The 230,686-nt window shown below is 60.8% G+C and carries 202 protein-coding genes, 1 tRNA gene, 1 pseudogene and 1 riboswitch (2 of these 205 cut by a window edge); of the genes and pseudogenes, 108 read left to right on the top strand and 96 right to left on the bottom strand.

Translation table 11 applies throughout. The features are described 5' to 3' along the window. On the bottom strand, positions 1-243 hold the 5' end (the start) of the coding sequence (locus tag G442_RS25505) for a glycoside hydrolase family 73 protein (RefSeq protein ID WP_161628311.1). It extends 282 nt beyond the left edge of the window; the window shows 243 of its 525 coding nt (coding positions 1-243); its start codon is at positions 241-243; the stop codon falls past the left edge of the window. A 30-nt stretch (positions 244-273) separates the two neighbouring features. Between G442_RS25505 and G442_RS25500 the strand changes: the two genes are divergently transcribed. After that, the gene (locus G442_RS25500) at positions 274-522 is read left to right on the top strand and encodes a hypothetical protein (RefSeq protein WP_161628310.1); all 249 of its coding nucleotides are present in this window, start codon (positions 274-276) and stop codon (positions 520-522) included. A 236-nt stretch (positions 523-758) separates the two neighbouring features. Beyond that, positions 759-1,000 (top strand): annotated as a pseudogene (locus tag G442_RS0101585) (transposase); the annotation flags it as partial. Positions 1,001-1,164: 164 nt separating this feature from the next. Here the strand turns inward: G442_RS0101585 and G442_RS0101580 are convergent. Together G442_RS0101580 and G442_RS0101575 are read right to left on the bottom strand one after the other, a co-directional pair. After that, positions 1,165-2,313 (bottom strand): pyridoxal phosphate-dependent aminotransferase, encoded by a 1,149-nt coding sequence (locus tag G442_RS0101580; RefSeq protein ID WP_084440319.1) that lies wholly within the window; start codon positions 2,311-2,313, stop codon positions 1,165-1,167. Between the two features lie 86 nt (positions 2,314-2,399). Beyond that, positions 2,400-3,602 carry a pyridoxal phosphate-dependent aminotransferase gene (locus G442_RS0101575; protein ID WP_026396572.1) on the bottom strand — a complete coding sequence of 401 codons (1,203 nt, stop codon included), beginning with the start codon at positions 3,600-3,602 and terminating at the stop codon, positions 2,400-2,402. Positions 3,603-4,025: 423 nt separating this feature from the next. On the opposite strand from G442_RS0101575, the gene G442_RS20385 reads away from it, so the two are divergent. The 4 genes from G442_RS20385 to G442_RS0101555 all read left to right on the top strand — a co-directional run bounded on the left by G442_RS20385 (position 4,026) and on the right by G442_RS0101555 (position 10,834). Then, complete coding sequence (locus G442_RS20385; RefSeq protein WP_051291858.1) at positions 4,026-5,306, top strand: TolC family protein; 1,281 nt, start codon at positions 4,026-4,028, stop codon at positions 5,304-5,306. Continuing rightward, positions 5,303-6,490, top strand: coding sequence for an efflux RND transporter periplasmic adaptor subunit (locus G442_RS20380; protein WP_051291800.1), 1,188 nt, complete (start codon positions 5,303-5,305; stop codon positions 6,488-6,490). Before G442_RS20385 ends, G442_RS20380 begins: the two co-directional genes overlap by 4 nt. Next, positions 6,487-9,612, top strand: a complete 3,126-nt coding sequence (locus tag G442_RS0101560) for an efflux RND transporter permease subunit (RefSeq protein ID WP_026396571.1) — start codon at positions 6,487-6,489, stop codon at positions 9,610-9,612. Before G442_RS20380 ends, G442_RS0101560 begins: the two co-directional genes overlap by 4 nt. Before the next feature lie 181 nt (positions 9,613-9,793). Next, a complete protein-coding gene (locus G442_RS0101555; RefSeq protein ID WP_146882083.1) occupies positions 9,794-10,834 on the top strand; it encodes a hypothetical protein in 1,041 nt (346 codons plus the stop codon). Between the two features lie 139 nt (positions 10,835-10,973). Here G442_RS0101555 and G442_RS20375 read toward each other — a convergent pair whose 3' ends face one another. The 4 genes from G442_RS20375 to G442_RS0101535 are packed head-to-tail and all read right to left on the bottom strand — an operon-like array spanning position 10,974 to position 14,006. Next, on the bottom strand, positions 10,974-12,152 hold the full coding sequence (locus G442_RS20375) for a major royal jelly family protein (protein ID WP_246789287.1): 1,179 nt from the start codon (positions 12,150-12,152) through the stop codon (positions 10,974-10,976). Positions 12,153-12,156: 4 nt separating this feature from the next. Next, entirely contained in the window at positions 12,157-12,591 is a 435-nt protein-coding gene (locus G442_RS0101545; RefSeq protein WP_051291799.1) for a cupin domain-containing protein, read from the bottom strand. After that, positions 12,588-12,974 (bottom strand): nuclear transport factor 2 family protein, encoded by a 387-nt coding sequence (locus G442_RS0101540; RefSeq protein ID WP_026396568.1) that lies wholly within the window; start codon positions 12,972-12,974, stop codon positions 12,588-12,590. Before G442_RS0101540 ends, G442_RS0101545 begins: the two co-directional genes overlap by 4 nt. Positions 12,975-12,986: 12 nt before the next feature. Continuing rightward, on the bottom strand, positions 12,987-14,006 hold the full coding sequence (locus G442_RS0101535) for a zinc-binding alcohol dehydrogenase family protein (protein ID WP_026396567.1): 1,020 nt from the start codon (positions 14,004-14,006) through the stop codon (positions 12,987-12,989). Positions 14,007-14,106: 100 nt separating this feature from the next. Here G442_RS0101535 and G442_RS20370 point away from each other — a divergent pair, with 100 nt between their 5' ends. Then, positions 14,107-14,487, top strand: coding sequence for a winged helix-turn-helix transcriptional regulator (locus tag G442_RS20370; RefSeq protein WP_174766877.1), 381 nt, complete (start codon positions 14,107-14,109; stop codon positions 14,485-14,487). A gap of 47 nt (positions 14,488-14,534) precedes the next feature. Here G442_RS20370 and G442_RS0101525 read toward each other — a convergent pair whose 3' ends face one another. Both G442_RS0101525 and G442_RS0101520 read right to left on the bottom strand, forming a co-directional pair. Next, a complete protein-coding gene (locus G442_RS0101525; protein WP_026396566.1) occupies positions 14,535-14,990 on the bottom strand; it encodes an Ivy family c-type lysozyme inhibitor in 456 nt (151 codons plus the stop codon). Positions 14,991-15,083: 93 nt separating this feature from the next. After that, complete coding sequence (locus tag G442_RS0101520; protein WP_246789286.1) at positions 15,084-15,548, bottom strand: hypothetical protein; 465 nt, start codon at positions 15,546-15,548, stop codon at positions 15,084-15,086. A 42-nt stretch (positions 15,549-15,590) separates the two neighbouring features. Here G442_RS0101520 and parC point away from each other — a divergent pair, with 42 nt between their 5' ends. The 7 genes from parC to G442_RS0101485 all read left to right on the top strand — a co-directional run bounded on the left by parC (position 15,591) and on the right by G442_RS0101485 (position 25,011). After that, positions 15,591-17,798: a DNA topoisomerase IV subunit A gene (gene parC / locus G442_RS0101515; protein WP_026396564.1), complete on the top strand. Its 2,208-nt coding sequence runs from the start codon at positions 15,591-15,593 to the stop codon at positions 17,796-17,798. A gap of 465 nt (positions 17,799-18,263) precedes the next feature. After that, positions 18,264-20,006 carry a hypothetical protein gene (locus G442_RS0101510; protein ID WP_026396563.1) on the top strand — a complete coding sequence of 581 codons (1,743 nt, stop codon included), beginning with the start codon at positions 18,264-18,266 and terminating at the stop codon, positions 20,004-20,006. Beyond that, positions 20,003-20,995, top strand: a complete 993-nt coding sequence (locus G442_RS20365; protein WP_051291798.1) for a hypothetical protein — start codon at positions 20,003-20,005, stop codon at positions 20,993-20,995. Before G442_RS0101510 ends, G442_RS20365 begins: the two co-directional genes overlap by 4 nt. Then, a complete protein-coding gene (locus G442_RS0101500) occupies positions 20,992-21,594 on the top strand; it encodes a hypothetical protein (RefSeq protein ID WP_026396562.1) in 603 nt (200 codons plus the stop codon). The genes G442_RS20365 and G442_RS0101500 overlap by 4 nt, the downstream gene beginning before the upstream one ends. Then, entirely contained in the window at positions 21,591-22,856 is a 1,266-nt protein-coding gene (locus G442_RS24810) for a hypothetical protein (RefSeq protein WP_026396561.1), read from the top strand. Before G442_RS0101500 ends, G442_RS24810 begins: the two co-directional genes overlap by 4 nt. Next, a complete protein-coding gene (locus G442_RS20360) occupies positions 22,853-24,472 on the top strand; it encodes an NADH-quinone oxidoreductase subunit D-related protein (protein ID WP_051291797.1) in 1,620 nt (539 codons plus the stop codon). The genes G442_RS24810 and G442_RS20360 overlap by 4 nt, the downstream gene beginning before the upstream one ends. A 41-nt stretch (positions 24,473-24,513) precedes the next feature. Beyond that, positions 24,514-25,011: an NADH-quinone oxidoreductase subunit B family protein gene (locus tag G442_RS0101485; protein WP_026396560.1), complete on the top strand. Its 498-nt coding sequence runs from the start codon at positions 24,514-24,516 to the stop codon at positions 25,009-25,011. A 112-nt stretch (positions 25,012-25,123) separates the two neighbouring features. Here G442_RS0101485 and G442_RS0101480 read toward each other — a convergent pair whose 3' ends face one another. Together G442_RS0101480 and G442_RS0101475 are read right to left on the bottom strand one after the other, a co-directional pair. Further along, positions 25,124-26,005 (bottom strand): CDP-alcohol phosphatidyltransferase family protein, encoded by an 882-nt coding sequence (locus G442_RS0101480; protein ID WP_026396559.1) that lies wholly within the window; start codon positions 26,003-26,005, stop codon positions 25,124-25,126. A 124-nt stretch (positions 26,006-26,129) separates the two neighbouring features. After that, positions 26,130-26,978, bottom strand: coding sequence for a phosphatidylserine decarboxylase (locus tag G442_RS0101475; protein ID WP_264801516.1), 849 nt, complete (start codon positions 26,976-26,978; stop codon positions 26,130-26,132). 134 nt (positions 26,979-27,112) lie between these two features. On the opposite strand from G442_RS0101475, the gene G442_RS20355 reads away from it, so the two are divergent. Beyond that, positions 27,113-27,856: a lysophospholipid acyltransferase family protein gene (locus G442_RS20355; RefSeq protein ID WP_051291796.1), complete on the top strand. Its 744-nt coding sequence runs from the start codon at positions 27,113-27,115 to the stop codon at positions 27,854-27,856. A gap of 87 nt (positions 27,857-27,943) precedes the next feature. On the opposite strand, the gene G442_RS0101465 is transcribed toward G442_RS20355, so the two are convergent. Beyond that, positions 27,944-28,123 (bottom strand): hypothetical protein, encoded by a 180-nt coding sequence (locus G442_RS0101465; protein ID WP_026396557.1) that lies wholly within the window; start codon positions 28,121-28,123, stop codon positions 27,944-27,946. A 96-nt stretch (positions 28,124-28,219) separates the two neighbouring features. On the opposite strand from G442_RS0101465, the gene G442_RS0101460 reads away from it, so the two are divergent. Together G442_RS0101460 and G442_RS0101455 are read left to right on the top strand one after the other, a co-directional pair. Then, positions 28,220-28,405 (top strand): hypothetical protein, encoded by a 186-nt coding sequence (locus tag G442_RS0101460; RefSeq protein WP_154660334.1) that lies wholly within the window; start codon positions 28,220-28,222, stop codon positions 28,403-28,405. A 14-nt stretch (positions 28,406-28,419) separates the two neighbouring features. After that, complete coding sequence (locus G442_RS0101455; RefSeq protein WP_035376003.1) at positions 28,420-29,493, top strand: hypothetical protein; 1,074 nt, start codon at positions 28,420-28,422, stop codon at positions 29,491-29,493. 32 nt (positions 29,494-29,525) lie between these two features. Here the strand turns inward: G442_RS0101455 and gloB are convergent, their stop codons facing one another. Next, positions 29,526-30,254: a hydroxyacylglutathione hydrolase gene (gloB, locus tag G442_RS0101450; RefSeq protein ID WP_026396554.1), complete on the bottom strand. Its 729-nt coding sequence runs from the start codon at positions 30,252-30,254 to the stop codon at positions 29,526-29,528. Positions 30,255-30,309: 55 nt separating this feature from the next. On the opposite strand from gloB, the gene G442_RS20350 reads away from it, so the two are divergent. The 3 genes from G442_RS20350 (at position 30,310) to G442_RS20345 (ending at position 32,749) form a co-directional block, all read left to right on the top strand. Further along, positions 30,310-31,029, top strand: coding sequence for a methyltransferase domain-containing protein (locus G442_RS20350; protein WP_456303698.1), 720 nt, complete (start codon positions 30,310-30,312; stop codon positions 31,027-31,029). A gap of 10 nt (positions 31,030-31,039) precedes the next feature. After that, on the top strand, positions 31,040-31,642 hold the full coding sequence (locus G442_RS0101440; RefSeq protein WP_026396553.1) for a hypothetical protein: 603 nt from the start codon (positions 31,040-31,042) through the stop codon (positions 31,640-31,642). A gap of 126 nt (positions 31,643-31,768) precedes the next feature. Further along, positions 31,769-32,749, top strand: a complete 981-nt coding sequence (locus G442_RS20345; protein WP_051291795.1) for a DMT family transporter — start codon at positions 31,769-31,771, stop codon at positions 32,747-32,749. Between the two features lie 26 nt (positions 32,750-32,775). Here the strand turns inward: G442_RS20345 and G442_RS0101430 are convergent, their stop codons facing one another. The 3 genes from G442_RS0101430 to G442_RS0101420 are packed head-to-tail and all read right to left on the bottom strand — an operon-like array spanning position 32,776 to position 35,232. Continuing rightward, a complete protein-coding gene (locus tag G442_RS0101430; protein ID WP_026396552.1) occupies positions 32,776-33,402 on the bottom strand; it encodes a YdcF family protein in 627 nt (208 codons plus the stop codon). Beyond that, positions 33,381-34,463, bottom strand: a complete 1,083-nt coding sequence (locus G442_RS0101425; RefSeq protein WP_026396551.1) for a cell division protein FtsX — start codon at positions 34,461-34,463, stop codon at positions 33,381-33,383. The genes G442_RS0101430 and G442_RS0101425 overlap by 22 nt, the downstream gene beginning before the upstream one ends. A 58-nt stretch (positions 34,464-34,521) precedes the next feature. Then, complete coding sequence (locus G442_RS0101420) at positions 34,522-35,232, bottom strand: cell division ATP-binding protein FtsE (protein WP_026396550.1); 711 nt, start codon at positions 35,230-35,232, stop codon at positions 34,522-34,524. Positions 35,233-35,445: 213 nt separating this feature from the next. Here G442_RS0101420 and G442_RS0101415 point away from each other — a divergent pair, with 213 nt between their 5' ends. Continuing rightward, on the top strand, positions 35,446-37,770 hold the full coding sequence (locus tag G442_RS0101415) for a zinc-ribbon domain-containing protein (protein ID WP_026396549.1): 2,325 nt from the start codon (positions 35,446-35,448) through the stop codon (positions 37,768-37,770). Between the two features lie 1,244 nt (positions 37,771-39,014). Here the strand turns inward: G442_RS0101415 and G442_RS0101410 are convergent. From G442_RS0101410 to G442_RS20340, 3 genes are all read right to left on the bottom strand, one after another. Then, entirely contained in the window at positions 39,015-40,238 is a 1,224-nt protein-coding gene (locus G442_RS0101410; protein ID WP_026396548.1) for a phosphoglycerate kinase, read from the bottom strand. A 149-nt stretch (positions 40,239-40,387) separates the two neighbouring features. Then, positions 40,388-41,410 carry a type I glyceraldehyde-3-phosphate dehydrogenase gene (gene gap / locus G442_RS0101405; RefSeq protein ID WP_026396547.1) on the bottom strand — a complete coding sequence of 341 codons (1,023 nt, stop codon included), beginning with the start codon at positions 41,408-41,410 and terminating at the stop codon, positions 40,388-40,390. After that, positions 41,400-43,601, bottom strand: coding sequence for a transketolase-like TK C-terminal-containing protein (locus G442_RS20340; RefSeq protein WP_161628309.1), 2,202 nt, complete (start codon positions 43,599-43,601; stop codon positions 41,400-41,402). The genes gap and G442_RS20340 overlap by 11 nt, the downstream gene beginning before the upstream one ends. A 117-nt stretch (positions 43,602-43,718) precedes the next feature. On the opposite strand from G442_RS20340, the gene G442_RS0101395 reads away from it, so the two are divergent. From G442_RS0101395 to G442_RS0101385, 3 genes are all read left to right on the top strand, one after another. Continuing rightward, the gene (locus tag G442_RS0101395; protein WP_051291793.1) at positions 43,719-44,342 is read left to right on the top strand and encodes a hypothetical protein; all 624 of its coding nucleotides are present in this window, start codon (positions 43,719-43,721) and stop codon (positions 44,340-44,342) included. Between the two features lie 154 nt (positions 44,343-44,496). After that, positions 44,497-45,771: a 5-aminolevulinate synthase gene (gene hemA, locus G442_RS0101390; protein ID WP_035376001.1), complete on the top strand. Its 1,275-nt coding sequence runs from the start codon at positions 44,497-44,499 to the stop codon at positions 45,769-45,771. An 83-nt stretch (positions 45,772-45,854) separates the two neighbouring features. After that, positions 45,855-46,763, top strand: coding sequence for a bifunctional helix-turn-helix transcriptional regulator/GNAT family N-acetyltransferase (locus G442_RS0101385; protein WP_026396544.1), 909 nt, complete (start codon positions 45,855-45,857; stop codon positions 46,761-46,763). Positions 46,764-46,871: 108 nt separating this feature from the next. Here the strand turns inward: G442_RS0101385 and G442_RS0101380 are convergent, their stop codons facing one another. Together G442_RS0101380 and G442_RS0101375 are read right to left on the bottom strand one after the other, a co-directional pair. Next, on the bottom strand, positions 46,872-47,228 hold the full coding sequence (locus G442_RS0101380) for a hypothetical protein (protein WP_035376000.1): 357 nt from the start codon (positions 47,226-47,228) through the stop codon (positions 46,872-46,874). Positions 47,229-47,463: 235 nt separating this feature from the next. Then, the gene (locus G442_RS0101375) at positions 47,464-48,756 is read right to left on the bottom strand and encodes a DUF445 domain-containing protein (RefSeq protein WP_026396542.1); all 1,293 of its coding nucleotides are present in this window, start codon (positions 48,754-48,756) and stop codon (positions 47,464-47,466) included. 190 nt (positions 48,757-48,946) lie between these two features. On the opposite strand from G442_RS0101375, the gene G442_RS0101370 reads away from it, so the two are divergent. From G442_RS0101370 to G442_RS0101300, 17 genes are all read left to right on the top strand, one after another. Beyond that, positions 48,947-51,745 carry a phosphoenolpyruvate carboxylase gene (locus G442_RS0101370; RefSeq protein WP_026396541.1) on the top strand — a complete coding sequence of 933 codons (2,799 nt, stop codon included), beginning with the start codon at positions 48,947-48,949 and terminating at the stop codon, positions 51,743-51,745. A gap of 143 nt (positions 51,746-51,888) precedes the next feature. After that, positions 51,889-52,389 (top strand): RrF2 family transcriptional regulator, encoded by a 501-nt coding sequence (locus G442_RS20335; RefSeq protein WP_051291853.1) that lies wholly within the window; start codon positions 51,889-51,891, stop codon positions 52,387-52,389. 5 nt (positions 52,390-52,394) lie between these two features. Continuing rightward, entirely contained in the window at positions 52,395-53,885 is a 1,491-nt protein-coding gene (sufB, locus tag G442_RS0101360) for a Fe-S cluster assembly protein SufB (protein WP_026396540.1), read from the top strand. 98 nt (positions 53,886-53,983) lie between these two features. Then, the gene (gene sufC / locus G442_RS0101355) at positions 53,984-54,754 is read left to right on the top strand and encodes a Fe-S cluster assembly ATPase SufC (protein ID WP_026396539.1); all 771 of its coding nucleotides are present in this window, start codon (positions 53,984-53,986) and stop codon (positions 54,752-54,754) included. After that, positions 54,751-56,100, top strand: a complete 1,350-nt coding sequence (gene sufD / locus G442_RS20330; RefSeq protein WP_051291792.1) for a Fe-S cluster assembly protein SufD — start codon at positions 54,751-54,753, stop codon at positions 56,098-56,100. Before sufC ends, sufD begins: the two co-directional genes overlap by 4 nt. After that, on the top strand, positions 56,097-57,347 hold the full coding sequence (locus G442_RS0101345) for an aminotransferase class V-fold PLP-dependent enzyme (RefSeq protein ID WP_051291791.1): 1,251 nt from the start codon (positions 56,097-56,099) through the stop codon (positions 57,345-57,347). The genes sufD and G442_RS0101345 overlap by 4 nt, the downstream gene beginning before the upstream one ends. 9 nt (positions 57,348-57,356) lie before the next feature. After that, the gene (sufU, locus tag G442_RS0101340; protein ID WP_026396537.1) at positions 57,357-57,782 is read left to right on the top strand and encodes a Fe-S cluster assembly sulfur transfer protein SufU; all 426 of its coding nucleotides are present in this window, start codon (positions 57,357-57,359) and stop codon (positions 57,780-57,782) included. 22 nt (positions 57,783-57,804) lie between these two features. After that, positions 57,805-58,209 carry an SUF system Fe-S cluster assembly protein gene (locus G442_RS0101335; protein WP_051291852.1) on the top strand — a complete coding sequence of 135 codons (405 nt, stop codon included), beginning with the start codon at positions 57,805-57,807 and terminating at the stop codon, positions 58,207-58,209. Between the two features lie 14 nt (positions 58,210-58,223). Then, entirely contained in the window at positions 58,224-58,616 is a 393-nt protein-coding gene (locus G442_RS0101330; RefSeq protein ID WP_051291851.1) for a HesB/IscA family protein, read from the top strand. 285 nt (positions 58,617-58,901) lie between these two features. Then, positions 58,902-60,566 (top strand): flagellar basal-body MS-ring/collar protein FliF, encoded by a 1,665-nt coding sequence (fliF, locus tag G442_RS0101325; protein WP_026396534.1) that lies wholly within the window; start codon positions 58,902-58,904, stop codon positions 60,564-60,566. A 4-nt stretch (positions 60,567-60,570) separates the two neighbouring features. After that, on the top strand, positions 60,571-61,578 hold the full coding sequence (gene fliG, locus G442_RS0101320; protein WP_026396533.1) for a flagellar motor switch protein FliG: 1,008 nt from the start codon (positions 60,571-60,573) through the stop codon (positions 61,576-61,578). Then, a complete protein-coding gene (locus tag G442_RS0101315; RefSeq protein WP_026396532.1) occupies positions 61,575-61,871 on the top strand; it encodes a hypothetical protein in 297 nt (98 codons plus the stop codon). Before fliG ends, G442_RS0101315 begins: the two co-directional genes overlap by 4 nt. An 11-nt stretch (positions 61,872-61,882) precedes the next feature. Then, on the top strand, positions 61,883-62,251 hold the full coding sequence (locus G442_RS24800; RefSeq protein ID WP_146882079.1) for a hypothetical protein: 369 nt from the start codon (positions 61,883-61,885) through the stop codon (positions 62,249-62,251). A 37-nt stretch (positions 62,252-62,288) separates the two neighbouring features. Then, positions 62,289-62,597 (top strand): flagellar motor switch protein FliN, encoded by a 309-nt coding sequence (fliN, locus tag G442_RS0101310; RefSeq protein WP_035376069.1) that lies wholly within the window; start codon positions 62,289-62,291, stop codon positions 62,595-62,597. 9 nt (positions 62,598-62,606) lie between these two features. Then, positions 62,607-63,941, top strand: a complete 1,335-nt coding sequence (locus G442_RS24200) for a sigma-54 interaction domain-containing protein (RefSeq protein ID WP_084440281.1) — start codon at positions 62,607-62,609, stop codon at positions 63,939-63,941. Positions 63,942-63,982: 41 nt separating this feature from the next. After that, on the top strand, positions 63,983-66,091 hold the full coding sequence (gene flhA / locus G442_RS0101305) for a flagellar biosynthesis protein FlhA (RefSeq protein WP_084440280.1): 2,109 nt from the start codon (positions 63,983-63,985) through the stop codon (positions 66,089-66,091). 449 nt (positions 66,092-66,540) lie between these two features. Further along, the gene (locus G442_RS0101300) at positions 66,541-67,314 is read left to right on the top strand and encodes a P-loop NTPase family protein (protein WP_084440279.1); all 774 of its coding nucleotides are present in this window, start codon (positions 66,541-66,543) and stop codon (positions 67,312-67,314) included. Between the two features lie 181 nt (positions 67,315-67,495). Here G442_RS0101300 and G442_RS25685 read toward each other — a convergent pair whose 3' ends face one another. Next, on the bottom strand, positions 67,496-69,607 hold the full coding sequence (locus tag G442_RS25685; protein ID WP_146882075.1) for a hypothetical protein: 2,112 nt from the start codon (positions 69,605-69,607) through the stop codon (positions 67,496-67,498). 342 nt (positions 69,608-69,949) lie between these two features. On the opposite strand from G442_RS25685, the gene pheS reads away from it, so the two are divergent. The 6 genes from pheS to G442_RS20320 all read left to right on the top strand — a co-directional run bounded on the left by pheS (position 69,950) and on the right by G442_RS20320 (position 78,699). Continuing rightward, positions 69,950-71,023 carry a phenylalanine--tRNA ligase subunit alpha gene (pheS, locus tag G442_RS0101290; RefSeq protein ID WP_026396528.1) on the top strand — a complete coding sequence of 358 codons (1,074 nt, stop codon included), beginning with the start codon at positions 69,950-69,952 and terminating at the stop codon, positions 71,021-71,023. A 3-nt stretch (positions 71,024-71,026) separates the two neighbouring features. Continuing rightward, on the top strand, positions 71,027-73,489 hold the full coding sequence (pheT, locus tag G442_RS0101285) for a phenylalanine--tRNA ligase subunit beta (RefSeq protein ID WP_026396527.1): 2,463 nt from the start codon (positions 71,027-71,029) through the stop codon (positions 73,487-73,489). Between the two features lie 89 nt (positions 73,490-73,578). Continuing rightward, positions 73,579-74,727, top strand: coding sequence for an ATP phosphoribosyltransferase regulatory subunit (locus tag G442_RS0101280; RefSeq protein WP_026396526.1), 1,149 nt, complete (start codon positions 73,579-73,581; stop codon positions 74,725-74,727). Between the two features lie 113 nt (positions 74,728-74,840). After that, a complete protein-coding gene (locus G442_RS0101270) occupies positions 74,841-76,130 on the top strand; it encodes an adenylosuccinate synthase (protein WP_026396525.1) in 1,290 nt (429 codons plus the stop codon). Positions 76,131-76,234: 104 nt separating this feature from the next. Continuing rightward, positions 76,235-78,223, top strand: coding sequence for a serine/threonine-protein kinase (locus G442_RS0101265; protein ID WP_026396524.1), 1,989 nt, complete (start codon positions 76,235-76,237; stop codon positions 78,221-78,223). Continuing rightward, entirely contained in the window at positions 78,220-78,699 is a 480-nt protein-coding gene (locus G442_RS20320; RefSeq protein ID WP_146882073.1) for a hypothetical protein, read from the top strand. Before G442_RS0101265 ends, G442_RS20320 begins: the two co-directional genes overlap by 4 nt. 397 nt (positions 78,700-79,096) lie before the next feature. Here the strand turns inward: G442_RS20320 and G442_RS0101255 are convergent, their stop codons facing one another. The 9 genes from G442_RS0101255 to G442_RS0101215 form a co-directional block, all read right to left on the bottom strand. After that, positions 79,097-79,945, bottom strand: a complete 849-nt coding sequence (locus tag G442_RS0101255) for a Tim44 domain-containing protein (protein ID WP_051291788.1) — start codon at positions 79,943-79,945, stop codon at positions 79,097-79,099. Positions 79,946-80,134: 189 nt separating this feature from the next. After that, positions 80,135-81,478, bottom strand: a complete 1,344-nt coding sequence (locus G442_RS0101250) for a TldD/PmbA family protein (RefSeq protein WP_026396522.1) — start codon at positions 81,476-81,478, stop codon at positions 80,135-80,137. After that, a complete protein-coding gene (locus G442_RS0101245) occupies positions 81,475-82,740 on the bottom strand; it encodes a M16 family metallopeptidase (protein ID WP_026396521.1) in 1,266 nt (421 codons plus the stop codon). The genes G442_RS0101250 and G442_RS0101245 overlap by 4 nt, the downstream gene beginning before the upstream one ends. A gap of 38 nt (positions 82,741-82,778) precedes the next feature. Continuing rightward, positions 82,779-84,179: a threonine synthase gene (gene thrC / locus G442_RS0101240; RefSeq protein WP_026396520.1), complete on the bottom strand. Its 1,401-nt coding sequence runs from the start codon at positions 84,177-84,179 to the stop codon at positions 82,779-82,781. A gap of 49 nt (positions 84,180-84,228) precedes the next feature. After that, complete coding sequence (locus G442_RS20315) at positions 84,229-85,632, bottom strand: L-dopachrome tautomerase-related protein (protein ID WP_246789283.1); 1,404 nt, start codon at positions 85,630-85,632, stop codon at positions 84,229-84,231. Between the two features lie 88 nt (positions 85,633-85,720). Next, positions 85,721-87,007 (bottom strand): Hsp70 family protein, encoded by a 1,287-nt coding sequence (locus G442_RS0101230; protein ID WP_026396519.1) that lies wholly within the window; start codon positions 87,005-87,007, stop codon positions 85,721-85,723. A gap of 54 nt (positions 87,008-87,061) precedes the next feature. Then, a complete protein-coding gene (locus G442_RS20310; RefSeq protein ID WP_051291787.1) occupies positions 87,062-87,853 on the bottom strand; it encodes an EAL domain-containing protein in 792 nt (263 codons plus the stop codon). A 191-nt stretch (positions 87,854-88,044) separates the two neighbouring features. Continuing rightward, entirely contained in the window at positions 88,045-89,073 is a 1,029-nt protein-coding gene (locus G442_RS0101220; RefSeq protein WP_026396518.1) for an isocitrate/isopropylmalate dehydrogenase family protein, read from the bottom strand. 74 nt (positions 89,074-89,147) lie between these two features. Next, positions 89,148-90,953, bottom strand: a complete 1,806-nt coding sequence (locus tag G442_RS0101215; protein ID WP_035375999.1) for an aminopeptidase P family protein — start codon at positions 90,951-90,953, stop codon at positions 89,148-89,150. Between the two features lie 246 nt (positions 90,954-91,199). Here G442_RS0101215 and pqqA point away from each other — a divergent pair, with 246 nt between their 5' ends. The 7 genes from pqqA to G442_RS23765 all read left to right on the top strand — a co-directional run bounded on the left by pqqA (position 91,200) and on the right by G442_RS23765 (position 96,459). After that, on the top strand, positions 91,200-91,280 hold the full coding sequence (gene pqqA / locus G442_RS20305) for a pyrroloquinoline quinone precursor peptide PqqA (RefSeq protein WP_010666882.1): 81 nt from the start codon (positions 91,200-91,202) through the stop codon (positions 91,278-91,280). 78 nt (positions 91,281-91,358) lie between these two features. Beyond that, the gene (gene pqqB / locus G442_RS0101205; protein ID WP_026396516.1) at positions 91,359-92,261 is read left to right on the top strand and encodes a pyrroloquinoline quinone biosynthesis protein PqqB; all 903 of its coding nucleotides are present in this window, start codon (positions 91,359-91,361) and stop codon (positions 92,259-92,261) included. Next, positions 92,258-92,995 carry a pyrroloquinoline-quinone synthase PqqC gene (gene pqqC / locus G442_RS0101200; protein ID WP_026396515.1) on the top strand — a complete coding sequence of 246 codons (738 nt, stop codon included), beginning with the start codon at positions 92,258-92,260 and terminating at the stop codon, positions 92,993-92,995. The genes pqqB and pqqC overlap by 4 nt, the downstream gene beginning before the upstream one ends. 9 nt (positions 92,996-93,004) lie before the next feature. Continuing rightward, the gene (gene pqqD, locus G442_RS0101195) at positions 93,005-93,289 is read left to right on the top strand and encodes a pyrroloquinoline quinone biosynthesis peptide chaperone PqqD (protein WP_408734931.1); all 285 of its coding nucleotides are present in this window, start codon (positions 93,005-93,007) and stop codon (positions 93,287-93,289) included. Between the two features lie 14 nt (positions 93,290-93,303). After that, positions 93,304-94,374: a pyrroloquinoline quinone biosynthesis protein PqqE gene (pqqE, locus tag G442_RS0101190; protein ID WP_026396513.1), complete on the top strand. Its 1,071-nt coding sequence runs from the start codon at positions 93,304-93,306 to the stop codon at positions 94,372-94,374. A 372-nt stretch (positions 94,375-94,746) separates the two neighbouring features. Beyond that, positions 94,747-94,947 (top strand): helix-turn-helix domain-containing protein, encoded by a 201-nt coding sequence (locus G442_RS0101185; protein WP_035375998.1) that lies wholly within the window; start codon positions 94,747-94,749, stop codon positions 94,945-94,947. Positions 94,948-95,040: 93 nt separating this feature from the next. Beyond that, positions 95,041-96,459 (top strand): glycine-rich domain-containing protein, encoded by a 1,419-nt coding sequence (locus G442_RS23765; RefSeq protein ID WP_146882069.1) that lies wholly within the window; start codon positions 95,041-95,043, stop codon positions 96,457-96,459. 163 nt (positions 96,460-96,622) lie between these two features. Here G442_RS23765 and G442_RS0101175 read toward each other — a convergent pair whose 3' ends face one another. From G442_RS0101175 to G442_RS0101160, 4 genes are read right to left on the bottom strand one after another with little or no spacing between them, the layout of a single operon-like run. Beyond that, entirely contained in the window at positions 96,623-97,201 is a 579-nt protein-coding gene (locus G442_RS0101175) for a DNA-3-methyladenine glycosylase I (RefSeq protein WP_051291786.1), read from the bottom strand. Continuing rightward, a complete protein-coding gene (locus tag G442_RS0101170) occupies positions 97,198-97,701 on the bottom strand; it encodes a GNAT family N-acetyltransferase (RefSeq protein WP_026396509.1) in 504 nt (167 codons plus the stop codon). The genes G442_RS0101175 and G442_RS0101170 overlap by 4 nt, the downstream gene beginning before the upstream one ends. After that, positions 97,701-98,612 carry a 50S ribosomal protein L11 methyltransferase gene (locus G442_RS0101165; protein WP_026396508.1) on the bottom strand — a complete coding sequence of 304 codons (912 nt, stop codon included), beginning with the start codon at positions 98,610-98,612 and terminating at the stop codon, positions 97,701-97,703. The genes G442_RS0101170 and G442_RS0101165 overlap by 1 nt, the downstream gene beginning before the upstream one ends. A 59-nt stretch (positions 98,613-98,671) precedes the next feature. Then, the gene (locus G442_RS0101160; protein ID WP_026396507.1) at positions 98,672-100,891 is read right to left on the bottom strand and encodes an ATP-dependent helicase; all 2,220 of its coding nucleotides are present in this window, start codon (positions 100,889-100,891) and stop codon (positions 98,672-98,674) included. Positions 100,892-101,135: 244 nt separating this feature from the next. Between G442_RS0101160 and lipA the strand changes: the two genes are divergently transcribed. The 3 genes from lipA to G442_RS0101145 all read left to right on the top strand — a co-directional run bounded on the left by lipA (position 101,136) and on the right by G442_RS0101145 (position 104,074). Next, positions 101,136-102,131: a lipoyl synthase gene (gene lipA, locus G442_RS0101155; RefSeq protein ID WP_026396506.1), complete on the top strand. Its 996-nt coding sequence runs from the start codon at positions 101,136-101,138 to the stop codon at positions 102,129-102,131. After that, positions 102,131-102,607, top strand: coding sequence for a type II toxin-antitoxin system RatA family toxin (locus G442_RS20295; protein WP_051291785.1), 477 nt, complete (start codon positions 102,131-102,133; stop codon positions 102,605-102,607). Before lipA ends, G442_RS20295 begins: the two co-directional genes overlap by 1 nt. 120 nt (positions 102,608-102,727) lie before the next feature. After that, complete coding sequence (locus G442_RS0101145; protein WP_026396505.1) at positions 102,728-104,074, top strand: hypothetical protein; 1,347 nt, start codon at positions 102,728-102,730, stop codon at positions 104,072-104,074. A gap of 186 nt (positions 104,075-104,260) precedes the next feature. Here the strand turns inward: G442_RS0101145 and G442_RS0101140 are convergent, their stop codons facing one another. The 11 genes from G442_RS0101140 to G442_RS0101090 all read right to left on the bottom strand — a co-directional run bounded on the left by G442_RS0101140 (position 104,261) and on the right by G442_RS0101090 (position 118,383). Next, complete coding sequence (locus tag G442_RS0101140) at positions 104,261-105,529, bottom strand: MFS transporter (protein ID WP_035375997.1); 1,269 nt, start codon at positions 105,527-105,529, stop codon at positions 104,261-104,263. Positions 105,530-105,755: 226 nt separating this feature from the next. Then, positions 105,756-108,092 (bottom strand): TonB-dependent receptor, encoded by a 2,337-nt coding sequence (locus G442_RS0101135; protein WP_026396503.1) that lies wholly within the window; start codon positions 108,090-108,092, stop codon positions 105,756-105,758. Positions 108,093-108,430: 338 nt separating this feature from the next. Beyond that, entirely contained in the window at positions 108,431-108,964 is a 534-nt protein-coding gene (locus G442_RS0101130; RefSeq protein WP_035375996.1) for a CinA family protein, read from the bottom strand. Between the two features lie 65 nt (positions 108,965-109,029). Further along, on the bottom strand, positions 109,030-110,010 hold the full coding sequence (locus G442_RS0101125) for an ABC transporter ATP-binding protein (protein ID WP_026396501.1): 981 nt from the start codon (positions 110,008-110,010) through the stop codon (positions 109,030-109,032). Next, on the bottom strand, positions 110,007-111,017 hold the full coding sequence (locus tag G442_RS0101120) for an ABC transporter ATP-binding protein (RefSeq protein ID WP_026396500.1): 1,011 nt from the start codon (positions 111,015-111,017) through the stop codon (positions 110,007-110,009). The genes G442_RS0101125 and G442_RS0101120 overlap by 4 nt, the downstream gene beginning before the upstream one ends. Next, entirely contained in the window at positions 111,007-111,981 is a 975-nt protein-coding gene (locus G442_RS0101115) for an ABC transporter permease (protein ID WP_026396499.1), read from the bottom strand. Before G442_RS0101115 ends, G442_RS0101120 begins: the two co-directional genes overlap by 11 nt. Beyond that, positions 111,981-113,012 (bottom strand): ABC transporter permease, encoded by a 1,032-nt coding sequence (locus G442_RS0101110; protein ID WP_026396498.1) that lies wholly within the window; start codon positions 113,010-113,012, stop codon positions 111,981-111,983. Before G442_RS0101110 ends, G442_RS0101115 begins: the two co-directional genes overlap by 1 nt. Positions 113,013-113,023: 11 nt before the next feature. Beyond that, the gene (locus G442_RS0101105) at positions 113,024-114,721 is read right to left on the bottom strand and encodes an ABC transporter substrate-binding protein (RefSeq protein WP_026396497.1); all 1,698 of its coding nucleotides are present in this window, start codon (positions 114,719-114,721) and stop codon (positions 113,024-113,026) included. Then, positions 114,722-115,357, bottom strand: coding sequence for an SCO family protein (locus G442_RS0101100; protein ID WP_051291784.1), 636 nt, complete (start codon positions 115,355-115,357; stop codon positions 114,722-114,724). Then, on the bottom strand, positions 115,357-118,116 hold the full coding sequence (polA, locus tag G442_RS0101095; RefSeq protein WP_026396495.1) for a DNA polymerase I: 2,760 nt from the start codon (positions 118,114-118,116) through the stop codon (positions 115,357-115,359). The genes G442_RS0101100 and polA overlap by 1 nt, the downstream gene beginning before the upstream one ends. Positions 118,117-118,167: 51 nt before the next feature. Next, the gene (locus tag G442_RS0101090) at positions 118,168-118,383 is read right to left on the bottom strand and encodes a zinc-finger domain-containing protein (RefSeq protein WP_026396494.1); all 216 of its coding nucleotides are present in this window, start codon (positions 118,381-118,383) and stop codon (positions 118,168-118,170) included. A 75-nt stretch (positions 118,384-118,458) separates the two neighbouring features. On the opposite strand from G442_RS0101090, the gene G442_RS20290 reads away from it, so the two are divergent. Then, positions 118,459-119,535, top strand: coding sequence for an alpha/beta fold hydrolase (locus G442_RS20290; RefSeq protein WP_161628308.1), 1,077 nt, complete (start codon positions 118,459-118,461; stop codon positions 119,533-119,535). A 115-nt stretch (positions 119,536-119,650) separates the two neighbouring features. Beyond that, positions 119,651-119,727, top strand: a tRNA-Arg gene (locus G442_RS0101080). A gap of 346 nt (positions 119,728-120,073) precedes the next feature. Here G442_RS0101080 and G442_RS20285 read toward each other — a convergent pair. Both G442_RS20285 and G442_RS0101070 read right to left on the bottom strand, forming a co-directional pair. Beyond that, complete coding sequence (locus G442_RS20285) at positions 120,074-120,373, bottom strand: hypothetical protein (RefSeq protein WP_146882067.1); 300 nt, start codon at positions 120,371-120,373, stop codon at positions 120,074-120,076. Between the two features lie 3 nt (positions 120,374-120,376). After that, on the bottom strand, positions 120,377-120,943 hold the full coding sequence (locus G442_RS0101070) for a hypothetical protein (protein ID WP_026396493.1): 567 nt from the start codon (positions 120,941-120,943) through the stop codon (positions 120,377-120,379). Positions 120,944-121,121: 178 nt separating this feature from the next. Here G442_RS0101070 and G442_RS0101065 point away from each other — a divergent pair, with 178 nt between their 5' ends. Continuing rightward, a complete protein-coding gene (locus G442_RS0101065; RefSeq protein ID WP_026396492.1) occupies positions 121,122-121,397 on the top strand; it encodes a hypothetical protein in 276 nt (91 codons plus the stop codon). A gap of 192 nt (positions 121,398-121,589) precedes the next feature. Here the strand turns inward: G442_RS0101065 and G442_RS24795 are convergent, their stop codons facing one another. From G442_RS24795 to mdcA, 9 genes are all read right to left on the bottom strand, one after another. After that, positions 121,590-121,787 (bottom strand): hypothetical protein, encoded by a 198-nt coding sequence (locus tag G442_RS24795; RefSeq protein WP_154660331.1) that lies wholly within the window; start codon positions 121,785-121,787, stop codon positions 121,590-121,592. 449 nt (positions 121,788-122,236) lie between these two features. Continuing rightward, positions 122,237-123,163 (bottom strand): malonate decarboxylase subunit epsilon, encoded by a 927-nt coding sequence (locus G442_RS0101060; protein WP_246789282.1) that lies wholly within the window; start codon positions 123,161-123,163, stop codon positions 122,237-122,239. A 69-nt stretch (positions 123,164-123,232) separates the two neighbouring features. After that, entirely contained in the window at positions 123,233-124,192 is a 960-nt protein-coding gene (locus tag G442_RS20280; RefSeq protein WP_035375995.1) for an AEC family transporter, read from the bottom strand. A gap of 34 nt (positions 124,193-124,226) precedes the next feature. Continuing rightward, on the bottom strand, positions 124,227-125,090 hold the full coding sequence (mdcB, locus tag G442_RS0101050; RefSeq protein ID WP_026396490.1) for a triphosphoribosyl-dephospho-CoA synthase MdcB: 864 nt from the start codon (positions 125,088-125,090) through the stop codon (positions 124,227-124,229). Beyond that, positions 125,087-125,776, bottom strand: a complete 690-nt coding sequence (gene mdcG / locus G442_RS20275; RefSeq protein ID WP_051291779.1) for a malonate decarboxylase holo-[acyl-carrier-protein] synthase — start codon at positions 125,774-125,776, stop codon at positions 125,087-125,089. The genes mdcB and mdcG overlap by 4 nt, the downstream gene beginning before the upstream one ends. After that, the gene (locus G442_RS0101040) at positions 125,777-126,505 is read right to left on the bottom strand and encodes a biotin-independent malonate decarboxylase subunit gamma (protein ID WP_026396489.1); all 729 of its coding nucleotides are present in this window, start codon (positions 126,503-126,505) and stop codon (positions 125,777-125,779) included. After that, positions 126,492-127,421, bottom strand: coding sequence for a biotin-independent malonate decarboxylase subunit beta (locus tag G442_RS0101035; protein WP_026396488.1), 930 nt, complete (start codon positions 127,419-127,421; stop codon positions 126,492-126,494). The genes G442_RS0101040 and G442_RS0101035 overlap by 14 nt, the downstream gene beginning before the upstream one ends. After that, positions 127,418-127,732: a malonate decarboxylase acyl carrier protein gene (gene mdcC, locus G442_RS0101030; protein WP_026396487.1), complete on the bottom strand. Its 315-nt coding sequence runs from the start codon at positions 127,730-127,732 to the stop codon at positions 127,418-127,420. Before mdcC ends, G442_RS0101035 begins: the two co-directional genes overlap by 4 nt. A gap of 5 nt (positions 127,733-127,737) precedes the next feature. Further along, positions 127,738-129,381, bottom strand: coding sequence for a malonate decarboxylase subunit alpha (gene mdcA, locus G442_RS0101025; protein ID WP_026396486.1), 1,644 nt, complete (start codon positions 129,379-129,381; stop codon positions 127,738-127,740). Positions 129,382-129,492: 111 nt separating this feature from the next. Between mdcA and G442_RS0101020 the strand changes: the two genes are divergently transcribed. Beyond that, positions 129,493-130,368 carry a LysR family transcriptional regulator gene (locus G442_RS0101020; protein WP_026396485.1) on the top strand — a complete coding sequence of 292 codons (876 nt, stop codon included), beginning with the start codon at positions 129,493-129,495 and terminating at the stop codon, positions 130,366-130,368. Positions 130,369-130,648: 280 nt separating this feature from the next. On the opposite strand, the gene gatB is transcribed toward G442_RS0101020, so the two are convergent. The 3 genes from gatB to gatC are packed head-to-tail and all read right to left on the bottom strand — an operon-like array spanning position 130,649 to position 133,871. Next, positions 130,649-132,103: an Asp-tRNA(Asn)/Glu-tRNA(Gln) amidotransferase subunit GatB gene (gatB, locus tag G442_RS0101015; RefSeq protein WP_026396484.1), complete on the bottom strand. Its 1,455-nt coding sequence runs from the start codon at positions 132,101-132,103 to the stop codon at positions 130,649-130,651. Continuing rightward, positions 132,100-133,581 carry an Asp-tRNA(Asn)/Glu-tRNA(Gln) amidotransferase subunit GatA gene (gene gatA / locus G442_RS0101010; RefSeq protein ID WP_026396483.1) on the bottom strand — a complete coding sequence of 494 codons (1,482 nt, stop codon included), beginning with the start codon at positions 133,579-133,581 and terminating at the stop codon, positions 132,100-132,102. The genes gatB and gatA overlap by 4 nt, the downstream gene beginning before the upstream one ends. Continuing rightward, the gene (gatC, locus tag G442_RS0101005) at positions 133,581-133,871 is read right to left on the bottom strand and encodes an Asp-tRNA(Asn)/Glu-tRNA(Gln) amidotransferase subunit GatC (RefSeq protein WP_026396482.1); all 291 of its coding nucleotides are present in this window, start codon (positions 133,869-133,871) and stop codon (positions 133,581-133,583) included. Before gatC ends, gatA begins: the two co-directional genes overlap by 1 nt. Positions 133,872-133,942: 71 nt before the next feature. Between gatC and ruvX the strand changes: the two genes are divergently transcribed. The 4 genes from ruvX (at position 133,943) to trmB (ending at position 137,771) form a co-directional block, all read left to right on the top strand. Beyond that, positions 133,943-134,428, top strand: coding sequence for a Holliday junction resolvase RuvX (gene ruvX / locus G442_RS20270; protein WP_051291778.1), 486 nt, complete (start codon positions 133,943-133,945; stop codon positions 134,426-134,428). 267 nt (positions 134,429-134,695) lie between these two features. Beyond that, positions 134,696-135,472, top strand: a complete 777-nt coding sequence (gene dapB / locus G442_RS0100990) for a 4-hydroxy-tetrahydrodipicolinate reductase (protein WP_035375994.1) — start codon at positions 134,696-134,698, stop codon at positions 135,470-135,472. Positions 135,473-135,810: 338 nt separating this feature from the next. After that, on the top strand, positions 135,811-136,998 hold the full coding sequence (gene metK / locus G442_RS0100985) for a methionine adenosyltransferase (protein WP_026396480.1): 1,188 nt from the start codon (positions 135,811-135,813) through the stop codon (positions 136,996-136,998). Positions 136,999-137,042: 44 nt separating this feature from the next. Continuing rightward, positions 137,043-137,771: a tRNA (guanine(46)-N(7))-methyltransferase TrmB gene (gene trmB, locus G442_RS0100980; protein WP_026396479.1), complete on the top strand. Its 729-nt coding sequence runs from the start codon at positions 137,043-137,045 to the stop codon at positions 137,769-137,771. Positions 137,772-138,031: 260 nt separating this feature from the next. On the opposite strand, the gene G442_RS0100975 is transcribed toward trmB, so the two are convergent. Both G442_RS0100975 and purH read right to left on the bottom strand, forming a co-directional pair. Next, entirely contained in the window at positions 138,032-138,760 is a 729-nt protein-coding gene (locus G442_RS0100975) for a hypothetical protein (RefSeq protein WP_026396478.1), read from the bottom strand. Positions 138,761-138,985: 225 nt separating this feature from the next. Then, positions 138,986-140,566 (bottom strand): bifunctional phosphoribosylaminoimidazolecarboxamide formyltransferase/IMP cyclohydrolase, encoded by a 1,581-nt coding sequence (purH, locus tag G442_RS0100970; protein ID WP_026396477.1) that lies wholly within the window; start codon positions 140,564-140,566, stop codon positions 138,986-138,988. Positions 140,567-140,788: 222 nt separating this feature from the next. On the opposite strand from purH, the gene G442_RS20265 reads away from it, so the two are divergent. Continuing rightward, a complete protein-coding gene (locus tag G442_RS20265) occupies positions 140,789-141,727 on the top strand; it encodes an alpha/beta fold hydrolase (protein ID WP_211229107.1) in 939 nt (312 codons plus the stop codon). Positions 141,728-141,747: 20 nt separating this feature from the next. Here the strand turns inward: G442_RS20265 and accC are convergent, their stop codons facing one another. The 3 genes from accC to aroQ are packed head-to-tail and all read right to left on the bottom strand — an operon-like array spanning position 141,748 to position 144,007. Next, positions 141,748-143,091 carry an acetyl-CoA carboxylase biotin carboxylase subunit gene (gene accC, locus G442_RS0100960; RefSeq protein ID WP_026396476.1) on the bottom strand — a complete coding sequence of 448 codons (1,344 nt, stop codon included), beginning with the start codon at positions 143,089-143,091 and terminating at the stop codon, positions 141,748-141,750. Further along, the gene (gene accB / locus G442_RS0100955) at positions 143,091-143,555 is read right to left on the bottom strand and encodes an acetyl-CoA carboxylase biotin carboxyl carrier protein (RefSeq protein ID WP_026396475.1); all 465 of its coding nucleotides are present in this window, start codon (positions 143,553-143,555) and stop codon (positions 143,091-143,093) included. The genes accC and accB overlap by 1 nt, the downstream gene beginning before the upstream one ends. Next, the gene (aroQ, locus tag G442_RS0100950; protein WP_026396474.1) at positions 143,552-144,007 is read right to left on the bottom strand and encodes a type II 3-dehydroquinate dehydratase; all 456 of its coding nucleotides are present in this window, start codon (positions 144,005-144,007) and stop codon (positions 143,552-143,554) included. Before aroQ ends, accB begins: the two co-directional genes overlap by 4 nt. Positions 144,008-144,224: 217 nt before the next feature. Here aroQ and G442_RS0100945 point away from each other — a divergent pair, with 217 nt between their 5' ends. Beyond that, entirely contained in the window at positions 144,225-144,752 is a 528-nt protein-coding gene (locus G442_RS0100945; protein ID WP_026396473.1) for a septal ring lytic transglycosylase RlpA family protein, read from the top strand. Positions 144,753-145,039: 287 nt separating this feature from the next. Here the strand turns inward: G442_RS0100945 and G442_RS20260 are convergent, their stop codons facing one another. Continuing rightward, positions 145,040-146,104, bottom strand: coding sequence for a YihY/virulence factor BrkB family protein (locus G442_RS20260; protein ID WP_246789280.1), 1,065 nt, complete (start codon positions 146,102-146,104; stop codon positions 145,040-145,042). A 337-nt stretch (positions 146,105-146,441) separates the two neighbouring features. On the opposite strand from G442_RS20260, the gene G442_RS0100935 reads away from it, so the two are divergent. Then, entirely contained in the window at positions 146,442-147,572 is a 1,131-nt protein-coding gene (locus tag G442_RS0100935; RefSeq protein WP_026396472.1) for a type III PLP-dependent enzyme, read from the top strand. A 285-nt stretch (positions 147,573-147,857) separates the two neighbouring features. Here G442_RS0100935 and G442_RS20255 read toward each other — a convergent pair whose 3' ends face one another. Further along, positions 147,858-149,156 (bottom strand): carbohydrate porin, encoded by a 1,299-nt coding sequence (locus G442_RS20255; RefSeq protein ID WP_084440315.1) that lies wholly within the window; start codon positions 149,154-149,156, stop codon positions 147,858-147,860. A gap of 512 nt (positions 149,157-149,668) precedes the next feature. Between G442_RS20255 and moaB the strand changes: the two genes are divergently transcribed. The 3 genes from moaB (at position 149,669) to G442_RS0100915 (ending at position 151,663) form a co-directional block, all read left to right on the top strand. Further along, the gene (moaB, locus tag G442_RS0100925; protein WP_026396471.1) at positions 149,669-150,199 is read left to right on the top strand and encodes a molybdenum cofactor biosynthesis protein B; all 531 of its coding nucleotides are present in this window, start codon (positions 149,669-149,671) and stop codon (positions 150,197-150,199) included. A gap of 43 nt (positions 150,200-150,242) precedes the next feature. Then, entirely contained in the window at positions 150,243-150,821 is a 579-nt protein-coding gene (locus G442_RS0100920; RefSeq protein WP_026396470.1) for a DJ-1/PfpI family protein, read from the top strand. 137 nt (positions 150,822-150,958) lie between these two features. Further along, the gene (locus G442_RS0100915) at positions 150,959-151,663 is read left to right on the top strand and encodes an HAD family hydrolase (protein WP_026396469.1); all 705 of its coding nucleotides are present in this window, start codon (positions 150,959-150,961) and stop codon (positions 151,661-151,663) included. 27 nt (positions 151,664-151,690) lie between these two features. On the opposite strand, the gene G442_RS0100910 is transcribed toward G442_RS0100915, so the two are convergent. The 12 genes from G442_RS0100910 to ubiG all read right to left on the bottom strand — a co-directional run bounded on the left by G442_RS0100910 (position 151,691) and on the right by ubiG (position 163,348). Next, complete coding sequence (locus G442_RS0100910; protein WP_026396468.1) at positions 151,691-153,175, bottom strand: mannitol dehydrogenase family protein; 1,485 nt, start codon at positions 153,173-153,175, stop codon at positions 151,691-151,693. Between the two features lie 269 nt (positions 153,176-153,444). Continuing rightward, positions 153,445-154,167 carry an SIMPL domain-containing protein gene (locus tag G442_RS0100905; protein WP_051291776.1) on the bottom strand — a complete coding sequence of 241 codons (723 nt, stop codon included), beginning with the start codon at positions 154,165-154,167 and terminating at the stop codon, positions 153,445-153,447. After that, positions 154,164-154,574, bottom strand: coding sequence for a hypothetical protein (locus tag G442_RS23760; RefSeq protein WP_051291775.1), 411 nt, complete (start codon positions 154,572-154,574; stop codon positions 154,164-154,166). The genes G442_RS0100905 and G442_RS23760 overlap by 4 nt, the downstream gene beginning before the upstream one ends. After that, positions 154,571-156,118, bottom strand: coding sequence for a sensor histidine kinase (locus G442_RS20245; protein ID WP_051291774.1), 1,548 nt, complete (start codon positions 156,116-156,118; stop codon positions 154,571-154,573). Before G442_RS20245 ends, G442_RS23760 begins: the two co-directional genes overlap by 4 nt. Positions 156,119-156,237: 119 nt before the next feature. After that, complete coding sequence (locus tag G442_RS0100890) at positions 156,238-156,918, bottom strand: winged helix-turn-helix domain-containing protein (protein ID WP_026396466.1); 681 nt, start codon at positions 156,916-156,918, stop codon at positions 156,238-156,240. Between the two features lie 216 nt (positions 156,919-157,134). Beyond that, entirely contained in the window at positions 157,135-157,695 is a 561-nt protein-coding gene (locus tag G442_RS20240) for a HutD/Ves family protein (RefSeq protein WP_051291773.1), read from the bottom strand. A 220-nt stretch (positions 157,696-157,915) separates the two neighbouring features. Further along, a complete protein-coding gene (locus G442_RS20235) occupies positions 157,916-158,650 on the bottom strand; it encodes an arginyltransferase (protein WP_035375992.1) in 735 nt (244 codons plus the stop codon). A gap of 122 nt (positions 158,651-158,772) precedes the next feature. Further along, positions 158,773-159,768, bottom strand: coding sequence for a porphobilinogen synthase (hemB, locus tag G442_RS0100875; RefSeq protein WP_026396465.1), 996 nt, complete (start codon positions 159,766-159,768; stop codon positions 158,773-158,775). A 372-nt stretch (positions 159,769-160,140) separates the two neighbouring features. Next, positions 160,141-160,881: a hypothetical protein gene (locus G442_RS0100865; RefSeq protein WP_146882065.1), complete on the bottom strand. Its 741-nt coding sequence runs from the start codon at positions 160,879-160,881 to the stop codon at positions 160,141-160,143. A 741-nt stretch (positions 160,882-161,622) separates the two neighbouring features. After that, a complete protein-coding gene (locus G442_RS20230; RefSeq protein ID WP_084440277.1) occupies positions 161,623-162,036 on the bottom strand; it encodes a PAAR domain-containing protein in 414 nt (137 codons plus the stop codon). Positions 162,037-162,105: 69 nt separating this feature from the next. Next, on the bottom strand, positions 162,106-162,531 hold the full coding sequence (locus tag G442_RS0100855) for a DcrB-related protein (protein WP_026396462.1): 426 nt from the start codon (positions 162,529-162,531) through the stop codon (positions 162,106-162,108). A gap of 67 nt (positions 162,532-162,598) precedes the next feature. Next, on the bottom strand, positions 162,599-163,348 hold the full coding sequence (gene ubiG, locus G442_RS0100850) for a bifunctional 2-polyprenyl-6-hydroxyphenol methylase/3-demethylubiquinol 3-O-methyltransferase UbiG (protein WP_026396461.1): 750 nt from the start codon (positions 163,346-163,348) through the stop codon (positions 162,599-162,601). 331 nt (positions 163,349-163,679) lie between these two features. Here ubiG and G442_RS0100845 point away from each other — a divergent pair, with 331 nt between their 5' ends. From G442_RS0100845 to G442_RS0100805, 8 genes are all read left to right on the top strand, one after another. After that, the gene (locus tag G442_RS0100845; RefSeq protein ID WP_026396460.1) at positions 163,680-164,933 is read left to right on the top strand and encodes an aspartate kinase; all 1,254 of its coding nucleotides are present in this window, start codon (positions 163,680-163,682) and stop codon (positions 164,931-164,933) included. A gap of 7 nt (positions 164,934-164,940) precedes the next feature. Further along, the gene (locus tag G442_RS0100840; protein ID WP_026396459.1) at positions 164,941-166,011 is read left to right on the top strand and encodes an NAD(P)H-dependent flavin oxidoreductase; all 1,071 of its coding nucleotides are present in this window, start codon (positions 164,941-164,943) and stop codon (positions 166,009-166,011) included. Continuing rightward, entirely contained in the window at positions 166,012-167,403 is a 1,392-nt protein-coding gene (locus G442_RS20225) for a helix-turn-helix domain-containing protein (RefSeq protein ID WP_051291772.1), read from the top strand. It abuts the gene before it with no gap. A gap of 201 nt (positions 167,404-167,604) precedes the next feature. Beyond that, positions 167,605-168,765 carry a flavodoxin-dependent (E)-4-hydroxy-3-methylbut-2-enyl-diphosphate synthase gene (ispG, locus tag G442_RS0100830; protein ID WP_026396458.1) on the top strand — a complete coding sequence of 387 codons (1,161 nt, stop codon included), beginning with the start codon at positions 167,605-167,607 and terminating at the stop codon, positions 168,763-168,765. A 106-nt stretch (positions 168,766-168,871) separates the two neighbouring features. Then, positions 168,872-170,185, top strand: coding sequence for a histidine--tRNA ligase (gene hisS / locus G442_RS20220; RefSeq protein ID WP_084440276.1), 1,314 nt, complete (start codon positions 168,872-168,874; stop codon positions 170,183-170,185). After that, on the top strand, positions 170,182-171,240 hold the full coding sequence (prfA, locus tag G442_RS0100815) for a peptide chain release factor 1 (RefSeq protein ID WP_026396457.1): 1,059 nt from the start codon (positions 170,182-170,184) through the stop codon (positions 171,238-171,240). The genes hisS and prfA overlap by 4 nt, the downstream gene beginning before the upstream one ends. A 74-nt stretch (positions 171,241-171,314) precedes the next feature. Further along, positions 171,315-174,302 carry a ligand-binding sensor domain-containing diguanylate cyclase gene (locus G442_RS0100810; protein ID WP_026396456.1) on the top strand — a complete coding sequence of 996 codons (2,988 nt, stop codon included), beginning with the start codon at positions 171,315-171,317 and terminating at the stop codon, positions 174,300-174,302. Between the two features lie 570 nt (positions 174,303-174,872). Further along, entirely contained in the window at positions 174,873-175,526 is a 654-nt protein-coding gene (locus tag G442_RS0100805; RefSeq protein WP_026396455.1) for a hypothetical protein, read from the top strand. A gap of 97 nt (positions 175,527-175,623) precedes the next feature. On the opposite strand, the gene G442_RS0100800 is transcribed toward G442_RS0100805, so the two are convergent. Then, positions 175,624-175,986, bottom strand: coding sequence for a hypothetical protein (locus G442_RS0100800; RefSeq protein ID WP_246789279.1), 363 nt, complete (start codon positions 175,984-175,986; stop codon positions 175,624-175,626). A 296-nt stretch (positions 175,987-176,282) separates the two neighbouring features. Between G442_RS0100800 and prmC the strand changes: the two genes are divergently transcribed. Both prmC and G442_RS20215 read left to right on the top strand, forming a co-directional pair. Next, positions 176,283-177,191 carry a peptide chain release factor N(5)-glutamine methyltransferase gene (gene prmC / locus G442_RS0100795; protein ID WP_246789278.1) on the top strand — a complete coding sequence of 303 codons (909 nt, stop codon included), beginning with the start codon at positions 176,283-176,285 and terminating at the stop codon, positions 177,189-177,191. 1,011 nt (positions 177,192-178,202) lie between these two features. Next, positions 178,203-178,634: a DUF4167 domain-containing protein gene (locus G442_RS20215; protein WP_051291771.1), complete on the top strand. Its 432-nt coding sequence runs from the start codon at positions 178,203-178,205 to the stop codon at positions 178,632-178,634. Between the two features lie 86 nt (positions 178,635-178,720). On the opposite strand, the gene G442_RS0100780 is transcribed toward G442_RS20215, so the two are convergent. After that, complete coding sequence (locus G442_RS0100780; RefSeq protein WP_026396451.1) at positions 178,721-179,794, bottom strand: alkene reductase; 1,074 nt, start codon at positions 179,792-179,794, stop codon at positions 178,721-178,723. Between the two features lie 215 nt (positions 179,795-180,009). Here G442_RS0100780 and G442_RS0100775 point away from each other — a divergent pair, with 215 nt between their 5' ends. The 5 genes from G442_RS0100775 (at position 180,010) to G442_RS0100755 (ending at position 184,884) form a co-directional block, all read left to right on the top strand. After that, complete coding sequence (locus tag G442_RS0100775; protein ID WP_026396450.1) at positions 180,010-180,348, top strand: ArsR/SmtB family transcription factor; 339 nt, start codon at positions 180,010-180,012, stop codon at positions 180,346-180,348. A 204-nt stretch (positions 180,349-180,552) separates the two neighbouring features. Continuing rightward, entirely contained in the window at positions 180,553-181,170 is a 618-nt protein-coding gene (gene rpsD / locus G442_RS0100770) for a 30S ribosomal protein S4 (RefSeq protein ID WP_026396449.1), read from the top strand. Between the two features lie 143 nt (positions 181,171-181,313). Next, positions 181,314-182,900: a peptide chain release factor 3 gene (locus tag G442_RS0100765; RefSeq protein WP_084440312.1), complete on the top strand. Its 1,587-nt coding sequence runs from the start codon at positions 181,314-181,316 to the stop codon at positions 182,898-182,900. A gap of 210 nt (positions 182,901-183,110) precedes the next feature. After that, complete coding sequence (locus G442_RS0100760) at positions 183,111-183,935, top strand: IclR family transcriptional regulator (RefSeq protein ID WP_026396447.1); 825 nt, start codon at positions 183,111-183,113, stop codon at positions 183,933-183,935. Between the two features lie 55 nt (positions 183,936-183,990). Continuing rightward, positions 183,991-184,884, top strand: a complete 894-nt coding sequence (locus G442_RS0100755) for a DUF3108 domain-containing protein (protein WP_051291770.1) — start codon at positions 183,991-183,993, stop codon at positions 184,882-184,884. A 141-nt stretch (positions 184,885-185,025) separates the two neighbouring features. Here G442_RS0100755 and G442_RS0100750 read toward each other — a convergent pair whose 3' ends face one another. Next, positions 185,026-185,724: an HAD-IA family hydrolase gene (locus G442_RS0100750; protein WP_026396445.1), complete on the bottom strand. Its 699-nt coding sequence runs from the start codon at positions 185,722-185,724 to the stop codon at positions 185,026-185,028. Between the two features lie 126 nt (positions 185,725-185,850). Here G442_RS0100750 and glmU point away from each other — a divergent pair, with 126 nt between their 5' ends. The 8 genes from glmU to G442_RS0100710 all read left to right on the top strand — a co-directional run bounded on the left by glmU (position 185,851) and on the right by G442_RS0100710 (position 197,330). Further along, positions 185,851-187,200: a bifunctional UDP-N-acetylglucosamine diphosphorylase/glucosamine-1-phosphate N-acetyltransferase GlmU gene (gene glmU / locus G442_RS0100745; protein WP_035375991.1), complete on the top strand. Its 1,350-nt coding sequence runs from the start codon at positions 185,851-185,853 to the stop codon at positions 187,198-187,200. Beyond that, on the top strand, positions 187,200-189,023 hold the full coding sequence (gene glmS / locus G442_RS0100740) for a glutamine--fructose-6-phosphate transaminase (isomerizing) (protein WP_026396443.1): 1,824 nt from the start codon (positions 187,200-187,202) through the stop codon (positions 189,021-189,023). The genes glmU and glmS overlap by 1 nt, the downstream gene beginning before the upstream one ends. Positions 189,024-189,127: 104 nt before the next feature. Further along, positions 189,128-190,471 carry a GntT/GntP/DsdX family permease gene (locus tag G442_RS0100735; protein WP_026396442.1) on the top strand — a complete coding sequence of 448 codons (1,344 nt, stop codon included), beginning with the start codon at positions 189,128-189,130 and terminating at the stop codon, positions 190,469-190,471. 479 nt (positions 190,472-190,950) lie between these two features. Next, the gene (locus tag G442_RS23755; protein ID WP_084440275.1) at positions 190,951-192,765 is read left to right on the top strand and encodes a glycosyltransferase; all 1,815 of its coding nucleotides are present in this window, start codon (positions 190,951-190,953) and stop codon (positions 192,763-192,765) included. After that, positions 192,762-194,060 carry a glycosyltransferase gene (locus G442_RS0100725; protein WP_026396440.1) on the top strand — a complete coding sequence of 433 codons (1,299 nt, stop codon included), beginning with the start codon at positions 192,762-192,764 and terminating at the stop codon, positions 194,058-194,060. Before G442_RS23755 ends, G442_RS0100725 begins: the two co-directional genes overlap by 4 nt. Beyond that, on the top strand, positions 194,057-195,244 hold the full coding sequence (locus G442_RS0100720; RefSeq protein WP_084440274.1) for an acyltransferase family protein: 1,188 nt from the start codon (positions 194,057-194,059) through the stop codon (positions 195,242-195,244). The genes G442_RS0100725 and G442_RS0100720 overlap by 4 nt, the downstream gene beginning before the upstream one ends. Before the next feature lie 158 nt (positions 195,245-195,402). Next, positions 195,403-196,134, top strand: coding sequence for a class I SAM-dependent methyltransferase (locus G442_RS0100715; RefSeq protein ID WP_161628305.1), 732 nt, complete (start codon positions 195,403-195,405; stop codon positions 196,132-196,134). A gap of 425 nt (positions 196,135-196,559) precedes the next feature. Continuing rightward, positions 196,560-197,330 carry an SDR family oxidoreductase gene (locus G442_RS0100710; RefSeq protein ID WP_026396437.1) on the top strand — a complete coding sequence of 257 codons (771 nt, stop codon included), beginning with the start codon at positions 196,560-196,562 and terminating at the stop codon, positions 197,328-197,330. 219 nt (positions 197,331-197,549) lie between these two features. Here the strand turns inward: G442_RS0100710 and G442_RS20205 are convergent, their stop codons facing one another. From G442_RS20205 to G442_RS0100680, 5 genes are all read right to left on the bottom strand, one after another. Then, the gene (locus G442_RS20205) at positions 197,550-198,539 is read right to left on the bottom strand and encodes a retropepsin-like aspartic protease (protein WP_051291768.1); all 990 of its coding nucleotides are present in this window, start codon (positions 198,537-198,539) and stop codon (positions 197,550-197,552) included. Positions 198,540-198,982: 443 nt separating this feature from the next. Beyond that, positions 198,983-199,978 carry a tryptophan--tRNA ligase gene (trpS, locus tag G442_RS0100700; protein ID WP_026396436.1) on the bottom strand — a complete coding sequence of 332 codons (996 nt, stop codon included), beginning with the start codon at positions 199,976-199,978 and terminating at the stop codon, positions 198,983-198,985. Positions 199,979-200,047: 69 nt separating this feature from the next. Continuing rightward, positions 200,048-200,503: a c-type cytochrome gene (locus tag G442_RS0100695; protein WP_084440311.1), complete on the bottom strand. Its 456-nt coding sequence runs from the start codon at positions 200,501-200,503 to the stop codon at positions 200,048-200,050. A gap of 71 nt (positions 200,504-200,574) precedes the next feature. Then, positions 200,575-201,081, bottom strand: coding sequence for an FKBP-type peptidyl-prolyl cis-trans isomerase (locus G442_RS0100690; RefSeq protein WP_026396434.1), 507 nt, complete (start codon positions 201,079-201,081; stop codon positions 200,575-200,577). 219 nt (positions 201,082-201,300) lie between these two features. Further along, the gene (locus G442_RS0100680) at positions 201,301-202,542 is read right to left on the bottom strand and encodes an argininosuccinate synthase (protein WP_026396433.1); all 1,242 of its coding nucleotides are present in this window, start codon (positions 202,540-202,542) and stop codon (positions 201,301-201,303) included. A 166-nt stretch (positions 202,543-202,708) separates the two neighbouring features. Here G442_RS0100680 and G442_RS0100675 point away from each other — a divergent pair, with 166 nt between their 5' ends. The 7 genes from G442_RS0100675 to G442_RS0100645 all read left to right on the top strand — a co-directional run bounded on the left by G442_RS0100675 (position 202,709) and on the right by G442_RS0100645 (position 210,490). Further along, on the top strand, positions 202,709-203,605 hold the full coding sequence (locus G442_RS0100675) for a glycosyltransferase family 9 protein (RefSeq protein ID WP_026396432.1): 897 nt from the start codon (positions 202,709-202,711) through the stop codon (positions 203,603-203,605). Beyond that, on the top strand, positions 203,602-204,684 hold the full coding sequence (locus G442_RS0100670) for a glycosyltransferase (RefSeq protein ID WP_026396431.1): 1,083 nt from the start codon (positions 203,602-203,604) through the stop codon (positions 204,682-204,684). The genes G442_RS0100675 and G442_RS0100670 overlap by 4 nt, the downstream gene beginning before the upstream one ends. Next, entirely contained in the window at positions 204,685-206,457 is a 1,773-nt protein-coding gene (gene asnB, locus G442_RS0100665) for an asparagine synthase (glutamine-hydrolyzing) (RefSeq protein WP_026396430.1), read from the top strand. 43 nt (positions 206,458-206,500) lie between these two features. Continuing rightward, a complete protein-coding gene (locus G442_RS0100660) occupies positions 206,501-207,820 on the top strand; it encodes a dihydroorotase (protein ID WP_026396429.1) in 1,320 nt (439 codons plus the stop codon). A 91-nt stretch (positions 207,821-207,911) separates the two neighbouring features. After that, positions 207,912-208,289, top strand: a complete 378-nt coding sequence (locus tag G442_RS0100655) for a hypothetical protein (RefSeq protein ID WP_026396428.1) — start codon at positions 207,912-207,914, stop codon at positions 208,287-208,289. A 284-nt stretch (positions 208,290-208,573) separates the two neighbouring features. After that, positions 208,574-209,356, top strand: coding sequence for a hypothetical protein (locus tag G442_RS0100650; protein WP_146882063.1), 783 nt, complete (start codon positions 208,574-208,576; stop codon positions 209,354-209,356). Between the two features lie 222 nt (positions 209,357-209,578). Then, a complete protein-coding gene (locus G442_RS0100645) occupies positions 209,579-210,490 on the top strand; it encodes an SPFH domain-containing protein (RefSeq protein ID WP_146882061.1) in 912 nt (303 codons plus the stop codon). Positions 210,491-210,538: 48 nt separating this feature from the next. Here the strand turns inward: G442_RS0100645 and G442_RS0100640 are convergent, their stop codons facing one another. Next, complete coding sequence (locus G442_RS0100640; RefSeq protein WP_026396425.1) at positions 210,539-210,883, bottom strand: hypothetical protein; 345 nt, start codon at positions 210,881-210,883, stop codon at positions 210,539-210,541. A gap of 23 nt (positions 210,884-210,906) precedes the next feature. On the opposite strand from G442_RS0100640, the gene G442_RS0100635 reads away from it, so the two are divergent. The 3 genes from G442_RS0100635 (at position 210,907) to der (ending at position 214,915) form a co-directional block, all read left to right on the top strand. Continuing rightward, positions 210,907-211,836: a hypothetical protein gene (locus G442_RS0100635; RefSeq protein ID WP_246789275.1), complete on the top strand. Its 930-nt coding sequence runs from the start codon at positions 210,907-210,909 to the stop codon at positions 211,834-211,836. 72 nt (positions 211,837-211,908) lie between these two features. Further along, positions 211,909-213,312, top strand: a complete 1,404-nt coding sequence (locus G442_RS0100630; RefSeq protein WP_026396423.1) for an outer membrane protein assembly factor BamB family protein — start codon at positions 211,909-211,911, stop codon at positions 213,310-213,312. Beyond that, complete coding sequence (gene der / locus G442_RS0100625; protein WP_026396422.1) at positions 213,305-214,915, top strand: ribosome biogenesis GTPase Der; 1,611 nt, start codon at positions 213,305-213,307, stop codon at positions 214,913-214,915. Before G442_RS0100630 ends, der begins: the two co-directional genes overlap by 8 nt. Positions 214,916-215,138: 223 nt before the next feature. Here the strand turns inward: der and G442_RS20200 are convergent, their stop codons facing one another. Beyond that, the gene (locus tag G442_RS20200; protein WP_211229106.1) at positions 215,139-216,449 is read right to left on the bottom strand and encodes a serine hydrolase domain-containing protein; all 1,311 of its coding nucleotides are present in this window, start codon (positions 216,447-216,449) and stop codon (positions 215,139-215,141) included. A 2-nt stretch (positions 216,450-216,451) separates the two neighbouring features. After that, entirely contained in the window at positions 216,452-218,878 is a 2,427-nt protein-coding gene (locus G442_RS0100615; RefSeq protein ID WP_026396421.1) for a TonB-dependent receptor, read from the bottom strand. A gap of 360 nt (positions 218,879-219,238) precedes the next feature. Between G442_RS0100615 and G442_RS0100610 the strand changes: the two genes are divergently transcribed. From G442_RS0100610 to G442_RS0100600, 3 genes are read left to right on the top strand one after another with little or no spacing between them, the layout of a single operon-like run. After that, the gene (locus tag G442_RS0100610; protein WP_026396420.1) at positions 219,239-220,171 is read left to right on the top strand and encodes an N-acetylmuramic acid 6-phosphate etherase; all 933 of its coding nucleotides are present in this window, start codon (positions 219,239-219,241) and stop codon (positions 220,169-220,171) included. A gap of 18 nt (positions 220,172-220,189) precedes the next feature. Further along, complete coding sequence (locus tag G442_RS0100605; RefSeq protein WP_051291847.1) at positions 220,190-220,936, top strand: GntR family transcriptional regulator; 747 nt, start codon at positions 220,190-220,192, stop codon at positions 220,934-220,936. Beyond that, positions 220,933-222,078 (top strand): anhydro-N-acetylmuramic acid kinase, encoded by a 1,146-nt coding sequence (locus G442_RS0100600; RefSeq protein ID WP_026396418.1) that lies wholly within the window; start codon positions 220,933-220,935, stop codon positions 222,076-222,078. Before G442_RS0100605 ends, G442_RS0100600 begins: the two co-directional genes overlap by 4 nt. Before the next feature lie 376 nt (positions 222,079-222,454). On the opposite strand, the gene G442_RS0100595 is transcribed toward G442_RS0100600, so the two are convergent. The 3 genes from G442_RS0100595 to G442_RS0100585 are packed head-to-tail and all read right to left on the bottom strand — an operon-like array spanning position 222,455 to position 226,386. Then, positions 222,455-223,720 carry a cytosine permease gene (locus tag G442_RS0100595; protein WP_246789274.1) on the bottom strand — a complete coding sequence of 422 codons (1,266 nt, stop codon included), beginning with the start codon at positions 223,718-223,720 and terminating at the stop codon, positions 222,455-222,457. 19 nt (positions 223,721-223,739) lie between these two features. Further along, entirely contained in the window at positions 223,740-224,846 is a 1,107-nt protein-coding gene (locus G442_RS0100590; RefSeq protein WP_035376037.1) for a DUF917 domain-containing protein, read from the bottom strand. Then, entirely contained in the window at positions 224,833-226,386 is a 1,554-nt protein-coding gene (locus G442_RS0100585) for a hydantoinase/oxoprolinase N-terminal domain-containing protein (protein ID WP_026396415.1), read from the bottom strand. The genes G442_RS0100590 and G442_RS0100585 overlap by 14 nt, the downstream gene beginning before the upstream one ends. A gap of 238 nt (positions 226,387-226,624) precedes the next feature. Continuing rightward, positions 226,625-226,701: riboswitch (Fluoride riboswitch) on the top strand. A gap of 230 nt (positions 226,702-226,931) precedes the next feature. On the opposite strand from G442_RS0100585, the gene crcB reads away from it, so the two are divergent. Then, positions 226,932-227,339: a fluoride efflux transporter CrcB gene (crcB, locus tag G442_RS0100575; RefSeq protein WP_146882108.1), complete on the top strand. Its 408-nt coding sequence runs from the start codon at positions 226,932-226,934 to the stop codon at positions 227,337-227,339. Positions 227,340-228,149: 810 nt separating this feature from the next. On the opposite strand, the gene rsmA is transcribed toward crcB, so the two are convergent. The 3 genes from rsmA to G442_RS0100560 form a co-directional block, all read right to left on the bottom strand. Continuing rightward, positions 228,150-228,974, bottom strand: a complete 825-nt coding sequence (rsmA, locus tag G442_RS0100570; RefSeq protein WP_026396412.1) for a 16S rRNA (adenine(1518)-N(6)/adenine(1519)-N(6))-dimethyltransferase RsmA — start codon at positions 228,972-228,974, stop codon at positions 228,150-228,152. Positions 228,975-229,026: 52 nt separating this feature from the next. Next, on the bottom strand, positions 229,027-230,454 hold the full coding sequence (locus G442_RS0100565; RefSeq protein WP_026396411.1) for a peptidylprolyl isomerase: 1,428 nt from the start codon (positions 230,452-230,454) through the stop codon (positions 229,027-229,029). Between the two features lie 164 nt (positions 230,455-230,618). Continuing rightward, positions 230,619-230,686 carry the end of an LPS-assembly protein LptD gene (locus tag G442_RS0100560; RefSeq protein WP_371863391.1) on the bottom strand. 2,233 nt of this gene lie beyond the right edge of the window, so 68 of the gene's 2,301 nt are visible here — the last part of the coding sequence; its start codon lies off the right edge, out of view — the gene reads right to left on this strand; the stop codon is at positions 230,619-230,621.

Genomic DNA, 230,686 nt, shown 5'->3' with positions numbered 1-230,686 from the left:
GGCGGCGGCCTTGATGCCAAAGGGATTATTCGACCCTGGAGGCATATGCTTCCCAGACCCGCTCTCCAGAACCCATTGCGCAATGCTGATCGACGCAGGCACTCCCCAGCAGGCCTGCGCCTTTTGCGCCGCCTGAACGATGTCCGCCCGAATGCCGTCGGCTGACGACGGCCCTGCTGACGTCAAAACTCTGGGGCTCGGACGATAGGCCGGAAGATGCGCCGAATGCGTATTTTGCCGCACGACCGATTGATGCGGAGCAGAATGCTCCTGATGGCGATGATGCAGAATTTTTCGACCGAAATTAATCGCCCGCAATGTGCGGCCACCCGGATCAAGCCGGCCGTCGGGGGCGGCTATTCCGCCAATTTTACGTTCAACTTCACTGATAGCGTTGATTGTCAGCGGACCGCACGCTCCATCGACAGTCAATTTCGAAAGGCCAATAGGCAAGTGCGCATTAATCAATTGCTGTATTGCGACAACATCACGGCGATGATTCATCCCACCCTTTCCAACTGATGCTGTAATCGCCGTATAATGGAAGCCAGTCATAAGAATTCCTGATGCATTTCAAATCTTGATGTCGAAATACCACGGTCCCACTACGGCGTCCAATATGATACGAAAATGAAAACTTTACGTAATTCAGACGGTTATAGGCGAATCACCCATGTTCGTACTGTCTGGCCGGAGATGAGTTGAGTGATTTCAGCAGGTTATAATTCATGGGTTTGCGAGAACCCGATGAGATCAAAATGGCTTGGACTGAAACCACCCAAGCGCAGTATCGCCGGGAGGGCTTGGAGTATGCAAGCGACCTGCGTGATGCCGAATGGGCGCTGATTGCGTCATTGACATCAGAGAGGAAATGACCGGGAAGGCGAGTGTATGCTGGGTCATGGAGGCGATCTTCTATTTCGTCACTACGGGCTGCCAGCGGCGGCAATTGCCATGCCGCTTTCCTGTCTTCACGATCGTGCAAGGCGCCAAGTATAAGCAAGATGTAATTTCACTTTATACTCCGGAAATAGCTTTATAATAAGCTATAATAGGGGATTTTTACTGTAATCTGATCGTTTTTCAACCGAACGGAGACGAACGAGCGAATAACATCACTCCTGCGTCAGCCCTCGTCCGAAACCGATGTAAATGCGCAAACCGTTACCTCAACGAAGCAACAAACCCGGCAATACGCCTGCATGCCTCTTCAAGCTCAGCATCGCCGGTCGCACAGGAAAGCCTCAGATACGGTGACAGACCGAACGCGGAGCCCGGTACCGTCGCGACATGCGCGCGATCAAGCAACGCCAGCGCGAAATCGGCGTCGGTTGCGATCACCTGTCCATCGGGCGTGGTCTTGCCGAGGCACCCCTCCACGCCGGGATAGGCGTAGAAAGCGCCGGACGGCATCGCGCAGGTAATGCCGGGAATGGCGCGCAACGCCTCTACGACGGCCTGACGCCTTTTGGCGTAGGTCGCACGCATGACGCCGATCAGGTCTTCAGGACCGTCGAGCGCCGCCGCTGCTGCGGCCTGCGCCACGGTGCAGACGCCCGAGGTCGCGTTACCCTGCACCGTGCGCATGGCGGCGATCAGATCGCGCGGGCCGCCCGCGTAGCCGACCCGCCATCCGGTCATGGCGTAGGCCTTGGCGACGCCGTTCATCGTCAGGATGCGATCGCGCAGGTCGGGGGCTACTGACGCGAAGGACGTGAAGCGTCTGTTGTCGAAGACGAGATGCTCATAGATCTCGTCAGATAGAATCCAGACATTCGGGAAGTCGCGCAGGGCCGAGGCGATGGCGCGCAGTTCTTCTTCAGTGCAGACGCCGCCGCTGGGGTTGTTCGGGAAGTTCAGCACCAGCCATTTGGTGCGCGGCGTAAGCGCCTGCGCCAGTCGATCGGCGCGCAGGCTGAAACCGTCGCTCTCGTCGCAGACCGGATGCACCGGCACGCCGCCGAACATGCGCGCAATCAGCGGATAGCTGACCCAGTAGGGCGCGGGGACGACGACCTCATCTCCCGGATCGATGGTCGCCATGAAGGCGTTGAAGATGATCTGCTTGCCGCCGTTGCTGACGATCAACTCGTCTGGGGCGTAGTCCAGACCGTTCTCGCGCGCGAACTTGCGCGCCACGGCGGCTTTAAGGGCCGGGGTTCCGTCGACGGGCGGGTATTTGGTGTCGCCCGCGAGTGCGGCTGCATGTGCCGCTTCGATTGCGGCGGGAGGCGTCGGAAAATCCGGTTCGCCGAGGGCGAGGGAGATCACCTTATGTCCGGCGGCGAGCAGTTCTCGCGCGCGTCGGGCCATCTCGATTGTCGCCGATGCTGGCAGCCCGTCCAGACGCGCCGCCAGGCCGGGGCGTGGCTGCGCCCCGTTTGTCCCGCCGCTCACCGTCACCGAAGTCCGGCGCAGAAACGCTGGATGCGCTCGCACGCGTCGCGCAGGCTCTCTGTGTCGGTTGCATAGGAGACGCGGAAATAGCCGGGATACATGAACGCGGAGCCGTGGACGGCGGCCACGCCTTCCTCATCCAGAAGCGCCGTTACGAATGCCTCGTCCGTGTCGATCAGCTTTCCCGATTCCGTGCGCTTGCCGATGCATCCGGACATCGACGGAAATACATAGAACGCGCCTTCGGGGCGGCTGCATGTCAGGCCAGCCGCCTGATTGAGCATCGAGACGACCAAATCGCGCCGTTCCCGATAGGTCTCACGCATTCCCTCGATGAAATCCTGCGGTCCCGTCAGCGCTTCGAGCGCCGCCGCCTGCGCGATGGAGCAGGGGTTGGAGGTCGACTGCCCCTGAAGCTTGTTCATGGCGCGGGTCATTTCGAGCGGCGCGCCGGAGAAGCCGATGCGCCATCCGGTCATGGCGTAGGCCTTCGAGACGCCGTTCATCGTCACCGTCCGATTGCGAAGCTTAGGTTCCACCTGAACGACGGTGGCGGGCTTGAAGCCATCGTATACAAGCTTGTCATAGATATCGTCGGTAAGAACCCAGACATTTGGGTGACGAAGCAGCACGTCGCAGAGCGGGCGCAGATCTTCGGCCGCATAGGCGGCGCCTGACGGGTTGCAGGGGGAGTTAAGGATGAACCACTTGGTCTTCGGCGTGATCGCCGCTTCAAGCTCCTCCGCGGTCAGCTTGAAGCCGTTCTTTTCCTGACAGGGAACGATGACCGGCTTGCCGTCCGCCAGCGCCACGATATCCGGGTAGGACACCCATCCCGGCGCAGGGATGATCACTTCGTCGCCGGGATTCAGGGTCGCGACCATCGCGTTGTAAATGACCTGCTTGCCGCCGGTCGAGACGATGATCTCCTCCGGCGTGTAGTCTAGGCCGGAGTCCAGTCGGAAACGTTCGGCGACGGCGGCGCGAAGGGCATGGGTTCCGGGGACGGCCGTATATCTGGTCTGGCCGGTTTCGATGGCCCGGATCGCTGCGGCGCGAATGTTCTCCGGCGTGTCGAAATCCGGCTCGCCTGCCGACAGGCTGATGACGTCGCGGCCTTCGGCCTTGAGCGCCTGCGCCTTGGCCGTGATGGCGATGGTCTGACTGGGGCTTACCTTGTTCAGACGGTCGGCGATGAACGACATTGCGATGAGATCCTGACCTTATGAAAACGCGCCGCTGGGAGCGATTGGCCTACGAAGCCGGGGCTACAACGATAGAATGTTTCCAATTCGGACGGAACTCTTCCTGAGCGGGTTTTCCTGTCATGTCAGGGGGCGCAATAACGCATGCTTTGGACGGCGGGTTGGGTGATGAAAAATAAAATCTGAGACCTTTGGTGACTTATTTTGTCTTTATTTAAAAAATTTGAAAACAGAAGAATTTTACTTTAATATTTTCAGCAAGAAAAAATATCAAAATTCGAAATTGAAAACGAAAATTTGCATACCGCTCGCATGCTCGATGTGTTTCGCGATTTCAATTGTCATTTTATTTTTATTGAAAATATTTTAATGTTAAAACATACTTTGTAATTCACGATCCTACCGGGTATGCAAAAAGAAGGCATGAGATCGAAAGAGCGCTTGCCCGCCCTTGCGGCGGCACATGGTCGCGCCCTTGCGCTTGTCCCCCGCATTCTTGGCGCTGCGACATCCATCGTCGCGCTTGCTTTCGCGACGCCAGTTGGCAGGGCGGAAAGCCTGCACGAGGCGATCATCGCGGCCTGGAGCGCCGATCCGGAGGCGCGGTCCAGCCAGACGGACGCAAACGCCGCACATAAATCCGCCAGCGCGCTTGACGCGTGGTTTCCTTCCGGCCCGGTTCTCAGCGGCGAATACCTCGATGACCATTTCATAGGCAGCAAGGTCGGATACACGACGTATCAGGGCAGCGTAAGCATGCCGCTCTGGTTGCCGGGGCAAGGTTCGGCAAGCGTGCGCAATGCGCAGGCGGACGAGTCCGTCGCGCGTTCGCGCCTGAAGGTCCAGCGTCTTCTGATGGCTGTCCGGGTGCTTGACCTTACCAGCGCCGCTGTTGCGCTCCGGCGGGAAATCGCCAATCTCCGGTCGACTCAGGGTTTGCTCGACCAGACCCTGTCCGCGTCGCAGAAGGCGCTGAGAACAGGAGAGATCGCCGCCTCCGATCACGAGGCGATCGTGGCTGAGCGGGAAGACGTAGCGGGCCAAATTCCTGACAGGGAGCAACGGATAGAGACCGCGCGTGCGGAATTGCTGACTCTGACGGGAACGGACGAAATTCCGGACCTGATGGCGCTGGACGGCCGCCTTCTGGCTGCACGCGTGCAGAAACTCGACCCCCGCAATGATCCCCGGATCGAACTGGCGGATGCGCTGGTGGGCAGCGCGAAGGCGTCTTACGATCTTGCGAAGCGGTCATACATGCCCAATCCGGAAATCGGCGTGTCTCTGTCCCGGCAGGAGCAGTACGGAAGTCCGTGGGACACGCAGTTCGGCGTGCAGTTTCAGACCGCACTGCCAAGCTCCGCGCGAAACGTGCCAATGCTGATGAAGGGCGTGAGCGCCATGGGCGCTGCGAACCGGGACGCGGAGCTGGCGCGCCGGAAGGTCGCCGTCGAATATCGGCAGGCTGAAGCGCGAATGTCCTCTGCTCTCGTGGTTCTGGGCCATGCGCGGGCCACGCAACAGGCGTTGAGCGCGCGGGCCTCCCAACTGGGCAAGGCATGGAGCGTCGGAGAGACGCCGGTTATCGAATATCTTCGCGCCAGACGTGCGGAACTGGACGCGAACCAGCGTGCGACGCAGGCCGATGTATTGTGGAGATCCGCTCTTGTAAGAATACTCCTCATGACCGGACAGACGCCATGAGAACTGCATCGTTCCTGTGCGTAGCGTTTCTCTGCGCTCTGGGCGCGATATTCGGCGTCGCATCTCCGGAGCCTGCTCTGGCGCAGGCGGATTGGCCGACAACGCCCATGATGATCGCCCCGGAGGCGCTGAAGACCCTTGGGATCAACACGGCGGCGGCGCGTCCGGGCGCAATCGCGCCGCACATCGACGCGCAGGCCTATATCGCAGCGGACGAAAGGCGCATCAGCAGGATTCACCCCGTCGGCGCCGGGCGCGTCCGGGAAGTGCTGGTGAGTCCGGGGCAGATCGTTCGTCGTGGCGATGCGTTGCTGACCTACGATGATTTCAGCCTGAGCGACGAGAAGCAGAAGCTGCTCGGCGCGCAGGCGGCGCTGCAGCAGGCGGAGGCGCTCGAACAGGATGCGGCGCTCGCCTGGAAACGCGCCAGCGCACTGCGCGGCGGAGTCGTGTCTGCGGGGGAGGCTGAACGGCGTAAGGCCCGGCTGGCCGACGCTCGGGCGATGGTCGCTCAGCGGCGGTCGATGGTGCAGAACGAGACTGAACGGATGGCCCGTTTTTCCTCGCCGACGCAAAGGGCGCAGGGGATCGTGTCCAGTGTCATATCGCCTGTCGACGGCGTGGTGCTGCGTATCAATGTCACCGTTGGCGGCGACGTGTCGAACGCTACGGTGGCGCCTGTGGAGGTCGATGACCTCAGCGCCGTCTGGATTGTCTCCCAGGTGTCGGAAGCCGACGCAGCCCGGCTGTCGGTCGGCGACCGGCAGGAGACGCGCGTCGCGACGGAGCGGAAGGCGATTGAGTCCAAAGTCGATCTGATCGAGGGGGGCGTCGATCCGGGGACGCGTCGCGTGCTGGTGCGCAGTCTCGTGAAGAACGCGGACCGCTCCCTGCGGGCGGGCATGCTGGTGCGCACGCGTCTGTTCTTCGCCGGAACGGTAAGCGGCCAGATAGTGCCGGCGAGCGCCCTTCAGACGATCGGGGCGTTGCCGTGCGTCTTCGTGCAGATCGCGCCAGACCGCTACGAAGCGCGTCATGTCGAGGTTGGTCCGTCTCTGAACGGGGAGGTGGTGATCGCCAGCGGTCTGAAGGTCGGAGACATCGTGGTTACGGATGGCAGCTTCGTGCTGAAATCGCAGGCGTTGCTCAACCCGCCTGCCGACGCTGCGGCGTCGTCGCAATGAAATTCGTTCTGGGGCTGTTAAGTCGCCGCCGCGCGGTTCTCGGCGCGGCGGTTCTGCTGATGATCGTCGGCGTGTTCGACCTGCGCTCGCTGGCCGTGGAGCCGGTACCGGACATATCGCCGCGTCAGGTGCTGGTCTCCGTCAGCGCGCCCGGATTGCCGACGCAGGAGGTCGAGCGGCTGGTCACCCTGCCGGTGGAGACCGTGCTTTCGGGCGTGGTCGGGCTTGATACGATGAGGTCGGTGTCGCGCACTGGCGTATCGGTGCTCTATCTGCAATTCGGCGACAACACCAATATCTATCGTGACCGTGAACTCGTCTCCCAGCGACTGGCGGAAGCGCGGGACGCCGTTCCGATCCACCACGTCTCGATCTCGATGGGGCCCATGACGACGGGCATGGGCGAGATCATGCATTTGCAGATCCTCGGTCCAGGCCGTTCTCTTGCCGAACTCAACAGGATCATGACGTGGAGCGTCGTGCCGAAGCTCCGGCTGGTTCCCGGCGTCGTGGACGTTAACGTCAACGGCGGCGCGGCCGAGACTTATGAGGTGGAACTCGATCCTCAGACGCTGCGGCGGTATGGCGTGTCGGCGGAAGATGTGTTCGACGCGGTCGATACAGGCAATGAGGCGGCCGGCGGCGCATGGATCGAGCATAATGACGAGCAGCGCGTCATCGTCGGCCGGTCGCTGATCGACAGCCTCGACGAACTGGGAGCGATCGAGGTCCGTAGTGGTCCGAACGGCGAGGCGATCCATGTGCGCGATCTCGGGGCCGTTCATGAGGGAAGGCTGCCCAGGCTTGGCGCGGTGACGCGGGACGGAGAAGGCGAAATCGTCAACGCCGTGGTTTTGCTGCGCGAAGGCGCGAACGCGCGTCAGGCGTTGGCGCGAATCAAGAAGGCCCTGCCGGAACTTAACCGTTCGCTGCCGCAGGGCGTAAGGCTGGTCCCTTATTACAGCCGCTCCACGCTGACCAACGTCACCATCATGACCGTGCGCGACAACCTGTTGATGGGCGCGGCGCTGGTTTTCGTCGTGCTGATGGCGGTGATCGGTGACTGGCGCGCGGCGCTGGTCATCATTTCGGTCATTCCATTTTCGCTGCTGGTCGCAATGGTCGGGATGAATCATCTCGGCATCTCGGCGAACCTGCTCAGCCTTGGCGCCATCGATTTCGGGATGATCGTCGACAGCGCTCTGGTCATCGTGGAGACGGTGCTCAGCCGCAGGCCCACGCCCGGGATGTCGTTCGCTGAAGGCATCGCGGCGACTGTGAGCCTCATCGCCCGCCCTGTGACGTTCGCCATTCTGATCATCATCCTCGTCTACCTGCCGATCCTTACTCTGGAGGGGATCGAAGGACGGATGTTCAGGCCCATGGCGGAGACGGTCATTCTCGGACTTCTGGCGTCGCTGGCTTTCGCGCTGGTCTGCGTGCCGCCGCTGTGCCTGATGCTGATGAAACCTCCTGCGATGCACGAAAACCACGCAGAGGCGGATCACGAGGACGCGGAGCATGACGACGAAACCGGACATGACACGCGCCTGATTGCGTTTCTTCGTCGCGGTTTTCTGCCGGCTTCGCGGTATTGCGTCGCGAACACCGGTCGCGTGACGCTCGTGGCGCTGGCGATCTTCGCTGTTTCCGCGCTGCTGGCCACGCGGTTGGGTGGAGAGTTTATCCCGCAGCTTCAGGAGGGTGATCTGATCGTCACCTCCACCCGCCTGCCAGGCATATCGCTGGAGGCGTCGGTTCGCGCGGTCAATGCGATTGAAAACACGCTGAAACGCTTCCCGGAAATAAGGACTCTCGTCAGTAACACCGGAACTTCGGCAATTCCGACCGACCCGCAGGGCGGAGAGCAGACCGATACCTACATCCTGCTCAAGTCGCGATCAGAATGGCGGACGGCGGACACGCAGGAGGGACTTGTCCGTGCGTTCGACGAGGCGCTGCGGAAGTATAACCCTGGATCGCTCTACAACTGGAGCCAGCCGATCCAGATGCGGATGGACGACCTGCAATCCGGCGTGCGCTCGCAGATCGCGGTCGGGGTCTATGGCCCAGATCTCAAAGTTTTGACGGCCTTGACAGCGAAGATCGCACAGGTGATCGCAGCGGTTCCCGGCGCCGCCGATGTCGCCCCGCAGGACGTGGGGACGATCCCGTACCTGCATATCGACGTCGATCGTCAGGCCGTGGCTCGATTGAATGTGCCGACGTCCGAGGTTCTGGATGTCGTGGAGTCCATCGGTGGCCACGTCGGGCCACCCGTGTCTCTGGACGCCGCTCTTATTCCGACGGAGGTCCGTATCGAACCGTCTTCGCGCGACACACTGGAGAAGATCCGGTTATTGCCGGTCGTGACAAGGGACGATCATGTCGTTGATCTGTCGCAGGTTGCGCATATCACGCTCGACGATGGGCCTGCCGCAATACGTCGCATTCAGGGCGAACGGCGGATGATGGTGCAGGCGAACGTGCGTGGCCGCGATCTGGCGTCGTTCGTCAGCGCGGCGCAGGCCGCCGTTGCGAAGGACGCGGCTCTTCCGCCCGGCTACAGGGTCGAATGGAGCGGACAGTTCAAAAATCTCCAGACAGCATCAGCGCGTCTCGCGGTCGTTGTGCCCATAACGCTGGGGCTGATTTTCCTGCTGCTGATCCTCGCCCTGGGCGATCCCTGGTTGGCTGGCCTCGTTTTCGTCAATCTGCCTTTCGCTGCGACTGGCGGCGTCATCGCGATCTGGCTGCGTGGAATGCCGTTCAGCATCTCGGCGGGCATAGGGTTTATTGCCCTGTTTGGCGTGGCGACGCTTAACGGTGTGGTGTTGATTTCGTGGGTCAAGGAAAAGCGCCGTAACGGCATGGACGCTTTTTCCGCCGCGACCACTGCGGCGCGCGAACGGTTTCGGCCGGTCATGGCGACGGCCTCGGTCGCGTGCCTGGGCTTCTTTCCCATGGCGTTTTCCATGAGCGAGGGGGCGGAGGTTGAAAAACCGTTGGCGACCGTCGTGATCGGCGGCCTCGTGTCGTGTACGGCGCTGACGTTGCTGGTGCTGCCTTCGCTATATATCAAGCTGAGTCACTGGAGAGAACGACGCGCGCCGGGACGGTGATTGGAGCGCGAGCGCTTCTATCCGGGCGAGAGACATACGGCGTTGATCTTGCGGCGCCTCACGCGGCGTTATCGAGAAAGTACTTCCATATTTCCTGCCGTAAGGAGCAGTCTGAGTTCCTCTATGACGTGATCGGCATGACGCCTGATTGAGAGATGGTCGCCAGCGGAGGTAATGCGTAGTGCTGAAAAGACTGTTTTTATGCGACTCCGATTCCACTATGGGCCATGTAAAGCTCGCGCAATACGCGGAGCGTTCGATCAATCTTCTGCACGACACTGACGGTTCTGAAAAATCCGCATTCTCGCTCTTCGGCCCTTTGCCAACACAAGCGGACACGGCGTCCTATTTTGAGGTCTGGAGTCCTCTTAGGCGTCCTAACTTCATTCTTCTGACCGGCCTTGAACAGCCCGATTCACAGTTTTTTAAACATGAGGGCAATCTCTCTAGATATATGGAACAGTTTGATGCGGTAGAGTGCTGGTTCGACCCAACGGTGCGTGGACAGATCACGCTGGTTCATTTTCTTGTTTATCTCGGTAGCTTCGACGTCGTGCCGGGTAATGTCAGTTTGATTCATTCCGGTGACGCAGTCGGGAGCATCAGTGCGGATGCCCTTCTGCGGCTCAGGCCCAAAAAAATAGGGCTCGCTCAAGATCATATTCAGGCCGCCCGGCGGTTCTGGTCGGCGTTTGGTCAGCCAGATCCGCGAAAGTTTTCTCAATTGACGCCAAACGCTGTGGGGGCTCTTCCATTCCTGTATCAAGCGGGCCGTAAAATGCTCACCGAGCTTCCAGCGCACGACACAGGCCTGAGCGCGACACAGGCGGCGCTTGTCACGCAGGCGCTTAACCCGGACGCCAACTGGGCGTCTGTGGTAAATGGCGCCTATGCGGAGCTCGGCGGCCCCCGGTTCGATAGCTGCTATATTGAGGAGAGCCTGCAACAATTGGCGGCGGGGCCAACGCCTGTGATCCGTGGGACTTTGCCAAATCCGCTAAGGCGGGCTCCGGTTGCGGGTCAGGCCTTTCCACAGGCGGCTTATGACGCCCACCGGAACAGCCGGTTGAGTTTGACGGACATTGGTCTGCGTCTGGCGGCGGGGCAGGCCGATATGGCTGACTATGTCCCGATTCATCGGTGGTGGGGCAACACTGAACTTACAAACGACACGCTCTGGCGCTGGAACGCGCAAAAGCAGTGCGTGTTGGAGCCTCAATGAGCAATGTCATTTACGCTCTGAAGGCCCAAAAAGCGATTTGCCCTTCGCCCGACCGTAGCTGATACGACCATGGGTCAGGCGCAAATTGCCCATGTTGATGGAACTTCGATTTTCGGCGCGCTCGTGCGGGTGCGGCTCACTAACCGCCTGAACGGATGCCTCGTTCGGTAGTTGGCGCTGCCCGGCCATATCGGCCGGGACGTACTTTCATGGACAGCAGCAGAAATGGGAGAGCTACGCGCGACCGGCCCTGCTGAAACTGCGGCAGCCTGTTGAGTTGCGCGACCGGAAGCCACAGTTGTCCATCATGAGTAAGAAATGGCGCATCCGCCCAGTTCAGACGATCATCAGAGACAAGCGGCGTTATCCGCCCGTCCGGATCACGCCGATAGACAGTCTTGTCCTTCAGGACCGTAAAGTAGAGAGCGCCCTGTTCGTCCATCGCGCTGCCGCCAATCGGAGGCAAATCCGCCCAGGGTTCGACGGATGCGGCAAGCGTTGCGGCGGGGGTCGCCGGGTTGTCCAGCAACGCGGTAGGAACTTTCGACCACGGCCCCTCGAGGGGACCGAAATAGAGGAAGCGCCCGTCAGGGCTGACTTCCAGAGGGTCGGCGTTGACCAGAAGGGGCGCACCATTGCTGGTTCTTACGACATCGCCCTCCATGACGATTGGCCGTCCGGGACGCGCCTGTGTCGCTGGAACGCCGTCGAGAACACGTCGACAGACGCCCGTTGCGATATCAAGCACCAAAATCGCGCCTTTTCCCGCATCGGTCAGATAAGCGTGCGGACCGTTGAAGCGGATATCGTCGATATAGCTTCCCCGCGGCGCCACGTCTGGACCCAGAGCGTAAATTCGGAGAACGTTTCCCGTCTGCGGATCGAGCCTGACCAGTTTCGGGCCGTTTACGAGCGTTGGTCCGCCAAATTGCGGCGTTCCGGTGTCGACAACCCAGAGCGCTCCTTCCGGATCGATATGCAGGGCGTTCACATTGACGAAATGCTTTGTGGCGTCGAGACCCGGTTTCCAGCTATTCCATTCAACAGTCGGAAATGCTTGCAGAGCGCCTTGCTTTGTCAGAATTGCAACGGAGGGACCGTGAGAACCGGTCCAGCGTGGCCCGGCGACGATTACGCGATCCGCAGAGATGGCCACGGCATTCCAGTCCAGCTCCGAACTCGACGCCTGCACGTCCAGAATGGATGTCCGGGCATTGCCGGAATGCAGAGCCCAAAAACCGTAAAGGAAGAACCCGGCCGCCATGGCGGCGTATCGAATGCGTCGCCGTGAGGAACTCGCGGAGTTGGTTTTTCTCACGACGTCATATCCCCGCGATAAACTGTTTTGACGCTCCGTCTTCCTGATTGACGAATGTGACGTCGTCCTGTTCCCGACGGGGCGTGTCGATCGCCAGGAACACGACGGGGGAGCGCAGTATGCGCGGCAAGGCGTGCACCGCCCGCCGGGGGAAGACGAGAAGATGTCCGGGCGCGAAAGCAGCCTCTGTCGCCGGGTCGTCGATCCAGAATGTTCCCTCGCCAGAAAGGACATGCAGGATTTCGTCGCATTGAGTGTGATAATGCGCAGGGACGCCGCGGTAGACGCGAAAAACCCGGATGCTGCGTGACGGCGTGTCAGTCAGGTAGGTGTCCAGCAGCATCGTGTCGGCCGCATCCGGAAACGATGACGCGATGGCGTTGAGGTCGAAGCGATCACCTTTCACGCCTTTGAGGGACGAGTGTTGGTCGGTGGTCACGAGCCCGCCTCCTCACTGCGTAGAAGATCCTGCAGGCGTGCAGTGTCCGCGACTTGATGAAGCGCGACGATCTGGCCATTTCGAACGGTCCAGAAATGCGCAAAAGCGACAGTTCCTGCTTGTCCGCGCTTCGTGCGCACCTGATAAAATCCCGACGTCGCGACGTTTTCCCCGCAAACCACGAATGTCTCGGGTTGCGCGGCGTATTCTGTGAAATGGCTTTTGACGGCGGGGAAAAAACGTTCGGTCACTGCCCGCCGTCCGACATGGCGTCCCCCTTCGGGGAACGTGTCAAGAACGGTCCAGACGATATCATCCGCCAGCAGCGATGCATCGCCGGTCGCATACCAAAGACGCACGATATCCGTTGGTTCTGTACTCATGATTGACGCCTTTCACACGCCGAAGCCTGAGAGAACGATTTTTCCCTTCGCCTGACCGCTTTCGATAAGAGCGTGAGCCCGACGCAAATTGCTTGCGTTGATCGGGCCAAAATTCTCGCCCAGCGTCGTGCGGATGCGGCCGCTGTCCACCAGAGCAGAGACCTCGTTCAGAAGCTTGCCCTGCTCGGCCATATCGGCTGTGCCGTACATGGGGCGGGTGAACATCAGTTCCCAGTGGAGCGACAAACTCTTGCGCTTGAACGGCATTGCGTCGAGCGTCTGCGGATCGTCGATCAATCCGAAATGCCCCTGCGGCGCCAGCAGTTCCACGATATCGGCATAGTGTTGGTCCGTTTGGGTCGTAGAGAACACGAACCCTGGAGCGCCAGTCGGAAGGCTTGCGATCTGCGCGGCGAGGGGCGAACGATGGTCGACCACATGATGCGCGCCAAGGCTACGGACCCATTCCTGTGTTTCCGGACGTGAGGCGGTGGCTATGACGGTCACGTCCGTCAGGGCGCGCGCCAGCTGGATCGCGATCGAGCCGACGCCGCCCGCGCCGCCGATGATCAGCAGGGTTGGCGTCGTTCCGGGCACGTTCCGCCTAATATCGAGGCGATCAAACAGCATTTCCCAGGCCGTGATCGCAGTCAGCGGGAGGGCCGCGGCCTGCGCCCAGTCCAGTGATTTTGGTTTGCGCCCGACAATGCGTTCATCGACCAGATGAAACTCGGCGTTCGTGCCCGGTCGCGGCAGCGACCCAGCGTAGAAGACCTCATCTCCTACCGCGAAATCACGCACCTCTGGGCCTATCGCCGTGACGACACCGGCGGCGTCCCAGCCGAGAACACGCCACTGGCCCGGTGCGGGCGCGGCGCTTTTTCGTACCTTGGCGTCGACGGGATTGACAGAAATTGCACGGATTTCGACCAGAAGGTCGCGCCCGGTCGGGGTGGGCGTGGGAAGTTCGATGTCCTCCAGTGCGCTGGGGGCGTCGATTGGGAGGGAAGACTGATAACCAACGGCACGCATGATTTCTGCTCCATCATTGTATGAAATGAAGATGGGGCGCTATCATCACTCTCTGCAAGAACGCACATATAACGCCCATAGTATCGGAAATGATACCGTCATGCCCCGTATCCGCCATAAACAACTGGACTGCAGCCCGGGTTGCGCTGTGGAGGCGACGCTCGAACTGATCGACGGAAAGTGGAAGGGCGTCATTCTCTTTCACCTTCTGCAAGGAACGTTGCGCTTCAACGCAATTCGCAAGCTTTTGCCGAACGTCACGCAGCGTATGCTGACAGCACAGCTACGTGAACTGGAGCAGGACGGCTTCGTGCTGCGGACGGTTTATGCGGAAGTGCCTCCCAAAGTGGAGTACAGCCTGACTGAGCGCGGACGATCTCTGGAGCCCGTCATCATGGCGTTGAAACATTGGGGGGACGCGCATGCGTATTTCGAAAAGAAAACGGCATCCCACGAGGCTTTTGCGGCCGCCGCTGAATAAAGCCGTTCGCTCTCGGGTTTTAGGCCTTGGCTCGGAGAGTGAGGCGTCTATTTTTCTGCCGGAAAGGCGAACGCCTCAGGGTGATTGAAAAGACTGCCGGTGATCGCCGCGTAAAGGATCGTTTTCCCGTCGATGCTCTCTGGTCCGCCGCCGATATTGAACCACGTCAGCGTTTCTTTGGGGACGCCGTTCGTAGCCTCAAAGCGCAAGCCATAAATCGTCGCATTGTCGAAGAGAATGGCGAGTTGATGATTGCCGCAATCATGTCGTTTGCATGCAAGCAGCACCGTATATGGCTTGCCGTCCATCGTGACAGACACGGCTTCGGATGACGTGGCGTTTTTCAGCCAGTCTGGTTTGGACGTCTTTCCAAACATTGCGTTCAGTCGCGCGGACCAGTGTGGGTCCGTTGAATAGGTATTGAACGTCGCGGGGTCTGCCTGAGCGGAGGAAACTGTGACGCCGACAGCGAGCATGACTCCCAGCAATGCGCCCAATTTCATGAAATTCTCCCGTAACTGTTTTTTGTTTTTTCTTTAGACGGTCTGTTTTCAATCTACCGGCAAGGAGGCGATTGTGAAAGCTCTGGCACGTCCTCACCACTCTGCGCCGATGACATGCCGTGGCTGAGACGGTCCCGGATCGGCGTTGCCTGACCATACGCTCCAGTCCCATCCCGGATGCTGGTTGAGTTCCGCGGTCATGGCGGCGTAGGCGGGCGCCTGATGCCCGCGTGAATACTCGGCGAACGCGGAGCGTCCGCCCATATAGACGCAACCGCACCCGAGCCGGTCAGCATAGAGATAAACCGGCCCTGTCGCAGTCGGTCGGTATGTCAGCATGCCCGCAGGCAACAGGTTCATCATGGCGTAGCGTTCGGTCGTGTCGGCGTAATGGGCGGTGAAACCGCTATGCGCGAGTTCATCTCCAGTCTTCAGAAATGGCGCGGCCGGGGAGCACGCGCTCAGCGTGACGAGCGTCGCCAGCGGCAACGCCGTTTGCAGCGACAGGGCGTGGATGCGTTCTGATCGCGTTGTGCGGCGACAGGGCGTGTTGGCCAAAACGTGGCTCTCCGTTATGTGTGGCGCCCATGGAGGACCGGTATGAGTGACACGTTCGAAGGCCATATTGAGGATACGAAGCTCGCCGACGCGCTGAGCGAGCGGTACCTGGCCTACGCCATGTCCACCATCATGTCCCGGTCGCTTCCCGACGTGCGCGACGGGCTGAAGCCGGTGCATCGGCGTCTCGTGTACGCGATGCATCAGCTTCGCCTCGATCCCACATCCGGGTTTAAAAAGTGTGCACGCGTCGTCGGCGACGTAATCGGTAAATACCACCCGCATGGCGACGCTTCGGTCTACGAGGCGCTGGTGCGTCTTGCGCAGGATTTCGCCGTGCGTTTCCCGCTCGTCGAAGGGCAGGGAAATTTCGGTTCGGTCGACGGCGATAACGCGGCGGCCATGCGATACACCGAAGCGCGCCTGACGAAGGTGGCGCAGGCGCTGCTGGAAGGCATCGCCGACGACGCCGTCGATTTTCGCCCGACCTATGACGGGGAAGAAAGCGAACCCGTCGTGCTTCCGGCAGCCTTTCCGAACCTGCTAGCCAACGGCGCAGCGGGCATCGCCGTCGGCATGGCCACCAGCATCCCGCCGCACAACGCAGGAGAAATCTGCGCCGCCGCCGCGCTGCTGATCCGCAAGCCGGACGCGACGACCGCCGAGTTGCTGCAGCACATGCCCGGCCCGGATTTCCCGACGGGCGGTCTGATCGTCGAAGAACCTGCGGCGATCCTGCAGGCGTATGAAACCGGCCGTGGCGGCTTTCGCATCCGCGCGCGCTGGGCGGTCGAGCAGGGACGCTTCGGAACCTGGCAGATCGTGGTCACCGAAATTCCGTATCAGGTGCAGAAGTCGCGCCTGATCGAGCAGATCGCGGATCTGATCGAGCAAAAGAAACTGCCGCTGCTCGGCGACGTGCGCGACGAAAGCGCCGAGGACATCCGCCTGATCCTCGAGCCCAAGACCCGCGCCGTGGATGCCGAGGTCCTGATGGAGACGATGTTCCGCGCCACCGCGCTGGAAAGCCGTTTCCCGCTGAACATGAACGTGCTCGGTCCCGACCGCGCGCCCGGCGTGCTTGGCCTGCGGCAGGTCCTGCGCGCATGGCTCGATCACCGGCATGAGGTTCTGGAGCGCCGCAGCCGCCATCGCCTGGCCGCAGTTGAGCGCCGGATCGAGATTCTGGAGGGTTTCCTCGCCGTCTACGCGAACCTCGACGAGGTGATCCGCATCATCCGCGAGGAAGACGACGCCCGCGCCGGTCTGATGGCGGCGTTCAGCCTGACAGAGGTTCAGGCGGAAGCGATCCTGAACATGCGCCTGCGCAGCCTGCGCAAGCTCGAAGAGATCGAGATCCGCAAGGAGCATGGGTCTCTAAGCGCTGAACGAGATTCTCTGAAGGCGCTGCTCGGCGACGTCACGCTGCGCTGGGCGAACATCGCCAACGAGGTGAAGGCGATCGGCAAGGCGTTTGGCTCCGGCGCGCTCGGCGCCCGGCGCAGCACGCTGGCTGCGGCGCCGGAGAAAATCGACATCTCCGCAGCCACCATGATCGAGCGCGAGCCGCTGACCCTGATCCTGTCCGAAAAAGGGTGGGTCCGGGCGGTCAAGGGGCATGGAATCGACGCTGCGGCGCAGAAGTTCAAGGAGGGCGATTCGCTGCGTCTGGCCCTGCCGTGCCAGAGCACGGACCGGATCTGCTTCTTTGCGACGGATGGGCGCGCCTACACGGTCAACGCCGCCGACCTGCCGCGTGGCCGCGGCGACGGGCAGCCAGTTCGTTTGATGATGGATCTTTCGAACGACGAGGACATCCTCGCCGTCTTCCCGCTGGGCGTTCATGAAAAATGGCTGGTGGCCTCCAGCGCCGGACGCGGCATGCTGGTTGCGGACGCTGATCTCGCAGCAGAAAAGCGTAGCGGGCGACAGGTGCTGAACCTCAAGGGCGACGAAAGCGCCGCTGTCTGCTCCGCAGTCGAGGGCGATCACGTCGCGGTGCTGGGAACCAACCGTCGCTTCCTGATTTTCCCGCTCGACCAGATGCCGGTCATGGCCCGTGGCCTCGGCGTCGCGCTGCAGAAATATGCGGATGGCGGATTGAAGCAGGCGGCGACCTTCTCCGCTGAAACGGGACTGCTCTGGGCGGGCGCCGCACGGCCGCGCGGCTTCGAGGACCTGAAGCAATGGCTCGGCAAGCGTGGCGCTCCTGGCAAACCCGCCGCCCCGTGGGCGCTGCGCAAGGGCTGAGACGCCCCACTAGTCTGTGCGCAACTGCGTTTCGGAGCGTTTCCAGAAAGGTTTTTCCAGACGGCAGCCACGGACGCGCGGCCTCGGCATGCTCTGGAGATTTTTTGGCGAGCCTCCGCAGGGTGAGGCCACGTCGGAGCCCGAGGGTAGGGGGGCGCTGCTTCTTTTGAGAAGGCGGGCCGCGCCTCAACACGTCGGATCCGTAATCTGAGGTCAACCCAACGGACATCGAAAGGCGTTGTTAGGAAACCAGGCGTATCGTCGCGGGCTTGAGGCGCGGGTCCGGGCGCCAACTTCTTTGGCTGCGCGATCAGTTTCTCGTCCCGACAGATTCCGTCCGGCTCGACGATGCTCTAGGATCACGCCGAACACGTCACGCGCTTTTCGACCGGACCACCACCAATACTCACTTTCCTTCCCTTCGCGTTTGCGGTCGCAGCCTGCATCCTCGCCGATAATCGTGCGGTGCACGCCCGGCTCGTAACGATCTCCGTCGCCCTGTGGGTCGCGGCGCCATTATGTGGCGTCTGTTGTGCGGCGTTTCCCGCCGTTGCGGTCTGGCCGTTTCCTTCGGGCGCCGCTTTTGCGCGGCCTGACGCAATTGGCGCGTTGTTTCTCTTTCCTCTGGCGCTCGTTCCCTTGGCTCTGGCCGGAGCGTCTCATGCCGCCGCAACTTCGGCCGGAGCGCGAGACCGTACTGATTGGGGTTACGCTCTGGCGTGCCTGGCCACGTTTTGCGTTGATCCCGTTTTGCTCGCTTTCGTCGTGTCGGGTGCGGTTCTGGTCGCCGCCAGGCCGTCCCGCGGCGGTGGCGACGTCGCCGCGCCCGCGTTGCTGCTGGGCGCCGCCTGCCTGTGGCGGTCGGACTGGCTGATTTGCGGCGCCCTCTTGCTGTGCGTGTCAGGGGGCGGGACGAAGCGGGTCGACCGGTCGCATCTGCTCGTCATGAGCCTTGCCCTCCTTGTGGCGTCACGTAGCGTATTGCAGCACGCTGAGCCGCTCGCAGCAGGCCCGACTGCGCTTCTGATGGCCGGCGCGCTTGTGGTCGGCGCATGGAGGGCCGTGCGTGCGTTGGCCTGCCGAACGCTAAGCGAGGCTCTTTTGTCTCTGGCGTCGATTGTTTTCGCTTTCATGCTCGTTGCCGCCGCATTGGCCGCTCAGGCGAGAGCGGCGGACATGGCGCTGTCCGCCAGCACGGCGGAGAAGGCTTTCGTGCTCGGGCTTGTGACCGTGTGGCCTGCCGCCGCCGTGTTGTTGGCGCTGGGGGATGCGGTCACCGCACGCGCCGGGTCTGATCACCTGGATCGGCTCGGGGGTCTGCCGCTTTTCGCGCCTCGCCTCGCCAGTCTGTTCGCGGGCGCGCTGTTTCTTGTCTCCTTCCTGCCGCCTTCGGGGGCGTTTTCCCTCCTTTGGCTGGAGACTGAAATCGTTCTCGAATCGCCGGCTGGCGATTCCCTTGCTGCAAAGACGCCATTCCTGCTGACGCTGGCCTGTTTCGGGGCGCTCGTCGGGTTGGCTGGACTCGCCTCCGCCCGTGTTGCGACACAGACCCTGTTGGGCGGCGCGCGGACGCCACGCATGGCGGCGACGCAGGACGTTGCGTGGCCCGAGGCTACGCCTGTTCTTTGTGGCCTGGGCCTCACCATGGCGGCGGCGCTCGCGCCGGGCGTTCTTTTCTTCGCGGCCCGGCCGGTTCTGCGCGCATTTTCAGGCGGCGCCGGGTTCACCGATCAGACGCAGTTGCTGAGCCTGATCGCGCCGGACGGCCTTTCGCGGTTTACGCCGCTGGCGCTGTTCGTCTGCGTGGTCTTCGCGGCCAGCCTGGCGCGCATCGCCAAGGTCCGGCCTGCCAGACAAAGCCCGATGGAAGATGCGTCCGGATCACGCTTCGGCGCCGCCTTTCTGGCTGAACGGGGATCGTCGCAATCGGCGCCGTGGGCCGGCGGCATGAAGACCCGCGCTTCCTGGTTGCCTTTTGGCGAGCCGCGTATATGGCCTTCCCTCTCCATGCAGGGCGATCTGGCCCGCGTGCTGCTCTGGCCGGGCTGCGGCGCGACATGGCGCAGAGGCCTCCGTCGGCAGGCGCGGCTGCTGATCACAGGCGTCCGCATATTGTCCGTTCGTGTATCGCGCGTCGAGGATCAGGGGCTCGCCATCGCTCTCGCGCTGGCGGGATTGGGCCTGATCATAGGGGCGCTCTGGGGATGACGGCGATGCATCTGTTTCTCTCCCTGATCGTGCTGGCGGCGCAACTGGCTGCGGTGGTTCTCACCGCGCCGCTGATCGCCGGAGTGCGCGATCATTTCGCCGCGCGTCTGACCGGCGGGGGGGCTCCGTCGTCGCTTCTGCGCTGGCGGCGGATTGTGTCTGCGTGGCGCACGCCCTCGGTTGATTTTTCAGACATCATTCCCTCGAACCCACTTCTTGTCGCTGCTGCTCCGTTGGCTTGCGGGGCGGCGATAACGGCGGCTTGTCTGGCTCCGGCCTTCTCGGTTCATCTGACGCCCGCCGGTTCTGCCGATATCCTGATGATCGGCGGCCTTCTGGCGGCCGCACGGTTTCTTGTCCAACTGCCCGCCTTGAACGACCCGGCGGAGATTTCAGGAGGCGCCATGCTGCGTCTCGCGGCTGGAGCGACAGCGGCGCCTGCGTTGCTGCTGATCGTGGCGCTTCTTTTCGCCACTGGCGTTACGACGGATCTGGATGCGGTTCTGGCAGGGCTGCGTGAGGATGAAACTGCTCCACGGGGAGCGTTCCTGCTCGCCGGGGTCGCGTTGCTCGCCATAGGGCCGACGTGGGGAGTGTCAGAGCCTCTTGAAGCTCAGGGGAGCGAACGTGCGATGCTGATGCTTGCGAGCGATGTGCTCGACCTCACGTGGATCACACTTGCGGGCGATCTCGCGTGGCCGCGCGCGCTTGCCGCGCCGCCAGTCTCGGGGGCGAGCGTTTCAGCGCAGTTCGTCTGGTTTGGCGATTGTGGTCTGACGGCGGCGTTCTGGCTGGCGCGGGCGGCGGTCGTCGCCTGTGTGCTGGCGTCGGCCCGCGCGATCGCTTTCGGTCCGGTGGCGACTGCGCGACTGCGTGGCGGTCTGGCGCTCGTGCTCGCGGTGTTGGCCCTGCAACTGGCGGCTACGCCGTCAGAACCGTCTTCGGAAACGTGGGCCGCCCCCGACGCTGCAGGAAGCGCCTCTCGATGAGCATCGTGCTCGCCCTCCTTGAACTGGCCTCTCTGGCTCTCGTACTGGTCGGTTTCGCCGCCGCGCCCGTTCTGGCCGTGGCGACGGCGTTGCTGGTTATCGACGCTTCGTTCGATTTCCGCTCTCCGGACGTCTTTGCGCTGTGGTTCGCCGCCGCTGCGGCGCTGCTTGCGGGCGGCGTTCCGGCGTGGCGTCTGCGTGGCTACGCCTCCGTTTCGTCTGTCGTGACAGGCCGTTCGGTTGCGACGTTCGGATTGGCGCTGCTGCTGGTCGTCGGAGCGGGGTTAAGCTTTTCTGACCCGGTCGCCACCGCAATCGGAGCGACGAGCGCCAGCGTCATCAGAGGCGGCGCCGGGGTGGCGCTCCCGGTTACGCTGGTCGGCGTGACGGTGGCGGCGCTTGGCGCGGGACCATTGCGGCAGTTCGCCGGCGTGCTTGCGGCGTGCGATGGCGCGCTCTTGCTGGCCGTCTGTCGTGGAGAGATCCCGCCGATCTGGGCGGTGAGCGCGGTCATGCTGGCGTTGTCGGGCGCCGGGTTGCGTTTTGTCGAGCGCCTGTCACTGCGTCGTGTCGGGGACGAGCCCGAGGCCCCGTCATGACTGAAGTGGTCGATCTGTTGGTTCTGGCTGCTCTCGCCTGGCCTTTTCTGGCCGGGATTGCGCTCGGCGCGATCGGGCAGGGGCGTAGCGTTTCGGTTGCAGTTCCCGTCGCCGCAGTCGGTCTGCTTTTGTCTGTAATGGCCGGGATAATCGCTGCGACCGGGCATGGTCGTCCGTCGATGTCGTGGGTGGACACCGGATCGGTTGCGATATGGGGACGCGTGCTGGTCTCGGTCGGGCTGGTCATGGAGCTGCTGGCTGCGGCGCCCCGGGCTCTGTCTTCTCAAGCTGCCGCTTTTCAGGCAGGCGCGCTTCACGAAGAGGCGGTCGCGTCGGGAGACGAGCGTGGCGAGCACTTCTCCCGGTCAGACCGGGAGAAGCTGGGACCTGCGCTTTCGTTTTGGGGCGCGGGATTCACGGCCCTCGCGCTTTCTCTGGCTCTGACGCCGGTAGCATTGGCCATGCTGCTTACGGGCTCGGCGTTGCTGACCGTCTTTCACGACGGAAGAAGAGGAGCGGCGCTCTCCGGATGGGACGCTCTTCGCCGGAATGCCGTAGGCGCGCTGACCGCGATTGCAGGGGCGGCGCATCCGGTAGCGGCTTCTGGCGCCGTCCTGTTGGGCGCCGGTTTCGTTATACTGGGCGGCCTGTTCCCCGTCGCGCCGTTCGTGGTGGAGCAATATCTTCGTAACGGGGGTCGAGAAACGCTGTCGTCGGCGCGTGTCCTGAGCGTGTTCAGGTTCTGCATGGCGGCGATCCTGCTGGCCACGGTCCAGGTGGGCTCGGAACCCGTGTCGTTGTTCGCGCCACTGTCGTTCGCTCTGATCGTGACTGGATTCCTTTCCGTCGTTGTATCGGCGGCGCGACTGGTGAGCGGATCGGCAGCCGGGCGACCGATGCTCGTCGTGTCGGGATGTCTCGGGCTTGCGGCGATCGCGGCGTCCGCAGGTTGCCCGAGCGCCGCGCTGCTGGCTCTCATGGGACCGACGTTGGCGGCGCCCTGGCTGTTGGAGAATGGCGTTCCAGGTCGTGGCGACCCGGTCTCGGCGTTCTTGCAACGGCAGGCGGGAGTCCTGCTTGTGCTTCCTGCGTTCGGCGCGGTGCTTCTCCTTACGCAGGCGCTTCAGGCTCATTCAATCTTGCTGGCGGCCCTGGTCGTCGTGGCGCCGTTTCCGGCTATGGCGCGACGACGTGGAGCGGGCGCCGATCAAGCCGTGGCTCGGTCGGGTGTCAGCGGCTTTGCAGACGGGGTGGAGAGATGAATGGCGGTCTCATCCCCTTCGGCGCGCCACCGAAAGAAGACGCGGAGGGGCTCCGTGACAGCGCTGCGCTGATACGATCCGGGCGCGCGGTCGGCGCGTCGTGGCGCTTCGAACTTGACGAGATGGAATGGCGAGGCTTGCAGGAGAGCTTGTCCGCCGACCCCTTGTCCTTCATCGGATTGTGGTGCGACGGAGACACAGTGCAGGCGCTGTTCGCCGATCCGCGTCAGGGCGGAGACCGGCCACTGATGGCCGTCCTGAAGCTGGATGGGGCACGTTATCCCGGTCTGTCGGGGCCGCGCCCGGCCGCCGCGTCGTTCGAGCGGCGAATCAATGATCTATGGGGCGTCGAGGCGATGGACGCGCGCGATACGCGCCCGCTTGTCGATCATGCCGCATGGACCGCGAGCGCGCCTCTGTCCGCCCGGCCGGGGGCTGCGACATACGCGCCCGAGATTCCGGAATTCGGACAACTTCCGGATGCGGTGGTTCGATCCGGGACTATCGCCACACGCGGCCCCGCGAATGGCGGGTTCGCTGCCCCTGCGCATTTGCTGCTTGGCGTCGCGCCCGGCCCGACCGGACCAGCTGTGGCTTCTGTCGAAAGTCGCGTCGGCTACACCCACCGCGGGGTCGCTTCGCGCATGTGCGGCGGCACTGCTTTGGCGGCGGCGGATCTGGCGGGGCGTATTTCGGTAAGCATGGCGGCGGCCCATCAATGGGCGTTTTGCATGGCGGCGGAGCGGGCGGCAGGCGTTGCCACGCCTCTAATCGCCGAGGTCGCGCGGGCGGCGTTATGCGAGATCGAACGTGTTTCCGCGCATCTGACCGCGCTCGCGCGCCTGGCGCAGGTGGCGGACGCTGCGCTTGTAAGCGCACGCCTGTTCGCGGCACGGGAAACGCTCATGAGGTTCTGTGGCAAGGCGCTGGGCAAGCGCACGCTGATGGATTGCATATGTCCGGGTGGGGTCGCCATTGGCGGCGCCGCGTCCGGCGGGGACGCGCGCTCGGAAACGCAGGTTCTGGCGTGGGTGTGTCAGGAACTGGCGGCGTTCGGCCGCAGTGAGGTCGCCGCGTTGCGTGGCGTGTGGCGCACGACGCCGGGACTGCTCGCGCGCCTTGCCGGTCTGGGGATGACACGACGTGCGGAAATGGACGCATTGGGACTGGGCGGCGTCGTCGGACGGGCTTGTGGGCGCGGTGGCGATCTCAGGCTGGGGCAGGCGGCCTATGGCGCCGTGCAGTTGCGGCCTTGCGCCCGTACCGGCGGCGACGCCCGTGCGCGCGCCGACCTTCGGATTGACGAGATTCTGGAGAGTCTGGAGCTTCTCGATTCACTGGGCGCGACATTGCTGGCTGAGGAGGCAGACGCTCTGTGCGCCGCCTTCCCCACGCCGGTTGACCCGTGTTGGGGGTTCGGCGCTGTGGAGGCGGCTCATGGCGCTGTCTGGTATGTCGTAGGGTTGGGTAAGGGGCGTGTGGAACAGGTCTTTATCGCCGACCCTTCTCCCTCCATCTTGATGGCGCAGGAAGCGGCGCTTGTTGGCGCAAGGGCTTTGGATGTGGATGTCGTGACGGCGTCTTTCGGCGTCTCGGCGGCGGCGGTGGATCAATGAAGTCTTTGACGGATGTTGATAAGCTGGGGCGGAGGCGACCTATGTCTTCATCAATGGTACGGGCGCTCTTCACAGCGCTGGTCGCGCCCGCCGGCCCGGCCCTGCCCCCGGTCGTTTCCCGATCCCCGCTGGTCCTGTTTCATGTCGACAGTGGCGGGTGTGAGGCTTGTGGTCTTGAAGTCGAGGCTTTGAAGACGGGTGGATATGGTCTCGCCGAGGCGGGGGTCGAGTTCTCCGCTTCGCCGCGTCTGGCGGATATGCTGCTGGTGACAGGCGGCTGCTCGCGCATGATGGCGCCCGTGATACGGGCGGCATGGGAGGCGATGCCACGCCCGAAAGGCTTGATCGCAGTCGGGGCCTGCGCGCGCGACGGAGGGCTTTTCCCGCAAAACTACGCCACGTTGGGCGGTCTGGAGAATCACGCGTCGGTCGATCTGTTCGTGCCCGGTTGTCCGCCCACGCCTTCGGAAATTCTTGGGGCGGTGATCGCAGTGACGGCGCGAGCGCGCAGTGGCTCGACCAGAGACACGGCGGCCTGATCGCACACAGACGCCCCCGTGAGGACCGTCGGTCGCGTCGAGAAATGGAAGCGAAGCCAGGGCTTCCGGGCGCTCAGGCGCCGGAAGCGTGGAGATGTCCCGTGGTCGGAAGTCAGCGTGCGGCGAGGCGCGCTTCTTCCTCAGCCTCGGGGTCTTCCTGCAGTTCTTCCGCTGCCTTGCGCAAGCGTTGGAAGCTCAGGCGACTGAGCGGCAACAGCGCGACGTAAATGACTCCGGCCGCGGCGAGCGCTCCCCATGGATCGGCCACAAGAACGACGGCGTAGGCGCAGGCGCTTAGCATGACCGGCAGTACGAATTTTGCAGGAATCTTGAAGTTCTTGAACGACCATACCGGCAGGGTGGAGACCAGCAAGAACGCAGTGCTGATCAACGTCACGATGGGCAGGAACGGCAATCGCGTAAGATCGTAGACGTCGTTATAACCCAGCTTGTTCGCCTCGAGCCCGAGGAACAGCGGAAACAGCGCAAGTCCTGCGCCCGCTGGCGCGGGAACGCCGGTGAAGAAGTTGCTGGCGTATTTCGGCTTGTCGTCCTCTCCATCGAGGCTGGCATTGAAGCGGGCGAGGCGTAGCGCCATGCAGACAGTGAACATGATGCACGGCAGGAAGGCGTATCGCCCTGCATCCTTCAGCGCCCAGAGATAAAGCACGAAAGACGGCGCGACGCCGAAGCAGAGGAAGTCGGAAAGGCTGTCGAATTCAGCGCCGAAGCGCGTCGCGCCGCGCAGCAGGCGCGCGATTCGTCCGTCCAGCCCATCAATGACGGCGGAGATCAGAAGCGCGATCGCTGCGTCATGAAACCGTCCATCCAGTGCGAAACGCATGCCCATCAGACCGCCGCAGAGGCCGAGCATGGTCAGCAGGTTGGGTATCAGGCGATTGAATGAAAGCCCCCGAACCCGCGCGCGCCGGGCCCGGACCCGCCGAAGACGGCGCCGGCGTCGAAGCCGGGCTTGCTGCGTCAGTTCCGACATGACGATGCTCTCGCCGTGCGAGCCCGGTGCGCCTGTCGGGCCAGCGTCATGCAAGGCCGTCTTCCGAGGTGACGAGGATCATGGCCCGATGCGCCGGCTGCGGTCGGCAGGCCATGGGACGAGATCATCCGTCAAGCTGCGCCATGACGGTCTCGCCCCCGATCATCGTCTGACCGGCCGAGACCAGCGGGGTGACGCCGGGGGGAAGATAGAGGTCCGTCCGCGAGCCAAAGCGGATCAGGCCGAAACGCTCGCCCGCTTCCAGCGCGTCGCCCGGCTTCACCGAGCAGACGATGCGGCGCGCGATGAGGCCCGCGATCTGCACCACGGCGACCATGCGGCCGTCGGGAAGCACGATGCTGATGGCGTTGCGCTCATTTTCGGTGGACGCCTTGTCCAGGCTGGCGTTCAGAAACTTGCCGGGGTGGTAGGCGACGCGCGCGACCGAACCGGCGACGGGCGAGCGGTTCACGTGCACGTCGAGGACCGACAGGAACGTGGCGATGCGCCAGACCGGCGTGTCGCCCATAGCCAGTTCCACGGGCGGCGCCACCTTTTCGACCGACACGACGCGGCCGTCAGCCGGCGCCACGGCCAGTCCTTCGCGCGGCGGCGGCGTGCGCTGGGGGTCACGGAAGAAATAGAGGCAGAACGCGAAGAACAGGCCGCTCGCTGTCCCTGCGCCACGGAGGACGGGGCAGTTCAGCCGTCGCCCGAGGTACCGACCGAGCGCGGTCGCCGCGCCGGAGGCCAGCAAAAACCGATAGCTCTCCGGGTGAGGGCGAGCCATTACGAGCTTGATTGAGGAAATGAGCGACATGATCGCGTTCTTGGCGGTTCGCGCTGCGAGAATCAAGTCTCGCCGTGCGTCGGGGGTGTTCGTTCGTGGCTGACGTCGAGCCGCCCCGCTTGCGACGCTCGCGATTTTCTGGTCTGCATCCGCTATTTCTCCGAGGCCGCGCATGGTTTTCATGTGTTTCTGCGGCTTTGATCCTGAGCAGATTCTCCCTTGGGCCGAAGGCTGCGAAGGGCAGGGCGCGCTCTGTAACAAAAAGCCGGGACACCCGTCCGAACCCGTGTCGGGATCCGGTTTCAGTCAGGTGCCGTATGATCCTGCTTCGCTCCACGGCTTATAGCCTCTATCTGGTCGCGCTTACGATTGTCATGGGCGTCCTGGCGTTCCCCATCAGGCTTTTCGCCGCTCGCCTGGCGCTCCCCTATGCGAAGCTCTGGTGCAGATTGCTGATCGGCGGCTTGCGCGTGCTGTGCGGGACGACCTTCAGGGTGGAAGGACTGCAGAGGCTGCCTGCCGATGGCGCGTTTCTGATCGCGTCCCAGCATCAATCCGCCTTCGATACGCTGGTCTGGATGACGCTGCTGCCGAAACCTGCCTATGTGATGAAGCAGGAACTAACCCGCATTCCGCTCGTCGGACCGATGCTGCTGCTGACCGGTATGGTCCCGGTCGAGAGAGGCGCGCGCTCCAAGGCCATGCGCAGCTTGTTGAAGGAAACGGCGAAGGCTGCTGCGAACGGGCGTCAGATCATTATCTTCCCCGAAGGGACGCGCGTCGCGCCCGGCGAGATCGTCTCGCTGAAACCGGGCGTCGCCGCCGTGGCGCGGCATGCGTCGCTTCCGGTTTATCCCGTCGCGACCGATTCGGGCCGTTACTGGGGGCGGAAAGGATTTCTCAAGCGTCCGGGCGTCATCTCCATTGTAATTGGCAAGAAACTGGAGGTGGAGAAGCGTGGAGACCTGCTCGGCGAGATCAGGACGGCCTGGCGCGCGGGAGAGCGTCGCTTCGATGGCGAAACATCTGGGGAAGTGACTGGTCCGAATGCAGGGGACTGATTTCGCTTAAAAGACGCCGTTGGTTGTCAGGTTGCGAGGAGGCCGACGGTAGTGGCGTCGGAAGCCTCGCACGACGACTGCTACGGATCAGGCGAGTTGGGTCAGGGCAGTGAAGCCGGGGAGCGCCAAGCCCAATGCGTTCGCAATCTCCTGCCGTGAGCTATGCACGTCTTCTAGGCTGGAAAGATCAAGAGCGTTCTGTGGATAACTCTGTGGGAGAAAAGCGGCGAACGACGCCTTTCTGTCGAGGTTTGCAGCTTGGAGCATTGAAAAACCGGATCGAATGTGACCGGCGAATGATGTCTTCGAGCTTAAAAAACCCTCGAGAGCCGCTTGGGCCCGCGTTTTTTGGCTGGCGTTCCCTTGCGTCGGAATAGCCAGACGTCACATCAGGACGGCGTCGGCGTTTTCACCGGCATTGGGGACGAGCGTGTGGACGGGCTGTGGATAAAATCTGGTAAGTGGATTCCGGTCCGGCGCGAATTGCGGCCAGAAAATGTAACAACGCCGGTGCATTGGCCGCTGAAGATGCGGCGGCATGTGAAGTGAGAATCCGCTGGCCCTTGGTGGTCCTGTCTACGTTGGCGTTGTCTGTCGTCGCGGTGACGCCGATGCCCGGCGGCGAGCGGGCGGCGCTTTCAACGCTCGACGCGCGACGGCAGGATATGGCGCGCCATGGCTGGGTTGTCAGCTGGTCTCGTGCCTCTGCGTGGGGGGGGCTTATCATCCGCCGTGCGACACTGCGCAATGTAAGGATAAGCGGCGTTCTGGATGGAAAGCGCGTGCTCTATGCCGCCGAGCGCCTCGACATAAGCACTGATTTGCTGCGCTCGCACAGAGTTTCGGTCGCTCCTGAAGGCGCGCAAGCTGTGGCGTTGTTCGCTCGGCCGTCGCCCGGTGATGCGGAGGGCGTGTTATTCGCAGCGCGCATCACGTCTGATGGCGCTCAGCTTGTTTTGCACAGGGCCGCCAGCGCCGATGGCGTGGGCGCGGCCGTCACTGCGTCGAATCTGGCGTTGGAAATCGAGCGAAGCCCCGTGTCGTCAAAGCTTATTGCCTTCGGACTGCGTGGTTTGGACGCGAGACTCGCCTGGGGAAATGCGAACGGGGGGCTGGCCGGGGACATCTCGGTGAAGAGGCTGAATCTGCCCGTAGCGCTGCCCGGGCTGGGTAAGCAGGTCGATGGGCTACGTGTGGCTGCGTCCATCGGCGGAAATGAGTCCAGTCAGGTGGTTCTGCTGCATCTCGCGCGGGGGACCGTTGGCCCGGTTAATATGCGGCTTTCGGGTCGCCTTGTGCGCGGGCTGGACTGGACGGGCGATTTCGATCTCGTTGGCGTCGGCCTTGCGGCTGCGGTGCGCAGGGCTGCGGCGGGCGGAGCGGCGTCGCCCGCTCTTGCGAGGGTCGTGAGTTTGCTGGATCGGGAATTGGCGGACTTCCAGGGAAGCGACGCGACCGCTCCGCCTGTCACGGTCGCTGCCGCAGGCGACGGGGGACGACGCGCCGCGCCGTCCGAATCCGGTGAAAGCGGGGCGTTGATATCCGTGCCGCTACGCTTGCGGGGCGGCATGTGGATGCTTGGCGCAGTTCCTCTGGCGGATCTGTCTGCAGCGTTCGACGCCACGCCCCCGCACTAAAAAACAGACGTTCGAAAAGCTGATCTTGAGGCCTATTTTGCGTGGTCTTTTTCGCGTCGCAGATGCGCCAGCGTGTCGACGTCGGGCGCCCGCAGGAAGGGGTTGCAGGCGCGCTCGCTCTCCATGGTGGATGGCACAGTCGGTTCGTTGTGCGAACGAAGCTCGCGCACGTCCTCGGCCCGGTGGGTGAGCGCCAAGTTGTCGGGATCGACGCGTAGGGCGAAGCGCGCGTTCGACTCCGTGTATTCATGGCCGCAGTAGATGAGCGTGGCGCCGGGCAGCGCGTCGAAACGGCGGAGGCTTGCGAACATGTCGGCTGCCGTGCCTTCGAAAAGACGTCCGCAGCCGAGGCTGAACAGCGTATCGCCGCAGAAAAGTGAAGCCGGAGAGTCGAAATAGTAGGCGATGTGCCCGGCGGTATGTCCCGGCGTCGCGATAACGCGCGCCTCGCAAGCGCCGAACGCGACAAAATCGCCGTCCTGAACCGCGAGATCGAGAGGCGGCAGGCGCGCTGCTTCGTAGGCTGGACCGATCATTCTTGCGCCATACCGGTCGCGCAGGGCTGTCGCGCCGCCCGTATGGTCCGCGTGATGGTGCGTGAGCAGGATAAGGTCGAGCCGCCCGCCGTGGGCTTCGATCGCAGCGCGGACGGGCGCTGCGTCTCCAGGATCGACCACGGCGATCTGGCCGGTCTCATCGTCCCGTAGCAACCAGACGTAATTGTCGCTCAAGACTGGGACAGGAAACGTAACGATCGGCATGGGACGTGTCTCCGGCGTTGCGGCGGGGTTCGGCCTTCATGGTAGGGTACGCCGCATGCAGCAAGAAGTTCGTACGGCGTCAGAGTTTTATGCGGGTTCGGCAGGGGGCGCCGCTGCGGAGGTGTTGGGAGGGCGGCTCCTCGAACTGTGGCCCGACCTGAGCGGGCTTCGTTTGCTGGGACTCGGCTTCGCCTCACCGTTCCTGCCGCTATGGCGTGAACGGGTGGGGGTGTCCATATCCGCGCGCCTCAACACGCCGTTGACGGCCCGCGCTCCCGTGGAGGGCGGTGATCACGACTGCGTGGTTGATCCGGCGCAACTTCCCTTTGACGACCTGTCGTTCGATCGCGTCTTGCTCATTCATGCGCTGGAGACCACCGACGCCGCATCGACGCTCTTGCGCGCCGTCTGGAAGTTGCTGCGCGACGACGGAAAGTTGCTGCTGATCGTTCCCAACCGGCGCGGAGTCTGGGCGCTCAACGATGCGACCCCGTTCGGGCAGGGGACGCCATTCTCGCAGCGGCAGATCGCGCGGAGGCTTTCGCAGGCGCTGTTTCATGTCGAACGCCGACAAACCGGCCTGTATCCACCGCCTTTCGGGCGCCTTGCTCGCGGTCGCCCGGGCGTCATCGTTGAGCGTGCCGGCCGAACGTTGCTACCGACCATGGGCGGCGTCGTGATTATGGAAGCGGTGAAGGACCAATGGAGCGGCACGCCATTGCTTGCCACTCCGGGACGGGTCGAACTCCGGCGTCAGGTGCTGGAGCCAGGGTGAGCGGCGCCGAATGACAGCCTTCGCACAAGACGTCCTGCGGGACACCGCGGCTGACAGGGCCATGATCCGACGTCGGCTGGAGGCCTTCGACTGCGCGCTTCTGGCGGAAGACAGTGCGACACGCGCACTTGAACGATGGTGCGAAGGTCACGGCGTGACGCCTCCCGCGCGGCTTGTCGCCGAAAAAACCGATGAGATGTTCTGCGCGCAGCCTGATGACGCGTTGCTTTTTCTCAAGCCGCCTGAAGGGGAGCGGATGCGCTGCCGACGTGTTCGCCTGCTTTGCGCCGGGTTGGTGCTGTCGAGTGCGGAGAACTGGTACGTCGCATCCCGCCTGACCGATGGGATGAATGAAAGTCTGGATACGTCCGACGAGCCGTTCGGCCGGGTGGTCGCGGCGCTTGCGTTCACCCGCGTCACGGCTCGCCGGGAATGGCTCTGGTCCTGGCCATTCTCCGATGCGCCGCCGACCGGACGGCAGATCGTTGCGCCTGCTGAAATTCTTCGCCATGTGGCCACGTTATTTCGTTCCGATGGTGAGCCGTTCAGCCTCGTCCGCGAAACCTACACATGCGAAATTCCCGGAGTATGTGCGTCGGTCAGAGATGCGTGACAGACGGAATTTGTGCGTCTTGCGTGGTCGTTATCGCTCATCCATGATCGTCCGGCGTCGCGGATGTGCGGAGAGACGTCGTTTCTCTCTGTTTCGCGGTTTCGCGCGGGAAGGCGGAAGCGTTTTATGAACAGGGAAACGTCGCGCGCGACCGCCGTCTCTTCTCGAGCGGCCACAGGCGGCGAAATGGGTCATCAGGTCGGGCAGAACTGGATCACTCTGGGATTTCTCTCGATTCTGTGGGGCGGATCGTTCTTCTTCTACAAGGTATTGGCCCCGTCTCTGCCACCCCTGACGCTCGTGTTCGGGCGTGTTGGCTTCGCGGCGGTGGCGCTGCTGGCGGTTCTTGTCGTCGGACGGCGGGAATTTCCTCTTGGCGCCTCAAAAATTGGCTGGTTTCTGGTTCTGGGCGCGTTCAACTGCGCGATCCCGTTCTCCCTCTACGCGTGGAGCGAGCGGTTCGTGACCAGTGGCGTGGCCGCGACGCTGAACGCCACCACGCCGATTTTTACAGGGATCGCGATGCATCTGTCGTCGCGCGACGACAGACTGACCCGCCGGAAAATCGTCGGCATCGCCTGCGCCTTCTGTGGGGTCGCCGTACTGATCGGGCGAGATCTTCTCAGTGGATTGTCCCTGTCTGTGCTGCCGGGGGAACTGGCCTGTCTCGGCGCGACGACCTCTTACGCCATTGGCGCTGTCCTGACGCGCAAGCTGCACGGAGTGGCGCCGCTGCAATTGACGACCGGGCAACTTGCGGGCGCAGCACTAGTGATTTTGCCGCTTGCGCTGCTGCATGACGGCCTCTCCGCATGGAGGGGGCTTGGCGCGGAAACATGGGCGGCGTGGCTGGGAATAGCGTTGCTGAGCACGGCCCTCGCGTATCTGATCTTTTTCAGAATCCTGACGGTCCACGGCGCCAATCAGGCCGTGCTGGTGACCTTCCTCGTGCCGGTAAGCGCTCTGGCGATGGGCGCGCTTCTGCTTGGTGAGACCCTGAAGTGGAACACTCTGGCAGGAGCGGTGCTGATCGGCTGCGGTCTCGCTGTTATTGATGGACGGCTGCTGCGTCGTCTATGGCGACGGGAAGTGCCGTGCCCAGGTTAAGCGACGCCGTCGCTCGTGTGGGAGGTCTATGGTGAATCAGCGTCCGCAGCGTGACGGAAGAAACGCACCGGCGCCACGAAGGCCAAGAGCAGTTTGTTATATTCCAGTAAAAGCAGATGCAGGGTCGAAGGCCTGAACGGCTGACGTAACGCCGGGGACTGCACGGGAAAGGGATGCAGCTCCAGATCCGGCATGGTTCGCGACAACTCCAGCAGGGCGCGCCGCATATGATAGCCTGCCGTAACGACAATAAGGCTGTTGATATGGTGATCGGCCACCCATGTCGCGGTCTCGAATGCGTTTCCGGCGGTGGACGATGCGCGCCATCCGAGTGTGATCCGCGCGGCGAGATTCGGTTGCAAGGACGCCGCCACGTCCTTCAGCCGCACCTGCTGATCGACGCCGGAAATCAGCAGACGTTTGCCAAATCCTTCGCGCAGGAGGTCGATCGAGGCGTCCACCCGTCCCGTGCCGCCGGTGAGGGCTACGATCCCGTCGCAAACTGGCGGAGGCGCGGCAGGTCTCAGAGCGTCGAACGCGAACCATACGAACCCCCCGACCCAGACGAGTAGCCCGACGCAGAGCGTGGACAGCAGTCGGAATAGTGGTCCGCGCCGTCGGGACGGCGCGGTCAGGGAAGACGACGAAGCCATACGCGGACCATCACCTGGGCGGTGATCCAGCCGATGAAGGCGGCGGCGAAGGGCACGACGCCGAGCCCCCACAAAAGCGCCGGTGGCGTCTCCCCCCATAACGTTGTGAGCGCGGTCATCGTTTCGGCTATGCTGAAGCCCGTTTCTCCGCTTCCAAAATTTAGGGCTCCGCCGCCCGAGAGCGGCGCCATAAGGCGTGCGATCCCGGCCAGGGGCGGAAGCGCGAGCAAGGTTCCGGCCATGCCGCCTGCAAGAGAAAGTCCGGCTACGCGGCGGGCGAAGCGGCTCGCCACATAGCCGTCAACCGCGCCCAGGCCGTGCAGGATTTCGATGCTTTCCCGACGCGCGCCAAGACCGAGACGTGTCGCCATGGCAATGACGGCCGCCCCGATTGCGCCGACGAGAAGAATGGCCAGTGCAGCACAGGCCAGAAGGCTGCGTGCGATGTCGAGAAGGCGCACACGCCAAGCGTCATTGCGTTCGATCAATGAGCCTGGCGCGATTTTGGCGATGGAGGCGATCGTGTCGGCGGACAGCTTCGCGCTGTGAAAGAGATGAACCTCTATGACGGCCGGTAGCGGCAGTGCGGACGCTCCGGCTGCGCCGAGCCATGGGGCGAGCAGCTTGTCGATTTCGCTGGCGTTCAGGCGATGGACCAGCTGCGTGTCGGGCGACGCCTGCAAGACGGCCTCAATCGCGGCTGCGCGGGTCATGTCCGGCTTCGCCGCATTCTGCCCGCCGCTCTGTTTCTCCACCTGAGAGGCCGGGAGCGCAGATGAGGCGCTGGAGGCTCCGTCGCCGTGCGCCGTGGCTTTGCTTACGCTCGCCGCCGACCCGGAAACTGTGTCGGCGGGCAGTTTTTCGGGGTCCGGCACCTGCACAGTCACCAGATTGGCTGCGCCTGCAGCCCAGCGGGACGACAAGGCGCGCGCGCCTACGGCGCCTGCGTAGGTCAGGCTGGCGAGAAGACTCATCGCCGCGACCATAGCCAGAAGACTTCGGTCGGGCAGGGCGCGTGACAATGCAAGACCGTCTCTACGGCGTCCCCGCGCTTCGCTCATCGGCCGTCCCGTCCTGTGCTTGTCCAGGACGCCTTTCGCGGACACCTCTCCTGCCGCGTCATGGCGTGCTCGATTCATCGGTGGTCAGGCGGCCACGCTCAAGACGCAGCGCAGGGGCGGGGAAGCGTCGTACCAGAGCATCGTTATGGGTGGCGACGATTACGGTGGCGCCGAGAGCGGACACTTCTCGCAACATGCCGACGATGCGGCTGGACTGGGATTCTTCCAGCGCGTTGGTCGGTTCGTCGGCGAGAACCACGCCGGGACGTGCGATGACCGCGCGTGCAATCGCCGCCCGCTGCTGCTCGCCGCCCGACAGCTCCGCAGGTAAGGCGCCGCTGCGTTCCGAAAGACCGACCCAACGCAAAATGGCGGCGACTTCGTCTGCAACTGCGGCTTCGTCTCGCCGTTCCAGACGCAGCGGAAGGGCGACGTTATCGCTGATTGAGAGCGTGGGCATCAGGCGAAAGTCCTGATGGACCATACCCACACGTTGACGCAGCCGTGCAAGCGTCGCCCGTTTCACATCGACGCCCACATGGGTTCCGAGGATTTCAAGCTCTCCGGATTGCGGCAGGGCTTCAAGATGGAGAAGGCGCAGCAGAGATGATTTTCCCGCACCGGACGGCCCTAAAAGCCAACGGAAACCACCCTGTGGAACCGAAAACGTCACGCCGGAGAGTGCTGTGGCCGGATCCGCACTTCGTCCGCCCGCAACGCGTCGCGTGGGCGATCCATATCGCCAGGTGACGTTGCTCAGGCGGATCATCTAGGTATACGTCTCAGAATGGTGTTAACTGATATTTTATAAGACGGCACAGTAGAGCATAACGCGGAGAAACGAAGCCTGTCGATGGGAAGCCTCCCCGAGCCCGATGATGGCGACGTCGTTTAGAAATTAGGAACAGGTTCTGGTCATAGTAGTGATGCGAATTACGGCGACGCGGGGAAGGTTCGTCCGTAGCGCCAGAGAGGAAGCCGGATGCTGATCGTATGCCCGTCCTGCGGCATCAAGTACAATGTGCCCGCGTCATTTTTGCGGAAAGATCGGACTCTCAAATGCTCCGGCTGCGGCACGGATTGGGTCGTCCCGGCCGTCCCGAGGGAGAAAACCGACGTTGAAGAGGCGCGCCCGGAAAGTTCAGCCAGCCCGACAGTCGAGAATGCGGTCGAAACGGGCGTTGAGCCGACAAGTGAGGCTGGCGAAAATACAGGCGAAGCGGCTGCCGTAGAGACGCCCCCCGTCGACGGCGCCTTAAATAAAGATGTTGAGGATGTGCCGCCGGTAGGTCAGGCAGAGGCTCCGACCGCTGAAGTTGTTACGTCCGCTCAGCCAGAGGCAAACGCGGATGAGGTCGCATCCGACGTCCAGAATGACCACGGGAGCGCCGAGCTTTCCTCTGGAGATCACGGCGCTGCTGATCATGTCTCCACCAGGGAGCAGTCGGGTTCGGATGTCGCTTCAGGCGAAGATCACACCCTCGACATTGGCGGCGTCTCATCGCTGCAAATGCATGAGCAGGTAGGGTCGGAGCCAGCCCCCCTGGAAGAAGCGCCCGAGGCGGCCGTCGAGCCGACCGTTTCGGCGGGGATTGATGGCGGCGCCTCGGATGAGAGCGGCGACGCTGCCCCGGCCACCGAAGTGCTGGCTGACCATTTCTCGTCATCAGTTCATGATGCCGAGGCTGATGACTCTGCATTGTCTGAGGCTGAGGCGGTTGAAGATGCGACCAGCACGGACGATGGTTCACGGGAAGAAACGACGAGATCGGAGGCCGTGCCGGTTGAGGATGAGGCGGTTGCTGAAGAAGTAGCCTCGGATCTCGAGCCCGCTCCGGTCGATCAGGTCGCAGATGCCGCTGAGGGGGTAGGAGAGCCGGTCGCTGAACGGTCGGGCGACGGCGACCATGATGCACAGTTCGAAGCGCTCCAGGGTGAAGACGCGCAGGTCTCCGAATATCAGGAACAGCCCGGGCATCAGGCTCTGCTCGATGCGCCTCAAGCAGAGCCTGAAGCGGGCCAACCTGAGTCGGCGTCTCATGGAATGGATGAACTTCCGGACGAAAGCCCGGAATATGCCGATACTCATTATGATGAGAATCTGGCTGCCGAGGCTTGGTCCGACGAGCAGGTCGTAGAGGCCTCTGCTGCTGCGGCTCCAGTAACAGACGAAAGCTTCGGCTCGGCCACTTCCGGTGACGATGGTGAAGCGTTGGCGGAACCGCTGACCGCCGATCTGCCGCACGACATTCATGGCGCTTCGGGCTCAGAAGATGAGCAACGGCCGTTTGCGTCAGAACACAACGACGTCGCTGAGGCGGTTCATAACGAGTTCCACGAAGCTCGTGACGGCGAAGTGTTGGTCGAGGGCGTCGATTCGGCCACGCTCGACGAACGCCAGGTTGAGAATCATGAGGCCCCCGCTGACGGTGAGGCGCAGCCAGAACAAGATGTCCTCCACGATAACGCTGATATTCATCGTGATAATCACGACGCCGCGTTAGCGGTGACGGATGAGCGGGCAAGTGAGCCTTTGGATCATTTGTCCGGCGGAATGTCCCATCTGGACGAAGCGGCGTTGGACGACTGGGAGTCGAAACAGGCGCACCGGGAGCCTGAGCGAGCCGAACTTTCCGACCCGGAAAGCGCCGTGTCGGGCTTTGCGGGTGCGCCCGAACCTTCGACGCATCCCGAAGCCCCTGCGCCTGCAACCAACGAACGGCCAGCGCACGGGGCGTTCGATGATGTGGTCACGCGTCTGCGCGCGGCGCGAATGGGCCGTGCGGCGGTTGAATCGGCATATGCGGAAGGGTTGGAGGCTCAATCTCGTGCGGCGGAGCCTCAACCGCACGTCGAGAAGGAAGTCGACGCTCCGGCGGCTGTGCCGTGGATTCCGTCATGGAGTCGCACTCTCGATGAATCTTCAGTGGAGCATACCGAAGAACATTACACGGCGCCGGAAACGGAACACGGGGACGAACTGGAGGCGGATAGGCCTGTATGGGCCGCGTTCGATACATATGAACAAGATGGCGAGGATGAGTTTTTTACGTCCTCCGATCATGAGCCGTTCAATCTTCACGCCACCCGCGAGCCGCCTCCCGGTCCGACGGAAGACATTGCCGCCAAGCTTCGAACAGATATTCTTAGCCGCGGGGGCACGGTCAAGCGTCCTGCTATCGAACGTCCGGAATTTTGGCGAAACGCATGGGTCGTCAGCGGTGTTTGCGCTGCCGCGAGTGTGATAGCCGCCTGGCGGTGGTTCGGTCCTCTTAGCCATATGTTACCGGGATTGCGTCTGTTTTGATGTTTGACCTCAAAACAGACGGTGTAAGTCACAGATTGTTTGCGGTATGCCGCACGGCTGCGCAGAAATATTGGAAACTGCTGGCATAGCGGTAATTTCCGCCGTCCTCCCTGTCGAAAGCCTATCTGGAGTGTGGCGTTCGCGCTGACGACTTCAGCGGTTTTGGTTGTCAGTTATCGACCTCGCCCGCAAGGTTGCGCTGTGTAAAATTGAGCGGGATTACAAAACACTTTTTTATAAGAGGATATTTTTCAATATTATTTCGCGAAAGTTGGTGTCCGCGGCGGGATTCGAACCCACGGCCCCAGGATTCATACCACTTCGGCTTTCGCCGCCGCGTGGCGCAGGCCCCGCGTTCGTGGTCTGGACTGTCCCTTCGCCGTAGACCGTGAAGCCTTTAGGCGTCGCCCGTCCAGTCTCTACACCTTCCCGTCTCAGAGAGTCGGGCTTGGCTCGGGATCGGCACAACCCGAGAGGGTCAAGCGTTCCCCGAATTTGAGCGATTCCGCCGCGTGGTTTCCCCTCGCGACGCCCAATTCAATAGGAATCCTGTGCTCTATCCTGCTGAGCTACGCGGACGACACGCGCCTTTGTATCGAGAGCGTCAGCAGATCACAAGTCGTATTCAGTGTTGTCAAAACGGATACGTCGGTCACGTTTTCAGCATATGCGGCGACTGCTGTTTTGGCGTGTAGCTCAGGCGGCCAAATGGCGCAGTCGCAGTTTCGGCCGCCTGTCAGAAGCGCGGCAGTGGGCACCCGACGTCTATACAAGGATATCGAGAAGCGCGCCTCGTCTTCGGAAAGGGGGAGGGGCGCCGGTAGGTGCGACGGTGAGCGCGTTTCCGGTGGCCCGTGATTGGGTTTCATCGGACATTGTGTTGGGTGTGATCGCCGACGTGGACGACCTTGCTGCCGTCCGTCTGGCGCCTGTATCGGCGGGCGATGAAAGCAGGCTTAAAAGGTTGGTCGAAAGCATCAGAACAGTAAAGCCAAAACGTAGAAACCCGCCCATTGTGGTAGTGGTAAATCGTTAAGGCTGAGATAACCGCGCAGTCACTCCAGGGCTTCACGTATAGAGCTGTTGTTTACGTGGGAGGACGTCGAGGCGCGCCACGACCGATCATCGGGGAAACAATCTCTTGCGTATGCCAAACCGTATCAGGAGCTAAGGCCGCGCAGGCAAGCCCTGCATGGGCCGCCTGCGCGGTTTGTCTCCTGTCAGCAAAAGAGATTGAATGCTTGTCAGAGAGGCACTGCTTCCTGCCCGATTGCGCGGAGCATCTGAATGCCGGGAAGAATCTTGCCCTCGAGCCATTCGAGGAACGCGCCGCCCGCAGTAGAAACATAGGACATGTCGTGCAGGACGTGCGCGTGGCGTAGCGCGGAGACGGTGTCTCCGCCGCCAGCGACGGTCTTGAGCTTGCCTTCCTTCGTCAGGCGGGCGGCTTCCTGCGCTACGGCGTTGGTTCCTTCATCAAATGGAGGCAATTCGAACACGCCGAGGGGGCCGTTCCATACAAGCGTCTTCAGCGAGGCCAGCTTCGATTTCAGCAGGGCGACCGTCTCCGGTCCGACGTCGAGCGCCATCCATCCTTCGGGAATGGCGGTGACGGGGACGATCTTGGTGGGCGCGCCAGCCATGAATTCTGCTGCGACGACGACGTCGACAGGCAACACCAGATCGCAACCACGCTCGCGCGCCTTGGCCAGGATGGCCTTCGCGGTATCGAGCATCTCCTCTTCTTTCAGCGACGTGCCGACCGAAAGCCCGTTCGCGGCGAGGAACGTGTTCGCCATGGCGCCGCCGACCGCCAGAACGTCGACCTTCTCAATCATGTTGTTAAGCAGGTCGAGCTTGGTCGAGACCTTCGCCCCGCCGATGATCGCGCCAACAGGGCGCTCCGGCGCTTCGAGCGCGGTTTCGAGGGCGCCGAGTTCGATTTCCATCAGGCGGCCGGCGAAAGACGGAAGGTGGTGCGCGACGCCTTCGGTCGAGGCGTGGGCGCGGTGCGCCGCCGAGAAGGCGTCATTGACGTAGACATCGGCTAGAGAAGCCAGCTCCTTCGACATGTCCGGGTCGTTTTTCTCTTCGCCGGGATAGAAGCGGGTGTTTTCCAGCACGACGACATCGCCGTCAGCCATCGTGGCGACCGCTTTCGCTGCGACATCGCCCAGGCAATCCGGCACGAACGTTACGCTGTGGCCGAGAGTCTTGGCGAGGGCATCAGAAATCGGGGCCAGAGACATTTCCGGCACGGGCTTGCCCTTGGGGCGGTCGAAATGGCTGACCACGATCACGCGGCCACCCTTGTCGGCCAGTTCCCGGATCGTGGGCGCCAGACGCTCGATGCGGGTCAGGTCGGTAATGGCGCCGTCACGCACCGGCACGTTCAGGTCGGCGCGGAGCAGGATCTTTTTTCCGCGCGGATCAAGCGAATCCAGTGTCTTGAAAGAAAGCGTCGTCATGGAAAAATCCTTCCTGCCCCGCCGGAGCGTCATGGTGGCGTCTGCGCGCCCGTGCCTAAATTCACAGACGACCCGTAGGGCAGGGTCGTCGCCCCGCGCGGCGCTCCGTCACCGGAGAGCGTCGCGCGGGAACTGCGTCATCGGACGGGTCAGAGGTTCCCGAACACCGCCGCAGTGTCGGACATGCGGTTGGAGAAGCCCCATTCGTTGTCGTACCATGTGCAGATACGGACGAGCTTGCCACCGTCGACCAGTGAGGTCTGCGTGGCGTCGAACGTCGACGACGCGATGGCGTGGTTGAAATCCGAGCTGACGAGCGGCGCGGTGTTGTACGCCAGAACGCCCTTCAGGGGGCCTTCTTCGGACGCCTTCTTGACGACCTCGTTAACAGCTTCCACCGACGCGGGAATGGTCTTCGGCACGAAGTCGAGCGAGACGAGGGAAACGTTGGCGGTCGGTACGCGGATGGCGGTGCCGTCCAGCTTGCCTTTCAGGTGCGGCAGGACGAGCCCGACCGCGCGTGCGGCGCCAGTGGAGGTCGGGATCATGTTCAGGGCGGCGGCGCGGGCGCGACGCAGGTCCTTGTGTAGCGTGTCGACCGTGCGCTGGTCGCCCGTGTACGAGTGGATCGTGACCATGTAGCCGCGCTCGATGCCGAATGCGTCGTCGAGGACTTTCGCCACGGGCGCGAGGCAGTTGGTGGTGCAGGAGGCGTTGGAGATCACCGTCATGTCCGAGGTCAGCGTGTTCTGGTTCACGCCGTAGACGATGGTCGCGTCCACGCTGTCGGCGGGGGCGGAGATGATGACCTTGCGCGCGCCGGCGGCGAGCAGCGGGGCGGCTTTTTCCTTGGTGGTGAAAATGCCGGTGCATTCCATGGCGACGTCTACGCCCTGAAGCGGAACCTTTGACGGATCGCGCTCCGCAGACACGACGATCGGATCCCAGGTCCGGCCGTTGGCCGAGATGATCAGGCTGTTGCCCTCGACGCGGACATCGGCGGGGAATCGGCCGTGCACGCTGTCATAGCTCAGCAGATGCGCGTTGTCGGTGACGCTGCCGAGGTCGTTGATGACGGTCGGGATGACGTCCGTCCGCCCGCTTTCGATGATTCCGCGCAGCACGAGGCGGCCGATACGGCCAAATCCGTTGATCGCGATCTTAATTGCCATCTGAACTGTCTCCGTCTTTTTCTGATTGCCCCGTGACAATGCGTCGTGGCGAGGCGTCGCGTTTGACCGTATGGCGGGGGTCGGTCCGGTGGTTGGAGGTTCCGGCCCTGTGCGCGCCGGACGTGCGTTCCGTCATGGCGGCGCCGTCGCTCTGCAAGCCCGGAATCCGGGATTCCGAAACTCGTGAACCCAGAAGTTGGCGCACCCGATCGCGTACTCCCTCGGGAGTGATCCCGAAATTGCCGTAGAGCGTTTTCTGGCCGGGGGACGACACGAAGTCGTTCCGTCCGATGAACACGCCCTCAAACCCAAGCCATCGTTCCCAGCCGAAGCCGGACGCCGCCTCGATCGCGACGCGCGGCGCTGAACCGAGCACGGCAGCACGATAGGCGCTATCTTGTCGCGCGAATAGCTCCCAGCATGGAAGTGACACGACGGCGACGCGGACGTCGTCACGCATCAAAAGGACCTGCGCCTCTCGGGCGATCGCCAGTTCCGGGCCGGATGCGATGATGGTGGCTTGCCGGGCCATCGGGCCACCGGGCGCTTCGGCGCGCACATAACCGCCATGCGCCGCCGCAAATGTCATCAGGCTCGCTGGCGGCGGCGCGTCCCCATGCGGATCGTCCGTCATACTGCCCTCGCTGTCGCCTTTCGTCGCAGGACTTAACCCCAGAACGATAACGGCTGGGCCGTCGCGCCATTCCAGGGCCATCTCCCAGGCGGCGATCACTTCCTGACGGTCGCCGGGCCGAAAAAGAGCCAGATTCGGCATCGCTCGCAGACTCGCGAGTTCTTCGACCGTCGGCCACAAATCGGCGGCGGTCTGAGGATCGTCCTCGACCAGCAGGCATAGCATCCGTCGTCCCGCCAGCGCGGCGAAACGGAGCGCCGGGCGTATGCGATCGACCATCGATAGCGTCGCCACGCCGCAAGCGAGCGCACCGCCATGCTGCGACAATCCGTTCATCAACCCGACCATCGCGGGTTCGCGGGCTCCGAAGAACAGAGGCTCGCCGGGGACGACGAGAGGCGTTGTAGAAATGTCAGAATTCGTATGCGCCGCCTTGCTTCGACGCCGCCCTGAAGACGTCGTCGAAGCTGCCGGGGAGCGCGAATCCTTGCCAACGTGGCGTGAAGAATCGCCACCTGCCGACATTGAAACGAATTCGGGCAGAAGCATCGTCAGAATGTCGCGTCCACGAAGCCCGTCGCGTACAATCGACCGGGCCGCTCGCTCGTCCTCGACGTGGTAAGCTTCGACTGACGGAGTATGCTCAACCGTAGCCCATGCCCGGCGCCAATCGTCTATCAGGCGTGGCATTGCGCGCGATTCGGTGGTGCGCTCGAACTCCGCTCGCAACCTGTGGCGCGCGAGACGACGCAGCCATGTATGCCGCGCCACGCGACCGCGCCGCGCGGTCACGCTCCACGGACCGACCAGTTCGTATTCGCCGTCGTCCACGATGGAAACCTGCGTTCCATCGTCATCGCCGTCGCAAACCAGAAGACTCGGCCGTCGGCTCCGTTGACACGATGCGAGCGCGGCGCCCAGGGCGTTCGCATCGTTCGCCGCGACGCGTCGGACCGCCCAGCCAGACGCCTCGATCCGGTCGATCGCAAGGTTTAGATCGTGGGTAGAGGAACGCGTGAACGCGTCGCCGACGATCACGGTGAGCCGGTCGAGGCGAAAGCGTCCGGCAATTGCGGACGCTTCAAGCGCAACGCCTGCGTCAAGATCGGCGGGGGTGGCGAGGAGCCAAGTGCGGTGATCGACGAGGGACTGCCCGAAACGTGCGGCGAGCATCTTTTCTGTCAGGCTCATGCCGACAGCCGCCGCAACGCCCTGTCCGGCCAGGCCGGCTGTCATGCCGATCGCGTAACCATTTCCATGGTGAGCGGCAACGTTGTGTTCCGGCGCTCCTGTCAGACGCAGAAAGGCATGAAGCAGGGGAGAAAGCCGCATGGAGGAGACGAAGAATCGATCGCTGTCCGCCCATGCGGGGGCAGATGGATCAAAGCGGAGAAACCGCTCCCATAGTATGGCGACGACGAGATAGAGCGCGTTCACGCCTGAATGCCCGAAGGATATGCCGGTTTCGCCGGAGCTCTGCGCGCGTGCAGCGCGCGCGAAGCGTATGGCCGAGCGAAAATCGCGTCCTGCGCCGGAAGAAAAATCGGCGCTAATCATCTCGCGGTCGGGCCGCCTGCTTTTAGGAGCCCTTTTTTCCGGGAGATCCGGCGCGCTCATAAACGGATCGTCAGACATTCACGCGGGGACGTCGCGCCGGAACGGGAAAATCGCTTCATGATCGTCACCTCATGCACTCTTGCTCCTTGGCGCGGTTCCTGCAACCGTCCCGCCATGCCGTTCCGAGCCCTATTCCGTCGTTCCGCCGCCATAAAGACCACAGCGTCATCGGCTGTTGCAACATCCGTTCAGGCGAAGCCCGTAATCTCCGGGAAAGCAGGCGACGGGCTGCCTCGCCGGTCGTTCGCCGGACTGTCGCTGACGGCTGCAGCCCTGTCGCTCCCCGGATGCAAGCTGGTGGACCAGCGGACCTTCGATCATACGGCAAGCCGCCCCCCAAAAGTCATCGTGCCGCCGCCGCCGCCCGGTCCGCCGCCTGTCCCGCCGCTGGTGGAGGTCATCGCGGGAACGCCTGTCGCAGATTGGCAGGGGCCGCTGGAGGCCATCGTGAAGCGTGCTCTGGCGCGCAAGCCCAATATTCTCTTCCGTGTGCAGGCTCTCGCCCCGCCGGGGGCTGACGCGGACGCTGATCGCGCCACGCTTGCGCGTTTGACGACGAACGACGGACAGGCGGTGGCGAACGCGATTGTCGCGGGCGGCGCCTCCCCGGCACAGATAGAGATGACGGCTATGCCCAATTCCGGTGTGGCAAGCCCGCGTATCCGGGTGTATGTGCGCTGAACGACTAATCCTCGCCGCTGCGTCAGCCGATCTGGCGTAGTGTCGCCGCCGCAGGGCGTAATGCGCTGCGGCCCCTGTGGCTCGATAGACGCCATCCGCGTTTCGGCGGTTATGCATCGTCGTCGGCCCACCGATGAAGACAGGAGTAGACTGGGTGACTATCCGGAACGCGCGACACCCGTTTTACGATTTCTGCGACGAAGCTCTTGAAGACATACGACGACAGGGCCGCTACCGCAGCTTCACGCCGCTGGCTCGTCAGGCTCCTCGTTATCCGGTTTACGAGGAAGAGATGGATCCGGCTCCCGGCGAGACGCCCGAGGGGCGGGAAGTCGTCGTGTGGTCCTCTAACGATTATCTTGGGATGGGCGTCGAGCCGGAAGTTTGCGAAGCTGCGATCGCCGCCATTCGCGAGCACGGCGCAGGCGCGGGCGGAACGCGGAATATCGCAGGCACCAGCCCCCTGCATAAACGTCTAGAGGCCGAACTCGCCGCGCTGCACGGCAAGGAGGCGGGCCTGTTGTTCGTCTCCGGCTACGTGTCGAATCAGGCCAGTCTGCAAACCATCCTTACGTCAATGCCTGGCTGGATCTGCTTTTCCGACCGGTGCAACCACGCCTCGATGATCGCTGGCATCAAGGGCGCTCGCGGATCGACGACCGTCATTTTCGAACATAACGACCTTGCCGATCTTGAGGCCAGGCTCGCCGCAGCTCCGATTGATGCGCCCAAGCTGATCGCGTTCGAGAGCGTCTATTCGATGGACGGCGACGTTTCGGACATCGCCGGGATCTGCGCTCTCGCCCGGAAATACGGCGCGATGACCTACCTCGACGAAGTGCATGCCGTCGGTCTTTACGGCGACGAAGGCGGCGGCGTTTCCCAGCGTGACGGCGTCGCCGATCAGGTCGACATCATCGAGGGCACGCTGGCCAAAGGGTTCGGCGTTCACGGCGGGTACATCACGGCTTCGGCTCAGATCGTCGATTATCTCCGTTCATCCGCGTCGGGTTTCATTTTCACCACGTCGTTGCCGCCCTCGATCGCCGCCGCGGCGTTAGCCAGCGTGAAACTGGTGCGCGCCCAGAACTGGCGTCGCGAGAAAATGTTTGAGAGGGTGAACGAATTCCGCCGTCGCATGCGCGCTGCGGGCGTGCCGTTCATGATGACGGCGAGCCATATCGTGCCGGTTCCGGTAGGGGACGCGGAATTGTGCAAGAAGATCAGCCGTCGCCTGCTCGATGAGTATGGTCTTTATGCGACGCCAATCAATTACCCGACGGTGCCCAAGGGAACGGAGCGTCTGCGTCTGACGCCGGGGCCGTACCACACTGATGAAATGATGGATCAGATGGTTACGGCACTCTTGCGTCTGCTGACAGAAGAGGGGTTGCGGCCCGGGGCCGAGGGAACTGCGCGAGCTGCATGATTAACGCAGGCGCATTATCTTTTGTTGACTGAGTCATATATTGATATTGACTCAGTCAACTAATTTGATCCATGCTCTGCCGCATGGAAGATTTTGTCACATCTGTAAGAACCTTCAACCGGTTCTACACCCGCGCGGTCGGCGCTCTTAACGCACGATTTCTCGGTGCCGACATGACGCTGGGCGAGGCGCGACTGTTGCATGAGATTGCGCGCGCGGACGCCGCGCAGGCCAGCGAACTGAAGCGGCGGCTCGATATGGACGCGGCGCAGATGAGCCGAATGCTCGCGCGCTTCGAAGCCAAGGGCTGGATTGTTCGATGGCAGGAAAGTGACGACGCCCGCGCCAAAACTGTTACGCTGACGTCGGAAGGCTCGGCGGCTTTTCAGGAACTGGACCGCCGCCAGATCGAGGCGACGACGGCCATGCTTGCCGATCTTGACGGCTGGGGCGCTGGCGACGTGACAGCGGGTCTCACGATGGCGCGGCTCAGGCTCGACCCGTCATCGGGCGAAGTCCTGAATGTGCGACCGTTTCGAAGCGGTGACGTCGGGATGATCGCTGCACGGCAATCGCTGCTCTACGCTCAGGAGAATGGCTGGGGCGCGCCGCTGGAGGTGCTTGTCACGACGACGGCCGCCAGTTTCCTGCGTGATTACCGGCCCGGACGGGATGCGTGCTGGGTCGCCGAACTCGACGGCGTTATGGCCGGTTCCGTGATGGTCACGGATGAAGGCGGGGGGCAGGCGCGCCTGCGCTTGCTGTACGTCGAACCGTTTGCGCGAAACAGGGGCGTCGGAGCCGAATTGATCGGTCGGTGTGTGAGTTTCGCGAAAGAGGCGGGGTATGAGAGCCTGATTCTCTGGACGCATACCGTTCTGGAGGGCGCCCGTCGGTTATATTCCAGATACGCGTTCGTCCTTACGGAAGTCGAGACCCACACCAAATTTGGCGAACCCGTACAGGGGGAGACCTGGTTGCGGACGTTGTAGCGTTGAGCGTCGCAGCAATCATCTGACGGGGTAAAGTCGCTGCCGTCTGATGCAGGCGGCGAAGTAAAACGCCGCCTGCATTTTCCTACTCTGGGGATACGGATCGGGTTAGTTGCCGGAGGCGCTCGCGGGTGTCGAAACGTCAGGCGTTGCAGGAGCTGCCGGGGCGACCGTTCCGGTTCCAGCGGCGACTGAAGGGACCGTCGGAGCGACTGGAGCCGTTGTGGGGGCAGTTGCGCCGATCGACGGAACCTTGTCTTGCTGAGCAGCGGCCAGGCTACGGGCGTTCAGGTCTTCGGTTGCGTTCGTCGGGGTCTTTTTGCTCTTCGACATCTCGCCATCATGGTGATGATGGTGGTGATGGTGCTCTTCGGCCGAAGCGAAAGAAGCCCCGGATATGGCGATAGCAGGCGCCGCGATGGCGAGCGTAGCGGTCAGGACGACCTTCGACAGAACTGCTTTCATAATTCCACTCCTTACAATTGCCACGCGCCGTCCGACCCAAACCTTGGCTCGGCGCCTGTGGGCGTCGGCACGTTCTGGCGCGCAAGCATAACCTTCGAGGGGTCGTTCCCAAAATTCGGCCGAACGACAACAACCGGCGCATTCGCGAATCCTTGAAACGCTCAACGCCCGTTCTTGGTCGATTAAGCGTCTGGAACGCGGAGGAGTTTCTTTTTCCGAGGACGAAACTGACTGGCTATTGTCCGACCACACCGAAAACCATCCGCAACCCGAGCGACAGCACGGCGCCGACGCCGAACCCCACCAGCGTGCCGTTCATGCGGATATATTGCAGATCCTGCCCGACCCGCAGTTCCAGCCTGTCGGCGATCGCCGCCGCGTCCCAGTTTCCGACCACGCCTGCGATAAAGTCGCCGAGGCGATCGCGCAGCGTGGGAAGGGCGCGCCAGACCGTCTTGCGGACGCTGTCCTCGATACGGCGGCGCATTAACGGGTCTTGCTCCGCCTGCACCGCCAGACGCGCCAGCGTTTCGCGGACGATAGTGGCGATCCAGCCGTCGTTGCGCTCCGTATCTTCGATGATCATGCGACGCAAACGCGCCCAGAGATCTCCCCCCCAGGTCACCATGGAATCGTGGTGGAAGACATCGCGCAGTGAGCGTGACAGTTCGTCGGCGCGCTCGGGATCGTTTTCGATCCGGTCGATTTCGGCCCGGACCCAGGCGGTGAATCCTTCGCGAAGGGCGGAATCCCGCGGGTTGATGCGGTCGAGTTCCTCTGCGGCCGCCACGAGCACTTTCGTGGCGATCGATCCGCCGATCGCCCAGCTGAGAAGCCGTCCGCCCTGTTCGCGCACCCGATCTTCGATCGTTACACGAAGGGCGGCTTCCTTCGATTGCAACATCGACTTCAGTTGCCCGACGAGGAAAGACAGAACCTCCTGATGGTGTTCGCTCTCCACCAATGCGCGCAGGGCGCGCGCGATGACTGGAGCGAGGTTGGCTCCCCCGAGCAATACCGGCAGGCTGCGCCCCAGGGCCGCTCCGGCGCGACCGTCCTCCAGCCGTTCCAGCGCGTTCGGAACCATGCCGATCGCTCCCCGCGTGAGCGATTCGGCTGTCGTCGGGTCGGCAAGCAGTCGGGCGACGATGCCGGGAAGATCGGCGTTCAACAGAACCCGATCAACCTCAGCCTCCGTGAGCACCTGCGTCGTGACGAAGCGTCCCAGCGCGCGCCCGAGACGTTCTTTCTGGGCCGGAATGATCGCCGTGTGCGGAATGGGCAGGCCCAGAGGCTGTCGAAACAGGGCAGTCACGGCGAACCAGTCGGCCAGCCCGCCGACAATTCCCGCCCTGCCGCCAGCTCGAAGCGTGTCTATCCAGAGCGATTCGGAGAGCCACCCGCGCGCAGGGAGAATGTACCCCGCCAGCGTCACGACGGCCATTCCGCCGAGCATTCCGGTAGCCATACGTTTTTGCCGGATGAGCGCCCGGCGTGCGTCGTCGTCTGGTGAGGTCTGTGCGTTCATGGCCTCGCCTGATAGCATCCCCGTGAACGGCGCCCCAAACGCCGTTTCGCATGTCGCTCTGGCATTGCGCCGAATGTGTGGCCGTGAAACCCTCGGCCCCCACTTCCTGCGTGTGAGATTTTTTATGGCCGATACGTCGCCCGCCGACTCCCGGACTCCGTCTGCCCAGAACCTGTCGGGGCATAGCGGCATGACGGACGCTGCGCGTGCGGCGCTCTTCCTGCTGGCGGGGGAGACCCAAATTGCTGGCGATGACGCTTCTGGCGCGAAATCGGGGCCAAGCCTCCATACGCTGGTAAGTCGCCTTGAATGGATGCTTGATCGCGAGCGTCTCTCGGTGGACGATTTGCGCGAAGTCGTGCGGCTCCTGCGCGACGAGGCGTTCCTGCGGCGCGCCACCCGGCTGCACCGTTATCCGGGTGGCGCGGCGGCGGCGGATACGGCGGAACGGCTGGCTGGGGTTGCCGCCCATATCGTAGAGGAGGCGGCCTCCGCGCCGGACGGCGGCGGGCTGGACGCATTTCGCGCGGCGGTCGAGCGCACAAGATTCGCGGCGGTTTTCACGGCTCACCCGACATTTGCCGTGGCGAACCCGGTCTATGCGGCGCTCGCAGAGTGCGCCTCCCTGCCGACGCCGCCGGGTGCGGCTCCAGCGTTCGAGACCCACCGGCGTTCAGGTCCGCCGACGCTTGAGGAAGAGTTCGGTCTGGCGTCCGACGCGATCCTGCGGGGGCGGGATGCGATCGACACGTTCGTGACGGATCTGCTGCGAGAGGCGCGCGAACGCTGGCCCGATAACTGGACGACGCTCACGCCGAAGCCGCTGATCCTGACGAGTTGGGTGGGTTACGACACAGACGGCCGCACCGACATTGGCTGGTGGGACACGATGCGGCTGCGTTTGCGGATGAAGCTGTTCCAGCTTCAGCGTCTACGCGCGCAGGTGCAGCAGAGCGGCGTCGACGCTGCGGCGCTGATCAGCAGGGTTTCGCGTGCGATCTACACGGTCGAGGCGCAGATCGCCGCGACGCCGAAAAGCGCCGATCCGGCGGCGGCGCTTGAATTTGCGGCGCTGATTGTCGACCGGGCGGCTGACGCCATCTCGGACCCGCAGGCTCTGGCGGACGCGCTGCAGGACGCTATCGACATTGCGCCGGACGATGCGAAACTGGGACTCGCAGTGGCGCGGTCAGGGTTTTTGGCGCACGGCATGGCGGCGGCGCAAACCCATACGCGGCTCAACGCCACCCAAATTCATAATGTGCTGCGTCAGCGTCTGCGGCTGACCGACGATCCGGCCAACCCGACCCATCGCCGCGCGCTTCTGTCGCGCATCAACGAAGCGCTGGACACGGTGACGGCGACGCCGGTCGATTTTGGGGCGCTGCTGGTCGAGCAGGCTTCCGCGGCGCGGCTGATGATGACCATCGCGCAGATCGTCAAGCACGTGGACACTGCTACGCCGGTGCGTTTCCTCGTGGCGGAGACGGAGAGCGGCTACACGCTGTTGGCGGCGCTGTGGCTTGCGCGGCATTTCGGCATTGCCGACAAGGTGGAGATATCGCCGCTTTTCGAAACGCGAGAGGCCCTGATGGGCGGAGCGCAGATCGTCGAGGAGGCATTGCGTTCGCCGCACTGGCGCGACTACCTGCGCCAGACAGGGAAGATGAGCCTTCAGTTCGGATATTCCGATTCAGGCCGTTATGTCGGGCAGCTTGCCGCCACGTATCTGATCGAACGTCTTCGTTTGAAGATCGCGGATCTGTTGCAGAAATGGGATCTGCATGACGTCGAGGTCATCCTGTTCGACACCCACGGCGAAAGCATCGGGCGTGGCGCGCATCCGTTCAGGCTGTCGGACAGGCTCGATTATCTCTCGCCGCCGCATGTTCGCGCACGTTTCGCGGAGCTGGGGCTGCGATATCGGGAGGAGAGCGCTTTTCAGGGCGGCGACGGCTATCTGCTGTTCGGCACGCCTGAACTGGCGGGGGCCTGCATCGCGACCATCGCGGAGCATGTGTTTACGCCGCCGCGTCGGGAGCGGGATCCTGTCTATGACGAGCCTGATTTCTCGGCCGATTTTTTCTCCACCATCGCCGAGGGGATGACGTCTCTGGTGGACGATCCGGGCTACGCTGATCTGCTCGGGGCGTTTGGTCCGTCGTTGATCGACAAGACAGGCTCGCGTCCGGCGGCCCGACAGAGCGAGGGCGGCGGGGCGACCCCGCGCATCACGCATCCGAGCCAGTTGCGCGCTATCCCCAACAACGCGATTCTTCAGCAGCTTGGCTGGTGCGCCAACACCATTCAGGGGCTGGGGTCGGCGGCGCACCGGCATCCGGAGACGTTCGACTCCTTCCGCGACGGCAGTCCGCGTTTTCACCGTGCGCTGGATTTCGCGGCGCACGCGCTGGCGCATTCGGACGATCAGGTGCTGCGCAGCGTGATCTCTCTGCTTGATCCGGGGTACTGGCTGGATCGTGCGACAGCAGAGGATGAGGCTGCGCGCCGCGGCCCCTATCTCGCGGTGATGCATGATCTGGAGAAGCTCGATTTCTGGGCCGACACGCAGTCGATGTTTCGACGTATTCAGGCCGATCATCTTGCGTTACGCGCGGCGTGGCCCGACGCGCCGTCCATGAGCGCGACCGAACGCGGGTTGCATGCGATCCGGATCGCGATGATCGAGCGCATCTGGCTTCTGGCGACGCAGATCCCGTTCTTCATGCCGCGTGGCGCTTTCACGCGCGACGTTATGATGCGGCGGATACTCTGCCTTGAAATTCCGTCGGTGCTTCGCGAACTGGATGCCGTGTTTCCTCGGGGAGATCGTGCTCCGGAATTCGATTTCCACGAACCGGCCGGGCCGCAGGTGGAAAACGCTTACACCTATGAGCACGACTACATTTTCCGCCCCATGCGCGCGATGTTCGATATTGTGCGTGAGGTCAGCATCGCCATCGCGCACAATATAGGCGCGTTCGGCTGATCACTGGTTTGCGGCAGGTGAGGGCGCGTCACGTAATGGTGTGCCCCCTTGACGGATCGAGGTCGGCGAAGCATCTGTCTCGTTGAAACAGGACTGATTTGGTCCTTAATGGCAGCGACGCCGTTTCAGCAGGTGACCTTCGTATGTTCAGGCTGTCGAAACTAACCGATTACGCCGTCAGGACACTCGTCGAACTGGGACGACTGGATGGCGTCGTGACGTCGTCCACGCTGTCGGCGGAAACCGGCGTGCCGGAGCCGACCGTAGCGAAAGTCCTCAAGACGCTGGCGGGCGACGGTCTTCTGGCGTCCCAGAGGGGTGCTCGCGGTGGGTACCGTCTGGCGGCGCCGCTTGAGGAGATTTCCGTCGCGCGCGTTATTGCGGCGATCGACGGCCCGATCTCCCTGACTGCTTGCGTCAGCGGTGGAGCAGGGTGCGAGGTCGGACCGGATTGCGCGCTTTATGGCTGCTGGGATCCGGTGAATGACGCGATTCATGAAGCCTTGTCCGGCATCTCCCTCGCCCGTATGGCGGAGACCAGCGGACGGACGCGCGGCACGCGGGTGAAGTCAGACGAAGCATGTGCAGATATGGCCGCGACGCGCGGCAGAGTGGCCGATTTTACCGGCGCGGTGGGAGGATAGGATAGATGCCAGCTGTTACAGAGACCCGCGAACAGGTCGAGAAGCTCGGGCAATCCTCCTATAAATGGGGGTTTGAGACCGACATCGAGATGGACTTCGCGCCCAAGGGGCTTAACGAAGACACCATCCGCCTGATCTCTTCGCGCAAGGAGGAGCCGCAATGGCTGCTCGACTGGCGTCTGGCTGCGTTCGCCGCCTGGCAGACGATGGAAGAGCCGACCTGGGCCAAGGTCTCGCATCCGCCGATCGATTATCAGGACGCATACTATTACGCCGCGCCGAAGAAGAAGGCCGGCCCGAAGTCTCTGGACGAAGTCGACCCCGAGCTTCTGCGGACTTATGAAAAGCTGGGCATTCCGCTCCATGAGCAGGCGTTGCTTGCGGGCGTCGAGGTTCCGGAGGGCGAGGAAGCCCGGATGCCGATCGCGGTCGATGCGGTGTTCGACAGCGTGTCCGTCGCCACGACTTTCCGCAAGACGCTGGCCGAGGCTGGCGTGATCTTCTGCCCGATTTCGGAGGCCGTTCGGGACTACCCCGACCTGGTGCGCCAGTATCTCGGCAGCGTCGTGCCGGTCGGCGACAATTTCTTCGCGGCGCTTAATTCCGCCGTCTTTACGGACGGGTCGTTCGTCTACGTTCCGAAGGGCGTGCGTTGCCCGATGGAACTGTCGACGTATTTCCGCATCAACGCCCGCAACACGGGGCAGTTCGAGCGCACGCTGATCATCGTCGAGGACAAGGCTTCGGTCTCGTATCTGGAAGGATGCACCGCGCCGATGCGCGATGAGAATCAGCTTCACGCGGCGGTCGTCGAGCTTGTTGCGATGGAGGACGCCTCCATCAAATACAGCACCGTGCAGAACTGGTATCCGGGCGACGAGAATGGTCTCGGCGGCATCTACAACTTCGTCACGAAACGCGGCGCCTGTCGCGGTGCGCGGTCAAAGATATCGTGGACGCAGGTCGAGACGGGTTCGGCGATCACATGGAAATATCCGTCCTGCATTCTGCAGGGCGAAGGGGCCGTGGGTGAGTTCTACTCTGTCGCCGTCACCAACAATCGCCAGCAGGCCGACACCGGCACGAAGATGATTCATATCGGGCGTAACACGCGCTCGACGATCATCGCCAAGACGATCAGCGCCGGTCATTCCGACAGCACGTATCGCGGTCTGGTCCGTATTCTGCCGAAAGCGTCCGGCGCGCGGAACTTCACGCAGTGCGACAGCCTGTTGATTGGCGATCAGTGCGGCGCGCACACGGTTCCGTATATCGAGAACCGGAATATGGCGGCGCGCGTGGAACATGAAGCGACAACCTCGAAAATTTCCGAGGATCAGATGTTCTACTGCCGTCAGCGCGGACTTTCGGAAGAAGATGCTGTTGGTCTGATCGTCAACGGGTTCTGCAAGGACGTGCTCAAGGAACTGCCGATGGAGTTCGCTGTCGAGGCGCAGAAACTTCTTCAGATCAGCCTTGAAGGCAGCGTCGGGTAAAATATCGGGCGACCGCTCCGGGCGGTCGCGAAGCAACGTAGTAGGAATAGGTTATCGTCATGGCGTCTTGGCCAGACGATCACTCCGGGAGCCATGGTATGAGTGATTTTCTGAATATTTCCGGTCTGCACGCCAGAATCGACGCCGACGGCGCGCCGAAGGAAATTCTCCGTGGCGTGGATCTGATCATTGCTCCGGGTGAAGTCCATGCGATCATGGGGCCGAACGGATCGGGCAAGTCGACGCTGTCCTATGTCCTCGCCGGGCGTGAGGACTACGAGGTGACGTCCGGCTCTGTGTCCTTCAAGGGGCAGGACCTGCTGGCGATGGAGCCGGAAGAGCGCGCGGCTGCTGGCGTGTTTCTCGCCTTTCAGGCGCCGATCGAGCTACCCGGCGTCAACAACGCCAATTTTCTCCGCACGGCGGTGAATGCCGTGCGTCGCGCGCGGGGCGATGCGGAGCTGGATGCCGTAGCATTTCTGAAAACCGTTCGCGCGGCGACAAAGAAGCTCTCGATGTCTGACGAGATGCTGAAGCGCAACGTCAATGTCGGTTTCTCCGGCGGAGAGAAGAAGCGCAACGAGGTGCTGCAGATGACAATGCTGCAGCCCAGCCTCGCCATTCTTGACGAGACGGACAGCGGCCTGGACGTCGACGCCCTGCGTATCGTTGCCGACGGCGTGAATGCGCTCCGGTCTCCGACATTCTCGGCGCTGGTCATCACGCATCATCAGCGCCTGCTGGATTATCTGAACCCTGACCGCGTTCACGTGATGGCGCGTGGCCGCATCGTTCACAGCGGCGGCGCAGAACTGGCGAAGGAAATCGACGTGCAGGGTTATGCGTCGTTCCTGGCGGAGGCGGCATGAACGCGATAGCGCCTGTTGGCCGCAGTCTGGCGCCATTCGAGGCGCGACTGGACGGCATTGAGGATCCGATCCGCCACGCGGCGGTTGGAGAACTGCGACGCGTGGGCCTTCCGGGGCCGCGTGTGGAGGCTTGGCGCTACACGCATCTGCGGCCGCTCGCAGGGCATGAATTTCGGGAGGCCGCGGCGTCTTTTGACGCGGACCTAGTCGGGCGCGCGCTCGACGAGTCCTTGCCGCGCGATGGATTGCTGGCGTCCACGCCGCGTCTTGTTCTGGTCAACGGAAGGTTTGCGCCAGAACTGTCGTCACCAGCGAATGGCGTGGCCCTGCCAGAGGGCGTGACGTTCGAACGCTTCTTGGCGTCGCCGGAATTCGACGCGCTTGCGACGCCGGAGCGCGAGCCTCTCGTGGCGCTGAACACGGCGTTGGCGGTGGATGGCGTGTGTCTGTCGGTGGCGGAGGGCGTAGCCGCAGGGCGGATCGTCCTCGTATCGGTCGCATTTGCGGGCGATGAGGCCGCTTCTTTCCATCCTCGACATAGTGTTTCTCTTGGGGCTGGCGCGTCGCTGGAACTGATCGAACTCGCCGTTTCGAGCGGAAGTGGCGCAGGCGCGGCGACGTATTTTCACAACCCTGTCCTGACCTGCGATGTCGGGGAGGGCGCGAAGCTCACGCACGTGAAGGTGCAGAAGGAGGCGGCCGGGGCGACGCACCTCGCCACGGTTTACGCCAATATTGCGACGCGCGGCGCCTATGACAGCTTCACGCTGGGCCTTGGCGCAGATCTTGCACGGCATGAGGTCCATGCGCGCCTTTCCGGTGCGAAGGCGGCTGTTCATGTGAACGGTGCACAGTTGCTGGGCGAAAAACAAGTCGGCGACATCACGAGCGTCATCACGCACGCGGCGCCGGACTGCATCTCTAGGCAGACAATCCGCAATGTGCTGACCGATCACGCGCGCGGCGTGTTTCAGGGCAAGGTGCACGTTCATCAGATTGCTCAGAAAACTGACGGTTATCAGATGAATCAGGCGCTGCTGCTGTCGCCGCACGCCGAGATTGACGCCAAGCCGGAACTTGAGATTTACGCCGACGACGTCAAGTGCAGTCATGGCGCTACGGTTGGCGCGTTGGACGACGAGCAGTTGTTCTACCTGCGCAGTCGCGGCGTTCCTGAAGCGCAGGCGCGACGCATTCTGGTCGAGGCGTTTCTGCTCGAAGTGCTTGACCTGCATGAAGACGAAGCCGGGCGAGCGCTTCTGGACACGGCGTTAGGCGCGGCGCTTTCGCTACGGATCGGGCGCCTGCAGGGTGCGGGACAAGATGCGGGGGAGGCGTCGGAATGATTGGCGACACGACGCTCGAGACGAAGAACGTGGCTGATCTTTCTCATTTGCGTGCACAATTTCCGATCCTTTCGGAAACGGTGCATGGAAAGCCGCTGGTGTTTCTCGACAGCGCGGCTTCAGCCCAGAAACCTGACGCCGTCATCGACGCGATGTCGACGATGATGCGGACGCAATACGCCAACATCCATCGCGGCCTGCACTGGATGAGCGAGCGGGCCACCGAGGCGTACGAGGTCGCGCGCAGTCGGGTGGCGACGCTGCTCGGCGCCAATGCGCGAGAGGAAATTGTCTTCACGCGCAACAGCACGGAAGCGATCAATCTGGTCGCCTATTCGTTTGGCTCACTGTTGAAACCCGGACAGGCCGTCCTGATCTCCGAGATGGAGCATCATTCGAACATTGTCCCGTGGCAGTTGCTACGTGATCGTGTGGGCGTTGAACTGCGCGTTGCGCCTGTCACCGATGACGGCGATCTCGATATTGAGGCGTATGGGGACCAGCTGTCCGACGGAAAGGTGGCTCTCGTAGCAATAACGCACATGTCGAACGTGCTCGGGACCGTGACGCCTGCGCGACGTCTGGCGGATATGGCGCATGCGGCGGGCGCGAAAATCCTGTTCGACGGCAGTCAGGCCGTAGTTCATCGGCGCGTTGACGTTCGTGCGCTCGATGCGGATTTCTATGTGTTTACCGGGCATAAGCTGTACGGTCCGAGCGGGATCGGGGCGCTCTGGGCGCGCAGGGAGTTGCTGGAGGAAATGCCGCCGTTCATGGGCGGCGGCGACATGATTTCCACTGTCACGTTCGAGCATTCAACCTGGGCGCCGCCGCCGGCGAAGTTCGAAGCCGGCACGCCCGCGATCGTCGAGGCGGTCGGGTTGGGTGCTGCGATTGACTGGGTCGAGGGAGTGGGTTTCGACGCCATCTCTGCGCATGAGGCGGCGCTGACGGCACACGCCTTGCGGGTGTTGCCGGAGGTTCCGGGGCTCAAGATCGTCGGTCGACCGGCGGATCGTGGGGGCGTGGTTTCGTTTACGATGGAAGACGTTCATCCGCACGACATTGCGACCCTGCTTGATCGGAACGGCATCGCCGTGCGCGCGGGACACCACTGCGCGGAGCCGCTGATGCGGCGTCTCGGCCTGAATGCAACGGCGCGCGCCAGTTTTGGCGTGTATACGACCGAGGCGGAAATCACCGTGCTGGCGGAGACGCTAGCGCGCATCCGCAGCTTTTTCGTCTAAGGGCGGGCCGTGGACGGAGATTCGCTGTACGACACATTGATCGTTCGCCGTGCGCGCGAACCGCGTCATGCGGGAGAACTCGCCGACGCAACGGTTAAGGCGGCAGGGAACAACCCGCTCTGCGGCGACAGGATTGCTTTGGGCGTGCGTGTGGACGGCGATCGTATCGCCGCCGCCCGGCATGTCACGAAGGGTTGCGCTATTTGCGCTGCTTCGGCCGATCTGATGGCCGGGTCGATAGAAGGCCGCACGTTGTCCGAGGCTCTTGATATGGCAGGGAGGTTTCACCACATGCTCGGTAATGGTTCACCTGTGGAACTGGACGATCTGCCTGAGTCCATGGCTGCGTTTTTGCCTTTGAAGACCCATCGGTCGCGCCTGCGATGTGCGACGTTGCCCTGGACTGCGCTGGAGGAGGCGCTCGGCCATGACTGATCTGGATCAGACGCCTGCGGCGATGGACGCCACGAAGCCCGAAGATCGTCTCGAGGTGGAGAGTTCGTCGCAACTGAGACATTGGACGCCGGATGGCGAAGCGCCAGCGCCAGAGAGTTTCGGCGCGCCATCGGAAGATGCGGTGATCGAGGCGATCGCGACCGTGCATGACCCGGAAATTCCGGTGAATATCTATGAACTGGGGCTGATCTACGCCATCGATCTTCATGATGATGGTAAGGTGAAGGTGGAAATGACCCTGACTGCGCCGAATTGCCCAAGTGCGCAGGAGCTTCCTTTGCAGGTGAAGGACGCCGTCGAGAAAGTGCGGGGCGTGGCCTCGGCGGACGTCGAAGTCGTGTGGGATCCGCCGTGGGACATGTCGCGCATGAGCGACGAGGCCCGTCTGATGCTGAACATGTTTTGAGCGGGAGTATGGACATGAGCGCCGAACAGAACTCCGTAATAGCCACTGAAACGAAGCAGACCGCGCGGCGTGCGTTACCGCCATTGATGACGGTTTCAGACGCCGCTGCGGATCGGTTGAAGACCCTTTACGCCAATGCGCACGCTGGACAGTTGCTGCGGATATCGGTGACGACGAAGGGTTGTTCGGGCAAAGCGTACGACATGACGTTCGTACCCGAGGAAGGGGAGAGTGGGGACGAGCGGATAGTGGACAAGGGCGTCACGGTCCTTGTTGACCGCAAGGCTACGCTTTTCCTGATCGGGTCGGAGATGGATTACCACAGCGGGGAAATGGAGTCGGGCTTCGTGTTTGCCAACCCCAATGAGAAGGGCCGGTGTGGCTGCGGTCAGAGTTTTCACGTCTGACAGTCGATATCTAGAGTTAACCCCTCCTGGGTGGAGGGACGTCGAATTTTTGCGGACGCGGATTGCAACTGATTTTCTGTCAGGCATTGCGTCGCAAGCGCGGTCGAATACGACCTACCCGGCACAAAATGCCGAGGCATTAACCGTCGGGTAAGGCCCGGCAAGCACAATCGTCCAGTCAAATCACGCTTTGCCGAAACGGACGATCGTGCGCCACATTTCCTTTACGTTATTACAGCCCAGCGGGTCGAACCACTTAAAGGCTTTCCGATCGGAAAGCCTTACGTGAAGGATATTCTTGCCAGTCTTCGGTCACTGGGTGTTCCGCGTCTGATCACGCTGGGCGTCGTCGCCGTCGGGTTGCTGGGGCTTCTGGGTGCCTTGGCCCTCCGCGGTTCTCAGGAGCCGATGTCGCTGCTGTATCGCGATCTCGATCTCCATGAAGCGGCTCAAATGGCCGAAGATCTCGACAAGGCTCACATCCAGCACGTCGTCTCGCCTCAAGGGGACAGCATACAGGTTCCGCGTGATCAAATTGCGGCAGCGCGTCTGCTTCTGGCGCGTGACGGTCTGCCGTCCGGCGGCTCAGTCGGATACGAGATATTTGACCACGCAAACTCGATGACGACGACGCAGTTCGAGCAGAACATCCAGGAAACCAGAGCGCTGGAAGGCGAATTGGAGCGCTCGATACGCCTGATCCGTGGGGTTCGTGGCGTTCGCGTGCATCTGGTGCTTCCCCATCGAGAGCTGTTTTCGACCGAGAGACAGGCCGCGCAGGCGAGCGTTCTCCTTACAATGGGAGGCGGGAGGCTGGATGCGGAGGGCGTGCAGGCAGTGCTTAACCTTGTCGCTGCTGCCGTGCCTGACTTGAGTCCAGACAACATCTCGGTCGTGGATAATCGTGGTGACGTTCTCGCTAAGGCAGGCGATAAATCGGGTGCACGAGGCGAAATTCAGGCCGTCGAAGAGCAGCGGCGGGCGATGGAGACGCACCTGGCGCAGACGGTGGAGACGATGCTGGCGCCGGCGTTGGGGGCGTCGCATGTCCGCGCGGAAGCTTCGGTGACGATGAACCTCGATGAAGTACGAGATACTCAGGAGAGTTATGATCCTGATCAGCAGGTGTTGCGATCTCAACAGACAACGACTGACAAGAGCGTTAATACGGACGCTCAACCGAACGTTACGGTTTCCAATAATCTTCCAAACGCGAATGCGGGTCAGGCTAAAAGCGGTAGCCAGAACGACCGCAGAGAAGAGACTAACAATTACGAAATAGGGAAACGGGTGAAGACGCTGGTGCAGACGCAACCACGGCTGCAACGCATCAGTCTGGCCGTGATAGTCGATGGGGTCACTCGACTTGGCGCAGATGGCAAGCCGGTCTGGACGCCCTTGGACGCGGCGACCATTGACCGCGTGACCACGCTTGCCAAGTCAGCGATTGGTTATGACGAAAAACGGGGAGATGTCGTTAACGTCGTTTCAATGAAGTTTAGTGAGGAAGCGCCTTCGCCGGTTGAAATTCACGGGTGGCTGGGTACGTCGTTTGACAGAGCCGATGTCATGCACATTGTGCAGTCTGTTCTTCCCGGGCTTCTGGTTTTTCTCGCGTTGATATTTTTCGCGCGACCATTACTACGCAAAAGTATTGCCGTCGCCGCCGTGAACGCGGATGTCGAGGCGTCACTGAGCGGGCAAGACGTGAGCAGTAACGCTTTGGCAAGCCCGGCCGCCCAGGCGTCCCAAGCGCTTGCCTACGAACCGGTCACGCAACTTGCGTTGACGGGGCCAGATGAAGGTTCCGCAGAATTTGTCAGTCTGGCCGGAATAGATGGGCGTCTCAAGGCTTCAGCGATCAAGAGAGTGCGCGATCTGGCGATATCAAATCCTGAAGAAAGTCTGAATATCCTGCGCACGTGGCTTACGCCCCAGCTTGAAGGTTAGTCTTATGCTTGGTAAGTTAGAGGCAACAGGCCCCCAAAAAGCCGCGATACTCATGCTGGCGCTCGGTGATCAAGGCGCTGCGCAGTTAATCGCTCTCATGCATGAAAGTGAGATACGGGAAATTTCGTCCGCCATGGCGACGATCGGAGCAGTGCCAGCGGAAACTGTTGAATCTATATGTAAAGAATTCACGAAATCAATTTCATCTACCGATATGATCGTCGGGACTTACGAGACTACGGAAAAAATTCTGCGCAGGGCGTTGTCGGATGATAGGGCCAGCCAGATTATGGAAGAGATACGTGGTCCCGCCGGCAGAACGATGTGGGACAAATTAGCTAATGTTCCTGAAAATGTTTTGGCGAATTACCTGCGAAACGAATATCCGCAGACAGTAGCCGTAATTCTTAGTCGTTTGAATCCTGCTCAAACGGCCAGAGTGCTGTCGCTTATACCGGAAGAATTCGCAGTCGATGTAATGCTTCGTATGTTGCGTATGGAAAACGTTCAACGTGACGTGATCGACAGCGTAGAAGCGACGCTACGCTCTGAATTTATTGCGAATCTGGCGCGATCTACAAAGAGAGATAGCCACGAACTTCTCGCTGAAATATTCAATAGCTTCGAAAGAAAAATCGAAGGGCAGTTTATGAATGCCCTGGAAAGACGAAATCTTGAAGATGCGGAACGTATTAAAGCTCTTATGTTTACTTTCGAAGATATGAAAAGACTTCCGCCGGAGTCAATCATGAGAGTGATGAGAGATGCGGATCGAGAGCGTCTGCCCTTAGCACTGAAAGGCGCATCGGAAGATGTGCGAAGATTGTTCCTGTCAGCAATGACCGGAAGAGCGGGAAAAATTTTGCAAGACGAAATCCAATCTCTGGGTCCAGTGAAAGTGAAAGATGTCGATGCGGCTCAAGCCGAAATAGTCGCAACGGTCAAAATGTTGGCCAATCAAGGGGAAATAGACATCACTCCTACATCTGAAAATAACGAAGTGATCTTATGATGTGGGTTGAAAATAGTAGAGTGTCATTTTTTAAGAAATTTACTTTTGGAGACGATTTTTCGGAAAATGTTGTAGAAAAGAAAGACGTAGAAAACGAAGTGGATAAGGAGATAGCAAGAAATATTCCTGCCGAGAGTCTGGAAGAGTTGATTTATTCGCAAGAGCATTTGAACCACGCGGTCGCGGAGGCGGTGGCGCTCTCGAATACAAAAATGATTGAAGATGCAAATAAAAAAGAAAAAGAAGAAATTCAATATAGCCTAAAAAAATACGTGAAAAAATCTGCAATTTAGATAAATTGTTTTTGAGTGAAGTAAAAATTTATTCTGAATCACTATCTAAATCCTTGTTTTATTCCTTTTTTTCGACATTCCCTGTCATTGAGAATATTGCCGCAGAAGATGTGGTAGCTGGTATTTGTAATAAAATATTGCCTCTATTGGAAAATAATTTCAAAATTACAGTGATAATTAATCCACTGACATTCGACGCGATTACTAAGCATGACGATGTTTCAAAGATTTTCCAAGCTCCGTGGATAACTGTCGAACAATCTGAGAAATTAGGTCCTTCGGATATAGAAATAATTTGGCCGGATGGCCATTTGATTCGAGATGTCGAATCCGCAACAAAAGATATACTCATGTATGTCGCAGGTGACTTTACCAAATAATCTGAAAGTATAGGAGTAATAAATGAGCGATCTGACTATGTTAAATGAGCTAACCGACCTGGACATTGGCGCCGTAGAGGCCAGCGGCAATCAAGCGCATAATCTCGAGGCAGTGTACGATATTCCGGTAACAGTTAGTGCTGTTCTGGGTAAGTCAACGATACAAGTAAGCCAACTTCTGAAGCTTGGTAGGGGAGCAGTGGTGGAATTAGATCGGAGGGTGGGCGAGGCAATCGATATATATGTAAATAACAGACTGATCGCGCGTGGTGAAGTCGTTATGGTTGATGAAAGTCGACTTGGAGTGACTATGACCGAGATAATAAAATCAGAAAAAAAAACGTGAGAATTTAATATGCGTGTTCTTATCGTCGGGTGTCTCCGGGGGCGACTCGGGCAGGCTGCGAATGTCGTCATCGGGCGAGGCATACAGGTAGATCACGAGGAAACCGTTTCCAAAGCGATAGATCGGGCTTGCTCACACGGAAATCATCATCTTGCTATTTGCGAGGTTGAGTGCGGAATTCGCTCACTTGTGAATGGACTTGCGAGCCAGCGCATTCATGTCCCCGTACTAGCTTGTGGACCAGCGAATGCAGCATTGGCGGCAGAGGCTATCTCAGATGGAGCCGAGGATTACTTACCTCTTCCCCCTGACGCAGATTTAATAGCTTCTTTTTTGCAAGAGGTGGCGCACGAATCACACAAATTGATAAGTATTGATCCGGCCATGTCACAATTGTTGTCTCTGGTTCAGAAGGTAGCTGTTTCTGACGCCTCTGTGCTTGTGTGCGGTGAGTCTGGAACAGGGAAAGAGGTTTTAGCTAGATACATTCACAAAAAATCGCACAGAAATAAAGGCCCGTTCCTGGCGTTTAATTGCGCAGCTTTGCCAGACACTCTTATCGAATCTGAGTTGTTTGGACACGAAAAAGGGGCCTTTAGTGGCGCTCTTTCCCGTCGAGTTGGGCGCTTTGAAGCGGCAAATGGTGGAACTTTGCTTCTCGATGAAATAAGCGAAATGGATGTACGGATGCAGGCCAAACTTTTGCGTGCGATACAAGAACGCGAAGTAGATAGACTGGGTGGTAACGCATCAATTCCGCTAGATGTCAGGATAATAGCAACATCCAATCGTGATCTGAAAAGTGAAGTAAAATACGGACGGTTTCGTGAAGATTTATATTTTCGATTGAACGTCGTCTCGCTTACAGTGCCACCACTGCGGTCACGTCGGCTCGACATTGTTCCGCTCGCAAAGCACTTTAGTAAGAAATACTGCAAATTAAACGGTCTACCGACGCGGGCCATCAGCGATAAAGCTAATGAGATACTTACTAATGGAATTTGGAAAGGTAACGTTCGAGAGCTAGAGAACGCTGTTCACCGAGCAGTTCTCTTATCTTCATGCGATGTAATAAATGTCGAGGATTTTAACGTCGCTGAAGTTTCATCTTCTCGAGGTACCGAGAAGGCGGCAGTAAACTCAAACCCGTGGGTTGGAAGTAGTGTCGATGATGTCGAGCAGGCTCTAATCTTAGATACGCTCACATATACTGACGGAAATCGAACACATGCGGCGTCTATTTTAGGTATTTCCATTCGTGCTCTTCGGAACAAATTACGAAATTATGCTAGTAAAGGGGCGAGTGTGCCGCGACCATCTTTAGGGTTAGCCACGGAACAATGATTGAAATGATATAAGAACGCGGCGCGTGGAGCGGAATAATTATGATAATTTATAGAAATATTAATAAACTATTTAAAATTAAGAATATTACTTCTGGGGCGTGGAAACGGCTCGTTCCAGGAACGGACGTAGGGCTGGCGTTGGCGGTGACCGCTCTTTTGTCTATTTTAATTATTCCTCTACCCACGTTCATTCTTGATACCGGTTTATCTATTTCCATCACTTCGTCAGTTTTAATTTTGATGGTGGCACTTTTTTTAAAAAAACCATTAGATTTTACATCATTCCCAACACTGTTGCTTTTAACAACTTTGTTGAGACTTTCCCTGGAAGTTGCGACTACCCGCTTGATTTTGGCGCATGGAAGCGAAGGTGTGTATGCAGCGGGGCATGTTGTAGCCGCATTCGGTGGTTTTTTGATGGGAGGGGACGTTGTTATAGGTGGAATTCTCTTTTCAATCCTTCTTATTGTAAATTTTATGGTAATTACAAAGGGGTCTGGTCGCATTGCGGAAGTTGCCGCTCGATTTTCTCTGGATTCTATGCCTGGAAAGCAAATGGCTATCGACGCAGAATTAGCGTCTGGGGCGATCTCAGATAAAATAGCCCGTAAGAAACGTCGCGAATTGGAAGAAGAGAGTGGATTTTATGGTTCTATGGATGGCGCCGCTAAATTTGTGAGGGGTGATGCGATTGCAGGTTTGATTATTACTGCGATCAATATTCTTGGTGGGCTGACGATTGGTGTAATTCGACACGGGATGCCGCTGAGAGATGCTGCGTCGGCATTTACAACGCTAACTATTGGTGACGGTCTTGTGTCACAAATTCCGGCGCTGCTGGTTTCGACTGCATCCGGTATCGTGGTTACAAAAGGAGGTACTGAGGGAGGGGCTGATGTTACGTTGGTACGACAGTTAGGGGGGGGCTCGAAACCGCTTGCTCTTGCCGGAAGTGTTGCGATGATACTTGCGGTCATACCTGGTCTACCAACGCTCCCGTTCTTGGCTTTGGGAGGGATGTGTGGAGCGGCCGCATGGTCAAGATATAAGCGCCCGGTCAGTGAGGTCGAGGATATATCTTCGACCGCGCAGGTTTCTCTCACGTCCGTCGAGCCGCCGATAGCAGAATCCCTTAGAATTGACATGATTCGTTTGGAATTAGGTTTTGGCTTATTAGGTTTAGCTGGTGGAGAAAATCCACAGCTTGCGGAGCAAATCAAAATTTTAAGAAAAACAATCGCTACGGAACTGGGATTCATATTGCCATCCATTAGAATTCAAGATAATTTGCAGTTAAGTTCGGATAAATATTCTTTAAAGATTAAAGAAATTGAAGTTGGTGGCGGAGAGGTTCGTCCGAATCGTTTGTTGGTTATGAATTCCAAAGGCGGTATGCCTGATTTGCCGGGCGAAGAAACGAGGGAGCCAGCATTCGGCATTCAAGCAATATGGGTTGATGTTAGCTTGCGTGAGAAAGCTACCTTTAAAAACTATACAGTTGTTGACCCTGTTAGTGTTATTATTACTCATTTAAGTGAGTTAGTGCGCGAAAATATTTCGGATTTGCTAACATATTCAGAAATGCAAAAACTTCTCGACGAAATACCGCGAGATCAACAAAAACTTGTTTCAGATCTGATTCCGTCCCAAATATCGTTGAGTGCGGTGCAACGTGTAATGCAGGGGTTACTATCCGAGAGAGTCTCTATTCGGGACATTTCTGCGATCCTTGAAAGCATACAAGAGGGATGTGGTCAGGGCATGCGTTCTGTGTCGCAATTAACTTCACATGTTCGGACGCGACTGTGTAGACAAATTAGCGCGGCTTATACCGGGCCTAATGGTTATATTCCCTTGATTGCCCTAAGTTCGGAGTGGGAGGAGTTGCTTCAGGACAGCATGGTCGGCCCCCCAGATGATAGGCAATTGGCGTTAGCTCCCTCAAAATTGAATGAACTTATTGGTCGCTTAAAGGCTGTTTTGGATCAAACAGCTGGAGTGGGAGAGGTGCCTGTTTTGATTGTTGGCGGAGGAATTAGGACTGCTGTTCACGCTATATTGGAAAGATTGAGGTTGACGACTCCAGTCCTCGCTCAAACTGAAATTGCGCCACGTGCTAAAATAAAAACTATTGCAACAATTCGTTAAATTTTGTCCGTAATTTTATTGTATGATATTCTATTTGTATAGTTAATATTTTGTACTTAATGATTGGTGATTTTTTGAAAAATGTTTTTAATTCATGAGGCTTTTATTTTGAAGCGATTTTTTGTTAGACGGATAAAATTCGATTTCTTTGGGCGTCGATACGACGTGCCTAAAGCATAATTCGATCGGATGGAAGCGGTTGACCCGATAAAGAGGCTCTGGTTGTTCAATTGTGTGATTTTACTCCAGATCGTCCGAATGTTTTAGAAAGGTATATTTATAATTTTTTTATTATTAATAAGAAATGAAAAGTTCTGTATAAAATCCAGATTTCAAATTCGATTTAGTAATGTTTTAATAAAGTACAATTGCAGATTTTATGCAGTTTGGCATGAAAATTAAAGTCAATGAATTTCTGATACGAAATCAACAATGAATTCTGTGTCGTGATGTATGAGGTGTGTGTAGTGCGAAACGACGGTAAAGATTTAGAGATCTTAGAGAGATTACTGTGGCATGGTGTTCCAAAAATTTTGGCCTCAAATTTTAACCAGAAGTACCTACAGAGTTCTTTGTGTAATATAATATCATTTGGAAAATTTTCTTTTCTTCCGGGAAAATCCCCCATAGCTTTGGTGGGAGGCGCGGGCTCCGGTAAAACACTTACAGTCGTGAAGCTAGCAGCTCGTTTGAAAGCTGGTGGTGCTCAGCCGCTTGTCATAAGTGTGGAGCGTGCGATCTCGATTGGTGCTCGTGTATTACAGGCCCATATGACGCAACTGAACATTCAGTACTTTCATGCTATTGATGTTTCGAGTTTAAAGTTGATTTTACGTGAACGCAAGGATGGGCAACCTGTTCTAATAGATACCGAAGCGTTAGACGTTTATGGCGCTGACGCTCACGCTATTCTTGTTGAAATTCGCGCAATTGCGCGGGCGCAGCTATGTCTTACGCTTCCAGCTGGTATGGACGCTGAAGAGTCAGCTGATATAGCGGAGATATTTCAAAAAGCTCGGACCAAAATGATGATCGCAACTAAATTCGATCAAAGCCGGCGTGTTGGAAACATTGTTGCTGCCGCTGCATGTGGTTTGGCATTGACGGAAGCGGGCGTCGGTTCGAATATCGTAGAGGGATTAAGACGACTTACTCCAGAGTATTTGAGTTCGAGATTGCTTCATCAGGGTGATCCTGCTATGTTGGGGAGGGAAATATATTGATATTTTTCATAGCACAATCTTCAATTTAAGAAAAATTTTGTATGTTATGTAGGGAAAGGCGATCTATTGAGATGAGATATGTTTTTTAACTATGTCTTGTTAAAAGAATAAAATTATAATTGGGAGGCTCAGTGAGCGCGCTCAAAAGCGCGTTCTCACTGATTTTTTAATATTTATGGATTTAATGGTTTACAGTATTGCCTAGGGCGTCGGTCCAGTTTGATCCGTTCCACCATACGGGAACGCCTTTTGTGGCTGATGAATTCGATGTGGAGTAGCAATCGGTGCAGTAATCTTGATCGCCGACGGCTGCGCTGGATGAGGGCAAAGTAGAGTAAGTCACGTTCCCAGCGTTTATAGCTCCACTTGCGCGTATTTTTGCGGCAACCGCAATAATACCTGTGCTTCCTGTTGTAGAACTAATATGTATCGCACCGTCCGTGCCGCCGTAAAGTGAGCCTATCTGTGTTCCTTTTGTATTCGTGAACAGAAGTGATTTTCCAGATAATATATTCGCATCGGCACTAAACTGTGCGTTACCGGAACCATTTATAGCGAAACCGCAGATCTGATACCCGCATAGTGCGATGCCGTTCGGAAAATTACTCGGATTGAATTCCAAATGTTCTTGTATGGTACCATCCATGGCTAATGTCGGACTGGCATGGCCATCGACCTGTACGCCGAGACTTGTTGTGATATCGTTGTAGTCATTGGTGTTGGAGGTGTCATTTGTGTTGCGTGTATTCCACAGAGTCACTCTCATGTTGTGCGAATATGTAGGAAACGCTGAGTCAGCATCCCATCCCGGGCGATTGGATTGATCAAAATCGGCAATGACTGACTGCGAACCTGCCGCATAAGCCGGACCGCCATAACCAGCGGATGAAAAGGGGCGCGAGGAAATATTTGCCGAATACCACTCGCCCGCGATGTTGAGCATAGTTGCATTGCCGCCAGCGAGATCCATATCGTAACTGTCCGCTGTGGGCGACGTGTTTCCGCTATACGCTACGGTTATGCCGCGCATATATGCGGTGTTTCCAGTGGTGTCATTATTCCAGAGATCATATTCAATTCCTTCGCAGCTACGCACCTGATTGTTGGCGTTGCCGGTGGGATAGTTGATATCTCCGGGGGATGCGTTCGGAGTAGGGCCGGGGAGCGAGCATATGACGTTTTCGCCAAATGCTTTTGTGTAGACCCCAAACATGATCGCTGGCGCTTGAAAGTCAGACCATACGGTATCCAGGGCAGCGGTAGAGCCGTCTACAGTGCTTGTCCCGGGAATCTGGTTGGTTGTCGAAGCGGATGCGTTGAAAATACGCCAACCGTCGGTGCTGATTGCTGTTACGAGTCCTGCGGAGTTGGTCGTGTAACCTGTGAGTTGTCCCGCGTAGGTTTTGATATATCCGCTCGATGAGCCCAGTTCGTTGGTCATCATCCGTACGTGCGGGTGGTTGGTAATCCAGTTGGACCAAGATGCAGGAAGCGGATTTGCGAAGGTGGCGCCGGTCGCGGTGAATGTCGGCGTGTGCGTCAGGCCGTCCGGCGCTGTGACCGCGGCGCCGGTGGCGACGAAAATCGGGGAATTGGTTCCGGCGAAGGTGTAGCGCGCCACGGCGTCGAAATTGTCGTATGACGCAATTCCGCTCGCGCCGTCAGGTCCTACGCCAGCCTCCGAACCACGCATGTTCTCAGATTGCATGAAGACGCCATCAACCACCCCCATGTCGTCTGGACCATAGGGAACGTTGTGCACAAAGAGCGGAACTCCGTCGAATTCTTGCGACCCGCCGAGACGCAGATGCGTGGGAGGGAGGTAGTCGTCATACACTGCTGTTCCTGACGAGTCCGTTCCCATTTGCCACGGCTGGTTGGCCGCTATTTTGGGGTTGGCGTACTGTGTGCCAGTTCCGGAGTTTATCGCCCATGTCAGCGCGGAATTCCATCCGATAGTCGAACTGAGGGACGCAGCGGCTGATGTCGTCGAGAGCGGCGCAGTCACATTGCCGGAGGCGTCGAGTGTGGCGACCCCGCCTGCGGCGCCTTTTTGCGACAAGGGTATGGCCGCGTTGGCGCTGGCGTTGGCCTGCGTTGCCGTGCTCTGGGCCGTAGCGACGGCCGCGGCCGCCTGAGATTCGGCCGTAACCAGACCGCCGAGCGTCTGACCCGTCCCGGCGATAAGTGCGCTGGCGTTGATGGATGTGACTTGTAATGTCGAGGCCGCGCTGGCGGCGTCCGCAAGCGAAAGAAAAAGCGCCAGTCCTGCCAATGCGGGCGCGGCGCGCATTGATAGCGCCGTGGATGTCGTGAATTTCACAATATATCGGTATCTAAGAGGGGGCATCTCGTCGTCCATGATGTGCATTTCGGCTTCGCTTTCGGGACGTGCGGAAGGAGATCGCGAAACGCCAAAATCATACGCGTCCCGTTGACGGGCCCGGGGAGCGACGGTTGGCCACAAGGCTCGGGCGGCCCGACATATGCGTTTAGGCCGGTTGTGCCTGTCGCATGCTGGCGGCTGGCGCAGCCCGGCTTTTGGCTTCGGGGCTTTTCTCGGCGGCGCGGAGAGGCTATCCGCCCCTAGACACAGAACGAGGCCCGCGCGGGTCCACAGGCAAGCGAGGTCAGAATGAGCGACGACGTAGACACACTCCGTCAGGAATGTCTGGCTGCGCTTTCGGCCGCTTCGAACGTCCGGGACTGGGACGCGGTGCGCGTTGGCGTCCTGGGCAAGTCGGGCAGGTTGACCGAACTGCTCAAACAACTCGGCCGTATGGACCCGGAGGCGCGCAAAGCGGCCGGCGTGCGGCTGAACAAATTGCGCGACGAACTGGGCAAGGCGATCGAGGCCCGTGGGCAGGAAATCGAGGCCGAAGCGCTGAACGCGCGTCTGGCGGAGGAACGCGTTGACGTCTCCCTGCCTGTCGAGCTGACCGAACGCGGCGGCGTCCACCCCGTCAGCCGCGCCATTGAAGAAATCACCGCGATCTTCGGCGCGATGGGGTTTTCCGTCGCTGAAGGGCCGGAAATCGAGACCGACTGGCATAATTTCTCGGCGCTCAACACCCCGGCGCATCACGCCGCGCGCACTGATCAGGACACGTTCTATCTGCCGCCGTCTCCAGGCGGCCCGAATGTCGAGCGGGTCCTGCGTACCCAGACTTCGGGCGTGCAGATACGCACGATGCTCGGACAGAAACCCCCTATCCGCATCATCGCGCCCGGCCGCACCTACCGCGCGGATCACGACGCCACGCACTCGCCTATGTTCCATCAGTGCGAGGGGCTCGTGATTGATCGCGAGATTACGCTGGGGCACCTGAAAGGCTGCCTGATCGAGTTCCTGCGCGTATTCTTCGGCAAGCCCAATCTGCCGGTCCGTTTCAGGGCGTCCTATTTTCCGTTCACCGAGCCTTCGATGGAGGTCGATATCGGCTGGTCGCGCGCAACCGGCGAGATCGGCGAGGGCGAAGACTGGCTGGAAGTTCTCGGTTCCGGGATGGTCCATCCCCGCGTTCTTGCAAATTGCGGTCTCGACCCCAGCGAGTGGCAGGGATTCGCCTTTGGCATGGGGGTCGAGCGTCTGGCCATGTTGAAGAACGGTATTCCCGACCTTCGTTCGTTCTATGAAAGCGATGTGCGGTGGCTCCGCCATTACGGCGTCGATCCGCTGGCGCCGGCGATGCTGCACGAGGGGTTCTGATCGATGAAATTCACGCTCTCATGGCTGCGCGACCACCTGGACACGCGCGCCTCTGTCGACGAGCTCTGCCTGGCGCTTAACCGGATTGGCCTTGAGGTCGAGTCAGTCGAGCAACTTGGCGCGGCTTTGGCGCCGTTCCGCACGGCCCGTGTCCTTCAGGCCGTTCAGCATCCCAACGCGGATCGTCTTCGCGTGTGTCAGGTCGACGCCGGTCCCGGCATTGGGGAGGTGCAGGTCGTTTGCGGCGCGCCGAACGCGCGCGAGGGGATATCTGTCATCTTCGCGCCTCCGGGCGCTTACGTCCCTGGCCTCGACATCACCATCAAGGCTGGCAAAATTCGCGGCGAGACCAGCAACGGCATGCTGTGTTCGCTTCGGGAGCTTGGTCTGGGCGAGGACACGGACGGCATCGCGGAACTGCCTGCGGATACGCTGCCGGGCCAGTCCTATGCGGATTTTGCCAACCTGGACGACACAGTGATTGAGATCGCCGTGACGCCAAACCGTGGCGACGCGCTCTCCGTCCATGGCGTCGCCCGGGATCTCGCCGCGGCTGGCGTCGGGACACTCAAGACGTTTCTCGCAGAGACGGTTGAGGGCGTTTTCGCGTCTCCCGTCGAATGGGCGATCAGCTACCCCGAAGCCTGCCCGTGGGTGCTGGGGCGAACCGTTCGTGGCGTCAAAAATGGTCCCAGCCCGGATTGGCTGCGCGAGAAGCTTGAGGCGATCGGCCTGCGATCCATTTCGCGTCTGGTGGACGTCACGAATTTGCTGTCGATCGACCTCGGTCGGCCGTTGCATGTCTTCGACGTGAACCGCATCAAGGGCGGCGTGCTGACGGTTTGCCGGGGCGGTGGAGAAACGATCCGCGCGCTTGATGGACGCGACTATATCGTGAACTCCGATGACTGCGTGATCGCCGATGGCGCTGGCGTTCAGTCCATCGCGGGCATCATGGGCGGAGAGGCGACGGAAGTGACCGACGCCACCACCGACGTCTTCATCGAATGCGCTATCTTCGATCCTGTGAAAATTGCACTGAGCGGACGGCGGCTAGGAATCCACTCCGACGCCCGTCACCGCTTCGAACGTGGCGTCGATCAGGCGCTGCCGGTCGCGGCGCTGGAAGCGGCGACGCGCCTTGTCATTGACCTGTGTGGCGGCGAGGCGAGCGAGGTCGTATCGGCGGGTACTCAGCCCGAGTGGCGGCGAGAGGCCAGCTTGCGGTTCAGGCGCGTCGCCGAACTCGGCGGCCTCGCCGTGCCGCCTGATGAGTGCGTGACGATCCTTGGGCATCTGGGGTTCGAGACGTTGCGGCGCGATGAGGACAGCGTGACGGTCGCAGTTCCCTCTTGGCGCAACGACGTGGCGCAGCCGGTTCTGCTGGATCCCGATCCGGGCCTTTCAGCGGAACGACAGGCGGAGCTTGTCGCCAAAGTGGCAGCGATTGAGCCGGAATGCGACCTGATCGAGGAAATCCTGCGTATTAAAGGGCTGGAAAACGTCGCACCGGTCGCGTTGCCAGCGCTCTCGCCAGTGCCTGCTGCAGCGATAAGCCCTGCTCTGGGCCGTGTGGCGCGCGCTCGCCGCGTTCTCGCGTCGCGCGGGTTGATGGAGACCATCGGGTTTTCCTTCATCTCGCACGAAGAGGCGCTGCGTTTTGGCGGCGCGCCTGAAAGCCTGCGCCTGCTCAACCCGATTGCGGCGGATCTGGACCAGATGCGGCCGTCTCCGCTGCCCGGACTTCTTTCGGCGGCGAAGCGTAATGCTGCTCGCGGATGGCCAGACGTCGCACTATTCGAGATTGGCGGCGCGTTCGACGAGAGCGGGCAAGCGACGGTCGCGGCTGCGTTGCGTGCTGGCCGTACGCCTCGCGCGCCCGGCGGCGGCGGCTTGCCGATGACTTTCGCTGAGGCCAAGGCGGATGCTATCGATCTTGCTCTCTCGCTCGGTGTGGCGGCGGAAGCGCTGACGACGACGGCCGATGCGCCGTCCTATTATCATCCGGGTCGTTCCGGCGCGCTTCGCCTTGGTCCGAAGGCTGTGCTCGCCTGGTTCGGCGAGTTGCATCCGTCGGTGCTGAAAGAGGCGGGCGTCGACTTCCCCGTCACGGCCTGTGAGGTTTTCCTCGATCGCATCGCCGATCCGAAGCGTCGCCGCAAAAACGCTCCGGCGTTGTCGCCGCTCCAGCCCGTCCGTCGTGATTTCGCTTTCCTTGCCGACAAGGAGACGGCGGTGGAGAGCGTTCTGCGCGCCGTGCGAGGTGCAGAGCGGAACCTGATCGTGGGCGTGTCGCTTTTCGACGTCTATGAAGGGCCGAAAGTGCAGGAAGGATCGAAATCGGTTGGCGTCGAAGTGACGCTTCAGCCGCGTGATGCGAGCCTGACCGATGCGGAGATCGAGGCTGTCGCGGCCCGGATCGTTGCTGCGGTCGCCAAGGCGACGGGCGCGACGCTTCGCTCCTGAGCCCCACTGCCCGCTGCCGCCCGCCATATCATCCTGGTCGGGCGCGCCTCGGGCATGACGTTTTCCTGATGCGGTGATATGACCCCGGCATGACGTTCGATCCGCCCCTATCCCCGGCGCTGCTCCCCGCCGGGTTCGTCGATCTCCTGCCTCCTGACGCCGAAGCGGAAGCAGAGGGCACGGAGATTCTGCTCGCCGTGTTTGGTGGGCATGGATACGAGCGGGTTGCGCCGCCTTTGCTGGAGTTCGAAGACTCCCTTCTGACCGCCTCAGGCGCCGCCGTGGCTGATCAGGCGTTTCGCCTGATGGACCCGGATACGCGGCGCATGATGGCGCTCCGACCGGACATTACCCCGCAGATCGCCCGCATCGCGGCCACCCGTCTCGATGGCGCTCCGCGCCCGCTTCGCCTTTCTTACGCCGGGCAGACGGTGGTTGTCGGCGGCGGCGTGGCGGGACAGAGCGAGCGCCAGATCGGGCAGGCCGGGATCGAGTTGATCGGTCCGGACAGCCCGGCGGCCGATGCAGAGGTCGTCAGCGTGGCGGCTGAGGCGCTTGCCCGACTTGGCGTGCCGGGCGTCTCTTTCGACCTTACGATGCCGCTTCTCGTTCCGTCGCTGATCGACGGACTTGGGTTGAGCGCGGCGACGCGGACGACGCTGATGCATGCGCTTGATCGCAAGGATGCGGCCGCCGTGGCGCGTTACGCGGGATCGGCCGCCGACACGCTCATCGCCCTGCTCAGCGCAGCAGGGGAAGCCGATCAGGCGCTTGCCGCTCTGGACGCAGCGTCGTTGCCTGCGACGGCGCGGGCTTACAGCGAGCGTCTGAAAGCGTCCGTTGAAGCCGTTCGCGTGCGATCGCCGGAGCTGCGCCTGACGGTGGATCCCGTGGAGTTTCGCGGGTGGAAATACCACACCGGCGTTTGCGTCACGGTGTATGCAGCCGGTTCGCGCGAGGAGTTGGGGCGCGGCGGGCGTTACCTTTGCAACGATAATGAGCCGGCTTGCGGTCTGACCTTTCGTCCGGGGGCGCTATTTCGCGCAGCGCCGCGCAGGGCGAGGCCTGATCGTGTCTATCTTCCTTTTGGAACGGATTCCGCCTTCGCGCAGGCAGTGCGAGAAGGCGGGCGGGTGACTGTAGCGGCTCTTGAGCCCCACGACCGCCCGGAAGAAGAGGCCCGGCGTCTGTCCTGTTCTTATGTCGCGCGAGACGGTAACCTGTTGCCGATCGCCTGATCCCTTTCATTCAACCCTGTTGCGGCTTATCGTCGGCGTCTCTCCAGACCTCGGCGACGCCGGTATCCACCCGACCCTGAAGGGACGGGAGCACATCGCGGAGAAACTGCGTCATGTCCAATGTCACCGTCATCGGCGCCCAGTGGGGTGACGAAGGAAAAGGCAAGATCGTCGATTGGCTGGCCAGCCGCGCCGATGTCGTCGTGCGCTTCCAGGGCGGTCACAACGCTGGCCATACGCTGGTGGTCGGGGATCAGGTCTACAAGCTGTCGCTGCTGCCGTCGGGGCTGGTGCGCGGCAAGATGGGCGTCATCGGCAACGGCGTCGTCGTCGATCCTGAAGCGCTGCTGACCGAGATCGACCGGGTGACCGCGCAGGGACTGAACGTCACCCCGGAAACCTTGAAGATCGCGGAGAGCGCGCCGCTGATCCTGCCCGTGCATGGTGCTCTCGATCGTGCGCGTGAGGCGGCTCGTGGTGATCGCAAGATCGGCACCACCGGGCGCGGGATCGGCCCTGCGTACGAAGACAAGGTGGCGCGCCGCGCGATCAGGCTTTGCGATCTGGCTGAACCTGAGACGCTGGACTGGAAGCTCGACGAGCTTCTGCTGCATCACAACACGCTTCTCGCAGGGCTGGGCGCCCCGACCTTTGAAAAGGCCGATCTGATCGCACATCTTGAGCGCCTCACGCCTCGGGTTCTGCCGTTCATGGCGCCGGTCGCGGATTTTCTTGAAAGCGAACGGAAGGCTGGCCGTCGGATCCTGTTCGAGGGCGCTCAGGCGGTCATGCTCGACGTCGATCACGGCACATACCCGTTCGTCACCAGTTCCAACACGGTCGCTTCGAACGCCGGCACGGGCTCGGGAATGGGACCGTCTGCGGCAGGTTTCGTGCTTGGCATCGCCAAGGCCTATACGACGCGCGTGGGCGAGGGGCCGTTTCCGAGTGAGCTGCATGACGATATCGGTCGTCGGCTCGGAGAGCGTGGACATGAATTCGGCACCGTGACAGGCCGTCCGCGTCGCTGCGGCTGGTTCGACGCCGTGCTTGTTCGTCATGCTGTTCGCGTTGGCGGGGTCGGCGGCCTTGCCCTGACAAAGCTGGACGTGTTGGACGGGCTGGAAGAAATTCGTGTTTGCGTCGGCTATGAACTGGACGGCGAGGTCATTAACCGTTTCCCGCCCGGCTCAGCAGCGCAGACGCGCATAAAGCCTGTCTATGAGACGATCGAGGGGTGGGCTGGTTCGACGAAGGGCGCCCGGAGCTGGGTGGATCTTCCGGCGCAGGCTGTGAAATATGTTCGTCGTATTGAGGAGCTGGTCGAGGCTCCGGTGACGTTGCTCTCGACCAGTCCCGAGCGCGACGACACGATTCTGGTGCGCGACCCGTTTGACGCATGAAGTAATGCCCGGGTGAACGTTGCGGCGTTTGCTCCGTAGCATAAGCACTCTGTTAAGATCGCCGCCTTACAGTCCATCGCGTTGTTAAAGACGCGAAGGGCAGTATGGCGGAGGACGACTTTAGCCCAGATACAGGCGACGGCCGTAGCGCCGATTCCGATCGCATCACAGTTGAAGATCGCTATGTGATCGACGCCACTCGGCGTCTGCCCGATCTGGCCGGGTGTCCGGCTTATGCGGTCAAAGATGCACTTTCCGCACAGGCGACCCTTGTCGCGCTCGCTCCACCGGCCTTTCAGCCAGCCCGCGCCGAAGCGTCACAGATGGCGCGCGTCCGCTCGCCCCATCTTCTCGCGGCCCATGCAGTGGATGAAGCCAGCGGTTCGATCTGGATAATTTGCGACGCACCGAACGGGGCGCCGCTTTCGCAGAACACGGGCTGGTCGGAAAGCGCGCTTCTCGAACGGGTGATACAGCCCATCGCCGCGGTTCTTCATGCATATAACGCTGCGGGAATAACGCACCGGGCAATTCGGCCTGATAACGTCTTCGACCCAGGGGGGCGGGCGCCCGTAAAGCTGGGACCTGGCCTCGCCGCTCCCCCTGCATTCCTTCAGCCAGGCCAATTCGAGCCACTGTCATCTTTGCTATGTTCTCCGGCTGCACGTGGGGCGGGCACGATCGCGGATGACGTATTTTCACTGGGCGCTCTTTCGGTCTGGTTGCTCGGGGGAGGCAGCGGCCTTCAGTCTCCGACGCACCCAGACACCAATATAGAAGAGCGTATTCTTCGAGGAAGCTTCGACGTCCTTGCCGGTCATCTTTCTCTTTCGCCCGAAGTCGCCGGGCTGCTGGCCGCGATGCTGGCGGATGACCCGGACGCCCGTCCGGCGCCAGCGGATTTATTGAATGTTTCTGAACGGAAAGCTTTCACAGCACGAAAGCAGGTTTCAGCAGACGCCCCAATTCGTGTGGGGTCGGCGCAGGTGCGAACGACCCGCGCGTTGGCGTGGCATGGCGCTCGGAATCCTATCGCGCTAGCCAATCTCGTGCGGCGCGGTGTGATTGAGCGCTGGTTGACGCATGAACTCGGGTTGACGGCGGTTGCCGCTCGGATGACCGCGATAGGCAAGGAACTGACGATGACGGAGGATGCCGCCCCGTCGCCTTCTGTCTTGATGGAGATCATCGCGGTTCTTGATCCGAGCTTGCCGCTGCACTGGCAAGGTGAATGGTTTTGGATAGACGCCATCGGCATGATTGCAACTGCTTCACTCATGTCCGGTGGTGTGCAGGCCGGCCCTGAATTTCCGAGACTGATACTGGAGGCGGCTCAGGCAGGTGGCCTATTGCGCTTTGCGCAAGCGACTTCGATTACGGGCCAAAATATTGCCGCGCAGACTGTGCACGCAGCCCTGCACAATGGGCGCGTGGAGCGAGTGGCCGATATTGGCAGGCTGACTTATTTGCTCAATCCCGGTCAGTCCTGTCTATCGCCGGATTGCGCAGGAAAGCGACTGTCGGCCGCGTGGGCGCTCTTGCAATGGTTAAATGGTGAATTCACACCGACGACGTCTGGGACGAGAGGGCTTCTTGATCGCCAGATGACCGCCTTCCTTTTGGCCCGGGGAGATCGTAGCGGCCTGATTGAGCAGTTCGGGAACGAAAGCGGCGATGGCTATTTGCCTTGGTTGAAGGATTTGGCTCTTCTCGCTCAGATGCAGTCGAGATACCAGACCGGGCCTCTTTTAGGGGTTGCACGAAAAATTCTCCCGCATCTGACGCCATCTCTGAAGTTGTGGCGCAATCGGACCACGCGAACCCGGCGTGGGGAGGAACTGGCTGCTGCTGCGGAAAGCGGAGATCTTGCGCGTATGGCGGAGGTTGTTGTGGATCCGCGCTCGGTCGCGAAAGATCGCTCGGACTGGCTCGTCGCTCAAAACGAAATGCGTCGCTTGACGCAGGAGCAGATCGCATTGGGAAAAAAACTGCCTGATGTGTCTCCGACACTTCGCGCGGAAATGCTGCAGGTGGCGACGGCGCTGGGCGCTCTGGCAGCTATTGGATCGCTGTGTCTGGAAGTTATATCGTGACCGTTGCGGCCCGGATGGGGCACTCCATGAAATGGGTCCATGGATTGGCCTGCGGCGCGGCGCTCGCATGGCTGCCGGGCTATTTACTCCTGGCGGTGGTTTTGTTTCTTCCTCTGATTGTAGCGTATTTTTTTGATCGATCGCAGAATCAGGCGCTCGTGAGGATGATGTTGCCGTATGAATTCGCGGCGGCAATCAGTCCCATGTACCAATTATGGCTTTCAGAGGGATCGGTCGACACGGCGCTTCGTCTTTTGACGGACCCTGTTGTGCCAATTACAGCGTGGTTGTCTGCCGGATTGGGGTGGTTCGTTCTGGAAGCGGCTCTGCTCGTCGCCAAGCTATCGAAGCAATACAGTTTCAATAAAGAAAAAAATGAAATTACCCGCCGTCTCAAAGAAATTGCTGACGAGTGGGACCATGATCCTCCGCCTTCGGAAGTCGGGGGCGCCAAGTCGGAATTAGGGCGTAGATAATTTTCAAGGCAAGGATCTGGATATGCCCGCGCGGAAAGCGGAATACATGTTGGCGTGACATGGCGCGGTGAACTGAACGTAGGAGTTTTTCTGAGTAAAATCTCTTATCAGAGACGGGACGTCCGGGAAGATAAAACGCGTGACCGTCTACGCCTGGAGTTCGCACCCGAAAGCTTTATCTTCCGATGCATTGTGGTCTTCAAATGTTCAAAACGAAAACTATTGAAGCAGTGAGCGACGACAGCTTGCAGGATCGCCGCAGCCCCGCAATCAGGGACCTTAAGCGGCAAGCTATCGCTGCAGATAGATGTAAGGCCGCCAGAGTCTGAAGAGATAAGGCGCGCCGAACTTTAACAACTATCCTGCCAATTGTGGGTGGCAGGATAAGTGCAAAAAATTACCGTGTTTGTTGAATCGCCGACAGAAGCCATGCGCCGCCGCGTGACGGTCGAATGAATGTCCAGAGTTCGGTCAACGTCACCGGTTCAGTCGAACTGCCTTCGACTACACGTCCGGTCATATCCGTCGTAAGATCGATCAGGCTGTAGCGCATCGCTACGGTGGCGTAATCGTACCCGTTTTCCGACCATGCTTCGGCCAGATCGCCCTGAATGAATTGGACGTCAGAGACGATATTGCGCTCGCCACGGCTGGTCAGTCCGCTGAGTTGCTCGTTGAAATACCCAACCATTTCGGGCGTCGCCATACCTTGCAGCGCACGAATATTCTGCTGACTCCACGCAGATTGAATGTTGAGCAGCAGTCTTTGGAAGGCCTGATAATCCTCGGAGCTTATCTGGAGAGGCGCGCTGCCACCGTTCCTGGTCGCTGAGAAGGGGGAGGCGCCGAAAGGGGACGGCGCCGAAGCACGACGACTGACAAACTTCCTGAACAGCCAGCGCACGATGAGCGCTATTACGGCGATCTGGAGGAGAAACCAGATAAAGCTGAAAAGGCCGTGGATTCCACCGAAGAAACCGTGGCCTGTGATCAGACCGAACAACCCTGCGCCGAGCATCCCGCCCGCAAAAGCGCGCAGAAACGGGTGTCGCATGCCCATCATTGAGGACGCGCCGCTCCTGTAGGGCGCGCCGTAGCCAGGAATGGCGGAACCGGGGGAGGCGGGAGGCGCAATGGTGCGGTCCATAGGCATGGCCCCCGACGGCGCCGTGCGGGTCGGCGCGGGCGCGGACCAGGTCCTGCCGCCTCGACTTCCCATTGATCCGCCGCCGCCCGGACGCGCCATTGACGGTGAGATGGACACCAGAACGAGAAGCGCTGCCGCGAGGGCGGAACTGCGGCGGGAAAAGGCGAACAGTGGAGGTCTCCTCAGGAATTAAACAGAGAGCTTCGCGATCACAGGGGCGCAAGCGTCCGGTAAGACGTTACGTCCTGTTCGCATGTACTTGCGAACAGGACGTCTGTCCCTGGAAGCTCAGGCTCCGGCCACGCTTAGCGCGTCGATCCGCAGGGTAGGAGCGTCCGAACCAAAGCGGAAACGAAGATCGTTGGCCAATCTTATACGGGCGAACATGTCCAAAAGATTGCCGGCGATTGTGAATTCGGCAATCGGTTCGGCCAGTTGTCCATTGCGGATCATGAAACCTGCGCCGCCACGGCTGTAATCGCCGGTAATGCCGTTGATGGCGGAACCCATCATCTCAGTGATGTAGAGGCCCTCCTGAATATCGGACATCAATGCTTCGGGTGTTTCCTGTCCCGGCGTAAAGAACAGGTTGGTCAATCCCGGCGATGGAGGAGAGGACGCCCCTCGCGTAGCACGGCCGTTGCTACGCAATCCGAGTTGTCTGCCGCTTCGGCTGTCCAACACCCAGGTTTGCAGGACGCCGTCTTCGACAAGCGACAGCGTCTCGCAGCGAAGGCCTTCACCGTCGAACGGGCGAGAGCGCGCGCCGCGCCTGCGCGTCGGATCGTCGATGACGGAGACGCCGTCCGCGAAAATACGCTCACCAAGCTTCGTTTTGAGAAAGGATGTGCCGCGTGCGATCGAAGCCCCGTTGATCGCGCCGCTCAGATGCCCCAGGAAACTGTTTGAGATGCGTGGATCGAAAACGACCGGAAATGCGCCGGTGCGCGGTCGCGACGGGTTCAAACGGGCCACTGCCTTGCGGCCTGCGCTAGTGCCGACGGCGGTAGGGTCACCAAGATCGCTGAGATGTACGGCGGAATCGTAATCGTAATCCCGCTGCATGTCAGTGCCTTCGCCCGCCAGCACACTGATGGACATGGAATGGCTCGTGCGGGCGTAGTGGCCGGCGACGCCAAGAGTGCTCGCCAGCGCCACTTCACTACGGCCCCAGCTTGCGCTGGCGCCTGAGGTGTTGGTTACGCCGCCAATGGCGCGCGCCGCGTCTTCGACCGCGCGCGCGCGGTCAAGAAGCGCGTCAACCGCTGGTTCAGTTGGGTCGACAAGATCGAGATCGTTCTGATCGATACGCCCAATCAGCGCTGCGCTGTCCGGCAAACCGGCGTGAGCGTCTTCGGGCAAGACGCGGGCCATCGCCAGAGCCTGCTCGATAAGCGCTTCGAAGCCGGCAGGATCGAGGTTTGACGTCGAGACGATGGCTGCGCGACGTCCAAGAAATACGCGCAGGCCAAGGTCGGTCGTCTCCGACCGTTCCAATTCTTCAGTAGCGCCGTAGCGGACGCCTACGCCCAGCGACGTTCCGCCGATAAATACGGCGTCAGCCGCGTCGGCTCCGCCTTTCTTCGCGCGCGCGACAAGGTCACAGGCGAGGTCGAGAGGCGCGTTGGTCATGCGGCGAGTTGCTCCTGAAGCGCACTGAGCGAAAGCACGCCGCTTACGGGACCGATGGAGGCCAGGGTCGGGTAACCGCCGAATATTCGCGTTGCAACGCGGCAGACGTCGGCCGTGGTCACGGCGTCGATCTTGCGTACGGTTTCGTCGATTGGGATGAGGCGGCCGAAAATCTGGAGTTGCCGAGCGATTTGCTCGCAACGGCTGCCCGTGCTTTCCAGCGACATAAGCAAGGAGGATTTGAGCTGCGCGCGTGCGCGGGCCAGTTCGCCTTCGCCGACCTCACGCTGGACCTTGCGGAGTTCGGCCATGGTGACGGGAAGAAGCTCGCTTGCTTCTTTCTCTCCCGTTCCGGCGTAGATGCCGAACAGGCCGCTGTCGAGGAACGGCGCGTTGAACGAATACACAGAATACACCAGTCCGCGCTTTTCGCGAATTTCCTGGAACAGTCGCGACGACATGCCGCCGCCGAGCAGGGTCGAGAGCAGGAGCGCCGGGTAATAGTCGTCGTCGCCGTAGCCGACTGACGGAAAGCCCAGCACGATATGCGCCTGATCGAGGTCCTTCTCGCGGCGGAATTCGCCGCCCGTATAGAGGCCGGGCAGGCGTGGAGGCAGGCTTGAGGTTGGTAGATCCGCGAAATGCTGCGCGACGAGATCGACGACGCGTTCGTGCTCGAGATTGCCTGCGGCGGCGACCACGATGTTCTCGGGCGTGTAGTGCGTGCGCATATAGGACATCAGCGTCTCGCGGCTCATCTCGCGGATGAGGTCCTCGGTGCCGAGGGTGGGCAGGCCCATGGGCTGTGCGGAAAACGCCGTTTCCTGAAAATGATCGAAGATAATGTCGTCGGGGGTGTCGTTGGCCTGCCCGATTTCCTGCAGGATGACCCCACGCTCACGCTCTACTTCTTCGGCTTCAAACGACGAATGGGTCAGGATGTCGCCGATGATGTCGACGCCCAGAGCGAGGTCGCCCTTCAACAGCTTGACGTAATATGCCGTCTGCTCCCGCGCGGTGTAAGCGTTGATATGTCCGCCGACATTCTCGATCTCTTCGGCGATCTGCACCGCCGAACGGGTGGCCGTGCCCTTGAACGCCATGTGTTCGAGAAAATGCGAGACGCCGTTTTCTTCCTGACGCTCGTTACGGGTGCCGGTCGCGACATAGGCTCCGAATGACACCGTTTCGACGCGCTCCATACGCTCGGTGACAACGGTCAGGCCGGAAGACAGGCGGGTCTGTTGAATAGGGTCGGTCATGGTGATCCTGAAAAAAACGGCGCGCCGCTTCGGGGAAATCAACGGGCGTTGTGCAGGGCGCCGATCCGCACGGCGTCTTCCACGACGTCAAGGCGATTGGGGACGACGCGATAACGCTCCTCCCGTTCGTAGAGATCGGCGAGCGCAGGAGGAAGCGCCGGAATGACGCCGATGGCGGCCCGCATGGCGTCTGGGAATTTCGCCGGGTGTGCGGTCGCCATGGCGACCGTGGGGCAGCCTGCCTCCCGATATTTGCGGCCCGCCGCGACGCCGATCGCACTATGCGGGTCGGCGAGGTAGAGGCTTTCTCTGTGGAGCCTCTGAATCTCGGTTTCAGTCGCCTGATCGTCAAGGGCGAGACCGGAAAACAGCTCCCGCGCAGAACTCCAGACTTCGTCCGGCACGTCCATTTTGCCGGTCGCTCTAAACCCGGTCATTAGACGCTCGCATGCTGCGGCGTCGCGGTTCAGAAGTTCGAACAACAGGCGCTCGAAGTTCGAAGAGACCTGGATGTCCATTGATGGGGACAGACTGGGCGCGACCTCTCGCGTCGACATGTCGTTCGCGTTGAGGAAGCGGGTCAGGATGTCGTTCCGGTTTGACCCGACGCAGAGGCGCCGTATCGGCAGCCCCATCTGGCGCGCGGCCCAAGCGGCGAGCACGTTGCCGAAATTGCCGGTCGGAACGGCGAACGACACCTCCCGGTCCGGCGCGCCGAGCGCGAGGGCGGAGTAGACGTAATAGGGAATCTGGGCCGCAATTCTTGCCCAATTGATCGAATTGACGGCCGAAAGGCGCATCTCCGTCCGGAACGGGGCGTCGGCGAACATCGCCTTCACCAGATCCTGGCAGTCGTCGAACGTGCCCTCCACCGCGATGTTCGCGATGTTTGCGTCCAGCACGGTCGTCATCTGCCGACGCTGAACTTCGGACGTCCGGCCTTCCGGGTGCAAAATCACGACGGTCAGCCGGTCGCGGCCACGACAAGCCTCGATCGCAGCAGAGCCTGTGTCGCCGGAGGTCGCGCCGACGATGGTTACGCGTTCGTCGCGCTCAGTCAGCACATGGTCGAACAGCCGCCCGAGCAACTGCATCGCCATGTCCTTGAAGGCAAGCGTCGGGCCGTGGAACAGCTCTTGCACGAACAGGCCGTCTTCGACCTGCACCAACGGCACGATGGCGGCATGATCGAACCGCGCGTAGGCGTCGCGGCACAATTCGAGCAGGGTCTCGTAAGAGATTGAGCCTTCAGCGAAGGGCGCGATAACGCGGGCGGCGAGTTCCGGGTAAGGCAGGCCGCGCATGGCGCGCCACTCATCGGCGGAAAACTGTGGCCAGCTTTCGGGCATGTAGAGCCCGCCGTCGTCGGCGAGGCCTGCGAGGAGAACGTCGGAGAAGGAGCGAACAGGCGCGTGTCCGCGGGTCGAGAGATAACGCATGGGTCCAATATAACCCGTCTGGTCTCGCCCGCGAATAGGCGGCGGCGTCCTATTTACGCAGGATGTCGGAGGTCGCGTCCGCCGGGGTGCGAAGAGCGTACACTGTTTCCGGCCACACGATTGTCGAGTGTCCCTGGTGAAAGCGAGCGGCGCGATCGAGCTGCGCCGCCGGGACAAGGAGGCGGCCATCGGGCGCGAGCGCAAGGCCGCCCGGCCATGTCAGGCGAGGGTCGGTGATCAGGTGATGCGGGATGCGGCCGGCCGTGTAGCTGTCGACGCTGCCTGTGCCGGTATCTGACCAGTAGAGGGTTCCGTCGCGGCCAACCGCCAGTCCGCCGAGAGCGCCGGTTTTGTACCAAAGCGTCGCCGCTTCCTGAAACGCTGCTCCAGTGGACGCAGGATCGTCGAGCAATGCGGTGTTCACGCGATAGAGCGGTCCGCAATAGGCTTGAACATAGAGCCATTTTCCATCGGGGCTGATGGCGATAAGGCTCGCGTCGATGGCGATAGGGCGCCCGTCCGGCGCCGCGACTACGCCGTCCTTCGCCTGAATCGGCCGCCCTGCAGTCAGCGCAGGGTGATGGTCCATGAAACGCTGCGCGACGCCGCTTCCCAGATCGATGACGAGAAGACCGGCGACGCCGGAGTCGAGCACGTAGGCCGTCCGTCCGTGGATAGCGATGCCGCCGAGGATGCTGCCTGGGCGCAGCACGGCGGGGTCGATGGACAACACGCGCGTCACGCTGTCGCTGCGCGTGTCGATGTCGATCAGGCGCGCGCCGGCGCTTGGCGGCTTTTCGCGATCGGGAACGCCGCTGTCCACTGCCCACAGGTGTTCGTCCGGCGCGAGCGTTATGCCGGTCAGAGCCACGAAATGTTCTTCCACGGGACCGTCAACGGCGTTCCATAAAGCGTTCGGATACGCTGCGGGCGCTTCGCTCTCGCGGGCGATACTGAGTTGCGGGCCGTTTCCGCCGAGCCAACGTGGAGCCTGCAACGCCACGCGGCCATCGGGCAGAGCGACTACCGCGTCCCAAAGCTGGGTGCTGGAGGTAAAAATAGGTGTGAGGTCTGCTGCTGAGGCCTCGGGCGCAGTTGGCATAGGCACGGCATGGAGGTCTGTCGGCGCCAGTGCGGCTACTGCGGCGCTGGCGAGTAGCGCCAAGGCGTCCGGAGAGGGAAACGCCCGTGAGCGCGTGTCAGGCAGCCACAGGCTCGAAAGCCACTTGATCGGAGACCAGTTGTTCGTGTGCGTAGTGACTTTAGCCGGGATGCTTCTGCATCGATCGCGGCGAGGCGGCGAGATTCGCGCCAGGGCGCTCTGGTCCAGATCGACGTGACTTTTACCGTTGCGGCAGGAAAAGTTCAGGTCTGATGGACCCTGATTCGAAGGTCTCCGCGCCAGAACGTAACGGCGGAGGAGGGGGGAGCGAAGTCGGGCGGCGAGTCTCATGGCGGGCAATCTCGCCCGCGCCGTTCGGCCTTGGCAACCGTCGTCCGGCGCCAGTCACCGTTGTGCATAAGGCGGGCTTTCGGAATGGCTACGCGTGGTTCGCCAGAGCCAGCCCTTCCGCAACCGAGACGAACTCTCCGCCCAGTTCGACCTTCTCCTCTCCGAAACGACGTGTGAACAAAGCCCGGACGGCGGGAACGAAGGACGTTCCGCCTGTCATGAACACTCTGTCTATACCGTCCGAATCGATCTGGGCGCGGGCCAGAGCCTGGGAGACGCCGTCTTCAAATTGGGCAAGATCGGGGGCGATCCATTGCTCGAACGCCTTGCGCGTCACTTCCTGCTCAATGGAGAAATTTTTCTGACTGAAGCGCAGGGTCGCACGGTCGGAAGAGGACAGTGCGCTTTTGACGTCGGACACGGCGCGGTAAAGGGTCTGTCCATTCTGCTCGCGAACCAGTTCGATCAGTCGCGCAATCAATTCCGGTTCGGCGGCGCCGCGCGCTACCTCCGCCATGTCGTTGAGAGTTTTGGGGGTGCGCATCAGCGACAGCCGATGCCAGCGCGCCAGAGCGGTGTACCATTCGATGGGGACAGGCAGCGGAGAGCCGCCCATGACGCGATAGACGCTGTCACGACCGAGCAGCGGCGAGACAATGTGGTCGATGATTCGATAGTCGAACTGGTCCCCGGCAAGTCCCACGCCAGCGTGACCCAGAGCTTCGGGCGGCTTCCCGGACGTGGGATCGAAGCGCATGACGGAGAAATCGCTTGTGCCTCCGCCAAAGTCGGCGACCAGAACTGTTGCGGGGCTGGTGAGACGTTGGGCGAATTTCCACCCGGCGGCTTCAGGCTCCAAAAGGGTGGAGACGTCGGTGAAGCCGGCCTGCGAGAAACTCTCGAGCAATCTGCGTTCACCCAGCGCGTCGTCCGCGCCGTCTCCGACGAAGCGAATCGGCCGACCGACCGTCACTGCGCAGGAATCGGGGGAGACGCCAGCCTGCGCCATCAACTCGCGCAGAAACGAGGCGATCAGACTTTCAAGGGTCATCCGCTGCCCGAATATCTGAGTCTCGCGAAAACTCGCCTGTGCGAGGTACGACTTCATCGACATGATCAGCCGACTCTCGGCGGGATCGTCGAGATAGGCTTCGATCGCCTCCGCGCCAATGGCGTGCTGGCGCGTCGAGCGGCCCTGGCTTTCCTCGTGCCAAAAGCACAGCAGAGTGCGGCATGTCTCCGCAGACGTCGCGTCCGGCCTTTTGAAGCTTGCGGTGCGTGTTGAGCCGTCGGGCTGACGTATGACAACGACGCTGTTCGTCGTGCCGAAGTCGATCCCGATCCGCGTCTTTTCGGAGAATGCGATGTCGTTCATGGGCGGCGGGGATAGAGAGCGTCTTTCGCCCTGTCCAGTGTCCGCCGTGTGGCGTCAACCTTCGTCGTGCGCGTTGTCGCCGAACCCGTGCGTGGAGAGGAAGCAGGGCACAGTTTCGGCATGCCCTAGCGCCGCGCCCCGTCCTTCGGCGCAGCCGACATCCGTCAGAAAGGCGAGCGTCTCAGGGGAATCAACGCCGTCTGCGCGGGTCGTGAGTCCGAAGTCGGCGCCGAATCGGACGATGGCGCGGATGAGCGGGGGCTCCGCCTCCGCGACGGTATGAGGTCGCAGGAGAATCTGCCGGTCGAGCTTCAGAGCGCTGAGCAGACCGGTGAAAGCGCGGTCTCGTAGAAGGGTAAGGCTGGTCACGCCCGCGCCCAGCCCGGCGAACACCAATCCCACGCCGAGGTCACGCAGGGCCGCCAAAGCGTAGAACAGGGCGTCGTTTTCAGACGCGAGCGTGTTTTCACCAAATTCGAGTTCAAGCCGTGAGGCGTCCAGCTTCGTGGCGATGAGTGAGGTCGCCAGATGAAGAATCAGGACGTCAGGTGGCGTCTCAACTGAGTCGAGCGGCAGCGCAAGGCGACAGTGAGGCGGAAGTCGCGCGGCGATGGAACAGCCGCTTTCAACTATGGAGGCCCACAACGCGTCGCGCCGTTTTCGCTGTGCGCTGCGCGCGGTCAGTCCGGCGATATCGAGGTGAAGGTCGGCGCCCCGAAGCGTTTTGGTGTCCAGAGCAAATCGTGGAGCCAGCATCGGCGAAAGAAAACGATCTTCGGAACTGGCGGACGTTACGCGCGTGAGGCGTCTACGCGATGATCCGGCGAGCCCGTGGGCGGTCTTCACTGACTTTAGGCTCCGTGTCGCTTATATGGCGAAAGCCTGTCACGGAAGCGTAACCGTCAGGTAAATATGCTTGATTTTCATCTGTTTGGCCGTCCATGGCCGGTGATGCGACAATAGACTCCGTATACGACGAAGCCGCGTCGACACATGTCGACGCGGTTTCAGGATAGGCTTGGCCGTGGCGAAGAAGCTTAGGACACAGCCTGCTTCAGCGCTGCGGTCAGATCCTTCGTTCCGGCAGTGCCGCCCAGATCGCGGGTGCGAACTTCACCGGCGGTGATGACCTTGGCGATCGCTGCATCGATGCGATCGGCCAGATCCTGACGTCCGACGTGGCGCAGCATCATGACGGCGGCAAGCAGCAGCGCCAGCGGATTTGCGACGCCCTTGCCCGCGATGTCAGGCGCGGAGCCGTGGACGGCCTCAAAGATCGCCGCCTTCTCGCTGATGTTCGCGCCCGGGGCCATGCCCAGACCGCCGACGAGACCGGCCGTCAGGTCGGAGAGGATGTCGCCGAACAGGTTCGTCGTCACGATAACGTCGAACTGCCACGGGTTTGTGACGAGCTGCATCGCGCAGGCGTCGACGATACGCTCGTCAACCTCGACGCGGCCCTTGTACTCTTCCGCGACCTTGCGGCCTTCTTCGAGGAACAGACCGCACATCTGTTTGATGATGTTGGCTTTGTGGACCAGCGTCACCTTCTTGCGGCCGTTTTTCAGGGCGTAGTCGAAGGCGAAGCGGACGATGCGGTTGCACTCTTTGCGGGAGAGGAAGCCGCCGCTCATCGCGATGGCGCGCGGATCGCCGTCCATCGGGATCACATGCTCGATCGCCGCGTAGTAGCCTTCGAGGTTCTCGCGGACGATCACAAGGTCGATGTTCTCGAAGCGGCTGCCCGGAATGATCGACTTCGTCGGACGCAGGTTCGAATAAAGGCCGAACTCCTGACGCAGCGTGACGTTAATGGACTTGAAGCCGCCGCCGACCGGGGTGGTGAGCGGGCCTTTGATGGCCAGACCTGTCTTGCGGATGCTTTCGATCGTCTGCTTCGGCAGGGGGTCGTTGACGGCGTCAACGCCGGCCATGCCCGCCAGGTGGGCTTCCCAGGCGAACGGCGCGTCGACCGCGTCGAGGATTTCGACCACCGAATCCATAATCTCGGGGCCGATGCCATCGCCGGCGATCAGCGTGGCGGGGATAGTCTTGGTGTTCGTCATCTATGAAGCTCCCTTGCATCCGCCGCCTGTTCTGCCTTGCATCGCGTCGGAGCGCGATGCGCAATCGCGTGTTTTCACTTCCTCTTGATGGGGGAGCAGGCATGCGCGAGCCACGAGCGCTCGTCGGACGGTAGAAGCGGCCCAACGCTCGCGAGGACGTGAGCGTGATACGTGTCGAGAATCCGGGCGTCTTCCTCACCAAGAACGTCGATGTCGATCAGACGCTGATCAAAGGGCGCGAGGGTCAGTGTTTCGAATGAGAGAAAGGCTTTGCCGTCCGGACCGATCTCCGGTTCGCAGACCAGAAGCAGGGTCTCGAGTCTGATCCCGAAGGCGCCGGGCCGGTAATATCCGGGCTCGTTGGAGACGATCATGCCCGGGGCCAGCGCGATGGCGTTAGGCGCCTTTGCGATTCTCTGTGGTCCTTCGTGAACCGAAAGGTAGCTGCCGACGCCATGACCGGTTCCATGGTCGAAATCGAGTCTGGCCTGCCACAATGCGTAGCGCGCAAGCGAATCGAGCGCATGTCCCGTGGTTCCGACAGGGAATACGGCGCGCGCCAGCAGCAGGTTACCCTTCAGAACGCGGGTAAAGCAGGATTTGATCTCCGCTGGCGGCTCGTTCGGGCCGGTCCAGACCGTGCGCGTGATGTCGGTCGTGCCGTCGGGATACTGTCCGCCGCTGTCTATCAAATAGACCATGTCCGCGCCGATTGGTCGACTGGACTCCGGCGTCACCCGGTAATGCATGATCGCGCCGTTCGGCCCCACGCCGGAGATCGCGGTGAAAGAATCGTCGCGATATTCCGGGGCTTCTGCGCGGAAAGCCTGCAGGCGGGCGGCGGCGTCCAGCTCGGTGGAGCCAACGGCGGAGCTTTTGAGCCAATAAAGGAAACGACAGACCGCCACGGCGTCGCGGAGGTGCGCCGTCCGTGCGCCTTGCTGTTCGATTCGATTTTTGCGCGCACGCGGCAGTGCGCATGGGTCGGTAACGTCGACAGTTTTGGCTCCGGCCGCGGCGAGGGTCTGTTCGAACCAGACGGGCGTTCCTGCGGGATCGAGAGCGACCGTCTTGCCGGATAGCCCGGACAACGCTTCGGCCATTTCATTCGGTGCACGGATGGCGACCTCGTTGCCAAGCCACTGTCGAATTTCCGGGCTGATCTTCCGCTCGTCGATGAACAGGTCGACCCGTCCGTCCCGGTGAAGCAACGCGGTGCTAAGGGTTACGGGCGTGCTGGGCACGTCGGCGCCACGGATGTTGAGCAGCCACGCAATAGATGTCGTGTCGCTGACGACAGTGACATCGTGCCCCGAGGCGGCAAGCGCCTCAGCCAGTTCGGATCGCTTTTCGGCGCTGCCCACTCCGGAGAATTCCAGCGACTGGATAATGGCGGGCGAGAGCGGTTCCGCCGGGCGGTCGGACCAGATAGCGTCGATCAGGTTGCGGGACGTGGGGACGAGTTCGATGCGGCTGCTTTGCAAGGCGTCGCGCGCGGCGCGGCTCATCACGCGCGGATCATATCCTATCCGCGTCTGCACCTCGGATTGAGTCCGGGAGGACAGCCACTCGCGGGGCGGGGTCTCCGTGATGTGCCGCTTTTCCCACAAGGAGGCGTCCACCTCTTCATCCATCTGGGTGATGTAGCGGCCATCAGAAAAAACGGCGGCGCGATCCGTCAGAATCGCCGCAACTCCGGCGCTGCCGGTAAACCCGCTGATCCACGCCAGGCGCTCGGCGCTGGCAGGCACGTATTCTCCCAGATACTCGTCGCTTCTTGGGACGATCAGCCCGTCGAGCCCCTCCTCGGCAATAAGGGCTCGCAATGCGGCGAGCCGACGGGCGAGTTCGGTTGTTCGGGCCGGTGAAGCGTCGGGCATGGCGGCAGGTCAACTCCTGGTGCGGCAAAACGAGAGTCGGGCGCGGAGGCGCCCCGTGACAAGACCTTAGAACAAGGGGGAGAGGCGTGGCGATGCGCCACAAGCGGTCGTCTTGTCGCCGAGAGCGTTGCGTGTCGTTGAAGGCGGGACAGCGGTATTCGATAGGGTTCACGACTTCGTGACGCCATATCGAAAGATGGCGGCATATAGTTCATGGGAGTCTAACTTCGAAGGAGAATCACAGCTATGGCATGGAACACACCGAAGATCACCGAAGTGCCCCTGGGCGCGGAGATCAACAGCTATGTTTGCGGTCAGAAGAAGTAAGACCAGAACATAGCGTTCAATGGTTGAAACGCCGTCGGCGCCTCGCGCTGACGGCGTTTTACGTTTATAGCCACCGACATGCTCAAAGTGATTGTGCTCGGCGCTGCCGCTGGAGGCGGCTTTCCCCAGTGGAACTCCAACGCTTCCGCCTGTAACCGCGCACGGGAGGGCGACCCTGCCGCATCGGCCAGAACGCAGGCCTCGATCGCCTTTTCCGGCGACGGAGAGCGATGGCATGTGGTGAACGCGTCTCCTGATATCCGGCAACAGATCGGCGCGACGCGGGAGTTGCAGCCGAAGCATGGGTTGCGGTCGACACCTATCGCCAGCGTCGTCCTGACTGGCGCGGAGGTCGACACTATTGCAGGGTTGTTGACGCTCCGTGAGCGCGAACCGTTTGATCTGTTCGCGACGGCCCAGGTTCTTGAACAGATCGACGCAAACCCCATTTTTGAAGCGTTAAACCGGGAGATCGTAGGTCGGCATGCCGTGGCGCTCGACGAGCCATTGACGTTGCAGACTCTTGAAGTTCGCCTGTTCGCGGCGCCGGGGAAAGTGCCGCTCTATGCGGAAAAGGGCGAAGATCCGGCGGCCGTGGTTGAAAATGGCGAGACGACCGGGCTGGAAATCACTGATGGAGATGTCCGAGCGTTTTATATACCGGGCTGTGCGCGCATGACCGATGCGCTTCGAGAGAGGGTCAAGGGCGCGGACCTTGTGATGTTCGATGGCACGCTTTGGCAGGATGACGAAATGATCCGCGCCGGTCTGGGGCAGAAGACGGGGCGCCGTATGGGACATATGTCGGTGAGCGGACAGGATGGCGTGATCGCCGCGTTCAGAGATCTTGATGTGAAACACAAGGTCTTTATCCACATCAATAATTCGAATCCCATCCTGCTGGCGGACTCCCCCGAACGGGCGCGAGTGGAAAGTGATGGCTGGGACGTGGCTTTTGATGGCATGAGGATCGAGTTGTGAGCGACAGGCTTCTGACCCCGGACGAACTCGAGACGGCTCTTCGCGCCATCGGCGCCGAACGCTATCACAACCTGCATCCGTTTCACCGCGCGTTGCATGACGGCAGGCTGAGCAAGGCGCAGGTGCAAGCCTGGGCGCTTAACCGGTACTATTATCAGGCCCGTATTCCGGCCAAGGACGCCACGTTGCTTGCCCGGTTGCCGACTGCGGAACTGCGGCGGGAGTGGCGCCGCCGCATCGAGGATCACGACGGCACGGAGCCCGGCACGGGCGGCGTCGCGCGCTGGCTGCGTCTGACCGACGGGTTGGGGTTGGACAGGGACTATGTTGAATCGCTGGACGGTCTTTTGCCGGGCACGCGCTTCGCCGTCGACGCCTACGTCCATTTCGTCGGAGAACGCTCCATACTCGAGGCGATTGCGTCGTCTCTTACCGAACTTTTTTCGCCGAACATCATCAGCGAACGTGTATCGGGAATGTTGCGAAATTATAGCTTCATCACGGAGGAAACGCTCGCCTATTTCACGCCGCGTCTTACGCAGGCGCCACGTGATTCTGACTTCGCGCTTTTCTATGTGAAGGAGCATGCCCGTACGGTGGAACGGCAGCAGGCGGTAATGGACGCGTTGCGCTTCAAGTGCGGCGTGCTGTGGTCGATGCTGGACGCTCTGGATTATGCATATGTGGCGCCCGGCTTTGTTCCGCCCGGCGCATTCGCGCCGCGCGCAGGGTAAATCTACATGATGAGCGCTGACCTCGAGGCCAGAGTTCCCGGTTTTCTGCGGGGCGTTCGTTTGCAGCGCGACAGGGTTCGTGACCAGTGGATTGTGCAGGCGCCGGAGCGTGCTTTCATTGTCGACCCTGTCGCTGCCTCCATTCTTCAGCGTGTTGACGGAAACGCAACGCTGGCTGCAATCATTGACGCTCTGGCGTCGGATTACGATGCGCCTCGGGATCTGATTGCTCGTGATGTCATCGACATGGTTGAGGATTTGGCGGCGCGTCAGATTCTCGTGTGCAAATCATGACAATTCCGTTTCCTATGAGCCTTCTGGCGGAGTTGACGCATCGTTGCCCGCTTCAGTGTCCATATTGCTCCAATCCGCTCGCGCTTGAAAACGTCAGAAACGAGCTTCCGACGGACGTGTGGATGCGTGTTCTGGACGAAGCGGCGGATCTTGGTGTTCTTCAGGCGCATTTTTCCGGTGGCGAGCCAATGGCGCGCAAGGATCTTCCGGAACTGGTGCGAAGAGCTGCGAAAGCAGGTCTGTATGTGAACCTGATCACGTCAGGTATTCTTCTGGATGAGGCGTCTTTCATTCCGCTGGTCGATGCTGGCGTGGATCATGTTCAGCTTTCATTTCAGGACGTCACGCCCGAAGGCGCGGATCTGATTGGCGGCATGAAAAACGCGCAGGCGCGGAAGTTGGAGGCGGCGCGGGTGATTGTCGCGCAGGGTGTGCCGCTGACGTTGAATTTTGTGGTTCACCGTCTGAATGTGGAGCGTATTCCGCAGATGTTCGATCTGGCGGAGGAATTGGGCGCGCGTCGGGTAGAGATCGCTCACACGCAGTATTACGGCTGGGGCTTGAAGAATCGTGCGACGCTCCTGCCAACGCGGGCTCAACTTGAGCAGAGCGAAAGGGACGTCGCCGCCGCGCGAGCGCGCTTCGGCGCGGAGATGGCGATCGACTTCGTCACGCCCGATTATTATGCGGACGAGCCCAAGCCGTGCATGGGGGGGTGGGGGCGGCGCTTTATCAACATCAGCCCATCTGGTCGGGTGCTGCCCTGTCATGCCGCGGAGACCATTCCGGGCGTCAGCTTCCCAACGGTTCTTGAGGACGGTCTCGAATCCATCTGGACAAAGTCAGATCTGTTCAACCGCTTTCGCGGCGTAGACTGGATGCCGGAGCCGTGCCGCGCGTGCGACCGGCGGGAGGAAGATTGGGGCGGTTGCCGGTGTCAGGCTCTTGCGTTGCTGGGAGACGCAGGCGCCACCGACCCGGTTTGTCGCCGTTCACCTGACAGAAGTCGGATCGACGCCGCGATCGCCGAGAGCGCCGATGCGCCGCTGACTTATCGCCGTATGAGTAATCATAAAACACAATAAATGAGTTTCCGGACTTCCGGGCGTTCTGCGCGATTTTCCTGATCATCCGACGATACCGGGTTGGAAGCAGCGTAAAGTCGCTGCGACTTTTCTGATGCTCGGGTGAGGGGGCGCTGGCTTCTTTCATGAGCAGGAATGGACCGCGCACCAGCGGTTGCGTGATCGGATGTCTCCGGCATTGTCCGTTATCGAACGTTTTTTCATCTTTGTTCGTTAGGGACGTTCAATATGCAGGAGCGGTCGCTTTTGGCCGCTTCGGGCATGGTCAATTTTTTCTAAAATGATCGCTGCCTGAGCGTCAGCAACATGTATGCGGAACTTGGGACGACCGGAAGTCTGTAGTAGCCGCTTTATTCCGTCGGAAGTATTCAGATGATTGAAGCTATTTCTGGTAACATTGGTAAAAAATATTGTTCTGTTAAGCAATTTTGTGAAATGTTCGGCGTCGGTAGAACGTCTTGCTACAAATTGCTCGCGGAAGGTAAAATTTCGGCGGTCAAGTTCGGGGACAGGACGTTGATCGAAATTGCCCAGGCCGAAAAATATTTCAAAAACCTCCCTCTGTATTGCTGATAAGTATTTCTAAAAATTCCTGCGGGGCCGGTTGTGCTGGTCTTGGTCGCGGTTTCCATAAAATTTTCTTTTCAGAGTGGATTCAAAAATATCATGGATCGCGTAATCGTTTATCCAGGTCAGGTGATATCCGATACTGATACGCTTACGGCTCAGCGTAACGTCGAGATTGCCATAGGAAACGCGCTTGGCGCGACAATCGGAACGGCGGGGCCTGTTGCTGTGGGGTTTGCCGCGACATGCAACGGGCAGGACCTTGTCGTGACTGTTGCAAATGGACACATCAACGACGCCGCCGTTGTTGACGCCGATGCATATGGATCTCTTGCGGCGGACAGCGCGCAGATTGTCCGGCAATATGTGAGTTCAGGAGCCTCCTTCACTCTCAGCGCCACGAATGCAGCCCAGACGTTTTATATTTCTGCTGTTCTGTCATCTGCAGATACAAATGCAACCTTGCTGCGTTATGTCGATGCGTCGGACGACAGTCTGACGCTCGCGGGGTCGAATGGAGACGGGGCTTCACAGGCGACGATCAGGGCGGCGGTCGCTACGCTGGAGCTTACGACGGCGCCTCCAACTGATGGCGGCATTCTGATCTGGAGCGTCGCGCTGCCCGCGAATGCGACTGCGGTAACGCAGTCCATGATTTCTCTGGCCAATAGTGCGCTGTTTTACCCAACCATTCCGCAGTTGGCGCCGAAGGACTCACCGTTGTTCATCGGTTCGCCGCGTGCGCCGACGCCAGCCGCGGGCGATCAGTCGACATTACTGGCCACGACCGCCTTCGTCGGGTCCTGGGCTTCGGGAAATCTTTTGAGCATTCAGTCGTATGTCGGGCCGGCCGCGACGGCGGGCGGTGCGAATACATTTTCGCTCAGCGTTCAGCCCCGCTGCAAGACGGCCATTATCGCTATGTCGGCAGGCGGCGGCGGGGGCGGCGGTTGTCCGACCTGTACTGCTACGCAGGCGGGTATCGGCGGTGGCGGTGGCGCGGGCGCTTACGCTCTACTGGCGATCGATCCGTCGCTTGTCTCGTTCCCGCTGACCGTGTCGCTTGGTTGCGGTGGTCGGGGCGGCCAGTCTTCTGCGGGCGCGATGAGCGGCAACAGTGGCGGCCCTTCGTCCATAGGCAGCTTCGTCACACTAGGCGGCGGTTTTGGTGGCGTGATTGGCACAGGAACCGGAGAGGCGGTGATAGGCGGCGCAGGCGTAGGTGGAAACCCGCAGGTGGTTACGACGTCAGGCGTCACTGTCATCGTATCCTCCAAGGGGGAGGGTGGGCAGTCGGGGCTCGCTGTCGGCATCTCCGAAAATTATTTCTTCGGTTATGGCGGCATGGGAGGCAGCCGTTCGCCCTACAGTGGCGGAGAGGAAGCTGGAGCGGGTCAGACCGGTAACGCGGGTGAATTGGGCTCTGGCGGCTCTGGCGCTTGTGTGTCTCCGGGTACGACCTACCAGAATGGCGGTGATGGAGGGAGCGGATGGATGGTCGTCATGCAGTATGGATGACACGGCTCGTTCGGGGTCGCGCTGGCGCACGCCATGTTTTCCCGCGCGCCTGATTTGTACGCGGCCCGGAGCGTAGCTCAAACTGTTCTGGTGAACGCTTTGTTGGGGCGGATTATGGAACTGACAATCCAGGTAAGGTCGCAATAGTTTCGAAAAAATTCGCTCAGTCGTGCTTCACGCGGTTCGCTTCGCAGCGAAAGCAGTTCGGGTCGTGGTCGTCCACCATGCCCACGGCCTGCATCCACGCATAGACAACGACCGGACCGACGAAGCGAAAGCCGCGCGCTTTCAACGCCTTCGACATAGCCACGGACGCGGGCGACTGGGCGAGGACGGCTCCTGTCCTGTTTATAATCGGCGCGTCGGGAACCATGCCCCATGTGAAGGCGGCGAAATCCTCGCCCTTCTCGCGCATGGCGAGATAGGCCTGCGCGTTGCCGATCGCGGCCTCTATCTTCGCCCGCGCGCGGATGACTCCGGGATCCCCCATCAGGCGTTCGACATCCTCAGGCCCGAAGCGCGCTACGATCTCTGGATCGAAACCACGAAAGGCCGCGCGCAGGGTTTCCCGACGGCGAAGCACGATCAGCCATGACAGCCCAGCCTGAAACCCTTCGAGCATGAGGGTTTCCCAAAGCTCCCGGCTGTCTCGCACGGGCTCGCCCCACTCCTCATCGTGGTAGACGCGCAGAAGGTCGTTCGTTTCCGCCCATCGGCAACGAAAAGGGGCGGGAGCGGTCATGGCGTCGACAGGCGGCGATACATGAACAGCAGATCCAGCCAGCGACCGAACTTCGTTCCGACTTCGGGCATTACCCCGGCGTGTTCGAAGCCGCAGCGTTCATGGAGCGCGATCGACCCCGCGTTGTCCGCAGTAATCGCGGCCACCATGACGTGAAGCCCGGCGCGTTGCGCTTCGGCGATCAACGTGTCCAGCAGCGTACGGCCCACGCCTTTGCCCTGTGATTCCGGGTGGACGTAGACGGAATGTTCGACGGTATGGACGTAACCTTCGTAAGGGCGGAACGCTCCGTATGACGCGAAGCCAAGGGTTTTTCCGTTTTCTTCTGCAATAATTACGGGAAATCCGTCACGCTGTCGCTGTTCGAACCAGGAGAGGCGCTGTTCCTGCGTCATCGGCGTGGAGACCCATATGGCGGTCGTCTCGCTGATCGCCTGATTGGTCAGCCACAGGATGTCGGCGACATCCTCGGACGTCGCCGGTCGCGTCGTGACGGTCATCAGGGTTTCCTGTCATAGGGTTTGCGGAGGATCAGCGTGCCCCAGTCGCCCTCGCGCAGGTGTTTCTCAAGAACCAGCCCCTGTCGCCGATGAGCGGCGAGCACCATGCGGACCTGCTTGTTCAGCAACCCGGCGAGAATGGCCGTGCCGCCGGGCGCCAGATTGGCCGCCAGGCTATGGGCCATCAGGCAGAGCGGGCGGGCGAGGATGTTGGCGAACACCAGATCGTATGGCGCCGCGTGGCGGATCGCCGGGGTAGACCACCCGTTGCCGAGGCGGCAGGTGACGCGGCGCGACAACTGGTTGCGCACTGCGTTTTCCGCCGAAACCCGTACGGACCATGGATCAATGTCTGTCGCCAGAACCGGCCGCTTCAGCAGCGCGGCGGCGCCCATGGCGAGGATGCCGGAACCGCAGCCAAGATCGAGAATGCGGCGGGGTTTGCGATGCGCGATCAGTTCCAGCGCGCGAAGGCACCCGCGCGTGGAGCCGTGCTCCCCCGACCCGAACGCGACGCCTGCGTCGAGCGTGATGGTGATGCGTCCGGCCTCAGGGGCGGTATCGAGGTGCGACCCCTGCACGAGAAAACGCTCTCCCACCGGTTGGGCTGGAAAGGATTCATAGGTGCGCGCCAGCCACCCTTCGGTCTCGGTAAGCGTCCGCTCCAGCGTGGCGTCCTCACCGCTGGTCAGGGCCGCGATCGCCAGCGCCGAGGCGAGTGCATCTTCGCCGTAACCTACGTCCTTCACGCCCTCGACGCGCCAGAAGCGTTCGGCCTCGTCGACTTCGAAGATGCCGACAGTCGTGCAGATCATGCCGATGGCGCTTTCATACGCCTCGACGGACGCCTCGCGAACAGTCACGGCGATGGTCTCAAGGTCGGTCGCGTGCCGCCGGCGCGTGACAGTCATGGAAGGCTCCTTGTTGGTGAACGGGACAATGATCAGGCGGAGTATACGAAAGACGAGGTTCAGTCGGGTGCGAGTTCGAGGTAGGACGCCATGACGCGGCGGGATCCGGATTTCTCGAATGCGACCTCGGCGGCGCCGCGATCGGCGTCTATCACGACGCCATAGCCGAATTTCTGGTGAAACACGCGCGAGCCGATTTCAAGCGTCGACATTTCGGCGGCCAGCGCCTCCGCCAGTTTGCGGCGCCTGGCGACGAGCGGCGACAGGGACGTGGAGCCGCCGTCTGAAAAGACGCTTGAGCTGAAATAGCCGCTGTAATCGCGTCGGGCCTGCCGGGAGGCGACCTCGCCTTCGCGCTCGACATACTCGTCGGGCAATTCGTCGAGGAAGCGGCTTGGCGTTGATTCCTGCCAGTTTGCGTAGATACGCCGGTTGGCCGCGTGCAGGATGATTGCCCGATGGCGGGCGCGAGTGACACCCACGTAGGCGAGGCGCCGCTCTTCCTCCAGCCCCTTTTCGCCGCCCTCGTCGAGCGTTCGCTGGGAGGGGAACACGCCTTCCTCCCAACCGGGGAGAAATACCGTGTCGAATTCGAGGCCTTTCGCGCCGTGCAGGGTCATCACGGAGACTCGGGCTTCTTCCGCCGCGCCTTCCGCGTCCATGACGAGCGCCACATGCTCCAGAAATTCGCCAAGAGATCCGAAATCCGCCAGCGCGCGGACAAGTTCCTTGAGGTTTTCCAGACGACCGGGCGCTTCAGGAGACGTGTCGTTGCGCCACATGTCGAGATAGCCGCTTTCTTCAAGCAGCGCGCCGACCGCGACCACGTGGCCCTCGCGTTCCATCAGCGTCCGCGCCTCGTCGAGCCTGTCGAGCAGGGTGGCGATGTTCTCGGCCGTCTTGCCGCGCATCGCGCCGCCGCCGATCAGGTCGCGCGCCGCCTGCGTCAACCCAATGCGGGCAGGGCGGGCGGCGGCGTGCAGCTTCTGTAACGCCGCTGGTCCGACGCCGCGTTTCGGCGTGTTGACGATGCGCTCGAACGCCAGATCGTCCGCCGGGTGGTGCATGACGCGCATATAGGCCATTGCGTCGCGGATTTCGGCGCGTTCGTAGAAACGCAGGCCGCCGACGATGCGATAGGGGATGCCGGTCTGGACCAGCCGTTCCTCGAAGGCGCGGGTCTGGAACCCTGCGCGAACGAGAATGGCGAATTCGCCGAGCGCGTGCCCGTCGCGTCGCCAGGCTTCGATACGTTCACATACGGTTCGCGCTTCGGCGTCGGAATCCCATACGCCGACAATGCGAACCGGTTCGCCTTCGGCGTCGTCGCGTCCGGGACGAAGGGTCTTGCCCAGACGCCCGTCGTTATGCGCGATCAACCCGGACGCGGCGCCAAGAATCTGGGCGGTGGAGCGGTAGTTGCGTTCGAGGCGCACGATCTTCGCGCCGGGAAAGTCGGTCTCGAAGCGCAGGATGTTTTCCACCTCCGCGCCGCGCCAGGAGTAAATCGACTGGTCGTCGTCCCCGACGCAGCAGATGTTGGACGAACCGTCCGGGCGCTTGGCGAGCAGACGGAGCCAGAGATACTGAATCGTGTTGGTGTCCTGATACTCGTCCACCAGAATATAGCGAAAAGAGCGTTGGTATTGCTCGAGCACGTCGGGACGGGAGCGGAGGATCTCCGTCACATGGAGCATCAAGTCGCCGAAATCGCAGGCGTTGAGTTCCCGCAGCCGCGTCTGGTAGGCGGCGTAGATCGCCCGCGCGTTGCCGTCGGCGTATTCCGTATCTTCGGACGACGTAACCCGTTCAGGCGTCAGACCGCGGTCCTTCCATCGATGAATGACGCCGAGCAGCCCCGGTAGGGGCCATCGCTTCACGTCGACACGCCAAGGCTCGACGACTTGCTTTAACAGGCGGAGCTGATCGTCGGTGTCGAGGATCGTGAATGAACTTGTCAGTCCAACATAATCTGCGTGGCGGCGGAGCATACGCGCGCACAGGGCGTGGAACGTGCCGAGCCAGAGCCCTTCGACCGGCTCCCCCAGCAATGTCGCGATGCGTTCGCGCATTTCCCGTGACGCCTTGTTGGTGAAGGTAACGGCGAGAATCTGCCACGGCTTCGCCCGCCCCGACAGGAGGATATGAGCGAAGCGGGTGGTCAGGACCCGCGTCTTGCCGGTTCCCGCGCCCGCGAGGACAAGCAGCGGCCCCTCCGTCGTTTCAATGGCGGCGCGCTGTTCCGGATTCAGGCGGTCGAGATGGGATGGCGTAGTCACCCGGGCACTATAGAATGGCCGCACGCGGGAGCCAAACGACGCGAGCGCATGTGGTGGACTGCTCAAGCTTGCGTGCGCGACCTTACCTCGGAATGCTGTCAGGCGGCGGAATTCTGCGGTTAGTGAGCGCGTGGCGCACGGCGGTCATGCGTCGGAGTGGTCTTGTGGTCCAGTCGGCGCTTGACGCCCGCCGCCCGCCGCCGCACTTCTCAGGCTGGAGAAGCGTTGCGGCAACTGGGGTCTCATGAGCACTCGCGTTCTGATCGATCATCGCAAGAGCGGCGCTGGCGCGCGGCATCCCGAGAAGGCGCATCGGCCCGACAATCCGATTGCGCGCAAGCCAGACTGGATACGGGTCAAGGCTCCGAATCATCCGACCTATCACGAGACGCGCAAGCTGATGCGCGACAACAAGCTCGTGACGGTGTGTGAGGAGGCTGCGTGCCCGAACATCGGCGAGTGCTGGACGCAGCGCCATGCGACCATGATGATCATGGGCGAGATTTGCACGCGCGCCTGCGCTTTCTGCAACGTCACGACCGGCCTGCCGAACGCGTTGGATCATGACGAGCCTCAGCGGGTGGCCGATGCGGTCGCCAAGCTCGGTCTGCGCCATGTCGTCATCACCTCTGTCGACCGCGACGATCTGCGCGATGGTGGAGCAGAGCATTTCGCCCGGGTGATCGCGGCGATACGTCTTGCGTCGCCAGAAACGACGATAGAGATCCTGACGCCTGACTTCCTGCGTAAGCCCGGCGCGCTGGAAGTGGTCGTCGCGGCCAAACCGGACGTGTTCAACCATAATATTGAGACGGTGCCACGCTTGTACCCGACCATCCGTCCCGGCGCCCGCTATTATCAGTCGCTGCGTCTGCTCGATCGCGTGAAGCAGATCGACCCGTCGATTTTCACGAAGTCCGGCCTGATGCTTGGGCTTGGCGAGGAGAAGATGGAACTGGCGCAGGTGATGGACGATTTCCGCATCGCGGACGTCGATTTCATCACGATGGGTCAGTATCTGCAGCCCACAGTGAAGCATGCGGCCGTCGCCCGGTTCGTGACGCCGGACGAGTTTGGCGAGTATGCGACCATGGCGCGGGTGAAGGGCTTCCTGCAGGTCAGCGCGACCCCATTGACGCGCTCCTCCTATCACGCAGACGCCGATTTCGCCGCCTTGCGCGCTGCGCGCGAGGCGCTGCTTCGCGACAGGAACGCGGCGTCGGGGGTGGGCGCTTCCTGATGCCTACGCATGCGGAGCGGCGGGTTCTGAATTACACCCCCGAAGAAGTTTTCGATCTTGTTGCTGATGTCGGGCGTTATCCGCAGTTTCTTCCGTGGTGCGCTAATGTGCGCGTGCGTACGCGCACAACGAGCGAACTTGTCGCGGATCTGACCGTTGGTTTCGGGCCGTTCCGTGAGACGTTCACGTCCCGCGTCGCGCTGGACCGGCCAAAATGTATCCGAGTGACCTATGAGAAGGGACCGTTTCGGTATTTGAACAACGTCTGGACGTTCTCGCCGGACCCCAACGGTTGTCTGGTCGATTTCTTCGTCGACTTCGAGTTCCGTTCGAGATTGTTGCAAGCGGCGATCGGCGTGGTGTTCAACGAGGCTGTACGCCTGATGGTCTCGGCATTTATTCGGCGTGCGCGAGAAGTCTATGGACCGCCGCGGTTCACCGGGCCGTCGGCGGTTGGGGCTCCAGTCTCCCGCTGAGACCGCTAATCTTCTGAATCTGACGATTGTAACGCAATTACAATAGCAGCTTACGATAATTTGTCGTTAAGCTGCGCGCAGAGTTGTGAAAACGGTCCGGCAGATAACGGGAGAGACAGGATGGTCAGCACGATCGGCGGCAGTTCCGCGTGGGGAACCATCAATGCGGGGCCGAGAAAGGTCGGAGCCCTGGAGGCCGCCTTCACGCCTGGAATGACGTTGACGACCCCGCCCGACTGCAAGGCCATTGTCGAGCGCATCATCAAACATAAGAGCGCGATGGCTGAGCGTGGCGATATTAATCAACGCATCATCGATTATTGTGATTATTCGTCGCAGGTATTCAGCATTATCGGGTTCGCGAGTTTTTTTGGCAAAACGCCGGATCAGGTGGCTACGGCATTCAATATGTCTTCATCTGGCCTGGGCGTCTTTACGGCGTTCGAAGAAGCGTACACGCGCGTTCGAGGGTACTGCAAAGGCGGATGGGCTCACGCCACGATCTATGGCGACGCCAAAATATACATTCCTAATCCCTATCTCAGCCTGGAGCCTTACAAGGGAACGCAGTCGTCAACGCCTTACAACACCATTGCATATTTCAAGCGCCGTTCGAAGCGACAGACGGCAAGTTCTTTGGCGTCGCTCTTAAGCATTTTTCTACGTCCAAAAACGGTCGTCGATGTCGCGCAGCTGACCAAGGCGATGCTGTCGCTCACAAGTACTTCCGTAAAACGTTACAAGCTGCATAATATTGAGTTGGACGCAGGTTCTGATAAAAAACTGAAAGATTCCTTCAATAACGTAAAAGAATCGAAGACAAAAAAAATCCTCAAGAAAACGGCCGATTTCTTCGCTGGCGCCTCCCCGCATGGCGCTGGTCTGGTTTACGGGCAGGGAGTGGACATCAGCACCGTCGCCAAACAGGTCGGCAGCGGCGTGCAGATCACCGCCAGCACATACAAATCTCTCGATAAACTGTCTCCTGACTGGTTGAAATTTTTCAAAAAAGTTTTCGATCAGGAAAACCATAACACCCCGGTTCCGTCGGATGAATCGACGAATATCTACGTGGCGGCGGCTTACATTCATTTTCGGGCGACGATCGAACAGGCCGAGTTCAATCACACGCTGGATCAGAACACGACAGGGGCCGCACGCCGACATATTCCGCAGCAATCCCAGCAGGAGGCGCAGTACCTCGCTCGTAACACCGGAGCCGGCGGATTTCTGACGCGGCATTTCGCGAAAACCGCGTATCAGGCGCAGCGGCGTGACGTGCTGGCGCAGGCTGGCGCAAGTTACGCCAAGGAAGAGGCCGGGCGGGCCAACGCCGGCCCGGCCACTCGCATTATCAAGACGGTGTTCAGTTCCACCTACGGCAGTCAGGGACATCAATATGACTGGCTCGCTTTGATTGACGAGCCTGAAGGCTGGCTGGCGCTAGCCAACAAGCTTTCGATTTGAAGGGTAGCGACGATTGTCCGATGATCGGCGACGTCTCCAACGCGTGCTGAGGATGTTACGTCGCTTCCACGAACGTTAACCGATCTGCGTGGTGGACGTGTTGCAGCAGGAATCCCGGAACAGCTCTGCCGTCAGAAGAGTAGAATTGGCTCGCGAAACGCACGCATGAAATCGCCCAGGCGTTTTTCAGATACGAGGGCGGGCAATTTCATCCAGACGACGTGCCCGTCGTGCGTTCAGAAGCGTCAGAGACAGGACGCTGAACGCAGCAAGACCCACAGTCAGCATCATCGCCGGCCCCAGTCCGGTCCCAAGTGCTGATGCGATAGCTGTTTGCAGCAACGCGTTGCTCGCCGCGATCAGGTTCCCGCACTGGTATGCGAGGCCGGGAAAGGTGGCGCGGATTTCGGGTGGAGACAGTTCGCTGAGATAGGCGGGTACGACGCCCCATGCGCCCTGGATACAAAACTGTATGCATACAGCGCCGATGGTAAGCCACATGATCGAATGTGGCAGCGTCCACAATGGAAGGAGAGGCAGGGTGAGCAACGCCGCAAGCGCTATGCTGTATTGTCGTGTTATGTGTTGGGACAGAAAGCCAAAAAATAGTCCTCCTGCGATAGCCGCTATATTGTAAAGGACGACCATCAGCGTGATGGATGGGTAGGGAATTCTACGCTCGAGTCCAAGAAATACCTTCGGATACAAATCCTGCGATCCGTGACTCATAAAATTGAACGACGCCATGAGGGTTATGGCGAAAATGCACAACGCGGCGTTGCTGGAAACAATTCGCGACATACCTGGGGCATCTTCAGTAGTGTCGACGCCGGAGCGCTTACGCGCCAGCCAGTCCGGGCTCTCCGGGACACGTAGCCAGATATAGATCGCCGAAAAGACGGCGCCGCCGCCAAGAATAAAAAGCCCACGCCATCCGATGTGCGGAAGGAGCAAAAACGCGAGTGACGCCAGCAGATAGCCCGCCGGGTAACCTGCTTGCAAAAGCCCCGACGATACGCCGCGCCACGACGACGGCACGCTCTCCATGATCAATGAAGTTCCTACGCCCCACTCGCCGCCGAGCGCTACCCCGAAAAGTGTTCTCAGCGCCAGAAAGCTCCAGAGATTTGGCGCTGCGGCGGAGGCGACTTCGATGACCGAGTAAACAAGTATGGTTGTGATCATGACGGGTTTGCGCCCGTATTTATCGGCGGTGCGCCCACACAGATATGCGCCGATCGGGCGGGTGATCAGGGTGAGTGTGGGAGCGAGCAATATGCTTTCGAGGGACACGTTGAAGCTGCGCGCCACATTGTCCAGTGTGAACAGGACAATGAAAAAATCGCAGGCGTCGAGCGTCCACGCAAGAAAGGACGCGGCGACGACATGCGCCGCCGTCTTGCGGTCGTGCTCCGCCACACCCGTAGTGATCAGGGACTGATTGGATGTGACCATGCGATGCCTCTTTAACGTCCGGGCTCCCCAGCGCCCCTTCCCGATTGGGGGAGCGCGGGAAACGCCGCGTCCTGGAGGAAAACGCGGCCACTGTAACTAGGGCGGGACATTGGCATGGCGGGAAACCGCGCGTCACGGCGCGCGGTGGTCACGATATGGAGAACGGGCGCTGCGGAGAGGCTGGTTGAGAAGTCCCGCGCATGTAATGCGCGGGACTGGAGGGGTTTCAGAAGCGCTGTGATATTCCAGTGAGGATCGTCCGACGGAGACCGTATTGCGGTGCGCCCACTCCGATGCCGCTGCCGTCGCGCAGTTCGTAGCGCTTGTCGAATAGATTGATCACGTCGAGACGGAGTTGCGTACGCTTGAGGAAGGGTATGCGAAACAGATCCTGGAAAGACTGCACCAGAGACATGTTGAAGGTCGCATAGATAGGCACCGAACGACCGTTGGGGATGTCGCTGTCCGCCCGGAGTCCGCTGCCGAACACCATAGTCGCAGAAATCTGCGTCGGGTGTCCGGTTCGGCGGAAGGCGGTGTAGCTGCCTCCGGCGGAAGCCGTCCAGCGCTGGTCGTGATCGAGATGGATCCAGTGCTGCTTGATATAGGCAAGATCGTCGGGGTCGAAATTCCACTGCGCGGTCGTGATGTCTTTGCCGATTGCCCGCGACCAGGCGAAGTTTCCATAAAGGGTGACAGGGCCGGCTTCGTAATCGGTGGCGAATTCGTAACCGTTGACCTGTCCGCGACGATAATTGAACGCCGAAAGGATGACGGGAGAACCGAACTGACCTTCATCGATCATATTTTTCGCGATTTTCAGATAGGCGTCGAACGAGGCGTGCCAGTGCGGCGTGATCGCCTGCGCAAACCCCATGTCGAAGTAATGATCGCGTTCCGCCTTGACGGTTGTGTCCTGCAAGGTGCCGGGCGCCGCCGACGTGTTGGCGAACTTGTTGAGCTGCGTTCCGCCCACCAGCTCGAACGGCGGGGGCGTGAAGTAGCGTGAATATCCCGCGTGGAATGTGCCGCCGTGCCACGGAGTATAGACAATGTTCAGTCTGGGGCTGACCTGTTTCGAGTGGGTGTATTCATCGACGCCGTCGAAGCGAAGGCCGTAGTTGATGGTCAGGTTTTTCGTTACGCGCCATTCGTCCTGCGCGTACAGCCCGTACATCCATCCGGTACGCCCGGAACCGTCATGGATCGAGATTGTCGAACCGCTGTACACCGCATCGCCGTTTGAATCGGTTCCGGTCTGCGGATAGACGGTCGAATCTGTTTTGGAGGAATTTCGTTCGACGTAAACCTGATATCCAAAACGAACGGTGTGCTGACCGTTCACGCGCCATGTGACGTCGCTTTGGGAGCCGGTGGACATGACCGAACGCTGCGCGCGCTGGGCGATGCCGTTATAGACGAGATCCCCGATCGGATCGGGAGAGTAACCAAGAGAACTATAGCGAGTGAAGACGGATGATTGCAGGCTGAACTTTCCCATCTCCTTCTGGAGGGAAAGAATGCCGAAATCTGTAATTTCTTTCTGTCGTTCGTTGAGGCTCGCGCTGTTCACGCTGCCGTAGACCTGTTGCGACAGGGCGCTGTTGAGAAAGTCAGGGTTGGCGAATTGTCTTTGTTGGCCGGGATTGTTCGGCAGTTGATATTCTGCGTTGGACACTCCGGCGATAAAACTGATCCGCGTGTTCTCGTCGGCTGTGTAACGCAGATGACCGAGGAAATGATATTGGTTGCTCAGATCATGTATCGCGTTGAATTTGGGGGTCGGGTTTTCGATTCCCACGCGGTTATGGACATAGTCAGCGGTGGCGAAGAAGTCCCATTTGCCCGCATGCGTTCCATACTGGACCGATGGGAAGAAGTAATCTCGCGCGCCGCCGTAGATCGAGACGTCGCCGCCACGATCCGCACTGCCGTTTTTGGTGGTGATGTCGATCACGGCGGCCTGAAGGAAACCATATTCGCTGGGCAAGGCGCCTGTGGTCATCGACATCGAATGCGCAAAACGCGTCATCAGGCTCTGACCGAACACGCTCAGTCCCTCAGGCAGTTGCACGCCGTCGAGACGGAACTGCACTTCGTTATGATCGCCGCGGACATGAATCTGACCGTAGCTGTCCTGCGCTACGCCGGGGGCCTGCAAAAGCACCGTGTTGAGCGGCGCGTTATCGCCGCCTGGAATCGTCTCGATATCTTTGCGAGAGAAACGATAGACGGTGGCGCCTGTGGACGGCTGCATGGCGGAACGAAGCGCGTCGAGATGCGCATTTACGGTGATGTGCTCTTCGCCGTTTGCGTCCAGGGTATTGCGCGTCGTCTGCGTGATTTCACGGCTTTGGCCGTCGATGAACGAAGAGTGTGATGCGGATTCGCCGTCGCTTTCCTTTTGGGTTTCTGCTTTCGTGACGTTTTTCGTGGTTGCGTGCGTTGGCGTAGCGGCGGTTGTGGGCGAAAGCGTCTGTGCGCGTGCGAGCGTCGTGGAGGCGAGCAGAAGCGCGCTCGCGGCAAGAACAGGAAGACGAACGGTGGAGTAAGGCGCGCTCATGCAGACATCCGGTACGGCGTTGATTTCGGCGGCAGATTAAGTGAAACGTTATAACATAACAACCCCTTTGTTGCGTGATGTTTCTACAATGATCGTGTGGGGACTGTTTTTTTAAAATCTATATATATTACATATAAATGTTAATATCTGTCATTTTTCGCAAACGATGGTCGCTCTGGGCTCTGGGCTCTGGGCTCTGGGCTCTGGGCTCTGGGCTTTTGGACGAAGTGACGACCGGGCGGGAAGAACACCGATCTCGCGACGCAGCGCGGCTGGCGGGCGTCAGGAGTGTATTGGCTGCGGATTACGGGAAGAGACAGGTTGGCGCACCGCTCTGCTCAGGGGGATGGAATTTCCGCAACCCGTTTAATCAGCGTCAGCGCGCGTGAGACTGTCTGGTTCCGCACGCTGGTGCGATCTCCGGAAAACCGGTGAGATTCCGTGTGAACGGAACCTCCACGGCGAATGATCCCGAACCAGACAAGCCCAACCGGCTTGTCCACGCTACCGCCATCGGGGCCCGCGATTCCGGTCACGGATACGGCGATTGCAGCGGCATTCGCTCCTGCGAGGGCGCCTGCGGCCATGGCGCCGGCGACTTCGCCGCTGACCGCGCCGTGTTTCCGAAGCATGATTTCTGGAACGCCGAGGCAGGCGGTCTTCATGGCGTTCGAATAGGTGATGAAACCGCCTTCCACCGCCGCGGAGGAACCCGAATGATGCGTCAACGCCGCCGCAATAAGGCCTCCAGTGCAGCTTTCTGCCGTCACTACGGAAAGCCCCCTGTTCTTGAGCAGAACGAGCGTCGTGGCGGCTTCGTCAAGAATAGTGGCGGGTAAGGGAGAAGCGTCGTTTTCCGTCGTGCTGGTCATAAGCGCGTTCTCCACCGTTCAGTGCCCCAGCACGCATGGGCGATGGGTTCCACGATAATGAAATGTCAGGCCGACAGTCCAAGCGGAAAGTGGCATGCGGCCTGCCGCGCGTCGCCGAAGTCACGAAGCTCCGGCGTTTCTGCGGAGCAACGCGACTGAGCTTGTGGGCAGCGGGTGTGAAAGCGGCATCCCGAGGGTGGCGACACGGGGCTCGGCACGTCTCCGCGAAGAAGGCTGCGTTGGGGGTCGTGGCGAATGACCGGCTCCGGAACGGCCGATATCAACGCGGCGGTATAAGGGTGCGCCGGGTTGTGCAGCACGGTGTCGCTGTCGCCAATCTCGACGATGGCGCCGAGGTACATGACCGCGACCCGCGTGGAGATCTGTCGAACGACGGCGAGATCGTGGGCGATGAACACATAGGTCAGGCCAAGACGCTCGCGCAGATCGGTGAACAGGTTGACGATCTGGGCCTGAATAGACACGTCGAGGGCGGAAACGGGTTCATCCGCCACGACCATTTGCGGCGAAAGCGCCAGAGCGCGTGCGATATTGATGCGTTGCCGCTGCCCGCCGGAAAACTCGTGCGGATAACGCGCCAGAGCCGATTGCGGCAGCCCGACGAGCGACATGAGTTCGTCGAGGCGCGCGGTGATGTCGGCGGCGCTGCGCTTCCGACCCTCATTGTCCGGGTGCACGCGCAACGGCTCGGCGATCAGGTCGCCGATGCGACGACGGGGATTTAGTGAGGCGTAGGAGTCCTGAAACACCATCTGCATGCGCCTGCGTATGGGGCGTAGCGCCCGCTCGCTCAGGGCCGAGATATTGCGTCCCTCGAACACGATATCGCCCGACGACAGGTCGGTAAGCCGAAGCAGGCAACGCCCCAGCGTCGACTTGCCGCACCCAGATTCACCGACCAGCCCGAGAGTCTCGCCTTGCATGACGGTAAGGGAGACGTCGTCGAGCGCACGCAGGGTCTGCCCGCGAGGCAGCTTGTATTCCTTGCGAAGATGCTCGGCTTGCAGCAGCGGGCGCGCGTTCATTGCGCGTACTCGGTGACGCGGGGCGGCATGGGTCGGCCTTCCTTCGGCAGGACGCAGGCGATGTCCTGCTGTCCATAACGCTGCAGTGGCGGCAACGCGTGGCAGGTGTCGTGCGTGAAGTGGCAGCGGGGTGCGAAAGCGCAACCCACCGGACGTTCGAGCGGCGGAGGCGGCGCTCCGGCGATGGACGGCAGCCTCTCCGGGCGTGGACCGGTCAGCGGCGGGATCGAGTCCAGAAGCGCCGCCGTATAGGGATGGCCGGGATGGGCGAAGATGGCGTCGCAAGGACCGCGTTCGGCGATACGGCCTGAGTACAGGACCATGACCCGGTCGCAGGTCTCTGCGACCACACCCATGTCGTGGGTGATCAGAAGCACGGATGATCCATAATCCGCGCGCAGCGTGCGGATGAGGTCGAGAATCTGCGCCTGCACGGTCACGTCCAGAGCGGTCGTTGGCTCGTCGGCGATCAGCAGCGCCGGATTGCACGAGAGCGCCATGGCGATCATCGCGCGCTGGCGCAGGCCGCCCGAAAGCTGGTGCGGGTAACGATTGGCCGTGCGCTCCGGATCGGGAACGCCCATGTCGCCCAGCAGGCGCACGGTGCGCGACCGGGCCTCCGCCTTGCCCAGTTTCTCATGCGCCCTGATCTGCTCGTCGATCTGCCATCCGATGGTGTAGACCGGTGTAAAGGCGGTCATCGGATCCTGGAAGATCATAGCGATCTTTCGTCCACGCAGACGCCGCAACGCCTTCTGCGGCATGCCGATCAGTTCCTGTCCACGAAACAGGGCGGAGCCTGTCACGCGTACGCCCGGCGCGTCGATCAGGCCCATGATCGTCATGGCCGTCACGCTCTTGCCTGAGCCGGATTCGCCGACGATGCCAAGGATCTCGCGCGCCCCGACAGCGAACGACACGTTCTCGACGATGGGAACGTCGCGTCCCTGCGAGCGAAAGCTGACGGAGAGGTCGCGAACCTCCAGAATGGGGGCCTCAGCGTCCATCACGCACCCTCGGGTCCAGAAACACATAGATGACGTCGACGACGGCGTTGGCCAGAACGACGAAGACGGCGGAATACATGACGCTCGCCATGATCAGCGGCAGATCGAGGTTCGACAGCGCCTGATAGGTCAGGCGCCCGACGCCCTGAAGGCCGAACACGACTTCGGTCAGCAGTGCGCCGCCACCGATCAACTGCGCGAAGTCGAGACCGAACAGCGAGACGAAAGTGATCATCGACGTGCGCAGTCCGTGCCGCAGCAATACTCGCGCAGGCGAAAGCCCCTTGGCGCGAGCGGTGCGCATGAAATCCTCGCCCGACACCGCGACGAGATCGGCGCGTAGGACGCGCCCGTAAATGCCGATGAACAATACAGCGAGCACGATCCACGGGATAATCAGGACTTTGAACCAGCCGATCGGGCTCTCGGTGAACGGCACGTAGCCCAGGCCCGGAACCCACGAGAACAGCCAGGTGTCATGATAACGGGCCTGGGTGATCAGGTTGGCGACCTGCCCGAGCCAGAATACCGGAATTGAAATACCGATCAGCCCAGCGATCATCAGGCCCCGATCAATCCACGTTCCGCGGAATGCCGCCGCCAGCGTGCCCATCGTCACCGAGGCCAGCACCCAGATGACGGCTCCGCCTGTTGCGAGGGACAGGGTCACGGGCGCTGCTTCGATAATTTCGGGCACCACCAGTTCGCCGCGATCGACATAGGAGGCGAGGTCACGGGTGATGAACAGCTTCTTCATCATCGTCGCGTACTGGACTGGCAAGGGACGGTCGAAGCCGTATTCATGCCGGACCTTGGCCATCGTCTCGGGCGAAGCGTTCTTGCCCGCGATGCGCGCGGTGGGGTCGGCGCCGGGCGTCGCAAAGAACACCAGAAAAACAAGAACGGAGATGCCGAACAGGACGAACAGCGTCTGTCCCAGTCGGCGAAGGAGAGCAGCGGCCATTATGCCCCCCTACGGCTGGTTTCGCGCACGTCCAGCGCATCGCGCAGTCCGTCGCCAAGGATGTTGAGCGCCAGCACCACGATGACGATGGCCAGACCCGGTGCGATCGCCACCATCGGGCGTGTGTAGATCAGGCCTTCGCCGTCCTGAATGATCGTGCCCCAGGAGGCTGCCGGGGCCTGCACGCCGATGGAAAGGAACGACAGCGCCGATTCAGCAAGTAGCGCCAGCGCCGTCAGCAGAGGTGTAAGCACCACCAGCGTGGTCGAGACGTTTGGCACAATGTCGCGCAGCAGGATGCGGTGCTGGGGGACACCGAGGCTGCGCGCCGCCATCACGAATTCGGCGTTGCGCAAGGCCATGACGCGCCCGCGAATGGGCCGCGCGGCGTAGGGCACGTAAACCAGCGCGATGATGAAGATGGGGATCAGCAGGTTGTCGCTTTCGATGGTGAAGGGACCGATCTTAAGGCCCTGACTGATCGTCACGATGGAGAGCGATATGGCGAACAGATAGACCGGCACCGCCCACATGATGTCCATCAGCCGCGACAGGGCCGTATCGACGAAGCCGCCGAAAAATCCGGCGGAAACGCCGACAAGCGTCGCTATTGCGATGCACACAAGCGCTGCCGAGAAAGAGATCAGCAGCGAGTTACGTCCGCCGTAAAGAAGCCGAGCCGCGACGTCGCGTCCCTGACTGTCCGCGCCGAGCATGTAGGCCGACGGATTCCACGTTGGCCCGACCGGGCTCAGTCCCAGATGCAGCGGGTTGTCATTGGGCTGCATGATGTCGACCTCATGACCGTCCAGCATGAACGATCCCGCCACGTTCGACGTGAACGGATCGGTGCGCGCCACGTCACCCGCGTAGAACGGGGCCAGGAGGCAGGCGAAGGTTACGAGCAGGAGCGCAGCGAGCGCCGTCATTGCCGACCGGTTGGCGGCAAGCGAGCGTCCGGCCATACGCCACGGACCGGGAACCGAGATGCTTGAAGGGGAGGGGGCCGAGGCGGCCGTCTGTGTCTCCATGAGCCCTTTCCCTAGCGCAACTGGAATTTCGAGAAGACGACTTCGTAGATCGGCGCGCGAATTTCACCGTGCACGCGCGCCGACAGCAAAGTGACCCAACGGACCTGATTGAGCGGCACGACCGGGGCCTGCGCCATGATCGCGCGGGACGCTTCCGCCCAGAGCGCGTCTCCCGCCTTCTGGTCGGTGACGGAGACGCTGGCGGCCCGATCCATGATCGCATCGACGCTGCGATCACAAAAGCCGGAGATATTGATGGAGTTGTCGGAATGCGGCGTGAACGTGTCGCATGACAGCAGAGCCTGAAGATAGCTGGAGGCGGCCGGGTAATCGGCGTTCCAGCCGGTCAGCCCGACCTGAACGCGATTATCGCTGTTCTGGATGTAGGTGAACTGCACCGCCTGCGTGATCGCTCTCACGGAGACGACGAAGCCAAGATCCGCCAGTGTGCTGCGCAGTTCGTTCGCCATGGCGACGTAACCGGGCGTGGAGGGCGAGACGATGCCGACGCGCTGACCGCTGACGCCAGCTTCCTTGATGAGCTGCCGCGCGCGTTCCATGTCCGGCGCACGCCATTCCTGCGCCGGGTGTTCGGGCGATGCGCCCCTGGTGTAGGCACAACTGGGTTCAAACCCGGGGGAGCCGACCGGGAGTAGCTGACACGACGGAATGGACACAGCCGGACCGCCCGCGTGAATCACCATCGCCTTGCGGTTGATCGCGTAGTTGAAGGCCTGCCGTACGCGCAGGTCGTTGAACGGCGGAATGTTCACGTTTAGGGCTGCGTAATAGAGATTGAGGAAGTCGATCAGCCGTACCCGGTCCGCGTAGCGCGACCCGATTTCGCCGAGCCGGTCCAACGGCGCGTTTTCGGCCATCCAGTCGTATTGGCCATTTTCAATGGCCGTTACGGACGCTTCCGGATCCATCCCAAACGTATAGGTGATTGCGTCCGGGTATCCGGCGGGCTGGGCCTCGGCGTCCCACTGTCTGAAATACGGGTTGCGCTCCATGCGCAGGCCCGTGTTTGGGTCGTAGGAGACGATGCGGTAGGGGCCGGTGCCCGGCGCTGCGTCATTGCCCACGTCGTGAGTCGGCGCGTCGGCAGGCAGGATCGCCGCATGCAGGAACGCCAGCCGATCGAAGAATTCGGAATCCGGATGCGTCAGGTGGAACGTGACTGTCCAGTTTTGATCATCAGGTTCGACGCCGCCTGCAAGCGTGCAGTGGTCGGGGTCGTGCAGACACGCGGCGCCGCCGACGATGTGGCTGTAATAGGGACCGGCGGTGGGGCTGTTGACCTTGAAGATGCGGCGCATGGAGGCGGCGACGTCATCGGGCGTCACTTCCTTGCCGCTGGAGAAATGTAAGCCGTGCCGCAGATGAAATCTGTAAGTAAGACCACCGTCTTCCGGCGGCGGCAGTGACTCCGCCAGATCAGGAATGGCCTGTCGCGTCAGGGAGCCAGGAGACTTGGAGAAGGTTGTCAGACCGTCATAGACGACGTTCAACACCTGATAGGCGGTGTGCAGGTAGCTGACCTGCGGGTCCATGGTGCCCAGCATTCCCTGTCCAGCAAGACGCAGCGTGCCGCCGACATGGGGGCTTGCGGGCGCGCCCGGCGCGGGCGCTTCGGCGAACGCTGTCGCCGAAGCGGTTGCGAACAACGCGCACGCCCCGCCGAAGACCAGGAAAGATTTGAGGCGCATTTAGTGTTTTTCGAGAAGCGCGCCAAGGCGCTGCTTCATCTCGCCTTCGTTGGCGGAGGATTCGATCGTTCCGGCGTAGCGTCCGTTCGGGTCCATGACGACGATGCGGGGGGACATTACGTAAGCATAACCCCATTCAGGATCCGGCTGTTTTTCGATTGGTGCGTGATATTCCTTCGTCACGGCAGCCAGTGTCGCGGGCGAGCCCGTTCCGGCGACGATCCTTGAGCCGAACTGTGTGGCGTAACGCCGCAACTGCTCCGAAAGATCGCGCTGGGGGTCGAGGCTGATAAACAACGCCGCGACATGCTTCCCGTCCGGATCGACCTGTTTCAGTGCGCCGGTCAGATTTGTGAGGGTTTTGGTGCAGGCGTTTTCGGCGCAATGGATGGCGCCGAACATCATCAGCATCCAGCGGCCATGGAAATCGTTGGCGGTCATCGTTCCGTCGGAGGAATCCATCAACCGGAACGCGCCGCCGACCTCGTTGCCCTGGCTGTCCACCAACGGTCCCATTGAATCGGAAAGACGATACGCCCCGTATCCGACGCCAACGGCAAGAAGCGCCGACGCCGCCAGCACCGTCAGCATTTTACGATCATAACGCCTGCCCGTCGCAAGCTTGCCGCCAGCCATCAATGCGCCTCCGCCCAGTTCGCGCCAATTCCAGTCTCGACCACGAGCGGCGCCTTGAGCGTCGCTGCAGTTTCCATCACCGTCTTCACAAGCGCCGCCGTTTCTTTCGCGGCGTCCGCCTCCACCTCGAACAGCAGTTCGTCGTGCACCTGCAGCAGCATTGAAGCCGGAAGGTTTGCGTCAGCCAGCGCGGAGGGCAGACGCACCATGGCGCGCTTGATGATGTCCGCAGCGCCGCCTTGCAGCGGCGCATTGATGGCCTGCCGCTCGGCATAATTACGTCGGGCGGCGTTCTTCTCGTTGATGCCGGGGACGTAGCATCGACGTCCGAACGGCGTCAGCACGTAGCCGTGCTCTTTTGCTTCGGCGCGCCGGCCTTCCATATAATCGCGGATGCCGGGATAGCGTGCGAAGTAGGCGTCGATATAAGCCCGCGCTTCGCCGGGGGAAATGCCAAGCTGCTTGGCCAGTCCGAAAGCGGAAATGCCGTAGATGATGCCGAAATTGATCGCCTTCGCACGTCGCCGCGTCAGTGGGTCCATGCCTTCGATGGGCGTCCCGAACACTTCTGACGCCGTGCGGGCGTGGATGTCCTGACCGAGTTCGAACGCCTCAAGCAGGGTAGGAACGTCCGCGACGCTGGCCAGAAGGCGGAGTTCGATCTGGGAGTAGTCTGCGGAGATCAGGACTTTTCCCGGAGGCGCGATAAAGCAGTGTCTGATGCGCGCGCCTTCTTCCGTACGGATGGGAATGTTCTGGAGATTGGGGTCATTGGAAGAGAGGCGCCCCGTCGTCGTGATCGCCATCTGGAACGACGTGTGCACCCGCGCTGTGGACGGGTCCATTTCCTGCACAAGCGCATCTGTGTAGGTGCTTTTCAGTTTCGCGAGTTGTCGCCAGGCGAGAATCCGTTCTGGAAGCTCGATGCCCTGATCGGCGAGATCCTGCAGCACGGAGGAGTCCGTGCTCCACGCGCCTGCCTTGCCGCGCTTGCCGCCCGGCAACCCCATTTCGTCGAACAGGATTTCGCCGAGCTGTTTCGGTGAGCCGACATTGAACGGACGCCCGGCCAGCGCACAGATCTGCCCCTCCATCTCCGTCATGCGTGCGGCGAAGTCGTCGGACAAGCGGCGCAGCTGGGGCGCGTCGACCTTGATTCCGGCCTTTTCCATATCGGCCAGCACGCCGATCAAGGGGCGTTCAAGCTGTTCGTAAAGCGCCAGCGCCTGATTGGTCCGCAGCGTCGGGCGCAATGCAAGCCAAAGACGAAGAGTGACGTCTGCGTCTTCCGCCGCGTATTCCGTAGCCCGCTTTACCGGAACCTGATGGAAGGGAACGCGGTTGCGCCCGGTCCCGGTGACTTCGTCATAGGAAATGGGCGTGTGGCCCAGATGGAGCTTCGCAAGCTCGTCCATCCCCTGACCATGCAGACCGGCGGACTGCGCGTAGGAGATCAGCATCGTGTCGTCGATCGGGGCGATGTCGGCGGCCCCGGCGCGCGCGAGTATCAGAACGTCGAACTTGGCGTTGTGAAAAACCTTCAGAACACCGGGGTCTGTCAGAAGCGGCGCGAGGATTTCAACCGCCGTCGCAGTATCGAGTTGCTCCCCTGTCGGCTGGTCCAGCGTGCCCTCGTGCAACAATGGCACGTAACAGGCGCGGCCCGGAGCTGTCGCCAGAGAAAAACCGACCATGCGGGCCTGCAGAGGATCGAGGCCGTCGGTTTCGGTGTCGAGCGCGCAGACGCCAGCCGTGCGCGCTTCCGCGACCCATGTGGCGAGAACCCCCGCGTCGGTCACCGTATCGTATTCGTTATAAGGCGCTGCGTCCGGAGCCGGGGTAGGCTCTCGCGCGGCGCTCACGTTCTGTCTCGCCGGGCGGGGCGACGCACTCTCTCCCAGCCCAAAACGATGGCGCACGGAACGGAACCCCATGCGATCCAGCCAGTCGCCGAGAACGGCGAGGTCGGGGTCGCGCAGCCCCAGTTCGTCGACAGGGAGGGGCAGGGGCGCGTGCGCGTCGAGTGTGACGAGTTTCAGCGAGACCCGGGCGGCTTCGGCGTGCTCGATCAGAGAATCGCGGCGCTTCGACGCCTTCATCGTCGGGGCGGCTTCCAGCACGGCTTCGAGCGTGCCGAATTCGTTGATCAGAGCCGACGCCGTCTTGGGACCGATGCCTGGCACGCCGGGCACATTGTCTGTCGGATCGCCCATCAGGGCCTGAACCTCGGCCACCTTGTCCGGGCCGACGCCGAACTTCGCTTCAACTTCCGTCGGGCCGATGGGCTTCTGCTTGATGGGGTCGAGCATGTCGACATTGGGGCCGAGCAATTGCATCAGGTCCTTGTCGGACGAGACGATCGTGCACTGACCGCCTGCCTCCGCCACCGTGCGCGCATACGCCGCTATCAGGTCGTCCGCTTCGTAACCGGCGAGCTCCACGCCGGGCACTCCGAAAGCGGCTGTGGCTTCGCGTATCAGCGAGAACTGTGGGATCAGGTCTTCCGGCGGATCGGGGCGGTGGGCTTTGTACTGGGGGTAGATGTCAGAGCGAAATGTCTGACGGCTGGTGTCGAAAACGACGGCCAGATGGGTTCCGACATGCTCGCGCATCAACCGGGTCAGCATGTTGCAGAACCCGAACACGGCGTTCACCGGGACGCCGTCCGGGCTGCTCATCGGCGGAAGGGCATGAAAGGCGCGGAAAATGAAGCCGCTGCCGTCAATGAGGACGAGGTGCGGCGGTGTCGGAGTGCTCATAAACGCCGAAATCGCACGTTCGCGCGCATCTTCATAGACCGGGCGTGCGCCTCAGTGAGCGTCGTCATGCCCCGCTGCGGGGTCGAGCACGAACAGGCGCGAGCAATAAGGGCAGAAAGTCTGGTGCCCGCCGATCTTCAGCCAGACCTTGGGATGTCCGAGAGCCGCCAGCCCGCCATCGCAGGAAATCTTGCGCGTATGGACGATCACCGTCTCGACATGGCCGAGGCGCGGGCGCGGCGTGGGGTTCGTAGGCTGGATCAGCATCGGGTTGTCCTGTCCTGCGTGCCCACCGGAAAGTCGGTTGGCCTTTGAAGCGGCGCAATGATACGCGTGAACGCCGTGACTTCAAACCATATGCACGCCCTTGTGTCCGCGTTTCGCGGGCGCGGCGCATTCCGCAGGCGTCTGGCTCTGGGCGGCGCCATGCTTGTTGCTTCGCTGGCGGTCGCATGCAGCGCCGATCCGGTGGTTCGCGTGCCTGCGCGTTACGCAGCGGACGCGCGACGGGTTCCTCCCGATTTTAATCTGAAGCTTTCCGACGGCGCGCAGATTCCTGTCCGGACGTGGGAAGCGTCGACCTCTCGACCAAGGGCTGCGATTCTCGGGCTGCACGGATTCGACGACAGTCGCGACGCGTGGGAGTTCGCTGCGCCAGCTCTTGCCGAGCGGGGGCTAGTTCTCTGGTCTCCCGACCAGCGCGGCTTCGGCGAAGCGCCTCGACGTGGCGACTGGGTCGGCGCCGCCCGCATGGTGAGGGATGTGCGAGAGGAACTGGCTCTGCTGGCCAAAGCATACCCCGGCACGCCGGTCTTTTTGATGGGTGAGAGCATGGGCGGCGCGATCGCCATACTGACGATGACCGCCCCCGACGCGCCACATATCGCAGGAACCATACTTCTGGCTCCCGCTGTGTGGACCGTTGGCGGCGTGGCGGCGTTGCCCGTGCGGATCGCCGCCGCTCTCGCCCCTGACGGTCGTGTGACAGGGCGCGAATTGCCGGTGCATGTCACGGCCAGTGACAATATGGCCGCCCTCCGCAGGCTTTACTTTGATCCACTCACCCTTCGCTCGACGAAGCTGTCCGCGTTGCGGGGGTTGATCGACCTCATGTCCAACGCTGCAAGGGCGGCGCCGGACCTGCGTGGCCCCGTATTGCTCGTTTACGGCGATCAGGATCAGCTTGTTCCGTCCGCCGCGATGGCGCAGGTCTGGCGCAATCTTCCGCAGAACGTCCGGCGCGACCTGATTCCCGGCGGTCATCATCTCATGCTGCGTGACCAGAGGCGGGGCAGGGTGACGGCCGATATTGCAGGCTGGATTAACGCGCCCGACATGCTGCTTCCCTCGGGAGGCGATGTCGCGGCGGCCGTGTGGGCTACGCTTAACGACGCGACACCGGCGGTTGCCGGGCGGTGACAACGGGCGCTGCCTGCGGAATTGGGTCAGCGATGGGGCAAAGGCAGGTTTTTCTCTTGGAACTGCCTCTTGCAGCTTGGCAAGGGCATGAAGTCTGGAGTAGGGAGAACCCGCTGGACCCGTAGCTCAGCTGGATAGAGCGTCGCCCTCCGAAGGCGAAGGTCGGAGGTTCGAATCCTCTCGGGTCCGCCACAAATTCCAAAAATTTCTTATAAAATCAAAGAGTTGGCGTGTTTTTGCGCTAATCTGCCCCTCGTGTTGTCCCTGTTGCGGATTTCTCTCATGCCCGCTTAACCGGCGGGAGGGCGGCGAGGCAGGAATAGAGCCAGGCGGTGAATTGGCCGAAATGCAAATTTCCACGTCGCCTGTCTCGCCAGTGGTGTGGAGTCGGAGGCTCGATGCCTGCGCAACCCTAATCCATAACAACGCATGAATGCGATTGGGATGCATCACGCAGTTTACGAGGTGAGTCGGACAAAATAAAATGGAACGCCGTATCTCGTTACAAAGTTTAAAATTTCGGGTTTTGGCAATAAATCTAATCTATTTCGAGTGAGTCATACTTGCTGATTTTGTTTATTATTTTGGTGTTGTTGTGGTACTTCTCTTTTAATTTATATTTATTATCTCTTACGTAGTGACAATATTTTTCGATATCTTTCTGCATTTTCTGTTTGTCGTCTGCAGCCAGCGAATCATCGTATTCACCACTGAGAAATTGGCAGGTGTATGCGGCGCTGAGAAATTTCTTAACATCCGCAGGCGGAGCGGCAACGGCTGTCGGCGCGCAGGCGAGAACCGATAAGCATAGCATACCTGCGTAGAGATAATTTTTCATATTTCACCAGTCATCGATTGACCAATGTGGTCTATCTTTATCACCGCCATGGAATTTGATGACTCCATATGAACGGCCTACGGCCTGCAAGTCCTTATTCATCCCGGTTCGAGGCGCAGAAGAGATTTTGACCTCCTGATCCGCTTGACTCTTTATGGTCAAATTGCCCGCCCATGAAATATTCATGTCGATGGCGCTCTTGGTCAGGTGTCTACTTGTGGCGTTCAGAGCGGGAGCAACGGCCAAACTGGCTATACCGAACGCGACCGCCATTTGCGTAGCTGCCGCTATATCTGCGCCAACGTTCCCGCTGCTCCAAGTGATATCGACGCCCGTCATTGGCGGGACATCGGCTGGTTGGCACTTTCTCTTAAAGATCATCCACGACCAATGCATTAAATAGATGCGTTCTGGTGGTCGGTATGTGTTGGCGATTGTAACTGTCGCACCGGCGCTAGTTAGAGCGTCAATAAATCGTTTTGCGTTTTCACGAAACGGCGAAGATAGATCCGACAAGGATTTGCTAGCTGGAAATCTCGTTATCCATATTGCTCCACTCTGTTGCGCCATTATCTCTATCCATACCTTCGTTCTCTTGGTTTCCTTTCGTCCGTTCGCTCGAGAGTCAATTATTTGTCGACGGAGTTTTTCCAAGAGCGAACCGCCCCAACATCGCCGCCTCGGCGCGTCCGTCGTCTTTCTTCCGCTTGAACAGGTCGGCGCCCCGCCGTGGGTTGTGTTGCCGTCTATGGGCCCCTGGGAGCCGGTTGGACAGGGGCTTCAGCAATCCGTCATGGTGGACTGGGCGCCGTTCTGGCGAAATCTGACCGATGAGCAGAAGGAAGATTACCTCAACAGGTGGAATGCGTCCCCCGAATGGCGAGACGCTATTGACGCGCGATACAACGTGACAGACGAAGAGCTTGCGGAAGAGGCAAGAGAGTTTCGGGAGTCCTACGTCGAGGAAGCTAAAGGACGCGGCGGCTTCCTCGTTCGAATTAAGGGTATTTTCAGGATCAGGTGATTTTTCAAGTTTAAATCTGGCAGCGAGCGTAAGGGTATCTCGATATTCTTCGCAATTGTGCCATGCCCGCTTTTCGCCATTCTCATCGGCTGGCCCCGGTGCAGGTGCTGTGTCACGATGAGAAACGGTAAGACGGGCATGAAGCGGCGGGCGGAATCAGGTAGCTGTCATCGGCAGAAGCCGCCGACATCATCACCAGTAATGCCGGTCATCCCATTCCCGTGCTCTCTCCCCGGTCAGCCAGGCCTCGCGAATGTCTGGCGGACCACTGGGAGGTTCGTCTCCGGAAAGCGCCAGAAATCCCAATTCGAAAGCATGTCGCAGGTTGGGGGCGTCCGGCGCTGTGGGGCGTTCATCTGTGGCTCGAACATACCCTTGCACCCATGCCAAGGTTGCCCTCAGTGGGTTCGGAAATATCCACATGGGAGCGAGATGCAGCCTCGGCATATGGCGAGACTATTCGGTCCGTGGGTTTCGAGCCCGACAATATGTCGGTAATCATCGTGAAAAATCGTCGGCCGATCGAAATTGCGGATGAGACTTTTTCACGGAACACGCAAAAGCGTCTCGACGACTCAGGCGCCAGCCTCGATGTGCCACACCGACGTCGTGATGCGGACCATAGGTCTGATTGGCCCAGAAAAATCCGGGTGGCGGGCGGCGCAAACTGTTCGCCCAGATAACAGCGCCGCCCGCCATCACTCTGCCGCGTTCGCTGACGGGCTAAAATGATCTAGATCAATGAGGAAGCTGTTGTTCGCGGCGTGGTTGCGGATTGACGACGCAAGGCTCCGCTGCGGCAGGCGTTTAAAAGGCGCCCACTGTCCAACGTCTGGTTCTTAAGGCGCCCGGAGCAGCCACTGGCGCACGCCTTCCATGCCATGAAAGTCATCAATGCTGCGCGCGGGAATGTCGGGCAGGGCGGCCCGCGCCATACGTGTCAAAGCCGATCCGGGGCCGAGTTCAAGAATCACCTGCGCGTCGGACTCGCGGCATCCTTGCAGGCAGGCGTCCCACCTGACTGTCTCGGCCACTTGTCGGGCAAGCCGTTCGCAACCGTCCGCCGGGCGCAAGATAGGCTCCCCGTCGAGGCCGCTCAGTAATCGTAAGCCTGTGTGTGGCGCTTTCGGTTGCAATTCCACTATGGCCTGCTTCAGAGGCTGGACAGCGCTCCGCAGCAATGGTGTGTGCGATGGGACCGAGACGCGTAGCCGCCGGGCTACCGACGCGCCTTGTTGCATGGCCAGAGCCAGCGCGTCGTCCAACTCAGAAACAGGGCCGCCGATCACTACGTTCTCGGCGGCGCTCTTTATGGCGATGAAAAGTCCCGCCTCGGTAAGAATGCGTTCCAGCCGGTCGGGTTGAAGACCGACAATTCCCGCCAGTCCTGCGTCAGGGGGGCTGGCGGCGTCCATCAAATCCGCTCGTGTGGCGGCCAGTTTGAGAACCTGCTCAGGTTTCAGACACCCGGAGACGCCCCAGGCGGCGAGTTCGCCTACGCTATATCCTGCACAGACGATGCGAGCGTCGATTGGTCCGAGCGCCGCGTGTGCGGCCAAAGCCATCGTGCAGCATAGAATCTGCCCTGTTCGGTTGGAGAACAGTTGCTCCATTGGGGCTGTGCGAACGAAGGCGCGGGGGTCGGCGCCAAGAAGTGTCCTGGCGGCCTGAAACACGGGCTCCGCGCAGGGATCGCTTTCCACAAGCGAAAACATCTCTCGATGCTGCGTTCCCTGCCCGGAACAAAGTATGGCGACGATAGTCACGATCCGGCGTCCTCCCGGTGTGCTGCCGAAGTTGGCGGCGACGGATCGGACATGGATGCTCCGCCGCCGTCAAGAAGCGGCGTGAGCCAGTGGCGCTGCCGTTAGCCATAGCGCTGCGGTCAGGGTGATCAGGCTGAGCAATGTGCTGACCACCATGATCGAGCCCGCGTCCCGGCTGTCGGCCTGATAACGCAAGGCGAAAAGCAGACCAAAGAATCCTGCAGGCAATGCGAGCAGCAGGATAACGGCGTGCGCCATTTCTGCGGGCATGGGGATCATGCTGACAAGCAAAACGCCGAGCAGCGGCTGTATGATGTTGCACAGAACCGACAATCCGATGATGCGCGGCGACCAGGAGACCTTCTGCGCGCTCAGGATCAGGCCGGTGACGAACAGCGCGACGCCAGCCGTGGCCTGTCCGAGAAGATCGAACGACCGGATTATAAAAACCGGAAGTTCAAGGCCGACAAGGGCGACCGCTACGCCAAGAAACGGCGCCACGACGAGGGGCTTGAGCATCGAGCGGCCGATGGACTGAAAGAGCAGTCGCACGCCGCTGATGTCTCCCTGAGCTTTGGAGGCTTCAAGAAACGCTAGGGTCAATGGCGACATGACGATAGCGCCAGAGACAATCGCAGTTGTAATATAGAGTTTTCCAGTCATTCCGAACACGGCGGAGGCGAGCGGTATTCCGGCGGCAGCATAGTTCGGCAACGATACGCTGAGCGCCATAACCGCGGAGACCGCGGCCGATGCGCCGAACACGAACCGCGCCAGACACCACACCAGCGCAAATATGAGTAGCATTCCAAGGAGCAGTGTCAGGAGCAGCGGCCATTGTTCGGCCAGAACCTGGCGGGAAGCCCGGGCCGTCGTCGCGAACAACGCAGCAGGAAGCGCGAACTCCATTGTCAGCACATTCATGCTGGCGACATTGCGATTATCGATTTTTCCTTGTTTGCCAGCAACATAACCGGCCGCCATGATAGCGAATATTGGAACGAGAGATGTAAGAAGCACCTGGATCATTTTCTGACCTCTGTTTGTGACAGTTTTTATTTATTTAAAAACGCTCGTTGAGTGCGTAGATTTTTTCGACAAAGAGACTCATCGCCAGCCCATCGGCGGCCCCGCCGGGTGACAGGTTGCGGGCCACAAAATCCGCATGCATAGCCGCAGCACGAATTTTCCACCCCGGAACATTGACGCCGCCGTCGGAAAGAAACGCGCGTGCGCTCTCCTGTGCGTGGCGTAGCCCTTCGACGCCGCCACGATGAAGAAGGTTTGTGTCGTCTACGGCGGCGATCAACGCCATGCAGCATTGCACGCGCGCCGCTTCCGTATGCGTCGGGTTAGCGCGACGGCTGCTGCGCAGCGTGGCGAGCCCGATTTTGTGCACGACAGGAAATCCGTTCGCCGCCTCAAGGCGGGCGCCGCCCACACCATACTGAGTGCAGACGCGACCACCGTTGCTGGTCGTCACGACCGGCGTGGCCCGAATGGCGTCGCCCCACACCGTCCGCACGACTTCGCCGCACGACATCGTGGCGTCGTATCTGGCGCGCCAGCCTGCGGCTGCACATAGCAGGCCCAGTCCCCAGATTGCGCCGCGATGCGTATTGACGCCGTTGGTCGCCTCCAACATCGCGCGCTCGGCGGCAAGCCCTATGCGGCGCAGTTCGGAAAGAGCGGCATTCCGATGTCCCGCACCGTATAAAGATTCAAAAAATGGCTCTATTGCCGAGGCGCTTTTTATGAACGTCGATACGCTCATGTCCTGATGGCTACCGCTATCGACGTGACTGACTAATCCCGGCTTGGGCCAGGTCATTACCTCATCGATCAGGCAATCATGGGCAGACTGGGCCACGATTTTCGCTTCGGAGAGTTCCGGCTGAGCAAGTGGAGGAGCGCTCAGGAAATTCATGACGCCATAACTTCTCGCGATTGCGCCGCGTCGCGTGTGAAGAGAGACGCGACCGTGGTGATCTCCACGCCATGGCGCAGTGATTTCGCAAGCACTGTCTCGCTGCCGCCGCGCTTCGCCGAATCGTGCAACTCCCGCCACTGAACGCCCCGATCGTCCGGAAATATGACTTCGCCATCAAGACGCATCGTCAATGCACCGGTCAGGGCGGCCAGATCGCGAAGGAGGGAGGTCGTATCATGCCGCACGGGATCGACGCGCCACAGGATATCCAGATCGGACGTAGCGGATAGATACTCCAGACCGGTGACGCTTTGCCAAAGCAGGCTGCCGGTCGCCTCGGGAACGATGTTGTAACGGGCCGCAAGCTGGAGCAGCTTTGCAACGTCTGGGCGCCAGAACGAATCTGGTTTTACGTCCAGTGCAGACAATGCCGTGGAGCCGCCGAACGGCGCAAGGGCGTTCACAGGCAAGAGAAAAGCCAACCTGAGTTTTCCGAGTAAAGGCGGCAGCGGCAGCCCGAGGGCGACACCAGCGCCCTCCTCGTCCGGAGCAGGGCACCGACAGACCAGAGGCCGACGCAGGGCAGCCCAGTCGCGGACCTCCTTAAGTGGATGGTCTCCCGCGACCTCACGCCATGCTGAGGGCGAGACGGTGACCAACGCATGCCGCCGGATTAGCACCATTCAGCGCGCTGCTTTCCCGAATTCCGCTGCAACTCTCAACGCGACGGAGTGGGCGACCTTGCGGCCGCCGCGCTCCTCGCCGAGCGTGTCGCGCGTGTCGGAGGATGCTTCCAGCGTCAGGACTGTTTCAATGCGGTCTGAAAAATTGTCCGCTTCGGTCCAGTTTTCCAGGACTGCTCCGGTTGCGGCGAGAGGCGTTACGCCAGGCGCGAATATGGGCGTGGTTTCGGCCTTCTTTTCCAGAATTTCCAGAGGAAGCTTGGTCACTCGAGCAATCGACGGAAGATCCATAACGCTGGGGTGTGCGCCGTCGATCGTGATCAACGTTTGCGCAGCCAGCGCGGTGGCGATAAACGCGCCCGCCGCCGCCGCGCCATAGAGCACGGCGACAGTCCGGTGTCCCGACAGTCCGGCCAGCGTGACGACTTTCGCCAGGTGAGCGAGGTACTCGTTCAGGCCAAGCATCTCGTCGCGTCGCGTCATGCGCTGGCTGGCCGTGTCGATCAGAAGCACGATCGGCGTTTTCTTGCCGTCCTGAACGATGCGGATAATACTGCCTGCCAGTTCAATGGCGATTTCAGGGCTGAGCGGCGCGCCGTCCGTGACTCCGACAATCTCGACAGCGGCGCCGTCCGTCAGGATAGCGCGACCGGCGAGAGTGTTGAACGGCCCGGCGACGACTTCGTGTCCGGACGGAAACAACCGTGTGAGAAGCTCAACGGGCGTCATGTTTGATCTCCCGTTCGGAAAGAAGCGCAAGGAAGGCGTCGTCGTCGATGTCAGGAACCGACGCCGGGTCCGCAAGACCGGCGCGCGCCCAGATTTCCGGGGTGTCGCGACAATCTCCGTAACTTGAAAGGCGCTTTTCCAGACGATCCTGTTCCGCCGCCATCGTCTCAAGCGTGAACGGCGGCGCAGCGTTGCGTGAACGGGCGGCGGCGGCGCGGAAGCTGGCGACGTCGCCCTTCACATAGCTGTCGGCTCCGCCCAGCAACACGCGGCTGCGGCCTCCGGTGATGCGCCAGACAAGAGCGCGGTCGCGTGAGTCAAATTCCTCCGCTCCCTTGTTGGTTTCGATGACTTCCGGCCCGGTGACGGAAATGCGTCCCTGCTCGGAAATAACGACGTGCGAGCAACAGGCCGTCACAATGCCGCCGCCGCCGAACGCGCCCGCGCGTCCGCCGACCAGAGCCACGACGGGGATACCGGCGGCGCGAACGCCGAGAAGCGCGCGAACGGTCTCCGACACCGCGAGTTCGCCCGCGTTCGCTTCCTGCAGACGCACTCCGCCTGTATCGAGAAGCAGCAGGACCGCGCTGACGCCGTCCGGCGTTCCCGCCGATGCCGTGACGGCGCGCAGCAGCCCGACGATCTTCGCGCCGCTGACCTCCGCGAACGTCCCGCCCATGAACTGGCCTTCCTGTGCAATGATCGCAACAGGTTTGCCATCGAGCTGCCCGCGGCCAACGATGACTCCGTCGTCGAAAGCTGGCGGCAGATCGAATAGTTCAAGATGCGGGCTCATGACCCGTTCGGCCGGGCCGAGAATTTCCCGAAATGTCTCGGCGTCGAGCAGACCTGTAATACGGTTGCGGGCGCTGGACTCGTACCAACTCGGGCTGCGGACGATTTCTTCCGGGATCATGGCTGGGTCTCCAGAAGTTTCACGCCCTGAAGCAGACGCAAGGTGACCGTGTCGGGCCGCGCGCCATTGTCATGGATGGAGAACCGCACTCCTCCGGGAGATGAGCGCGTGACGAAGTCCGCGACCACGGCTTCCCATACGGCCCGAAAACCTCGGGCCGATGTAGCGACATCCACGACGACGTCGTTGTCGGTTTCACTGCGTTCGAGCAGGATCTCAAGATTTCCCGACGCCACGACGCCGACAATCGCCTGTCGGCCCGTGCCGGGAAGCGGCGCCCGCGCCCGGGCGCGAATGGTGAATGTTTCCATACCGCTCACCAATTCCGAAATTTCGACGGCGGGCTGTAAAGTCCGTCCGACCAGGTCACGAGGTCACGGATAGAACGCGCGGCGAGAAGATTGCGGTTCGCCTCCATCGGGTCTACGCCGAGATCTTCCGGGCGACGGATCACGCCACGTTGACGCAAGGCCTCGACCTTGGCCCTGTCGCGCGCCATGCCGACCGGGGTGTATCCGGCGACGCCTCGAATGGCCTGCTCCACGTCGTCGGCATTGCGACATAGCAGAAGATTGGCGATCCCTTCTTCCGTGACAATATGCGTGACGTCGTCTCCGAAAATCATGACCGGCGCCAGCTCCATGTTCAGCTTGCGCGCCAGAGCCAGACTGTCCAGTTCTTCGACGAACGCGGGCTTCATGCCTTCGCCAAAAGTCTCGACCATTTGCACCACAAGTTTGCGCCCGCGCACCAGCGGCCCGGCGCCGCCGGCAGCTTCGCGTCCGGCCTTCAGCCAGGCATCGGAAACGTGCCTGCGACCATGTGCGTCCGATCCCATGTTCGGCGCGCCGCCGAAGCCCGCGATACGATCCGGCGTCACAGTCGAAGAATTACCGGCAAGGTCGATCTGCAGCGTGGAGCCGATGAACATGTCGCAGGCGTAGAGCCCGGCGTTCTGGCACATCAGACGGTTGGAACGTAGCGTTCCGTCCTTGCCGGTGAAATAGACGTCCGGCCGCGCCGACATATAGCGGTCCATGCCGACTTCGCTGCCGAAACAGTGGATTTGCTCGACCCAGCCGCTTTCGATGGCGGGGATGAGCGTCGGGTGCGGATTCAGCGCCCAGTGCGTCGCGACCTCGCCGCGCAGGCCCAGCTTCTCTCCGTATGTCGGAAGAAGCAGTTCGATGGCAGCCGTGGCGAAACCGATGCCGTGGTTCAGACGCTTCGGTCTGTACTCGGCATAAATCCCCTTCAGCGCGATCATGGCCATCAGGATCTGGGAATCCGTGACAGCGCCGGGATCACGGGTGAACAGGGGCTCTACATAGAAAGGTCGCGGAGCCTCGACCACAAAGTCGATCTGGTCGCCTGGAATATCGACGCGGGGAACCTTGTCCACGATCTTGTTGACCTGCGCGATGACGACGCCGCTCTTGTAGGCGGTGGCCTCGACTATCGTTGGCGTGTCTTCAGTATTCGGGCCGGTGTAAAGGTTGCCATCCCGGTCGGCGCACACGCCTGCGATCAGCGCCACATTAGGCGTCAAATCAACGTAATAGCGGGCGAACAACTCGATATAGGTATGGATGGCGCCCAGTTCGATCTTGCCCTGATCCAGCGCTCGGGCGATGGCACCCGACTGCGGACCCGAATAGGAAAAATCGAGTTTTTTCGCGATCCCAAGTCGAAAGAGGTCAAGATGCTCCGGCAGCACGAGGCCCGATTGCACGATATGCAGATCGTGAATGTCGGCCGGATCGACCTGCGCCAGACAGGAGGCGAGGAAATCCGCCTGCTTCTGGTTGTCGCCTTCGAGGCATACCCGGTCGCCCGATTTTATGACGCGCCGCAGCATATCCGTAGCGTTATCCGCCGCGACAACCTTGCCGTCAGCGAATGGCGCCGCAGCGTCCATCCGCGTCGCGCGTTCCGTTTTTTGTCTAGTCCAGTCCCGCATTGCTCCCAATCCTGTCAGGCGAGCGATTGAAGCAACAGTAGGCTTATGGGGTTGTCAGTGATAGAATAAATTTTTGACAGCTTGGTGAGTGATATAATTAATGTTGTTATCATGATCGACACTACGCTTCTGGAGAGTTTCCTGACGGTCGTTGAAGAGGCAAGTTTCACGCAGGCGGCGGATCGCCTGGGTCTCACGCAGTCTTCAGTAAGCCAGCAGATCAAGCGGCTGGAAAACCAGATCGGGCGGCGCCTGCTTCAGCGTTCGACCCACAAGGTCACCCTGCTGCCGGACGGTGAGAGGTTGTTGGTTCATGCGCGCCGCATTTGTGGAGCCATTCAGGATGCGGAAAGAGAGTTCAGCGCGCCCGGCGTGAGCGGTTTCGTGCATATGGGCGTCGCAGAGGATTTCGCGACATCGCGTCTTCCTGATATTCTCAGGCGCTTTCGAAGAATTTACCCTGATGTGACGTTGCAGATCGAGATTGGTCTGAGCGTGAACCTGCTCCAGAAACTGCATGAAGGCGTGTTCGACATCGTGCTGGCGAAGGCCCGCCAGTCCGCGAAGGGCGCGGAGCCGTTGCTGGACGATCCGCTGGTTTGGGTCGCCGCGCCTGAGGAGCCTGAAATCGGAACGCTGCGGCCGTTGCCGCTTGCGTTGCATCCCGAACCGAGCATCAGCCGCGCCATGGTGATGGAGACGCTGGAACAGTGCGCGATTCCGTTCCGTATAGCCCATACCAGTCTTAGCATCACTGGTTTACGCGCGGGTGTCCTCGCAGGATTGGGTCTGTCCGTGTTCGGGCGTAGTTTCGTGCCTGAAGGACTGGAAGTGCTGGATCACGAAGCGGCTGGACTTCCTCCGCTCCCCGCTTTGCCTTTCATTTTGGAAAAGCAGAAAGGATCAGAGGGAAAAGCGGCGGTCGATGCTCTTATCAAGGCAATACACGAAAATTTGGCGCTTTTGGACAGACGGCGTTTCCCGTAGCCTGACGATTAAAATTCCTTAAAACGCTTTATTTTTTAATGAATTATCTAAAGTTTTTATGGTGTTTCTCTAAGCGCACTCGCTTCAAAAGCAGCTCATATCGTGAGGAGCGCCCAATAATCTGGGCAACTACTCCGAGCGTGCGCGCGGCAAGGAGTAACCGCCGTGCAGACACGAAGCGGCCAGGGGAGGGCAGGCTTTCGATAGAAACGCGTGACGCCCGCTTCCGGGCGTCACGTTAAAAAGAGCCGGCGAGAGGCTGGGCTCTCTCGGCCCAGACTCAGCCGTGAATTTTCTTCTTGAGGATGTCGTTGACGATCGCCGGGTTCGCCTTGCCCTGCGTCGCTTTCATCACCTGCCCAACGAAGAAGCCGAACAGCTTGTCCTTGCCGCCGAGATACTGTTCGACCTTGTCCTGATTGGCTGCGATGATTTCGTCAGCCGCCGCCTCAATGGCGCCAGTGTCAGTGACCTGCCGCAGACCTTTGCGTTCGACGATTTCAAGCGGCGCCTCGCCGGTTTCGAACATCGTCTCAAGCACTTCCTTGGCGATCTTGCCGTTGATCGTGCCGTCGGTGATCAGATCGAGCATCCCGCCAAGTTTGTCCGCGCCAACGGGGCTTTCCTCGATCGCCTTGCCGGTGCGATTGAGGGCCGCAAAGAAATCGCCCGTCATCCACGCGGCGGTCATCTTGCCATCGCGGCCCTTGGCGACTGATTCATAAAAATCCGCCATCGCCTGCTCTGCGACCAGAACGCCGGAATCATACGCGGTGATTCCGTATTCCGTCTGGAATCGCGCGCGCTTGTCGTCGGGAAGCTCGGGGAGGTGAGCTTTCAGTTCATCCACCCATGCTTGCTCGACGACAAGCGGCAGCAGGTCCGGGTCCGGAAAATAGCGGTAATCGTGCGCATCTTCCTTGGAGCGGAGCGAGCGCGTCTCACCACGGGCGGGGTCGAACAGGCGCGTTTCCTGGTCGACGGAGCCGCCGGACTCCCAGACCTCGATCTGCCGCATGGCCTCGATCTCGATCGCCTGTGTGACGAAGCGGATCGAGTTGACGTTCTTGATCTCGCAGCGCGTGCGGAACGGCTCGCCCGCCTTGCGGACCGACACGTTTACGTCGGCGCGCATGGAGCCTTCGTCCATGTTGCCGTCGCAAGTGCCGAGGTAACGCAGAATCTGGCGCATCTTGCGCAGATACGCGCCTGCTTCCTCTGGAGAGCGGATGTCCGGCTCGCTGACGATCTCCATCAGCGCGACGCCCGCGCGGTTCAGGTCCACGAACGAACGCTTCGGATCCTGATCGTGCAAGAGCTTCCCCGCGTCCTGTTCCAGATGCAGACGCGTGACGCCGATCTGGCGCGTGGAGCCGTCAGAAAGTTCGATTTCAACCACGCCCGAGCCCACGATCGGGTGGGTGAACTGGCTGATCTGATACCCCTGCGGAAGATCGGCGTAGAAATAGTTCTTCCGGTCGAAGCGGCTTTCCAGATTGATATGCGCTTTCAGCCCGAGCCCAGTGCGGATCGCCTGCGCTACGCATTCATGGTTGATGACCGGCAACATGCCCGGAAATCCGGCGTCGATCAGGCTGACCTGCGTGTTCGGCTCGCCGCCGAACAGGGTCGAGGCGCCAGAGAACAGCTTCGACTGGCTGATGACCTGCGCGTGGACTTCCAGACCGACAACGATCTCCCACGTGCCGGTGGCGCCTTCCAGAGTGTACGTCATGCCGCTGCTCCTGCGCGGAAGGTGGGACGCGCGGTAAAGTCGGCGGCCTTTTCAAGCGCCGACCCGACGGCGATCAGCGTTTCCTCGTCGAAGTGCCGTCCGATCAGTTGCAGGCCAAGCGGCAGGCCTGTGCTGTCCAGCGACACCGGCACCGACAGGGCTGGCTGGCCCGCCATGCTCGCGGGCACGGTGAACACGTCGTTCAGATACATCTGCACGGGGTCTTCCGGCTTCTCGTTATGCCCAAACGCGGCGGTCGGCGCCGTGGGGGTCAGCAGCACGTCTACGGATTCAAACGCCTGTGTGAAGTCGCGCTGGATCAGAGTGCGAATCTTTTGCGCGCGCAGGTAGTAGGCGTCGTAATACCCGGCCGAGAGCACGTAGGTGCCGACCAGAACACGACGACGCACTTCCTCGCCGAAGCCGTCATGGCGGGTGCGCTCATAAAGCTCGTTAAGGCTTGCGCCTTCGCGGCGATCGCCAAATCGCACGCCGTCATAGCGGGCGAGATTGGACGACGCCTCGGCGGGGGCGATGATGTAGTACGTTGCCAGGCCGTATTTCGTATGCGGCAGAGACACGTCCACGATCTCGCATCCGGCCTCACGCAGCATCGCGACGCCGCGATCCCACACAGCCTGAAGTTCGGCGGACATGCCGGGCGCGCGATATTCGGCGGGCACGCCGATGCGCAGGCCCTTCAGGCTGCGCCCACAGGCGGCGCGATAATCCGGCACGGCGATGTTGGCGCTGGTGCTGTCCTTTGCGTCGTGACCGGCCATGGCGGCGAGCATGATCGCCGCGTCCTCGACCGTGCGGGTCATCGGGCCGGCCTGATCCAGCGAGCTTGCGAAGGCGATCGTGCCCCAGCGGCTGCACCGTCCATAGGTCGGCTTCAGCCCGACGATGCCGCAATATGCCGCAGGCTGGCGGATCGACCCGCCCGTGTCCGTGCCCGTCGCGCCCATGGCGAGATGCGCCGCGACAGCAGCGGCCGAGCCGCCGGAGGATCCGCCCGGCACCAGCGGAGTGTCGTCGCCGTTGCGCCGCCAGGGGTTTTCAACCACGCCGAACGCGGAGGTCAGGTTCGTCGAGCCCATGGCGAACTCGTCGAGGTTCGTCTTGCCGACGAACACCGCGCCATTGGCGAGCAGGTTCGCCGTGACCGTGCTTTCATATGTCGGCGTGAAATCGCCAAGGATACGGCTGGCCGCCGTCGTCCTTACGCCCTTCGTGCAAAACAGATCCTTGATGCCCAGCGGGATGCCGGTCAGCGTCGGGGCGTCGCCAGCGGAGAGGGTCTTGTCAGCCTGAGCGGCCGCCTCCTTCGCCTGATCGGCGGTGACGGTGATGTAGGCGTTCAGGCGCCCGTTCAGCGCGTCGATCGCCTTGACATGCGCGTTCGTCAGTTCGGCGGCCGTGAAGTCGCGTTTGCGCAGGCCTTCTGCGGCCTGTGCGATGGTCAGATCTGTCAGCATCATTCGACCACCTTCGGCACGGTAAAGAAGGGACCTTCACGATCCGGAGCGTTCGCCAGCACGTCGTTCTGGCGATCGCCGTCGGTCACTGCGTCCTGTCGCTGGGGCAGGGCGGTCGTCTGGGACGTGCCGACCATCGGGGGCACGCCCTCAACGTCGACCTCGTTCAGGATCTCGATCCAGCCAAGGATGCCGCCCATCTGGGCGCGCACGGTTTCGATTTCCTGATCGTCAAGGCCGATCCGGGCCAGTTTGGCGATACGTCTCGTGGTCGCGAGATCGAGCGACATGCAGCAAAAACTCTCATCAGAGGAAAAAAAACGCTGGCGTGGCCGGCGGAGCGGCAACATACCCCCAGCCTATGGCACTGTTCAACATGGACCGGCTCTTCGCCGACCTCTCTCCCGGCAAAAGGCTGCTCGGCATCGATCCTGGCGCACGCCTCGTAGGCCTAGCGCTGTCCGATGTGATGCGGATGGTCGCGTCGCCGTACTCCGTTCTCAAACGCGACAAGCTGGGCGCCATGACTCCGCGCATCGACGCGATCGTGCGAGAGCACGATGTTGGCGGCATCGTCGTTGGTTTGCCGCTTTCGCTCGACGGCAATTTCGGCCCTGCCGCGCAGGCCGCACGCGACTGGGCGCAGGATCTGTCGCAGCGCATAGGCGTGCCTGCGGCGTTGTGGGACGAGCGATTGTCGTCCAGCGCAGTCAATCGCCTCCTGATTCAGGAGGCCGACATGACGCGCAAACGCAGGCAGGAGACCGTGGACAAGATGGCGGCCGCGTACATGCTTCAGGGCGCGCTGGATCGCTTTGGCGGGGACGCGTTTAGCCACGCGCCGTAGCGAAAAACTGCGGTAGCCGCAGTGTCAACGATCGGCCTCATATCGAAATCGATCCGTATTGGCGTTGAACGGGCAGGGCAAACGTCGTAGGAGGAAGGGTCCATGGTGATCCCCCCAAATCGCACCGTGGATGAATACCGGCGGCGCGATCTTCCCCCCGGATCGCGCCGCCACCCTTGCATCGTATCGTCCTGAGCGTTTGCCTATGAGTATGGCGGCGGTAATGAGGCCGCCGGTTGCGATGATGGTTGAGGGCGTTTTCAAGACATGACCAGAGATACGTTGCGGATCGCCGTCACTGGCGTAACAGGCCGAATGGGTAAAAATCTGGTCCTGAGCGTCAGGGAAGCCGGATATGCGCTGGTCGGCGGCACGTCACGCGCGGAGTCTCCGATCGCAGACGTGAGAATCGTCGGCGACCTGAGCGAACTGATCTCGGATGTCGACGCCGTGATCGATTTCACCCACGTGTCGACCGTGGTCCGTCACGCGGAAATCGTTTCAGAAGCCAGGGTCGCCTGGGTGCTGGGGACGACGGGTCTCTCCGCCGCCGATCAGGCTGCGGTAGAGGTGGCCAGCGAACGGACAGCGGTGGTTCAGGCCGCCAATTTCTCGCCCGGAGTCACGCTGGTTGAGCGTCTCGCGCGGCAGATGGGCGCGGCGCTTCCGGCGGAAACCTACGATGTTGAAATAGTCGAGATGCATCACAGGCAGAAAGTCGACGCGCCTTCCGGCACTGCGTTGTCCATAGGCGCCGCCGTCGCGGCGGGCCGCGGGTTCATGCTCGACGCCGTGCGCGAGCCGGCGCGGGAAGGGCATTGCGGCGCGCGATCGACGGGCGGCATCGGTTTTGCGGCGTTGCGGGGCGGACAGATCGTCGGCGAGCACACGGCGCTCTTTACCTCCGCGCGCGAACAGATCGGCCTTACGCACCGGGCGTTCGACCGGCGGGTGTTTTCCGACGGCGCCGTCATGGCGGCGGCCTGGGCGGCGAAACAGGCCGCGGGCCTTTACTCGATGGAGCATGTGCTCGGCCTGATCTGAACCTAAGGCCTGCCTGCGCGAAGTTTTGTGCGCCTCGTCGTCGGTGATAATTGGCGGCCGCAGGACAGAAGAAATACTCTTTTCTTAGCGGCGCTCCGGGATGTGCGGTCTCTACACGGCGCTCATTGTCAGGTTGCTGGTTGGCGATGGTCGTGGGCGTCGCGCGAGCGTCCGCGCCTATTCACGTCAGATATACGTGAATAGGCGCTCATGCGTGACTGCATCGGTCTTAACTTGACCCCGCCCCCATCCTCGGCCAAACGACGTCGGTCTTTTATTCGCAGCGGCGCGCGAGGTCGCGGCGTAATTCCATTTTTTGCGAGGCGTTCAGCACAATCATGCTCAAGCACGGCGAGTTCCTGTTTACTTCGGAATCAGTGTCCGAGGGTCATCCGGACAAGGTCGCGGACCGCATCAGCGATACGGTGCTTGACGCCTATCTCGGCGCCGATCCTGAAGCCCGGGTCGCCTGCGAAACGCTGGTGACGACCAATCGCGTCGTCCTCGCGGGCGAAGTCCGCGGCCCTGCGTCCGTGACGTCCGAAGGACTGATCGAACTGACGCGCGAGGCGATCCGCGACATCGGTTACGATCAGGCTGGCTTCTCCTGGAAGAACGCCGAGATCAGCAATTACCTGCATGCGCAGTCCGCGGACATCGCTGTCGGCGTCGACAGCGCGGGCGAGAAAGACGAGGGCGCGGGCGACCAGGGAATCATGTTCGGTTTCGCGACGAACGAAACCGACACCTTCATGCCAGCGCCGCTGTACTACTCGCACAGCATTCTCAAGACCATGCGTGACCTGCGTCGCGCGGGCGACAAGCGCGCTTTCGGTCTTCAGCCCGATGCGAAAAGCCAGGTGACCCTCCGTTACGTCGACGGCAAACCGGTTGGCGCGACCTCCGTCGTGATCTCGACGCAGCACGACGAGGGCATGAACCAGAAGCAACTCCGTGACGAGTTGCGCACGATTGTCGCCGATGTGCTGCCGAAAGGCTGGCTGCCGCCGGAAGACGAATTCTACGTCAACCCGACGGGCATCTTCGTGATCGGCGGCCCGGACGGCGACGCCGGTCTGACCGGCCGCAAGATCATCGTCGACACCTACGGCGGCGCGGCACCGCATGGCGGCGGCGCATTCTCCGGCAAAGATCCGACAAAGGTCGACCGTTCCGCCGCTTACGCCTGCCGCTATCTGGCGAAGAACGTCGTAGCTGCTGGCCTCGCCGATCGTTGCACGCTGCAGATTTCCTACGCTATCGGCGTGTCGCACCCGCTGTCCGTCTATGTAGACCTCGACGGAACGGGAAAGGACATTGACGAGGCGAAGCTCGGCCGCGTCCTGCGTGAGGTGATGAACCTGTCGCCGCGCGGCATCCGTCAGCACCTGCGTCTGAACCGCCCGATCTATGCGGAGACCTCGGCGTACGGGCATTTCGGACGCACGCCAGACGAAGCGCGCGACACCTTCCCGTGGGAGCGCATTGATCTCGTCGACGCGCTGCGCGGCGCGTTCAATCGCTGATATTCACGTCCGTTAATAAGGCCACAGACTTGGTCCGGACCGCGATTGAGGAGGAGGCGGAGTCCTCCTCCGTTACCCTCAAACCGCCCGCCATACGCCTCTATGGGAGGCAACGTGGTCATCCACTGCGTCCCCGGCAGCAAAGGCTGATCGACGAATCTCTGCCCCGCATGAGATTCGCCCTTTCCGATGCGACAAGCCCAGCCGACGCGTTCGACGTCCGTCCGGAGCAGGTGTGGCTGGAGGTCGGTTTCGGCGGCGGCGAGCATACGGCTGCGCAGATCGCGGCGCATCCGCAGGTCGGCTATATCGCGTCGGAAGTTTTCGAAAACGGATTGTGTTCTTTGCTGGGCCGTCTGTTTCCGGAGGGCGAGGAGGCGACTGCGCCGTCGCCGCCGATGTTGCGTATCTGGGACGAGGACGCGCGGGAACTGCTCGCGGCGTTGCCTGAGGCGTCTCTCGACCGATTGTTCCTTATGTTTCCCGACCCTTGGCCGAAGGCGCGCCATACCAAGCGCCGTTTCGTCCATCCGGGAAATTTGCCGCTGGTCGCCCGCGCTCTTAAGCCGGGGGCGGTCTGGCGCGTCGCCAGCGACGATCCGACCTATCAGAACTGGGTCGAGGAAGTGATGGCGGCGCAGACACTCTTTGACGTGGCGGCGCCAGCCACCACGCGGCCCGATGACTGGGCTCCCACCCGCTATGAAGCGAAAGCTCTGGCGGCGGGACGGCAGCCTTTATACTGGAGCTTCACGCGCCTTCAGGGCGTCTGAGGCGCGCTGGCGCACGGGGGTGAGCGTATCTGCGGAGTTCGTATTCTTCACAGAGGTGCCTAACCCGGTTGTTCGGCAAGATTTCTCTTGAAATAGATTTTGAAGCGTTCCGGGTATGCCGCCGAGAACGGGCCCCCGGCGCGACATTTTCGTGGCGGGAGGCTTTACGCTGCGCCGCAATCTCAAGTTGCAGGACGCATCTCCAACGAAGTCGCCGGGCCAGTGGAGATGGTCCCGTTCATGCGGGTCTTCAGGTGGTGTCAGTGACTCTCCGAAGCCGGGATCACGTCGTAGCCCGGCGAGCCGGGGGGATTGCCTGCCTCTGGCGCGTCGTCCGCGACCACGGTGACAAGATGATCGGCACTCGGGCCAATTTCCCGCGCGGACAGCGCCTTCCCGAGATCACCGGTCGCGCCGGGCCCCACCGCATAGATTTTCGACCCGGGAGACAGCCAGGAAGCTACTTTCGCGGCGCCGCCGGGCGAGAGGCTTACGACTGTATGGTCTTTCAGGATCGCGCCGACCAGTAACCCGCGCACGTTATACAACTGCTGACCCACAACGCCGCTGACGACCAGATCCGGTCCGGCCAGCATCTCGGGGCCATGCTGAGGCATGGTGATCGCCGTATCGTCTGAGCCCTGCCCGTGGGGGCCGGACACAGCGACTGCGCGGAAGATGGGGAGGGATTTTCCCTTGAGGCCTGACCCGCTGACGCGTTCGCCCGGTTTCACCAGCTTTGGGAGCGTCTCGGCCAACTGTCGGGAGAGGAAAATCTCAGTGCCGTCGGAGAGCAAGAAACCCGAAAGTTGCCCGTTCGGCGAGGGCAAATATTGGGAGACAACCCCGCTGAAGGTCGGCAGGCCAGAGAGATCGTAGACAGAATCGGCCGTGGGGCCGCTAGCAGCGCCTGCGTAGCCTGCGCCCAGCGTGGACGCAGCGACAGACAAGAGCAGAGTCGTAAACGCTGACCTGAGAGAATGACGCATGATCGCCTCGACTTGCCGCGATCCATGCGATTCGCTGAGAAACGCAGAGACGCGATCGTTAGAACGCCATCCGATCAGACTGGAGCCTTGATCGGGTAAAAGATGCACGTAGAGCGGGAAGTCAGAGGCCGATCCGGGCGAGAACGCTAACGGATCAGCCTCTGACGCGTGAGGCCAGCAATCTCGCCACTTTCGCTCCCGGCAGGCAATGGGGGTGCGTGCGGGTCAGTGCCGGAAATGACGCATACCGGTGAAGACCATAGCGATTCCGGCTGCATCAGCAGCGGCGATGACTTCGTCGTCGCGGATCGATCCGCCGGGCTGAATAACCGCAGTGGCGCCTGCCGCGACAATGGTTTCAAGACCGTCGGCGAAGGGGAAGAACGCGTCGGAAGCGGCGACGCTTCCTTTCGTCAGCGGCGCGTCCAGACCTAACGTCTTGGCGATGTCCCCGGCCTTGCTGGCGGCGATGCGCGCGGAGTCGAGGCGGCTCATCTGCCCGGCGCCGACGCCGACCGTGGCGCCGTCCTTTGCGTAGACGATGGCGTTGGACTTCACATGCTTGGCCACCCGGAACGCGAACAGGAGGTCGGCCATCTCGGTATCGGTCGGCGCCTTCTTCGTGACGACCTTCAGATCCGCTACGCCGATGCGCCCGTTGTCGCGGGTCTGCGCCAGAAAACCGCCAGCAAGCGAACGGACGACAAGTCCGCCCTGAGACGGGTCTGGTAGTGCGCCGGTCAGCAGCAGCCGGAGGTTCTTCTTCCGCGCCAGCGCGATCATGGCGCCTTCTGTGGCGTCTGGCGCGACAATGACTTCGGTGAAGATCGAGGCGATCTTCTCGGCCGTTTCCTCGTCCAGCGCGTGGTTGAGGGCCACGATGCCGCCGAAAGCGGAGACGGGATCGCACCGGAGCGCGAGATCCCATGCGGAGGACAGGCTGGACGCCGTAGCCACGCCGCACGGGTTGGCGTGCTTGACGATCACGACCGCCGGTTCGCTGAACTCGGCGACCGCTTCGAAGGCGGCGTCCGTGTCGTTGAGGTTGTTGTAGGACAGGGCCTTGCCCTGAACCTGCCGCGCGGTCGCGACGCCGGGCCGCGTTTCGCCATTGCGGTAGAACGCTGCCTGCTGGTGCGGATTTTCGCCGTAACGCAGCACTTCGGCGCGTTCGCCGGCGATGGTCAGGCGCTCCGGCAGTAGGTCCTCGCGCTCCTTGGCGAACCACGCCGAGATCGCAGCGTCGTAGGCGGAGGTGCGGGCGTAAGCCGCTCCAGCAAGGGCGCGACGCGTCTGGAGGGTTGTGCCACCCTGTTCCAGCGCTGCGATGATTTCGGCGTACTGAGCCGGGCTGGTCAGCACAGCGACGTCGTCATGGTTCTTCGCCGCTGCGCGGATCAGGGCGGGGCCGCCGATGTCGATGTTCTCGATGCAGTCCTCGGCGCCAGCTCCTGAAGCGACGGTCGCCTCGAAAGGATAGAGATTCACCGCGACCAGATCGATCGGGGAGATCTGATGCGCCTGCATCTGCTCCACATGGGCGGGAAGATCGCGGCGACCGAGGATGCCGCCATGAATTTGGGGGACCAGCGTCTTCACGCGGCCGTCGAGGATCTCCGGGAATCCGGTGTGGTCGGACACCTCGGTCACGGGCAGTCCGGCGTCGCGAAGCGCCTTGGCGGAACCGCCTGTGGACAGGATTTCCGCCCCGTGCGCGACAAGCGCGCGGCCGAGGTCGATCAGGCCGGTCTTGTCGGAAACCGAGATGAGAGCGCGCGCGACGCGCAGCGGTGCGGACTGGTCCATAAGGGCGGGTCTTTCGTAACGTCTGGCGCGCCGCCCTGTGCGCGAACGGAGGCGGATCTGGCGCAATAAACGGGGCGTTTAACCGTGCATCCTGCGTGTGGCAACCGCCGATCGGCAGGCGTCTGCCCCGCTGCGCGGCTCGACCGGTGCGGCGGCGGTATGCTGACATGGGAAAGAAGACGTCGGCGGCGCCCCTGCCGGCGCAGCGCCAGGAGCTTTCGAATGTTTTCACCGCCTTCGCGCCTGTCGTTGCGTATGCCATCGCGCGCAAAATCGCGGCTGTTCCGGTTCGCGGCGACCGTGGTTCTGGGCCTTCACCTTGCGCCAGCCGGTCTTTTCGCGGCGCCGCCCGGCGCTTGTGACGAGCCGTCGGCGCCACGTTGGCGAACGCTGCCGGCGACGCCAGACCTCGGGCCGACATTTCGGACCGACCATCTGCGCAATCGTGGGGCCGTTTTGTTTTATGCGGAAGCGGGAACAGGCAAGCCCGTGCTGATGCTGCACGGAGGGATGGCCAACGCGAATTTCCTTGCGGCTCAGGCGCGGAATCTGGTCGCTGATGGATATCGGGTCATTCTGCTCGACAGCCGCGGGCACGGGCGGAACACGGCAGGAACGCAGCGGCTGGGCTATGACCTGATGACGGAGGACGCGGTCGCGGTGCTCGATCATCTGCGGATAGACAAGGCTGCGATCATCGGGTGGAGCGACGGCGCCATCGTAGGACTGGATCTGGCGCTGAATCACGCGGATCGCATCAGCCGCGTGTTCGCGTTCGGCGCCAATGTCGATCCCGGCGGCAACGATCCGAACGCGGGGCAGTCGACGGTCGTAAGATGTTTTTTTGATCGTGCGCGATCAGAGTATCAGCGGCTTTCGCCGACGCCGGGGAAGTTCAACACGTTCGCGGCAAGTGTACAGGCGATGTGGGGACGGGAACCCCATTGGGACGCCGGGCGTCTGGCGACGATCCATACGCCTGTCTGGGTCGTCGACGGCGATCATGACGAGATGATTCGTCAGGAACACACGGTGGCCATGTCACATATGATTCCCGGCGCGTATCTGCTGATTTTGCCGGATTCCAGCCATTTCGCGTTTTTGCAGGCGCCGAGCCTGTTTCACGCGACGCTGCAGGATTTCCTGAACGGTCGCCCCTGACCCAGAGGCGACCGCAGCAGTCAGGCCTTGCGGGCGGTGAACCGCTCGAGCCAGTGGATGGTGTAATCGCCCTTCTGGAATTCAGGGTCCGCCATGATGCGGCGGTGCAACGGGATGACCGTCTTCACGCCTTCAACGACGATCTCGTCCAGCGCGCGCTGCATCCGTCGGATGGCGGCGTCACGCGTCGGGGCGTGGACGATCAGTTTGGCGACCATGCTGTCGTAATACGGCGGCACGCGGTAGCCCGTGAAGATCGCGCTGTCCATGCGTACGCCCGGCCCGCCGGGCGGGTGGAACATGGTGATCGAGCCGGGGCTCGGCGCAAACGTCTCAGGGTCTTCGGCGTTGATGCGGCACTCGATGGCGTGACCGGAGAAGGTGATGTCCTTCTGCTCGTAACCAAGAGGCTCGCCCGCCGCGATGCGGATCTGCTCGCGGACCAGGTCGATGTCGCACACCATTTCGGTGACGGGATGTTCGACCTGCAGACGGGTGTTCATCTCGATGAAGCAGAACTGACCGTCCTGATACAGGAACTCCAGCGTGCCCGCATTGCGGTAGCCCATCTTCGACAGCGCTGCAGTCGCCGTGGCGCCGATGGCGTCGCGTTCGGCGGCTGTCAGAGCAGGAGAACCCGCTTCTTCCAGCAGCTTCTGGTGGCGGCGCTGCAACGAGCAGTCGCGCTCGCCGAAATGCACCACGTTGCCGTGGGTGTCTCCGAGGATCTGCAGTTCGATATGGCGCGGCCGGTCGAGGTATTTCTCAAGGTAGACAGCGTCGTTGCCGAACGCGGCCAGAGCCTCGGTGCGGGCTACGCTCCACGCTTCGGCGATCTCGCTCTCGTCCTGCGCGACTTTCATGCCGCGTCCACCACCGCCAGCTGCGGCTTTGATCAGCACGGGATAGCCGATCTGAGCCGCAACTTCGCGCGCCTGATCGAGGTTGATCAGTTCGCCGTCGGAGCCGGGGACCAGCGGCACGCCGAGCGCCTGCATGGTCGTTTTCGCACTGATCTTGTCGCCCATCGTGCGGATGTGCTGCGCGGTCGGACCGATGAACGTCAGACCGTGCGCTTCCACGGTTTCGGCGAAATCCGCGTTTTCCGACAGGAAGCCGTAGCCGGGATGGATCGCTTCGGCACCGGTGATCGTGGCGGCGGAAAGAATCGCCGCGACGTTCAGATAGGACTCGCGCGCCGTCGGCGGGCCTATGCATACAGCTTCATCCGCGAGGCGGACGTGCATTGCGTCGGCGTCCACGGTGGAGTGGACAGCCACGGTGCGGATGCCCATTTCGCGGCAGGCGCGGAGCACGCGCAGGGCGATTTCGCCTCGATTGGCGATGAGGATCTTGGAGAACATCACTCGACGATGACGAGAGGCTGACCGAATTCGACCGGATCGCCGGACGTCACGAGGACCTGCTTCAGCGTGCCGCCTTTCGGGGCCTTGATCTGGTTGAAGGTCTTCATCGCTTCGATAAGCAGCAGCGTCTGCCCTGCGGCCACGGTCTGTCCAACCGCAACGAACGGGGGAGACGACGGGTCGGGCGCGAGATAGGCGATGCCGACCATCGGGCTGTTCACTGCGCCGGGGTGCTTGGACAGGTCCGCAGGAGCTGTCGGAACCGGCGTGGCGGCAGGCGCAGGGGCGGCAGGCGTCGCCACCGCGACGGGGGCGACTGCCTGGGCTGCTACGGGGGCGGCGGCGCGCACGACGCGGATGCGGCTGTCTTTCTCCGAAACCTCGATCTCGGTCAGTCCGGTGTCGTTCAGGATATTCGCCAATGCCCGTATGGCATCCGCGTCCACGAGCATCTGGCTCATTGAAGGTCCTCGTTAATGATGATGTCAGTCATGGCCTGAAGCGCCAGCGCATAACCCGGCACGCCAAGTCCGCAGATCACGCCGAGCGCGCCCCGCGAGACGTAGGAGTGATGGCGGAACGGCTCCCGGCGGTGGATATTCGAGATATGAACCTCGATAACGGGCAGATCGACGGCCAGCAGCGCGTCCAGCAGAGCCACCGATGTGTGGGAGTAGCCCGCGGGATTGATGATGATGCCCTGCGCTCGTCCCCTGCATTCCTGCACCCAGGAAATAAGCTCGCCCTCGCCGTTGGTCTGGCGAAAATCGATCGCCACGTCGAGGCGCTCGGCTGTCTGCGCGCATAACAGTTCTACGTCGTCCAGCGTGGCGCGTCCGTAGACTTCCGGTTGGCGAAGGCCAAGCATGTTGAGGTTGGGGCCGTTGAACACGGCGATCAGAGGGCGCTCCATGATGACGGGCCGTTAGCACGCCGCGCGATCCACTCCAAGAGCGGCGTGCCTGCTTACGTCGACAGCGCCGGTCGTATTGACGATCCTGCATGGTGAAAATCCACGAAAGACCCCGCGCCGGAGCGCCTTTGAAACCATGTAACTACGCTTTTCGCTTGTAATTGCGTTCAAGGGCGGCTTTGGTGGTCGCCGGTTGAAACAGGTGTGAGAAAGTTGGGTGGGGTTACAACGCGGGAAAATTCAGCGGGGCGTTTACTTTACCCTTGCCCTCTCTGGCTTTCTGGCGGCAGCCGACGCTGCGGCGAGCGCCCCTTCAGTTGATGGGGCTCCGGCTCACACCTCCTGGGCCGCTTCCGTCCGCGAAGCTCTCTCCCGCAGGGCGCACGAATTCGCTTCCGCCACCCATGCATGGACACAGAAGGGCGTCGCCAGCTGGTATGGCGGACGGTTTTCCGGTCGCCGGAACGCGCAGGGCGGCCGCTTCAATCAGGCCGAATTGACGGCGGCGCACCCGACAGCTCCGATCGGGTCCAAACTCCTTGTCGAATCGGAGGAGACTGGCCGTTCGGTCGTCGTGACCGTGAACGACCGTGGACCTTATGCGCGTGGACGCATCATCGACCTGTCTCACGCGGCCGCCGCGCGAATTGGCATGCTGGGCGCTGGCGTCGCGCATGTGAAGATTACCCCGGCCTCGGGAAGCGACGTAGAGCCCCTCGAGGTTGCGCAGGCGCCTGAGCGCTAGTTTCTCCGAAGCAAAATTCGCTCGGCCTTGTGCCCGTCGAAATCGACCGTCACTTGCCCGAAAATGGCGAAGGCGCCGGGTTTTGGAAATGCCTGAGGCCCGCACTCTCTTATGCCAAAATATGCGCAGGCCGCCTCCACTCAGGTTGAGACGCAGTTCAACCTACCGAGCGCTGCCCATGGCGTATGCCCGGCCGGAACAAAACTTTCCCAGTTGGCGAGATAAACGACGATAGGCCTGGTCCCAGATATTACACGGGCGTTGCAGTCATCTCGTTGTGGGCAGGTTCAGATTTTGCGCCCACCGTGTAGGCGGGTGTCGCCGGGCCCGACCTTGCGAGGTCCGGACGACAATGAAAACGCTTCAAGTTCGGCGTTCAGCTCCGCGCCCAGCAAAACAACCCAGGCGCTGACAAAGAACCACATCATGATCGCCACTACAGCTCCGAGCGGCCCATAGGTGCTCGTGTAGTTGGCGAGGTGCGCCACATAATAAGAAAACCCCGATGCCGACACGATCCACAGGACCGTGCTGATCATGGCGCCGGGGGCGACCCAACGCCATTGCGCATGCGTACGGCTCGGGCCGAAGCGATAGAGCGCCATGAGAGTCGTGATCATAAACGCGGTCATGACGCCTAGTCCGCTCATACGCACGGCGAATTCGATAGACCCTGCGGGTGGGTCTATCAGTAAAAGTGCGGGCAGGTATTTGAGAGCGACAGGGATCGCAACAAGGATCGCCACGCTGAGGCAGACGCCGATTGTCGATGCGAGCGTCATGCCTAGCGCCAGAGCCTGAAAGGCCAGAAAACCACGTTTTTCTTCAGTGTCATACGCGATGTTCAGAGAAGAAAGGATCGCCTTCACGCCAGCGGACGCGGACCAGAGTGCGATTAACGTTGAGACCAGAAGATTGAGCGTAAGGGAGCTGTGTGGCTCCGATACGAGAATTTGAATCCTGTCTTCAATAAGCGTGAACGCGGCGGGCGGGAGCAGGCGCCTTACAGTGTTGAGCTGTGTCGCGACGCTCTGCACGTCGAACGCCAACCCGTAGATGGAAATCAGAATGCTGATCGAAGGAAAGAGCGCGAGAGTCGTATAAAAAGCGCAACCGGCAGAGACGAGGGTCGTCGGACCCGAAAGTAGCGCCTGGGCCGTAGCTTTAGCTGCCCAGGCCCATTGCCGTTTTGTCAGTGCAAGCGGGGAGGGGACGGGCTCCATAACCTGCGTTACCTCGCCATGTGCTGCGCTATCGACGCTCGGCTGGGCCATGTCGTCGGCCAGCAGGGTATCGGAAACGCCTTGTGGCGTGTCTTGAAGGGAGTTTTCGATAGGGGGAGTTAGGGTCAAGGAGCCTCGCTTGGAGCGGCGATCCATATAGCCCGACCGCACAGATTAAGGTGTCTTAAAAAATTCAATAATCTCCAGCTATTATAAGGGTTATTATCGTCTTCGCCAGTTTTTTTCGAATTTTATAAAAATCCTGTTGCGTTGGGGCCTGTTTGGCCCCATATGCGCGTCCCACGCAACAACGCACGTGCCACTGGCCCACTGAGGTTACGCAACGACGTCAAGCGTTCTGGCAATCGGGGCTCCTGGATGGAGCTCGTTTTTGGTCGCTGGTCCGTTAGACCGTTTCGCAACTCACCTGCATCAAATTGCAGGTCCAGACAGGGATTAAAGTGCGATGACACCCAAAATTTCACAATTCCTCGCCGATGAGCAGCCCGCTACGCCTTGTCTGGTCGTCGACGTTGACGAGGTTGAGGATCGTTTTCGTCGCCTGCAGGGCGCACTCCCGCTCGCCCTGATTTACTACGCCGTCAAGGCTAATCCCGCTCGCCCAATCCTTGAGCGGTTGGTGTCGCTCGGCTCCCGTTTCGACGCGGCTTCATGGGAGGAGATTCGTCTCTGCCTCGACGCTGGCGCCAGCCCCGACGACATTTCCTTCGGCAACACCGTAAAGAAGGTGTCCGCAATTCAGGCTGCCTTCGCTGTCGGCGTTCGGCTGTATGTTTTTGATTCTTTGGAAGAATTAGAGAAGATTGCCCGTTACGCGCCGGGCTCGAAAGTCTATTGCCGTTTGCTTGTCGACAATTACGGCGCCGAATGGCCGCTTTCGCGCAAATTCGGGACGACGGTCGAGAGCGCGCGGGAGCTTATGTTGCATGCTCGCGAACTGGGCCTCGACCCATACGGTCTGTCGTTCCATGTCGGAAGCCAGCAATTGTCGGCGGACGCTTACGAAGCTGCAATCGCTCGTGTGGCCTCGCTGGTGACGGATCTGTCTGCGACCGGTCTCGATCTGCGGATGGTGAATCTCGGCGGCGGTTTTCCCATTCGTTATCGCGATGACGTACCGGAGATTGAGCAGTTCGGCGACGCGATCTGTTCGGCCATGACGAAGCATTTCGGGAATGCGCTTCCCGAGATGCTGATCGAGCCAGGACGCTTCATCGTCGGCGCTGCGGGCGTGGTGTCCGCCGAGGTCGTGCTCGTCAGTCGCCGTGGTCGCGAAGATGGTCCGCGTTGGGTGTATCTCGATATCGGACGCTTCGGTGGGTTGGCGGAGACGGAGGGCGAGTCCATCCGTTACGACATCCGCACGCAACATGACGGTGGAGCTGTATCGGCTGTCGCCATCGCTGGCCCCACCTGTGACGGCGCCGACATCATGTATGAGCGGAGTCCTTACGTGCTGCCGGACGCATTGGCCGCTGGCGATCGTGTCGAACTCTTATCGACCGGCGCTTACGTATCGACTTACTGCTCGACTCGTTTCAATGGTTTCGCGCCGCTGACCGAGCATTACATCTGACCTCGTTCATCCCGCTGCGACGCGCGGGGAGGGGAAGCGAAAAGGAAGGGGCGCAAGATTTATTTCTTGCGCCCTTTTTTATTTGCGGGCTGGGCTTTGCGCGCTTCGGTCGTATGCTGCGGTGTTTCACGCAATGCTTATGTCCGTTACGAGATTGCGAAGCCGAAGCTGCCGTGCGCCCTCTCGGATTGCTGTTGTCGGTGATCAGATATTTCTGAGTATGGATACAGAAAGGGCGTCTCCAGAAACGCGGAGACGCCCTGCTTTTGTGCGATGCGACAAGCGTTACAGAATGGTGTTGATCTGCACACCAAGGATCGCAGCGTCACGAAATTTGGTCGTGGCGTTCACGTGGTTGATGTATTGGAAATCAGGCTGAATCGACGTGCCTGTCAGCACGTGCACGCTGTAGAACGCTTCCCAAACATTTTCATGTCCCTGGACGCCATAAGGCTCGCCCCACTGGTTTGAGACGTAGGGGAGACCCAGAGCCTGAGACGACTCCTGTTGCAACGCGACAGAATGGCTCATGTCGAAGTGGTGGTACATGATACCGACCTGATCGAGAGGGCGATGCCATGGGGTGCCTGCGCTCAGGAGGCTGATCCATGCGTGATCACGCATGGCGACTGTCGCGCCGTTGGCATACTCGGCCCCGCCAAAGGCGATCAGGCCGTTTGTGAGACCTTTGCCGTAGCGAACAAGCATCTGGTCAGCCAGGAACCACGCAACATTCATACCGGCGCGGTACCGGCGTGGCAGGCCTGTTGCCTGATACGAGTTCCCGTTGATGTCTTCGTAGAGATGCGGATAACGAGCGTTGTCGTAAAAGTATCCGAGCTTGTAGTGACCGATCAGATCGTTCTTTCCAAACGATGGGAGCCAGCCAACTTCAAACTGCGACGAGAACTTGCCGAGGCCCGGTTGCGCCCAAGCCCAGCCTGAGATGCCGCCGTTGTAATTGCTGCTCGAATTGACCGCGAAAAGACCAGCCATCAGGTAGAATTGGCGCGTCGGCCATACTCGCACTACCGCACCAAGATTGCCTGAGGGCCAGTCGCGACCGCCGGGAACGTATTTTCCGGGAGCAGGGTTTCCGCAGGTGGTTACGTTGACAAATGAACAGGCCAGATAATCGTAGTTGAAGAACGTTCCTGTCGGAATCCATCCGGCGGCGATGTTCAGCCGGTTACGAAACAGGCCTTTTTCTCCGTAAAGCGCGACCAGATGGGCGACTACGTTTCCGCGTGCGCCGTAAATCTGCTGGGGTTGCGCAATGTTCTCGCCGATGAGGCGGCCAAGGTTGTTACCGTGACCGTTAACGACCAGCATATGCGTCCAGAACTCGTTGATGCCAGCGAGTTTATCCCAGTCAATGTCCAGTTCTGCGGCGACCTGGCCCGCGTCAGAGTAGGCGCGTTGCTTGCCGCCCGTGACGTTGCCCATGAACTCTTCGTTGATGCCAGCAGTCAGATAAATGCCGCGCTTGGTCAGCCAGGGCTGTATGCCGCCCCAATCACCGAACAGATGCGGATTGCCATACATCAGCATCTCTGTCGGCCCCTCACGGTCCGAGCCGGTCATCGGCGGCGGCTTGTTCAGGGTGACATAAAGATGGAGATCGGCGTCGCTGAGGCGGCGCCGAGGGGAGCGCGGCTCTGGGGGGGCATAGCTAACAGGTCGGACAGGCTTTGACACCGTCTTTGTATCTGAGACGGAACCGGTCGGCGTCGCAGCCACTGACGCTGGCGCCTGGCTGGCCGACTGTGCGTGTGCGACGGGCGCGATCAGCGCAAGGTAGCCTGCGCACGCCAGAGGCGCAGGGGCAAAGGAACGCAGGAAAACGTTCGCTGAGCGCCGAGTGCGGCTATTTTTATTTTTATTTAGCATAGCACGAGGACTCTTGATTGCTGTTACTTTTCTTTGTCTCATCGGAGGTTCTAACTAACCCCAAGTGCATAAGTTTCTTACAATTTAATCATTTTGTGTCATAGTGAAATTCAGGTTCAATTCGCAGCTTCGACGGCAATAGGCGCTTCGCGTGACATTTTTGCACGTGGTTGACGTGCTTCGATTGTGGATCAATATCCTCCGACATGCCCCAGATCGACGCCACAAAACCATTCCTTCGTGTCAGGATTGCGGTCCTGACTGTATCGGACACCAGAACGCTGGAAACGGACACCTCCGGCTCTACTCTGGTCGAACGGATAGAGAGCGCAGGTCATGTAGTGGCTGATCGCGCGATCGAGCCCGATGACGTCGTGCGGCTTGTCCAGACTCTTGAGCGCTGGGTAGACGACCCGGAAATCGATGTGGTGATCACCAACGGCGGCACCGGCGTGACCGGTCGGGACGTGACGCCGGAGGCGTTCGAGCAGGTTTTGGAAAAACGGATCGAAGGATTTGGCGAACTCTTCCGGATGCTGTCGTACCAGAAAATAGGACCGTCAACGATACAGTCTCGCGCGCTCGCGGGCGTCGCCAGGGGGACATATCTTTTCGCCCTGCCAGGCTCCACGGGAGCCGTTAAAGACGGCTGGGACGATATTCTGGTTCATCAACTCGACAGTCGGTTTCAGCCCTGTAATTTCGTCGAGTTGATGCCGCGTCTGCGGGAACGTTAAGCCGGGGCGTCCGCTCAGGATACGAACGACAGGAGACAAGCGTATGTCCGACGAAATCAGGCTGCTTATGCTGGCTGGCGACTATGTCGAGGACTACGAGATCATGGTGCCTTTTCAGGCGCTTACCATGGTCGGTTACAAGGTGGACGTCGTGTCGCCGGGAAAGAAGGCGGGCGACACGGTTATCACCGCCATTCATGACTTCGAGGGCGCGCAGACCTATAGCGAGAAACCGGGACATCATTTCGCGTTGAACGCGGATTTCGCCACTGTCGCCACGGACAACTATATCGGGTTGGTCGTTCCGGGCGGCCGGATGCCCGAATATCTTCGCCTTGACGAAAATGTGCTCAGGCTCGTCAGAGCATTTGCTGACAGGCCCATCGCCTGCATCTGTCACGGCGTACAAATTCTTACTGCTGCAGGCCTCGTCAAAGGACGTCGTGTCTCTGCATATCCCGCTTGCCGTCCTGAGGTGGAACTGGCGGGCGGAACCTATGCAGATATCGCGGTGACAGAAGCCATCACGGACGATCAACTCGTTACAGCTCCGGCCTGGCCCGCGCATCCGGCCTGGCTGGCGCAGTTCCTCAAGGTGCTGGGCGCGACCGTTTCTCTCTGAAACGCTCCTTGGAAAAAAGGGCGCCTGTCGGGCGCCCCCGCATTGCGTTCGCGGCCGGTTCTGACCGAGAACGCAACTTTTCCGCCACATCGGTGTAGTACCCCCCATACCCCTGACGTCATTGAAAGGGCGCGCTTATGACCGAACGTACTCGTCTTGCCGATCTGACCACGACCAGACCGGACCCGATCAAGGGTGTGGTTTTTGACATGGACGGACTGCTGCTCGACAGCGAAACGCTTGCGATGGACGCGTTGATTCTCGCGGCGAAAGATCTTGGACATGACATGCCGATGGCGTTTTGCCGCCGCATGATTGGCGTTCCTGCCGACGGATGTCGTGCGCTGGTTCGAGAAACGTATGGAGAGGATTTTCCTCTGGAGCGTTTCTTCGCGCTTCAGGAGGAGCATCTGCGGGGGTTGGTGGACGCTGGTGAACTCGCGCTAAAGAAAGGCGTAGAGCCGCTACTCGATCTTCTCGACAAGCTTGAAATTCCCCGCGCGATCGCTACGTCGTCAAGCCGTTACCGGACGGATCATCATCTGAAACTTGTCGGGCTTTTCGAGCGTTTTGACGCGATTGTTACGAGAGACGACGTGTCTCAAGGAAAGCCTTACCCTGAACCTTACCTGACAGCCGCAGAAAAAATCGGCGTGGCGCCTGCGGATTGCCTTGCGTTAGAGGACTCCAACTCCGGCGCGCGCGCGGCTCAGGCGGCAGGCATACGGGTCATCATCGTCCCCGATCTTCTCGAGCCAGTTGACGACGTGCGCGCGAAGGCGCTGGCCGTGGTCGAGGATCTTACGGTGGTCAGGGCTTATATAGAGCACGCGGCGGCCTGACGGGCCGCCGCTGCACTTCTTACGTAATCAGCCGGCCGCAGCGAGCTTGCGTAGAACTTCCGGCGCTTCCAGTCGCGTCAGATCGCCGAGCGCCTTCGCCACGGCGGTGACCTGACGTTCATGGTCGGGGAGGGGGGGGCCGAACACCTCCTCCATTGCCAGAAACGCCTCGGCCTGCGCCATATGGTCGTCACGTGCGTCTGCGCAGATTTGCCGGAGGTGATCTGCGCGGGGGTCAGTCAGAGAGATTTCCAAAGCCTCCTGCTCGTGCAGTGCGAACCATCGAATCCAGCTTGCGATCAGCAGGATTGCTCCGGGAGTGGGCTCGCCACGCTCCAGATTGGCGCGCATTGGACGGATCACGCGCATGGCCATCTTGACCGATCCGTTGCGTCCGATCCTCTCGACTTCATGAACGATTCCAGGATTACGGAACCGGGTCATGAGATCGGCCGCGTAGCGGTCGAGCGTTTCTTCCGGCAGGTTGACGTCGGCCGTCTGCTCGCGCCGCATGAAACGCTCGACTATGGGACCGAGCGCGGGGTCGGACGCAGCTTCAGCGATCGTGTTCAAGCCTGCCAAACCCCCGGCGTAGGCGAGCAGCATATGCGCGCCGTTCAGCATCTGGAGTTTGGCGCGCTCGAATGTGTCGACATCGGAGACGAACCGTGCGCCGGGATGTGCTTCCCACAGTGGGCGCGGGCCGTCGAAGCGCTGAATGACCCACTGGAACCAGGGTTCCGCCGAAATCGGAATGGAGTCTTCCAGCCCGCCAAGCAGTCTTCTGGCGTCGTCCTTGTCGTCAGAAAGCGGCGCCGGAACAATTCGATCGACCATGGTGTCCGGAAACTGCACGTTCTCCCCGATCCACGCCGAGAGTTCGTCGTTTCCGCGCCAGGACGCGAAATCCATGACGGCTTGCCGTAACGTGCGACCGTTGTTCGCCACATTGTCGCAGCAAAGAATAACCGGCGGCGTGCCGCCTTTCGCGCGGACGAGAGACATCGCCTGCGCCAGTATGCCGGGCGCGGTGCGCGGCGATTTGGCTGTCAGGTCGGCGAGAAGGTCGGCTGCCTCCGGGTCGATGGAACCGTCCGCCGTCAGGTAGTACCCGCTGGCCGTGACGGTCAGCGTCACGATTTTCGTGCGCGGATCGGCGATCCGCGCGGCGAGCGTCGAATGCGTGTCCCTTGCGAACACAGCCTCCGATATCGCGGCCATGATTGACGCCACGGTGCCGTTCGGCTCGCGCGTAAGCAAAGTGTAGAGGTTATCCTGTTCGACCAATTCCAGCGCCAGTTCTGGCCGCCGCATGGTCGCCGACACGATGCCCCACTGGAGCCCATCGGCGCCCATGGCTCCGATCGCGGCCTGCGTCGCTGTGACCTGATGGGCCCTGTGAAAATTGCCGCAGCCAAGGTGGACTATTCCGGGCCGTAACAGCGCCGGGTCGAAATTGGGCTTGTAGACGGTGTCGGGCGCCTTTTGAAAATTGGACCTGCCTAATTTCAAAACGGAGACTCTCCTCTCGGTTCTGCTGTTGACGACAGCCACGGCAGAAGACGAACGATCTGTGACCGAGCCCGGACATGGATCTCGGACGCCTGAGTTGGGCGAAAATCGCCGCAGCGCGCAGATTGCGTGACCGCTCGTCGCGCACGGGTGTCGCCGCAAATCGCTCCATCAGGATGACGAAGCGACCAGCACTTTACACGTTAACGTATCGGGAGAGTAGAAGTTGCCGCTGCTTACGTGGCGTGAGGACCGCAGCCCGGCCTTGCTTACTGCCCGAGGATTATTTTCGCACGCGCCGTTACGGAGACGTGCTGCTCCTCTGGGGTTGAGGTCGGTGCAGAGGCCATACGAGCCGCCATCAGCATGACGGGCCTTGGGCCGAACGGCGTTTCGAGGGAAACTTCGGCGATGGAGGCGACTTTCATGTCCAGGTCAGTCGCCGCGTCCCGAGCTTTCTCGCGCATGTCGTCAAGCGCGAGCTTCGTTGCTTGTTTGCTCAATTCCTTCTCGCGCGCAGGAGAGAGCGACCAGCCGAGTCCATCAAGAAGAAGCCCCTGAGCCTGCAGGCGGCCGACCAGTGGTAGAAGCGCATCAGCGCCGGACGCGGCGACGTGGATCGTCTGCCGGGCTTCCCAATTTTTTGCGGCGTCATTCGTGCCGGGGGGCGACACGGAGTAAGAGCCGGCGGCGCCTTTCACCCCGTCAACGCCTGCGATGGCGGCCATGGCCTTGCGGACGATATCGTTTGCGCGCGATTGCGCGGTCGCTGCGTCCGATGCGACGCCTCTGGCGACCAGAGTGGCTGTAAGGCGATCCGGGCTTGCGTCCACGACGCCTGTTCCGGTCAGCTCCAGTTGCGTTCCGGCAGTGGTCGTTTCGGCTTGGGCAGCGGCTGTTACGCCAACTGCAAGTACGACGGCGAATTTTGTGGCGATGTATTTTTTTGAAAAAATTCTTTTAATGGAAGCTTTGTTTTTAAAATTAATCATTGATCTTTTTCTTCCTTCAATGCGACGAGCGCCTCTCGGAGGCGGGCGACGCCAAGACGCACCCGACCTTCGGCGCAAAGCTGCTCGCCTTCGCTCCGCAGGGCCTGCACGTCTCGCGATGTGTCCAGGCCGTGGGAATCTATTGCGTGAACCAGACGCGTGCAGAACGCCTGACTGTCCGACGTGATGGCCAGACTGCGCTCACGGGGCGTGTGTCCGACATCGCTTGCCCCCGCCGACGCGGATGACTCAATGGCCCCAGCATCGCTCGTGGACGTCGCCGGAGCAGGAACGGACTGATTCGCAATGACCTGCTCTGCGGACGGGGCCGGATCGGGCGCCACCGCAGCTCCGCAAAGTTCGATCGAAAGGGTCGGGACGACCGCGTAGAGAAATGTGCGTCTCATGGTCCTGAAACTACTGCCGGAGAGCTATCGCCAGAGTGTGGCTGCGGTGAATCCTGCTTCATGTTGGCTTCGATGGTCTTTCCCCGACCAGCGGGCAGCGGCAGCTGCATACGGACAGTAAGGCCCGGGTCTCGCCGAGAGAATTGCATCGTGCCGCCATGGAGTTGCACGATGGCCTGAACGAGTGAGAGGCCGAGGCCGGAGCCCGGCGTGTTGCGCGCGGAATCGGCGCGGAAGAATCGATCGGAGGCGCGGGCGATATCGGTCTCGCTCATGCCCATGCCTTCGTCGCTGATAGCGATCGTGGCGACCCGACCCGCCGGACCACCCTCCACGCCAAGATTGGGGCCGACCGCGGAGGCCACGGTGATCGAGCCGCCATGCGGAGAAAATTTGATCGCGTTGTCCAGAAGATTGGACACAGCCTGTTGGATCATAGAGCGGTCGCCGTAGAACGGCAGATGTTCGGGCAGACGCATGACGACCTTGATTTCATGCTCGTCGGCGGCTGGTTCATATAATTCCGCAATGTCACGCAGCACTGGGATCAGGTCGAACGACGCGAAAGCGGAACGCCGCGAACCCGCTTCGATCTGCGCGATGCGCAGGAGGGCTTCGAACACGGCGGTTATGTTGTCCAGATCCGCGACGCCGTCTTCGATGGCGGTGCGGAGCGTGGCCTCGTCCTTCCCATGCAGCGCTGCGTATTCAAGCTGCGCTCTGGCTCGCGTGATCGGCGTACGCAGATCATGGGCGATAGCGTTGGACACCTGTTTCACCCCGTCCATAAGGCGGGCGATGCGGTCCAGCATTTCATTGATCGCTTCAGCGACTTCGTCGAGTTCGTTGCCTCTGCCATGTATCGGCATGCGTCGTGTCATGTCGCCATGTGCGACGGCTGTCGTGGTTCGGGCGATCTGCGAGATCATGCGGCGAAACATGCTGCGCACGAGCAGCGCGCCGCCGAGCGCGAGCGCCGTAATCATAATCCACGCCCAGAGGAGCAGGTCGGTGAGAAGCCTGCGCAACATCGCCCGGCCGCGCACGTCGCGTCCAACGAGCAGCCTGTAACCGCCGGGGAGATCGAAGCCCTGAACCTCGGCCACGCCGCGAGCGCCCGCGCGACGGACGGAGAGTTGGTACCAGACATTGCTCATCGCCACGTCGGCGGGCCAGGAAGGCAGGTTGCCTGCGACGTGCTGACCGTGTGGATCGACAAGAAGATAGATCGCGTCGTCATCGACGTTGTCTTCAAGCCGGTCTTCGATGGTAAGCGCCAGAGCCGACAGTCCGCCGTCCGTCCAGCGCTCCGACAGGGCTCGGGCGTCAGCCGCGACGGAGGCCTCGACCTGCCGTTCTATAAGTCCTGCGGTTCCCCACCAGATGACCGAGAGAAACAGTACGGCTGATGCGGAAAAGAGCACCGCGTAGCCAATGGCGAACCGAACGCTGGCCGATCGGAAGCCCCCCGTGCGCCGCAAGGCGGCGCGCAGCGACGGGCGACGCCAGGCCGTCTTGGCGCGATCACGGCCAAAGGCGCGCATGGGGAGGCGCAATCCGTTCACTGACGGGGACACCCCCGCATGTCGCCGCGCCGATGACCTGAGGGCGACGAAAGACGGTCAGCTGGACGCACATGGCGAACGGCGCGCATGGACCGGGCCTATTCCGCCCGCAGCATATAGCCGGCGTTGCGGATCGTATGGATGAGAGGCTGCGGAAAGGGTTTGTCGACTTTCTGGCGCAGGCGCGAAACATGAACGTCGATGACGTTGGTCTGCGGGTCGAAATGGTAGTCCCACACGCCTTCGAGCAGCATCGTCCGCGTGACGACCTGTCCTGCATGGCGCAGAAGAAATTCGAGCAGGCGAAATTCGCGAGGCTGCAGATCGATCTTCTGTCCGTCGCGTCGCACGCTGCGCGCCAGAAGGTCCATTTCAAGCCCGCCGACCTCAAGGCGCGTTTGCGGCGCGGACTCGTTGCGCCCGCGTCTGCCCAGAGCCTCGACGCGCGCAAGCAGTTCCGAGAATGCGAACGGCTTGGTCAGGTAATCGTCGCCGCCAGCCTTGAGGCCCGCCACCCTGTCGTCGACGTCGGCGAGCGCTGAGAGAATCAGCACCGGCGTCGCGTTGGCCTGACTCCGCAACGTTTCAAGAATGCGCAGGCCGTCGATGCCGCCGGGGAGCATTCGGTCGAGGACAACGACGTCAAATTTCTCGCTTACCGCCAGAAACAGCCCGTCCTTGCCATTGTCGGCCTGTTCGACGAGGTGCCCCATTTCAGACAACCCTTTGCTGACAAAGCCCCGAACAGTCGGATCGTCCTCGACGAGAAGAATTCGCATAAAAATACTCCGGCGACGTCGACGGCCACGGTGCTGGCCTTACGTTGGTATTGTAAGGTGGCGGCGCCGCTGTGTCACGCTACGGCCATGCCATGCGGCAAGCGAGGAAATGCGCTTCAAACCGCGCCTTTCGGCCCGGCCAATCAGTTTAGTCGAATTAAATATACGTTATGGATATAGTCGGCGGCCGTCACGCGATGCGTTGCGCGACGTCAGTCAGTCCGCCTCGTGGTCCGTCTGGGCCAGAAGATAGGCGAGGGTATCGCCGTTCGGCGCGGCAGCGCTCACGCCGCCGCCTCGGCTTATGAATACGCTTCCCGGGAGGAGCGCTTGTCCGTTGTTGATGAGCCACACTCCCTCGACGGGGATCAATATAAACGGGCTGGTGTGACGCAATTCCGGCTCGCGAAACGCCGTCAACGCCATCGGCGCTGCACCCGCCGAGTTCATGAAATTGACTGCGCGGCATGGGCCGGCGCGAAGCCGCGCCAATGGTCCCGGCGCGCCGGGGTAGCGCAGTATGGCCCCGCAGCGATCCAGGGATAGAGTGTTTCCAGAATCGGAAAATGCGAGATCCAAACCTGATCCGTTCAGAAGCGCCATGCTTCTGTCCGTTCGCTCGAATGACGAGAAAGGGCCGTCTCGCGCAATGTCTGCGACGCTGAGACGCCACAGGACGCGTTCGTCGTCGTCGCGGGCAACGGCGATCTCGCGGGTGACGCCGCCTCCGTTTTTCCAAGGCGAGGCTTTGATCTCGTCTATGCGCAAAATGGTCATTGGAACGGGTTTGTCATGTGGCTGCGTAAAGTCCAAATTCTACTGGCATTGCGCTCCGGCCGCCTTTTTACGGGGAGTTACGGCTTTCGTATCTTTTTGGATGGGGAGAGGCAGCGTCGCGCGGCACTGGAACATACGCCATACGCCATACGCCATACGCCATACGCCATACGGCCGTGGCGTGGTTGCCGGTGGAAAGCGCATAAATTCGAGATAAATTTCAGGGAGTCGCGGATGTCGGAGGGAGTTCGCGCCACAATCCGCGCGTTAGAATCTCCGCAGGATGGAAACGCGACTTGTAGGACATCTTGCGGCTCTCCGCGATCCAGTAGCCAAGATAGACATACGGCAACCCGCGCGCGCGGGCTTTCTCTATCAGCCACATGATGGCGAAGCCGCCCAGGGAACGGTTGGCGAGATCCGGGTCGAAGAAACTGTAGACCGCTGAAAATCCGTCGATAAGCGCGTCCACGAGGCTGACGGCGATCAGTTGATCCTCTTCGGACCGGAATTCGATAAGAAAACTGTTGATGGGTGTGTCTTCGATCATGGCGCGGTAGTCGTTAAAGCTCATGGAGGCCATGTCGCCATCGGCGTGGCGCGCCATCTGATATCGACGAAAAAGTGTGAACTGCTCCGGCGTTCCATGCGGCGGCACATCGAAGCCGTCGATGGCGGCGTTCGCCCGCATGATGCGGCGCTGCGTCCGGTCCGGCTGAAATTGAGGAACGACGATGCGGATCGGCACGCAGGCGTTGCAACCGTGGCAGACCGGCGCATAGGCGATAGTGTGGCTTCGGCGGAAACCCGCGCGGGAAAGCCTGTCGTGTAAAGCTTCGGCGTCGGGTCCGGAAAGATCCGTAACGACCTTACGCTCCATCCTGTTGGGGAGATAGGGGCAGGGCAGGGGCGCGGTCGTGTAGAAAAATTGGGGATGGCGCGATGAATAGGTCATGATCGACGCTTCCCCCGGATTTTATGAACGCTGGCGACCTGCGAGGGCCTTCTGCTGTACAATAGTGGGATAACGGGCCTCGGGTTTCAATGCCAATGATACGACTCCCGGTTGGGGGCGCATCACCCCCGTCGCAGATATTCGGCGGCCTCAACGGCGAAATACGTCAGTACGCCGTTGGCGCCAGCGCGTTTGAACGCCAGAAGGCTTTCCATCACCGCACGCTCCCGATCCAGCCAGCCATTAACGATGGCCGCCATCAGCATCGCGTATTCGCCGGAGACCTGATAGGCGAAGGTCGGAACGGAGAAACGTTCGTGAACGCGGCGGATGATGTCGAGATACGGCATCCCCGGCTTGACCATGACCATGTCCGCGCCTTCGGCAAGGTCAGCCGCCACTTCCCGCAACGCCTCGTCGGAGTTGGCCGGATCCATCTGGTAGGTCTTTTTGTCGCCCTTCAACAGGCCGCCAGAGCCGAGCGCATCGCGGAACGGGCCGTAGAAGGCGCTGGCGTATTTGGCGGCGTAGGACATGATTCGCGTGTCGATCAGTCCATGTTCGTCGAGATCGCGACGGATGGCCTCGATGCGACCATCCATCATGTCGGAAGGAGCGATGATGTCTATGCCCGCAGCAGCCTGATTGGTGGCCTGACGGGCAAGGATCGCGACAGAGTCGTCGTTGACGACATAGCCGTTGCGAATCAGCCCGTCATGGCCGTGGCTGGTGTAGGGGTCGAGCGCGACGTCGCCGATCAGCCCTACATGAGGAAATTCTTTCTTCAGCAGCCGCGCCGCGCGGCACATCAGATTGTCTGGGTTGAGCGCTTCCGTTCCATGTTCATCCCGCAATTCCGTCGGCGTGATCGGAAACAGCGCCAGCGCTGGAATGTCCAGTTTCACGGCCTCTTCGACGTGTGCCGCGAGCCGATCGAGCGTGACCCGCTGCACGCCCGGCATGGAGACGACGTCGGTGACTGCGCCTTCACCTTCCATCACGAAGATCGGCCAGATCAGGTCGTCCACCGACAGGGCGTTCTCCGCCACGAGCCGACGCGTGAACCGGTCATGGCGGTTGCGGCGAAGGCGGGTCAGGGGAAAACGTCCGAGGGACATGCGGCGGCTCCTTCTGCGCGGCCCGGGGGAGGCGTCCACCCGCGGGCCATATGATTTATGGCGCGTCACAGGGCGCTGCGACCTGCGAGCGGCCGGACTATGGGCCGGTTCGCCGCGTGATGGAATGGGGGCAGGCTGGGGGCAGGTCATCAGAACGACCATAGGTTGCCTTGCGCGCGCTGGTCAGCATGGTGTCGGCGGCCCTCGCCCGTCCATGAAGCCAGGGCGTTCCGTTTTGTAGCTGCTTGATTTGTCGAGTGGGGGAGCGATCACCGAAGAAAATCAAAACGATGGAGTTTCGTGCTGTAAGGTGCTGGCGCCTGGCAATATTTCCCCTGCGTCACTTAACGCGAGCCCAAAGACCAATTTCGTCTAATGTGTTGCACGGGCCTTGTGCATGACGTCATTGCTGACCGACGCAGCGATCTGAGTCTGTTCGGCATGTGCATCCTGCGCCGGATCGGCGGCATACAGGGCGCGGAGTACGGCGTCGTCGAGCGGTGTCATAAGCGAAGGGGCTTTCGATTGGAAACGTCCTTCGTCGTACAGGCTCATGATCGAGTTCTGGTTGAAATTTTCGCCAAGCGCCGGCGTGGCGAGCACGACGAACGCCACATAATCGGCGAGTTGCCCCCAGGATGCGCCGGCCGCCAGATTCTGATCGACGATCACGATCGAAAACGTCGTGCGGAGCAGAGTCCCCTTGTTGTCAAACTTCGCCGACTGGGCCGAGGCGTCTCCCCAGGCGCCATTGGAATACTGCAGGCTGGTGCTGCGATACCAGCGCACGGGGCGATCCTGCCGCAGTTGCGCGACTATACGACGATCCGGCGGCTCGAAATCCTGCTTGCTGACATGGCTTGAATCGTAACCATCGCCTAGCGTGGGCACGCCCTTGTCGATCGCGTCAAACATGGCGCTACCATTTTCACTGAAGATGATGAACGCGTTTTTCGTCTTGCAGGTAGCTGGCAATTCGGGGATGACTGCGCGGGCGGCCCTGTCCAGATGCTTGAGAACTATTCCCTGAAAGGGCTCTTCCAGCCCCAGAACCCCTGGACAGAACGCCGAATCCCATCGGGGCAGTTGGGCGTCCCATTGGCCCGACGCCATTTTCCGGATTTCATGAAGCACGATTTTCGGAGACAGACCGTACACAGTGACGGTTGTGTCTGGCGCAGCGGCGGCAGGCGCAATGCTGAATATTGAAAAAGAGAAATATATCCATTTAATTTTTTTAAATTTCATGAATATTTACTCAGTTCGCTTTCTTTGAGTGATTTTAATGGAGGGCTCGAAGGGAAATTGAGCGCCTTTCATAATTGACCGTAGTCAGGCCTTATGGTTAATGCAGACATCCTAGGGTAACAATATTGCCTTGTTATTTGTTATGTTTCAAGATCGTTTTTATTTTCCCGCGGATGTAATCAATCGCGAGGCGTCCTTGACGCCGTCGGAGAAAAACAGATGGCGCGCTAAACTGCATTGCCGTTTGGGGTTGCTGGTTGCGCACAAGGCTATAACTTGTTGCTTGGCGGCTCACTGTAAGATATTTCTGGGAATGATCAAAAAATTGTCGTTATACGCTAAGTATATTTGGAATTTCAAAAATACAGCTCTGGGCTTTTCTGTAATGATTCTTGGTCATGGAGTGCGTGGCCCGCGCAATGCGTAGCCTTCAATCAGTTAGTAAAGCAGCACATGAATGGGCATCTTCGTTTATCGAATTTTGTCCGTTAGCCGGGCGTATTCTCGCAAATGCGCATGCACTAAACAACTTCCCTCTGCTGATGGACGGGTATTGGTAAGCCAAACCTTGTCGTTGATCGACCTGCATGTGTTTTCGAAAAGAGTTCAGCCTCCACTTTTGGCTGTGTTGCTCGGTTTATAGAACGGCGTTCCAGCCTTTGCCGCTGCGATCGCGCAGGGGACGCAGAAGGACGGCGGGCCACTTGCGCCAAAACTGGCGCTGTCGCCGATCAGGACGGTCGGGCATCCGGTCACAATACGGCCGCCATGCGCCGTCATATCCAGCATGCGAGCGGCGGGCAGGCCGTTGATGAGCACCGTTGGAGCGCCTTCGATGATCACATCAGGCGCGCCGACGCAGAAGCATCGGTCACTAACGCGTGCGGCAGGCATCCCTCCGATCAGAACGTTGGGCGAACCGGTCGGCAGAATCGGCCCTCCGACATGAGGGACGGGACCGTCGCACATTGGGCAGACATGTTCGTCGAGTATGCGGGCGGCGGGACGTGGCGCGGGCATCGCGTGCTCCTGAGGGCGAGGAGTGCGGGGTTTGTATAGTTTATGAGACGCAGGCCCCACAGTGAAGTCTTAACTTGCGGCGGTAAAGCGAAAACTGGATGCGATTGTGTTCAATGCAGCAAGTTGTTGCTGTGTAAAGGCGTTCGAGACTGTAGCCGTGAGTTTGAGCAGGGTTGCTTCCGCCTTGATGTAAACGACTCTCTGCTCGGCCGCTCCGTCTCCGCTATGGAGGCGAAGCGCGGCAATCGCCGCCGTTCGGCCATCGACTGTGTGCGGGCGCGTCCACAGACGCTCAAACCCGTCGTCTTCGCCATGGGCGAACTCGAGGTCCGCCTCCATCAACCGCTCGATCGTGTCGTCCGGCCCGGAGGGGCGACGGTTGATGGTGATCGAAAGCGATGAGCCGTCCTCCAGCGTTACGACAATTACATTGACGCTGTTATCCCGGAACTCGCCGGGAATATCGATCTCCGCTTCCTGAAACACGTATCGCATACCACCACTGTAACGAGGCGCCGCCCGTCCGCACAGCGTGGCGGGCGGGAATAAAACGGTATTCCAGTCAGGATTTCAGAAACGAAGCGATGTAGTTGACCCCAAGATCACGGCTCTCGCGCCAGTGGTTTCCAAGAAGGTCCGGCGTCATTCCCGCCATCGCCTCCAGTTGCAGCCCTGCGCGTCTGCCATAAGCGCCCAGTTCCGACGGCGTGACGAACTTCTTCCAGTCATGGGTGCCGATCGGCAACAGCCGCATGACGTATTCCGCGCCGATCTTTGCAAACGCGAAGGAGCGTGGCGTCCGGTTCATGGTGGAGACGAACACGCGTCCCTGCGGCGCGGTCAGGCGGGCGAGCATCGCCACGAATGCGGCCGGGTCGGTCACATGCTCAATGATCTCGAGCCCCACGACGGCGTCGAACGCAGCCCCTTCCTCAACCAGCGTCTCCGCGCTGCCGACCCGGTAGGCGAGGGAGCCTGAGCCGGGCGGCAACGGATTTTCTTCGAGGTGACGCCGGGCGGCTGCTACGCCTTCGCTCGCCGCGTCGAGACCCAGAACGTCATGCCCGGCGCGAGCCAGGGCCTCGCTCGCCAGCCCAGCGCCGCAGCCGAGGTCGAGAACGCGCAGACGCCCCTGCTTCCGGGCGCGTTGAGGCAGTCGTCTGTCGATCCAGCCGATCCGCAGGGGGTTCATGGCGTGGAGCGGCCTCATTGGGCCGCGCGGGTCCCACCACTCCCGCGCGATTGCGGCGAAGCGAGCGATTTCCTCTGGAGAGACCGATGCGCCCGTAACCTGCGCATCGTCGTCGTGCATTCCATGGCGACCGGCCTCCGGCGCGAGTGCTTCTTGGGCAGGATGCATTGAACAGCGCCTTTTCTTCTGCGGTCGCGGCTGGACGGAAGTTCAGCCGGGGTTTATGTGACGCCGCTTGCACGCCTTCGCAATGGCCGCCGCGCCGGGAATGAATCCACCCACATAGGTGCGTTCAGCCTCCGGCCGCAACCGGTTGTGAAGACGGCGGCAGGGATACGGCGGTCGTATCGGACAACAGCAGACAGCCGTCTTCGCTCCGGCGCCGGAAGTCCCGGACCGGGACGCGGGCGGATATCGCCGCGCAAGCGGCGGGCACGGAGCAGGCGTTATTATGGAGCGTAAAGCACCCCGGATCGTCATGAAGTTCGGCGGCACGTCCGTGGCCGATCTCGACCGGATACGCGCCGTCGCCGAGCGTGTTCGCGCGGAAGTTGAGGCGGGGCGCGAGGTCGCCGTGGTCGTCTCTGCGATGGCGGGCGTCACCAACCAGCTGGTCGGCTACTGTCAGGCTTTGTCGCCGCTTCACGACGCCCGCGAATACGACGCCGTCGTCGCCACAGGCGAGCAGGTGACGAGCGGCCTTCTGGCGATCGCCCTGCAGACGTTGGGCGTCGATGCGCGGTCATGGCATGGCTGGCAGATTCCGCTCCGCACTGACGATGCGCATGGCAGGGCGCGCATCGCGACGATTGACGGAGACGCGCTGATTTCCGGCATGCGGGCCGGTCAGGTGCCTGTGATCGCCGGCTTCCAGGGCATCGGTCCAGACTGGCGCGTCACGACCTTGGGGCGTGGCGGGTCTGACACGTCCGCCGTTGCGATCGCCGCCGCGGTTAACGCCGATCGTTGCGATATCTATACGGACGTGGACGGCATTTACACGACCGATCCCCGGATCGTTGCGAAGGCGCGCAAGCTCGATAAAATTACGTATGAAGAAATGCTGGAACTGGCGTCGGTCGGAGCCAAAGTGCTTCAGACCCGCAGCGTCGAACTGGCGATGAAAGAACGGGTTCGGGTGCAGGTGCTGTCCAGTTTCGCCGACGGCGCGGCGACTGCGGATGGCGAAACGCCGGGCTCGCTGGTGGTGGATGAGGACGAAATCGTGGAACAGGAACTTGTCACGGGCATCGCGTATTCACGCGATGAGGCCAAGGTGTCGATGCGGCGCATTCCGGACAGGCCGGGCATAGCCGCTGCGATTTTCGGTCCGTTGTCTGAAGCCAACATCAACGTCGATATGATCGTCCAGAGCACGGGCGAGGACGGCATGACCAACATGACGTTCACGACCAGCAAATCGGATCTCGGTCGCGCTATCGCGCTGATGGAGGCCGCCCATGACGAAATCCAGTATGGCGAACTGCTGACTGACGACGCTGTGGTCAAGGTCAGCGTGGTCGGCGTGGGCATGCGCTCGCATGCGGGCATCGCGAACACGATGTTCCGCACGCTATCGGATCGCGCGATCAATATTCAGGTTATCTCGACGAGCGAAATCAAGGTGTCCGTGCTGATTGCAGCCGAATACGCCGAACTCGCCATCCGCGCACTGCATACGGCGTACGGCCTTGACGCAGCCTGAGCCCGCCATGAGCGCGAATACTGTCGAGGCGGCGGACGACGCGCAAAGGCGCGCCGTCGCGCGGGCGGAGCTCGACCGGCTGTGGTCGCGCGGCGCGCGGTTCCTCGGGGTCGATTACGCCATCCTTGGCGGCGCGATGTCGTGGGTCAGCGAGCGCAATCTGGTCTCTGCGATTTCCAACGCAGGCGGCTTCGGCGTGATCGCCTGTGGCGCGATGAACCCGGCGCAGCTGGAGGCCGAGATCGCCGCAACGCAGGCTCTGACGACGAAGCCGTTCGGCGTGAACCTGATCACCATGCATCCGCAACTCGACGAGCTGGTTCAGGTGTGTCTGCGGGCCAAGGTGGGGCATATCGTTCTGGCTGGCGGCATTCCTCCCGGGGCTGCGATTCGTGCGGCGAAAGACGGAGGAGCGCAGGTTATCGCGTTCTCTCCTGCCCTGGTGCTGGCGAAGCGTTTGATTCGCATGGGAGTCGACGCTCTTGTGATCGAAGGCGCTGAAGCTGGCGGGCATGTCGGTCCGGTCTCCCTGACCGTGCTGGCGCAGGAGATTCTCCCGCATATTTCGGACGTGCCGGTCTTTGTCGCCGGCGGCATTGCGCGCGGCGACGCCATTGTCGGTTTTCTTGAGCAGGGAGCCTCCGGCGCGCAGCTCGGGACGCGATTTGCGGCCTCTTCCGAGAGCATTGCGCACGAGCGTTTCAAGGCGGCGTTCATTCGCGCGTCGGCGCGCGACGCGATGACGACGGTGCAACTGGATCCGCGCTTTCCTGTTATTCCTGTTCGTGGTCTGGTGAACGAGGGAACGCAGCGCTTCCTCGATCATCAGGCGGAAACGCTGCGCCGTTTTCAGGCGGGTGAGTTCAACAAGGAAGAGGCCCAGCTGGAAATCGAACATTTCTGGGCCGGGGCCTTGCGTCGCGCCGTCGTGGATGGTGACGTCGAGACCGGATCGGTGATGGCGGGACAATCGGTGGGCATGGTGCGATCAGTCCAGCCTGTGGCGGAGATCATTGCCGACCTCATCGATCAGGCCGTGACGTCGCTGATGCGTCGGAGCAGCGGGCGGGAGCACTGAATGAGTGTGGTGGAGGCTGCGGATCGCGAGAAGATGACGGCCGGGCAGCGCGTCGGGGAGACGTTGCCTGACGCGTCGCTCGTCGACGGCGCTGAATCTGCGCCGCAACCGCCGCCGCTTCCTGACGTGGCGGCCGTGGGCGTCGGGCCTGCGTTGCGTCTCCGCCGCGAGCAGCTAGGCTGGGCGCTTCCTGACGTCGCAGCGTGGTTGCGTATTCGTCTGTCTTATCTCGAAGCTTTGGAGAGCGGGCAGGCGAACGCGCTGCCCGGAAACGCCTACGCTCTCGGTTTCCTGCGCACTTACGCAAGCGCTATGGGATTCTCGCCGGAGCAGGTCGTCGCTCGCTTCAAACGCGATGCGAAGGGCGTAGAGCGTAAGCCGGAACTCGCGTTTCCTGTGCCCGCGCCCGAGCGCAGCGTCCCGGCGGGGGCGATCGTGTTCGCTGGCATTGCGGTGATAGTGGCTGCCTATGTTGGGTGGTATGTCATGGTCGGACATGAGCCGACCGCTCTCGAGCGGGTGCCTCCGGTTGCGAGCGTGCTGCCCGGCATGGCGCACGGTCCGTCGCCGTCGCCGCAGATTGCCTCTGTGATGCCCCGGTCCGGCCCTTCGCCTCTTCCTCCCGACAGACAGCCTCACGTGGCCGTTCTTGCTCCGGTTGCGCAACAGGAGAATGCCGCTGCTCCGGATGGGCGAGTCGACGCCCCGCAGGGTGCAGCCCCTCCATCTGTCGTTCCTCCTGACACGGCTGTTACATCTGCCCAGGGCGCTTCTGAGGCAGCCGCTCCGGGCGTCCCGGAGACGGCTCCGGCTCTCTCCACGCCGAGCATCCGGGCCTCGGCGGCCAGTTGGGTGCAGGTCCGCGATGGGGCCGGAAAAGTGGTCTATGACCATGTGATGCAGTCTGGCGACGTATGGTCCGCTCCCGCCGATGGCGGCCCGTTCACGTTTACGGCGGGCAATGCGGGCGGAGTGGCGTTGGCGCTTGGCGATCTCGTGACGCCGCCTCTTGGTCGCAACGGGTCCGTTCGTCGTAATATCGTCCTGTCATCCGACGCAATTCGCGAAACGGCGGCGGCTTCTCCAGAGGCGAGCGTAGGCACGGGGCTCCCGGCGTCCGGCGCTGCTGCTGCTCGCCAGACGCCTGCACAGCTGGCCCCGTCGACTTCGGGCGGGGCGGCTCCCCCGCTCTCTGAGGGGGGGGCGGTTGCAGCTTCGTCGGTGAACTCGGACGGCGGGCAAAATCCATCGATTCAGGTCGCTCCGGTTCGGCGGTCGGCCCCAAAGCCGCCCGCACGACGGGAACCGACGGCGGACGAACTGAACGCGATGCAGCTTCGCGGAACGGTGGCGGCGCCTGCGGCGGCTGGTGGAGATGCGAATCGTCCCTGACCGGCGTGATGACACGCGCTGACGATGCCTTATGACAGTCGGCAGGACATTTTATGAAGGCCCGCATGGGTGTTCGGCGCTTGCTCTATGGCCATCATGCGCCAAATTTGGCAGGAAGAGCCGGATTGTCGGATTCGGAGCCTCGACGGCCTTCTTAACGGATTATGGCTCCGGCCTTCACCTCGACAGGAGGATTGAACGATGAGTGGCTATCGGCCCTATCAGTATATCGAGCGCCGCAAGTCGCGTCAGATTCACGTCGGCAAGGTCGCCGTCGGCGGCGACGCGCCGATCTCTATACAGACGATGACGAACACCCTGACCAGCGACGCCAAGGCGACAATCGAACAAATCCGTCGCGCCGAACTGGCGGGCGTTGATATCGTCCGCGTTTCGTGCCCGGACGAGGAAAGCACGGCGGCGCTCGCGGAGATCGTGCACGAAGTGAACGTGCCGATCGTCGCGGACATCCACTTCCACTACAAGCGCGCCATCGAGGCTGCGAAGGCTGGCGCGGCCTGCCTGCGCATCAACCCGGGCAATATCGGCAGCGCCGAGCGCGTGCGTGAGGTCGTGAACGCGGCGAAGGATCACAACTGTTCGATCCGTATCGGCGTCAACGCCGGTTCGCTGGAGAAGCATCTGCTGGAAAAATACGGCGAGCCGAACCCCGACGCGCTGGTCGAGAGCGCACTGGAGCACGCCAAAATCCTGCAGGACCACGATTTCCACGAGTTCAAGATCAGCGTGAAGGCGTCGGACGTGTTCCTCGCCGTCGCCGCTTATCAGCAACTGGCGGAAGCCTGCGACCATCCGCTGCATATCGGCATCACCGAGGCTGGCAGCCGCCGCGCGGGCACGGTGAAATCCTCGATCGGCCTTGGCAACCTGCTGTGGGCTGGCGTGGGCGACACCATGCGCGTCTCCCTTTCGGCCGAGCCGGAAGAAGAAGTGCTGGTCGGGTGGGACATTCTGAAGTCGCTCGGCCTGCGTCACCGCGGCGTGAAGATCATTTCCTGCCCGTCCTGTGCGCGTCAGGGGTTCAACGTGATCCAGACGGTCCAGACGCTTGAAGATCGCCTCGCGCACATCAAGACGCCGTTGACGCTTTCGATCATCGGTTGCGTCGTGAACGGGCCGGGCGAGGCGCTGATGACCGATCTGGGCGTCACCGGCGGCGGTTCCGGTCGCCATATGGTCTATTCGGCGGGCAAGCAGGATCACACTGTGCCTTCAGGCTCGATGATCGATCACGTCGTCGATCTGGTCGAGCAGCGCGTCGCGTTGATCGAGGCCGAGGCCGCCAAGGAAAAGGCGGAAGGCGTCGAGCCTGCGCTTCCGGACCTTGAGACCGTGAAATAAGTCTGAAATTCCCTCTCCGGATGGAGAGGGGCTATATCAAAAGCCTGCATCGCCCCGTCGGTCGCGACAACGCGGCGGGCGGGGCGTCTCTTTCGGAGACCCGCCAGTGAGCGCCGTTCAGCCCGTCCGTGGAACCCATGACCTCATCGGCGAGGAGCAGCGCCGCCACGCGCATGTTGTCGACACCGCCCGGACCGTCACGGGGCTCTACGGGTTCGAGGAATGGTCGACGCCGATCTTTGAGGAAACGGCCGTATTCGCTCGATCTCTTGGCGATACGTCGGATGTCGTCTCGAAAGAGATGTACACCTTTCCCGACCGGGGCGGAGAGTCCCTGACGCTTCGTCCCGAAGGCACGGCGGCTATCTGTCGCGCGCTGGTTACGAACGGTCTTACGCAATCCTTGCCGCAGAAGGTGTTCTATACCGGCCCGATGTTCCGCTACGAGCGGCCGCAGAAGGGGCGTTATCGGCAGTTCCACCAGATCGGCGCCGAGTTGATCGGCCCTGCCGAGCCTGTGGCGGACGCTGAGGCGATCGCCATGGGGCGAGACGTTCTCGGCGCCCTGGGCATTGCGGACGACGTGACGCTGGAGCTTAACACGCTGGGCGATCCTGAGAGCCGCGCCGCCTGGCGCAAGGCGCTGATCGACTATTTCTCCGACTTTCGCGACAGATTGTCGCAGGACAGTCAGGATCGTCTCGATCGTAATCCCTTGCGTATTCTGGACAGCAAGGCCCCGGAGGATCGGGCGCTTCTTCCTGATGCGCCGATGCTCGCCGATTATCTGAACGATCATTCCCGACGCTTCTGGGACGGGCTTCGGACGGCGCTGCAGGCGTTTGGCGTGCCGTTCGTCGAAAATCCGCGCATCGTGCGGGGCCTCGATTATTACAGCCACACCGCGTTCGAATTCGTGACGACGCGGCTTGGCGCTCAGGGCACGGTGCTGGCGGGCGGCCGCTATGAAGGGTTGGTCGCCGAAATGGGCGGCCCGCAGACGCCCGCCATCGGCTGGGCGGGCGGGGTAGAACGTCTGGCCATGCTGCTCGAGAACGCGCCCGAGAAAGAAGCGCCTGTCGTCGTGATTCCTGTGGGCGATGCGGCGGAGGCGCCCGCAATCGGCGTGCTGACGCGTCTGCGTTATGCGGGGCTGCGGAGCGAGATGGCCTATCGGGGCAATCTCAAGAAACGCATGGAGCGTGCGAACCGGGTCGGCGCTTCGCATGTCGTGATCCTTGGGGAGGCCGAGGTCGCGAAAGGCGTCGTTCAACTGCGAGATCTCTCGTCTGGCGAACAGAGCGAGATATCGGTCGATCGTCTGATCGAGACGCTGGGCGAGGCTCCGTTGCGGGCGACCGTGCGTGAATATCTCGGCGCTATTCTGCCGCCTGGCCTGTCAGCCGGGGAGGGCGCGTGAGTCTCGACGATCGGCTCGACCGCATCGTCGCCCGGGCCGAGGAACTTGAGGCGCTGCTCGCCAGTGGCGTGACTGGAGACGGCTTCACCAGCGCGTCGCGAGAATATGCGGAACTGGAGCCGCTGGTTTCTCGGGTCAGCGCGCTGCGTGAGGCACAGGGCGAGGCGCGCGACGCCGAAATGCTCATGGCCGATCCGGAAATGAAGGCGCTGGCGGAAGCCGAGTTTCACGATCTCAAGGATCGGATTGAGACTCTGCGCCAGGAAGTGCGTCTGGCCATGTTGCCGCGCGATGCTGCGGACGATCGCAGTGCGATTCTGGAAATCAGACCCGCCGCCGGAGGCGACGAGGCGGGGTTGTTCGCGGCGGAATTGTTCGGGCTTTACCGGCGTTATGCCGATCTGCGCGGCTGGCGCTTTGAGGTCATGGAATATGACGAGAGTGAGCTTGGCGGTCTTAGGGAAGGGATCGCGACGATCACCGGGCGGGGCGTTTTCGCGCGGTTGAAATATGAATCGGGCGTGCACAGGGTGCAGCGTGTGCCCGCGACCGAAAGTCAGGGACGGATTCACACATCCACCGTCACGGTGGCCGTTCTGCCGGAAGCTGAGGAAGTCGACGTGCAGATCGACGAGAGCGACCTGCGCATCGACGTGTATCGCGCGTCCGGCGCTGGTGGGCAGCACGTCAACAAGACCGAGAGCGCGGTGCGTATCACCCACATTCCTTCGGGCGTCGTCGTGGCGATGCAGGAGGAGAAGAGCCAGCACAAGAACCGCGCCAAGGCGATGAAGATCCTGCGGGCGCGGCTGTATGAGCAGCAGCGCGCTGACCTGCACGCTACGCGTGCGGCTGACCGGCGGTCGCAGGTCGGGACAGGCGACCGGTCGGAGCGGATACGGACCTATAACTTTCCGCAGGGGCGCGTCACGGATCACCGGATCGGCCTTACGCTGCACAAGATCGACCGGATCATGCTCGGCGAGATCGACGACATTGTCGACGCGCTGACACAGGAGGAGCAGGCTGCGCTGCTCGTCGCCGAGGGACTGTAGGAACCGGGCAGCTTAACTGACCGATAAGGGTAGCTCGCTAAAATTGAGACTGGATCTGTAAAGAGGCAGTCTCGTTGTCCGCATGGCGTCGCGTCACCACCGCGTTTCATGATTCTTTCGGGGGGTTCCGCCACATCGGGCGTCGTGAGCCGCGCACGACGTATCGGGCTGTCGGCTGTTTTCCCGTGTTTTTCATTTTGACGATGCTGGTTTGTCAGATTTCGTCAGTCTGGGCGCAAACTTTTCGTATGTTCGATGGCCTGCCGGGAGCTGCGGCAGGCTCGGGAGAGGCCTTCGCTCAAGACGGCGACGGCTTCATGTATGCTGGCGACCGCACAGGCCTTTATGTCAGCTCCGGCGGAGCGTTCACACGAGTTGCGACCCCGCAAGGGGATTCGTTTGGCGCGGTAAGGGCGATCGCCGCAGCGAACGATGGGACCTTGATGATAGCCGGGGCGTCGGACTTTCTGGTGCGAGAGTACGGCAGGGTCGTATCGGCGGGACTTCCAGCAAGCGCGCTGTCGGGGCCACTGCCACCACAGATATTGGCTTTTCAACGTGGTTTCGTGGTTCTGGCTGGCGCGGGCGCCGTGAAAGGCGGCGGACTCTGGCTGGTGCGCCCGAGGGGGCTGGCCCCGGAAGTGGAGAGTCTGTCCGGGACGATTTCAACTGGCGTGACGGCTGGTGGCGACGTGCTTTCGTCGCGATCTCTTCATGGAATTTTTGTTGACGGAGACGCGCTGTGGATTGGATGCGGCGATGAGATCTGTCGTTATCGTGACGGCTCCATCACTGTCTTTGGAGTTTTGGCTGGTGTGCCGCCGGACGCATGGACGGCTTTCGCGGGTGCGCCGGATGGCGGCGTATTCGCTCGGAGCATAAGTAAGTTCCTGCGGTTGAATGCCGAAGGCCACGCGCTGGTTGAAAAAATTCCACCTCCGCCTCAATTTTTTAACGACCGATCGCATCGACTTTTTCTCGTGGACGCGCCCGGTGGATCGATTGTCACACCCGGCGGGAAGTCACTGATCGTGAGAGCCCCGGATGGGCGTTGGAGCGAAATGTCGTGGCGCAAGGATTTGCAACGGCCTGTGGTTACGTCAGCGTTTGCGGACCGGGAGGGCGGCCTGTGGTTTGGTGGGTTAAATCAGGGAGCGATCCGGGTCGCAGGTTTTTCTTTTTGGCATGACTATGGCGCTGAAGAGGGTTTTCCGGCGGAGCCTGTCTCAGTCGTTCGACGTGATAGCGAAGGCGAAATCTGGGTTGCGAGCAGAAACGGTCTGCTCCGTTACGCGGCGCGGGATGGGCGCGTGGACGAAAGTAAGGCGCCGGCCAGGTTCGACCTGCACGCGACGTCGCTCACGCGCACAGGCGATGGCGCTATTTGGGCGACGCTGGAAAAGGTGGGCCTCGCGCGCATCGAACCAGCAACCGGGCGCGTTACAAAGTTTCCAACGGCGGCGAAGCTCACCGGCACAACTGCGCTTGATTCCGCCGGGAGGCTTTGGATCGGCACGACAGACGGTTTGGCAAGGATCGACGATCCCTCTTCTCCGCCTGAGCATGTGCCGGCCCCCATTGCTTTGCAGGGCAGAAAAGTCAACGCGATAGAATTCGACCAATACGGCAATGTGCTCGCGCTCACGGATACCGTGCTTTTTCAACGTCTGAGCGGTGAACGCCGCTTTGCTCCAAAAGTGGATATCGTGGAACTCGGCATAGGCGCGGCGCGCACCATGACGGTCACGATGTCGAACGAGATATGGATCGCGGGAGAGCATGGCGATCTGCGCAAGCTCACTTTGTCAGACGATGCAGGGCCTGGTGTGGCGGGTTTTTCTCAATCACGCTCGGCTCAATCGGGAGGGGCGGCTCTTTTTCGGGATAGCCGCGGCTGGATATGGATCGGAGGCGATGGTCTTGATGTGCTGACGCCTTCCGGGCGGAGGCATTTCGATACCGAAAGCGGGTTGGTGTCGAACCAGATTTCCGTTCATGGCGTGAGTGAGGACGACAGCGGCGATATCTGGGTGGCGACGGATCAGGGGTTCTCTATGCTCCGGGTTACGGGCAGTCTTGCGCCGCAGCCATCGTTGCACACGCGTATCGTTTCGGCGGAGCTGGGGCAGGTTGATCTGACCAGAGCGGGGCGCGGGTGGGACGATCATGATCACCGCTTGCGTCTGGCTTTCGTGGCTCCGACATTCGTCGGGCAACGCCATTTGCGCTATCGTTATCGCCTGAGCGCGCTCGACGACGCTATCCGGGAAACGAGCAGGCAGGACGTTGAATATCCGGATTTTGACGGGTCGCGGGTCGCATTTGACGTTCAGGCGCTCGATGTGTCGGGCGGCCGCGCCGCGACTCCCGCAAGCATACTCGCGCGACGTGGAGGGAGAGCGCCGCCTTCGTCGAATGTGTGGGTGTGGAGCTGGGGGCTGGGCGCTTTGGCCCTTGTCGGGATTGGCGCCGTGTGTCGTCGGGCATTTCTCGCCCGGCAGAAAAATCTGGAAAAACTGGTTCGTGACAGAACTCGCATCATGGAGGAGGTACAGGAGCAATTGATCCGTCAATCCCGTATCGACTCTCTTACGGGATTGCTCAACCGTCGCGCCGTTCTTGAAGAATTCGATTATTTGGCGAGCGGTTCCGGTTCCGACGGGGTATTGGCGGTCGTTCTGATCGACCTCGATCATTTTAAATCGATAAATGATTCATACGGGCATCAGGGGGGTGATTGTGTTCTTCGTGAATATGGAGAGAGGCTAAGGCATCAGATACGCCCGGGCGTGTTCGCGGGGCGTTACGGCGGAGAAGAGTTGATTCTTGTTTTCTCGTCGACGGCGGGAGATGCAGAATCTGTGGCGGCGGACGTTGATGCGCTGCATAAGGTCTTGAAGGAACCGGTCATGCTTGAACCGGAGCGCATTATCGTGACCTGCAGTATTGGGGTCGCGGTGCGTGCACCGGGCGATACCGTGAATGCCTTGATCGGGCGAGCGGACCGCGCTCTTTACAGGGCAAAGCGAGGGGGGCGGGACCGTATCGTCGCAGCGGAGTAGCCAAGCGTCCTTCTATATTGGAATTTGGACGTTGGATAAAGGTTTTTTCGAATTAGGAAGCAGCGACGGCGTTGTGAGTCAAAATAAGCCGGTCTGAGTTCAGGATTCGAACGAGCGGGGGCACCGAATCAAACTGTCGTGTGGATTATCTTTATTCGGTCATCGTGTCGGTCTCGCATGCGGAGTCCTGATCGCATGTGACGGACTGCCGAAGTGGGGCGGGGAGGTTCGTCGTCAGAGTCTTCGTGGAGCGGGCGATCCTCCGGAGCAGATCGGTCCTCAAAGCTCGAGAGGAGCCATATCAGGTAGTCCGTTCGGCAAGCGTCCGGACATGGCGCATGCGGTTAAGCGCGGCCAGAAGCAGCATCCGCGCAGACGACGCGACACAGGAGGCGTGTAAAGCATTACGGGCGTCGCGTTTTAACGCTCGCAGCCGTATACACAGTCGCTTCAGTCGGTTTGATACCGGAAAACACAGCGCAATCTTCGACTGTATTCCCTGCCCTGTATGGTAGAGCAGGGTCAGAACGTCGCCCAACTATTTCCGTATGACGCTGTCTGGAGAATGTAATGACGAAAGTTGATCTTTCACTTATCCCGCCAGTCGACACGCTGACGTTTTCTCTGGCCGACGAGCAAGCAATCAAGCATGACACGGTAAAAATTACAGTCGATGTTCACGCTCTTAAAGGCGCTGACACGAGCGAGGCGGACTTACGACTCGCAATGCTCGAAGTCGTAAAGGCGTTTATCGCTACGGACGACTGGCGCCTGTCTCAAGCCCGAAGGGAGACACAGGCTACGGGAAATGAGACCGCTACTGTTACCGCGACGGTGCGAGTTCACGAATCTGAAAATTACGGCCTGAAGGAACGGGCCGAGCAGGTCTCTCGTCCCGGGCTCACATTGGCTCACCCCAGAGTCGACGCCTCGATACCGAATGACGTGGTTCAGGCTGCAGAAAGTTCCTTGCGCAAGAAATTGCTTGAGAAAGCAGTTCACGAGGCAACGGTGTTGAGTGGAGACGGTATGAATTGGGCGATCCATAAGCTCGATTTTGGCGACCTTCTCACCGAGACGCGGCAGGTGCGCGGGACGCCATTGGGCGCCGTAGCGGCTCCTGCTCCACAGGCCGCGAGGAGCCGCGTGGCGGCAGGCGAAGAAACGAATGCGAGCTCAACTTTGATCAAAATGAGTGTGGCGGTGATGCTCAGGCGCGCGTGAGCGGGGGCCTGAGGTCTCGCTTCAAAGGCTGTCGACCGTTTTTTGGTGATGCTTTTGGTGCGATACGTGACACGCGTATGACAGTCCGGGAATCGAATTAGCTTGTCGCTACCGAACATGCATTGGCCTTGCCGCGGGTGTGGTCCGCTGCATCAGGATCATTTGGGTCCGCCAGATAGAAATCCGTGAAGTCGTTGGCGCCCAGTGCTTCGAATACGCGGCCGTCCGGGTTATGAAGATGACCCACGCTGTCGACTGCGTGGGTCTCCGTTTTTCCGTCAGGGCGTCTGATGGTGATTTCGCCGCATAACGCATAACTATGCTCCGTGCGGCCTGCCGGCGTAGTCACCTTCGCGGATACGTTCGGGTGGTCTGCGTCAATGACGAAGGTGGCGACAAGCGCTCCATCGACGTAGAGGCGCGACTCTTCGGAGATTTCTGCTTCGGCGCGCCCGTCCACGACGTGAAACTCGCCTGCCCAAGCGGCAGATAGCGGGCATGCCAGGAAGAGGGCCGCAGAGGCCAGAAACAGCCTTTTTACCTTTCGTGACGCCATCGGTGTATGATTGAGGGCAGCCAACGAGTGGCAGGTGGACGGAAGCGCTATGGTCGTCATGTCCAATATATAAACTGACGGATGCTCTGTTTGAACAGTAAACATGACCAGCTTTTTCCGACGCCTGAGGGCGGAGAACTCCCCAGCGAGCAAAACAGCATGAGTCGGTCGCAGCTAAATGCTTCGGGAAACGATCCTCGATGACCGGGGAGCCGATGGCTGGCGCGGTGGACGCTACGACTGGCGGGGGAACTGCCCGCACGGTGGGGGAGTGGATCAACCTTGCTGCGGATATTCTCCGGGAGGCGGACGTGGAGGACCCTCGAAGAGAAGCTCGGCTGTTGTTTGAACTGGCTACTGGGACCGAGCCGCTGGAGCAGATCGCGCAAGGGCGATCCGTTCCCGCAGAGGTCGGCGATTTCATGAGTCTGGTTCGCAGGCGTGAGAAGAAGGAACCCATGGCGCATCTGTCAGGGCGCAAGGGGTTCTGGACGCTGGATATCGAAGTTACGCCGGACACCTTAATTCCGCGTGGCGACAGCGAAACGCTGGTCGAGGCTGTTCTGGATTTGCGCCCCGACCGAAGTGCTGTCGCGAACGTCCTTGATCTGGGGTGCGGTACGGGCTGTCTGCTGCTCGCTGTGCTCAGCGAATATCCGCATGCGTTTGGCGTCGGATTGGATCGGGTTCCCGCTGCAGCCGCCTTGGCCCGACGCAACGCGTCCCGGAACGCTCTGGATGATCGGGCGGCGTTCGTGGCGGGGAGCTGGACGCAATCGGTTCGCGGGCAGTTCGATGTCGTGCTGTCCAACCCGCCGTATATTCCGACGCCTGATCTGGACGCCCTGATGCTCGATGTCCGGCGATACGAACCGTTTAGCGCTCTGGACGGCGGGGCGGATGGCCTCGACGACTACAGGCGCATTATCCCGGCGCTTACGGAGTTGCTGGCGCCGGATGGTCTGGCAGTGCTGGAGATCGGCGTGGGGCAGGAGGAAAGCGTTCCGGCGATCGCCCGAGGGGTAGGGTTGGCCGTTTTTGATGTTCGGCGGGATTTGGGGGGCGTGCCACGGGCCGTGATGTTGGGACGTGGCTCCGGGGCAGGTTGACGCCTGACGGAACGTATCGCTGCGGTTAACGGATGAATTTTCCGGGTTCAATTCGCCACGCGTATCGTTCGATACGCCGCTAGGTCGCTTTAACTGATGCTCTGCGCCGAAATCATTGAACGGGAAGTCAGATTATCGAGTCATTCCCAGACGACGTGTCGGCAGGGCGTCGTTCTGGTTGATCGATTTGGTTGCCATGAGGCGCTGGATTTTTAATTGCTGTAATTAATCACGCAAGAGTCATGGTTTGATGAGAAACGTCTGAGCAAAGCGGCAGTATTTCCCTTTTCAATTGAACGAGATTGGGGCGTTCAATGATTGGGGGCAGCACGACCAACGGCAGTCAGCTTTTTTGTGATGGATGCGCCGAAATAGAGCGAAGCGAAGCCCACCATCTTCAGAAAACAGTTGAGGGGCATGAGTTCGTGCAGATCAGCTGCGGTCGTCAGGGCGGACTAAAAACTGGTGGAGCATGGTTGTTCTGGGGCGTTCGCCTTGAGATGCGGCAGATCTCAAGCCGAAAATTGGGTGACGGCCGACGAAAGGATAATAATCGGCGCAACGCCTGGTATTGTCGTTATTTTTCGGTTCAGAAGATTTTGGTGAGATACGGAGACGTCGCGACGCGGAATGACGTAGTTTCACGCATATGCGCTGGCCCCGAATTATCCGGTTGTTTTTCCGATCTCATGACGTGGGATTAATGGGCGGTATGTCGCGCAAGGGAAATGTGAAAACCGCTCACGAAGGACTTGGCTTGAGCGCTCGGTGGCGCTATGATCAAATTTCTGGAACATCGGACACTCCCGAATGGGTGTTTAGAGCGTTGATCGCAAAAACGCTTTAAGTCCGGTGGCGCCCAGCGCAGTTGCTCTATGTGGTGTCATGCCATAGGCAGCTTCAAGCCTTAGCCGGCAATATTAGACATCTGGTAGGCGAGGCGGCGTGAGAGAAACAATGCGCTCATCAAAGCGCTGATCTTCGCAAACAGGAAAGCATCGTGGCGACATCATGAATATGAAACGGATGCGTAACCATCGTCACCGGCCCGGGGGGAATGGCGGCGGAAGTGGGGCGCGCACTCACAACGGGCAGGTTCCGTTGAACCGTAACCATGTCTTCGACAGTAACGGTCCAGAAGTGCGCGTTCGCGGCACGGCCCAGCAGTTGTTCGAAAAGTACCTGCAATTGGGACGTGACGCGACCAGCAGCGGCGACCGGGTTACCGCGGAAGCCTATTTCCAGCATGCCGAACACTATTTCCGCATTCTGAATGCGATGACGCAGGCTGTGCAGCAGGCCCAGCAAGAGCGGCAGGAGCGTGTGGCTCGCACCCGCGTTCCATACGGAGCGTCTCAGGAGCAAGGTTCTGAAGAAGGCGATGAGCCGGGCGAATCTCGCCTCGGACAGGCCGCCGACTCAGAAGAGCTGGCTCCGTCCTGACGCTGTGAACCGACGGCCTCGCGCCGTCGGTTGCGTTTCGAGCCTCACATTCGGGAGGCTCTACGTCAAAGCGAAACGATCTGCGTTCACTCGACCGCAGGGTAGTCGATATAGCCTTCGGGTCCCTGCGAATACCATGTCTTCATATCGGCCTCGGCCAGCGGGAGCCCGTCCTTGATTCGGCGCGGCAAATCCGGATTGGCGATGAATGGTCGGCCGAAGCTGATGGCGTCGGCTACGCCGCTTTCCAGTGCTTTCTGCGCGGTTTCCGGCGAGTAATCGGAATTGAGAATGAGCACGCCGTCGAAGACCTCGCGTATGCGCGGGGAAAGCTTCGGCACGTCCGTGCTGCCAAACGTGCCGTCGGGTCCAGGCTCGCGAAGGCCGAGAGACGCGATGCCCAGGTCCGATAGCATCTTCGCTGCGGGCAGGAAGACGGCCGCTGGATCGCTGTCGTCGACGCCCTGGCTGTTCCCGTTAGGGGACAGTCTGACGCTCGTACGGTCGGCGCCGATGGTGGCGATTACGCGCTCGGTCACTTCCCGCAGCAGGCGGATACGGTTTTCTGGCGCTCCGCCATATGTGTCGTCGCGGTGGTTGACGCCGTTGCGCAGAAATTCGTCGAGCAGGTAGCCATTGGCCGCATGAATCTGCACGCCGTCGAAGCCTGCCGCTCGCGCATTTCGCGCTGCGCGCTCATAGTCTTCCAGCAGAGAGGGGATTTCTTCGATCCGCAGCGCTCTGGCGGGTGGATAAGGCTGCTTGCCTTCATATGTATGCGCCATGCCGGGAGCGGCGCCCGGTGATGACGAGACGGGATCCTGCCCGGTGACCGACGGATGGACGAGAAAGCCCATGTGCCAGAGTTGCGCAATGATGCGCCCGCCCTTGTCATGGACGGCTTTGGTCACCGGCTTCCATGCCTCGACCTGCTCGTCGGACCAGAGCCCCGGTGCGAAGGGCCAGCCGAGCCCTTGCCGGCTGATGCCTGTCGCCTCGGAGATGATAAGGCCCGCGCTGGCGCGTTGAGCGTAATACTCCGCCATGACGGGCGTCGGCACGTGCGTCCGTGTCGCCCGTGCGCGGGTCAGGGGGGACATCACGATACGATTGGGGGCGTCTATGGCCCCTATACGAATTGGGTCGAACAGGGTGGTCATGAAGGTCAATCCTTCCAGAGAGGGTGGCGTTGAGCCACGACTTACATTGTTCGATTATTTTCGAAATACAACCCCTGCCTCTTGATGTTATATAATGAACCTGAACTGAGGGGCGCGTGCTTGCGTGCTCTGCGCGTCGCTGAATATGTGGCGCGGTTGACGCTGTGGCGTTAACGTCGAATGAAATGGAATTGTTCGGGATACCGCAGGAAAATATGGTGCGATACGAACATCCGCCTATCAGCGCAGTATCTGCGCGTGACGTCTTCCAGGCGCTATCGGACCCGATACGTCTGGAGATCGTACGCCGCCTGGCGCGCCGAGGCGCTCAGAATTGCGCTGAACTTAGCGACGCCAGACCACGTTCGACGATGTCACATCACTTCAAGGTGTTACGGGATGCGGGGGTGGTGCGGACGCTGGCGCAGGGAACGGAGCACATCAACTCCTTGCGCGGCGATGAGCTGGAAAGTCGATTTCCCGGCATTGTCGCGATGATTTTGGACGAGAATGAGGAGCGGCCTAAGGCCGATGCTGCGGCCCTCGTGCGTTGACAGCTCTGCTGCTGTATCTTATATGCGCCGCCCATTGCCGGGAATGTGGACGGACCGGCCGACCGTAGTGGGTGCATGCTCCCCCGGGTCGGTAATACGGGCCGCGCCCGCTCTGCTCCGTTCCGGGGCAGGGACTACCGGCGCAACCGCGGATGATCCGGCCAGCCTGGATTGTCGAGCGAGAACAGAGAGTAGAGCGCGCAAATGAGCAAGCGCCTTGAGAGCAAGTACAAGATCAATCGCCGCCTTGGCGTAAACCTGTGGGGCCGCGCCAAGTCGCCGGTCAACAAGCGGGATTACGGTCCGGGCCAGCATGGCCAGCGCCGCAAGAGCAAGCCTTCCGACTTCTCTGTCCAGCTGATGGCGAAGCAGAAGCTGAAGGGCTACTACGGCAACATCAGCGAGAAGCAGTTCCGCAAGTACTATGAGGAAGCGGTGCGTCGCAAAGGCGACACGTCCGAGAACCTCATCAACCTGCTGGAGCGTCGTCTCGACGCGGTCGTCTACCGCCTGAAGTTCGCGATGACGCCGTTCGCCGCCCGTCAGTTCATCAACCACGGCCACGTGACGGTGAACGGCAAGAAGGTGAACATTCCTTCGTTCCTCGTCCGTGACGGCGACGTCATCGAGGTCCGCGAGAAGTCCAAGCAGCTTGCCATGGTGCTCGACGCGGCCCAGACCGGCGAGCGTGACGTTCCTGAGTACATGGAAGCCGATCATCGCCAGATGAAGGGCACCTTCGTGCGCGGTCCGAAGTTCGCCGACGTGCCGTACCCGGTGCAGATGGAGCCGAATCTGGTGGTCGAGTTCTACTCGCGCTGATCCCACGGAACGCCCCAGAGATTACCCCGGCCACTGCGGTCGGGTCGAGTATTCGGCGCCGGGCGGAGAGCATGCCTCTCCGTCCGGCGTCGCCGTTTCAGGGGTCTGCGTTCGGCAGACCCGTCGCCGCAGGATGGCCCCCGATGACCGACGCCCAGACTTCCATCGACAGCCAGGATACTGCCGCTTCCTCCAGCCCGGCGATCCGGGACGCGATCGCGCGCCGTCGGACCTTCGCGATCATCTCCCATCCTGACGCCGGTAAAACGACGCTTACGGAGCGCATCCTGCGCGCGGGCGGCGCCATTCAGCTCGCCGGAAATGTACGTGCCAAGGGCGAGAGACGTCGCACGCGTTCTGACTGGATGGGCATCGAGCGGGATCGTGGCATTTCGGTCGTCACGTCCGTCATGACGTTCGAATATGGCGGGTGCGTGTTCAACCTGCTGGACACGCCGGGGCACGAGGACTTCTCCGAAGACACGTATCGTACGCTGACCGCCGTTGACTCCGCGGTGATGGTCATCGACGCGGCGAAGGGCATCGAGGATCGGACGCGAAAGCTGTTCGAGATCTGTCGTATGCGCGACATCCCCATCGTCACGTTCATCAACAAGATGGACCGTGAGGCGCAGGACCCGTTTGCGCTCCTGGACGAAATTTCGTCGTCGCTGGCGCTGGACACGACCCCGGCGACCTGGCCTATCGGTCGTGCGGCCACGTTTGCGGGCACATATGACCTGCGGAAAAAGATCGTGCGTCCTGCCGGACTGAATCTGGAGCAGTCCGACCCGCGCATGGTCCAGCTGGGGGAGGACCTGGAGCTTGTTGAGGCGGCGTTGCCTGAATTCGACAAGGAGTCCTTCGACGCCGGGCATCTGACGCCTGTGTTCTTCGGCAGCGCCATGAAGGAGATTGGCGTGACCGATCTTCTGGACGCTCTGGTGGAGTTCGGGCCTCCTCCCCGTGATCAGGCGACCGAGACCCGCGTGGTGAAGGCCGATGAGCCGGAAATGACGGCGCTCGTGTTCAAGATTCAGGCGAATATGGACCCCAATCACCGTGATCGGATTGCGTTCGCGCGAATCTGCTCCGGCAGGTTGTCTCGTGGCATGAGGTTGCACCACACGCGGACGGGCAAGAATTTCGCCCTGCATACGCCGCAGTTCTTCTTCGCGCGCGACAGGCAGCTGGCGGAGGAGGCGTTCGCGGGCGACGTGGTCGGCATTCCGAATCACGGGACGTTGCGTATCGGCGACACGTTGACGGAGAACGAGGCCCTGCGATTCACGGGCGTCCCGCATTTTGCGCCGGAAATCCTGCGCCGCGTGCGGCTGGACGACGCAATGAAGGCGAAGAAACTGCGTCAGGCTTTGACCGAGTTGGCGGAAGAGGGGGTGGTGCAGCTGTTCCGCCCAATGGACGGCGCCCAACCGATCGTGGGCGTCGTGGGAACGCTGCAGCTTGACGTGCTTCAGGCGCGCTTGAAGGGCGAGTATGGCGTTTCCATCGGATTCGATTCCACGCCGTTCTCGCTGGCGCGCTGGATTACGGGAGATCGTGCGAAGCTGGAGATTTTCGCCGAGATGAACCGTTCATCGCTGGCGGAGGATCTCGACGGCGATCCGGTCTATCTCGCGAGTTCGAACTTCATGATGCGGCGGACCGAGGAAATGAATCCCGATCTGAAATTCCACGATATCAAGCAGATAGGGCTTGTCATTAAGTAACGGCGTCAGGCGTAGCTTGGGGACGGCCGACTACAGTCCGGGCGCAAGCTGCGGACTGCGGCGTGGTTTATTTTAATGCGGGGGCGGCGCTGGATGTTGTCTCGGCGCGGAAAACGAGACCGCGTTCATATTATTGTTGTTCATTATGTTGAACACGATCCCGTATGTCGGATATAGGCGATTCGGATGATGCCCGTCAAGGACGAAACAATGCGCTCTCCGGTAAGTGAGTCTCAGTCGTCTTCCGGGCGGGAAAGCGACTCGGTTCCTGCGTTACGCCGCGCGGTGAAAATTCTCGACATGGTTGGGCGGCGGGATCTTCCGCCCAGCGCCGCCGATATCGCGCGTGAATTGTCTCTGCCGCGCAGTTCGACCCACGGTCTGATCAACACGATGGTGGAACTCGGACTTCTGGAAGCCGCGCAAGGCTCGGCGCATATGGGATACCGGCTTGGCGGAAGGCTGCTGGACTGGGCTGAGCAGGCTGGTGGGCGACATGACCTCGTCGGCGCGTTCCATCAGATCATAGGCGCGTCGCCCGAGCTTGCTGCATATACGGTCAGCCTGAGTATCCTGGAGGGGAGCGAGGTAGTGTACCTCGCCAGCAGGACCAGCGAGCGAGGTTTGGGCGTGCACTACGCTGTCGGAATGCGCTTGCCAGCAGTCTATACGGCCGTGGGAATGGCGCAGCTCTCCGCCATGGAGACCGGGCGGTTTCGCGAATGGCTTGCGCTCTATCCGACCTCGACATGGCCTGCGCCATTGACCTCTCATGGAGCGCGTAGCCCGGCGGAGGTCCTTGAACAGATTCGTGAAGTTCGGGAGCGAGGCTACGCGGTCGATAATGAACAGATCCACCACGGCGTCTGGTGTTTCGCTGCAGCGGTGAGGGCGGCCGACGGTTCTGTCGTAGCAGGGCTGGGTTTAAGCCAGCCGAAGGGCGTCGACGCGGAGCGTGACGCGCCGCTTCTGGCGCGACTTTCGATTTCAACAGCGGCGACGCTTTCCGCCCGGATGGGCTACAGGCAGCGGTGATCTCTTCTTCGGCGCGCTTGTCGCAATGGCGCAGGTCGTGCTGTGATTATCGGCAATGAAGAGAGAGACGACGACGATTGCGCAGGCCGCCACGTCCATAAAGCCGCGACTCTTTGGAGTGGTCGCCGCAATAGGTCTTGCCACTGCCATTCTCGGGCCGCTCCCGGCGTCAGCGGATGATTCGTCAGATGCGGCGACGGTCAGCGCGGCTGCTCCGACGTGGTCTCCGGCTCCCGACGCTCACACCTCATTGAGTTACACGATCTACTCGCATTGGCTGTCCGTCATGGACGTCACGACGGATTTTCTGCTGACCGACCACAAGTTTGAGGTCTCCACATCCGTTCGCGCCGGCGGCCTTCTGGCCGTGTTCGTTCATATGAACATTCATGCCTTTGCGCGTGGCGATGTGGTGGACGGCGTCGTGCGTCCAACGGCTTATGACAACGCAGGGTGGAGCCGCGATGCGTTAAGGCATGTGGTCATCGACTATCCGGCCGGAGATCCGCACGTCGTTCTGGTCAGCCCGCCTGAGCCGCGTCGTGAGCCGGTTCCAGAAGACGCGCGGCGTGGCGCCGTGGATTTGCTGACCGCCATGATGAAGTCACTCGCTCAGGTGCGTAAGAGCGGAACCTGTGACGGCGTGTTCAGGATATATGACGGTCTGCGCCTGACGCGCATGACTCTCCGGACAGCCGGGATGCAGGTCGCGCCGAAGGTCCGAAAGGAGTGGAGCGCCCCGGCCTTGCGGTGCGACTTCGTGGGGCAGCAGGTGGCTGGCTTCATCGTCGACAGTCAGAACAAGTCACTGCGTGAGCCGCATGGCGGTTCGATGTGGATCGAAGACATCAAGGGTTTCGGCCCAACGGTGGTGCGGGTCGAAATGGAGCATCCGAAGGTGGGGCATATGACGGCTCTGCTAAACGATCCACCGAAACTAGTCAGATGATTATTGGGTAATGTGTCGGGCCAGGACCTGCTCGCTGGTCCACCGGCTACCTTTGACGTGGAATGGTTGAGCACGAAATGTGCGCGCTAAAGCCTGACGTGCGTCAGGCGGTTTGAATAAGCGAGCTTTATCCCGGGCATGTCACGTCGGGAGCCAGCGCGCCTCGATGTCAGTTGCCGCCGCCGGAACGTCGTCGATCTTCGTCGCGCAGTACGTGGCCCCGGCGCCGGAATCAATGCTACAATAGCCCCACTCGGCGAAGATCGACGACGTTCCGGCGCCGGCGGCCGCGCGTATGTCATTCGCGTGATCGCCCACCATCACCGTTCGATGAGCGGTTCCGCCTGCGCGATCGATGACGCCGAGCAGATGCCCGGGGTCGGGCTTGCGTGTCGGGAACGAGTCTCCGCCGCCGATGGCGTCGAACAGCGGGGCCAATTCGAATTCCTCCAGAATAGTTCGCGCAGCGGCTTCCGGCTTGTTCGTGCATACGGCGAGATTCCAGTCGTGCTTTCGCAGCAGTTCCAGAACGGCCCGGGTTCTCGGAAATGGCTGGGACAGTTTTGTCGCTCGCGGGCTGTAGAGCGCCATGAAACGCGACGTCGCCTCAACTCGATCGATGGCCGGAGGCGCTTCAGGGTTCCGGGATTCGCTCCACGCGAGCGCGCGTTCGACCAGGGCGGCCACGCCATCTCCGATCATTGTTCGCACTGCGGCGGCGTCGGGCGAGGGCATGCCGTAGCTGTTCAGAAGATCCTCGACCGCAGCGGCCATATCGGGAAGGGAGTCGATCAACGTGCCGTCGAGATCGAAAACAACAAGCCGCCCGCCGCCAGTCATGACCAGTTCTCCATACAGTCGCAGGCAACCGTCCCTGCGTCGAAAAGCAGCGTAACGTGAAGTGACTACGGAAAACAGCTGCTGCGTTTGACACTGTCCGGGCGCTGCCTTACCGCGAGGACTATCATGAGCGCCTCTTCTTCTCCTGCGGCGTCCACCGCCGTACTCCTCGCCGCGGGCCTTGGCACGCGTATGAAATCGGCTATGCCGAAGGCCATGCAGCCCCTCGCGGGCAGGCCGATGCTCGCCCATCTGATCGCAAGCGCGGCGGAGGTCTTCGACCGCATCGTCGTCGTGGTCGGTCCGGGCATGGAGGACGTCGAGCGCCTCGCGGCCCCGCATGCGACGGTTGTGCAGCACGATCGTCTGGGAACGGCGCACGCCGCGTTGCAGGCGGAGGCGCTGTTCGGCGAGGGCGACGTTGCAGTGCTTTATGCGGACAATCCGCTGATCACACCGGAGACCTTGCGCAGACTGGTCGAGACGCGGCGAAACGGCGGCGCCGACCTCGCGTTGCTCGCCATGAGGCCGAAAGATCCGGCCCGTTATGGTCGCGTCGTCGTCGGGGATGACGGACTGGTTGAACGCATCGTCGAATGGTCAGATGCAAGCGCAGACGAACGTGCGATCGATCTCTGTAACGCGGGCGTGCTGTGCGCAGCCGCAGGGCCGTTTCGCGCGTGGCTTCACGCCGTTCGCGACGACAACGCCAAGCGTGAGTTTTACCTGACGGACGTCGTGTCCATCGCTCGTGCCGATGGCGGCGCCGTCCGCGTGGTGGAGGCTCCGGAGGCGGAACTTCGGGGCGTCAATTCCCGCGTCGAACTGGCCGAGGCCGAGGCGGCGGTGCAGTCGCGCCTGCGTCGTTTGGCGATGGAAGGCGGGGTCACGCTGCTCGCGCCCGAGACGGTTTTCTTCTCGTTCGATACGGTAATCGAGCCTGACGTGACGGTGCAGCCGAACGTTGTTTTCGGGCCGGGCGTTACGGTGCGCGGCGGCGCGGAAATTCGTGCGTTCAGCCATCTGGAGGGCTGCGAAGTCGGAGCCGGATCTCTGGTGGGACCGTATGCGCGCCTGCGTCCGGGCACGACGCTTGGACGTGGGGCGCATGTCGGCAATTTCGTCGAGTTGAAGGCGACGACGCTCGGCGATGGAGCGAAAGCCAATCATCTGACCTATCTGGGTGATTCCAGCGTCGGCGCGCGGACGAATGTCGGGGCAGGGACGATCACCTGCAACTATGACGGCGTCTTCAAGCACCGCACCACCATCGGCGCGAACGTGTTCGTCGGTTCCGACTCCATACTCGTGGCGCCGGTAAGCATTGGCGATGATGCGATGATCGCCGCAGGCAGCGTGATTACGCAGGACGTCGAAGGCGGCGCGATGGCGATCGCCCGTTCGGCACAGACAACGAAACCGGGTTGGGCGACCCGGTTTCGCAACAAGCTTGCGGCGAAGAAGGGGCAGGGCTGATGTGCGGCATATGTGGCGTCGTAGGACATAATCAGGCGGCCCCAATCGTGTTCGAGGGGCTGCGACGGCTAGAATATCGCGGGTATGATTCGGCTGGCATCGCAACGCTGGACGAAGGCAGGATCGAGCGTCGACGCGCCGCAGGCAAGCTGGGCAATCTCGGCGAGACGCTTCGGGAGCGCCCGCTGTTCGGCACGACGGCCATCGGCCATACGCGCTGGGCGACGCATGGCGCGCCGACGGAAAACAACGCACACCCACATGGCACCGCCCGCGTCGCCATCGTTCATAACGGCATCATCGAGAACTTCGAGACGCTACGCCGTGAACTGGAGCAACTCGGCCACAGGTTCGAGACCGAGACCGACAGCGAAACCATCGCGCGCCTCGTCGATCATTACCTTTCGGAAGATCAATCGCCGCGCGAGGCCGCTTTCGCTGCGATCAGCCGGTTAGAGGGCGCATACGCCCTTGCGATGATTTTCGCTGATCAGGAGGGACTGCTGATCGGCGCTCGTCACGGGGCGCCTCTGGCCGTCGGATATGGCGACGGTGAAATGTTTCTCGGCTCCGACAGTCTGGCTCTTGCGCCGTTGACGCGGCGGATTGCCTACCTTGAGGACGGGGATCGCGTGGTGGTCACGCGCTCCGGAGCCGAGTTCTTCGACGATAAGGGCGATCCCGTCGAGCGCGCGGTGCAGACGACGGCGCTCGTCGCCGGAGTGATCGGCAAGGACGGCTACCGGCACTATATGGAAAAGGAACTGCACGAGCATCCGCTGGTGATCGGGCAGACTCTTCAGCGCATGATTGACCCTGCGACGCGTAAAGTCGTGCTGCCGGACATGCCCTGCGATATTGGCGCCATTCGCCGTTGCGTGATCACCGCCTGTGGCTCGGCCTTTTATGCTGGAATGGTCGGACGTTACTGGCTGGAGGAGATCGCGCGGCTGCCGGTCGATATCGACGTGGCGAGCGAGCTTCGCTATCGCGATCCGCCGCTGGAGGCTGGCTCCCTCGGTCTGCTGATTTCCCAATCGGGAGAGACGGCGGACACGCTTGCGGCCCTGCGCTCGCTGCGAAATGCGGGCCTACCGGTGCTCTCCATCCTGAACGCCGAGCACAGCACCATGGCGCGCGAGAGCGACGCCGTGCTGGGCACGGTGGCGGGGCCGGAAATATCAGTGGCGTCCACCAAGGCGTTTACGGCGCAGTTGACCGTGCTCGCCTGCCTGACCATCGGGGTGGCGCGCGCCGGCGGAGTCCTCGGCGATGCTCAGGAAGAGGAGCTGGTCTCGGCGCTGCTGGACCTTCCGAGCCGCGCTGCCGAGATTTTCTCATTTGGCGACGATATCCGGGCCATGGCCTCGGTCGTGGCTGAGGCGAGGGACGTGCTGTATCTCGGGCGCGGGAGCGCCTATCCGGTCGCCATGGAAGGCGCGCTGAAGTTAAAGGAAATTTCTTACATTCACGCAGAGGCTTATGCGGCTGGCGAGATGAAGCACGGGCCGATCTCCCTGATCGACAAGACCGTGCCGATCGTGGCGACGATTCCGTCCGGCGCATTGTTCGAGAAGACGCTGTCCAATCTTCAGGAAGCGAAGGCTCGTGGCGGACGTTTGCTCGCCTTCACCGATGAACGGAGCGCGCATAGGTTGAACGCAATTGCGGAGCGGACCATTGCGCTGCCGCATGTCCATCCTTTTGTCACGCCGATCATTCAAACTATAGCCGTTCAGATTTTGGCTTATGAGACGGCGTTGCTGAAGGGGACTGACGTCGACCAGCCCCGGAATCTGGCCAAATCCGTGACCGTCGAATAACGGAAACTGTGTTGGCGGCTGCGATCTGACGATTGCGTCGCCACGGATAATTGCGACCGCTCGTCGGTCGAGCCAGGGCTTAACAACAAAAAGGATTTCCCTGGATGAGCGCCATTTTCGCCATTTCGCTAGCGACGCTTGCGATCCTGACAGTCATCGTCCTGATCGCGCGGCTGCGTCTGAACCCGTTCATCGCCCTGTTCGGCGCGTCTGTAGCGCTTGCCATCATCGCCGGAATGCCGCCGGACAAGGCCGTGGGATCGTTCGAGGCCGGGGCGGGGCACGTGCTCGGCCATGTCGGCACCGTAATCGCGCTTGGCACGATGCTCGGCAAAATGTTGGCGGAATCGGGCGGCGCCGACCGGATAGCCTTGACGATTTCCGAAATGGCGGGCCGCGAGCGGGTGGACTGGGCGATGATGGTCATCGGCCTGTTGATCGGTTTGCCTGTTTTTTTTGAGGTCGGTTTCGTCCTGCTCATCCCGTTGGTGTTCGTGCTTTCCGAGCGAACTAAAACGCCCCTGCTGCGGGTGGCGTTGCCGATGGGCGCAGCGTTGTCGGTGACACATGCGCTGATCCCGCCACATCCGGCGGCGCTGCTGGCTATGGGTGCCTATCACGCCAGCATCGGACAGACGATCGTGCTGGGGGTGATCATAGGCACGCCCATCGCGATCATCGCCGGGCCGCTGTTCGGGCGTTTTGCTGCGTCGCGCGTGCAGTTGACCGAAGAAAACCCGCTGGTCGCGCAGTTCGTGAGCGCGGAACCGCCCACCAACCTTCCCGGGTTTTTTATTACCGTCTTCACGATATTGTGCCCGGTCGTGCTCATGCTGATCGGTTCGGCGGCCGATGCTTTGTCGGTGCCGGGAGGGACGTTCAATACGGTCCTGAAATTCCTCGGAAATACCGACATTGCTCTTCTCGTTGCTACGGTGCTGTCATTCTGGGTTCTCGGCCGGGCTCGGGGTTTCTCGAGAGAAACGGTCCTGCGGTTCACCAATGAGTCTCTTGCTCCTACTGCACTGATTATGCTGCTGATTGGCGCAGGCGGTGGGTTTGGGCGCGTTCTGGTCGATAGCGGCGTATCGAAGGCGATCACGGACGCGGCTCTTGGCGCTCACATGCCGTTGCTGGTCCTGGCGTGGGCCCTTGCCGCAATCGTTCGGGTCGCCTGCGGCTCCGCGACAGTTGCGATGGCGACTTCGTCCGGAGTGGTTGGTCCCATCCTTGCGCATGCAACAGGGGTTTCCCCGTCTTTGATGGTGCTGGTGACCGGCGCAGGATCTGTGGCTTTTGGCCCCATGAACGACGCAGGTTTCTGGCAGATCAAGGAATATCTTGGCCTCACGGTGCCACAGACCATCAAGACGTGGTCTGTTCTGGAGACTTTGATCTCCGTGTCAGGACTGGTGCTGGTTCTGCTGGCGTCGATATTTATTCATTGAACACAAGGGCTCATATAGAGTCCTGATTAGGTTGGCGGTTTGTCAAGGAGAAGCGGTAGTCCGCTCCGTCGGAGTTTACGCAACACCAACCTGGCCGACTCTTCAGGAAATAGTATCGGCGGCAGATGTAAAAGCCGCGGACCTCGACCAATGGATACCGTCTTATTGTTGCGAAACGCTGGCGCGCGTCTTTAGTCGTTGCTTTTGCATCAGGAAAATCTGATTTGCGTAGCAAAATACGCACGTGTTCAAGGTAAATAATAAGCGGGTGGGCAACCCTTTCACCATACCGGTGGACGTCTATTTTCAGATCGAAAAATAATACCAAACGATCTCTCGGATACTGCGTTTCAACCACGGCGGCGCTTCGCTTTCCGATGGGTTCTACGGGAGTGGAAAATTTCCGTTGATCACGATGTCTGTTGAACGTTAGTTTGGCGGAAAATACGAAGATCGCTCTCCGGAGGGTGACTCAGCACATGACAAAAATACTGGTCTACTCGGGTTTCAGCGACGCAAATATCGGTCCGAAAATAGGCAGCGCTGAATACAGTTATTTTTATGCCTCTCGAGAGTTTTATCGAGTCCTTGAGCATTTCGGGGATTTGGTTGCGATAGAGCGGCCAGAAGAAGATGTCCCTGAGATCTACCGGGCGTGTGCTGCGCGCGGAGAAGCTTGCGTGTTTTTTTGCTTTAGTCCTCCGCATCGTGTGCCATTAATTTCAGGTTGCCCTACGGTGGTGGTCATGGCTTGGGAATTTTCGACCTTGCCGTGTCAGCAATGGGACGATGATCCCCGAACTGACTGGAGCTATGTATTTCGCCATGTTGACGCCGTTATTGCGTTGTCGAGTCATACCGCTGATTTGATCCGCGAACTAATGGGCGCCGACTACCCTGCATTTGCAGTTCCGGCTCCAACATTCGATGGCGTCCAGATGGCGGCTGAAATGGCGCTTCAGCCAGAAATTATTGCGCCCAAAAATCAGGTATTTACATACGGGCTGCCTCATGAGGCCGATAGTGCAGCAACGAACACAGAACTGTTAAATGAAGAAGCGTGCGACTCTTCCCGTTTCTTGGTCGAGGCCGCCGGGAAGAAAGACGAGGCAGCGGCAGATTCTGATGCCGCGCAAACATCTGCAGGCGAGGGCGCTGTAGCCGTTGTCGATACAAAATCAGAAAAGGGCCCGCGTGTAGCGTCGAGCGGCGAATTGTCGTTGCCCCTCAGCATGAGGGGCGCGGCGTACGGGATCTCAGTGCGTTGTTTTCGCACGTTTCTTGACGTGTATCGGCGTTGGATACGCCCTCTGACCCCGAAGCCGCTTGCACGATTGCTATCAGAGTCCGGTCAAGCGCTCTACAAAGCCTCCAGATCGATAGTTCCTGTCCATTCTGATGTGGATCATGTCGCCCTTGCTGGAAATTTGGGTCACGGGGGCCACTTGCGCACGATGCAAGATTTGCCAGCAGCCGGCGAAGGGACGAAAACAGGAAAGATCGAAACGCAGGGCGATAAAGTGGCCCCGTCAGAGATTACAACCGACCAATCAGATAAGAATGCCGACGATCTCCATTCACTTTCGCAGGTGGATCAGTCTCATTCGATGTCTCCAACAACCACATTCGCGCTGCACGGCGTCGTGTACCTGTCTATTTTGAATCCGCGTGATGGGCGTAAAAACTGGCAAGATTTGTTGACCGGTTTCTGTTGGACGTTTCGTGACGAACCGAATGCAACGTTGGTTTTGAAAATGTCATGCCCGCGGGAGTTGGCTCCAGAATCGGAAATCAAATTGTTTTTGAGAGAATTTTCTCCGATGAAGTGTCAGGTCGTCGTCCTGTGCGGCTTTTTGCCAGACGAAATGATTCATACCCTGTATCGCCATGCGACTTTTTACGTAAATACGTCGTCTGGTGAAGGTCTGTGCTTGCCGCTGGTTGAGGCAATGAGTTTGGGCGTTCCCGTTATCGCGCCGCAGCATACCGCAATGGCTGATTATATATCTTCAAATAATGCATTTATACTGAAGTCCAGCCTTGAGCAGAACGTGTGGCCGCATGATCCGCGAGACCTGTATCAAACCATGCGACACCGTCTGGACTGGGGATCACTGGTCGATGCTTTCAACGACAGTTTCCGGACGATCACGACGGAACCAGAAATATACAGGCATATGTCGCGAGCAGCGCGCCAGGAGATGCGTCAGTTCTCATCTGACGATGTAGTTTCGAGGAAAATCAGGGATGTTCTGAAGGTCGTTTTCTCAGAGCGTAGAAAGATCGCCGCATGATTTATTTGTCATATTCGGATACGGATCGCAGCTCGATCGCGAGTAATCTAGGGCTTCCAGAGTATAGCTATTACTTTGTCCAGAAAGAATTTCGTTCCTTGCTGGAGGAGGGGTCAATTGTTTTTCCGATGACCAATCCAGACAGTGAGGCTGATTTGGTTTGGAAGAATATTCACTCCAGGGGGGAGGAATGCGTTCTGCTCAGTTTCGCCCCGCCCCACAAGACCTTCGTTCCTTTGCTGTGCCCCTTTATTCCCATTTTCGCTTGGGAATTCGACACGATTCCGAACGAAATATGGGACAATGATCCCAAACAGGATTGGCGATATGTGTTGTCGCTCGCGGGACGCGCGATCACGCACTCCAATCACACGGTTCGGACGGTTCGGGCCGCCATGGGCGATGATTATCCGGTTATCGCGTTGCCGTCACCCGTTTGGGACAGTTTCGCCCCGTATTTTACTGGCCGGAGATACGGGAGCGGATCGACATTAACGGTTCGCGGCAGGATATTCGACAGCCGAAAGATTGATCTTGCAATATACAGTTCGGTGCGCCGGAGAGAGCAGGGGCGTGCGTCGTTACCTGCGGATGCAGGCGACCGGAACACCGACCGTGAACTGGCGCTGGATGGCGTTATCTATACGTCGGTGCTTTGTCCGACCGATGGTCGGAAGAACTGGTTTGACATGATTGGCGCTTTTTGTTGGGCGTTTCGTGAGGTCGATGACGCGGTTTTAGTATTGAAGCTGACTCACCGCGATTGCGGGGATGCAATTGGCGCGATGCTCGAGGAATTGGCGAAGCTTTCCCCTTTCAGGTGCCGAGTGGTTCTAATTGACGGCTTCCTGTCGGACGACGATTACCTCAAGTTGGCTGAAATTACTGATTTCACGGTGAATACCTCGACAGGCGAAGGGCAGTGCCTCCCTTTGATGGAATATATGAGCATGGGCAAACCGGCGGTAGCGCCGGATCACACCGCTATGGAAGATTACGTTGACGCGGATAACGCCTTCATCGTGGCGTCAAATTTCGAGTGCGCCCGCTGGCCGCACGATCCTCGCGGGGTTTTTCGCACCAGACGGTACCGCCTGAATTATGAATCGCTTATGAAGGCTTATTGCGAAAGCTATGATGTCGCCAAAAATGATCCTGAGCGATATGCGCGCATGTCGGAAAGCGCTTACCGCAAGCTAGGTGAACACTGTTCACGCGCGGTGGTGCTACAGAAATTCAAAGCATTTCTTTTTGAGACAACTCCAGCGCGATTGGAGGCCTCGCTTGCGTCATGAGCGTTGTCTCCCGTCGGATTGTGGTCAAGCCGGACGCAACGCAGCCTGACCTGGGTAGCAGGGTTAGGGACCTCGACGTATTACGCGCCTTGGCGGTTACTATGGTGTTGATCGAGCATTCGCAAATAAATCTGTTGTTTTGGGATGCGCGAATAGCACGCGGCTGGTTATTAAACGGCGGGTTTTGGACTGGCGTCGACATATTTTTCGCCATTTCAGGGTATGTCATCGCCAGGCCTTTATTGCCGCGATTGGTCAGCATTCGTGATGCACGGATTTTTGCAGATGTAGCGATTCGGTTTTGGATACGTCGCGTCTGGCGCCTGTTGCCTTCCGCCTGGTTATGGCTTTTCGCGGCGCTTCTTCTTTCGATTGTTTACAATCGAAGCGGTGCTTTTGGATCGGTGAGCGCTAATTTTGAAGGCTTGGTCGCTGGCGTTCTCGATTTGGCCAATTTTCGCATGGCCTGGATTTATGGTCAGCACGGTGTAGGCGCTGCGTTCGTTCAATGGAGTCTGTCGCTTGAGGAGCAGTTCTACCTGACGCTTCCCCTGTTGATCGTAATTTTTCGTCGTTTCACCTGGCTCCCGATGGCTATTCTGGTCGTGTCGTCGTTCCGTGCCATGAGCATGCCGCTCGATATGATGCTGCGAGTGGGGGCCATTGCCGCCGGTGTCCTGCTAGCGCAATGGTCGATGCACGACACATGGCGGATGTGCGAACCGACTGGGCTGGCTTCCCGGCGTATATTCGGTCCCATTTTGCTCTTTGGATGTGTCCTCATGCTCATAGCGTTGGGAACAAGCGCCTTGCATATCGTCAGCTTTCGGATGGGTCCGATTTCAGTGCTTTGCGCTGTGCTGGTATGGGCTGCGTCTTACAACAGGGATTATTTGTGGCCATATGACAGCTCCCGCCCGTGGCTTCTCTACGTCGCAGCAAGGTCTTATTCCCTATATCTCGTTCATGTGCCGTCCTATTTTTTTGTGCACGAAACATGGTTTAGATTTGCCGGGCGTGAAACGCCAGGCCGGGTAGCCGCCGTCGGGATAGTGTTGTCCGGCGTAGCGCTGACATTTGGGTTGGCTGAACTAAATTATAGATTTGTCGAAATGCCGCTTCGTAACCATGGACGGCGCCTGGCAGCGTCGTTCGTGCCTCATGCGATGGAGATTACGAGATGAACGTGCGACGACGTCTGATTTCATGGCTGACTGCGAAACCGCAGTCGTCTGGCGCCACAAAGGCGCCTTCCCTGCAGAAAGGGGACGTAAACGCTACCTGTTCAGGCTCACACGGAGCGTCTTCGCAAGAGGATTCTCCCTCGGCTGGCGATCCGCTGGTGGGTCTTACTGATGCGGCTCTTCGAGGTTGGTTTCAACCGAAAACGGGAGAACTATTTAGAGGCTTCCCTGTCGGAGTTGATGACGTCGTTGCTGATGTTGGATGCGGGGATGGATCAAACGCAGCGTTCTGCGCCCGGACGGGCGCCAGCGTGATATTGGTCGATATTGATTCTGCTTCGATAGAGAAAGCCACGGCGCGCGTTCATCCGATCGGAGACGCATATGTAAAAAGCTTCGTCAGCGATTGCGCTCCATTGCCGCTGGCTGACGGGTCGGTTTCCCGTGTTGTCTGCACGGAAGTTCTGGAGCATGTAGATGACCCAAAGACTGTAATGGCGGAACTGGTCAGGATCGGCCGACCAGGCGCGTTATACTTGCTGTCTTGTCCTCATCCTTCTAGCGAAACGCTTCAAAAGGAATTGGCGCCACCGGAGTATTTTCAGAAGCCGAATCATATCCGTATTTTTGAGGTTGAGGAATTCGTCGAATTGGCGAGGGGAAGCGGTCTCGAAATTCTGGAAACAGATACTTACGGATTTTTCTGGAGTATCTGGTGGGGATTGTTTTGGAAAACGGAATCCTCACTGGGAGACGTGTCTCATCCGCTAATGCATGCGTGGGAAAAGTTCTGGCGTCAGCTTCTTGATTTGCCGGGTGGCGTGGACGTGAAACACGCGTTGGATAATCTTTTGCCGAAGAGTCAACTGATTATCGCGAGAAAGCCCTGATCTGACGGCAACCGTCTGGCTGAACTTAGTCGGTCTATGAGCTTATAGCGCCCGAAGCGCGTAGAAGCGACGTCGGTGACGGATAGCAGTGCAACTGTGAATATTAATTCCGCGTGTGCAGTTTTCATAAATGATTACTGCTAGTCGTTGACGCTCTTTGATCAGAATGCTTTGGATATAGAGGCGCGTTACCCGATTTTAACATAATTTCCAGGGCGTTACGAAAAAAAAGCCGATAAGCGCTATGATGGAGAAGGTCAAGTTCTTTGGCGTGTAAGGCTTTTACGGGGCTTTTTGAAGTTTGACGATTTTTAACGCAGTTCTGGTCTATTATGTTGGCTGAAGTGTTTTCGGCATTCGTTATCCCGCTCGATTACGTCCGATAGCATAGGTCGTGGATTATTTCGAATGAAAGAGGTTTCGACATGATTGGGCCATCGCTGTTTTCTCTGAAAGACCGTCTTGCGCTGATCACGGGCTCTTCTGCGGGTATAGGTTTTACGCTTGCGCGAGGGCTGGCCGCTCATGGCGCCACGGTGATTCTGAACGGCCGTGATAAACGTCGGCTGGAGACTGCAAGGGCCAGTCTCGCCGACCTTGGCGTCAACGCCCACGTGCGTGTGTTTGATGTTGGAGACAGCGGCGAGGTTCGACAGGCGGTCGAGGATATAAACCAATCGATTGGTCCGATTGATATCCTGATTAATAACGCTGGCATGCAATATCGTGCGCCACTTGAGGACTTTCCGGAAGATGCCTGGACGCAACTGAAGGCGGTCAATGTTGATAGCGTTCTTTATGTAGGTCAGGCCGTTGCGCGGCATATGATCGCGCGCGGGAAAGGAAAAATTGTCAATATTTGTTCTGTGCAAAGCGAGCTTGCCAGAACCGGTATTGCGCCTTACGCCGCGACCAAAGGTGCGGTGAAGATGCTGACAAAAGGTATGGCGACAGATTGGGCAAAGCATGGGTTGCAGATAAACGGCCTCGCCCCCGGTTATTTTGCGACGGAGATGAATTCAGCTTTGGTCCAGGATGGCGATTTTACGAGTTGGCTGGAAAAACGCACGCCTGCTGGCCGTTGGGGGCGAGTTGAGGAACTGGTCGGAGCAGCGGTGTTTTTGTGCTCTGACGCCTCCAGCTTCGTTAATGGACACATTTTATATGTGGATGGCGGCATTACATCTTGTGTTTAGGGTTGGGTGGCGATTGTTTACACGTATATTTTATTTTTATTCGAATAGAAATAAAGGCAGTGTTTGTTGAGTAAATGTCTCTGATATATTTTTGATTGTGCGCTGCGCCTATGTTATGCTTGGTGGTATGTATTTAATTTGTGAAGATCAGAATTAATTTCTACTGTTTAAAAGGATTTTCTTTCTTGATACATGTCCGCCGACTGTTTTTGATCGAAATTACGATCCTTTCTGGGGCGATGAGGGCATCAGATGTAAATCCGTTGGTTGTGTGACGATTTGAGGAAGGGATTCGGCAGGCTGCATAAAGATCCAATTGGCATGGCGTGGAATCCAGACCCGATGGTGACGTAAAAATTCGGCGCCCAAAAGGCTATTTTCAGTTTCGCCTACGCCGAGAGCCGGGTGCGTAAAGTGGAATGGACCCACGTCAAGACTATCAAAATGATGCAGATAACGAACAGTTTTTTCGTCATCTATACCGTAACCTAGCCCTTTTTTATCGAGGCGCAGATCGTCTTTTTTTACACCTGCTTCACGGGCGTCGTCTCGTGAAATCAAGGTGCTGCGGGCGCCGCTGTCGAGAAACGCGTCTATCGAGTGACCATTGAGTTTGATTTGCACGACAGTTTTTGTTTCGTCGTTCCATGCATGACTGACTTTTACCTTGTAAAATCGTCCCTGCCAGCCTGGGTGAGCGTCCGGACATCCGTCGATGGAGTAGAGATTGATGCGATGATTCGGGAGATCGATGACGACGTCGTAGCCGTGGAGGAAATCCGCTCCGAGAAGGCCGACGACAGGTAAACCGTTAATTGTGCGCCCGTCAAAAAGATTTCCGGCGGTAACGAACGAAACGTCAGAGGCTGTGGCGCTGCCTAGCCCGAGCGTGTCGGCAGTCGCGACGCCAGCAAAAGTCATTCCTCCTGTGCCTTGCAACCGAACCGTGCCAGCCTGGCTGTTGAGACCCAGTTTCTCTACCTGACCGGGCCAGACACTACTGAAACGGGCGCCAGTATCGACGATGAACGCGACCGGATGGCCGTTGACGGTGGAGCTGACAATGGGTGAACCCCGGTCATTCATGACTGTCAGATCCCCCACGCTGGAGATTACGCACCGACCGTTATCTGCACAGGCAGAGACGACGAGAGGAAGTGCTAAAGCCATCCAGAAGGTCTTGGAAAACATGCAGTGAATTACCGCCATGAAAAATCCGGTAGGTAAGGGTGCTCCTCTATACAATGCCCTTCGTAGATTAAGAATTCAAACCACTGGGAATTATAGAGCTTTGCGCTTGATCGTTTTCGTGATGTCGGGCGTCGTGATTTGATAAGCCGTATCGCTCTGGTCTGACAGGGGCGCCTCACAGTCTGTTAGTGTATAGTCCTGAGCCTCGACGGTAATTCGTGGCGGACCGCGGCGACGACGGCAATCGGATCGTGCATTCTGTCGTCGAACAAGACATCTTGGCCTTTGTTTCGTCGATTGGGTGGCTTGAATCAATGCCGCTTCTTATCGAAAACACGTGCGTAAAAAATAAAAAACTGGAGGCGAACACAACAAGATATGACCGCAGCGGCCCTACGGCCGCGTTGGCGCTCCAGATCGTAGTAACCGTTATCGTCTGCTCCGCTGAATGCGTGACAAGCCTACCGCAAAAAGCCGACAAGCCGCTCAGCTTCGTCAACGATAGGATTGGCGATCGTCGACGCCCGTTGCGCGCCATCACGCAGTACGTTCTCCAGATGGCCGGGATCAGCCAGAAGGCGGGATGTTTCCTTCGCTATAGGCTCCACACGGCCAATCAGAACGTCAGTCAAAGCCTGTTTGAACGGGCCAAATCCCTCTCCGCCGTGGCGGTCCAGCACCTGTTGCGGCGTCAGTTCCGCGAGGGCGGCATATAGCCCGACAAGATTGCGGGCCTCCGGGCGTCCTTCCAGTCCATCAACCTCGGAGGGAAGGGGTTCCGGATCGGTTTTAGCGCGACGGATCTTCAACGCGATGGCGTCAGCTTTGTCCGTCATCTCGATACGGCTCTGCTCCGACGGATCGGATTTGGACATCTTCTTCGTTCCGTCGCGCAGGCTCATGACGCGAGCCGCTTCCGGAGGAACGAAGGCTTCGATCTCCGGAAAAAATTCGACGCCGTAATCATGGTTGAACTTCTTGGCGATATCGTTGGCCAGCTCGATATGCTGCCGCTGATCGTCGCCAACCGGAACGCGCGTCGCCTTGTAGGCCATGATGTCTGCGGCCATGAGGTTGGGATAGACGTAGAGGCCAGCTGAATGGTTCTCGCGATCCTTGCCGGCCTTGTCCTTGAACTGGGTCATGCGGTTCAGCCAGCCGAGCCGGGCGACGCAGTTGAAAATCCACGCCAGACGCGCGTGAGCGCTCACGGCGGACTGGTTGAACAGGACATGACGGACCGGATCTATACCGGAGGCCAGCAGCACCGCCGCCTGCTGCCGCGTCTGTGCGCGCAGCGCCTCAGGATCCTGCCAAATGGTGATGGCGTGCAGGTCCACTAAACAGAAGACGCACTCGTGCCCGTCCTGAAGCGTCACCCAGTTACGGATGGCTCCAAGATAGTTTCCGAGTGTAGGGATGCCGGTCGGCTGAATGCCGGAGAACACGCGTTGCATGGCGGTGTTGTCAGGGTTTTACCTGCAACTCGTCAAGTGGCGACGATGCGCCCTCGACCATGACAGGCGTCAGGGTAGCGGGTTTGTCTGGTCGAGCTTCGCCCGCATGGCGGCGACGTCGCCCGCGCCAATCCTGTGGGCCCTTGCTGTAGCGATTTCAGCAGCCGAGATCGCCGGCGCGGGGGCGGAACCGCCTTGCTCGGACAGCCATGACAAAATTGTCGCGATCTGTGTGTCGGCAAGATATCGGAACGGCGGCATTTCGGCCCGGTATGGTTGACCATCGGCGCGAATGGGGCCGCTGACGCCATTGATCAACACTGCGGCGAGATAGGCGCGTCCCTGTGGCGTGGCCGCGATCTTGTCTATCCGCCGGACCAGAGGGGGAACGGAACCCGCCATGCCCTGACCGCCGTGATGGCAGATGCCGCAATTGGATGCGTAGAGATAATGCCCGTCTTTGCTGCGAGAGCATCCGGCGAGCAAAGGCAGGCAGCAAAGAGCGGCGACCACGTGGCGGCGCATGTTGATGTAAACTTTCCGACCGACGAAGCTACGGAACGGACGCGCCAGCAACGCGCCCGAAAAAAGGCTGGTTACTGCCCGTTGTCGCCGCGCGTTACGCCCAGAAGCTGGATCTTGAAGATGAGCGGGCTATTGGACGGAATGATGCCCATCTCGCGGTCGCCGTAGCCTAATTTCGCTGGAACATAGAGCATCCAGGTATCCCCGACATGCATCATAGGCACGCCTTCCATCCAGCCCTGAACGAGGCCGTCGAGCGGCATCTGCATGTAGGCGCCGTGACCGTGCTGGTCGGACGCGTCGAAGATCGATCCGTCGGGCAGGCGGCCCTCATAGATCAGCATCATCGTGTCGCCCTTGTGCGGCTGAGGCCCGTTCGGCGGTCCGGACTCCAGCACTTTGTAAGCCAGGCCGTCAGGAAGCGTCTTCACGCCTGGCTGCGACATCTCTTTCTGCATCAACTGCTCGGGCGTCAGCTCCACCTCTTCCTTATGCCCGCAGGCGACTACGGGAAGAGACAGCGACGCCGCGACGGCGAAGGGAAGAAAGCGGCGCGGAGTCAGTGAAAAACGAAACATGTCACCTCGGAGTTTATCGACCCTGAACGCTCCCGAGCCTGAACTGGCTGGCGGGAGCAGAGCGGAATGGATGGAGTCCGGGAAGTTTCCCGTCTGTCGGGAAGCCGGGCGATCTGTATAGCGGCGGCGGGAAAGGGGGGCTACCCCGCCGCCGCCGATGTTACAGAGCCAAAGTTTCCCGCGCCGATAACCCAGGTGGCTCCAGCGCAGGAGGGGACGTTACAGTGAGCCGCCGCGTCGACCGATCTGCGACCCCAGACGCAGACGCAGGGCGTTCAGCTTGATGAAGCCTTGCGCGTCCTGCTGGTTGTAGGCGCCCTGATCGTCCTCGAACGTCACGACGCGCGTGTCGTAAAGGCTGTGCGGGCTCTCTCGGCCGACGCAGATGACGTTGCCCTTGTAGAGTTTCAGACGTACGCGACCGGTAACGGAGTTCTGCGACGCGTCGATCAGGGCCTGCAGCATCCGGCGCTCGGGGGAGAACCAGAAGCCGTTGTAGATGATCTCCGCATAGCGCGGCATCAGGCTGTCCTTGAGGTGCATAGCCTCGCGGTCGAGCGTGATCGATTCGATGGCGCGGTGCGCGGCGAGCAGGATCGTGCCGCCGGGCGTTTCGTAGATGCCGCGTGACTTCATGCCGACAAAACGGTTCTCGACGAGATCCAGACGGCCGATGCCGTTGGCCTTGCCCAGTTCGTTCAGCTTCGTCAGCAGGGATGCGGGCGACAGGGCCACGCCATTGATCGCCACCGGATCGCCGGAAACGAAATCGATGGTGATTTCGGTGGCCACGTCCGGCGCGTCTTCCGGCGAAATGGTGCGCTGGAAGACAATCTCTTCCGGCGCCTGCGACGGGTCTTCAAGCAGCTTGCCTTCGGAAGAAGAGTGCAGGAGGTTCGCGTCGACAGAGAACGGGGCTTCGCCGCGCTTGTCCTTGGTGACGGGAATCTGGTGCTCTTCGGCGAAGGCCAGAAGCCGCGTGCGCGACGTCAGATCCCACTCGCGCCACGGGGCGATCACGGTGATGTCGGGCTTCAGGGCGTAATAGGCCAGTTCGAAGCGGACCTGATCGTTGCCCTTGCCGGTCGCGCCGTGCGCCACGGCGTCGGCGCCGACGGCCTCAGCGATCTCGATCTGGCGCTGGGCGATCAGCGGGCGGGCGATGGACGTGCCGAGCAGGTACTGTCCTTCGTAGAGCGTGTTGGCCCGGAACATCGGGAACACGAAGTCCTTCACGAAGGTCTCGCGCAGATCTTCGACGAAGATCTCCTTCACGCCGAACATTTCGGCTTTCTTGCGCGCGGGATCCAGTTCTTCGCCCTGACCGAGGTCGGCCGTGAACGTGACGACCTCACACCCGTAGGTGGTCTGCAGCCAGCGCAGGATGACGGACGTGTCCAGGCCGCCTGAATAGGCCAGAACAACCTTCTTGATACGTCTGTCGCCGGGGGCGGTCGGCATGCGGGGAGTCTCCGGAGTTGATGAGTCGCAAGGGTCGGCCGCGCGAAACGGCCGCTGTCAGCGTCCTAGCACTGTGCGCGGCGGAAACGCCATAGCGCGTGGCCTCGGCATAGTGATGTCGCCAAACTTGGTGCGGCGAAGGAAGCGGGCTATCAGATCGCGCTACATGCGTATTCTCTTCATCACCGCGACGCGTCTCGGCGACGCGGTCATTTCGACCGGTCTGCTGGAGCATATGCGCCGGGCCGCGCCTGATGCTCGCATCACCGTAGCTTGCGGGCCGGTGGCTGCAGGGCTGTTTGAACGTATGCCGGGGCTGGAGCGCGTGATCGTTATGGAGAAGCGCCGCCACGATATGCATTGGCTCGCGTTGTGGCGACAGTGCGCCTTTACGCGATGGGATACGATCATCGACCTTCGCGGTTCGGCCACCAGCCTTCTGTTATGGGCGCGCAAACGCAGAATCATGCGGGGCGGTCGTCGGGCCGGGGCGCGGATCACACATGTCGGTCAGGTTCTCGGAATCTCTCCGCCGCCATCGCCTGTCGTCTGGACCAATGACAGAGACGACGCGACGGCCGCCGCAGTTCTTGGCGAAGGTCCGACCATCGGGCTCGGGCCAACGGCGAACTGGTCCGGCAAGGTCTGGCCCGCGGAACGATACGAGGAGCTGTGGAAGGCCCTTTCCCGAGAGCGGCCCGAAGCGCGCCTGGCGGTGTTCTATGGCCCGGGAGAGACTGAGCGAACGATGGCGGCGCCCTTGCTCGCGATACCCGGCGCAATCGACGCAGGCGGGCGCTTTACGCTGGCCCAGACCGCGGCCATGCTGCGCCGATGCGCGCTGTTCACAGGCAATGATTCAGGACTCATGCATCTCGCGGCAGCCGCCGGGGCGCCGACCCTGGGCCTGTTTGGTCCGTCGCGGGCCAGTGAATACGCCCCTGTTGGACGAAGAGTCGGGTGGGTTGTGGCCCCCGGCCCCGAAGGAGGCGCCCCCATCGCGAACCTCCCGGTTGGGGCGGTGTTGCCGCGTGCGCTGGATTTGATGGAGAACGGGGCATGACGACGGCGTCGGGTGAACCGGTCGGGGCAAGTTCCCTGCGCGTCGCGCATGTTATGGCTGGCGCTCCTGCCGGGGGCGCAGAGCTTTTTTTTGAGCGCCTGTGCATTGCGCAGGCGGCGTCGGGGCTCAACGTTCTGCCGGTGATCCGACGCGACGTTGGCCGCGTCGGTCGTTTGCGCGCGGCTGGTCTGTCGCCACGGGAGCTGCGTTTCGGTGGGCAGGCTGATCTTCTGACACGCCCGCGTATGAAAAGCGCCTTGTGCAATTTTGGTGCGGAGGTCGTCGTCGCCTGGATGAACCGGGCGGCGCGTTTCGCCCCGAAGGGGCAGTGGACGCTGGTTGGACGCCTGGGCGGGTATTACGATCTGTCTTACTACCGGAATTGCGATCACCTGATCGGCAACACGCGGGGGTTGGCCGAGTGGATGGTGAGTCAAGGCTGGGCCGCTGACCGCGTTCACTACGTCCCCAATTTCGCCACGGATTTCAGCGCCACCGCCCCGCGCCGTCCAAAAGAAATTCCGGAAAATGCGCCGTTCCTGCTCGCTCTGGGGCGTTTGCACGAGAACAAGGCGTTCGATGTCCTAATCCGGGCCATGCCACGCCTTCCGGGCGCCCGGTTGCTGATCGCTGGAGAAGGGCCGCAACGTGCAATGCTTGAGGATTTGGCGCGGCAGGTGGGCGTCGCCGACCGGGTGTTGATGCCGGGCTGGGCCGATCCGGGCGGGCTGATCCGGGCCTGCGATATCCTCGTTTGTCCGTCTCGCCATGAACCGCTTGGCAACGTCGTGATCGAAGCCTTTTCGGCGGCGACGCCTGTCGTGGCGGCGGCGTCTGAAGGGCCGCGCGAACTGATCGTCGACGGCGCGAACGGCTTGCTTGCCCCTGTCGAGGACCACGAGGCTCTGGCGCAGGCGATTGGCGCCGTTATCGAAGACCGCTCTCTTGCGCAGCGCCTGGCCTTGGGCGGACGCATCAGCTTCGAGAGCGATTACGCACCGGCGCCAGTCCTGAACGCGTGGAACGACTTTCTGAGGAAGGTCGCGCCGCGGACATCGTTATTGAAGGCGACAGCGTAGATGTGCGGTCTGGCCGGTATTCTTTACAATCGCGGCGCGACGCCACGGGACCGCAGCGTGCTTGAGCGTCTGGCCGAGGCGCTGCGGCATCGTGGCCCCGATGGCGTGCATATCGTGCGTATGGGGCGGGCGGATATGATCCACACGCGGCTCGCGATCATAGATATCAACGGAGGGGATCAGCCGATTTCCGCCGGGGCCGCCACAATGATAGCCAACGGAGAGATCTATAATGATCCGGACATCCGCAGGCGTATTGGCGTCGCCCATTACAGCACCGGCAGCGATTGCGAATCTGCGCTCAGGCTGTGGGAGAGGGACGGGTCGGCTTTTGCGTCCGAACTGCGTGGTATGTATGCGGTCGCAATTTATGACGACGACAAGGGCGAACTGACGCTTGCGAGAGATCCGTTCGGGATCAAGTCTCTGTATATCGCGGAATTGCCGGACGGCGTCGCTTTCGCGTCGGAGCCGGCCGCCCTGATCGCCGCCGGGTTGGCGGCGCCCGGCGTTGACCCGATTGTTCGTGACGAACTGCTGCAATTACAGTTCACCACCGGCCGTCGGACCATTTTTCCCGGCATCACACGGCTTCTGCCGGGAGAGACATTGCGGATCGCCGCAGGACGTCTGCTCGATCGGTCCCGTCGTTCGCCCCTGCCGGAAGGCGCTGCGGAGGAAATCGACGAAGCGACCGCGCTCGCCCGTCTGGACGCGGCGCTGATGGACAGCGTGCGCGCGCATGAGCGGTCGGACGTTCCCTTCGGCATGTTCCTTTCGGGCGGGGTGGACAGTGCTGCTGTGCTGGCCGCGATGGCGCGCATTCGCCGCGAAGCTGGCGGTGGCGCGCCGATACGGGCCTGGACGGCCAGTTTCGATGCGCGTGGCGTCGCGGATGAAGCTTCGGCCGCCGCGACTCTGGCGCGGGCGGTCGGCGCCGCTCACGAGGCGGTGCGTGTGAGCAGCGGCGATATGTGGCGGCATCTGCCCGCAATAGTTGGCAGCATGGACGATCCTGTGGCGGATTACGCCATCATCCCGACATGGATGCTCGCCCGGCGGGCGAGAGAGTCCGTCTCCGTCGTGTTGTCGGGTGAGGGGGGAGACGAGCTTTTCGCGGGATACGGCCGCTATCGCCACGCCACCAGACCGTGGTGGCGCGGGGGACGGCGGATGCGTCGGCGCGGCATGTTCGACGGCCTTGGCGTTCTGCGGTCACGCCCGGCGCGCTGGCGAGACGGGCTGGCGGGGGCGGAGATGAGCGTCGTGGGTCCGACGCCGTTCTCCCGAGCGCAGGCGGTGGACATTGCCGAATGGCTGCCGAACGATCTGTTGCTGAAGCTCGATCGTTGCCTGATGGCTCACGGGGTCGAGGGACGAACCCCGCTGCTCGATCCTGTCGTGGCGAAGGCGGTGTGGCTCCTGCCGGACTCGTTGCGTGTTCGTGACGGACGTGGGAAGTGGTTGCTGCGTCGTTGGCTGGAGCAAGCGCTTCCCGAGGCGAGTCCATTCGCGCCGAAGCAAGGTTTTACCGTACCTGTCGGCGAGTGGATCGCGGAGGCGGGACGTAAGCTGGGTCCGCTCGTCGCCGCGCAACCGGCCATCGCGGAGATCGCTGATCCGGACATGGTGCGCGCATTGTTCAAGGATGCGACCGCGCGCCGCGCTGCGCCGGCGGCGTGGACGCTGCTGTTTTATGCGCTGTGGCGCCGGATTCATGTGGACGGCGCCCCGCGCGACGGGGATGTTTTCGAGACGCTGGCGACAGTATAGCAGCGGCGCAGTCGAAATCCGGCGCGCATTTAAGGAGTAAGCGATGCGTTACGATCTGATCATCCGCAATGGCGTCTGCATTCTGCCATGGGGCGAAGCGGCGACGGATATCGGCGTCGTAGGCGGCAGGATCGTCGATCTCGCTGTGTCTGGCGCGGCAGAGGCGGAGGAGATGATCGACGCGCGCGGACTTCACGTTCTCCCCGGGTTGATCGACGCGCATGTTCATCTTCGCGATCCGGGAAAGCCCGAAATCGAGAGCATCCCGACAGGCACGCGGGCTGCGGCGCTGGGCGGCGTGACCACGGTGTTCGACATGCCGAACACGTCTCCCGCAATCACCAACGCGGAAATGTTGCGCTGGAAGCAGGAATACGCGTCACGGGAATCATGGACCGATTTCGCGTTCTATGTCGGCGCCACGCGGGAGAATACGCCGCAACTCGCTGAATATGAGCGTTTCGACGGCGTGTGCGCGATCAAGGTGTTTGCGGGTTCCTCCACCGGCGACCTGATGATCGAGGACGACCCGGGAATCGAGGCCGTGATGCGCAGCGGCCATCGCCGTATCGCATTTCATTCCGAAGACGAATATCGCCTGCAGGCGCGCCGCAAGGATTTCCACGTTGGCATGCCGCATGACATGCACCGGTTCTGGCGTGATGAGGAGTGCGCGTTCCTTGGCACGCGCCGTCTCATGGCGTTGGCGCGCAAGACAGGGCGTCCGGCGCATATCCTGCACACGTCAACGGCAGAAGAGCTTGAGTATCTGCAAGGATTTCGCGATATCGCGACGGTCGAAGTGCTCGTCAACCATCTGACGCAGGTTGCTCCGGACTGTTACGAGGCTCTTGGCGGGCTTGCCGTCATGAACCCGCCGATCCGTGATCGTCGCCATTATGAGGCGAGTTGGCGCGCAATCGCCGACGGCACGGTGGACGTCGTGTCTTCGGATCACGCGCCGCATTCGCTGGAGGCGAAAGCGAAGCCGTGGCCGGAATGTCCCGCAGGGCTTACCGGCGTTCAGACTATTGTGCCGGTCATGCTCGATCATGTGAACGCCGGACGGCTCTCGCTGGGGCGTCTCGCGGACCTGATGGCGGCCGGACCTGCGCGTGTCTATGGCCTACAGGCGAAAGGCCGTATCGCGGCCGGTTACGACGCCGATTTCACCCTGGTGGACATGAAAGCGCGCAGGCGCATCACCAATGACTGGATCGTCACACCGGCGGGCTGGACGCCGTTCGACGGTATGGCGGTCTCCGGCTGGCCGGTGGCCACCGTTGTGCGTGGCCGGATCGTGATGCGCGATGACACAATTCTGGGCGAACCCCGCGGTCAGCTGGCCCGTTTCTTGCCGTAAAGTTGGCGTCTACAGTCGCCGCGCGTTCCCGGATCGATTACAGGACAAGCGCATAGTGCAATTTGACCGGCGCGCGCCGGAAGGAACCCTGATGATAGTCCGCCCAGTCTTCGTTGCTCTCGCTCTCGTCGCATCGCTTGCGGTCTCGAACGCCGCGCGCGCTGATGACGCATGGACCGCATCGGGCTGCGGGTCCGAGCCTTCTGCTCCTTCGGTCGACGGGTCCAGCGTCGATCGTTACAACGCCAGCATCGACCGGGTCAGCGCCTACGAGAAGGCGGCGCGCACCTACAACAGTTGTGTCTCCAAGCAGGCTAACCACGATGAGACAGTTGTCAGCAACGAGGCTCGTGACAAGATCGCCCACATTCATGAGGGTAGCGTCGCAGTCCAGAAGCGCATAGCCGCGAATTTCACGAAGATGACGGCGCAACTCAAGGCCGCCGGCGGGAAATTCGGCGGTCACTAAAGGCGTGTGATGGATTTTACCGGGTGGAGTGATCGGCTCTCCCCGTGAAATCTTGAACCGGCCAGACGGCTCTAATATGCATGATCGACCTGATCGGACCCGCGATTGCGCAGTTTCGGGGCGCTCGCGCATGGCGGTATCCAGGATCGCCTGCCTGGAGGCTAAGTTGAGCTCTTTCAAGCAAGTCAGTGTTTAGAGAGTTTTAATGACGTTCAGGCAGATTCAAACACCAATTTACCACCCGGAATTGGTGTCTTTTGCATATGGAAACGGCGAGCACTCTCGTGGACAGCTTTCTGTCCGACGACGTTCCAGAGCTGCGTCCTCGTGCATTCGATAATATTAGAAGTCTGTATTACTGCCAGACGCCCGTTTATGTGCCGTCTTTCAACAATCCGACCTATGTGGTCAAAATGCTTCGGCAGCTCTTTCGCTATCGATTTAACAATATAACGATCGTCGATAGCGGTTCAAACTACAGCAAGATGAAGGATGTCCTTGGGAAGCTGGACTCCGACTGCGTTTGTAATGTTGTCAGGTTATCCCGAAATATGGGGCCGCGCCATATCGTCAAATCCTGCGAATTTTATGATTCGCTTCCAGAGTTATTCTGTCTGACGGATCCGGATATCGCTTTCAACGAAAATTTGCCCGTGGATTTCATGCGACAGCTGACGGACCTTACCGACTACTTCAAAATAGGGAAAGCCGGTTTTGCGTTGTCCCTGAAACATCGCAGCCGCATGAAGCACGACAAATACCTTAATTCCAAACAGATGGGACCTACCCATATATGGGAATGGGAAAGTCAGTTCTGGCGCTATAAACTCGGCCGTCTGCCGGACGGCAGCGAAGTGTTCGACGCGCCTATAGATACAACCTTCGCCTTATATAACAAAAAATATTTTAAACCCGATCGATTTTTCGACGCCGTCCGTGTCTCGGGCAATTTTGAGAGCGAACACACGCCCTGGTATCAGGGCAGCGTCCTTCCTGCCGAAGAGGAGAGGGTCTATCAGCGGACGGGAAAGTTTTCGAATTACCGTCCTGCCAGCGTACAGGTCTGAAGCCTGCGCCGTTTCGTGACCGTGCGCCATGTTTGCTTTCCAATTTGGACTGGAATCATTTTCCCCGCTCCGGATGCGTTGAGATAAACGACGCTTCTGCGAAGCTCCCCGTGCTCAAAAGAGGCAAAGATAAATTATGTCTGTTTTTCTTCTTGGTTCTCTGCGTAAACTATAGAAAAATGAAATGAAGATGTGGCGAAAACGCCAAAGCTGGAGATTGTTATGACTAGCGGCGACTTGCAGGGATCAAGTGTTTCGATGTTGTTTTTCATCGCTGTACTGGCTGTGGCGTTAGTCTTCATAGTAAGAAGATTTCGTGTCGTTCCAGGGCGTCATGCCTTTGTTATCGAACGGCTGGGCGTCCCTCAGGATCGTCCGTTGCGCAGTGGTCTGCATTTCATCTGGCCGCTGTGCACGATCGCACGGCAGGTTTCTCTGATGCAGAGTCAGGTCGAAAAAATTTCCGACGTGAAAACGCGCGATGACGCTTTCATCCGTATTCAATGGGTGCTGCGGTATGCAGTTAACGACACGCCGGAAGGCATCATGGCCTACGCCTACAAGGTCGAGGAGCCGGTAAAGCGTCTCGTGTTCAAGGTCGAGAACGAAATAAGACAAATCATTTCTGGGATGACCATGGACGAGCTCTATCGTCAGCGTGACACCATCGCCGAGCAGGTCATGAGCGATCAGGAGGACGACGCGCAGGAAAGTGGGGTGAAAATTCACGGCGTGACGATTGAGCAGCCGATGCCGCCGGAACAGGTTCAGGTAGCGATGAACAACAAGCTGGCGGCGATCGCACGCAAGGAGGCCGCGGAAGCTGAGGCGGAAGCAGAGCGGGTCAGGCGCGTTGGAATCGCTCGCGCGGAGGCAGAGAGCAAGAGGCTTCAGGGCGAAGGAATCGCCAACGAGCGCAAGGCCATAGCTGAAGGTTTCAGGGACGCCATGCAGAAGCTTCAGGAAGGACTGCCGGAGGCCAGTAGTCAGGAAATTCTGGCGTTGCTGCTGAGCGTCAATGAAAATGACATGGTGACGACGGCGAGTCAGACCGGCAAGGCAACCGTTATTTTTGTGCCGCGGTCCATGGACTACGCCACTGCGCAAGCGGCGATGAGGGAAGTGCGTAATTAAGGTTCAGAGAGCGTTCGCGCGATATCAATCCTGAGCGTTAGCGACGTGTCAGTATGGGTTCTGCGTTGACGGCGGCGCGTTGCCATACGCCATGTTAAGTCGCGCCGCGTTCTGTTCCGGGGTGAGGCCGGTTGGCCCCTGAGACACCTGTCGCGCGACGTTCGGCATCAAATCCGGGCGGCTCCAGCAGTCGACGCCGCTCCACCCCTGGGTGCAATAGGGTTGGGGCGGGGGCGGTGTTTCGGCCGGGGAGCACCAGCCTGTCCCTTTCGCAAGTTCGGAGACGCTGCAGTCGCGCCCCATCGCGAAGCTCCCGATCTGCACCGGCGAGCAGGCGGCGACGAGTGCGGGGAGCGATGTGACGAAGAGCGCAAGGCGGAGCGTTCTGAACATGGACGCCATCATGACCGAAGGTAATGAACAAAGACTTATCGTCGCGCGCTTCAGTGACCGACGCCGTTGGCGGTTTCGCCTGTTTGCTCGGCTCGCGCGACGCCGCTATTGTTCGGGACGCGCGGCTCAGCAGGTCTCAATGTCCGGCCCCCGGACTGAAGCGTCTTCGCGTAAGGCGTGAAGGCGCATCGGTAAGCACGGTCGGTCGCTGCGTGTTAATAAACAGGCGTGCGAAGCGCCTGACGGAAAGGAACGAAGGTTCGGTGGCGGACGAGATTTTCAGGGAAGTGGATGACGAGCTTCGCGCCGAGCGCCTGCGTAACGCCGCGCGGCGTTACGCAGGGGTCGGCATTGGCGCAGTCGTGCTCGTCGGCATCGCGGCCGGGGCGTGGGAATACCACGTGTCTCGCGCCAATCAGGCCGCTGCCGCCAGTTCGGCGACCTACCTTCAGGCGCTGCGGGACGTGAGCCCGGCCGCCGGGCCGAGCAGCGCGAGTACGCCACTCACCGACGTGCAGAAAAAGGCGCTGGCCCAACTGGAAACGGTCGCCAAAGGTTCTCCGGCAGGTCTGGCCACGTTGGCGAAATTTCAGGTCGCGGCGACCAACGCGTCGCACGGGCAACTCCCGGACGCCTTGACGGTCTGGAATGCTATCTCGCAGGACCAGTCCGTGTCGCCGACGCTACGGGATCTGGCGGCGTTATACTGGTGCCAGTGGCAGGTCGATTCGGGCGATGAGGCGGCGATCCGGTCGCGGCTGTCCTTGCTGACCGGTAAGGGCAAGCCCTTCGCGTCGCTTGCGAACGAAGTGCTTGCCACGCTCGATCTGCGCACCGGGAAGCTCGATGACGCTCGCAAACTGCTCTCTTCACTGGCGCAGGATGTGCAAGCCCCGGAAGGCGTCCGGATGCGTGCGAACACTGTGATGCAGACCCTTAACCAGCCCGGATAAGCCCTTTCGGCTCCTTTCCCAGCGTTTGATCGAGATCAGCCCGCCGTGCTTCAGCAAAACGACGAGACCCCGATGACCCTTTCCGCCGTCCGGAGGCCCCGGAGCGGTGGTCGCCGCCGCTTTCTTCGCCAGATGCTGGCGACTGTGGCGGCGCCAGCGCTTGCCGGGTGCAGTCTCTTCGATGACGATGAGAAACCCATCCTCGCAGGCCACCGCACGAACGTTCTGAACACGCGCAACGGTCTGGTCGTGACGAAGAACGACGGAACTCTGACGCCGATCTCCATCCCGGCGACGACATCCGTCACGGAATGGCCAATCGCGGGACGCATCCCCAGCCACATCTCGGCCAACTATGCCTGGGGTGGTCTGCACAAGCGCTGGTCGCAATCGATCGGCCACGGCAACTCCGAGCCCGACTTCCTGGCGTTTGCGGCGCTTGGTTCGTCGGGACGCGGCGTCATTCAGGCGCAACCGGTTCTTCATGAGGGACGGCTGTTCACCGTAGACGCCGTCGGCGAAGTGCGGGCCTACTCCTGGCCCGCGATGAAAGAGCTGTGGCATTTGAACGCCAAGCCCCGTTCGGTGAAGTCGAGCAATCTCGGCGGCGGTCTTGGGGCGTCCGGGAACACGCTCTACATCGTTGATGGCGTGTCGCAGACTGTGGCGGTCGACACCGCGACGGGGAACGTGAAATGGCGCATGACCGCCGGGACGCCCGGTCGATCTGCCCCAACCATAGCGAACGGCCGCGTCTTTTTCGGCACGATAGACGAAAAGCTCTATGCGCTCGATGCGAACACCGGGCACGAGCTGTGGTCCTACAGCGCCAGTCAGGCGGACACGGTCATGTTCGGGCAGCCTGCGCCAACGGTTGTCGACGGAATCGTGTTGTGCGGCTTCGGATCCGGCGACCTCGTCGCGCTGCGTGAGGAAAGCGGCGAGGTGGTGTGGAGCGACACGCTCGGCAGCGCCAACGGTCAGACTTCGGCGCTCGATTTCTCCTGCGTCCGCAGTATGCCGGTCGTTGTCGCAGGCACTGCCTACGCCATGAGCGTGGCGTCCGTTCTCGTGGCCATCGACATGCGTTCGGGACGTCGCCTTTGGGAGCGCGCGGTCGCCGGGCAAAGCCCCTTGTTGAGCGTGAACGACTGGCTCTTCCTGTTGAGCATGGACGAGCAGGTGGCCTGCGTTGACCGGCAGACTGGGCAGGTGCGCTGGATTACGCAGCTCCGTCGGTATCGCCGTGTGGACGCGAGCAAGGACGGCGTCGTATGGACGGGGCCCGTTTTGGCGGGCGGTAAGTTGGTTTGCGTCAGCACGTTGCCTGAAAACGGCATAGTGACGCTCGACCCGCTGACCGGAAAAATTCTGACCATCGACAAGCTTCCGAACGCAACGTCCGTTCAGCCGATCGTCGTCGATGGCCAGCTTCTTGTTCTCGATGACGTAGGTAACCTGACTTCTTATGGCTGAACGCAGAAAAACGCCGCGCGCTTCACGACCCGAGGCGCCCCTGCCTAAGGAGGGGCTGCCCACTGTCGTCATCGCCGGGCGCCCCAATGTCGGCAAATCCACGCTGTTCAATCGGCTTGTCGGGCGCCGTCAGGCTCTGGTGGCGGATCAGCCGGGCGTCACGCGCGACCGCAAGGAAGGCGAGGCGATGCTTCGCGGCCGCCTTGTGCGCCTGATCGACACTGCTGGACTGGAAGAGGCCGCGCCGGATACTCTGTACGGCAGAATGCGCGCGTCGTCTGAATCGGCTGTGCAGCAGGCGGATCTCGTACTGTTCTGTATCGACGCCCGCGCGGGGATCACGCCTGCGGACGCGCATTTCGCCTCCTGGCTGCGCAGACAGAACCGCAAAGTCATCCTGGTTGCCAATAAAGCTGAAGGACGCTCGGGCGCGGCCGCTGCGATGGAAGCGTTTTCGCTTGGTCTTGGCGATCCGCTCGCCCTGTCGGCTGAGCATGGCGACGGCATCGCCGATCTGATGGGGGAAATCGCGGAGAGTCTGCCTCCAATGGCGGAGGCCGAAGCTGCGGAGGCAGTCGAGCCAGTGAAAGGGTCCGCCCGGGCCCGCGCTCGCGCCGCACGTGAGGCGAAGGGGCAGCCGAAGACGTCGGTCCAGCCTGAACCGGAAGTCGAGGTCAATTTCGCGGATATCCTCGAAGGGTCGACGCAGGCGGACGCGGACGATCCAATGTTCGCCGAATTCGCCGAGCAGGCGGCGTTCGTCGAGGACGAGACAGCCGTTGCGGGCGTGCTCAAGATCGCTTTCGTTGGGCGCCCCAACGCCGGAAAATCAACGCTTTTGAACCGGGTGCTCGGTGAAGAGCGGATGATCACCGGCCCCGAGCCGGGGCTGACGCGCGATTCCATTGCAGTGATGGTCCGTGACGAGCACGGGGAAGTGCAGATCGTCGACACGGCCGGTCTTCGTCGCAAGGCGCGGATTGATGAGCGGCTGGAGAAGATGTCGACGTCCGCCACCATCGAGGCCCTGAAAATGGCCGAGGTCGTGGTTCTGGTTATCGATGCGACCCTTGGCCTGCACGAGCAGGATCTGCAGATCGCGCGCCTGATCGAGCGCGAAGGACGTGGATGCGTGCTCGCGCTGAACAAGTGGGACGCGGTCGAGGATCGCGTCGCCACGCGCAAGGCGATCTACGATCGTCTGGAGATTTCGCTGACCCAAATGCGCGGGATCGAGGTTGTGTCGTTCTCCGCGACCACCGGAGCGGGTGTCAACAAGCTGCTGCCGGCCGTGCGTCGGACCGCCGAAATCTGGAACACCCGCGTTTCGACTGGCGAGCTAAATCGCTGGTTCGATAGCGCGCTTGAGCGTCATGCGCCGCCGCTGGTCAGCGGCCGTCGCCTGAAGCTGCGTTACATCACTCAGGTCAAAAGCCGTCCGCCGACGTTCCTGATCTTTGGAACGCGTGCCGAGCAGCTGCCTGACGATTATCGTCGCTATCTGGTCAACGGTTTGCGCGAGAGTTTCGGCCTGGACGGCGTGCCGATCCGATTGCAGTTGCGCGGCACGAAAAACCCCTATGCGGATGAGAACGAGCGATAGAAGCGGCTGATCTGGCGGCTCATCATCGTCGGATTAATCGAGCGCCCGCCCGGAGCTTTCACGGCTGTCTCTCTTTCAGAGGCGGCCCGCATTCCGGTTTGGGGTTCTTTTTGAAAAATACCCCCAAACGTCAGGTTTTGAAAAAGCGTTCCGTTGGGGAGTTTTTCTGACGCCGCACAAAAAGCAGTTCACACCATAGTCAGGTCGATCGGCTCCGGTCGCTTTAGTTCTTTGCGTTCGAAGCCAGAGATACAGCGTCGGCTACAACATGGTTCCACACCGGCGTCAAAACCGGGTAGGAGGCTCCGGGTTCGTCCGGACGGTGGAGCCGGTTGGTCAGAAGAATCACCGTCAAATCAAGGTCAGGCGCGATAGCAAAATTTCCGCCTGTGAAACCAGGATGGCCAAATAGTGGTGTGGAGACTCCTGGGATGGAAAGTCTGCGAAAGCCCAGGGCCTGTTTCTGGTCATAGGGGCTCTGTTCGAAACGGGAGACTGTCTCAGCCGAGGCTAACCGCCATGACCCGTAGCATCCGCCATTGAGAAGCGTCTGTGCGTAGCGGGCGACGTCCGTTGCTGTCGAAAACAGGCCCGCATGTCCGGCCACGCCGTTCCAGCTCAGCCAACTGTTGGCGTCGTTGGTTTCTCCGGAAAGAAAATTTGTTCGATATCCTGAGAAATTCTGAATATCCTCCGGCATGGCCAGAGGGTAAGGTTTGCCCGTTTGCGCCATTCGCTGCTGGTAGGCGTCGCCCTGGGATGTGGCCGCGATGCGTGAGCGCAACGTCGGAGAGGGGAGGTAGCCAGTGTCGGTCATTTCCAGTGGCTTGTAAATTTCGCGCGTCACGTAAGCGTTCAACGGCTCATTCACTGTTTTCGCGACTATACCGCCAAGAATCATAAAACCGAGATCGGAGTAGGACCAGCGTTCTCCGATGCCGTATCGGCGTGGTAAGCGCGCGAGAAACGGGAGAGCATTGCCAGCGGGGTGCTGGAACAGCCACGTCGGTTGCCACTCCCACAACCCGGCGCGGTGGGTAAGCAACTGCTGCAACGTGATGTCGGCTTTGTCCGTGCCAGCAAAAGCCGGAAGAAGGTCGCCAAGTTTGTCCGTCAGATGGAGACGCCCCTGATCCACCAGATGCATCAACGCAGCCGTGGTCGCGACGACTTTGGTCATGGACGCCAGATCGAATATTTCATCAGCGGCCATGGCGCGGGGCGCTCGTGCGGGTATGGCCTTTCCGTCGGGGTCGACCGTCAGATAGCTCGCGTCGCCAAACGCCTGCAGCCTGACGATGCGCCCATGATGAGCAACAAGGAGAACGGCCCCGGGATAGAGTCCCGCCGGAGCATGGCCAAGGCCTGCTTCGACGTCTGCATCCAGCCGAGAAAATGCGGCGACTTCGGCCGCAGGAGCGGAGGCCTTCAGAACGGGGCAGGCACCGTCAGCCCACGCTGATAAAGGCGTAAGCGTAAGCGCAGCAACGATTGCGGCTGCGGACGAAAAAGCTCGTGAAACGCGTTTTTTCAAATTCAGAATCCGGCAGTGACGGAGACAACCCCAGCGAAGCCTCCGCCGACATAATAGAGAGGCGTTTGCGCAGCGATAGAGGTCCCGTAGACGCCGCGCGTCGCCTTGGCGTTGCCAACCAGGCTCGAGGCGCCGGACAGGTAGCCACTGTTGCCAAGATTGATGAGGTTTAACTGGATCTGTGGGTGCTTGACGAAGCCAAGCGAGCGGAAGCGGTAGCCCATCGTCACCGCGCCGGTGATGTACGATGGAATTTTCTGATCATTCATGAACGTTGCGTATTGCGAACCGACATAATTGAGGCTGAAGTTCCCGAACAGAGCGCCGTCGTCATAGGAGAGGCCGATAGCGCCTGAGAAAGCCGGGGTATTCACCGCAGTCTTTCCTTTGGTCGGCAATAGATCCGTTCCAACTGACAGGTTGTTGTCGATTGTGGCGTGCAGGTATTGTCCAGACAGATAGGGGCTGAAATGCCGCCAGGGGCGCAGTCCTATCTCAAGCTCGGCGCCGCGCGAAGTCTGCCCGCCGGCGTTTATGGAGGCCGTCGTCGCGACGCCGCTCATATAGACGGTTGAGCTGAGCTGACGGTTCGTGAGATTGTAGTTGAACAGGGCCGCCGAAATATTGACAAGTCCGTAATGGCGAAACCCGATTTCCTCGCCGATGGAGTATTCGGGGGAAAGATTCGTAGCGCGGCTGTGGGCGATCTTGCCCGTACTGGTGCTGAAGTAATCAGCCATGGTCAAAATTGAAGACGGGGCGCGAAAGGCGGTAGAACCGTTGATGTAGATCTGGTCGTGTGGCGTGATCTTGTAGCTCATGGCGAATTGCGGGAGCGGTTCGGCGTAATTTACGGTTGTCTTGTAATTCGCACCGGGGACCAGCTGCGTAGACATGCGTGAGACCATGGCTTCCTTGAAACCCGCCTCGATCGTAAGGCGGTCGTTGAAGGCCTTGAAGACATCGTTGATATAGATGGCGTTCGTCTGCTGCACGAAGTTTATGTTGTATCGCGAAAGCGGAATTCCGGCGCTGGTGTAGATAGGATAATCGCCGATCATGGACGCGATATGTCCCTGATCATCCGCTTCCGCGTAGTACGAGTGCTCCTGCTGGGTGTAGTAGGAATACCAATATCCCAGAGTCAGTGTGTTGTGCTTGGTGGTCCAGTGAATTGCGGAGTTCAGGCCGCTATGACGTTCGTGAAATGTGTCGATAGCCGCAGCGACGATCGTGCTGGCGCTGGAACTGGTGACCAAGGGGCCGGTGTTCTGGTCGCCGACGTAGCTGCCTTGCGTCGACAATGTCGTGCCGCCGTTTCCATACCCCCAGAAATAGGTGAAGTAAGGCGTCACGTCAGCCGTCAGATTATCGGCGAGGCGAAAATGCGCGGGAGCGCCGAGGATGAGCGAGTTCCGCTGGTTTTCGTCAAAGCGATAATAAGATGAACCGCCGTTACGATAAGTGTAGGCGTAGTTTGCTTTCGTCCCCAATGACTTCCATTGAGCCAGCGTCGGCGTCTTCAGGTAATAGCCCGTAGGGCTGTTGTAAGACAGGACGAAGGAAGCGCGATTTCCGTCGCCCCACTCTTTCACAGCCTTGGCGTCGACATGATATCGTGTTCCTCGCCCGGGACCGCGCCAGTTATCGGCGCCTTCATAGGAGAAGGACGCGAAGCTGCGGATGCCTGTGTGCCCGATCTCGCCGGAATCAATCCGTATGAACTCTCGGTTGAGTGCGTAGGAACCGTAGGCGAGGTTGACGAGGCCGCCAAAGTGGGCGGCGGGGTCACGCAGGGTCTCGCTCAGTTGTCCCCCGACGGCGTTATAGAGTGGGGCGGAGATATCTGCGGAGCCTTGAGCGAGGTTGATTGCCTGTATGTTTTCGTTGTCGGCGGTCGTACCCGTGAAGATGAAGAAGTTCAGCGGATCAGCGGCCGGAATTCCTTCATAGGTGTATCCCAGTTCGAATTGGGTCAGACCGCGAACCGACAGGCTGACCTGTTGATCGCTTGTCCCCAGCGGATCGCCGCTGCCTGTGACGACGCCGGGAAGACTTGCGATCATATTGGTCGGGTTGCTGGTCGGACTTTGCTTTGCGATGAAATCGCGAGTCAGGCCGCTACGGGATTTTGGAGCCGTCTGCTCAGGCATGAGACCTCCGCCGGGCGTGGATCCCGTGACGCCGGTGGCTGTCTGCAACTCCGCATGAACGTTGACGGATTCCGCTGATGCCCGGCTGGCTTCCACGCCCGTTCCGGAGGGGGCGGCGGGCGCGGTGACTGGCGCCTTCGCTGCGGGCGCGTGACGCGATGTAGGTCGCGTATGACGGGTGGCGGGTTTCTTTGTGGTCGCGGCGTCCATTGTCCCGGCGCCGAGCGCCATCAGGGACACGGAGGCCAGCACCATCAATGTGCGGCGGTGCGTCATTTAAGGACTCCTGGAATGGAAGCGGCGCCATCTGACGGCAGGTAGGAATTCCCGCTTCGACAAAGCCAATATAATACTTGATGAGGCTCATGCAAGTCGTTTTGATAATGCATCGTCATGGAAATCGATAACAAAAAACAGATCAAATTGCCTCATCGGCGTGAGATCACATAACGTCCTCGATAATTGGTATGGAAAAGGTTTCTTTTCTGACGCATAAGCGGCTGTAACGGGCGTGGGACCTCTCAGCTGCTGGAGGAGCGCGCCGTCGCCCCGCCTTGCGACATGTGGCATGGTTCGTCCGGTAATTCGGCAATGGGCAGATGTCGTGAGCCGACTGTTCAGGCAAGGGAATACGATTTGTTGACTAACAACGACGCCAGAACACCTTCCGCGCTCGCGTCCGCCGACGCCGCGACGGAGCGCCGGGATGAGCGCTTCGCCGACATTGATCTCTGGTCGACCGGTTCAATCCTGTCGGCGCTGGGAGAGGCTCAGATGGCGGCAACGGCGGTCGCTTACGCCGCCGCGCCACAGATCGAGGCTGTCGTCGACGCGGCGCTGCCGGGCATGCGTAACGGCGGCAGACTCTTTTACGTCGGTGCCGGCACCTCGGGGAGGGTCGGGCTTCAGGACGGCGTTGAATTGACGCCCACGTTCGGATTGCCTCCCGAGCGTCTCGTGCTTCTGCTCGCTGGCGGTGCGAAGGCTCTGTTTGAAGCAGTCGAAGGCGCAGAGGACCGGGAAGATATCGGCCGGGCTGACGTACTTGAGCATGATCCGGGGCCGGACGATCTGGTGATCGGCGTGGCCGCGAGTGGCCGCACGCCGTATACGTGCTCCGCCGTTCGCGCTGCGCGTGAAAAGGGGGCGCTGACTGTTGGCGTGAGTTCCAGTCCGCAGGGAAAACTGCTGCAGGCTGCCGCCATGAGCATCGTGCTCTCGACTGGACCTGAAGTGATCTCCGGCTCGACCCGTCTTAAGGCGGGGACGGCGCAGAAAGCGGCGCTGAACATGCTCTCCACGGCGCTGATGATTCGGCTGGGTCACGCCTATCGCGGGCAGATGGTCGATATGCGCATCGTCAACGCAAAGCTGCGTGTCCGCGCGATCGCCATGGTGCGCCGTCTTGCCGGCGGGACAGACGCAGAAATCGAGGCGGCCTTGGCTGCGTCGGGCGACAATGTGAAGCGCGCGGTGATGATCCGCAAAGGTATCCCTGTCGCGGAAATCACGGCGCGTCTTGAAAAAGCGGGCGGCGATTTGCGTCGTGCGCTTGGCGAGAGGGCGTAGGAGCATATCGTGGACGCGATGACGCTGGCCGCAGCACTGACGCCCGATCCGGACGACAGCAAGCCGCTCTACATTCAGGTCAACGATCGCTTGCGCGCCCTGATCGACCGGGGCGCGCTTCGGCGTGGCGACGCAATTCCGGCGGAGCGCGATCTGGCGGAAATGATTGGCGTCTCTCGCGTGACCGTGCGCAAGGCGTTCGTCGAACTGGTCGAATCTGGCGTCCTGCTCCAGAAAAAGGGCGCAGGGACTTTCGTCGCGGGACGGATAGAGCAACCGTTGTCACGCTTGCTGGGTTTTTCGGAGGATATGCGTGCTCGCGGGTTCGAGCCCGGATCTGTCTGGTTGCGAAGGGAGGAGAGCGTCGCCAGCCCTGATGAGGCCATGGCTTTGGGCATTGCGCCCCACGCGCCGGTGCTGCGTCTGAAGCGGATCAGGATGGCGAACGGTCAGCCAATGGCGATCGAGACCGCCGTCATGTCGGCGCAATTTGGATTGAAGCCGCAGGATATTGGGGAATCTCTTTATGACGCCGTTCGCAAGCGTGATCTTCTTCCGGTTCGCGCCTTGCAGAGAATACGCGCCCGGATAGGCGCGGTCTCCGAGATCGAATTGCTGCATCTTGAGAAGGCGTCGGCAGTTCTGGCGATAGAGCGACGTTCTTTTCTGGCGGACGGTCGAGTTCTTGAGGTGACGTTCTCCTGTTATCGCGCGGATCTTTATGATTTCGTCGTGGAATTGCGCGGAGGCGGCGAGGGAAGATGAGCGCCATGCTGACAACCATCGGTCTCATGAGCGGAACGTCTCTGGACGGAGTTGACGCCGCGATCATCGAGACTGACGGGGAGCGCGTTTTCTCGCACGGCGCGCGGCTGAGCCTGCCCTATACGCTGGAACTGCGTCAGCGTGCGCGGGCGTTGCTGGACCGCGCGGCGGACCTGGCGCTCGATGACGCCGAGGTGCTGGCTGTGGAGCGTGAGATCACGTTGCGGCATGCGGAAGCCGTCAACGCTCTTCTCGCGGATGCGCCGCATGTCGATGTGATCGGGTTTCACGGGCAGACGATCCTGCATGCACCTGCCGAACGGCGGACATGGCAGATCGGAGACGCGGCGTTGCTGTCCTCCGAAACCGGTCTTCCTGTCGTTCACGATTTCCGAAGCGCGGACGTGGCGGCCGGAGGGCAGGGCGCGCCGCTGGCGCCGTGGTATCATGCCGCGCTGATCCATGGCGGGGAACGCCCCGTCGCAATCCTCAATATCGGCGGCGTGGCGAATCTGACATTCATTGATGCGGACGGGTCCGTTCATGCCTGCGACACGGGGCCGGGAAATGCGCTGCTCGACGACTGGGCGTTTCGCCATACGGGCGTCGCGTGCGACGTCGACGGCGCGCTGGCGGCGGCTGGGACGCCGAGGCGGGACATTCTGGAACGCCTTTTGTCAGACCCGTATTTTTCTCTCCCCCCCCCAAAGTCTCTGGATAGGTTGAGTTTCGTTACGGCTCTTGAGGCGGTGCGGGATTGCTCGCCGGAAGACGGCGCAGCGACGCTGGCGGCGTTCACTGTGGAGGCCATACGCCGCGCGCCGCTGCCGAATCAGCCGCTGGCCTGGTACGTTTGCGGAGGCGGGCGGCACAACCCCGTTCTGATGGAGAGTCTGCGCCTGTCGCTACAGGGAGCGGTGCGACCGGTCGAAGATCTTGGCTGGGATGGCGATGCGCTTGAAGCCGAGTGTTTTGGTTTTCTGGCGGTACGGTCGTTGCGGAGGTTGCCTCTGTCGGCGCCTAGCGTGACGGGCGCGCCCGCGCCAATCAGCGGCGGGCGGTTGACGTGCGCCGGGCTTACGCCAATTCCGAAATGGATCGGCGAAGGTCTCAGGCCAAGCGGGATTCACGGCATCTCGTGACGGTTCCTCGCTGAGGCGATAACGCGGCTTTATGGGTCTTTGTAAACCGCTGCGCGATCATGAAAAGGCTTTGTTCCTTGAGCCTGTTTGGAGATGTATGCTGGTAGCGGGAGCGGTCCGCGCTGGAGCTTCCTCACCCCTGTATTTCCAGGCCGGTATCTTATGACGCTGTGATATGCGACGAGCTTTCGTTTGGCTCGGCAGCGTTCACAGTCTGTATGTGAAACGCGGTTATCTCAGTGTGACTGTTCGAGCAAACGTCGGACTGTTTTTCAAAGCCTTGGTTTTTCTGTGGGACGGGGTGTTATTATCCGCGTCGAAGTGACCACAGGCTGGTTTGGAAAGATATATTCAAGGAAATCACCCTTCGAATTTACTACTGACCTGCCGGATCGGTCTGCTTTTTTCCAACTCGGCACAGCGCGGCTTGTGTGAGGACGGACGCAAGCAACGCGTCGCACGCTGCAACATGTGTCACGGTGATGATCTGCTGCATCGCCAGGACTCCGGACAGCATTCCGACGGCCCATGACGCGAACGGCGCCCAACCGGGAGGTCTGAGGGATGGGCTGGCAAGATAGAAATCGGCGACGATCACGCCAGACACCGGCATGAACGCGATCGAAAGATATGTCAGAAATTCGACGAAATGTTCGGCGAGGCCAGCAAACGCGGCGGCAGTCCCGACCACGCCGCCGATGATCGTCAACACCGCATGGTTCGCCCGCAGGGGGCGTAACGTCGAAACACTGAGCGCCATGCTGTAAAGGTTCAGGGCGTTGATGGTCCATGTGCCCCCGAACACCAGCAGAAATGCAGCGGCTCCCATCCCGAGAGCGCGCATCGCCGCCAAAGCGTCGCCTTCAGGGACGGCGAGGCCCGCGAACCCGCCGGCAAGCATCACGAACGACGCGGACAGCAGATAGGCGCAGACGCTGACGGCGACGACTTCAGCAGGGCGCCGCAGGAAGCGACAAAAATCTGGCATCGTCACGGCGCCGACCACGACGCCGCCGACAACCACAGTGATAACCTCCCCGGCCGACAGAGCGTGGCCGAGAATCCGCCGCCCGGCCTCTCCAGCCGTCGTGACGCCGAATGCGCGGGCGAAAAGCTCCATGACGATCAGCGTCATGAGCGGCGTCATCCACAGCGAAAGCCGGTCTATGGCGCGCAGGCCAAGCGCCGTCGTCGCAGTCATCAGCGCGCCGGCGCCCAGTTCAAGCGGCCAGATGGCCCCGTGATAACCGACCAGAACCGCAAGCAGAGCGCGGGCGGCGTCGGCGAACAATTCGATGTTGACCCCGAACCATCCGACCAGCGACAGCGCGAAGAGCGCGTTGAGGCACGCCGCGCCGTGCTCTCCGAAGGCCCGGTTGGCCAGCATGTAGGAACTCAGCCGCGTGCGGCTGCCGATCACGCCCATCAGGGTGGCGATAATCGTCAGGACCACGCCGCCGCCCGCCAGCCCAAGGTAGAAGTTCGTCGGTGTGGCGGCGCGCGCCAGGTCGACGCCGGTAAGGATCGTCGGAAAGGAGACGCTGGAGGCCGATAGGATCAGCGCGACCCGCCCCCATGGCCGGGCGGCTTCGTCCGGGGCCGGTTGCATCTGGAACTCGCTGTCGCTCTGGAAGGCTGACATGTCCGTGGCGCCATCGGGCCTAGAGTCGGTGAGCGTCAAAGTCGATGCCGGGGTATCCGAATGCGGCAGGCCCCATGATCTTCAGCGCCTCGGGCGTTTTGAGCAACGCATGGGCGGGCATGCCGATAATCGCGATGGAAAGACCGTATTTGACCAGTTCCGTCGTGATCGGCTCGCCCGTTTCCCGCTCGACCAGCATGATCAGGTCAGGCACGCAGACGCGAACAGCGCCGTCGATCCAAAGAACCAGATTTTCGTTCTGGATCGCTACGTCTGCGGTGGAGCCGTTGTACTCTGCATCGCCCTGAACCTGCACGGACCCGACGGAAAAACCGCCCTTCAATTCCCGGGTGACGCCGGTCACCTTGCCGGTGAAGAGCAGCGTGGCGTCAGCGGCGAGCAGCAGCCGGTCCAGTACGTCCGCATGCGTGCGGCGCGCGTCGAGAATGGCGCGACCGATCGATAGCGCCTGCGTGACCGTGCCCGGCAACGCTGCACGGCGTATGAAACCCATCGACATCGGCGCGGTGCACATGCCCGCGCCGCCGCCCATCTGCACGGTGACCGCGCGAGCCAGCGCCTCCAGACGGTGCATCGTGTCGACGGGGTCGAATGTGACCACGTTGCCCTTGTCGTCCGCGACGGCCGCCGGTGAGCATTCCTGCCCATAGACGAAGAAAGTCGTCATCTGGACTTCAGGGAATGCGCGTCCCATCCCGTCGCCGTCGAGCACGGGCAAGCCCGCCTGCGCGGCCGTGGCGATCGGCTCTATGCCGTTCGATCCGCCGATTTCTTCGGAGATCAGGGCCGACGCGGTTTTGCCCGTGCGCGCTTCTATCGCCCGCATGGCGCGGAGACATTCGTCGCCGCGTTTGATCTTTTCCACGCCGACGACCGGCGCGCCGATGCCGCCGAGCGCATAGACCCAGGCTTCGTCGTCCAGCGCCTCGAACGGAATGACGCGGACCTGTGCGCCCTGACGCAGCAGTTCCCGTGCGCGCAGCATGCCGAGATAGGGATTGCCGCCGCCGCCAGTGCCGAGAATGGCGCAACCGAGCGCGAGCGGCAGCAGGTCGGGTTCTTCGACCAGAAAACCGGCGTCGGAGCGTAAATCAGGCTTTGACATGGAGATCACCGATTACCTTGACGCGTATGCGCGTTGCGTTTCCTGGAAGATATGCGAGGGGAATTTCCTCGATCTCCGCAATGTCGAGGGTCGCCGCGTCCGCGCCGGCCGCAATGGCCGTCCGGCTTGCGCTCTCCTTCGCGTCAGCCAACGCATCGGCGCGCGTTTGTGCTGCGAGGGAATAGACCTTGTCCACTTCCCCGGAAACCTGCGCGATGGCGGCGCCAACGGCGTTCGCGACCCCGAAATGCGAAGGTTTGAGCACAGGGAGCCCTGCGATGCGGTCCTGATCGACGAGGACGGAGCCGCCTCCGACGACGATGACCGGAATCTCCTCCGACGACAGCCGCGCCCGCTCGACGCAGGCCGTCAGAATACGCTCCATCTCCGCACGCGCTGCCTGCAGCAGATCGGCGGGCAGGGAAGTCAGACGCGCAGGATCGCCAAGCGCGACGGCCCCGGATGCAATCATGACATCTGTCGTGGTCAGCGTGTCGCCCCCGAAAGCCATGCCTTCAGTCGCGAGGCGATAGCCAACCGAGTCAGGTCCGACAGTTACGCCTTCCGTGCCCCGTCGTACGATCGACCCGCCACCCAGCCCGACGGAGAAAACGTCGGGCATGCGGAAGTTCGTGCGCACGCCGCCCACTTCTACGGCGATACCAGCCTGCCGTGGCAGGCCGCCGCGCAGTAATCCCGCGTCGCTGGTCGTGCCACCGATATCGACGACGATTGCGTCGGACACGCCCGACAGCCATGCCGCGCCGCGCATCGAGTTGGTGGGGCCGGATGCGAACGTCATCACGGGGAAACGCTCAGCGAAAGTCGCGTCCATCAACGTGCCATCGTTCTGCGTCAGATACATCGCTGCCCGCAGACCGCTTTGGCGCAGGGCGTCGCGGAATGCGTTCACGACCGTCGCAGACAGATCGCGCAGGCAGGCGTTCATGATCGTGGCGTTTTCGCGCTCAAGCAGCCCGACGCGACCGACCTCGTGAGATTTTGTTACATGAACGCCCGGAATTTCCTTACAGAGAATTTCCTCTGCCCGATCCTCCATCGTCGCGTTGATCGGAGAAAAGACCGATGATACGGCGACGGCGCGAATTTCCGTATCCTTGAGTTCACGAGCTACGGTTCGCAGCCCGGCCTCATCCAGAGGCGCGATCTCCCGCCCGTCGAATTCATATCCGCCGCCGAGCATGTAGGCGCGCCCATGAATGGCCGTCCGCAAGTCTGAAGGCCAGTCGGTCATCGGCGGCAGGCAAGCCGTCGCGGGCAATCCAAGACGGATTGCGGCAGTCGGAGCGAGGTCCTTGCGCTGCACAACGGCGTTGGTGAAATGCGTAGTGCCGATCATCACCACGTCCACCTGATCGGGAGAGACGCCGGAATCGTTCAGCAGGCGCGCCAGCGCTCCGCTAACTCCCGATATCACGTCCTGACTCGTGTAGACCTTGCAGGAAGCCCTGACGCCATCGCAATCGATCATGACCGCGTCAGTGTTCGTTCCTCCCACGTCCACGCCAATACGAATCATCGGGCACGTCCAGTCTGTTATCGAGGCGGAATGAGTACGGGGCGTCGTGCGGCTTTGTCAAACAGGAGAAGTTCGGGGGGGGTGAGATCTGCAACCATGGTTAATACGGCGTGCGTCGAGGTCTTGGCGACAGTTGCTACGACTTTCGCAGAGTGGGAGGGCTGTCCAAGGCAGTGCGTCGCCATTAGAGGGCTTGGCGCTGAAGCCGCTTGACATAGCGCCGTCCATTATCGTTTCAATGGCGGCAGGCGATGGAGTCCGCCTGCCGCCATTGAGCGAACCGCTTCACGAGAAGCTGATGACCCCTGTCTCGCGCCAGACGCATGACAGGAGAGGTTTGTCCGTCCCATGAGAAATATATTACCGAGGTTCGCGTCAGCGCGGTATCCGGCGATCCACTGTCGGCGGGCGCAGTTGTGGAACGAAATGTGCGTGCAGTCCGCTTTCTTGCTATGTTTTTATGGAAAGTGACTGATCTGCAGCTGAACGTCGCGCTTCGTGCGCGTATCTGACTCATCGCATATAATCTGGAAGAAGATCACGTGTTGTATCCGAACATAATTTCTACGCTCATTATCGCCGTCGCCGGAGCGATCGGCACATTGCTCCGCTATTGGGTTGGGTTGGCCATGCTCCGCTGGAGCCAGTCTCTGCCCTGGGGAACGATTATGATTAACGCGACTGGATCGTTCGCTATAGCTTTTTTCGGAGTTCTGACGACAGCATCTGGTCGTTTCCCGATCTCTGACACTGGCCGGCTTGCATTCATGATCGGAATCTGCGGGGGATATACGACTTTTTCTTCTTTCAGCCTCCAGACTCTGGAACTGCTTCGTAGTGGCGCCCCAGTGCGCGCGGTCCTGAATGTCGCGATTTCGATCACCTTGGGCATGATCGCGGTGACGGCTGGTTATTTGACGGCGCAGGCTATAAATCGGACGCAGACGTTCTGATCATCTAGCCGACAAGGGTGATTTTCGCGTTTCGCGCCGTGAAGTATCTCTTGAATTTTCAGAGTTATAAATCATGCCAAATGGGGTCCTATGCATGTGTGGGCGTCAGGTTTTTTTCAAAACAATGAACAATATTTCTTGCACAGGTTCGATCTTCCTCGAAATCTCTGCTTATTTCCGTCCTGTGTTGGCAGGACGCTCGAAGTTTTGGCCCGTCTATAACGGATCCGATCACATTACACCTGTGCCAAAACTGCCGTAGCTTCCGGTCCCGCCTGGATGTTTCCCCCACGTGGGGCCTGTAGCAGGCTCCTGACGAGGGCCACATGCAGCGCACGCTATGGCCAAAAGGACGAGAATGGTGACCTGCCGTAGCGTCATTGTAAATTGCCTTAAAATTAGAGTGGGTCGCGGGAAATATTCTTCCGTTACAGAGAGATGATACTGCGCGTCACGCTCGGCACGGAAATTTATCGCGCGGCGGCGGCGATTGAGCGATGTGGATTGTTATCAGAAAGCGGGAGACTCTACTCACAGTTGACGTTAGTGACCCGGAAAATTTTCTGTGGTCGCTGCTTCTGAAATGCTGTGCAGCCCAAAATCCAACCGGAGGCGGCTTCATCGCGGCGCATTCGGGAACGTCTCCGTGCCAAACCACGCGATCTGGCGCGTCTGTCATGCCAACGCCGCCGCCCACGCACAGTTGCACACGCCCCGTTTGCGGATGAGACTTCGATTGTAAGCCAGCATTTTTAAGTAAAACTATGGGGGTATCTAAGGAGCAGGAGTGACGCCTGTGGTTGACAGCGTCTATCGCTTCGCCAAAAGCGCCCGCGCCAGACGATCGAACTCTTCGACGCTCAGGGTTTCGGCGCGTCGTGTTCCCTCAATCTCCGCGGCCGAGAGAAGGTGTTCTCCGCCTACGCTCTTGAGAGATCCGCGCAACATTTTCCTCCGCTGTCCGAATGCGGCGGCCGTGACGCGCTCCATCGCGGAAAACAGTTCTGACGACGGTTGTTCCGGTCTGGGCGTTACGCTCACGACCGCCGACCAGACTTTTGGCGGAGGGGAGAATGCGCCAGGAGGGAGCCGCATTACCTGAGCGCAGTCCGCGCACCATTGCGAAATGACGGCGAGGCGGCCGTAATGCTCGCTATCCGGCGCCGCGCAGATACGTTCAGCGACTTCCAGCTGAAACATCAGGGTCAGTCGCTCCCACTGCGCCGCCTGACGGAGCCAACCGATCAGCAATGGCGTGGCGACGTTGTACGGGAGATTGGCGACGATATGGCGCGGGGCAGGACATAGCTCGGCGAGGTCCACAGCGGTTGCGTCTGCCTCGATCAGCCGAAGGCGGTCCGGCGCTTCTTCTGCGAGTTCGCTGATCACCGCCACAGCGCGGGTGTCGACCTCCACGGCCAGAACCGATGCGGCGTCGCTGTCGAGCAAAGCCCGGGTCAGGCCGCCGGGGCCGGGGCCGACCTCCACGACATGGCGTCCCTTGAGTGATCCTGCCAGCTGAGCGATACGCTCGGTGACGCCCGGATCAAGAAGGAAGTGCTGTCCAAGCGCCTTGCGGGCGTCGAGACCGTGGCGTTTGATGACCGACGCCAGCGGTTCGCGGGGCGAACTCACAAAACCGCCGCGTAAGAGCGCCCATGCGCAGAAGAAAATGGCATGATGGCTGTCAGGTCTTGGAGCGCATTTCGATAACCGCACGCCGGTGCAGATCGCGGTCCAACTGACGCGCGGTCTGCTCGACGCGCTCGTTCAGAAGCTGGTCCGCAATTTCGCTCGGCGTCTGGTCAGCGAAGTTTTTCGTCTGCTTGCTGCAGATCATAAGCAGGTCGATACCGTCTTCGGACACCAGAGGGCGCGTTGTCTTGCCAATAGGAAGTTCCGAGAGCACCTGACGCATCTGCGGATTGAGGCGTTCCAGTTGCAGTTCACCGGGATTGCTCGGTCGGACTTCGCCCAATTTTTTGTTCATCGCAGCAAGGTCGTCGCACGCATGGACGCTCTGACTGATCTGAACCGCCTGCTGTAGCGCGCGGCGCTGCTGATCGGTCGGCGCCTGTGGGTTAAGTTTCTCGGTGAAGGGTATGAACGCCTGCCGGACGTCAAGCAAGGTGCCGGGCTGGTGGCCGATGACGCGTTTGCCTTCGATGGTGGCGATCACGTAACCGCCTGCGACACGGATCGGGTTGGAGATAGCGCCTTCAGGCATCTGCCTGATCATCGCGACGACCTGCGGGTCCAGGCTGTCCTCCTGCACCCAGCCCATCGATCCGCCGTCGAGCGCGCTTTGCGCCTGCGAGAATTGCGCGGCGACGATGGGGAAAGGGGCGCCGTTACGGAGCTGCTGGATGATGGTTTCGGTGAATTTCAGCTCCGTCTCGGTGTGACGGGGATCTTCGACCGGCACGAAAATCTCGCTGATAAGGTACTCCGGGCGACCTTCCTGTTTGCGAAGAGCCTCGGTTCGTTCGGCGATGTCTTCCGACGTCATGCGCGCGCGGGAGCCCATCTCCTGCCGAAGAACCTGCGTCCAGCCGATCTGCACGCGTATCTGGTCGATCAGGGTGGTAAGAGATACGCCGTCTTTCTCCAGCCGATCGCGCAAGGCATGCTCTGGCATCCCGTTGCGTTTTTCGATGCCTGCGATGGCGGCGGCGATCTGCTCCGACGTGACGATGATGTGGCGATCGAGAATTTCCTGCGTGCGGAGACGTTCGTCGATCAACTGCCGTACGATCTGCGGACGAAGACGGTTCATCAGGTCTTCGCTGACCGGCAGGCCGGTGGATAGCGCAAACAGGCGTCCGCGATTGTCAACGTCCCGGCGGGTCAGGGGGGCGCCGTTGATGACGGCGATGATCGTGTCCTGTGTCTCCCCGTACACAACCTTGCTCTTGCCGGATTCCGCGCCCTGCACGGCGGCGGGGGCGTCCTGATCCGCTCCAGCGGCGGCAGGTGCGGCCTGTGCGCCATGGTGATGGCGTCCATGCGGCAGAGCCTGAGCGGCCGCCTCCGGCGCTGTCGCGAAGGGAGACGTCGCGCCCAGAACGGTCATGATGGCCAGGGCGGACCCTGTAACGGAAAGGCTCAGGCGCATGGAAGGTCGATCTCTCACCGTTTGGGCAGGGCGGATACTGTTCTAGCGGAGTAAGGGGGGGTTTTGAAGCGCTATGGTTGCGGCCTCTGTTGGAGGCCATGGTCGAAGCGCTGGAACGCTCGGCTCCGAGCGAAGGACTCAGCCGTTGAGCGAAGAAGGTCAAATCATTTCAGGCCAAAGGCGCCGATCGTCTTTAGCGTGAGCGTGAACAGGTAGGTCGAGTTTCGCTGCT

Source organism: Acetobacter nitrogenifigens DSM 23921 = NBRC 105050 (genome assembly GCF_000429165.1).
Lineage (GTDB): Bacteria > Pseudomonadota > Alphaproteobacteria > Acetobacterales > Acetobacteraceae > Acetobacter > Acetobacter nitrogenifigens.
This window is presented reverse-complemented; position numbering and strand designations above follow the sequence as displayed.

Excerpts from the sequence above, each read along its gene's own strand:
- G442_RS25500 (WP_161628310.1), top strand. The coding sequence starts at position 274 with ATGGCGATGATGCAGAATTTTTCGACCGAAATTAATCGCCCGCAATGT.
- G442_RS0101580 (WP_084440319.1), bottom strand. The coding sequence starts at position 2,313 with ATGGCCCGACGCGCGCGAGAACTGCTCGCCGCCGGACATAAGGTGATC.
- G442_RS0101575 (WP_026396572.1), bottom strand. The coding sequence starts at position 3,602 with ATGTCGTTCATCGCCGACCGTCTGAACAAGGTAAGCCCCAGTCAGACC.
- G442_RS20385 (WP_051291858.1), top strand. The coding sequence starts at position 4,026 with ATGAGATCGAAAGAGCGCTTGCCCGCCCTTGCGGCGGCACATGGTCGC.
- G442_RS20380 (WP_051291800.1), top strand. The coding sequence starts at position 5,303 with ATGAGAACTGCATCGTTCCTGTGCGTAGCGTTTCTCTGCGCTCTGGGC.
- G442_RS0101560 (WP_026396571.1), top strand. The coding sequence starts at position 6,487 with ATGAAATTCGTTCTGGGGCTGTTAAGTCGCCGCCGCGCGGTTCTCGGC.
- G442_RS0101540 (WP_026396568.1), bottom strand. The coding sequence starts at position 12,974 with ATGAGTACAGAACCAACGGATATCGTGCGTCTTTGGTATGCGACCGGC.
- G442_RS0101535 (WP_026396567.1), bottom strand. The coding sequence starts at position 14,006 with ATGCGTGCCGTTGGTTATCAGTCTTCCCTCCCAATCGACGCCCCCAGC.
- G442_RS20370 (WP_174766877.1), top strand. The coding sequence starts at position 14,107 with ATGCCCCGTATCCGCCATAAACAACTGGACTGCAGCCCGGGTTGCGCT.
- G442_RS0101525 (WP_026396566.1), bottom strand. The coding sequence starts at position 14,990 with ATGAAATTGGGCGCATTGCTGGGAGTCATGCTCGCTGTCGGCGTCACA.
- parC (WP_026396564.1), top strand. The coding sequence starts at position 15,591 with ATGAGTGACACGTTCGAAGGCCATATTGAGGATACGAAGCTCGCCGAC.
- G442_RS20365 (WP_051291798.1), top strand. The coding sequence starts at position 20,003 with ATGACGGCGATGCATCTGTTTCTCTCCCTGATCGTGCTGGCGGCGCAA.
- G442_RS0101500 (WP_026396562.1), top strand. The coding sequence starts at position 20,992 with ATGAGCATCGTGCTCGCCCTCCTTGAACTGGCCTCTCTGGCTCTCGTA.
- G442_RS24810 (WP_026396561.1), top strand. The coding sequence starts at position 21,591 with ATGACTGAAGTGGTCGATCTGTTGGTTCTGGCTGCTCTCGCCTGGCCT.
- G442_RS20360 (WP_051291797.1), top strand. The coding sequence starts at position 22,853 with ATGAATGGCGGTCTCATCCCCTTCGGCGCGCCACCGAAAGAAGACGCG.
- G442_RS0101485 (WP_026396560.1), top strand. The coding sequence starts at position 24,514 with ATGTCTTCATCAATGGTACGGGCGCTCTTCACAGCGCTGGTCGCGCCC.
- G442_RS0101480 (WP_026396559.1), bottom strand. The coding sequence starts at position 26,005 with ATGTCGGAACTGACGCAGCAAGCCCGGCTTCGACGCCGGCGCCGTCTT.
- G442_RS0101475 (WP_264801516.1), bottom strand. The coding sequence starts at position 26,978 with ATGAAAACCATGCGCGGCCTCGGAGAAATAGCGGATGCAGACCAGAAA.
- G442_RS20355 (WP_051291796.1), top strand. The coding sequence starts at position 27,113 with ATGATCCTGCTTCGCTCCACGGCTTATAGCCTCTATCTGGTCGCGCTT.
- G442_RS0101465 (WP_026396557.1), bottom strand. The coding sequence starts at position 28,123 with ATGCTCCAAGCTGCAAACCTCGACAGAAAGGCGTCGTTCGCCGCTTTT.
- gloB (WP_026396554.1), bottom strand. The coding sequence starts at position 30,254 with ATGCCGATCGTTACGTTTCCTGTCCCAGTCTTGAGCGACAATTACGTC.
- G442_RS20350 (WP_456303698.1), top strand. The coding sequence starts at position 30,310 with ATGCAGCAAGAAGTTCGTACGGCGTCAGAGTTTTATGCGGGTTCGGCA.
- G442_RS0101440 (WP_026396553.1), top strand. The coding sequence starts at position 31,040 with ATGACAGCCTTCGCACAAGACGTCCTGCGGGACACCGCGGCTGACAGG.
- G442_RS20345 (WP_051291795.1), top strand. The coding sequence starts at position 31,769 with ATGAACAGGGAAACGTCGCGCGCGACCGCCGTCTCTTCTCGAGCGGCC.
- G442_RS0101430 (WP_026396552.1), bottom strand. The coding sequence starts at position 33,402 with ATGGCTTCGTCGTCTTCCCTGACCGCGCCGTCCCGACGGCGCGGACCA.
- G442_RS0101425 (WP_026396551.1), bottom strand. The coding sequence starts at position 34,463 with ATGAGCGAAGCGCGGGGACGCCGTAGAGACGGTCTTGCATTGTCACGC.
- G442_RS0101420 (WP_026396550.1), bottom strand. The coding sequence starts at position 35,232 with ATGATCCGCCTGAGCAACGTCACCTGGCGATATGGATCGCCCACGCGA.
- G442_RS0101415 (WP_026396549.1), top strand. The coding sequence starts at position 35,446 with ATGCTGATCGTATGCCCGTCCTGCGGCATCAAGTACAATGTGCCCGCG.
- G442_RS0101410 (WP_026396548.1), bottom strand. The coding sequence starts at position 40,238 with ATGACGACGCTTTCTTTCAAGACACTGGATTCGCTTGATCCGCGCGGA.
- gap (WP_026396547.1), bottom strand. The coding sequence starts at position 41,410 with ATGGCAATTAAGATCGCGATCAACGGATTTGGCCGTATCGGCCGCCTC.
- G442_RS20340 (WP_161628309.1), bottom strand. The coding sequence starts at position 43,601 with ATGATTAGCGCCGATTTTTCTTCCGGCGCAGGACGCGATTTTCGCTCG.
- G442_RS0101395 (WP_051291793.1), top strand. The coding sequence starts at position 43,719 with ATGATCGTCACCTCATGCACTCTTGCTCCTTGGCGCGGTTCCTGCAAC.
- G442_RS0101385 (WP_026396544.1), top strand. The coding sequence starts at position 45,855 with ATGGAAGATTTTGTCACATCTGTAAGAACCTTCAACCGGTTCTACACC.
- G442_RS0101380 (WP_035376000.1), bottom strand. The coding sequence starts at position 47,228 with ATGAAAGCAGTTCTGTCGAAGGTCGTCCTGACCGCTACGCTCGCCATC.
- G442_RS0101375 (WP_026396542.1), bottom strand. The coding sequence starts at position 48,756 with ATGAACGCACAGACCTCACCAGACGACGACGCACGCCGGGCGCTCATC.
- G442_RS0101370 (WP_026396541.1), top strand. The coding sequence starts at position 48,947 with ATGACGGACGCTGCGCGTGCGGCGCTCTTCCTGCTGGCGGGGGAGACC.
- G442_RS20335 (WP_051291853.1), top strand. The coding sequence starts at position 51,889 with ATGTTCAGGCTGTCGAAACTAACCGATTACGCCGTCAGGACACTCGTC.
- sufB (WP_026396540.1), top strand. The coding sequence starts at position 52,395 with ATGCCAGCTGTTACAGAGACCCGCGAACAGGTCGAGAAGCTCGGGCAA.
- sufC (WP_026396539.1), top strand. The coding sequence starts at position 53,984 with ATGAGTGATTTTCTGAATATTTCCGGTCTGCACGCCAGAATCGACGCC.
- sufD (WP_051291792.1), top strand. The coding sequence starts at position 54,751 with ATGAACGCGATAGCGCCTGTTGGCCGCAGTCTGGCGCCATTCGAGGCG.
- G442_RS0101345 (WP_051291791.1), top strand. The coding sequence starts at position 56,097 with ATGATTGGCGACACGACGCTCGAGACGAAGAACGTGGCTGATCTTTCT.
- G442_RS0101335 (WP_051291852.1), top strand. The coding sequence starts at position 57,805 with ATGGACGCCACGAAGCCCGAAGATCGTCTCGAGGTGGAGAGTTCGTCG.
- G442_RS0101330 (WP_051291851.1), top strand. The coding sequence starts at position 58,224 with ATGAGCGCCGAACAGAACTCCGTAATAGCCACTGAAACGAAGCAGACC.
- fliG (WP_026396533.1), top strand. The coding sequence starts at position 60,571 with ATGCTTGGTAAGTTAGAGGCAACAGGCCCCCAAAAAGCCGCGATACTC.
- G442_RS0101315 (WP_026396532.1), top strand. The coding sequence starts at position 61,575 with ATGATGTGGGTTGAAAATAGTAGAGTGTCATTTTTTAAGAAATTTACT.
- fliN (WP_035376069.1), top strand. The coding sequence starts at position 62,289 with ATGTTAAATGAGCTAACCGACCTGGACATTGGCGCCGTAGAGGCCAGC.
- G442_RS24200 (WP_084440281.1), top strand. The coding sequence starts at position 62,607 with ATGCGTGTTCTTATCGTCGGGTGTCTCCGGGGGCGACTCGGGCAGGCT.
- flhA (WP_084440280.1), top strand. The coding sequence starts at position 63,983 with ATGATAATTTATAGAAATATTAATAAACTATTTAAAATTAAGAATATT.
- G442_RS0101300 (WP_084440279.1), top strand. The coding sequence starts at position 66,541 with ATGTATGAGGTGTGTGTAGTGCGAAACGACGGTAAAGATTTAGAGATC.
- G442_RS25685 (WP_146882075.1), bottom strand. The coding sequence starts at position 69,607 with ATGCGCGCCGCGCCCGCATTGGCAGGACTGGCGCTTTTTCTTTCGCTT.
- pheS (WP_026396528.1), top strand. The coding sequence starts at position 69,950 with ATGAGCGACGACGTAGACACACTCCGTCAGGAATGTCTGGCTGCGCTT.
- pheT (WP_026396527.1), top strand. The coding sequence starts at position 71,027 with ATGAAATTCACGCTCTCATGGCTGCGCGACCACCTGGACACGCGCGCC.
- G442_RS0101280 (WP_026396526.1), top strand. The coding sequence starts at position 73,579 with ATGACGTTCGATCCGCCCCTATCCCCGGCGCTGCTCCCCGCCGGGTTC.
- G442_RS0101270 (WP_026396525.1), top strand. The coding sequence starts at position 74,841 with ATGTCCAATGTCACCGTCATCGGCGCCCAGTGGGGTGACGAAGGAAAA.
- G442_RS0101265 (WP_026396524.1), top strand. The coding sequence starts at position 76,235 with ATGGCGGAGGACGACTTTAGCCCAGATACAGGCGACGGCCGTAGCGCC.
- G442_RS0101255 (WP_051291788.1), bottom strand. The coding sequence starts at position 79,945 with ATGGCGCGTCCGGGCGGCGGCGGATCAATGGGAAGTCGAGGCGGCAGG.
- G442_RS0101250 (WP_026396522.1), bottom strand. The coding sequence starts at position 81,478 with ATGACCAACGCGCCTCTCGACCTCGCCTGTGACCTTGTCGCGCGCGCG.
- G442_RS0101245 (WP_026396521.1), bottom strand. The coding sequence starts at position 82,740 with ATGACCGACCCTATTCAACAGACCCGCCTGTCTTCCGGCCTGACCGTT.
- thrC (WP_026396520.1), bottom strand. The coding sequence starts at position 84,179 with ATGCGTTATCTCTCGACCCGCGGACACGCGCCTGTTCGCTCCTTCTCC.
- G442_RS20315 (WP_246789283.1), bottom strand. The coding sequence starts at position 85,632 with ATGAGACTCGCCGCCCGACTTCGCTCCCCCCTCCTCCGCCGTTACGTT.
- G442_RS0101230 (WP_026396519.1), bottom strand. The coding sequence starts at position 87,007 with ATGAACGACATCGCATTCTCCGAAAAGACGCGGATCGGGATCGACTTC.
- G442_RS0101220 (WP_026396518.1), bottom strand. The coding sequence starts at position 89,073 with ATGACGAACACCAAGACTATCCCCGCCACGCTGATCGCCGGCGATGGC.
- G442_RS0101215 (WP_035375999.1), bottom strand. The coding sequence starts at position 90,953 with ATGCCCGACGCTTCACCGGCCCGAACAACCGAACTCGCCCGTCGGCTC.
- pqqA (WP_010666882.1), top strand. The coding sequence starts at position 91,200 with ATGGCATGGAACACACCGAAGATCACCGAAGTGCCCCTGGGCGCGGAG.
- pqqB (WP_026396516.1), top strand. The coding sequence starts at position 91,359 with ATGCTCAAAGTGATTGTGCTCGGCGCTGCCGCTGGAGGCGGCTTTCCC.
- pqqD (WP_408734931.1), top strand. The coding sequence starts at position 93,005 with ATGAGCGCTGACCTCGAGGCCAGAGTTCCCGGTTTTCTGCGGGGCGTT.
- pqqE (WP_026396513.1), top strand. The coding sequence starts at position 93,304 with ATGAGCCTTCTGGCGGAGTTGACGCATCGTTGCCCGCTTCAGTGTCCA.
- G442_RS0101185 (WP_035375998.1), top strand. The coding sequence starts at position 94,747 with ATGATTGAAGCTATTTCTGGTAACATTGGTAAAAAATATTGTTCTGTT.
- G442_RS23765 (WP_146882069.1), top strand. The coding sequence starts at position 95,041 with ATGGATCGCGTAATCGTTTATCCAGGTCAGGTGATATCCGATACTGAT.
- G442_RS0101175 (WP_051291786.1), bottom strand. The coding sequence starts at position 97,201 with ATGACCGCTCCCGCCCCTTTTCGTTGCCGATGGGCGGAAACGAACGAC.
- G442_RS0101170 (WP_026396509.1), bottom strand. The coding sequence starts at position 97,701 with ATGACCGTCACGACGCGACCGGCGACGTCCGAGGATGTCGCCGACATC.
- G442_RS0101165 (WP_026396508.1), bottom strand. The coding sequence starts at position 98,612 with ATGACTGTCACGCGCCGGCGGCACGCGACCGACCTTGAGACCATCGCC.
- lipA (WP_026396506.1), top strand. The coding sequence starts at position 101,136 with ATGAGCACTCGCGTTCTGATCGATCATCGCAAGAGCGGCGCTGGCGCG.
- G442_RS20295 (WP_051291785.1), top strand. The coding sequence starts at position 102,131 with ATGCCTACGCATGCGGAGCGGCGGGTTCTGAATTACACCCCCGAAGAA.
- G442_RS0101145 (WP_026396505.1), top strand. The coding sequence starts at position 102,728 with ATGGTCAGCACGATCGGCGGCAGTTCCGCGTGGGGAACCATCAATGCG.
- G442_RS0101140 (WP_035375997.1), bottom strand. The coding sequence starts at position 105,529 with ATGGTCACATCCAATCAGTCCCTGATCACTACGGGTGTGGCGGAGCAC.
- G442_RS0101135 (WP_026396503.1), bottom strand. The coding sequence starts at position 108,092 with ATGAGCGCGCCTTACTCCACCGTTCGTCTTCCTGTTCTTGCCGCGAGC.
- G442_RS0101130 (WP_035375996.1), bottom strand. The coding sequence starts at position 108,964 with ATGACCAGCACGACGGAAAACGACGCTTCTCCCTTACCCGCCACTATT.
- G442_RS0101125 (WP_026396501.1), bottom strand. The coding sequence starts at position 110,010 with ATGAACGCGCGCCCGCTGCTGCAAGCCGAGCATCTTCGCAAGGAATAC.
- G442_RS0101120 (WP_026396500.1), bottom strand. The coding sequence starts at position 111,017 with ATGGACGCTGAGGCCCCCATTCTGGAGGTTCGCGACCTCTCCGTCAGC.
- G442_RS0101115 (WP_026396499.1), bottom strand. The coding sequence starts at position 111,981 with ATGGCCGCTGCTCTCCTTCGCCGACTGGGACAGACGCTGTTCGTCCTG.
- G442_RS0101110 (WP_026396498.1), bottom strand. The coding sequence starts at position 113,012 with ATGGAGACACAGACGGCCGCCTCGGCCCCCTCCCCTTCAAGCATCTCG.
- G442_RS0101105 (WP_026396497.1), bottom strand. The coding sequence starts at position 114,721 with ATGCGCCTCAAATCTTTCCTGGTCTTCGGCGGGGCGTGCGCGTTGTTC.
- G442_RS0101100 (WP_051291784.1), bottom strand. The coding sequence starts at position 115,357 with ATGGCTGGCGGCAAGCTTGCGACGGGCAGGCGTTATGATCGTAAAATG.
- polA (WP_026396495.1), bottom strand. The coding sequence starts at position 118,116 with ATGAGCACTCCGACACCGCCGCACCTCGTCCTCATTGACGGCAGCGGC.
- G442_RS0101090 (WP_026396494.1), bottom strand. The coding sequence starts at position 118,383 with ATGCTGATCCAGCCTACGAACCCCACGCCGCGCCCGCGCCTCGGCCAT.
- G442_RS20285 (WP_146882067.1), bottom strand. The coding sequence starts at position 120,373 with ATGAAAAATTATCTCTACGCAGGTATGCTATGCTTATCGGTTCTCGCC.
- G442_RS0101070 (WP_026396493.1), bottom strand. The coding sequence starts at position 120,943 with ATGGCGCAACAGAGTGGAGCAATATGGATAACGAGATTTCCAGCTAGC.
- G442_RS0101065 (WP_026396492.1), top strand. The coding sequence starts at position 121,122 with ATGGGCCCCTGGGAGCCGGTTGGACAGGGGCTTCAGCAATCCGTCATG.
- G442_RS20280 (WP_035375995.1), bottom strand. The coding sequence starts at position 124,192 with ATGATCCAGGTGCTTCTTACATCTCTCGTTCCAATATTCGCTATCATG.
- mdcB (WP_026396490.1), bottom strand. The coding sequence starts at position 125,090 with ATGAATTTCCTGAGCGCTCCTCCACTTGCTCAGCCGGAACTCTCCGAA.
- mdcG (WP_051291779.1), bottom strand. The coding sequence starts at position 125,776 with ATGGTGCTAATCCGGCGGCATGCGTTGGTCACCGTCTCGCCCTCAGCA.
- G442_RS0101040 (WP_026396489.1), bottom strand. The coding sequence starts at position 126,505 with ATGACGCCCGTTGAGCTTCTCACACGGTTGTTTCCGTCCGGACACGAA.
- G442_RS0101035 (WP_026396488.1), bottom strand. The coding sequence starts at position 127,421 with ATGATCCCGGAAGAAATCGTCCGCAGCCCGAGTTGGTACGAGTCCAGC.
- mdcC (WP_026396487.1), bottom strand. The coding sequence starts at position 127,732 with ATGGAAACATTCACCATTCGCGCCCGGGCGCGGGCGCCGCTTCCCGGC.
- mdcA (WP_026396486.1), bottom strand. The coding sequence starts at position 129,381 with ATGCGGGACTGGACTAGACAAAAAACGGAACGCGCGACGCGGATGGAC.
- G442_RS0101020 (WP_026396485.1), top strand. The coding sequence starts at position 129,493 with ATGATCGACACTACGCTTCTGGAGAGTTTCCTGACGGTCGTTGAAGAG.
- gatB (WP_026396484.1), bottom strand. The coding sequence starts at position 132,103 with ATGACGTACACTCTGGAAGGCGCCACCGGCACGTGGGAGATCGTTGTC.
- gatA (WP_026396483.1), bottom strand. The coding sequence starts at position 133,581 with ATGCTGACAGATCTGACCATCGCACAGGCCGCAGAAGGCCTGCGCAAA.
- gatC (WP_026396482.1), bottom strand. The coding sequence starts at position 133,871 with ATGTCGCTCGATCTCGCGACCACGAGACGTATCGCCAAACTGGCCCGG.
- ruvX (WP_051291778.1), top strand. The coding sequence starts at position 133,943 with ATGGCACTGTTCAACATGGACCGGCTCTTCGCCGACCTCTCTCCCGGC.
- dapB (WP_035375994.1), top strand. The coding sequence starts at position 134,696 with ATGACCAGAGATACGTTGCGGATCGCCGTCACTGGCGTAACAGGCCGA.
- metK (WP_026396480.1), top strand. The coding sequence starts at position 135,811 with ATGCTCAAGCACGGCGAGTTCCTGTTTACTTCGGAATCAGTGTCCGAG.
- G442_RS0100975 (WP_026396478.1), bottom strand. The coding sequence starts at position 138,760 with ATGCGTCATTCTCTCAGGTCAGCGTTTACGACTCTGCTCTTGTCTGTC.
- purH (WP_026396477.1), bottom strand. The coding sequence starts at position 140,566 with ATGGACCAGTCCGCACCGCTGCGCGTCGCGCGCGCTCTCATCTCGGTT.
- G442_RS20265 (WP_211229107.1), top strand. The coding sequence starts at position 140,789 with ATGTTTTCACCGCCTTCGCGCCTGTCGTTGCGTATGCCATCGCGCGCA.
- accC (WP_026396476.1), bottom strand. The coding sequence starts at position 143,091 with ATGTTCTCCAAGATCCTCATCGCCAATCGAGGCGAAATCGCCCTGCGC.
- accB (WP_026396475.1), bottom strand. The coding sequence starts at position 143,555 with ATGAGCCAGATGCTCGTGGACGCGGATGCCATACGGGCATTGGCGAAT.
- aroQ (WP_026396474.1), bottom strand. The coding sequence starts at position 144,007 with ATGGAGCGCCCTCTGATCGCCGTGTTCAACGGCCCCAACCTCAACATG.
- G442_RS0100935 (WP_026396472.1), top strand. The coding sequence starts at position 146,442 with ATGACACCCAAAATTTCACAATTCCTCGCCGATGAGCAGCCCGCTACG.
- G442_RS20255 (WP_084440315.1), bottom strand. The coding sequence starts at position 149,156 with ATGACCGGCTCGGACCGTGAGGGGCCGACAGAGATGCTGATGTATGGC.
- moaB (WP_026396471.1), top strand. The coding sequence starts at position 149,669 with ATGCCCCAGATCGACGCCACAAAACCATTCCTTCGTGTCAGGATTGCG.
- G442_RS0100920 (WP_026396470.1), top strand. The coding sequence starts at position 150,243 with ATGTCCGACGAAATCAGGCTGCTTATGCTGGCTGGCGACTATGTCGAG.
- G442_RS0100915 (WP_026396469.1), top strand. The coding sequence starts at position 150,959 with ATGACCGAACGTACTCGTCTTGCCGATCTGACCACGACCAGACCGGAC.
- G442_RS0100905 (WP_051291776.1), bottom strand. The coding sequence starts at position 154,167 with ATGATTAATTTTAAAAACAAAGCTTCCATTAAAAGAATTTTTTCAAAA.
- G442_RS23760 (WP_051291775.1), bottom strand. The coding sequence starts at position 154,574 with ATGAGACGCACATTTCTCTACGCGGTCGTCCCGACCCTTTCGATCGAA.
- G442_RS20245 (WP_051291774.1), bottom strand. The coding sequence starts at position 156,118 with ATGCGCGCCTTTGGCCGTGATCGCGCCAAGACGGCCTGGCGTCGCCCG.
- G442_RS0100890 (WP_026396466.1), bottom strand. The coding sequence starts at position 156,918 with ATGCGAATTCTTCTCGTCGAGGACGATCCGACTGTTCGGGGCTTTGTC.
- G442_RS20240 (WP_051291773.1), bottom strand. The coding sequence starts at position 157,695 with ATGACCATTTTGCGCATAGACGAGATCAAAGCCTCGCCTTGGAAAAAC.
- G442_RS20235 (WP_035375992.1), bottom strand. The coding sequence starts at position 158,650 with ATGACCTATTCATCGCGCCATCCCCAATTTTTCTACACGACCGCGCCC.
- hemB (WP_026396465.1), bottom strand. The coding sequence starts at position 159,768 with ATGTCCCTCGGACGTTTTCCCCTGACCCGCCTTCGCCGCAACCGCCAT.
- G442_RS0100865 (WP_146882065.1), bottom strand. The coding sequence starts at position 160,881 with ATGGCGTCGGGCCAATGGGACGCCCAACTGCCCCGATGGGATTCGGCG.
- G442_RS20230 (WP_084440277.1), bottom strand. The coding sequence starts at position 162,036 with ATGCCCGCGCCACGTCCCGCCGCCCGCATACTCGACGAACATGTCTGC.
- G442_RS0100855 (WP_026396462.1), bottom strand. The coding sequence starts at position 162,531 with ATGCGATACGTGTTTCAGGAAGCGGAGATCGATATTCCCGGCGAGTTC.
- ubiG (WP_026396461.1), bottom strand. The coding sequence starts at position 163,348 with ATGCACGACGACGATGCGCAGGTTACGGGCGCATCGGTCTCTCCAGAG.
- G442_RS0100845 (WP_026396460.1), top strand. The coding sequence starts at position 163,680 with ATGGAGCGTAAAGCACCCCGGATCGTCATGAAGTTCGGCGGCACGTCC.
- G442_RS0100840 (WP_026396459.1), top strand. The coding sequence starts at position 164,941 with ATGAGCGCGAATACTGTCGAGGCGGCGGACGACGCGCAAAGGCGCGCC.
- G442_RS20225 (WP_051291772.1), top strand. The coding sequence starts at position 166,012 with ATGAGTGTGGTGGAGGCTGCGGATCGCGAGAAGATGACGGCCGGGCAG.
- ispG (WP_026396458.1), top strand. The coding sequence starts at position 167,605 with ATGAGTGGCTATCGGCCCTATCAGTATATCGAGCGCCGCAAGTCGCGT.
- G442_RS0100805 (WP_026396455.1), top strand. The coding sequence starts at position 174,873 with ATGACGAAAGTTGATCTTTCACTTATCCCGCCAGTCGACACGCTGACG.
- prmC (WP_246789278.1), top strand. The coding sequence starts at position 176,283 with ATGACCGGGGAGCCGATGGCTGGCGCGGTGGACGCTACGACTGGCGGG.
- G442_RS20215 (WP_051291771.1), top strand. The coding sequence starts at position 178,203 with ATGAATATGAAACGGATGCGTAACCATCGTCACCGGCCCGGGGGGAAT.
- G442_RS0100780 (WP_026396451.1), bottom strand. The coding sequence starts at position 179,794 with ATGACCACCCTGTTCGACCCAATTCGTATAGGGGCCATAGACGCCCCC.
- G442_RS0100775 (WP_026396450.1), top strand. The coding sequence starts at position 180,010 with ATGGTGCGATACGAACATCCGCCTATCAGCGCAGTATCTGCGCGTGAC.
- rpsD (WP_026396449.1), top strand. The coding sequence starts at position 180,553 with ATGAGCAAGCGCCTTGAGAGCAAGTACAAGATCAATCGCCGCCTTGGC.
- G442_RS0100765 (WP_084440312.1), top strand. The coding sequence starts at position 181,314 with ATGACCGACGCCCAGACTTCCATCGACAGCCAGGATACTGCCGCTTCC.
- G442_RS0100760 (WP_026396447.1), top strand. The coding sequence starts at position 183,111 with ATGCGCTCTCCGGTAAGTGAGTCTCAGTCGTCTTCCGGGCGGGAAAGC.
- G442_RS0100755 (WP_051291770.1), top strand. The coding sequence starts at position 183,991 with ATGAAGAGAGAGACGACGACGATTGCGCAGGCCGCCACGTCCATAAAG.
- G442_RS0100750 (WP_026396445.1), bottom strand. The coding sequence starts at position 185,724 with ATGACTGGCGGCGGGCGGCTTGTTGTTTTCGATCTCGACGGCACGTTG.
- glmU (WP_035375991.1), top strand. The coding sequence starts at position 185,851 with ATGAGCGCCTCTTCTTCTCCTGCGGCGTCCACCGCCGTACTCCTCGCC.
- glmS (WP_026396443.1), top strand. The coding sequence starts at position 187,200 with ATGTGCGGCATATGTGGCGTCGTAGGACATAATCAGGCGGCCCCAATC.
- G442_RS0100735 (WP_026396442.1), top strand. The coding sequence starts at position 189,128 with ATGAGCGCCATTTTCGCCATTTCGCTAGCGACGCTTGCGATCCTGACA.
- G442_RS23755 (WP_084440275.1), top strand. The coding sequence starts at position 190,951 with ATGACAAAAATACTGGTCTACTCGGGTTTCAGCGACGCAAATATCGGT.
- G442_RS0100725 (WP_026396440.1), top strand. The coding sequence starts at position 192,762 with ATGATTTATTTGTCATATTCGGATACGGATCGCAGCTCGATCGCGAGT.
- G442_RS0100720 (WP_084440274.1), top strand. The coding sequence starts at position 194,057 with ATGAGCGTTGTCTCCCGTCGGATTGTGGTCAAGCCGGACGCAACGCAG.
- G442_RS0100710 (WP_026396437.1), top strand. The coding sequence starts at position 196,560 with ATGATTGGGCCATCGCTGTTTTCTCTGAAAGACCGTCTTGCGCTGATC.
- G442_RS20205 (WP_051291768.1), bottom strand. The coding sequence starts at position 198,539 with ATGGCGGTAATTCACTGCATGTTTTCCAAGACCTTCTGGATGGCTTTA.
- trpS (WP_026396436.1), bottom strand. The coding sequence starts at position 199,978 with ATGCAACGCGTGTTCTCCGGCATTCAGCCGACCGGCATCCCTACACTC.
- G442_RS0100695 (WP_084440311.1), bottom strand. The coding sequence starts at position 200,503 with ATGCGCCGCCACGTGGTCGCCGCTCTTTGCTGCCTGCCTTTGCTCGCC.
- G442_RS0100690 (WP_026396434.1), bottom strand. The coding sequence starts at position 201,081 with ATGTTTCGTTTTTCACTGACTCCGCGCCGCTTTCTTCCCTTCGCCGTC.
- G442_RS0100680 (WP_026396433.1), bottom strand. The coding sequence starts at position 202,542 with ATGCCGACCGCCCCCGGCGACAGACGTATCAAGAAGGTTGTTCTGGCC.
- G442_RS0100675 (WP_026396432.1), top strand. The coding sequence starts at position 202,709 with ATGCGTATTCTCTTCATCACCGCGACGCGTCTCGGCGACGCGGTCATT.
- G442_RS0100670 (WP_026396431.1), top strand. The coding sequence starts at position 203,602 with ATGACGACGGCGTCGGGTGAACCGGTCGGGGCAAGTTCCCTGCGCGTC.
- asnB (WP_026396430.1), top strand. The coding sequence starts at position 204,685 with ATGTGCGGTCTGGCCGGTATTCTTTACAATCGCGGCGCGACGCCACGG.
- G442_RS0100660 (WP_026396429.1), top strand. The coding sequence starts at position 206,501 with ATGCGTTACGATCTGATCATCCGCAATGGCGTCTGCATTCTGCCATGG.
- G442_RS0100655 (WP_026396428.1), top strand. The coding sequence starts at position 207,912 with ATGATAGTCCGCCCAGTCTTCGTTGCTCTCGCTCTCGTCGCATCGCTT.
- G442_RS0100645 (WP_146882061.1), top strand. The coding sequence starts at position 209,579 with ATGACTAGCGGCGACTTGCAGGGATCAAGTGTTTCGATGTTGTTTTTC.
- G442_RS0100640 (WP_026396425.1), bottom strand. The coding sequence starts at position 210,883 with ATGTTCAGAACGCTCCGCCTTGCGCTCTTCGTCACATCGCTCCCCGCA.
- G442_RS0100635 (WP_246789275.1), top strand. The coding sequence starts at position 210,907 with ATGAACAAAGACTTATCGTCGCGCGCTTCAGTGACCGACGCCGTTGGC.
- G442_RS0100630 (WP_026396423.1), top strand. The coding sequence starts at position 211,909 with ATGACCCTTTCCGCCGTCCGGAGGCCCCGGAGCGGTGGTCGCCGCCGC.
- der (WP_026396422.1), top strand. The coding sequence starts at position 213,305 with ATGGCTGAACGCAGAAAAACGCCGCGCGCTTCACGACCCGAGGCGCCC.
- G442_RS0100615 (WP_026396421.1), bottom strand. The coding sequence starts at position 218,878 with ATGACGCACCGCCGCACATTGATGGTGCTGGCCTCCGTGTCCCTGATG.
- G442_RS0100605 (WP_051291847.1), top strand. The coding sequence starts at position 220,190 with ATGACGCTGGCCGCAGCACTGACGCCCGATCCGGACGACAGCAAGCCG.
- G442_RS0100600 (WP_026396418.1), top strand. The coding sequence starts at position 220,933 with ATGAGCGCCATGCTGACAACCATCGGTCTCATGAGCGGAACGTCTCTG.
- G442_RS0100595 (WP_246789274.1), bottom strand. The coding sequence starts at position 223,720 with ATGTCAGCCTTCCAGAGCGACAGCGAGTTCCAGATGCAACCGGCCCCG.
- G442_RS0100590 (WP_035376037.1), bottom strand. The coding sequence starts at position 224,846 with ATGTCAAAGCCTGATTTACGCTCCGACGCCGGTTTTCTGGTCGAAGAA.
- G442_RS0100585 (WP_026396415.1), bottom strand. The coding sequence starts at position 226,386 with ATGATTCGTATTGGCGTGGACGTGGGAGGAACGAACACTGACGCGGTC.
- G442_RS0100565 (WP_026396411.1), bottom strand. The coding sequence starts at position 230,454 with ATGCGCCTGAGCCTTTCCGTTACAGGGTCCGCCCTGGCCATCATGACC.